Consider the following 228,131-nt stretch of genomic DNA (forward strand, 5'->3'; position numbering starts at 1 on the left):
CAGCATGGTGTAGGTGGTGTCGTTGGCCAGCAGGATGCTGCCGTCCGGCGGCGCCTTGGCCACGTACTGGGTGCCGATGGTGCCGCTGCCGCCGGCCTTGTTCTCCACGTAGAAGGACTGGCCGAACTGCTCGGTGAGCTTCTGCGCGATCTGCCGCGCGGCGTAGTCGGTGGTGCCGCCGGCCGCATAGGGCACGACGATCTTCACCGGCCGGTCCGGCCAGGCGGCCTGGCCGAGCGCGCTGCCGCCCAGGGCGAGCATGGTGGCGGCCACGAAGGCCTTGGCGAGATGTCGGTTGAGGGGCTGGCTGTTCATGTCTTTGTCTCCGTCTTTTTTGTGGACCGAAAAACTGCCGCGACCGGGGGATGGCTAGGGCGTGGGTGCGCCCTCCCCTTGTGTCTGCTGGCGGATGGCCGCGCCATGCTGGTCCAGCGTGGGCGCGGCGAAGGGCTGCGGCCCCGGCGTGCGGCCGAAGGCGATGGCACGGGTGAAGCCGCGGTAGCTGCCGAGCACCGGGTGCTCGAAGCGGGTGATCAGTGCCTCGGCCTCGACCTGTTCGAAGTCGAACATGTCTTCCACCGTGCGCGCCGCCGCGCAGGGCACTTCCTCGCCGAAATGGGCTTCCCACTCCAGCGCGGAGCGCTGCGCCAGGGCCGCGTGCAGGCGCGGCACGATCTCGTCCTTGTGCTCGGCGCGCTTGCGCACCGAGTCGTAGCGGTCGGTGGCCAGCAGTTCGTCGAGCCCGGTCTTCTCGCACAGCGCGCGCCAGAAATGCGCGGTGTTGGCCGAGATGTAGAGCCAGCCCTCGCGGGTCGGATGGATGCCGGTGATGCCGCCCGAACGCATGTCGCGCCCCACCTCGCGCGGCTCGCCCTCGGCCCAGACCAGGCGGGCCGACTGCATCGCCAGCGCCGAGCGCAGCAGCGACACGCCCACCTGCTGGCCGCGGCCGCTCTTCTCGCGTTCGTACAGGGCCGAGGACACGCCCGCCGCCACCATCGAGGCGGCGTAGTAGTCGACCACCGAGCCGTAGAGGATCTCGGGCGCCTGCCCGGCCGGCGCCTGCATGGCGCACATGCCGGTCATGGTCTGCAGCACCTGGTCGTAGCCGGCCTTCTCGCGCAGCGGGCCGGTCTCGCCGTAGCCGGTGACGGCGCAGTAGATCAGGCGCGGGTTGATGGCCGACAGGCTTTCGTAGTCGATGCCCAGGCGCGGCGGCACGCTGGGGCGGAAGTTGTGCACCAGCACATCGGCGGTGCGCACCAGCTCCTTCAGCAGCTGCAGGTCGGCGGGCTGCTTCAGGTCCAGCACCAGGCCGCGCTTGCTGCGGTTGACGCCGACGAAGGCCCGGCTCTCGTCGGCCAGGGTGGAAGGGTACTTGCGCAGGTTGTCGCCCGCGGGCGGCTCGATCTTGACGACGTCCGCCCCCTGGTCGGCCAGCAGGGCGCAGCCGTAGGGGCCGGCGATGTAGGCGCTGAGGTCGAGCACCCGCACGCCGGCCAGCGGCCCGCCTCGGGTGGATGTGGCTGGGGTGTTCTGCATGGAATATCGGGAAAGGGAAAAAGCTTCAGGCGCCGGGCAGGCCCAGGCGGACCGCCGTCTCGACGATGGCGCGGGCGCGGGCCAGGAAAGGCGCGTCGATCATCTTGCCGTCCACCACCCAGGCGCCGGTGCCGCTGTCCTCGGCCGCGCGGGCGCCATCGACCACCTTGCGCGCATGGGCGATCTCCTCGTCGCTGGGCCGGAAGGCGGCGTTGGCCAGCGCGATCTGGCTGGGGTGGATGCAGCTCTTGCCGAGAAAGCCCAGGCGCCGCGCCATGTCGGCCTCGGCCCGGTAGCCTTCCACGTCACGCACATCGGCGAAGGCGCCGTCGTAGGCGAATACACCGGCTTCGCCGGCCGCCATGCGGATGGCGAACATGGCGGCGCGCACATTGTCCGGATCGCGCCGGGCGATGCCCAGCGGCTCGAACAGGTCGCCCAGGCCCATCTGCAGGCCGGCCACCCGCGGATGGGCGGCTGCCAGCGCGGCGGCATTGCGCAGGGCCTTGGGCGTCTCGATGTTGAGCAGCAGGCGCACCGGCTGGCTCACGCCATTGGTCCGCTCGGCCTGGATCAGGGCTTCCACCGCCTGGATCACCTGGGCCGGCTCCTCGGGCTTTGGCAGGTTGAGCAGGTCCAGCCCGGGCCGCACCACCGCCGCCAGGTCGGGCGCGAAATGCGGCGTGTCCAGCGGATTGACACGCACGATCATCACCTTGCCGCGCTTGACCGCCGGGTCGGCCACGCGGGCCAGGAAGTCGCCCAGCGTCTGCCGCGCCTCGGCCTTGCGAGACTCGGCCACGGCGTCCTCCAGGTCGAAGGACAGGGCATCGGCATCGCCCGCCAGGGCCTTGTCGAAGAGTTCCGGGCGGGAGCCGGGCACGAAGAGTTTGCTGCGCATGGGGATGTGTTTGGTGTGTGGGGTTCAGAGCTGGGCGCGTGTGTCGTGGCGGGCCAGCCGGCCGAGCAGGTGTTCCACCTCGGCCTTGGTGGCGGCCGTGAGCGGCGCGAAGGGCTGGCGCAGCGTCGGCGAGCCGAGCAGGCCGCGGCGGTACAGCAGGTATTTGCGCACCGTCAGGCCGATGCCCGGCTGCTGCTCGTAGCGCAGCAGCGGCAGGTGGGCATCGAACAGGTCGTGCGCCTCCTCGCGCTGGCCGGCCCGGGACAGGCGCACCAGGTCCACCAGCATGTCGGGGAAGGCATAGCCGGTGTTGGCGCCGTCGGCGCCGCGCTCCATCTCGTAGTCCAGGAACAGGCCGTTGTTGCCGGTCAGGATGGCGATGTGGCGCATGGCGCCCTCGCGTTCCCAGGCACGCAGGGTGGAGATCTTCTCCAGCCCCGGCCAGTCCTCGTGCTTGAGCATCACGCAGGAAGGGTTGTCCTGCACGATGCTGCGGATCACGCCGGGTGTCATCTGCACGCTGAAGGTCAGCGGATAGTCCTGCAGCACGAAGGGCACGTCCTCGCCGATGGCCTGCGCCGCCTGGCGGTAGTAGCTGACGATCTGGTCGTCGGTGCGCAAGGTGTTGGGCGGGGCGATCATCACGCCGGCCGCGCCCGCATCCATCACGTCGCGGGTCAGCGCCCGCATGGCGGCGAAGCCCGGCGCGGACACGCCGACGATCACCGGCAGCCGGCTCGCCCGCTGGATCATGCGGCGGGCCACGTCCACGCTTTCGGCATGTTCGAGCTTGGGCGCCTCGCCGAGCTGGCCCAGCACCGTGATGCCGGTGGCGCCGCAGCCGAGGTAGAAATCCGTCAGCCGGTCGATGGCGGCCGTGTCGATGCGGCCGTCGTCGAGAAAGGGTGTCGGTGCGATCGGGTAGACGCCGCTGGCGTCGCTGGTCAGTGCCATGGTTTTTGTCTCGCTCCAGGTCCTTGGATGGCGCCACGGACGGCGCCTGGGCGGAGTGTGCCCCTTGCCAGCCATTGCGAGCACAAGAAAACCTTGTCTTTCGATTGACGAAACTTCATGGAAGCATCATGGCCGACTGCTTACCATGACCGGCAATAGCCGAAAAACAGGAGACCTTGCCTTGACCACCCATCCCACCCGCCGCGCCCTGCTCGCCGCCAGCCTGCTCGCCACCGCCCTGCCCGCCGCCCATGCCCAGGGCGGCGCGCCCTACCCCAGCCGGCCGGTGACCTTCGTGGTCGGCAGTGCGGCCGGCGGTTCCAACGACGTCTTTGCCCGGGCCATCGGCAAGCGGCTGCAGGACAGCATGGGCCAGCCCTTCATCGTGGACAACAAGCCTTCGGGCGGCGGCATCATCGCCAACCAGCAGGTGGCGCGCGCCCCGGCCGACGGCTATCAGCTGGTGGTGGTGACCTCCACCTTCACTACGGGCGCGGCCATCCGCACCAACCTCTCCTACGACGTGCTGAAGGACTTCAAGCCGGTGGCGATGCTGGCCAAGGGGCCGCTGCTGGTGACCGTGAACAAGGATGCGCCCTACAAGACCATCCAGGAGCTGGTGGCGGCCGCCAAGGCCCAGCCGGGCAAGCTCAACTACGGGACCTCGGGCGCGGGGAGCATCAACCAGTTCGCCACGGAGATCTTCGCGGACGCCGCCGGCATCAAGCTCACGCATGTGCCGTACAAGGGCATGGCGCCGGCGGTGACCGATCTGCTGGGTGGGCAGATCGACATCATCATTGCCAGTGCGCCTTCGATCCTGTCGCAGGTCAAGGCCGGGCGGCTGCGGGCGCTGGCCGTGACCACTGCGCAGCGCTCGCAGGTGGCGCCTGATCTGCCTTCTCTCGAAGAAGCTGGGTACAAGGGGCTGGTGTGGACCTGTGGTGGGGGGTGTTCGCGCCGGCCAATACGCCTGCTGCGGTTGTGGATCGGCTCAATGGCGAGATCAACAAGGCTGTGCAGTCGGAGGAGATGAAGGGCTTCTTTTTGAAGGAAGGGGCGGAGCCGGCTGTTATGAAGCCTGCGGAGTTTGCTGCTTTTATTGGCGCTGAGTTGACGCGGTGGAAGGCTGTGGCCAAGAAGGCTGATATTCGGCCTGAGTGAGTTTGGTTTGGGGTTTGGGTTTGGGTTTGTCTCCTTCGCGGAGGGCGGAGCTGGGGCTGCGCGCCCCAGACCGCGCTCACTTTCTTTGCTTCGCCAAAGAAAGTAAGCAAAGAAAGGCGACCCGACACCCGAGGCCCTTCGGGCACCGCTGCGGTACTCGCAAAGGCGGGGTCCACGACAACTCGCTTCGCTCAAACAGGTCGTGGCCCTGATCCGCCTTTGCTCCGTTCCTCGCTCTCGGGCTCACGGGACCCGGAAGCGGGAGCGGGGACAGCGGCTGCTTCGCAGCGCAACGGGCCTTCGCTGCGCTCGGCCTCCACTGAAATGCGGCCGATGCCAAAGGGCGGGTTATTCAATCAGAGGCCGAGCGCAGCGACGGCCCGTCGCCCTGCGAAGCAGTGGCTGTCCCCGCTCCCCGGGTCCCGTCTGCGGGAGAGTGAGGAGCGGAGCAAAAGCGGATCAGGGCCACGACCTGTTTGAGCGAAGCGAGTTGTCGTGGACCCCGCTTTTGCGAGCACCGCAGCGTGCCCCCTCCGCAGGAGGGGGACTCCCGCAGCCGGGTCGCCTTTCTTTGCTTACTTTCTTTGGCGAAGTGTTCAGACCGGGGACATGGGAAACGGGTGTGCGGGGACATGGGAAACACTTCTGTGCGGCAGACAAGCCGAGGAGAAGCCCATGCCCTGGCAACCGAGAGACCTCATGAGCACCAAGCAAGAGTTCGTGGAACTGGCCCAGCAGGAAGGGGCTAATCGGCGCGAGTTGTGCCGGCGCTTCAACATCACGCCCAAGGCGGGCTATGCGCTGCTCAAGCGTTTTGCAGTGGAAGGTCAGGCGGCCTTCGTGGAGCGCTCCAGGCGCCCCGTACACAGCCCGCTGCAGACGCCCGCGGACATGCAGTCGACCGTCCTGGCGATGCGGCGCAAGCATCCTGCCTGGGGCGCGCGCAAGATCTGCCGCAGGCTGCTGGACCTCGGCCACCGCGAGGTGCCCGCCACCAGCACCGTCACCGACATCCTGCGACGCAACGGCCTGATCCCTCAAGAGGCGAGCGCTGCCAGCCAGCCCTGGCAGCGCTTCGAGCACGAGCATCCCAACGCGCTGTGGCAGCTCGACTTCAAAGGCCACTTCGAGACCGCTGCCGGGCGCTGCAACCCGCTGACCTTGCTCGACGACCACTCGCGCTTCAACCTGGCCGCGGCCGCCTGCGCCAGGACCGACAGCGCCACGGTGCAGAGCCAGCTCCAGGCCGTCTTCGAGCGCTACGGGCTGCCCGCGCGCATCAACGCCGACAACGGCGCGCCCTGGGGCGTGCCGAGCGCATCGGGCCACCTCAGCGGGCTCGACATCTGGTTCATCCGGCTGGGCATGCGCGTCAGCCACAGCGCGCCGTACCACCCGCAGACCAACGGCAAGCTCGAGCGCTTCCACCGTTCGCTCAAGGCCGAGGTGCTCAACGGCAGGACCTTCGACAACCTCGCCCATGCACAGGACGCGCTCGACCGTTGGAGGGCTGTCTACAACCACGAAAGACCACACGAGGGCATCGCCATGCAGACACCCGCACAGCGCTACCGCATGAGCCCGCGGGCCATGCCGCAGACGCTGGCGGAGATCGAATACGCCGAGCACGATCACGTCGTGACCGTGGGCTGGAACGGCTTCGTGAAGTTCCAGGGCCACAAGCTGCGCTTGTCGCACGCGCTACACCGCCTGCCGGTGGCCTTCCGGCCCGATCCCGAGCACGACGGCTGCTTCGATATCTACTTCAGCCACCATTGCTTCATGCGTCTGGACAGCGCTGCGGCGACCGCTTCCAATTGAGCCGAGGTGTTTCCTATGTCCCCGCACGGGTGTTTCCCATGTCCCCGGTCTAAACAGCGAAGCAAAGAAAGTGAGCGCGGTCTGGGGCGCGCAGCCCCAGCCCCGCCCTCCGCGCAGGAGACAAACCCCCAACAAAAGTAACCCAGTCCAAGAATCCCAGTAACCAGCCAACCAGAAGCCCAACCCAGCCTCCTAGAGTCAAGGAATCAAACCACCAGCAGAAAAGCACCCATGTCGACGACAACGACCACCTACGCAATAGACCCCCAGAAGATCAACTCCCTGCCCATAGCCGGCAGCCAAACCCGCTTCCCCGTAGCCCGCATCTTCTGCGTAGGCCAGAACTACGCCGAACACTCCCGCGAGATGGGCCACAACCCCGACGTGGAGCCCCCCTTCTTCTTCCAGAAGCCCGCGACAGCCATCGTGGCAGACGGCGGAAAATTCCCCTACCCCAGCATCTCCACCAACGTCCACCACGAAGTCGAATTCGTCGTGGCCATCGGCAAGGGCGGCAAGAACATCGAGGAAGCAGAAGCCCTGACCCATGTCTGGGGCTACGCCGTGGGCCTGGACATGACCAGACGCGACCTGCAAGGCATCGCCAAGAAAACCGGCCGCCCCTGGGAACTCGGCAAGGCCTTCGACAACGCCGCCCCCTGCGGCGCCATCTACCCCGTGGCCCAGGCCGGCCATCCGTCGTCAGGCTCCATCACCCTGTCGGTCAACGGCGAGACCCGCCAGAACGGCGACCTCTCGGACATGATCTGGAAGGTCCCCGGCACCATCGCCTACCTCTCGACCCTGTTCGAGCTGCGCGCCGGCGACCTGATCTTCACCGGCACCCCCTCCGGCGTGGGCGCGGTGCAGCGCGGCGACCACCTGATCGGCGCCATCGCCGGCCTGGGCGAAGTGCAGACCGAAGTCGTCTGACGCGGGCAGCAGGGGTGCGGCACACTCGGCGCATGCCGACCTCCCACCCGCCCCTGCGGACCTGGCGCATGCACGAACGCGCCGAGCACCTGGACTTCGACATCCGTTTCCAGGGCGCCCGCAACGAACTCACCCAGCCGCACCGCCACGGCTACTTCCAGATCCAGGTGGGCCTGGAGGGCGACACCCAGCAGGCCATCGGCGCGGCGGTGCGGCCCTTCGGCCGGGGGTACCTCAGCTTCGTGCTGCCCCACCGCATGCATGTGATCCCGCATCCGCCGGGCTCGCGCTACTGCATCGTCAATTTCAGCCAGCGTTTCCTCTGGCCCGAGATCGCGGTGGACGAGCTGGACCTCGACGGCCTGGCCTTCGCCAGCCACCCCGAGCTGGCGCCCTTCCTGTTCCAGGAGTACCTGGACTTCGCCTTCGACGCGCCCGACTTCCACCGCATCGAGGCCTGGCTGGAAGAACTGCGCCAGTACAACGCCGAACGCAGCTTCGGCGGCATGGCCATGGTGCGCGGCATCCTGCAGCAGATCGTCGGCCTGGCCTGCCTGCGCCAGGAGCGCGAGCTGCAGCGACTGGCCCTGCACCAGGGCGGCCGCACCTCGCGCCACGACGCCCTGCAGCGGGTGGTGCGTTATGTGCGCGACAACCTGGACCAGGAACTCTCGCTCACCGACGCGGCCGCCGCCGCCTTCCTCTCGCCCAACTACCTGGCCAACCTGCTCAAGAAGGAGACCGGCCAGACCTTCACCGAACTGGTCACCGAACGCCGGCTCGACCGCGCCCGCGAGCTGCTCACCGGCTCCTCGATGCTGGTGCGCGAGGTGGCGCGGCAGTGCGGTTACGGCGACGAGGCCTATTTCAACCGACGCTTCCGCCAGGTGGTGGGCTGCACCCCGCGCGCCTTCCGCGACGAGCAGGTGGCGCGGCTGCGCGGATGACGCGGCCGCCTCCTGTGCGAGCATGTCGGCCGGTCTTTCATCAGCCCTTCCAGGAGACAACAAAACCATGGCCCATTTCGACAGAGCCGCGCTGCGCCAGGCGCTGAACGGCATCTCCGGCATCCTCGTCACGCCCTTCGATGCGCAGGACCGCATCGTCGCCGCGCCCCTGAAACCCATCGTCGACCGGGCGGTGGAAGCCGGCGTGCATGTGCTGGTGGCCAACGGCAACACCAGCGAGTACTACGGCCTGCAGGCGCACGAGGCCGAACGCATGGTGCAGATCGCGGCCGAGCAGATCGCCGGCCGGGTGCCGCTGCTCGGCGGCGTGGGCCGCAGCGTGCACGATGCCTGCGCGCTGGCCAAGGCCTCGCGCGCGGCCGGCGCCGACGCGATCATGGTGCACCAGCCGCCCGATCCCTTCGTGGCGCCGCGCGGCGTCACCGCCTATGTGCAGCGTGTGGCCGATGCGGCCGACGGGCTGCCGGTCATCCTCTACCTGCGCAACGACAACATCGGCCTGGCGGCCATCGAGGCGCTCTGCCGCATCCCGCAGGTGATCGGCATCAAGTGGGCCGCGCCCACGCCGCTGGTGCTGGCCGAGGCCATCCGCCGCACGGCCGACCGGGGCCTGGCCTGGGTGGGCGGCCTGGCCGAGAACTGGGCGCCGCCGCTGTACGCGGTGGGTGCGCGCGGCTTCACCTCGGGGCTGATCAACGTGATGCCGAAGCGCTCGGTGGCCATCCATGCGGCGCTGGAGTCGGCCGACTATCCGCTGGCCATGCGCCTGATCGCCGAGATGCTGCCCTTCGAGGAACTGCGGGCGCAGGAGAACAACGGCACCAACGTCACCGTGGTGAAGTCCGCCCTGCGGATCATGGGCCAGGACTGCGGCGCCACCCGGCCGCCCTCTGCCTGGCCGCTGACGGATGCGGCGCAGCAGCGGCTGGAGCAGCTGCTGGCCGGCTGGGGCCTGGCGCGCTGAGCCGGGCTCAGCGCCGCAGCCGTTTCCAGCCCAGCATCGCGGCGACCAGCAGGCCGCCGGCCACCAGGCCGACCATGGCGTTGATGCCTGCTCCGGCCAGGGTGCCCAGGTCCTCCAGCGCATGGGCGACCGGCTCCAGGCCGTGCACCAGGATGCCGCCGCCGACCAGGAACATCGCCGCCGTGCCGAGCACCGACAGGGTCTTCATCAGCCACGGAGCGGCGCGCAGGATGGCCTTGCCGATGGTGGTGGCCCTGGGCGTGCCGCGGCGGATCAGGTAGAGGCCCAGGTCGTCCAGCCGCACGATGGCGGCGACGATGCCGTAGACGCCTATCGTCATTACGAACGCGACACCGGCCATCACCAGCAGGCGGGGCAGGAAGGGCTCGTCCTGCACCACGCCGAGGGTGATGGCGATGATCTCGGCCGAGAGGATGAAGTCGGTGCGGATGGCGCCCTTGATCTTTTCCTTTTCCAGCGCGGCGAGGTTCATGGCCGGCCTGGCGAGCACGCGGCGCTGTTCCTCCTTGCGGGCCTGGTCCTGCTCGGGCGAGTGCAGGAAGCGGTGGGCCAGTTTTTCCGCGCCCTCGTAGCAGAGGTAGGCGCCGCCCAGCATCAGGAGGGGCGTGACCAGCCAGGGGGCCATGGCGCTGATGGCCAGCGCCGCCGGCACCAGGATCAGCTTGTTGAGCAGGGAGCCCTTGCAGACGGCCCAGACTACCGGGAGTTCGCGGCTGGCTTGCACGCCGTGGACCTGTTCGGCGTTCACTGCGAGGTCGTCGCCCAGCACGCCGGCGGTCTTCTTGGCGGCCACCTTGGCCATGACGGAGATGTCGTCGAGCAAGGTGGTGATGTCGTCCAGCAGGGTTAGGAGGCTGCCTGCGGCCATTTTTTGGGGTCCTTCTTTATGGGCTTGGCCTTGGGCCTGGGGGGTGGAGTTTGAGGGGCTGGGGTTGGGGGGTGTTTGCAAAAGTGCTTTGCGGGGGGTTGGTTGCTGTCCGGGGTTTGTCTCCTGCGCGGAGGGCGGAGCTGGGGCTGCGCGCCCCAGACCGCGCTCACTTTCTTTGCTTCGCCAAAGAAAGTAAGCAAAGAAAGGCGACCCGACACCCGAGGCCCTTCGGGCACCGCTGCGGTACTCGCAAAGGCGGGGTCCACGACAACTCGCTTCGCTCAAACAGGTCGTGGCCCTGATCCGCCTTTGCTCCGTTCCTCGCTCTCGGGCTAACGGGACCCGGGAACGGGAGCGGGGACAGCCACTGCTTCGCAGGGTGACGGGCCGTCGCTGCGCTCGGCCCTGGCTGAAAGACCGAACGTGGCGAAGGGCGGGTATTCATCAACCAGCGGCCGAGCGCAGCGACGGCCCGTTGCGCTGCGAAGCAGCCGCTGCCCCCGCTCCCGGGTCCCGTCTGCGGGTGAGTGAGGAGCGCAGCAAAAGCGGATCAGGGCCATGACCTGTTTGAGCGAAGCGAGTTGTCGTGGACCCCGCTTTTGCGAGCACCGCAGCGTGCCCCCTCCGCAGGAGGGGGACTCCCGCAGCCGGGTCGCCTTTCTTTGCTTACTTTCTTTGGCGAAGCAAAGAAAGTGAGCGCGGTCTGGGGCGCGCAGCCCCAGCTCCGCCCTCCGCAGGAGAACAGCAAAGAAGCAAAAAGCGCCTCACCCCACAAACCGCCGAGCGTTATGCCAAAGGTGCATCCAGGGACTGAACCCACCCACATCCCCCCCCGTCCAGCTCATCTGCACATTCCGGAACACCCGCTCAGGATGCGGCATCAGCGCAGTGAACCGCCCATCCGGCGTAGTCACACCAGTCAGACCACCAGCACTGCCGTTGGGGTTGAACGGGTACTGCTCAGTCGCCTGCCCGGTGTGGTCCACATACCGCATGGCAGGCAGCACCTGAGCCGCATCCCCCCGGTGCGCGAAATTCGCATACCCCTCGCCATGCGCGACAGCAATCGGCAGCCGCCACCCCTCCATCCCCTGCAGGAAGATGCTGGGCGACTTCAAGACTTCGACCATCGCCAGCCGAGCCTCGAAGCGCTCGCTCTGGTTCGTCGTGAACCGCGGCCAGGCCGAAGCCCCCGGAATGATGTCCGCCAGCTCGGCGAACATCTGGCAGCCATTGCAGATGCCCAGCCCGAAGGTATCGCCACGCCCGAAGAAGGCCGCGAACTGCGCCGCCAGCTCAGGATGGAAGGTGATGCTGCGCGCCCAGCCGATGCCGGCGCCCAGCGTGTCGCCATAACTGAAGCCGCCACAGGCGACCACCCCCTTGAAATCGGGCAGACGGGCGCGGCCGGACATCAGGTCGGTCATGTGCACATCCACCGCCTCGAAGCCGGCGGTGTCGAAGGCATAGGCCATCTCCACATGCGAGTTCACGCCCTGCTCGCGCAGGATGGCCACCCGCGGACGGGCCTGGCCAACAAGAGCCGGCGCCTGCGGCAGCTTCGAAGCCTCGGCGGGCACGGACCAGTGCAGCCCGGTGTCCTCGGGCACGCCGGCCGCCGCATGCTCGCTGTCCGCGCAGGCCGGGTTGTCGCGCTCGCGGTTGATCTTCCAGCTGACGCTGTCCCACACCTGGTGCAGGTCGAACAGGCTGGCGCTGAACACCGCCTTGGTGTCGCGCCAGATTTCCAGCTTGCCCTTGCCGACTTCCATCGAGGAGCTGGCCGGCCGGGTCTTGCCGACGAAATGGCTGTGCTTGGAGAGGCCGAAGGAGCGCAGGGTCTGCATGACCTCATTGCGCTCCGAGGTGCGCACCTGCAACAGCACGCCCAGCTCCTCGTTGAACAAGGCCTTGAGCGTGAGTTCCTCGCGCCGCGCCGACACCTGCTGCGACCAGTTCTTGGCATCGCCGTACTCGGCGCGGCTGTCGCTGATGCCGTCGCCTTCGGTGACCAGCATGTCCACGTTCAGCGCCACGCCCACATGGCCGGCGAAGGCCATCTCGGCGGCCGCGGCGAACAGGCCGCCGTCGCTGCGGTCGTGGTAGGCCAGGATGCGGCCCTGGGCGCGCAGGGTGTTGACGGCGTCGACCAGGCGGACCAGGTCCTGCGCGTCGTCCAGATCCGGCACCAGGTCGCCCGACTGGCCCAGCACCTGCGACAGGATGGAGCCGGCCATGCGGTGCTGGCCCTTGCCCAGGTCGATCAGGACGAGGGTGGTGTCTTCCGTGGTGGCGTCGAGCTGCGGCGTGAGTGTGCCGCGCACGTCGGCGAGCGTGGCGAAGGCGGTGACGATCAGGCTGACCGGCGAGCTGACCTTGCGGGCCTCGCCGGCCTCATCCTTCCACTGGGTGCGCATGGACAGGGAATCCTTGCCCACCGGGATCGAGATGCCCAGCGCCGGGCACAGCTCCAGGCCCACGGCCTTGACGGTGGCGTAGAGCGCGGCGTCCTCGCCCGGCTCGCCGCAGGCGGCCATCCAGTTGGCCGAGAGCTTGACCCGGGGCAGCTCGATCGGCGCCGACAGCAGGTTGGTGATGGCCTCGGCCACCGCCATGCGGCCGGAAGCCGGCGCATCGAGTGCTGCCAGCGGCGTGCGTTCGCCCATGCTCATGGCTTCGCCGGCGAAACCGGCGTAGTCGGCCAGCGTGACCGCGCAATCGGCCACCGGCACCTGCCAGGGGCCGACCATCTGGTCGCGGTGGGTGAGGCCGCCCACGGTGCGGTCGCCGATGGTGATCAGGAAACGCTTGGAGGCGACCGTGGGATGCGAGAGCACCGCGATGGCCGACTGCTGCAGGTCCACGCCGGTCAGCTCCAGCGGCTGGAACCGGCGGGCCACCGTCTTCACGTCGCGGTGCATCTTGGGCGGCTTGCCCAGCAGCACGTTCATCGGCATGTCGACCGGCGGCGCCTCGGCGGCGGCTGCATCGGCCAGCACCAGCTGGCGCTCCTCGGTGGCCACGCCGACCACGGCGAAGGGGCAGCGCTCGCGTTCGCAGAAGGCCTTGAACTGTTCGAGGGATTCGGGGGCGATGGCCAGGACGTAGCGCTCCTGGCTTTCGTTGCACCAGATCTCCTTGGGCGCCAGGCCGGACTCTTCCAGCGGCACGTCGCGCAGGCCGAAGCGGGCGCCGCGGCCGGCGTCGTTGGTCAGCTCGGGGAAGGCGTTCGACAGCCCGCCCGCGCCCACGTCGTGGATCGCCAGGATGGGGTTGGCATCGCCCAGCATCCAGCAATGGTTGATGACTTCCTGCGCGCGCCGTTCGATCTCGGGATTGCCGCGCTGCACCGAGTCGAAATCGAGTTCGGCCGCATTGGCGCCGGTGGCCATGGAGCTGGCTGCGCTGCCGCCCATGCCGATGCGCATGCCGGGGCCGCCGAGCTGGATCAGCAGGGAGCCGGCGGGGAATTCGATCTTCTTGGTCAGGCCGGCATCGATGCTGCCCAGGCCGCCGGCGATCATGATGGGCTTGTGGTAGCCGCGGCGGAGGGTGTCCGCATCGCTGGCGATGGTCTGCTCGTATTCGCGGAAATAGCCCAGCAGGTTGGGCCGGCCGAATTCGTTGTTGAAGGCGGCGCCGCCGAGCGGGCCCTCGGTCATGATCTGCAGCGGGCTGGCGATGTGTTCGGGCTTGCCGTAGGCGTCGGCCTCCTCGGGCCAGAGCTTCGATACGGTGAAGCCGGTCAGGCCGGCCTTGGGCTTGCTGCCGCGGCCGGTGGCGCCTTCGTCGCGGATCTCGCCGCCGGCACCGGTGGAGGCACCGGGGAAGGGCGAGATGGCGGTCGGGTGGTTGTGCGTCTCGACCTTCATCAGCACATGCTGCAGCGACTGGCGGCGCTCGTACGCGGGCGCGGCGTCCGTCGCCTGGTCGGCCTTGCTGCTGGCCACGAACAGCTCGCGCTCCTGGCCTTCCATCACCGAGGCGTTGTCCGAATACGCGATCACCGTGTGCTGCGGGCTGGTGCGGTGGGTGTGGCGGATCATGCCGAAGAGGCTGTGGTCCTGCGGCTGGCCGTCGATGGTGAACTCGGCGTTGAAGATCTTGTGGCGGCAGTGTTCGCTGTTGGCCTGGGCGAACATCATCAGCTCGACGTCGGTCGGGTTGCGGCCCAGGCGGGTGAAGTTCTCCACCAGGTAGTCGATCTCGTCGCTGGCCAGGGCCAGGCCGAACTGGGTGTTGGCCTGCTCCAGCGCGGCGCGGCCGCCGGCCAGCAGGTCGACCTGCTCCATCGGCGCGGCGGGCAGCTCGGTGAACAGGCCTTTGGCGGCGGCTTCGCGGTCGAAGACCACCGATTCGGTCATGCGGTCATGCAGCAGCGCGGCCACGGCCTGCTGCTGTGCGGCATCCAGCGAGGCGCTGCCCAGCAGCGGCGCCTTCAGGGCGATGCGGTATTCGACCAGGCGCTCCACCCGGCGCACGGCCAGGCCGCAGTTGTGGGCGATGTCGGTGGCCTTGGAGGCCCAGGGCGAGACCGTGCCGAAGCGCGGCGACACCACCACACGCACACCCTCCGCCGTGCCCGTGTAGGGCTCGCCGTAGGTCAGCAGCGCGGCCAGGCGTTCGGTCTCGGTCGCATCCGGCGCCGCATCGGTGGCCACCAGGTGCACGAAACGCGCGGAGATGCCGGTGATGCGGGGATGGATGGCCTGGAGCAGCGGCAGGAGCTGGCGGGCGCGGAAGTCGCTGACGGCGTTGCCGCCTTCGAAGATGATGTGCTGGGTCACGGTAGGGATCGCTGTGGGGATCACGACAAAGATCGCCGGGGCGGTCTTGCGGTCTTGGAAGAGGGCTCTACACCGGCCGGTCCGCTGACTGGGGACAGGTCGAAGGCGCGGAATTTTACCCTCAGCCGCAGTAGCCCCATGGGCAGCGTCCCGGCGGCGTCCGCGCCCGGATGGGATAATTCGGTGATGAGCATCACCATCAAGAGCCGCGAGCAGATCGAGGCCATGCGCACCGCCTGCCGCCTGGCATCCGAGGTCCTGGACTACCTCACGCCCCACATCCAGGTCGGCGTGACCACCAAGGAAATCGACCGGTTGGCCGCGGAATACATGCGCGGGCAGGGCACCGTCTCGGCCACCATCGGCTACGCACCCCCGGGCTATCCGCCCTACCCCGGCCATCTCTGCACCTCGCTCAACAACGTGGTCTGCCACGGCATCCCGAACGAGAAGCCGCTGAAGAAGGGCGACATCATGAATGTCGACGTCACCGTCATCACCCAGGACGGCTGGTACGGCGACAACAGCCGCATGTACCTGCTGGGCGAATGCACCAGCCAGGCCAAACGGCTGGTGCAGGTCACCTACGAGGCCATGTGGCTGGGCATCCAGCAGGTGCGCCCGGGCGCGCGGCTGGGCGACATCGGCGCGGCCATCCAGAAGTTCGCCGAGGGCAAGGGCTATACGGTGGTGCGCGAGTTCTGCGGCCACGGCATCGGCCAGAAGTTCCACGAAGAGCCCCAGGTGCTGCACTACGGCCGCCCGGGCACGCTGGAGGAACTCAAGCCCGGCATGACCTTCACCATCGAGCCGATGATCAACGCCGGCCGGCGCGAGATCAAGGAATCCGGCAACGACGGCTGGACCATCGTCACCAAGGACCGCAGCCTGTCGGCCCAGTGGGAGCACACGGTGCTGGTCACCGAGACCGGCTACGAGGTGCTGACCCTGTCGGCCGGCAGCCTGGCGCCGCCGGACTTCATCACCAGCCCGCAGGCCGCCACGGCCTGATCCTGCCGGCCGCGCCGCTTCGCGCTGCGGCTCGGGTTTGCGTGTGGATGCGGCTGGCCGGCGCGGCCACGGCGCTGGAATGGCTCCTTTTTTGAGAGGAGCCATCGATGTTCATCCCCGACACCTCGGCCTGCGCGGCCGCCACCCGCCAGGCAGGGCACCAGGCGCAGGACCAGCGCGGGACCAGGGACGACCCGGCGCCGACCACCGCATACCGCGACGAGACCCTGGCGCCGCTCACCGGGCCGACCCTGCCGGCCACGGGCCTGGACGTCCGCGCGGTACCCCGCACCTGCATCAGCCATCTGCCCCTGGCGCGCAACGCCGGGCCGCTGCACGCCTTGTGGCATTGCCCGCAAGGCGGCCCGTTCAGCGAACAGGCCGAACGCCTGGGCATCCGGGCCATCACCGGCTTCGTGCGCCAGCACATCACCGGCGCCGGCCTCACGATGAAGCCGCAACAGGCTTTCGGGCTCATCGAAACCCTGGGCAAGGAGACGGCCTCGCACCAGTTCCAGGATCTGCTGGACGCCCTGAAGCCGCATGCGATGGTGGCGCTCCAGGAGTACCTGGAGCACTGGGAACCCGGCCACCGTCCCCCTTTCGACAACCTCGGCGTGCGCTTTGCCTGTGCACGCATCCTGTCGCGGCTGCCGGTGCTGCGGCCCGATCAGGTGCGGGAATGGACTGCCGCCTGCCAGCCGGTGTGGGGCCGCACGCCCTGGGCCATCGCCCTGTTCGACGACGTGGGGGCGGAAACCGGCATGAACATGCTGGTGCCGGTGCTACTGGCCGCCGGCCAGGCAGCCACGGAGCTGCAGCAGCAGATGCTGTCATGGGTGGCGGAGGGCATACGCCGCAACACCGACCGTTTTCCCGGCCGCCTCGGCCCGGGCGGGCCCGCCAAGCTCATCCGCATCGTCGCCCGCGTGATGCCCGGCGACGGGGGCAACGCGGTGTTCGGCGAGCTGATGCGGATCTGGGGCGTCCGCCTGCCGCCCTATCTGCTCAGCAAGCCCGAGCGGCGCCATGAGGACCTGGCGCAGATCACCCTCGCGGTGAACAAGCTCGACGACACCGCGGACCCGGCCGACAACTGCATCGTCGCGCTCGACGGGCTGCCCCTGCCGGTGGTGCAGGCCGTCGCCAGCGAGGCGATATCGAGGTTCAACCAGCGCCGCCACGGCAAGCAGCTGACATTCATCCTGAACGCCAAGGATGCCGGCATGCTGGGCCGCCAGGCGATCGAGCAGCTCGCGCGGCAATACAAGCTGCCCAGCTTCCACCTGCACGATCGCGGGCTGGCCTATCTGCTTCCGGCGCCCCGTCCGGCTTCGAATCCGGCTTCCGACAAGACCTGAGCACCGGTGCACGCCGCGCCCGGTTCGCGCGAGGCGAGCAGGGTTCGGATGCACGGCGACCGGGCCCGCGCCGCCGCCCGTCGAATGCCTGCTTTTGCAAGGAGAGCAGGATGTTCGTTTCCAATTCGACGACCCAAACAAGCCACACGACACCCGGGCTGGAGCCTGCCGCCGAAGGCAAGACCGCCTCAACTCCGTCCGCAGTACCGCCATCACCGGGCGCAATGCATCCGGTTCTGGCCGGCCTGCTGGCACAGCCGCAGCCCGGCGCACTCTGCCCCCTGCCCCGCCTGCACATCGGCGATCTGCCCCGGTCCGCTGTGGCAAGCCGCATCGAAAAACTCTGGCACCTGCGCGATGGCCGGACCTTCCGCGACGAAGCCCGGCATTTCTCGGTGCCCCGGCTGGTGAGCTTCATCGAGGAGCAGATCGACGGCATGGAACTCACCATGGCGCTGGAGCAGTCCCTGGGCCTGATCCAGGTGTTCGGCAGGCGCAGCACCTCGGACGCGCATTTTTGCGAGCTGCTGCGCGTGCTGGCGCCGCATGCGATCCCGGCATTGAGCCGCTACCAGCCCGATCAGTCCGCGACGGACCTCCATTGCATGCACGAAGCCAATGCACGCATCCTCATCCGGCTGCCCGAACTGCCGCCGGAGCTGTCGCAGGCATGGCGCACCGCCTGCGCGCCGGTCTGGCGCCGCATCCGCTGGGCCGAGCGCCTGTTCGACAGCGCCAGCTCCGATCAACCGATCTATCTCGAAACCCTGGAGCGGGTGCTGCAAGCGGTGCAGCGTGCGCAGCCGGAGCTGGCCCAGGAGATGCTCTGCCACATCGCAGCCGGCATGCGATGCCAGCCTGCCGACCCGCTGCCGCCGGAAGGCAAGACCATGCACCACAGCCGGCTCATGCGTTTCATCGCCGGCCTGCCGTCCTGCGCCGGCGCCAACGAGGTGCTGCGCGAGCTGATGCGGCTGTCCGGCCACGGCGCTGACACCGACTGGCTGAGCGACCCCGCGCGCCGGGAAGACGACCTGACCGGCATCGCGGCGGCCTTCACCAGGATCATCCCGCGGGACATGAGCACGGACGAGTCCGACAGCTCGCAGGACTCGCTCGAACCCGGCGAACTGCAGGACCCGGCCGATGGCCGGTGCCGCGGACAGAGCGGGGGCAGCTACGTGGTCCACCTCGAGGGCATGCCGCTGAACGTGGTGCGCAGGGCCGCGTCGCAGGCGATGTCGCAGTTCGACCAGCGCTCCCAGGGACAAAAGCTGGTGTTCGTGCTGGGCGAGGGCCACGGCCGCCCGGAGCGCGCCGCGATCCGCCGGCTGGCGAGGCGAAACGCCCTGCAGCAATACCGCGAACAGCGGCAGCTGCTGAAGTTCGTACGCAAGCCGAGTTGAAGCCTTCTCGTGATGCGCCAGGCCACCCGGGTCTGCTCCATCGAGCGCCGTGTGATCGAAGCCAGACGGCCCCCGTCAGCGCCGGCCGCCGGCAGGCGCCAGCAGCAGGTCGGCGAAGGCGCGGCCCTTGGCCACGATGTGTTCACGCATGGCCTGGGCGGCCCGCTCGGCGTCGCTGGCCAGCACGGCGGCCACGACCGCCTCGTGATCGGCGGCGGACGACAGCAGCCGGCCCGGCTGGTCGCGCACCTTGCGCCTGAAGGCGGCCAGCCGCAGGCGCAGTTGCTGCACCTGCTCGACCACCACCGAGTTGCCGCAACCCTCGTACAGGGCGGTGTGAAAGGCCTGGTTGGCGGCCTCGAAACCGGCGCGGTCGCCCTTGCGGGCCGACGCACGCGTCGCGGCGCACCAGTGTTCCAGCCCCTCGCGCTGCGCCGGGTCCATGCGCTGCGCGCACAGGCGCGCCACCACCCCTTCGAGCTCGGACAGCGCCTCCAGCATGCCCACCAGCTCGGCCGCCTCAGGCGCATGCACATGGATGCCCGAGCGCGGAACGATGCGCACCAGGTGCTGCGCCGACAGCGTCAGCAGCGCTTCGCGCACCGGTGTGCGCGACACGCCGAAGCGGTCGGCCAGCAGCTTCTCGTCCACCGGGTCGCCGGGCATCAGCGCGCCGGCCTCGATGTCCTCCAACAGGGCGGCGCGGATGCGGTCGGGCTGGCTGGCGTTCGGGTCGTCGCGGGTTTTTTCTATTTGCATATCAAATCTTGTCGTTGGTATATTAGTTTGGAGTTTTGATATTTCAATAGGGTGCAAAGCCCATCATAAGAAAGAGACAAGGCATGAACTGGAAAACCGGCGCGATCGCGCTCGGCCTGGCCGCACTCGGCTGCATGGCCCAGGCACAGACCTCCTTCCCCGAACGGCCGGTGACCATGATCGTGCCGGTGCCGCCCGGCGGCATCCTGGACACGGTGGCGCGCATGGTGACGCCCTCCATGACGCAGACCCTGGGCCAGCCGGTGGTGATCGACAACCGCGCCGGCGCCGGCGGCAACATCGCCGCCAGCGCGGTGGCGCGCGCCGCGCCGGACGGCTACACCCTGCTGGTGGGCTATTCGATGTTCCATGTGGGCAATCCTTCCATGTACGCCAACTTGACATGGGACCCGCTGCGCGACTTCGCCCCGGTCGGCATGCTGGTGGTGTCGCCGCATGTGGTGGCGGTGAACCCGGCCACGCCCTTCAAGACGCTGCGCGAGCTGGTGGACTATGCCCGCGCCAACCCCGGCAAGCTCAACTACGCCACCTCGGGTACCGGCTCGGTGCCGCATGTGGGCATGGAGCTGTTCAAGCAGCAGAACCATATCGACATCGTGCATGTGCCCTACAAGGGCGCGGCGCCGGCCCTGCAGGACGTGATCGCCGGCAATGTGCAGATGACGGTGGCCACGCCGCCCTCGCTGATGGGCTTCGTGCAGGCGGGCAAGGTGCGCGCCCTGGCTGTCGCCGCCAAGAACCGCCTGCCGCAGATGCCCGATGTGCCGACCACCGCCGAGGCCGGCTTTCCCGGCTTCGAGCTGGAAGCCTGGGTAGCCCTGTTCGCGCCGCGCGGCACGCCGCCCGCCGTCGTCGAGCGGCTCACCGCCGCGGCCAGGACCGCGCTGGCCTCGCCGCAGGTGAAGAAGTCCGCCGAAACCGCCGGCGTGGAGATCCGCTACATGGCGCCGGCCGAGCTGGACGCGGTGGTGCGCCACGACGTGCAGTACTGGTCCAAGGTCATCAAGACCGCCAACATCCGCGCCGAGTGAACCGGCACGGCCCTTCTTTCGCAACCCCACCGCACCCACGCCCCGCCATGACCGACACCACCCCATCCCCCGACGACGCTGGCTTCGTCGCACGCGCCCTGCAACTCGACTGCGCCGCCCTCAGCGACGCGCTGGACCGCGCCGGCATCGTCGGCCAGTGCTACGGCATTTCCGCACGCGACGGCGGCTTCCGCATGGCCGGCCACGCCTACACCGTGCTCTACCGGCCGGCGGCGCACGACGAGCAAGGCTTCGTCGGCGACTTCATCGACGACGTGCCGCCCGGCAGCGTCATCACCATCGACAACCGGGGCCGCGACGACATGGGCACCTGGGGCAACATCCTCACCGAGATGGCGCACTTCCGGCAGATGGCCGGCACGGTGATCGACGGCATCAACCGCGACGTGGCGCTGTGCCGCGAGCTGAACTACCCGATTTACAGCCGCGGCCACTGGATGCGCACCGGCAAGGGCCGCATCCAGCTGGCCGGCCTGCAGGTGCCGGTGCAGATCGGCGGGGTGAACGTGCACCCCGGCGACCTGCTGCGTGGCGACGCGGACGGCGTGGTGGCCATCCCGCGTGCCGCGCGCGAACAGGTGCTGGCCTATGCCGAGGAGATCACCGCCAAGGAGAACGCCATCCGCGCCGGCATCCGCGACGGGCTGCGCATGGACGAGGCGCGCCGCCTGCACCACTACCACCACCTGCAAAGCCCGGCCTACGGCAAGGCGGCCTGAGGCGACACCATGCAAGACCAGGAAAGCACACCGATGCCACGCCCCCTCTTCAGCTCCACCATCGCCGGCAGCCTGCCCAAGCCCGCCTGGCTGGCCGAATCCCACCGCCTCTGGCCGGCCTGGAAGGCCGAAGGCGAGGCCCTGGCCGAAGCCAAGGCCGACGCCACCCTGCTCTGGATCAAGGCGCAGGAGGACGCCGGCCTCGACGTGATCGGCGACGGCGAGCAGTCGCGCCAGCATTTCGTGCACGGCTTCCTGGAGCAGGTCGAGGGCATCGACTTCGAGCACAAGGTGAAGATGGGCATCCGCAACAACCGCTACGACGCCATGGTGCCGCAGGTGATCGCGCCGCTGCGGCTGAAGGGGCGTGTGCACCGCACCGAGGCCCGCCTGCTGCGGGCCCACACCACGCGCCGCATCAAGTTCACCCTGCCGGGGCCGATGACCATCGTCGACACGGTGGCAGACAGCCACTACGGCGACCGGGTGGAAATGGCCATGGCCTTCGCCGACCTGCTCAACCAGGAAGCGCTGGCGCTGCAGGACGACGGCGTGGACATCATCCAGTTCGACGAGCCGGCCTTCAACGTCTACCTGCAGGAGGCGGCCGACTGGGGCGTGCGGGCACTGGAGCGCGCCGCGCGCGGGCTGCACTGCACCACCGCCGTGCACATCTGCTACGGCTACGGCATCCAGGCCAATGTGGACTGGAAGGCCACGCTGGGCGAGGAGTGGCGGCAGTACGAACAGATCTTCCCGGCCCTGGCGCGCAGCAGCATCGACCAGGTCAGCCTGGAATGCTTCCACTCGCATGTGCCGCCCGAGCTGATGCGCCTGCTCGAAGGCAAGGACGTGATGGTCGGCGTGATCGATGTCGCCAGCGACCAGATCGAGACGCCTGAGCAGGTGGCCGACACCATCGGCCAGGCCCTGGCCTATGTGCCGCGCGAACGGCTGCTGCCCTGCACCAACTGCGGCCTGGCGCCGATGGACCGCGAGGTGGCGCTGAAAAAGCTGCAGGCCCTGGCGGCCGGCGCGGCGCTGGCCCGCAAGCGCTACGCTTAGACAGGCCACAAGCCCCCTGCGCCGGGCGGGGCCGCGGTAGTTTGCGAAAATGGCCGATCGGGCGGCCGTCCTGCTGAGGCGGGGCGGTCCGCCGGCCTTTCTGCACTACCCATCCCATGCCCGACGTCCTACCCGCGGTTTCCTCGCCTGTCGTCCCGGTCCCGGCCGCCCTGCCCGGCCTGCCGGCCCTGCGGGATGCCTACCGCCGCGACAAGGCCGCATTGCTGCAGCCGGCCGCCCTGGGCAGCGCCTTGCGCGGCACCCAGCCGCTGCTGCGCAGGCTGGCGGTGCTGGCCGACGAGCTGCTCGGCGCACTCTGGCGCGAGGCCGCCATGCCACCCGGCTTCGCCCTGCTGGCGGTCGGCGGCTTCGGCCGCGGCGAGCTGTTCCCGGCATCCGACATCGACGTGCTGCTGCTCTGCCCGGACCACACCAACTGCCAGGCCGACCCCGGCGCGCGCCAGAAGATCGAGACCTTCATCGGCGCCTGCTGGGACGCCGGCCTGGAGATCGGCTCCAGCGTGCGCACCACCGAGGAATGCGTGGCCGAGGCGATCCGCGACATCACCGTGCAGACCGCCCTGCTGGAATCGCGCCGCATCACCGGCGATGCCCGCCTGTTCCACAAGTTCCGCCGCGCCTTCCGCGAGGCCCTGGATCCGCACGCCTTCTTCACCGCCAAGATGCTGGAGATGCGCCAGCGCCACCACAAGTACGAGGACACGCCCTACGCCCTGGAGCCCAACTGCAAGGAATCGCCCGGCGGCCTGCGCGACCTGCAGACCATCCTCTGGGTGGCGCGTGCCGCCGGCTACGGCGAGAACTGGGACGCCCTGGCCCACAACGGCCTGGCCACCGCCCTGGAAATCACCCACATCAAACGCAACGAGGCCCTGCTCAACCTGATCCGCATGCGGCTGCACCTGATCGCCCGCCGCCGCGAGGACCGCCTGGTCTTCGACCTGCAGACCGCCGTCGCCGAATCCTTCGGCTACCGCTCGCAGGCCAGCGACGGCTCGCGCCTGGCCATGCGCGCCAGCGAGGCCCTGATGCGCCGCTACTACTGGGCCGCCAAGGCCGTGATGCAGCTCAGCCAGATCCTGCTGCTCAACATCGGCGAGCGGCTCAACCCGAGCAGCCATGCCTTGAAGCCGATCAACGAACGCTTCTTCGACAAGGGCGGCATGGTCGAGGTGGCCAGCGACGACCTCTACCTGCGCGAACCCCACGCCATCCTGGAGACCTTCCTGGTGTACGAGGGCCTGGAAGGCCTGCGCGGCCTGTCGGCACGCACGCTGCGGGCGCTCTACAACGCACGCAACGTGATGGATGCGTCCTTCCGCCGCGACCCGGCCAACCGCAAGACCTTTCTGCGCATCCTGCAGCAGCCCAAGGGCCTGACCCATGCGGTGCGGCTGATGAACGACACCTCGGTGCTCGGCCGCTACCTGCGTGTGTTCCGCAACATCGTCGGGCAGATGCAGCACGACCTGTTCCACGTCTACACGGTGGACCAGCACATCCTGATGGTGCTGCGCAACATGCGCCGCTTCTTCCTGCCCGAGCATGCGCACGAATACCCCTTCTGCTCGCAGCTGGCCGCCGGCTGGGACAAGCCTTGGGTGCTGTACGTGGCCGCCCTCTTCCACGACATCGCCAAGGGCCGCGGCGGCGACCATTCCGAGCTGGGCGCGCGCGACGTGCGTGTGTTCTGCAGCGAGCACGGCATCTCGGAGGAAGACACGAAGCTGATCCAGTTCCTGGTGGCCGAGCACCTGTCGATGAGCCACACCGCGCAGAAGGCCGACCTGAGCGACCCGGACGTCATCAGCGCCTTCGCCGCGCGGGTGGGCAACGAGCGCTACCTCACCGCCCTCTACCTGCTCACCGTGGCCGACATCCGCGGCACCAGCCCCAAGGTGTGGAACGCCTGGAAGGGCAAGCTGCTGGAAGACCTCTACCGCTACACCCTGCGCACCCTGGGCGGCCGCGCGCCGGACCCGGACGCCGAGGTCGAATCCCGCAAGCGCGAGGCGCAGGTGATGCTGGCCCTGCATGCCGAACCCTTCGAAGGCCAGCGCAAGCTGTGGGACACGCTGGACGTCAGCTACTTCATGCGCCACGACGCCGGCGACATCGCCTGGCATGCGCGCCAGCTCTCGCGCCATGTGGTCGAAAGCACCCGCTCCGGTGCCGCCGCCAGGCCCGCCGACGCCGCGGCGCCGGCCGAACGCACCATCGTGCGCGCCCGCCTGTCGCCGCTGGGCGAAGGGCTGCAGGTGCTGGTCTACACACCCGATGCGGCCGATCTCTTCGCCCGCATCTGCGGCTTCTTCGACCAATCGAGCTTCAGCATCCTGGACGCCAAGGTGCACACCGCCACCAACGGCTATGCGCTGGACACCTTCCAGGTCGTCGCCTCCGACATGCAGGACCACTACCGCGAACTGGTCACCATGGTCGAGACCGAACTCGCCCTGGCCCTGCAGAACGCCGGCCCGCTGCCCGCCGCCGCGCGCGGCCGGGTGTCGCGCCGGGTGCGCAGCTTCCCGGTGCAGCCGCGGGTCGACCTGCGGCCCGACGACCGCGGCCAGCGCTGGCTGCTGACCGTCTCGGCCAGCGACCGCATCGGCCTGCTCTACTCCATCGCCCGGGTGCTGGCGCAGCACAAGCTGAACCTGCAGTTCGCCAAGGTCACCACCCTGGGCGAACGGGTGGAAGACACCTTCCTGCTCGAAGGCGGCACGCTGCGCGGCAGCCGGGCGCAGATCGAGATCGAGAAGGAGCTGCTGGCCGCGCTGGCGTAGATCTCAAAGCCCGGCGCGCGCCCTTGCCAGTTCCGGCACACGGAAATAACCCAGCACACAGCCTGGGTTGAGCAAGGCGATCTGCACGTGCGAGTTGGCAAAGATGGCCGAGGTGGGAGCCACCGCCTCACCCTGGGGAAATGCGCCCCGGATGGCATCGGGTGCAGGCAAGCCCTGATCCGTGTACATCTGGTGCAGGTACTTGAAGACCTGCCGGTCGAGGCCGCGCAGGATGACATCGGTGTCCTGCGACGCGCTCTTGCGGTTCTGCTTCAGGCGCACACCCGACAGTTTCAGGGCCTCGTAGGCCGTGCGGAATGCGCCGATTCCATCCTGCGTGGATACATCCAAGGTGGCGGTGAGCTTGAGAACGGCGCCGACCACCGAAGGGTCGTGGATGGGACGCTGCGTGAACTTGCGGTGCGGCTGGTCCGCCGACGCCTGCGCGAACATCAACGCGCGCCGCCAGTCGTCCTGGAAAAAGTAGACGCCGGGGCCGAGCCAGTCGTAGGGGTTATCGCTGGGCTGCAGGGCCAACAACTGGCCGGTGACCAGTGCATCCTCCGTCGAGCGGTCGCAACCGTGATAGGCCACGACCAGTTGGCCGCTGCCGTGATTCACGTCTTCCTGGCGACCGGCTTGTCCTGCCTGGCGATGCACGGCTTGCCCGCCTCGTGGCCACGCGCTTTCGGCGCCTGCGTCAGGCCAGCACGTCTGGCGATGTCCAGCGCCTGGGTCTTGCTCGTGACCTGGCGAAGTAGGCCACCTGGCAGCGAGCGGCCGATGCCCTTGCGCGGCAGGCTGCGCGCAGCGATGTCATTGGCAGGCAAATCCACGCCGACCACCAGGAGCCGACCGTCTGCAGTACGCACGACCTGGTTGCTCCACTGGGAGCCGTCATGCTTGGACTTGTGCTTGCTTGCGGTCATCGCGCAATCTTATCCAAGGACTGCCTGGGGAGCCAGCCGCCCCTCCAGCCAACGGCCATAGCGCGCCAGCCCGTAGCACAGCACCCAGTACAGCAGGCCGATGAAGAGATAGCCTTCGAGATAGAAGGCCCGCCACACCGGGTCGCCGCCGAGCGCCAGCCCGAGTGCGCCGGTCAGCTCGAACAGGCCGACCACGGTCACCAGCGAGGTGTCCTTCAGGGTGCCGACCACCACGTTGACGATGGCCGGCACCGTCAGCCGCAGCGCCTGCGGCAGCACGATGTTCAGCTGCACCGACCAGCGCGAAAAGCCCAGCGCCATCGCCGCATCGACCTGCCCGCGTGGCACCGCCTGCAGGCCGCCGCGGATCACCTCGGCCAGGTAGGCGGCGACGAACAGCACCAGGCCGATCAGCACCCGCATCAGCACATCGGGCCGCCAGCCGCTGGGCCACAGCAAGGGCAGCAGGAACGACGCGGTGAACAGCACCGAGATCAGCGGCACGCCGCGCACCAGCTCCACATAGGTCGCCGCCAGGGTGCGTGCCACCGGCAGCCGCGAACGCCGGCCCAGCGCCAGCAGCAGGGCCAGCGGAAAGGCCAGGGCCAGGCCCGCCACGGCCAGGCCGATGGTCAGCGGCAGGCCGCCCCACTGCGCGGTCGGCACCGGCGGCAGGCCGAGCACGCCGCCATGCATCAGCACGCCGCCCACCGCCACGGCCAGCAGCCAGGCCAGGGCCAGCCAGGGTTTCCAGGCGCGCGGCCAGGCGCTGAGCAGGGTGACGGCGGCCAGCAGCGTGGCCGCGATGGCCGGGCGCCACTGGCCTTCGTAGGGATAGCGGCCGAAGACGATGGGCCGCCACTTCTCCGCCACCACGCCCCAGCAGGCGCCGCGCGCGGCCCGGCAGGCCTCGGCATCGGCGCGGAACACGGCATCGGCCACGCCCCAGCGCAGCAGGTGCCACAGCGCCCAGGCGGCCAGCAGCGCGAGCAGCACGGTGGCGGCGGTCCGCAGCGGGCCGCCGAACAGGTCCCTGCGCCAGTCCACGCGCGTCATGTTCCTCATGCCCAGCCCCGCAGCGCCGTGCGGCGGTTGTAGAGGTTCATGGCCAGCGAGATCAGCAGCGACAGCGCCAGGTACACCGCCATCACCACCGCGATGCACTCGAAGGCCCGCCCGGTCGCATTGCTCGAGGTGTTGGCCACCGACACCAGCTCCGGATAGCCGATGGCCACCGCCAGCGAGGAGTTCTTCACCAGGCTCAGCAACTGGCTGGTGAGCGCCGGCACGATCAGGCGCAGGGCCTGGGGCAGCACCACCAGGCGCATCACCTGCGAAGATTCAAGGCCTAGCGCACGGGCGGCCAGTGTCTGGCCGGCGCTGACCGATTCGATGCCGGCTCGCACGATCTCGGCCACGAAGGAGGCGGTGTAGAGGCCCAGGGCCAGGGTGATGGCCAGGTATTCGGGCGTGAGCGAGGCGCCGCCGCTCACGCCGAAAAGCGTGCGTTCGGGCCATTCCAGCGTCCAGCCGCTGTCGCCATGCACCGGCCAGGGTACGGTCAGCCCCGCCTTGCCGAGCGACACGCCGGGCAGGATCTGCACCGCGTTCTCGGCGTCCGGCAGCAGATGCGTCAGCGCGAAGTACAGGAGCAGCAGCTGCACCAGCAGCGGCACGTTGCGCAGTGCCTGCACATAGACCGAGGCCAGGCCGCGCACCAGCACATGGGGCACCAGGCGGGCGATGCCGAGCAGCGTGCCCAGCGCCACGGCGATCACGATGGCCGGGACCGCCGCCCGGACCGTGTTGGCCAGGCCGGCCAGGAAAGCCTTCCAGAAGGGCTGGGTGGCGTCGAAGGGCAGCCAGCCTTCCGAGATCTCGAAGCCGGCTGCGTCGGGCAGGAAATCGAAGCCCGAATGCACGCCGCGGGCCTGCAGGTTGGTCAGGGCCTGGTGCACCAGTGCCCAGGCTGCGGCGGCGACGGCGGCCAGGATCGCGGCCTGCCAGAGGACGGGGGCCAGTCTGCGTGGAGTTGTCATGGGGCTGGATCATGACTCAGATGCTGGTTTCTACTGCTACTGGGGCATACGGGGAGGTGCGGGGCTGGCTGACCTGCCTTCGGCTTATCTCCTTCTTCTACTCCGTAGGAGGGTGGAGGTGGGGCTGGCGTCGCCCCACACCCCCGGTAACTTTCTTTCCATCGAAAGAAAGTCACCAAAGAAAGATTCGAACGCGGGATCGGGGACGGGCTTTCGCCCGGGGCGGGCCATTGTTTCGCTGCGCTTCACTCGGCTCTCCGGATGGCGATTTCGTCTCAGCAACGATTGCAAAAGCTCGAGGATCGGGCCGCCCACTCGCCAAAAGCTTCACGCTCTGCCGTCCGACTAGTTTGATCAAGCGCTGCGTCCAGATCCGGAAAACCGCCAGTGCGCCAAAACAAGCGCCTTACCAACCTATCCAGGGCGTGAAGCTTTTGGCGAACGAGCGGCCCGAACCTCGAGCATTCGTTCCGGTTGCTGAGCCCACTACGCCATGCCGAGAGCCGAGTGGAGCGCAGCGGAACAAAGGCCCGACCCGGGCGAAAGCCCGTCCCCGATCCCGCGTTAAATTTTTCTTTGGTGACTTTCTTTCAATGGAAAGAAAGTTACCGGGGGTGTGGGGCGACGCGAGCCCCACCTCCACCCTCGGTAGGAGTAGAAGAAACAACCAAGCCGAAGGCAGAAAACCCAATCACCGCACCGGCAGCGCGTACATCACCCCCCCTTGGTTCCAAAGCCGATTAGCCCCCGCGGCAGCTTCAACTCCGACTTGGACCCCACGTTGCGCTCGAAGATCTCGCCGTAGTTGCCCACAGCCTTGATCGCCTTGTAAGACCAGTCCTTGGACAGCCCCAGCAGCTTGCCCATGTCGTCGCCGGTGCCCAGCAGGCGCATCTGGCCGGGGTCCTTGCTGCTGGTCTTCAGGCTGTCGATATTGGCCTGGGTGATACCGACCTCCTCAGCTTCGATGAGTGCGTTGGGCACCCACTTGACGATGGCGAACCACTCGTCGTCGCCCCGGCGCACCAGCGGCGCCAGCGGTTCCTTGGAGATGAGTTCCGGCAGCACCACATAGTCCTCGGGGTTGGGCGCTTCCTTGTTGCGCAGGGCGGCGAGCGCCGAGGCGTCCGTGGTGAAGGCCTGGCAGCGGCCGGCGAAGAAGGCCTTGTACGAGGCCTCGAAACTCTCGAAGACCAGGGTCTTGACGGGAATGTTCTGCGCCCGCGACCAGTCGGCCACGTTCTTCTCGTTGGTGGTGCCCGACTGGGTGCACACGGTGGCGCCCTTCAGCTGCTTGGCGCTGTTCACCTTGAACTTCTTGGCGACCAGGAAACCCTGGCCGTCGTAGTAGGTGATGGTGGTGAAGTGAAAGCCCAGCGAGGCATCGCGAGTCAGGTTCCATGTGGTGTTGCGGGCCAGGATGTCCACCTCGCCGGCCTGCAGCGAGGCGAAGCGCTGCTGCGAATTGAGCGGCACGAACTCCACCTTCTCGGCATCGCCCAGCACGGCGGCTGCGACGGCGCGGCAGGTGTCGGCATCCAGGCCCGACCAGTGGCCCTTGCCGTCGGGTGCGGAGAAACCGGCCAGGCCGGTGGTGACACCGCACTTGACGCTGCCGCGCTGCTTGACGGCATCCAGCGTCTTGCCGGCGAAGGACGGTGCGGAGAAAGTGGCGGCGGCCACCGCCAGGCCGAGGGCGCAGGCGAGTGTTGTGCGATGGGTCATGGGCTGCAGCAGGACGTAGTCGTTGATCGGGATGGCGGGAAGCGGGGTTTCAGTCGTCGGCGGCGGCATCGAGGCCGGGAAACAGCACCTCGGTGAAACCGAAGCGGCTGAAGTCGCGCACCCGCATCGGGTAGAGCACGCCGATCAGGTGATCGCACTCGTGCTGCACGACCCGGGCGTGGAAGCCATCGACGGTGCGGTCGATCGGCTGGCCCAGCGGATCGAAGCCGGTGTAGCGCAGGCGCTGGTGGCGCGGCACCACGCCGCGCAGGCCGGGCACCGAGAGGCAGCCTTCCCAGCCCTCCTCCATCTCCTCGCCCAGCGGCGTGATGACGGGGTTGATGAGCACGGTGCGCGGCACCACCGGCGCATCCGGATAGCGGGCGATCGGCTCGCCGGTGCCGAAGATGACGAGCTGCAGGTCGACCCCGATCTGCGGCGCCGCGAGGCCGGCGCCCTGCACGGCGACCATGGTTTCGAACATGTCCGCCACCAGCTGGTGCAGCTCGGGCGTGTCGAATGCGGTCACGGGCTGGGCCACGCGCAGCAGCCGCGGGTCGCCCATCTTGAGGATTTGGTGAATGGCCATGCGGAATTATGGCGGCGCATCGCGTGCCGCTGCATCCGGATGCACGTGGACCCGCCGGGCCGTCCCTCAATCGGACTGGCGCGCCAGCCGCTGCTGCTCGTCCTGTTGGCGGATCCGCTCTTCCAGGAGCTGCTGCTGGCGCAGCTGTCGTTGCTGCTCGTCCTGCTGGCGGATCAGATCTTCCCGGAGTTGCTGCTGGCGCAGCTGCCGCTGCTGCTCGTCCTGCTGGCGGATCAGCTCAGTCAAAAGCTGCTGCTGGCGCGCCTGCTCCTGCTCGACCTGCTGTCGATGCACCTGTTCCCGATGCACCTGCTCCTGCGATATCCGCTGCTTGTGGAGGTCCTGAGCCAGCCGGTCCGCGTCGCCGCTGTCCTCCGGGATCTCGTTGCCGTCGTCGTCCAGTTCGGTGAGGGTCGGCTCGGGAGCCGGCTTGAAGGCCGGTCCGCCCGCCCTGTCGCCTTGCGGCGCGGCTCCGAACCTTTCCAGAGCTTCCAGCAGCTGGGCCAGGCCCCACTCGACCCTGCCATGCACGCCCTGGCGCAGATGCCGCGCCAGCAGCGGCATGCGGTCCATCAGGCCCTTGGCCCAGGCCACCTCCCTCAACGCCAGATACATCAGGTGCTGCCCCGAGAGCCGGTGCCGCCTGCGGCGGCGCGGTGCATCGCGTTCGCGAAAGCCGCCCTGGTTCGCGGCGAAATCGGCATCGGCCGCGAATGCCTTTTCCTGGCGCGCCCATGCGCCGAAGGCGGTGTCGTCCATGGGGAAGCCGGGGTACGGTTCCTGGGCGGCAAAAGGCGGCTGGCCGGCGTCCGGGCTGCAATGGCGGGAAAATCGGGATGCGTGCACCCCGGGGTTCGAGGGAAAACGGGTGTGGCCGTACATGGGTCCTCCTGGCGGTACTTCGGCCCGAACCTTAGGCCAAGGCCCGCGGCACAGTCTCCGCCCAAAAACGAAGACTGCCCGCGAATGCCGAAGCGCTCAGCGCCAGTAACGCCCGCCGCCGCCCCAGCGGCCGTAGAAGCCGACCGACGGAGAGACCACCACCGGCGCCGGCGCGTAGTAGCCACCACCGCCGTAGCCATAACCTGCATAAGGGGGCGCCACGACACAGCCGGACAAGGTCAGGACGGCTGCACCGGCAGCGACGACAAGAACAGTTCGAAGAATGGAACGCATGGCATTGACTCCTGAAGGGAACCCCTGTGCAACGTGCGGTCGCTTCGAGCAGCCGACAGGCGGTACCCCTTATGTGGTGAAGGTCGGGTAAAGCCCCGCAACCAACTACCCGGCGCCGGCCAGCAGCTGGCGCAGCCCGTCTTCGTCCAGCACGGCGATGCCCAGCGCCTGGGCCTTCTCCAGCTTGCTGCCGGCCTCCGCGCCGGCCACCACGTAGTCGGTCTTCTTGCTGACCGAGCCGGCCACCTTGGCGCCGGCGGCTTCCAGCATGTCCTTGGCTTCGTCGCGCGACAGGCTGGGCAGCGTGCCGGTCAGCACCACCGTCTTGCCGGCCAGCGGCAGCTGGGCACGTGGCTCGGGCGGGCCCTCGGGCCAGGTGACGCCGGCGGCGCGCAGCTGCTCGACCACCTCGCGGTTGTGCGGCTGGGCGAAGAAAGTATGCACGGACTCAGCGACGATGGGACCCACGTCCGGCACCTCCAGCAGCTGCTCCACCGTGGCGTCCATGATCGAATCCAGCAGGCCGAAATGCCGCGCCAGGTCCTTGGCGGTCGTTTCGCCCACATTGCGCACCCCCAGGCCGAAAAGAAAGCGCGGCAAGGTGGTCTGCTTGGACTTCTCCAGCGCGGCCACGATGTTCTGCGCCGACTTGTCGGCCATGCGCTCCAGCGCCGAGAGTTTGGCCACGCCCAGCTTGTAGAGCTCAGGCAGGGTGCGGATGATGCCGCCGTCCACCAGCTGCTCGACCAGCTTGTCGCCCAGGCCCTCGATGTCCATGGCGCGGCGCGCGGCGAAGTGCAGCAAGGCCTCCTTGCGCTGCGCCGGGCAGAACAGGCCGCCGGTGCAGCGGTGGTTGGCCTCGCCCTTGGGGCGCACCACCTCGCTGCCGCAGACAGGGCACTGCCTGGGCATGTGGAAATTGGGCACGTAGCCGGCACGCTGCCCGGGCACCACGCCGACCACTTCGGGAATCACGTCGCCGGCCCGCCGCACGATCACCGTGTCGCCCTTGCGCACCTGCTTCTTGCGGATCTCGAAGATGTTGTGCAGCGTGGCATTGGTCACCGTCACGCCGCCGACGAACACCGGCGCCAGCCGCGCCACCGGGGTGAGTTTGCCGGTGCGGCCGACCTGGACCTCGATCTCGGTCATGGTCGTCACCTGCTCCTGCGCCGGGTACTTGTGGGCCACGGCCCAGCGCGGCTCGCGCGACTTGAAGCCCAGTTGCTGCTGCAGCGCCCGGTCGTTGACCTTGTAGACCACGCCGTCGATGTCGAAGGGCAGCAGGTCGCGGCGTTTGGCGATGTCGGCGTGGAATTCCGCAAGCCCCCGGCGCCCTGCACCACCTTGCTGTCGGTATTCACCGCCACACCCATGCCGGCCAGGGCCTTCAGGCTGCCGGCATGGCTGGCCGGCTGCTCCCAGCCCAGCACTTCGCCGAAGCCATAGGCATAGAAGGACAGCGGCCGCTGGCGGGCGATGTTGGCGTCGAGCTGGCGTACCGCACCGGCCGCGGCGTTTCGCGGGTTGACGAAGGTCTTGCCGCCGGCCTCGCGCTGGCGTTCGTTGAGCGCCTCGAAATCGTCGCGCCGCATGAAAACCTCGCCGCGGATCTCCAGCACCGGCGCCGGGCAGCGGCGCAGGCGCTTGGGGATGGCGGCGATGGTGCGGATGGTGTGGGTGACGTCCTCGCCGGTCTCGCCGTCGCCGCGGGTGGCGGCCTGCACCAGCTGGCCGTCTTCATAGCGCAGACTCATGGCCAGGCCGTCGAACTTGAGTTCGGCGGTGTATTCGACCGGCGGCGCATCCTCGGCCAGGCCGAGCAGCTTGCGCACCGAGGCGTCGAACTTCTGCGCGCCGGCCGGGGTGGTGTCGGTCTCGGTGTGGATCGACAGCATGGGTATGCGGTGGCGCACCGGCACCAAGCCGTCCAGCACCGCGCCCACCACCCGCTGGGTGGGCGAATCGGGCGAAACCAGGTCCGGGTACTCGGCCTCCAGGGCCTGCAGGCGCTGGAAGACCTTGTCGTATTCGGCATCCGGCACGCTGGGCTGGTCGAGCACGTAGTACTCGTGGGCCCACTGGTCCAGCTGCCGGCGCAGGGCGGCGGCCTCTTCGGCCGGCAGCGGAGGTTCTTTCGGCTTGCCCGTCACCGCGCTCATCCGAACAGGCGCCGGGCCTGGATCGAGCCGGCCGAAAGGTCGCGCCCGTCCAGGGTGTCGTAGAGCTTTTCCAGGTCCATTCCGATGGAGTCCAGCGCCTCTTCGCGCAGGGGCTGGCCGTTCTGGTCGGTGACCACGCCGTCCATGGCGCCGGCCAGTTCGGCCGAGATCTCGCGCAGGCGCTGGAAGGGCTGTTCGGCGCGCAGCACCTGGGCCACGTCCAGGCTCAGCGTAAGGTCGCGGATGGCCGACTGGGCCGGGTCCTCGGCCAGGGCCGCCTGGGTGTCGAAGGACAGCGCCAGGATGGCCGGCATGCCGGGCGTGGCCGCCGGCAGCGCCATGCGGCCGGGGATGGTGCCGGGCACGAAGCCCAGCCGGGCGGCGTTCTGCTGGATATAGCCGGGGCTCCAGGCGGCGCCGCGGGCGCGCAGCACGAAGGCCAGCTGGGCGTCGTGGTCGCTGGCGAACTGGTCGAGTTCGCGGGCGCGGGCCACTTCGTCGCGCATGTCGGGGAAATCGACCGCCGCGTTCACCGCGTCCGCGAAGGCCTGGGCCTTGACGACGAATTCCGAGTATTCGATGTCGTTGAGTGCCCCGGTGCGGTTGGCCAGCTGCACGCCCGCCTGGAAGGCGCGGTAGCGCTGGCCGGCCACCGGCATCTCCCAATGGCCGCTGGCCTCGTTGCGGCCTTCCACCGCGAAGGGCTTGCTGCCGGCGCGGCGGGTGGGCGGCAGCGCGGCCAGGGCAGCGTCGCCGGAGACCAGGCCTTCGAGCGACATCGGCACGATGCTGTCGATCAGCGCATCCAGGCCCGGCCGCCGCTCCAGGGCCGGCAGGGGCATGCTGCCCAGGGCGGGCTCGGGCACGCCGCCGGGCAGTTCGTCGCCGCCGACGAAGCCGGGTTCCTGGCGCTCACCCGGCTCGCGTTCGACGGGCGCATCGGGCGCGGCTGGATCGGCCTGCTTGGGTGCGTTGCGGCGGGTCGTCCAGGCGCTGTGGACGATGATCGCCAGCAGCACCAGGCCGCCGACGATGGCGAGGCTCAACTGCAGTGTGCTCATGTGCTCGGATGGATGTTGGGTCGTTGTTGGGGGAGGATCAGGTGGTCGCCATCGACAGCGCGGACTCCATGTCCACCGCCACGATGCGCGACACGCCCTGCTCCTGCATGGTGACGCCGATCAATTGTTCGGCCATCTCCATGGCAATCTTGTTATGAGAGATGAACAGGAACTGGGTTTCCTTGCTCATGCTGGCCACCAGCTTGGCGTAACGCTCGGTGTTGGCGTCGTCCAGCGGCGCGTCCACCTCGTCCAGCAGGCAGAAGGGCGCGGGGTTGAGCTGGAAGATGGCGAACACCAGGGCGATCGCCGTCAGCGCCTTCTCGCCGCCGGAGAGCAGGTGGATGGTCTGGTTCTTCTTGCCCGGCGGCTGGGCCATGACCTGCACGCCGGCGTCCAGCACCTCTTCGCCGGTCATCGTCAGCTTGGCGTTGCCGCCGCCGAACAGCTCCGGGAACATGCGGCCGAAGTGGCCGTTCACGATGTTGAAGGTGCCCACCAGCAGCTCGCGGGTCTCGCCGTCGATCTTCTTGATGGCGTCTTCGAGTGTGGTCATGGCCTCGACCAGGTCGGCCATCTGGGCATCGAGGAAGGTCTTGCGTTCGCGGGCCACGCCCAGTTCATCCAGCGCCGCCAGGTTGACCGCGCCGAGCGCCGCGATCTCGCGGTTGCCCCGGTCGATCTCGCCCTGCAGGCCCTGGATGCGCACGTTGCCGGCCGTGATCGAGGCACCCACGGCTTCGAGATCGGCCTGCGCATCGGCCAGGAACTGGCTGTATTGCTCCAGGCCCAGGCGCGCGGCCTGCTCCTTGAGCTGGAATTCGGTGATGCGCTGGCGCAGCGGATCCAGCGCCCGCTCCAGCTGCATGCGGCGTTCGTCGCTGGCGCGCAGCTTGGTGGTGAGGTCGTCGTATTCGCTGCGGCTGGCGGCGAGTGCCGCTTCGCGCTCCTGCTTCAGGTCCAGCGCCTGCTGCAGCCCGCCCTGCGCGGCGGCGTCGGACAGGCGGGTGAGTTCCTCACGTGCCCGCTGGTCCTCGTCGGCCAGGGATTTGCTCTGCTGCGTGGCGGTGTCGATGGCACGGCCCAGCTCGCCTCTACGCGATTCCAGGCTGCGGCGCGAGAAGGTGGCCTCCTGCGCACGCCGCTCCAGGCTGCGCTGCTGCTCGCGGGCTTCGGCCAGCTTGCGTTCGGACTCGATCACACGCTCGTCTAGCTGGGCATGGCGCTCCTGGGTGTCGGCCAGCTGCATGTCCAGCTCCTCGAAGCGGGCCTCGGCGGTGACACGGCGCTCCTGCAGCTCGTCGAGCTGGCCGTCGACCTCGCCCATGTCGGCATCGATCTGCTGGCTGCGCGCCCGGGCCTGCTCGGCCAGCTGCGACAGGCGCAGGGTTTCGACCTGCAGTTCGTGGCTGCGCGCACGGTGCTCGGTGGCCTCGCGCCGCGCCGTCACCAGGCTTTGTGTGGCCTCGGAATAGGCGGCTTCGGCACGGATCGAGGCGGCGCGGGCTTCCTCGGCGATGAAGGCCTGGGCGCGCATCTGCTTTTCCAGGTTCTCGATCTCCTGGGCGCGCGCCAGCATGCCGGCCTGCTGCGAATCCGGCGCATAGAAATTGACGCCGTGCGCGGTGACCGCATGGCCGTCCTGCACATAGATGGTTTCGCCAGGCTGCAGCTGGCCGCGCGCGGCGAGTGCCGATTCCAGGCTGTCGGCGGTGAAGCAACCGTGCAGCCAGTCGTTGAACAGGGCTCTCTGGCCGGCATCCGACAGGCGCAGCACTTCGGTGAGCCGCGGCAGCGCCGAAGCCGGCTCCGGCAGCCCGGCCAGCGGCGGGCTGTAGAAGGCCAGGCGGGTCGGCGGCGCATCGGAGGCGAAAGCCCGCACCGTCTCCAGGCGCGAAACTTCCAGCGCGCTCAGGCGTTCGCGCAGGGCGGCTTCCAGGGCGTTTTCCCAGCCGGGCGTGACCTGGATGCGGGTCCACAGCGCGGCCAGGCCGTCCAGGCCGTGGCGGGCCAGCCAGGGCTGCAGCTTGCCGTCGGTGCGCACCTTTTCCTGCAGTGCCCGCAAGGCCTCGGCACGGGCCGAGAGTTCGGACTGGCGTGCCGACTCCGCATTGAGCTGCTGCTGGCGCCCGCGCCGTTCCTCATCGAGCCGCGGCACGTTCTCCTGCAGCTCGTGGAGCCGGGCCTCGGCGATATCGGCGGCTTCCTCGGCCACCGCCAGCTGTTCCTGCAGGTTCAGCAGGCGCTGCTCGTCCGGCGCGGCCAGGGCGTTGCGGTCGGTCAGCAGGCGCTCGCGGCGGGTGTTGAGCTGGCGGGATTGTTCCTCGATGCTGCGCTGCTCGGCCGCCAGCACCTGGATCTGCTGCTGCACCTGGGCGACCACGCCGCGCTGCTCGGTGGCGTGCTGCTGGGCCTGGCGCAGGGCGTCTTCCATGTCGGGCAGGCGCATGGCCTGCTCCTCGACCTGGGCGGCCAGCAGCTCGGCCTGCTCGTCGGCGGTCTCGCCCTGGGCGGCCAGGTTCTCCAGCTCCTCGGAGGCATCCTCGCGGCGGGTGTTCCATTGCGAGAGCTGCTCGGCCAGGGTCACCAGCCGGGCCTGCACCCGCTGGCGGCCTTCGATCACGAAACGGATCTCGGCTTCGAGCTTGCCCACCTCGGCGCTGGCCTCGTAGAGCGCGCCCTGCGAGCGGTTGACCTGGTCGCCGGCCGCGTAATGCGCCTGGCGCACGGTCTCCAGGTCGGATTCGATATGACGCAGGTCGGCGATGCGCGACTCCAGGTCGTTCACCGCCTGGGCCGACTCGGCATGGATGCGCGCCTGCTCGGCCTCGGCCTCGGCGCGCTTCAAGAACCACAGCTGGTGCTGGCGCAGGGTGACGTCGGCATTGAGCCGGTTGTAGCGCTGGGCCACCTCGGCCTGCTTCTCCAGCTTTTCGAGGTTGCTGTTGAGTTCACGCAGGATGTCTTCCACCCGCGTGAGGTTCTCGCGGGTGTCGGAGAGCCGGTTCTCCGTCTCGCGCCGCCGCTCCTTGTACTTGGAGACACCGGCGGCCTCTTCCAGGAAAAGCCGCAGCTCCTCCGGCCGCGATTCGATGATGCGGCTGATCGTGCCCTGGCCGATGATGGCGTAGGCGCGCGGCCCCAGGCCGGTGCCCAGGAACACGTCCTGCACATCGCGCCGCCGCACCGGCTGGTTGTTGATGAAATAACTGCTGCCGCCCTCGCGAGTGAGCACCCGCTTGACGGCGATCTCCGGAAACCGGCTCCAGGAGCCGCCCGCGCGGTGGTCGGCGTTCTCGAAGATCAGCTCGACGCTGGCGCGGCTGGCCTGCTTGCGGGTGGTCGTGCCGTTGAAGATCACGTCCAGCATCGACTCGCCGCGCAACTCGCTGGCCTTGGACTCGCCCAGCACCCAGCGCACCGCGTCCATGATGTTGGACTTGCCGCAGCCGTTGGGGCCGACCACACCCACCAGCTGCCCGGGCAGCATGAAGTTGGTCGGTTCGGCGAAGGACTTGAAGCCCGAAAGCTTGATGGAACTGAGGCGCACGAGGGAGAAGAAAAGACGACGCTGGCCGACGAATCGAACAAGGCCAGGAAGGGCACCGATGATACCGGCCCCACAAGGCCTTCGTCGCACGGCAGCAGCCTTCGTCAAAGCCCGGGCGGCCCGGGCCGCATCGGCCTAGAGTGGACTTTTCGATGCGAAGGGCCCCACCATGTTCCAGCACGAGATCCCCGACAGCCTGCCGAGCGCAGGCCTCACCAGTCGGCCGCAGCAGCAGGACGAAGCAGACGGGGGGCGAACGCGCAGCCCTTCGCCGCCCCCGGCGCCGCTCGGGCCGCTGGCCGAATTGCTGGAATTTCCGCCGACGCGCGACAGCCTGGCCGTCGTCAGAACCTATTACGCCGACTACATGAAGGTCTCCGGCTTCGACCAGGCCCGCGCCAGCGCCGAATGCGGCAGGCGCCTGAACCAGTGGCTCAAACACAGCCCGATGCTCGACGAGGAGGCGCCCGCCGAAGCCACCGCCCACCGCATCGGCGAAGAGCTGCGCTCCGCCCTCGCCGCGGCCCTGGCCATCGGCCTGGCGCACAGCGCGGAACTGCTGATGGTGGCCCTATCCAACCATCCCGCCGTGCGGCTGAGCGCGATGTCGCATCCCTATATCGTCGGCACCTACCTGGAGAGCCTGTTCAAGGAGCTGTTCGATGTGCAGGATCCGGACCCGGAGAACAGGACCGGCATCCGTTTCCAGGAAAAGGTGACGGCCGCGCTGGTCAACTGGAACTACGTGCAGGTGCAGCTCGACCGCCTGCCCAAATCCGCGCTGTCGCGCTCCCTGAAGGTGATGGCGACCGCCAGCATCAGCGCCCTGCGCGACGTGGCCGAACGCGGCGCCACCCAGCTGGCCCTGGCCGAACTGCCCGAGGACGCCCCGCCCGGCCAGCGCAAGCTCACCAGCGCCGAGACCTTTTTCGTGAACTGCCTGATGGGCTGGCTGCGCAACGCCATCGGCGACCTGCCCCGCCAGGTCATCAAGAGCCAGGAATCCGGTGCCCTGCCGCCGGCCGATCGCCTGGTCGAACGCCTGCTGCGCCCGATGATCGCCGGCCCCAGCGCCGCGGGCGGACTGCCGGCGGCCACGATCTGCGTGCAGCCGCTGTTCGCCGAAGCGGTGCGCGAGCAGGACGACGAGGAGCCGCCCTCCCCGCCCGGCCTGATCAATCTGGCCTACGGGCCGGATTGCAATCCGTTTTCCAGCTAGCGGGCCCGCGGCCGCCAGGGGAAGAAGGCCGGCGTGCGCGCCACATAGTCGCGGTACTTCGGCCGCCGCTCGCCGATGTCGGCCTCCAGCAGCGAGACACCCGACACCTTCAGCAGCAGCACCGTCATCACCACCGGCGACACCAGCGCCCACCAGCCGTAGACGCCCGCGCCGGCCAGTCCCAGCAGGAACATGCCCCACCAGGTGCAGCATTCGCCGAAGTAGTTGGGATGGCGGGAATAGCGCCAGAGGCCGCGGTCCATCACCTGGCCCTTGTGGGCCGGATCGCCGAGGAAGCGGCTCAGCTGCGCATCCGACACCGCCTCGAAGACGATGCCGAAACCCGCCAGCGCCACGCCGGCCGCATCCAGCCAGCCGAAGTCGCGGCCGCCGACGAATGCCGCGAACAGCGGCGCCGCCACCGCCCAGGCCAGCACGGCCTGCAGGGCGAAGACCAGGTACAGGCTTTTGAACGCAAACCCGGGCTGGTTGCGCGCCCGGATCGCCTGGTAGCGCCGCTCCTCGCCATGGCCCCAGTTGCGGCGCGTCACATGCCAGGCCAGGCGGATCGCCCAGGCCAGCAGCAGCGGCAGCAGCCAGGCGGCCCGGGGCCAGGCATCCGGCAGCAGCGCGGCATAGACGATGCCGGGCGCCGCGATCATCAAACCCCAGGTGCGGTCGACCAGGCTCACGTCGTGCCGCAGCAGGCTGGCGATCCAGGTCAGCAGGGCCAGCGCGGCCGAGGCGGCCAGTCCGCAGAGGGCGATGGAGAGTCCGCTCATCAGCGTTTCTCGAACAGGTAGTGGCTCACCCACCACTGCTGGCCGCGCTCGTAGCCGAAGAGTTCGGCGACGGCCATGAAGAAGACACGCCAGCGCTGCCACCAGATGTCCACCTCCGCGCCGTAGGCCTCGCGCAGCACCGGTTCGAGCTGCTCGCGCCGGGCGTCCATGTTCGCCAGCCAGGCGTTGGCGGTGCGCTCGTAGTGGGTGCCGTCCCAGCGCCAGCGGCGCAGCAGGCGCAGGTCGTCCTGGAAGCAGGCGGCCATGTCGTCGCTGGGCATCATGCCGCCGGAGAAGAAATACCGGCTCATCCAGTCGCTCTCGTCACGCTCGACGAAGGCATAGGGCACCAGGCGCTGCACGAACACATGCATGAAGAAGCGTCCGCCCGGCTTCAGCCAGCCCGACAGGCGGCGGAACAGCTCCGGCCAGTTGCGCATGTGCTCGAACATTTCCACCGAGACGATGCGGTCGAAACGGTCCTCGGTTTCGAACAGGTTCATGTCGCAGGTCAGCACGGTGAGGTTGTGCAGGCCCATGCGGGCGGCTTCCGCCTCGATGTGGGCGCGCTGCGAGGCAGAGTTGGACACCGCGGTCACCCGCGAGCCCGGATACCGTTCGGCCATGAAGAGGCTGAGCGAGCCCCAGCCGCAGCCCAGCTCCAGGATCTCCTGCCCATGCGCCAGGCCGGCGCGTTCGCAGGTCTCCTGCAGGGAGGCGATCTCGGCCTGCTCCAGCGTCTGGGTGCCGGGCGGCCACCAGCAGCTGCTGTATTTGCGGTTGGCGCCGAGCACGCCGCCGAAGAATTCGGAGGGCACCTCGTAGTGCTGCTCGTTGGCCTTTTCCGGCACCAGGGCGACCGGGGCGTGGCGCATCTCGTCGAGAAAGGCCTGCGCGGCCGCGCCGCCCTTCTCCACATCCTCGGCCTGGATCTCGTCGAGCCGCTCGCGCAGCAGGCGGCGTATGCCCGCCCGCACCACCGGATCGGGCAATTTGCCCTGCTCGCTCCACCGGATGCCCAAATCGGCAATGAACCCCATCCTGCCGCTCCCGCGTTTTGTTGGTGATGCAGAGCTTACGCAGGCAGGCGGCGATCGGATGTGAGGTAAATACCGCCCGCCCTCAGGGCGCCGTCTGACGCGGCTTGAGCAGCACCGGCTTGCTGTGCCAGATCTCGTCGGCGTATTCGGCGATGGTGCGGTCCGAGGAGAACGGCCCCATGCCGGCCACGTTGAGAATGGCCTTGCGGATCCACTCCTCCGGCTGGCGGTACAGCGCGTCGACCCGCGCCTGCGTCTGCAGGTAGGAGGCGAAGTCGGCCAGCAGCATGTACTTGTCGCCCCACTCCACCAGCGAGGCGAAGATCTGCTGGTAGCGCGCCGGCTCGCCGTGCGAGAAGGCGCCGTCGCGGATCGCATCCAGCGCCTTCTTCAGCCGCGCGTTGGCGTTGTAGAAGCTGCGCGGCTGGTAGCCGGACTGGCGCAAGGCCTCCACCTCGGGCGTGGTCTGGCCGAAGATGAAGATGTTGTCCAGGCCCACGCTCTGGCTCATCTCGACGTTGGCGCCGTCCAGCGTGCCGATGGTGAGCGCGCCGTTGAGCGCCAGCTTCATGTTGCCGGTGCCCGAGGCTTCAGTGCCGGCGGTGGAGATCTGCTCGGAGAGGTCGGCCGCCGGGATGATGATCTCGGCCAGGCTCACGCTGTAGTTGGGCATGAACACCACCTGCAGCTTGCCGGCCACCCGCGCGTCCTGGTTGATGACCGTGGCCACGTCGTTGATCAGGCGGATCACCAGCTTGGCCATGGCGTAGGCCGATGCGGCCTTGCCGGCGAAGATGACGACACGCGGCACATGGTCGGCATCGGGGTGCTCCAGGATGTCCTGGTAGCGCGCCACCACATGCAGCAGGTTGAGCAGCTGGCGCTTGTATTCGTGGATGCGTTTGACCTGCACGTCGAACAGCGCGTCCACGTTCAGCTCCAGGTCCATGTGCTGCTTCACCCAGGCGGCCAGGCGCTGCTTGTTCTGGCGCTTGGCGCGGCCGAAGGCGGCGGCGAAGGCCGGCTGCGCGGCCATGGGTTTCAGGGCTTCGAGCTGCGACAGGTCGCGGCGCCAGCCGCGGCCCAGGCGCTGGTCGAGCAGCGCGGTCAGCGGCGGGTTGGCCTGGGCCAGCCAGCGGCGCGGCGTCACGCCGTTGGTCTTGTTGTTGAAGCGATTCGGGAAGACCTTGGCGAAGTCCGCGAAGATGGACTGCACCATCAGGTCCGAATGCAGGGCCGAGACGCCGTTGACCGAATGGCTCACCAGCACCGCCAGGTAGGCCATGCGCACCCGGCGGTCGCCGCTCTCGTCGATCAGCGAGAGGCGGCGCATCAGCTCGGTGTCGTGCTTGTGCTCGTCGGCGATGGTCAGCATGAACTTCGCGTTGATGTCGAAGATGATCTGCAGGTGGCGCGGCAGCACCCGGCCCATCATCTGCACCGGCCAGGTCTCCAGCGCCTCGTGCATCAGCGTGTGGTTGGTGTAGCTGAAGATGCGCTGGCAGTGGCCCCAGGCGGTGTCCCAGTCGAGGTGGTGCTCGTCCAGCATCAGCCGCATCATCTCCGGCACGGCCAGCACCGGATGGGTGTCGTTGAGGTGGATGCTGATCTTCTCCGACACCTTGTCGAAGTTGTCGTGGGTGCGCAGATAGCGGTGCAGCATGTCCTGCACGCTGGCCGAGCAGAAGAAGTACTCCTGGTGCAGGCGCAGCTCGCGGCCGGACTCGGTGGAGTCGTCCGGGTAGAGCACCCGCGACACGTTCTCCGACAGGTTCTTGCGCTCCACCGCCTCGCGGTAGCTGCCGCGGTTGAAGGCCGAGAGGTCGATCTCTTCCGTGGCCCGCGCCGACCACAGCCGCAGCGTGTTGGTGGCCTCGGTGCCGTAGCCGGGAATGATGCTGTCGTAGGCCATGGCCAGCACGTCGTGGGTGTCCACCCAGTTGGCGCTGCCGAAATCGGTGCGGCTCTCCACATGGCCGCCGAAGCGCACCCGCCAGACGACTTCCGGCCGCTGGAATTCCCAGGGGTAGCCGTGGGCCAGCCAGTAGTCGGGCGTCTCGATCTGCTGGCCGCCCTGGATCTGCTGGCGGAACATGCCGTACTCGTAGCGGATGCCGTAGCCGAAACCGGGCACCGCCAGCGTGGCCATCGAATCCAGAAAACAGGCCGCCAGCCGGCCCAGGCCGCCGTTGCCCAGGGCAGCGTCGGGCTCCAGTTCGCCGAGCTTGGCCAGGTCCACGCCGAAGTCGGCCAGGGCCAGGCGCATGTTCTCGTACTGCTCCACCGCCAGCATGGCGTTGGTGAAGGTGCGGCCGATGAGGAACTCCATCGACAGGTAATAGACGCGTTTGACGTCCTGCTCGTACTGGGCGCGGGTGGTGGCCATCCAGCGCTCGACCAGCTGGTCGCGGATGGCCAGCTGGGCCGCGTGCAGCCAGTCTTCGGCCTTGGCGGCGGCCGGATCCTTGCCGACGGCGTAGATCAGCTTGTTGGCCACCGCGCGTTTGAAGTCGGCGACTCCGTGGTCGGGATGGTCGTATTCGAAGCTCTTGAGGCCGGTTCTGAAGGGCATGTTCTGTGGCTCGTTCTGGCGTGGCGGGAAGATCGCGATCTTGCTACAGACCGTCTGCGGCGGGACGATCTCGCGGGCATGCATCAACCATGCCCGCGGTCCGATCAGGCCATGTCCGGCTGGCCGTTGGAGGCGGTCAGGCCGCCGTCCACCGGCAGGTTGACGCCGGTGATGAAGCTGGCGTCCTCGCTGGCCAGGAAGGCCACGGCCGCCGCCACCTCGCGCGGCTCGCAGGGGCGGCCGAGCGCGATGCGGGCGGCGAACTTGTCGATCAGCGCCTGGTCGTCCTGCATGTCCTCGGTCATGGGCGTGCGGGTGAAGGTGGGGCAGACTGCGTTGACGCGAACACCGTCCTTGCCATGGTCCAGCGCCATGGCGCGGGTCAGGTTGACGATGGCGCCCTTGGATGCGTTGTAGCAGGCCATGGCCCAGTCGCCGCCCAGGCCGGAGACCGAAGCGGTATTGACGATGTTGCCCCTGGTCTTGATCAGCTCGGGCAGCGCCGCGCGGGCGCAGTGGAAGACGCCGCCGGCATTGGTGTCCATGGTCTTCTTCCAGTCGGCCAGGCTGGCGTCGGTGACCGAACCCTCGGTGGCGACACCGGCGTTGGACACCAGCACATCGATGCGGCCGAAGGTGGCGAGCGCGGCATCGACCAGCTTCTCGCAGGATGCGTAGTCGGCCACATCGGTCACCTGCACCCGCGTGCGTTCGGCCGGCAGCGTGGCCGCCACCTTCTGCAACTTCTCCAGCGTGTGGCCGGCCAGCACCACGCTGGCGCCCTCCTCCGAGAAGCGCCGCGCGGTGGCCTCGCCTATGCCGGAGCCCGAGCCTGTGACGATGACGACCTTGTTCTTGAAACGCTGCATGGCTGTGGCTCCCCGGTGACGAAAGCCTCCCATTCTGCGAAGCGCGCGCCCACGGTCTGTATCCGTTCGCAGCAATCGAGGCAGCGTCCGGGATAATCGGCGGATATGAATCCCCTGCTCTCGCGCCTTCAGCCCTATCCCTTCGAGCGGCTGAAGCAGTTGTTCGCCCACGCCACACCGCCCGCCGGCCTGCGCCACATCAGCCTGGGCATCGGCGAGCCCAAGCATCCGACCCCGCCCTTCATCCAGCGCGCGATGGCCGACGCGGCCCTGTCGCCGACCGGCGGCCTGGCGGGTTATCCACCCACCGCCGGCGATGCCGCCCTGCGTTCGGCCTGCACCGGCTGGCTCAAGACCCGCTACGGCCTGGACCTGGATCCGGCCACCCAGGTGCTGCCGATCAACGGCTCGCGCGAGGCCCTGTTCGCCTTCACCCAGACGGTGGTCGACGCCTCGGCCGAGCGGCCGGTGGTCGTCTGCCCCAATCCCTTCTATCAAATCTACGAAGGCGCGGCCCTGCTGGCCGGTGCCGAGCCCTACTACGCGCCCAGCGATCCGGCGCGCAATTTCGCGGTGGACTGGGACAGCGTGCCCGAGGAGGTCTGGGCGCGCACCCAACTCGTCTTCGTCTGCTCGCCGGGCAACCCGACCGGCGCGGTGATGCCGCTGGCCGAGTGGGAAAAGCTCTTCGCGCTATCCGACCGCCACGGCTTCGTCATCGCCTCGGACGAGTGCTACAGCGAGATCTATTTCCGCGACGAGCCGCCGCTGTCCGGCCTGGAGGCCGCGGCCAAACTGGGCCGCACCGGCTTCCCGCGCCTGCTGGCCTTCACCAGCCTTTCCAAGCGCAGCAACGTGCCCGGCCTGCGCAGCGGCTTCGTGGCCGGCGACGCGGCGCTGATCAAGCCCTTCCTGCTCTATCGCACCTACCACGGCAGCGCGATGAGCCCGGTGGTCTCGGCCGCCAGCATCGCCGCCTGGGGCGACGAGGCCCATGTGCAGGAGAACCGGGCGCTGTACCGCGCCAAGTTCGCCCAGGTCACCCCGGTGCTGGCGCAGGTGCTGGACGTGGCCCTGCCCGATGCCTCCTTCTACCTCTGGGCCGGCATTCCCGACCGCTTCGGCGGCGACGACACGGCCTTCGCCCGCGCCCTCTTCGAACAGCAGCATGTGACCGTGCTGCCCGGCAGCTACCTGGCGCGCGAGGCACGCGGTTTCAATCCCGGCCGCGGCCGGATTCGCATGGCCCTGGTGGCCGGCACCGCCGAATGCCTGGAAGCGGCCGAACGCATCGTCGCCTTCGTGCGCAGCGCCGGCTGAAGCGCCCTTTTTTCCGATCCCCACAACCTCACGACAAGGACTGTAGATGGCCACGATGGAACGCATCCTGCGGCTGATGGCCGACAAGCAGGCGTCCGACCTCTACATGTCGGCCAATGCGCCGGCGACGCTGCGCATCAACGGCGAATGCGTCGCCCTGAACAACCAGCCCCTGCCCTTCGACGCGCCGCGCAACCTGCTGGCCGAGGTGCTGCCGGCGGCGCGCATGGAGGAGCTGGAGGAGATCGGCGAACTCAACGTCGGCTTCGCCATGAAGGACGTAGGGCGCTTCCGTGTCAGCGCCATGCGCCAGCGCGGCTCCTTCGCGGTGGTGATCCGCTACATCAACAGCGACATCCCGCGGCTCGACACCCTCAACGTGCCGATGGTGCTGGGCGAGCTGATCCAGGAACGCCGCGGCCTGCTGCTGATGGTGGGCTCCACCGGCGCCGGCAAGAGCACCACCCTGGCCTCGATGATCGACCACCGCAACGAGAACCGCGGCGGCCACATCCTGACCATCGAGGAGCCGATCGAATACCTGTTCCGCAGCAAGCGTTCGGTGGTCAACCAGCGCGAGATCGGCGTGGACACCGCCTCGCTGCAGGTGGCGCTGAAGAACGCGCTGCGCCAGGCGCCGGACGTGATCCTGATCGGCGAGATCCGCGACCGCGAGACCATGACGGCCGCCATCGCCTACGCCCAGTCCGGCCACCTGTGCCTGGCGACCATGCACGCCAACAACAGCTACCAGACGATGAACCGGATCCTGAGCTTCTACCCGGCCGAGGTGCGGCCGACGATGCTCGGCGACCTGGCCACCGCCCTGCTGGCCGTGGTGTCGCAGCGCCTGCTGCGCACCAATGCCGGCACCCGCATCCCGGCGGTGGAGGTGATGCTCAACACGCCCAATATCGGCGAGCTGATCGAGCGGGGCGACTTCTCCGCGGTGCAGACCGCGATGGAAAAATCCATGGCCGAGGGCTCGCAGACCTTCGAGCAGGACATCGCCCGGCTGATCCGCGACGGACTGGTCAGCAGGAAGGAAGGCATGGCCCAGGCCGACTCGCCGACCAACCTGCTCTGGCGGCTGGACAACGACTTCGACATGGCGCGCCGCGCGGCCACCGAAGCCAGCCAGCAGGCCGAGGCCGATCCGATCGGCCCGACCTTCACCGACATCGTGTTGGATATAAAGCTTTAGCCCCCAGGCTTGCCCACTTCGTGTGGCCGCCACCCCCCTTACATGGGGGCGACACTGGCGACCCGGCAAAGCCGGGCCGCGGTGTCCCCCACCGGGCTTCGCTTCGCTTGCCGAGGTGAATTCCCGCCCCTTGAGACCGTCATGACCCCCACCCTGCTGCTGACCGAAGAACTGATCTCCCGCCCCTCCGTCACCCCCGACGACGCCGGCTGCCTGGAGATCCTGGAGCGCCGCCTGGCCGCGCTGGGCTTCGCCAATGAACGCCTGGACAGCGGCCCGGCCGACTTCCGCGTGAGCAACCTCTGGGCCAAGCGCCCCGGCGCCACGGCGGACGCGCCCGTGCTGGTCTTCGCCGGCCATACCGACGTGGTGCCCACCGGCCCGCTGGAGCGCTGGAGCCAGGCGCCCTTCGTGCCCACGCACCGCGAGGGCCGGCTCTACGGGCGGGGCGTGGCGGACATGAAGTCGTCCATCGCGGCCTTCGTGGTGGCGGTGGAGGAATTCATCGCCGCAGTGCCGAACCCGTCCATCGCCATCGCCCTGCTGCTGACCAGCGACGAGGAAGGCCCCGCCGTGGACGGCACGGTCCACGTCTGCCGTGTGCTGCAGGCGCGCGGCGAGCGCCTGGACTGGTGCATCGTCGGCGAGCCCACCGCCGTGGAGCACACCGGGGACATGGTCAAGAACGGCCGGCGCGGCAGCATGAACGGCAAACTCACCGTGCGCGGCATCCAGGGCCACATCGCCTATCCTCAGCTGGCACGCAACCCCATCCACCAGGCGCTGCCGGCGCTGGCCGAGCTGGCGGCCATCGAATGGGACAAGGGCAACGACTTCTTCCCGCCGACCTCCTTCCAGGTCAGCAACATCCATGGCGGCACGGGGGCATCCAACGTGATCCCGGGCGATGTGGTCATCGACTTCAATTTCCGCTTCTGCACCGAATCGACCTCCGAGGGCTTGCAGGCTCGTGTTGGCGAGGTGCTGGACCGCCACGGGCTGGAGTACGACATGGCCTGGAGCATCTCCGGCCAGCCCTTCCTGACCGAGCCCGGCACCCTGGTGCATGCCGTCTCGGACGCGATCCGGGCCGAGACCGGCCTGAGCACCGAACTCTCCACCACCGGCGGCACCAGCGACGGCCGTTTCATCTCCCGCATCTGCCCGCAGGTGCTGGAGTGCGGGCCGCCCAACGCCATGATCCACAAGATCGACGAATACCTGGAAGTGGCCGAGCTGGAGCCGCTGAAGAACATCTACCGCCGCACCCTGGAAAACCTGGCGAAAGGCGCGCGATGAAGCTGATCGACAAGGTGAACGCCGCCGCGCAGCGCCTGACGGACGCGGGTGTCGCCTTCGGCCACGGCACGGCCAATGCCTTCGACGAAGCCGCCTGGCTGGTGCTGTGGCGCCTGGACCTGCCGCTGGACGAACTCGACGGCGTGGCCCAGCGCGAGCTGGACGACGGCCAGTGCCAGCGCATCGATGCCCTGATCGAAGAACGCATCGCCACCCGCAAGCCCGCCGCCTACCTCACCGGCGAAGCCTGGCTGCAAGGCGTGCCCTTTTCCATCGACGAGCGCGCCATCGTGCCGCGCAGCTTCATTGCCGAGCTGATCGCCGACGGCGGTTTCGACGACTGGCTGGGCGACCACACCCAACGCGTGCTGGACCTGTGCACCGGCAACGGCAGCCTGGCCGTGCTCTGCGCCATGGCCTGGCCGGAAGTCAGCGTGGACGGCGCCGACATCTCCACCGATGCCCTGGCCGTGGCCCGAATCAACGTGGACCGGCACGGCCTGCAGGACCGCGTGCGCCTGGTCGAATCCGACGGCCTGGCCGGCGTGCCCGGCCCCTACGACCTGATCGTCTGCAACCCGCCCTATGTGAACGCCGGCAGCATGGCCGCCCTGCCCGCCGAATACCGTGCCGAGCCCGAACTGGCCCTGGCCGGCGGCACCGATGGCATGGATTTCATCCGCCGGCTCTTCGCCCAGGCACCGGCCCACATGAGCGAACACGCCGTGCTGGTGCTGGAGATCGGCAACGAGCGCGATTTCTTCGAAGCCGCCTTCCCGCGCCTGCCCGTCACCTGGCTGGACACCAGCGCCGGCGAGGACCAGGTGCTGCTGGTCGAACGCATCGCCCTGGCCACCAATTCATTTCTCGGCGCCGCTGGCGCCTAAGCGTTTTCCTCTTCCTTTCTCCATGATCAATCTCTTCAACATCGTCCTGCGCCGGGGCGCCAAAGTGCTGCTCGACAAGGCCTCGGTCACCATGCAGCCCGGCGAAAAAGTCGGCCTCGTGGGCCGCAACGGCGCGGGCAAGTCCACCCTCTTCGCCCTGCTCAACGGCAGCCTGCACGAGGACGGCGGCGAGATGCAGATGCCCGCCCAGTGGCAAATGGCGCAGGTCGCGCAGAACATGCCGGAGACGGACGAGTCCGCCACCGACTTCGTGCTCGACGGCGACACCCGCCTGGCCGCGCTGCAGCAGGCCCTGAAGGTGGCCGAAGCCTCCGAAGACGGCATGGCCATCGCCCATGCCTACACCGACCTGGCCGACGCCGGCGTATACGACGCGGTGCCGCGCGCACAGTCGCTGATCCAGGGCCTGGGTTTCCGGCCCGACCAGCTCGACTCGCCGGTCAACAGCTTCTCCGGCGGCTGGCGCATGCGCCTGCAGCTGGCGCGCGCGCTGATGTGCCCCTCGGACCTGCTGCTGCTTGACGAACCAACGAACCACCTGGACCTGGACGCCCTGGTCTGGCTCGAAGGCTGGCTCAAGACCTATGCCGGCACCATGGTCGTCATCAGCCATGACCGCGAATTCCTGGACGCGGTGACCAACGTCACCGTGCACATCGAGCATGGCCGCCTGACCCGCTACGGCAGCAACTACAGCGGCTTCGAAACCCTGCGTGCCCAGCAGCTGGCGCTGCAGCAGAGCGCGTTTTCCAAGCAGCAGGACAAGGTCGCCCACCTGCAGAAGTTCATCAGCCGCTTCAAGGCCCAGGCCAGCAAGGCCAAGCAGGCGCAAAGCCGGGTCAAGGCGCTGGAGCGCATGGAGAAGATCGCGCCGGTGCTGGCCGAGGCCGACTTCACCTTCGAATTCCGCACGCCGGGCAACATCCCCAACCCGATGCTGTCGATCACCGATGCCAGCTTCGGCTACCCCGGCGAGGACGGCGCACCGCCCACCGTCATCCTGAACAACGTCAGCAAGTCGGTGCTGGCCGGCCAGCGCATCGGCATCCTGGGCGCAAACGGCCAGGGCAAGTCCACCTTCATCAAGACGGTGGCCAAGGACCTGGGCGCCATCGCCGGCACCATCACCGAAGGCAAGGGCCTGCGCATCGGCTACTTCGCCCAGCAGGAACTCGACGTGCTGCGGCCGGACGACAACCCGCTGCAGCACATGATCCGCCTGGCCCGCGAACTGGGCGCAGACGCCAAGGAGCCTTCCCGCGAGCAGGACCTGCGCAGCTATCTGGGCAGCTTCAACTTCGGCGGCGAGATGGTGCTGCAGCCGGTGGGCACCATGAGCGGCGGCGAAAAGGCCCGGCTGGTGCTGGCCATGATGGTCTGGCAGCGCCCCAACCTGCTGCTGCTGGACGAGCCCACCAACCACCTGGACCTGGCCACGCGCGAGGCGCTGGCCATGGCGCTCAACGGCTTCGAGGGCACGCTGATGCTGGTCTCGCACGACCGGGCGCTGCTGCGTTCGGTGTGCGAGGAGTTCTGGATGGTGGGCCGCGGCAAGGTCGCGCCCTTCGACGGCGACCTGGACGAATACCAGCGCTATCTGCTGGACGAGGCCAAGCGCCAGCGCGAGCTGGCCAAGGCGGCGGCCGCTGCGCCTGCGCCCGCACCGGCTCCTGTCGCGGCCGCGCCCAAGCCTGCCGGGCAGATCAAGCCGCTGCAGAAGGAGCTGGCCACGGTGGAGGCGCGTATCGCGGCCATCAGCGTGGAGAAGACTCCGCTCGAAGAGCGGCTGCAGAAGAATCCGGCGGCTTCGGAGATTGCTGAATTGGGGCGCAAGCTGAAGGCGCTGGGGGATGAGGCTGCTGCGCTGGACGAGCGGTGGTTGGAGCTCAGCTCGCGCATCGAGGAACTGAGCGCCTGAGGCGGCGCAATTCCGCGCACTTCAGGCAGCGGGCCGCTTCTGCCGGATGCCGGCTTCGTCGAACCGGATTCCGGCAGAACCCGGCAGGGCATTCAGCTCGGCAACCATTGCGGTAACGTGCGCGGCATGCTCGCCCTGCGACCAGAAATCGCCCAGATCCATGCCGACGGCGGCCAGGGCTTTTTCCAGTGAAGTCCGTTATCAGCCGCCGGCGAGATTGCGGATCAGGCTGTAGATCTGGTGGGTGATGCGGCGCGTCCAGTTGAATTCGACACCCTGGAAGGAGCCGGTGAACAGTCCGATGGCGGTGTAGTCGTCCGCCAGATAGACCGGCGCGCCGCTCTGCCCCTTGGTTCCGTCGATATCCACCCGGAACTGGTCCGGCGCCGAAGTCAGCACCTGCTCCTCGCTGAGCCACAAGGTGCCGGTGACATTGGCGTTCTCGACCACGCCGGGATAGCCGGCCATGGACGCCCTGGCTCCGGCAAAGGCATCGACCTCGGGACTCCACTCCACGCCCATCCAGCCGGTCTGTTGGCCGATCGGATCCTGCAGGCGCAGGATCGCCCAGTCGTAAATCTGCGTGGACCTTCCCGCCTTGCCTTCATCGACGAAGGTCTGGTCGAGCCACACCTGCTTCATCTGGCTGCGGGTGGACGGCTCGACCGTTCCGTCGGCGCCTGCATAGAAGGTTATGTCGAAAGACCAGCGTTTGTAGGTCAGGTCGAAAACCACGTGCGCCGCCGTCACGATCAGGTCGGGCGCCACCAGCCAGCCGGTGGCGGTCTTCATCAGCTTCACCCCTTCGTCGTTCATGACGTAGGCGCTCAACAGCCCGATGCAGCGGTAGGGGAAGGTCTTGGTGTTCTTGATCTGGATCCGCCCTTCGGTACCGATGACGCCTTCCCGCCGCATGCGGTGCCCGATCTCCACCCCGGTGCCCATGGAACCGGGTCGGGCGCCGCTGAAGAATTCATTGCGCAGTTCCAGGTGGCCGCGCTCCACGATGTTCGCCACGGTGTTGGGGGCGCCCCCCTGGATGGGGAAGCTGGTAATCGACGGTACGAGGTGCACCGAAGTCATCGACACCACGAGCGTGCAGGCGGTCGAATTCCGTACCGCGTTGAGTACCGGATCCCGGTAGGCCGCCCTGAATACCAGATCGATGGTGTCGGGGCTGATCCCCGAGATCCACAGATCCTTGCTGGCGGTTCCGGAAAATCTCAGCCTGGCCAGCACCGGGTTCGGCGATGGGCCGGCTCCGTCGTCGAGGTCATGCCAGTGTCCGCTCGAGTCGCTGGCCACCTGGCACTGCCATTTGATTTCCATGGTGTCCGGACCCCACCCCTCCGAGCGGATATAAGCCACACCCGTGTTCTTGCTCACCGTGAGGCTCGCCGGAGTCATCACGGGATCCACGGTAATATCGGTGATGGGCTGATCGACGAGTATCTTCATCACATGGGTGTGATTGCGCACGCCATTGTTGTTGTATTCGCTGCTGACACGCACCCACATATTGCCGGGCGGAATTATTTCACCCTTGATGGGGGTGTATTTATTATCCGATACCTCCACGCGGGCAGGGCCTACATTCAGGTAACCCGACGCGCTTTGCTGAAACGGATACCAATCCGCACCTTCCGTGAAAGAATATTCGTAGCTGCGCATCGAGGTGCCTGCGGTGGCACCGCCGGAAACCACGATGCTTTGCCCTGCCGACACACGCACATTCATGATCGTGCTGATCATTTTTTCAGGGTCTCCGGGCGGCGAGCCAAATACCACGATCTTGTCGCCCGCGGTCGTGCCCAGGACTTCCATCTTGAGTATATAGGCTGTGGTGGTTTGCCTGAAGGCGCCGCTGATTTTCAACCACATGGTCTTCGGCGGCCGGATGATGCCGGTGATCGTGTATGTGGAACCGCGGCCGGTAATTCCGCCTTCGTCGTATTGAAAGTCGTCGAGCCAGACGATGCCCGACGCGCTTTCATCGAAGAAGTGCCAGTTGGACCCGTCGAATGAAAAATGCGCTATCGCGTTATCCAGGGCATTGAGGGTGCGCCGCTCGTGCGCATTCAGGCGCACGGCCATGCCGGCATGCAGGCGAACCGTGGATTCGACATGTTCGTGCGATGTGAAATCCGTGGCACCGAGCGACACATCCATGTATTGCTCGGGAATCATGCGCTTTACCCACAGCCAGAACGGTACTGTCGGGTCCCTGTCCAATGCCCGCGTGAGCGTGTTTCGGAGGATGACCGCCCGGTACCGGTCCAGATGGGATTCGGGCCGGGTAGCGCCTCCGCAAACCACCAGGCGATGGGTATCGACCCCCATGTGGCACTCGTCCGCCACGACCTTTGTCCAAAGTTCGGTTTCGCCTGCTGGCTGGTATTCCCATTCGATGCGGTCGCCAAAGCGTAGATAGGTGTTGGCGACGGTAAAAATCGCCCTTCCGTACGGCATTGCAGTGACTTCTTCCAGATGCTGATCGGGAGGCCGGCTCGCATCGGCGGGCAGCAGGATGATGCCCGCGGGTTCGGTTTCCACCGTCCTGCCATCGGGTAGAGAGAAAACCGCCTTGTATTCGCAGCAGTGGCCTACCGCGCCCTGGCCAACCCTGACGGTTCGTGTCCGGGTTCCTACCTGGGATCCCACCACTTCACTCATGCTGCGCCAGCCTCCTCCGTCGTTGCGGTTGCGGTGCCATTGCACCGTGCAATCCCGGACATTGATTCCCGCGTGGAATGTGGCGAAGCCCCGATCGTCTTCGTAAATCGACGCATGGGCGGGATGGGTGACCTGTATTCGATCGGTCACCGTCAGGACGGCCAGATCCGTAACCTCCTGGTATTCCGAGGGGTGGGACACGGAATGGTCACGCCATTTGAATTTGGCGCACACCTGCAACCCGTTGCGCTCGGCACTGGCTCTCACCTTCAGAGTACGGGTGCGGGTGCCGACGAAATCCTCGCTCTCTGCGAGGTCGATGATTTCCCTGATGCCATCGGTTCTCGTATGGACGTATTGCCAGACCACCGAGGCATCCTCGATATCGATATCGACCATGAAAAATGCCAAATCATTCAGAAAAGCGGTGCAGCTGTCCGGCTGCGCGATGCGGGGATGCGTAAGAGATGAAGACATTGCATAAACTCCAAAAATGTAAATGCGCACCATTGCCGAAGTGCATTGGGGTCTGTGGGCATCGACGCGTCAATAGTCCTATCGCCCTGTAATCGCCACCGGCGCACCTGGTCGTCAAGTGCATGGAATAAATCCTAGCGGTGCCTGCATCGCACTGACAAAAGGCAGAAAAAACCAGAATGCCGCTTTCACGGAAGCGGCATGATCGGCTGCGACACAAGCGCCGCGGGTGCCTGTCGGTCACTTGAAGCGCAGAGCTTCTTCGCGCCCATTGCCACGGCGTCGCACTGCCTGACCGCCGGCAGCGGATTCAGGTGCGCACGGGATGGGCGATCCTTCTTCAGCGCTTTTTCAGAGTCCGCTCGGATAGGTCTCGGCCGCTTCACCGCCCAGCGGGTCGGCGCCGGCATCGAGCGGCTGCAGCGCACGGGTGCGGTCGAGGTGGATGAAGCCGTCGAACTGGCGCGCCAGCGAGGTGCGGAGATAGTGGCTGTGGCGTTCGGTCTGCGGCCGGTAGATCACGCCGATGGCGCGTTGCAGCTGGCGCAGGGCGGGGTTGCCGCGCAGATCGAGCAACAGGCTTTCGCGCCCCGTTCGGTGCAGCAGGTCGTCCCAACTGCCGGCGAGGCAAGAATCCCGCGGCTTCGGAGATTGCTGAATTGGGGCGCAAGCTGAAGGCGCTGGGGGATGAGGCTGCTGCGCTGGAAGAGCGGTGGTTGGAGCTCAGCTCGCGGATCGAGGAGCTCAGTGCCTGATCTTGGGTTTTTCTCCTTCGCGGAGGGCGGAGCTGGGGCTGCGCGCCCCAGACCGCGCTCACTTTCTTTGCTTCGCTGTTTAGACCGGGGACATGGGAAACACCCGTGCGGGGACATAGGAAACACCTCGGCTCAATTGGAAGCGGTCGCCGCAGCGCTGTCCAGGCGCATGAAGCAGTGGTGGCTGAAGTAGATGTCATAGCAGCCGTCGTGCTCGGGATCGGGCCGGAAGGCCACCGGCAGGCGGTGCAGCGCGTGCGACAGGCGCAGCTTGTGGCCCTGGAACTTCACGAAGCCGTTCCAGCCCACGGTCACGACGTGATCGTGCTCGGCGTATTCGATCTCCGGCAGCACCTGCGGCATGGCCCGCGGGCTCATGCGGTAGCGCTGTGCGGGTGTCTGCATGGCGATGCCTTCGTGCGGCCTCTCGTGGTTGTAGACAGCCCTCCAGCGGTCGAGCGCGTCCTGTGCATGGGCGAGGTTGTCGAAGGTCCTGCCGTTGAGCACCTCGGCCTTGAGCGAACGGTGGAAGCGCTCGAGCTTGCCGTTGGTCTGCGGGTGGTACGGCGCGCTGTGGCTGACGCGCATGCCCAGCCGGATGAACCAGATGTCGAGCCCGCTGAGGTGGCCCGATGCGCTCGGCACGCCCCAGGGCGCGCCGTTGTCGGCGTTGATGCGCGCGGGCAGCCCGTAGCGCTCGAAGACGGCCTGGAGCTGGCTCTGCACCGTGGCGCTGTCGGTCCTGGCGCAGGCGGCCGCGGCCAGGTTGAAGCGCGAGTGGTCGTCGAGCAAGGTCAGCGGGTTGCAGCGCCCGGCAGCGGTCTCGAAGTGGCCTTTGAAGTCGAGCTGCCACAGCGCGTTGGGATGCTCGTGCTCGAAGCGCTGCCAGGGCTGGCTGGCAGCGCTCGCCTCTTGAGGGATCAGGCCGTTGCGTCGCAGGATGTCGGTGACGGTGCTGGTGGCGGGCACCTCGCGGTGGCCGAGGTCCAGCAGCCTGCGGCAGATCTTGCGCGCGCCCCAGGCAGGATGCTTGCGCCGCATCGCCAGGACGGTCGACTGCATGTCCGCGGGCGTCTGCAGCGGGCTGTGTACGGGGCGCCTGGAGCGCTCCACGAAGGCCGCCTGACCTTCCACTGCAAAACGCTTGAGCAGCGCATAGCCCGCCTTGGGCGTGATGTTGAAGCGCCGGCACAACTCGCGCCGATTAGCCCCTTCCTGCTGGGCCAGTTCCACGAACTCTTGCTTGGTGCTCATGAGGTCTCTCGGTTGCCAGGGCATGGGCTTCTCCTCGGCTTGTCTGCCGCACAGAAGTGTTTCCCATGTCCCCGCACACCCGTTTCCCATGTCCCCGGTCTGAACACTTCGCCAAAGAAAGTAAGCAAAGAAAGGCGACCCGACACCCGAGGCCCTTCGGGCACCGCTGCGGTACTCGCAAAGGCGGGGTCCACGACAACTCGCTACGCTGCGCTTCGCTCAAACAGGTCGTGGCCCTGATCCGCCTTTGCTCCGTTCCTCGCTCTCGGGCTCACGGGACCCGGGAGCGGGGACAGCGGCTGCTTCGCAGCGCAACGGGCCTTCGCTTCGCTCGGCCTCTGATTGAATAACCCGCCCTTTGTCATCGGCCGCATTTCAGTGGAGGCCGAGCGCAGCGAAGGCCCGTCGCCCTGCGAAGCAGTGGCTGTCCCCGCTCCCCGGGTCCCGTCTGCGGGTGAGCGAGGAGCGCAGCAAAAGCGGATCAGGGCCACGACCTGTTTGAGCGAAGCGAGTTGTCGTGGACCCCGCTTTTGCGAGCACCGCAGCGTGCCCCCTCCGCAGGAGGGGGACTCCCGCAGCCGGGTCGCCTTTCTTTGCTTACTTTCTTTGGCGAAGCAAAGAAAGTGAGCGCGGTCTGGGGCGCGCAGCCCCAGCCCCGCCCTCCGCGAAGGAGAAGCCCCCCGCAAGGACCACCCCCCCGGCTATACCAAGGCTCAATAGAGTTCCCCAGCCCCCATCCCTAGACTCCCGCCACGAGCCCCCCAAGGCACACCCCACCGCCCTCCATCAAGGACTGCCATGAGAAGCTGGATGTCAGCCCCCACCGAAGCGCCCATCGCCGTCGCCGCCGCCCACCACGACCCGCTGGTCCGCGCCGGCCTGGTCGCCATCCTGACGGCCGAGCACGGCTTCGTGGTCACCGAAGTGGTGGACGCCGCCGCCCTGCCGCAGACCGATGTGGCCGTGGCCGACTACGACACCGCCATGGCCCTGCTCGCGCAGACAACCATCCCCACCGGCCGCGGCAACACCCGCCCGCCCCGCGTGATGGTGCTCAGCCACCGCGACCGCGTCTCCGAGATCCGCCACGCGCTCGACCGCGGCGTGCACGGCTACCTGCTGATGGGCTGCGGCCTGGACCAGATGATGCTCGGCGTGCGCGCCCTGCACCGCGGCCAGCACCATCTGGACCCTTCCGCCGCCCAGCGTGTGGTGGAGAGCCTGCAGCACCAGCCGCTGACCAGCCGCGAGGCCGATGTGCTGCAGCTGATCGCCATCGGCCATGTCAACAAGGTGATCGCCAGCGAGCTGCACATCTCGGTGGGCACGGTGAAGGCGCATGTGAAGGCCATCCTCGCCAAGTTCGGCGCCAGGACCCGCACCGAGGCGGCAGCCATCGCGCAGCGGCGCGGGCTGGTCGCCGTGCCGTCCTGAAACGGCCTGGCGCGAACTTAAAAAAAAGCCGGCATCGCCGGCTTTTTGCATGGGCGAACCCGGGGGCGCTTCAGCTCTTGAAGAAGGCCAGCAGGTCCGGATTGATCACGTCCGCGTTGGTCGCGCACATGCCGTGCGGGAAGCCCTTGTAGACCTTCAGCTGGGCATTGGGGATGAGCTTGGCCGACAGCTCGCTGGAGATGGCGATGGGCACCACCTGGTCGTCGTCGCCGTGCATCACCAGGGCGGGCACGTCGATCTTCTTCAGGTCCTCGGTCTGGTCGGTTTCCGAGAAGGCCTTGATGCCTTCGTAGTGGGCCAGGATCGAACCCATCATGCCCTGGCGCCACCAGTTCAGCGCGATGCCTTCGGAGACCTTGGCGCCCGGGCGGTTGAAGCCGTAGAACGGCGCCGGGAAGTCGCGGAACAGCTGGGTGCGGTTGCCCGCCACGCCGGCGCGGATGCCGTCGAGCACTTCCATCGGGACGCCGTTGGGGTTGCTGGCGGACTTGGCCATCAGCGGCGGCACCGAGCTGATCAGCACCGCCTTGGCCACCCGCTTGGTGCCGTGGCGCGCGATGTAGCGGGCGACTTCGCCGCCGCCGGTGGAATGGCCGACGTGGATGGCCTTTTCCAGCTTCAGGTGTTCCACCACCGCGGCCAGGTCGTCGGCGTAGTGGTCCATGTCGTGGCCGAAGCCGACCTGGGCCGAGCGGCCATGGCCGCGGCGGTCGTGGGCGATGACCCGGAAGCCCTGCTGCACGAAGTACAGCATTTGCGGATCCCAGTCGTCCGAGCTGAGCGGCCAGCCGTGCGAGAACACGATGGGCTGGCCCTTGCCCCAGTCCTTGTAGAAGATCTCGGTGCCGTCTTTGGTGGTGATGTAGCTCATCGTCTGCTTTCCATGGAGGGTTGGGGAATGCGCCTGGTGCGCGGGTGCGGGAGTGGAACCGGTCGCGGTCGCCGCGAAGGAGACGCCGGAAGTGGCGGCCAGGCCGGCGCCCGCGAGCAGCAGCCTGCGTCGGGCCGCATCGAGGGTGGAGTCGAGGATGGGAGGTGGCGACATGCGAAAGAGTCCTTCACGCCGGATGGCTGGCGTGAAGCCCATCGTAGGAAGGACGGCGCCGCCCGGCGCCTCTCCGCTTGCACGGCGCCGCCTCTCCCGTAAGGGGGTGACGGCGCAGGGCCGCTCAGCCCGGCGCGGCCGGCAGCGCGAAGGCCAGCCGCAGGCCGCGCGGCGCCACCGGCGTGGCCCAGAGCCGGCCCTGGTGCGCCTCGACGATGGAGCGGCAGATCGCCAGGCCCATGCCCATGCCGTGCGGCTTGGTGGTGAAGAAGGCGTCGAACAGGCGCTCGCGGTGGGCCTCGGCCACGCCGTCGCCGGAGTCGGTCACGCAGATCGCCACCTCGCCGGCCTCGCCGGGCGCGGTGCTCACCACCAGCAGGCGGCTGCTGTCGGCGCCGCTGCCGCCCGTGCTGTCCCGTATGGCCTCGATGCCGTTGCGCAGCAGGTTGACCAGCACCTGCTGGATCTGGATGCGGTCGCCCAGCACATGGGACTGCGCGGCGAAGGGGCCGAGCTGCAGGCGCACGCCGTGGCGCTGGATGTCCGGCCGCATCAGCTGCGCCACCTCGTGGATGGTGGCGGCCATGTCCAGCCGGGCCAGCTCCGGCCCCGACTTGCGGGCCAGCGCCTGCAGGCTCTTGATGACACCGGCGGCCCGGCTGCCGTCGGCCAGGATCCAGCCGAGCAGCTGCTCCACCTCGGCCAGTTCCGGCTGCGGCCGGCGCAGCCAGTTCAGCCCTGCGCTGGCATTGGTGACGATGGCAGCCAGCGGCTGGTTGATCTCGTGGGCGATGGAAGCGGCCAGCTCGCCCATGGTGGTGAGGCCCGAGACCCGGGCCAGCTCGGCCTGGGCATCGCGCAATTCCTTCTCCACCGTGCGGCGATGCGAGAGGTCGCGGAACACCAGCACCGAGCCGGTGACCTTGCCGCGTTCGTCGATCAGCGGCGAGACGGATTGCTCGATCGGCACCGGTTCGCGGCCCGGCCCGTGCAGCATCAGGCCGGCGCCGGGCGCCTGCGCCCAGGGGCCGGTCTCCTCGTCGCTCACCCGGTAGAGCTCGGCCAGCGGCCGGCCCAAAGCCGCATCGGCGCGGCAGTGGATCAGGCGTTCGGCCACCGGGTTGAGGTAGCGGATGCAGCCGGCCTCGTCGGTGGTGATGACCGCGTCGCCGATGCTGGCCAGGGTGGCGGCGTAGCGGCGTTCGCTCTCGCGCAGCTTGCGGTCGTTGGCGTGTTTGTAGAGCGCCATCTCGATGGCGGTGCGCAGCTGCGAATCCTCGAAGGGCTTGAGCAGGTAGCCGAAGGGCTCGGTGAGGCGGGCGCGGCGCAGGGTCTCGTCGTCGGCATAAGCCGTGAGGAAGACCACCGGGATGTCGCAGGCCAGGCGGATCTCCTGCGCGGCGTCGATGCCGTCCATCGCGCCTTCGAGGCGGATGTCGGTCAGCGCCAGTTCGGCCGACGTCGACCGGGCCAGGGCGGCGGCGTCTTCTCCGCGCGCGGTCACGCCGACCACCTGGTAGCCGAGGTGGCCGAGCTGCTGGCGCAGGTCGCGGGCGACGACGCGGTCGTCCTCCACCACCAGGATGCGGGCGGGCCTGCTCATGCGGAGATCCTGCCGGGTTCGGGCTCGGCCTCGAAGCTCACGGTGAAGCTGGTGCCGCGGCGGCGGCAGATGCCGAGTTCGCCGTGCAGCTGCGCGGTGAGGTCTTCCACCAGCTGCAGGCCCAGGGTCTGCGGCTGCGTGGCATGGCACAGCGTCGGCAGGCCCACGCCGTCGTCGCTGACGCAAAGCGCATGGCGGCCATCGGGCGTGGCCTGCAGGGCGACCAGCACTTCGCCGCCGCGGCCCTCGGGAAAGCCGTGCTTGAGTGCGTTGGAGACCAGCTCGTTGACGATCAGCCCGCAGGCCACGGCGCGCTGCAGGGGCAGCTGCACATCCTCCACGCGGCAGGTCAGCACCAGGCCGCGTTCGTGCGCGCCGTAGGCCCGGGCGAGCTGGGCGCAGAGGTGGCCGATGTGCTCGGCCATCGGCACCCGCGCGAAGTTGCCGGCGCGGTAGAGGTTCTCGTGCACCAGGGCCATGGAGCGCACCCGGTTGCGGCTGTCGGCGAACAGTTCGGCGACGGCGGGGTCGGCGATGCGCGAGGCCTGCAGGTTGAGCAGGCTGCTGATCAGCTGCAGGTTGTTCTTCACCCGGTGGTGCACCTCCTGCAGCAGCGACTCCTTCTCGGCCAGCGTGGCATTGGCCATGGCGATGGCGCCGGTGCCGGCGAGCAGGCCCAGCATGGCCACCCGGCCCGGATCGAAGACATGGCCGGCCAGCCGGTTCTCCAGGTAGAGCAGCCCGGCCGCCTCGCCCTGGCGCAGCAGCGGCAGGCAGAGCACCGAACGGGCGCCGGAGCGCAGCAGGTAGGCATCGCTGCCGAAGGTGCCGAAGCGCTGGCGGGCATCGTCGATCAGCACCGGGGTGCGGGTGCGCAGCACGTAGTGCAGCACCGGCAGGGGCAGTTCGGCGGGATCGGGCTCGCCGCCGTCGAGCCGCACTTCGACCAGGCCCAGCACCGTGCTGGCCTGCGCGGCGATGCGCAGGCGCTCGCCGCGCGGCAGCACCAGCAGGCAGCGTTCGGCGCCGGCATGCTCCAGGGCGATCGTCATCAGGCTGCGCAGCAGGCCGTCCAGGCCGCGGGTGGCGGCCAGGGCCTGCGAGACACGCTGCACCGTCTCGGCATCCAGCGATCCGCCGCGCGCCGCGATGGCCTCGCCGGGCGCGGCGCGGAATTCGTCGGCCAGGCCTGGATAGGCGCGGTCGAGCTGCCGCACCTTGCCGAAGGCGCCCCAGCGCGCATAGGCCAGGCGCGCGGCGCGCACCAGCGTGGCGGCCACCGCATGCAGGCCGCGCGAGGCATAGAAGCGCGCCGAGAGTTCATGGGCCAGGGCCTCGTCGTGGGTGAAGGCGCTGGCACGGGCGGCGGCGATGGCGGCCTCGTAATGCCGCATGGCTTCGAGTTCCTCGTTGCGCAGGCGGGCGGCTTCGGCGGCGAGCAGGGCGGCGCGGCTGCGGAAGTTCTCGGGGCAGTGCCGGGCCCAGCCATCGACCAGGGCGCGGTGGCGGTCCAGCGCCTGCAGGTGTTGCTCGCGCTGCCCGGGGTCGGCCTCGCGGCAGCAGGCGGCGTGGATCAGGCCGCAAAAGAAGTGGTACTCGGCGTATTCCAGATGGCCCTTGCTGGTCCACAGCAGCGCGCCTGCGCGCTCCATGGCCTGCCATGCGGCGGCCGGCTCGCCGGCCATGAACCGCGCCTGCGCCTTGCGGATCCAGTACCAGCAGGCGGCGATGTCCAGGCTGCGGTTGGCGCCCAGGTGGCGCTCGAAGGCGGCTTCGTCGAAATGCCCGTCGTCCAGGCAGCCGAACACCGGCGTCTGGCCGCGCAGGCTGGCGATGAGCCGGCGCTGCGCGGTGACGATGTCCACGATCAGGCCGAAGCGCGCGGCGGTGACGAACTCCAGCCGCTCGTGGGCCTGCCGGTCCACCTCGTCCAGCGGCTCGCCCGAGGCCAGCAGGGAACTCACCAGGCAGCAGGAGCTGAAGCCGGCGTAGGTGAGGTCGCCGGTGTCGCGCGCCACCTCGAAGGCGCGGCGCAGCAGGCCCTGTCCGCCGCGCATGTCCCGGGCCCAGGGCAGCACGTGGTAGGAGAAGCACATCAGCACCCGCGCCCGGTAGCGCGGCAGGCCGCCCTGCTCCACCAGGTCCAGTCCGAGCTGGCCGAAACGCAGGGCATTGCCGTAGTCGTGGAAATAGGGGCCGAGCATCATGCCGAAGTAGGCGTAGGCCAGCGGCGAGGCCTCGGCGTTGCCGTGTTCGATGCTCAAGGCGACCATGCGGCAGAGCACCAGGCAGACCAGGTTCTCGTCGCTGAAGAAGGCCGGCGGCAGCAGCGCGGCCAGCACGTCCAGCGTGGCACGCCTTTCGGCCTGGGCCATGGCCGGCAACTGCAGGAGGGACTCGACCGGCCGGGCGCCCAGGCGGGCCTTCAGCTGGCCGTATTCGCGCTCCACATCCGCCCGGCTGGGGCGCTGCGGCCAGGGCGTGCCCAGCCGGTCGAGAAAGGCCACGCCCACGGCGATGCCGCGCGCGCTCTGGCCCAGGCCCAGGCACACGGTCACCTGCAACGCGGTGATGGCGGCGCGGTCGAGCAGGCTGCCGGCGCGGGCGGCCAGTTCGGCCAGGCGGGCGTCGGCGGCTTCGGGCTCGCCGAGCAGGAAGTCGCATTCGGCATGCAGCCGCGCCAGGTCGAAGGCCAGGCGGTATTCCGTGTCCCAGGCGTGGGGCGGCAGCAGCCGCTGGCCGCCGGCCAGGTAGGAACGGGCCGCCAGGTAGGCCGTTTCGCCCATGGCGCGGCGCGCGGCGGCCAGGTGCAGGCCGGCCACGCCCAGGCGCTCGATGCACGAATCCAGCAGCGCCTCGGCACGGCCGAACTGGTTGACGGTCTCGAAGAGCATCGCCTCGCGCTGGTCCGCCGCCAAGCCGTCGCGCAGCCGCCGGGCGATGTGCAGATGCATGGCGGCGCGCTCGCCGGGCGCGATCATCTCGTAGGCCGCCTCCTCGATCTTGTCGTGCAGGAAACGCCAGCTGCCGGCGCCGCGCGCCAGCAGCCCGGCACGTTCTGCTTCGGCCAGGCCGGCATGCAGCGATTCGGCCGCGCCGTCCCAGACCAGCAGCAGGGTCGCCACCGTGGCATCCGCACCCAGGCAGGCCAGCAGCATCAGGCAGCGCCGGGCGCCGCCGGGCAGGCGCGAGAGTTTGCCGGCCATCAGGTCGGCCACGTTGTCGCTGTAGTCGTGGGCGCGGATGCTGGGCAGGTGCCAGACCCAGCGGCGCGAGGCGCGCTCGAACCAGATCAGGCCCTCCTCGCCCAGCGCGGCGATGAACTGCCGCGCGAAGAAGGGATTGCCCCGGGTCTTCTGCCAGACCAGCCGGGCCAGCGCGGCGCTGCGGCCGCCCTCCCCGCCCGCGCCGTGCTCGCCTTCGACGGTGCGGGCGACCAGCGCCTCCAGATCGGGCACGGCCAGCGGCGCCAGGGCCAGGGCCTGCAGCGGCACGCTGTCGGCGCGCCAGGCCTGCAGCAGCTGCGAGAGCGGATGCGCCGCATCCACCTCGCCGTCGCGATATGCGCCCACCAGCAGCACATGGCGCAGCTCGGGGCTGCGCACCAGGGCCGACAGCAGCTCCAGCGAGGCCGCATCCATCCATTGCAGGTCATCGATGAACAGCAGCAGCGGCCGCTCGGCGCTGCAGAACACCGAGATGAAGCGCTGCAGGGTCTTGTGGAAGCGCAGCCGGCCTTCGGCGGCCGACACCTCCGGCAGCGCCGGCTGGGCGCCGATCGCATGTTCCAGCTCCGGCACCAGCTTCAACACGATCTGGCCGTGGCCTTCGAGCGCCTCCAGCATGCGGCGGCGCCAGTCGGCCAGCTGCGGCGCGGCTTCGCCCAGCACCGGCGCGACCAGGCAGCGCAGGGCCTGGGCGATAGGCGCATAAGGCGTGTCGCGCCGCAGCTGCTCGAACTTGCCGCAGGCGAAGCGCAGCGGCTGCGCCGCCAGGCGGGCGCGCAGCTCGGCCACCACCGAACTCTTGCCGATGCCGGCCTCGCCCTGGATCAGCGCCACGCCGCAGCGTCCGTGCGTGGCCACGGCGCGCCAGGCCTGCAGCAGCTGTTCGATTTCCGGCTCGCGGCCGTAGAGCTGCGAGGGCACCTGCAGGCGCTCCGGCATGTCCTGCGTGGCCAGCGGAAAGTCGGCCAGCGGCTGGCCGGCCGCCAGCTGCGCCGCGCAGCGCCGCAGGTCGGCCTCGATGCCGGCAGCGGTCTGGTAACGCTCCTGCGGCGGCTTGCGCAGCAGGCGCATCACCAGGGCGGACACCACCGGCGGCAGGCCGGGCGCCAGCCATTGCGGGGCCACCGGTTCGCGTGCCTGGTGGCAGTGCGCCCATTCCAGCGCATCGGCCGCTTCGAAGGGCCGGCGGCCGGTGGCCATCTCGTAGAGGATGACACCGAAGGCATAGAGATCGCTGCGGCTGTCGACCGGCGAATCGGGCCGGCCGCAGCGCTCGGGGCGAGGTAGGCCAGCCCCTCGCCCGGGTCCGCGCCGCCGCTGTCCTGGGGCGCCTGCGATGCGAGCCGCGCGGCGCCGAAGCCGGTCAGCACCGCCTGGTGACGGCCCCGCGCCAGGATGTTGCAGGGCCGCAGGTCCTGCTGGACGAGGCCGCGCGCATGCATCCCACCCAGCGCCGCCGCGATGGCGATGCCGATATCCAGCAGCTCGGCCAGCGGCAATGCCATCCCCAGCCTCCGGTCCAGCGGCACGCCACCCGGGTCGGACAGCAGCAGCGCCGGCAGGCCGCCCAGGCGCACCCGCCGCAGGGGCACGGTGGCGAAGGCCGGATCGAGGCGGTGGCGCAGGGCGTAGGCATGGTCCATGCGGCGCTGCGCGCAGGCCTGCGCCGGGCCGCTGGAGCACACGGCCACCAGCACCGCCGCGCCATCGGCGGCTTGCACCGGGCGATAGAGATTGCTGCCGTCGGCATGGCGCAGCAGCTGCAGCGGCGCGCCGGGTTCCAGCTCCGGCGGATGGTCGTGGCGCAGGGTGTCGTCCGGCGGCGCGGCCGGCGCGCCGGCCTCAGGCGGCGCGTTCAAGCGCACGTGCCACGCAGGCCAGCAGCGCCTGCTCGTCGAAGGGCTTGCCCAGGAAGCCGATGGCGCCGGCGGCCTGCGCGCGCTGGCGGGCATCCTCGTCGCCGTGGGCCGAGATGAAGATCACCGGAATCGTCCGCCCCGCCTGCGCCAGCCGGCGCTGCAGCTCCAGGCCGGACATGCCGCGCATGCGCAGGTCCACGATCAGGCAGGCGACATCCTCGTCCAGGCCGGACTGCAGGAACTCCTCGCCGGAGGCCCAGGCGCGCGCCTGCAGGCCCACCGAGCGCAGCAGGGTGCACAGCGCCAGGCGCACCGAGCGGTCGTCGTCCACGATGGAAATCACGGGTGCCGCCGCGGCGCCCGTCCCCGCGCCCACCGTCTTCTTGGTCATCGGGCCAGCATAGGCAATCGGCCATGGCGCGCCATTACACCTTGGTATACGTCCCGCTCAGGAGGCCAGCGTGCCGCCGATGCGTTCGGCCATGCGCACCAGGTCGGGCAGCGAGCCGGCGCCCATCTTGCTCATCACTTGGCGGCGCTGCACCTTCACCGTAATCTCGCTGGTGCCGAGCCGGGCCGCCGCCTGCTTGTTGAGCAGGCCCGAGACCACCAGCGCCATCACCTGCCGCTCGCGCGGCGTCAGGCTGGCATAGCGCGCCTGCAGGGCCTGGCGGGTTTCGCGCTGCTGGCGGGCGGCGGCATCGCTGTCGAGCGCGCGGTGCACCGCGTCGAGCAGCGCCGCTTCGGCGAAGGGCTTGGTGAGGAACTCCACCGCGCCGGCCTTCATGGCGCTGACGGTCATCGGGATGGTGGCGTGGCCGGTGACGAAGATCACCGGCAGGCAGCGGCCGCGGCCGGCCAGCGCCTGCTGCAGCTCCAGCCCGCTGGATTGCGGCAGGCGCACATCCAGCACCAGGCAGGCCGGGCCGGCCGGCTCGGGCTCCTGCAGGAATTCACCGGCCGAGCCGAAACCCTTGCAGGCCAGCCCGACCGAGCGCAGCAGGCCGCACAGGGCGCCGCGCAGGGAGGCATCGTCATCCACCACCAGCACCAGGGGCGCGGCGGCATCGGCACACGGCCCGATGGCGGCCCAGCCGGCGGACCGGCCGGTCGAGGAAAAGGAATCGATGCTCGTGTGAATGCTCATGGTCGGCCGCAGTCTCGGGCAAGACGCCGCGGCCGTCTTGTACAAAAGACGCCGTCTTTGCCGATTCGTGCGGCGGCGGGCCCGGCCTTCAGCCGCCGCCGGCCGGCGCCCGGCCGTCCTTCAGGTCCATGGCTAGGAAGTGCTGCACCCGCGGTTTGTCCGGCCCCAGGTGATAACGCAAGGTCTCCTGCTGCAGGTCGGCGTCGGCGCGCGACACCCGCTGGTGCTGGCGCAGGTGTTCGGCCCAGGACTCGACCATGAACCATTCGACCACCCGCTCGGGCTGCGCCGTGTCTTCCGCCACGCCCCAGGCATAGGCGCCGTCGCGGCGGCGCTCCTGCGACAGGTGGCGCAGGGCGTAGAGGAAGGCGGGGCGGTCCTCGCGGCGGATGCGGTATTCGATCTGGATCAGCACCGGGCCGCGGTCGTGCTCCACCGGCGCCTCCAGCAGCGGCTCGGGCCAGTGGTTGGAAGGCTGAAGATCGGCCTCGCCCACCGGCAGGCGCACCCGGTGGAACAGCAGGGCCAGCACCGCCAGGCCCGCCGCCCCAGGGCCAGCGCGGCCGGCACGCCCAAAGCCTGGGCGGCCAGGCCCCAGCCCATGCTGCCGGCGGCCATGGCGCCGTTGAACACCATCAGGTAGATCGCCAGGCCCCGGCCGCGCACCCAGTTGGGCAGCACCGCCTGGGCCACGCCGTTGAAGGTGGTCAGGGCGATGATCCAGCCGGCGCCCAGCAGCAGGCACAGGCCCACCGCCACCGGGCGCGGCGGCGCCAGGGCCAGCAGCGCGATGACGGCCGCCGTCAGCAGCGCGGCCAGCAGCACCAGGCCGTCGGTGCCCAGCCGCGTGCGCAGCCGGGGCAGCAGCACCGCGCCGCCGATGGCGCCCGCGCCGACGGCGCCCAGCAGCACGCCGTAGAAGCCGGCGTCGCCGCCCAGCAGGCGCCGCGCCACCAGCGGCAGCAGCGCCCAGGCGGCGCTGGCGAAGAGGAAGAACACCGCCGCGCGCAGCAGCACCACATGCAGTTCGCGGCTGGAGCGCGCATAACGGATGCCGGCCCGGAAGGCGCCGAAGAAGGTCTCCGGCAGACCGCTTTCGGGCGTCGCCACCCGCGGCCACCACAAGAGCGCGGCCACCACGAAGACATAACTCAGCACGTCCGCCCCGTAGGCCACGGAAGCGCCGAAGCTGGCCAGCAACAGGCCGCCGGCCGCCGGCCCCACGGCGCGGGCGATGTTGATGCCGAGCGAGTTCAGCGCCACCGCGTTCTTCAGGTCGGCGCGCGGCACCAGCTCGGGCACGATGGCCTGCCAGGCCGGCGCGATCAGCGCCGCGCCCACGCCGCCCAGAAAGGTCAGGCCGATCAGCAGCTCCACCGTCAGCGAGCCGGTACGCGACAGCAGCAGCAGGCTGGCGCTGACCGCCGCCAGCAGTACCTGCACGCCGATCAGCAGCCGCCGCCGGTCGAGGATGTCCGAGAGCACACCCGCCGGTATCGCCAGCAGGAAGGCCGGCAGCAGCGCCGCCGTCTGCACCAGGGCGACGGCGGCCGGGCTGGGCGAGAGCTCGGTCACCATCCAGGAGCTGGCCACGTCGCGCATGAAGCTGCCGATGTTGCCGAGCAGCGTGGCCGCCCACAGCACGGCGAAAACCGGCTGGCGCAAGGGGGCGAAACTGCCGCCGGACGGTTCAGCGGCCATGGCTGCGGCCCGCGAAAGAGGGACAGGAAAGATCGGGCTGCATCAGCGGCGAGAGGATGGTCTGGAGGGTCGAAGGCATGGTCGCCGCGACTCTAGCCAGCACCCTCGCCAGCCGCATCCCTCATCGGAGAGAGCCGGGCGGCAACACACCATCCTGCAGCGTGGCTGCCTCTCCCGAAAGGCGGATTCCGGCTTCCGTCCGGCTTGCCATGATTCGACGGGATTTTTCCGAAATCGAACCAAGCAACAGGACCCCCAGCAAATGAAGCATCACCTCCTCATCGCCGCCTTCGTCGCAGCCTTCGCCGCCACCGCGGCCAACGCGCAGACCGCCGCCGCCGGCGAAAACGGCACCAACGCCGCAGCGCCCACCCCGGCCCCGTCAGCGCCGCCGACAAGACCCAGGCCCGCGCCGCCCGCAAGGCCGCAGGCGTGGCCGAAGCCAGGTCCGGCGACCCGGTCGGCGACAGCGAAGGCAGCGGCAAGCCCGCGGCCGCCGCCAAGTCCACCAAGGCCGAACGCCAGGCCGCCCGCGCAGCCAACCGCAAGACCCTCACCGCCGCCAACAAGCGCGGCGAGCTGCGCACCTTCGGAGACGACCGCGCGCCTGCCGTCGCCAAGTAGGACCGGTCGCGCAGGCCACGAGGTAGTGCGCCTGCGCGCCGCGCGAATGCCATAGACAAAACCCAAAGTCACGCAATAAGGGTAAACGCGAGTAATTCAGGCGGGTAAAGCCAGTGCTCACGGCGGCAGAAGTTGTCAGACAAGACAATCTGACACACAAAGCCCGGCTGCCGCATCGCGACGCCGGGCCCAGAACAACATTCAGGGTCAGGCACGATGCGGATACGCAAGGCTAGGTTGGGCGCTTCCAGGTTCTGGGGTGCGGTGGGTTGGTGCGCGATGGTTTCCACCGCCGCTTTCGTGGGCAATGCCCAGGCACAGGACGCAGCGGGCAGCGCCGCCCTGGTCGAGAAGGGACGCCAGCTGGCCACCGCCGCCGACTGCGCGGCCTGCCACACGGCGCCCAAGGGCGGCACGCCTTTCGCGGGCGGCTATCCCATCCTCTCGCCGCTGGGCACGATCTACGCGTCGAACATCACGCCGTCGAAATCGGCCGGCATCGGCGACTACAGCCTGGAAGACTTCACCCGCGCCCTGCGCGAAGGCGTGCGCAAGGACGGCGCCCACCTCTACCCGGCCATGCCCTATCCGAGCTACACCCAGCTCAGCGACGAGGACACGGCCGCGCTCTACGCCTACTTCATGCACGGCGTGCCGGCGGTCGACAAGGCCGCGCCGCAGACCGACCTGCCCTTCCCCTTCAACATCCGCATGTCGATGGCGGTGTGGAACGCGCTCTTCCTGAAGGACCAGCGCTTCACGCCCGACGCCTCGAAGTCGGCCGAATGGAACCGCGGCGCCTACCTGGCCGGCGCCCTGGCCCACTGCAGCACCTGCCACAGCCCGCGCAATGCGCTGATGGCCGAGCAGAACGGCTCGGAGTTCCTGTCCGGCGGCTCGCTCGGCACCTGGTACGCGCCCAACATCACCTCGGACGCCAAGGCCGGCATCGGCGCCTGGTCCGAAGCCGAGCTGGTGCAGTACCTCAAGACCGGCGGCGTGCACGGCAAGGCGCAGGCCGCAGGCCCGATGGCCGAGGCCATCGAGAACAGCCTGCAGCACCTGCCCGACGCCGACCTGAAGGCGATCGCCGTCTTCCTGAAGCAGACGCCGGCCGTGGCCGGCACCGAGCAGCAGCCCCGCTTCGCCTACGGCCAGCCAGCCGTCTCCGAGCTGACGCTGCGCGGCAAGAGCGGCGACGTGGACGCCGGCTGGCGCATCTTCAGCGGCAGCTGCGCCCATTGCCACCAGGCGGGCGGCACCGGCACCGACAACGGCCAGTACCCCTCGCTGTTCCACAACACCGCCACCGGCGCGGACCGGCCGGACAACCTGGTCGCCGCCATCCTCTACGGCGTGAACCGCAAGGTCGGCGAGCACGACCATTTCATGCCCGCCTTCGGCGACGACGCCTCCTTCACCGACCGCTTGAGCGATTCGGAGATCGCCTCGGTCAGCAACTACGTGCTGACCCAGTATGGCAATCCCGCGGTGAAGGTCACCGCCGACGACGTGAAAGTGCTGCGTGCCGGCGGCAAGCCGCCCTTCATCGCGCAGATGCGTCCGCTGATCCTGCCGGCCATCGTGCTGGTGGTGCTGGTCGTGATCGCCCTCGTCGCCCTGCGCGGCCGCCGCCGCCGTGCCGCCCGGTAAGGAAAGAAGAACATGAACTCCCCCTTCGACAAGACGGGCGTGCCCGCCACCATCTCCCGCCGCAGCGTGCTCGGCACGATCGCCGCGGCCGGCGTGCTGGCCAGCGGCGGCGCGGCCCTGCTGGGCGGCGTGCCGACCGCCCTGGCGGCCACCGTGCCGGCGGACGATTTCCTGCGCCTCTCGGAATTCCTCACCGGCGGCAAGCCGCTGCAGGCGGCGCTGGCCACCCGCTACCAGGCCTCCCTGGCCAAGCACGATCCCAAGTTCGACGAAGGCGCCGTCGCCCTGCAGCAGTACGTCGCTGGGGCCAAGGCCGCCAACATCGACGAGCTGCTGGCCCGCCCCGACCTGAGCGAGCCGCTGAAGAAAAGCATCACCCAGATCGTCTCGGCCTGGTACCTGGGCATCGTCGCCAACGACGACGACGCGGAACTCATCGCCTACAACGACGCGCTGATGTACCGCCCCACCATCGATGTGATCGTGGTGCCGAGCTACGGCGGCGGCCCCGACTCCTGGGGCCAGAAGCCGCCCGTCTCGACCACACCGAACGCCGTCCTGGCCCAGGAGAACAAGAAGTCATGAGCACCCAAGAATTCGATGCAGACCTGATCGTGATCGGATCGGGCGTGATGGGCGGCATCATCGCCAGCCGCGTCGCCAAGGCCGGCAAGTCGGTGATCATCCTGGAGGCCGGCCCGCGGGTGAAGCGCGCCGACATCGTCGAGACCTACCGCAACGCGCCGGTCAAGCTGTCCCTGGCCAACATGAAGGCCCAGGGCAGCGGTTCGCCGTTCCCCAACCCGCCGCACATCCCCTCGACCTACGGCAAGTACCTGGTGCAGACCGGCCCGGTGTCCTATCCCACCAAGTACCTGCGGGTGGTGGGCGGCACGACCTGGCATTTCGGCTCGGCACTGTGGCGCATGATCCCGAACGACTTCAAGCTGAAGACCCTGTACGGCCGCGGCCGCGACTGGCCCATCGGCTACGACGAGCTGGAGCCCTACTACTGCGAGGCCGAGGCCGAGCTGGGCGTGACCGGCGTCGACGGCCAGGACGAGAGCGGCCATGGCGGCCAGGCCTGGCCGCCGCGCTCCAAGCCCTTCCCGATGAAGGGCCTGAACGTGCCCTACTTCATGCAGCGCATGGACGAGATGCTGCGCCCCGGCGGCTACAACCCGGTGATGGAGCCGCACGGCCGCGCCAGCCGGCCCTACGGCAACCGCCCGGTCTGCGGCGGCAACAACAACTGCAACCCGGTCTGCCCGATCGGCGCCAAGTACGACGGCTCGCAGCACATCGACCTGGCCGAACGCGCCGGCGCCAAGCTGCTGGAGAACGCGGTCGTCTACAAGATCGAGCACGGCTCGGACAACAAGATCACCGCCGTCAACTACAAGTCGCCCGACGGCACCTCGCACCGCCTCACCGCGCGCCACTTCGTGCTGGCCGCCTATGCGATCGAAGGCCCGAAGCTGCTGCTGATGTCCACCTCGGAGAAGTTCCCCAACGGCATCGCCAACTCCTCCGACCAGGTGGGACGCAACCTGATGGGCCACACCGGCATCAGCATGAACGTGATGACCAACGAGGACGTCTGGCCCGGCCAGGGACCGACCGAGCTGCTGGTCTACCTGAACTACCGCGACGGCGAGTTCCGCAAGGACATCCCCAGCTACAAGACCAAGTTCCGCAACACGGTCACTTCGGCGCAGACCGCTTCGGACCTGCTGGCCAAGGGCGTGCTGGGCAGCCAGCTCGATTCCGAGATCCGCCGCATCTCCGCGCGTTCGCTCAACATCGCGGTGGACTTCGAGACCGAAGCCCAGCCGCAGAACCGCATCACCCCCAGCAAGACCAAGACCGACGCCATCGGCCTGCCGGTGCCGGAGATCTACTACAGCGTCAACGACTACTGGAACGCCGGCCGCGACTTCGCTGTGAAGGACCTGCAGAAGATGGCCGGGCTGATCAACGCCGACGTGCTCAAGGTCGACACCAAGCACCAGGACCGCCAGCACATCATGGGCACCACCATCATGGGCGACGATCCCAAGGACTCGGTGGTGGACCGCGACTGCCGCACCCACGACCATCCCAACCTGTTCATCGCCGGCACGGGGGTCATGCCCTCCTCTTCCTGCATGAACCCGACGCTGACCGGCGCTGCGCTGAGCGTGCGTATCGCCGACCAGCTGCTCAAGGAAATCTGAGAGCGCACACTGACGTGGCGCGCCCGGCGGAACGCTTGGATGGTCACGCGTCCGCATGGACAATGCAGCCCCATGAGTTCCCCCGGATGGCGCAATACCCAGCCCCCGTCGCACCCGGTGTGGCGGCGCATGCGCCTGCGGCAGGATTTCGAGGACTCCCAGGTGGCCTCCCGCCTTGAGGAAGCCGACGCGCCCGATCCGGACGTGGCGCCCAGCCGCCTCCCGCAGGCGTCGCCGCGCGGCCTGCAGCAGCCCCGGCTGCCGGCTTCCCGGCAGGCCCTGCCCTCGCCGCAGGCCCTGCCACCGCACCTGTCGATGCAACAGCCCCGGCGCCGCCACCATCAGCGCGCGCGGGCCATGTACATCGATCCCTTCCCCGCGCCCCTGCCCCCGGTCGCCCGCCGCGGCGGTGTGCCGGCCTGGCCGAAGCCACCCGAAAAGAAACCCGGCGTCGGCCGGTGGGTGCTGATCGCACTGAGCGCGGTCCTGGCGTGCGCTGCACTGTGGCTCGCCACGAGATATCTGGTCGATATCGTCTGGAAGCTGTCCGCCGGCTGAGCATCCAAGGCTTACTCTTACCCCGGTTGTCATTTAGGTGAACCTGGCCAAGGAAGTGGCGCTGCGCCGGCTGCAGCCCAGGTTGCGCAGGGAGCTCCGCACGCTGTTCGCCTGAGTGCATCGGTCATGGCGGTCAGTGCACGAAGCCGCCCTTGACGTAGCGCACCGGCTCGGCGTCCATGACAGCGATCAGGGCGCCCATGCCGTCGCCAGTCCCGGCCGCCAGGGCGCCGGTGCCGGTGCGGCAGAGCAGGTCGGATTCGGTCCAGCCGGTCTTGCCCGGCAGGCCGCGCGTCCGCAGCCAGCCGCCGCGATCGGCGATGAACTGCATGCCGGTCAGCGCGGCCGGCGCCACCCCGGCCACCCCGGCCACCAGGGCCAGGGCCTGGCGGGCATCGGGATCGTCGCTGGTGCAGCCCTCGGCGCCCTGCCCCGGCGCCGTCAGCCGCAGCGTGACCAGCCGGCCATCCTCCAGCAGTTCGGCGCCATCGCCCGTCGCCACGATACGCAGCCGCTGGCCGCGCCAGGAGGCGATGCGGCGCGGCGGGCCGCCATCGCAGCGCACCGCGAAATCGGGCACCGCCACCGGGCGGGGCCACAGGCCGGCGGCCTGCAGCGCCTGGCCGGCGCCCTGGGTCTTCATGAAATCGATGGCGGACCAGATGGCGTCGTCGCCGAGCCTGCCGCCGAAGGCTGGCATGGTGCCGCGGCCCTCACGATCGTGCAGGCCCTCGGCGATGCTCCAGAACAGGTCGCCGTCCGCGCGCCGCCAGAGCAGCGGCCCGGCCAGGTCCGGCGGCCACATCGCCTGCGCCTGTGCGCCCGGTCCCCGGCCACGGCCGTCCGCGCCGTGGCAGGCGGCGCAATGCTGCTCGAACACGGCCTGGCCGCGCACCACCGACGCGGCGGTGAAGCCGGTGGGCGACTGGTGGAAGCTGGTGGGCACCGCCTCGGTCAGCACCACATGGGCATCGGGCCAGGGCGCCAGCAGGACCAGCGCCACCGCAGCCAGCACCAGCCCGGCCGCCGCGCGGCGCCAGCGCCAGACCAGGGCACACGCGACCACACCCAGCACCGCCGCCAGCCCCGCGCAGGCCAGCGACCAGGCCAGCCGCCGGGCCTGCCCCAGGTCGATGATCAATGTCTCGCCCGCCGCCCGCAGCGCAAAGGGCCAGGCCGGCTGTCCGTGCACATCGCCGGTCAGCCGCAGGGCATGCAGCAGCCACAGCAGATCGGACTGCGCCGCCTGCAGCAGCCGCAGCAGCGCGTTCAGCCATTCGCTGTCGGGAATCACCAGCTCGCGTCGAGGCCGAGATGGCGCAGCGCCAGCCGCCGCAGCTCGGCCAGCCGCGGATCGCCCCGGTGGCGCGGATAGGGCAGATCGACCCGGATCTCGGCCTTCACCCGCGCCGGCCGGTCGCTCAGCACGATCACCCGCTGCGCCAGGAACAGCGCCTCCTCCACATCGTGCGTGACCAGCAGCGCCGAGAAAGCCTTGCGCTGCCACAGCGCCAGCAGCTCGCCCTGCATCTGCAGCCGGGTCAGCGAATCGAGCTTGCCCAGGGGCTCGTCCAGCACCAGCAGGCGCGGATCGTTGACCAGCGCCCGCGCCAGGGCCACCCGCTGCGCCATGCCGCCGGAGAGCTGGTGCGGATGCACGCCGGCGAAGTCCGCCAGCCCCACCAGCTGTAGCGCCGCATCGATGCGCTGCTGGTGCTCGCGCCGCCCGCCGCGTGCCTCCGGCCCCAGCGCCACATTGCCGCGCACCGTGCGCCAGGGATAGAGTGTGGGATCCTGGAACACCACGATGCGCGAGGGATCCGGCCGGGTGATCGCCTCGCCGTCCTGCTCGATGCGGCCGGCCGTCGCCGGCTCCAGCCCGGCCACCAGCCGCAGCAGGCTCGACTTGCCGCAGCCGCTGGGCCCGAGCAGGGCGACGAATTCACCCGGCGCCACCTGCAGATCGACCTCGTCGAGCACCTGCAGCGCGCTGTCGCCCACCTGGAACCAGTGGCTCACGCCGCGCGCCTCGATGCGCGCGCCGGCCTCGGTGCGGCTTGCCGTCTCTACCATTTCACGGTCCCCTTCTGCCAGGACAGGGCCCGGTCGCGCAGCAGGAAGAGCAGCGTGATCAGCCCCGAACACAGCGCCGCCATCACCAGCAGCGCGCCGTACATATTGGCGTAGGCCGCCCAGCCCTGGGCCCACTGCAGGTACCAGCCCAGGCCCGCCTTCACGCCCATCATCTCGGCCGTCACCAGCGTCGAGAAACTCGCGCCCAGGCCCATGAAGAGGCCCACGAAGACCTGCGGCAGCGCCGCCGGCACCGCCACTCGCCAGACCAGGAACCACTCCGAAGCGCCCATGGTGCGCGCCACGTCGTAGTAGGCCTTGTTGACCGCCGCCACGCCCGACCAGCTCAGCACCGCCACCGGAAAGAAGGTGGCCAGCGCGATCAGGAACACGGCCGCCGAATGACTCGAAGGTGCGAAGAAGAAGGCCAGCGGCAGCAGCGCCGAAGCCGGCACCGGCCCCAGGAAGCGCAGCAGCGGATGCACCCAGTAGCCGGCGGCGCGCGACCAGCCGATCCACACCCCGGTCACGAAACCCACCAGCCCGCCCAGCACGAAACCGCTGGCCAGCAGCCGCGCCGAATGCAGGGTGGACAGGCCGAGCCGGCCGTAGTCCTCCAGCACCACCTCGATCAAGGCCTGCGGCGGCGCGAAGAAAGGCGCCGGCAGCCAGGCCAGCTTGGCGGTGGCGATCTCCCAGAAAGCCAGCAGCAGCGGCGCGGCCACCAGCCAGCGCGCGGCCGGCCGCAGCCAGCGGCCCACGCGGCCGGCATGCCGGCCGGCCACGGTCAGGCCGAGCAGCAACACGCCCGCGGCCAGCGCCATCCAGCCGGCCTCGTCGGTATAGGCCCAGTCGCTGAAACCCACCACCCGGTTGGGCCAGTACAGGGTCAGCAGGCCGAGCGCGCCCCATGCGGCGGTGGCCAGCAGGCCCGCCGCGCCGAACGCAGCCGTCGCCGTTCCACCGAAACCCGGTGGCGGCTGCGTGGCCGGCCGGGGCTTCGCCGCATCTGCTTCGGCCGCAAGGAAGGAAGCGGGTAGGCACCCCAGCGCCGGGCTGCTCATGCCAGCACATCCAGCGTGACATGGTTGGCGAAGCGGACCGGGTCGGTGCTCTTCTTCAGGATGCCGGCGGTGTGGAAGTCGCGGGCGAAGAACTCCACCTCGTTGCGCAGGTTCTTGCCCACCGGGTGGTGGGCGAAGTTGGTGGAGTGCATCAGCGCCTGCAGCTCGTCCTCGCTCACCTTCGAATACCGGGCGTAGATGCGTGCCGTCTCGCGCGGGTTCTCGGCCGTGAAGTCAGAGGCCTGGGCCAGCGCCCGCACCACGGCGGCGGCCGTGCCCTTGTCATTGCGCACCAGCTCGCCGCGCGCACCGATCACGCAGCACAGCTTCTGCGCATATTCGCCGGTGCCGCTGTTGCCCAGTTCCACGAAGCTGCCGGGGTTGCGTTTCTCGATCAGGAACAGGTTGGGATCGCCATCGGCGATCGCCTGGATCTCGCCCTTCTTCGCCGCCACGTCCAGCAGGTCGGCCGGGTACACGCGCCACTCCACGTCCTTGCCCAGGCCGCGTTCGGTGAGGTGGATGTCGAAGAAATTCTTGGCCGGGCTGTTCTGGTCGCTCACGCCGATGACCTTGCCCTTGAGCTGGCTCTCCCCCGTGACGCCGGCCGACTTCAGCCCCACCAGCCGCAGGCAGCCGCCGTGGATGCTGCCGACCACCTTCACGTCGAAGCCCGACTCCAGGGGCTTGACCCAGCGGTGGATCAGGCCCGCGCCCACATCGGCCTTGCCGGTGGCCATGGCTTCGAGCAGCTGGTCGGCAGAGCCGGCCCAGTTGAGCGATTCCACGTCCAGCCCGTTCTTCTCGAAATAGCCGCGCTCCAGCGCCACCGGGATCGGTGCCTGGCAGTAGCCCGACTGGCTCCAGGCGAAGGTGATTTTCTTGCGCGGCTGCGCCCGGACGCGCGAGGCCAGCACGCCGGCCGGAACGACGGCGCCGGCGGCCAGCAGGCGGCGGCGCGAGAAGGTGGTGGGCAGAAATATCGTCATGGCGGCAGTCCTCTTCTTGAGCCTTGGGGCGTGCGGTCCCTCACCGCACAGGCCGCGACCTTAGGCAGAAACGGCGTGCCGCCCAACGCAGAAATTCCAGCATCGATATGCGGTGACGCAAGCCCTCGGGTTCACCCGCGGACGAATGTGCGCGGATTGTTTTTTCTTGCTCGACGAGCGTTGCGGCTTAGTCGGATTGCATCGTTTGCGCCGTGCAATCGCGGTGCAAACATCCGGCCCCTTCACAGCGACAACCGGAAAACTTCAGCACCATGTCCCTCCTCGGAAACCGGGTCCACGCGGCCTTCGAACGCCTGCCCGCCGACCTGATCGCCGCCGCCCGCGGCCTGCCCACCGCCGTCATCGGCGATGTCTCGCAACGCCTGTTCAGCTTCCACGGCGGCTACGACAACTACTCGCAAAAAGCGCTGGCCTTCGCCGGCACCGCCTTCACCGTGCGGGTGCGGCCGGGCGACAACCTCTTCCTGCACAAGGTGCTGGACATCGCCCTGCCCGGCGACGTGGTGGTCTGCGATGCCGGCGGCGCGCTCGACAACGCCATCCTCGGCGAGATGATGGGCCGCTATGCCGCCTCGCGCGGCGTGGCCGCCATCGTCATCAACGGCGCGATCCGCGACCGCGCCGGGCTGCGCACGTTGCCCATCCCGGTCTACGGACGCGGCGTCACGCCCAACGGCCCGTACAAGAGCGGCCCGGGCGAAGCGGGGTATCCGGTGTCGATCGGCGGCGTGTCCGTGGCCTCCGGCGACCTGGTGGTGGGCGACGAGGACGGCGTCATCGTGCTGCCCCGCAGCGAGGCCGCCTCGGTGATCGGGAAGGCCCGTGCGCATGCCGCCGTCGAAGAAGGCTGGGCCGCGCAGATCGCCGCCGGCACCTGGCCGCGCGGCTGGGTCGATGCCGCCCTGGCGCAGCTCAAGTGAGGTGCGCGGCCATGCAAGGTTTCCTGCGACGCCTGGGCGCCGCCGCCTGCGCCCTGGCCTGCGCCAGCGGCTTCGCCCAGCCCGGCGCGCCCTATCCGAACAAGCCCATCACACTCGTCGTGCCGCAGTCCCCCGGCTCGGTGGCCGACATCATGGCGCGCCTGGTCGGCAAGTCGCTCGGCGACATCCTGGGCCAGCCGGTGGTGGTCGAGAACCGCTCCGGCGCCAGCGGCATCATCGGCGCCCAGGCCGTGGCCCGGGCCAGGCCCGATGGCTACACGCTGCTGGTCGGCTCGGTGAGCACCCACGGCCTGCTGTCAGGCACCGAGAAGAACCTGGCCTACGACCCGGTGAAGGACTTCGCCGCCGTCGCGCAGATCAACGATTCGCCGCTGGTGCTGGTGGTCCATCCGGCGCTCGGCGTGAAGTCGCTGCGCGAGTTCGTGGGCCTGGCCCGCAGCCGTCCCGGGCAGCTGTCGTACGCGTCGACCGGCAACGGCAGCGGCTCGCGATTCACGGTGGAGCTGCTGCGGCTGCAGGAGAGGCTCGACATGATCCACGTGCCCTACCGCAGCCCCATGGAAGCCGTGCGGGCGGTGGTGGCGGGCGAGGCCAGCATCGCCTCGCCCTCCATTCCCAGCGCGCCCGACCTGATCCGCGCCGGCCGCCTGCAGGCCCTGGCCGTCACCGGCGACAGCCGCTCGCCCCTGCTGCCCGAGGTTCCCACCACGGCCGAGGCCGGCTACCCCGGCGTGGTCTTCACCAGCTGGACCGGATTGTTCGCGCCGGCCGGCACGCCCCGCGCCATCGTCCTGCAGCTCAACCAGGCGGTGAAGCTGGCCCTGGCGCGGCCGGAAACGGTCAAGGGCATCGTCGACAGCGGTGCCAGCCCGGTGGTGCGTTCGCCCGAGGCCTTCGGCGCCTTCGTGCGCGGCGAGGTCTTCAAATGGACCCAGGCGGCCCGGGATGCAGGCATTGCCGCCGAATGAGGCCGCGGCCGCGCGCCGGCCGGCCATCGACGTCTACGCCAGGCTGCGCCGGAGCATCATCCTGGGCGAGTTCGCGCCCGGCGTGCAGCTGAAGGAACAGGCACTGGCCGCCCAGATGCAGGTCAGCCGCTCGCCGATCCGCGTGGCCTTCAGGCGCCTGGAGGAAGACGGCCTGGTGAGCAGCGAGCCCAACCGAGGCGTCTTCGTCGCCACCTGGGCCGACCAGGACAGCGACGAAGTCTTCGACCTGCGGGCGGTGGTCGAATCCCACGCGGCGGGCCTGGCCGCCCGCCGCCGCCAGCCCGAGCACCTGCGCCGCCTGCACCAGCTGAACGAAACCATGGCCCACTTGATCGTGGCGCGGCCGGAAGACTTCCTGCACCGACTGCAGCAGGTCAACGCCGAGTTCCACCAGGTCGTGCTGCAGGCCGCCGCCTCGCCGCGCCTCACGCAATTCGTGGCCAGCCTGATGGCGGTGCACCGCGTCATCGGCGCCTTCTACTACTACACCGACCAGCAGCTGGCCGACAGCCTGGCCGACCACCGCCAGCTGCTGCGCGCCATCGAGCGGCGCGATCCGGCCCTGGCGCGCGCGGTGCTCGAAGGCCATATCCGCGGCACGGCCGAGCGCCTGAAAGTGCAGCGGCAGGATCTCCGTCCGGTAAATTTTTCGCAGACAAACGAGAATCACTCGCATCCTGTGCCAGAATAGATCCATCGAAGGACGCAGCGCCCGCCGCCAGCTGCCTTCCAACGCTTTCATCGTGGGGCGACCCGAGACATCTGTCTCCAAGGTCGTTTTTGCTAGCCATCGGTTCGCCGGCCAGCCATGCATTTTTTCCCCACACGCCCCGGCCAGGCCTCGCTGCCCTCTCCAGTCTTCCACTCCTTCTGACTGCGAAACCATGAATCCTGCCCCGCACGACATGGCGCACATCGTCCAGGAACACCAGGCGCTGCTGCGCCATTTCGCCGGGGTGCAGCTGCGCTGCAGCGAGCTGCTGCGACGCCAGGCCGCCGAGATCGAACGCCTGCAGGCCCAGGCCATCCGCCAGCGCGCGGCCATCCTGTTGCGCGACACCGCCCTGGCCTGGGCGCGCGAAGACCATGTCGAGCTGCAGGCGGCCATCCCCGGCCTGCCGCGGCGCGCCACGCTCAGCCGCCATGTGGAGAAGCTCAAGCACCGGGTGCAGGAACTGATGCACGAGCGCCTGCGCTGGCAGCGCCAGGCGCCGCCGCCGGAGATCGCTCCGCCCACCTTGGTGGACGAGGCCGAACTCGCCGCCCTGGAGCAGAGCCTGGTCACCGCCGACCTGGTGATCTGCCAGACCGGCTGCGTCAGCCACGGCGCCTACTGGCGGGTGCAGGACCACTGCCGCCGCACCGGCAAGGCCTGCGTGCTGGTGGAGCAGCCGGATGCGCTGCGCATCGTGCGCATCCATGCCTCGGACCTGAACGGTGAAGCCGAAAAGGCGGCCCCGCCCCTGGCCTGAAGCGGCTCAGTTGCCGGATGGCGGCTGGGGCAGCGGCGGAAACGGCGCGCCGAAGGCGGTGGCCTGGCGCCGGTACCACGACCCGGCCCAGCCCCGATCGACCGGCGCCAGGCTGCCCATGGCCGTGCTGTCGATGGCGACACAGGCCGACTGGCGTGTCTTGGGATTGGGCCCGCGCGCCTTCTCGCAGCGCGCGGCGGTGGCGTGGCAATGCACGCCGTAGCGGGGGCCGGCGGCCGCGGGGTCGAACTCCTGGTAGCAGAAGGGCCGGCCGGGCAGCCCCTCGGACGACTGCAGGTTCTCCGCCGTGGCGCCGGACGCGGCCGGCAGCCAGATCTCGACCACGCCCGGCGTGGCCGCCAGGCTTTCCGGCAGGGCCCGCACATCCCAGTCGGCACGGTCGCCCAGGCCCTGGAAGCTGGCCGCGCAGGCCATGGAATCCCGATCGTGATAGATGGCGGTCGGCCGAGACGGCATCCGGGGCGGCTGGCTGCGGTTGCGCCGGGCGCTGTCGAGCACGTCCTCGGCCGCCGGCACCCGGGCGCCGCCGTCGGTCAGGGGCTTGCGGTAGAGGGTGTCGATCACGCCGCGCAGCTCCGGCCCGAAGATCTGGATGTAGATGGTCTTGCCGCCGCAGACGCGCGTGGCGGCCGGGGCTTCGGCCGTGGCGCCGCTCGGCGGCGGGGCGGGCACCAGCCCGGGCGCCCGGCCGGCGCCGCCGAAGTGCGCCGTGCTGGCCACCTTGTCGTTGACCAGGGCCGAGCGCAGGTCAGGCCACCATTCCAGGCCGGCCAGGCGCAGGTGCGCCGCGTCGTCCAGCACCGCCAGCAGCCCGGGCGGCCAGGCCATGCCCAGGAAATCCAGGCTGAACCAGTAGGCCCAGCCGGTGCTCGCCACGCCGGCGGCCACGCCCGGCACGGGCACGCAGTTGTCCAGGGCGCTGGCCTGGGGGTCGAAGCTGCGGATCCAGTACTGCGGCTGGCAGTTGCCCTTGCGGTGCGGATCGTCCGCGTCCACGCAGGAAGGCCGGCCGTCGCCCGTCACCAGCACCTTGCAGGACGGGTGCAGCAAGCCGGTCGACGCACAGCGCTCCTTGGCGCTGGCCAGGGCCAGCTGCACCAGATTCGAGGCCTGGAACGCCGCCCGGTTGGCCGGCTTGCACACCGATTCGTCGATGCGCAGCAGGGCCGTGGCCAGCACCACCGCGCCGGGGTCGTCCGTGGCGGCCGCAGCCGGGGACGCCGGGGACGCCGCCAGCTTCGCAGGGCTGGCATACAGGTCGCTCACCTCCTTGAGCACCGCGGCATCGATGGTGCTGGCGCGCTCCTGCTTGTCCAGATAGGCCGAGGTGGCCTGCCAGGCCGTGGCCGCCAGCGTCAGGATGGCGCCCAGACCGACCGAGGCCGTCACCGCGCCGGTGGCGGCGATGCGCGAGGGCAGGCGCTTGGGCGCGGCGGCGCGCTGCGGCTGGCCGCGGGCGTCGAGCGCGGTCACCGTGCCGTCGTCCTCCTCGAAGAAGGCACGGGCGAACACGCCGATGTTGGCGAGGAAACGCCCGTCGAGCTGGCGGCCCAGGCTGTTGCCCAGCTGGAAATAGCTCTCCCACTGGCTCTCGCTGAAGAACTGGTCGGTGGTCGGCTCCTGCGGGAACAGCGGCTTGTCGGCCTTGAAGTTCACCAGGTCCACCGGCAGCCCCTCGCAGATATTCGGCTTGACCACCACCATCCAGCCGACCGTGCCGCTGATGCCGTAGCGCACCTGCGCCAGCGCCAGGCAGGCATGGCTTTGCTCGGAGACCAGGTCGTTGAGCGAGCCGAAGCTGTGCAGCATGCGCTTGATCTCGCCCTGGCCCAGGCCCTTCTGCACGGCGGCGGCGTCCTCCGACCAGTGCTCCAGCGCGAAGCTGCCGCTGGCCGCGCTGGCGTTGGGCTTGAGGAAGCGGATCTCGGTCTGCAGGTCGATGCGCGCCTTGCGCACCAGGTTCTCCAGGTCGCCGAAGCTGTAGCGCGGATCGGCGCCGCAGTCGGCGACCACGATCAGCCCGCACTCCTCGCGCAGCAGCGCATAGGCGCCGGTGTTCTCGAAATGGCCGCCGTCGCTCAGGTACCAGTCGCGCCGCTCCACGCCGTCGAAACGGCCCTGCAGCTCGGCCAGCAGCTGGCCGTACTTGCCGACCGCGCGCGGCCTGGCCTGGCCGGGCCCGCGCGCCACGCAGCAGCTGTCCCACCAGTAGCCCAGGCGCACGCCGCCCAGCATCAGCAGCGCCGACAGGCCCGATCGGGTGCTGGCCCCCAGCCCGGGCGCCACCGCCGCGCCGGAGATGGCCATCCACGAGCCCAGCGTCATGCTGCCGGCCGCATCCACCTCGCGCCAGCGCTCCTGGCCCACCCGCACCTGGCCGCGCGGGCCCACCGTCATCGGCAGCCCCTTGCGGTCCTGGTTGAACAGGCCGCCGCGCGGGTCGCGGGTCTGGTTCACGCAGACGTTGAGCAGGTGCACCGGTCCGCCGGCCCGGTGGGGCTCGTAGCGCGACATGGCCTCGTCGTCGCCCTGCTCCACCTGCTGCACGGCCACGTTCACCGCATCGGGCGCCAGGTCGCGCGGATAGCCCTCCAGCGGACTTGCCACCCCTTTCTGGAAACGCCGCACATTGCCCGCGCCCAGGTAGCTGCGGATCAGCCGCGCGCGGTAGAAGGAGAACAGCGAGGAGCGATTGAGGAACTCCCGGTTGCGCCAGGAAAAACCCACGATCAGCGCCGGCGGCAGGAAGAACACCGCCAGCCATTTCCAGCTCGCCGCGAAGGTCAGGCCCTGCGGCATGCGCTGGAACATCGCCGTGCTGGCATTGCGGTGCACCACGCTGATCCAGAACACCAGCAGCGCCACCAGCACCGCCAGCCCGACGAGGTTGATCACCGCCATGAAACTCAGCCGGATGCCCGGCGTCAGCCCCTTGGGCAGGTCGGCCAGCCGGGGCAGCAGCGCGCGGGCCGCGACCACCGCCAGGGCCAGGCCGCCGCCCACCACGCCGTGGTCCTCGAACCCGGCCCGCGCCATCACCCAGGCCAGCACGTCCATCAAGCCCACGGCGGCCACCACGATGCCCCATTTCAGCAGCCAGGCCAGCCAGCCGGTCAGGCGGTTGCGCAGCATGTCGGCCGGGCGCGCCGACATCGCCATGGCCCAGGCCAGCAGCGTGCCCAGCACCGACCAGGACAAGACCGCCAGCACCAGCCACAAGGTCAGGGTCGACAGGCCGAGCTTGTCCGACTCGCCCGGCAGCGCCGCCGCCGCCCCGGCGCGCGCCTGCAGATTGGAGGCCAGCAGCCAGGCCAGCGCCGCCGCGGCGGCGGCCTCCAGCCAGCGCCAGGGCTTCATCCGCTGCCCCTGGGCGGGCAGCGCCCAGTAGCCCACCGCGACCACGCCGGCCAGCCAGCCCAGCGGAATCAGCAGCAGCCACAAGGTCGGCCAGCGCGACAGCCCGGGCAGGCTGCTGGCCGGCATCAGCGGCGACAGGAAACAGGAGCGCCCCGCATAGATGCCATCCGCGCATTGCCACACCGCCGTGTCGAACAAGGCCAGCAGACAGCCGGCCAGGATGCCCAGCAGCGCGATCTCGATGTGGATGCCCAGCAGGTTGCGGCCGAAGTTGGCGGCGGCGAAGAACAGGTCGGTCGCGCCGTTGGGAATCAGATAGCGGCCATTGGCGCGCAGCCAGAAGGAGAACCACTTCTTGTCCGCCTCGGCCAGCGCCTGCTCCACCTGCCCGGCCGCGCCGGGCCCGGGCACGGCCGTCTGGAAGAGCTTGCCGATGGTCGAGCCGATATAGCCGCCACCCGACACCGTGGACAGCAGGTCGAAGCGGTGGAAGATGCCCTTCTGCGCCAGCGCCTTCAACAGCCCGAAGCAGAAGGTGGCACTGCGGATGCCGCCGCCCGACAGCGCCAGTCCCCAGGTCGGCTGGCCGGCCAGATGCGCACCGCCGTCGGCCAGCTGCTGGCGGCGCTGCTCGCACAGCCGCTGCATGTCGCTCAGCGAGTTCGACGATTCGGGACCGTGTTCTTCGGGCATGGCGGGCTCCAGGCACAGCGGAGCCAAGAATGTGACTTATCGATTCATTAGGTGTCAATCCGTTTCAAACCCGGGGCAACGCACCGCATCGTTCATCATCTTGCGATGAAGCACACACTCCTCCTCGTGACCCTGCTGGCCTGCACCCCGGCCTTCGCCCAGCCCGACGAACAGGTGGTGCAGGCCGTGCAGCGCCAGACCCAGGGCCTGTCCGCCGCCGACATCCGCCAGTACCACGATGCCTGCGACAGCGGCGTCACCTTGCAGATGAACATCTGCCATTCCTACCGGCTGGCCCGGCAGGACCTGAAACTCAACGCGACCTATGCCCGGGTCCGCCAGCAGGCCGCCAAGACCGGCAACGAAGCCGCCCTGCTGAAGGCCCAGCGCGCCTGGCTGGCCTGGCGCGACAGCCAGTGCGCCTATGAAGGCAAGGCCGGCGCAGGCGGCGGCAGCGCAGAGGGCCTGTTCGTGCTGAGCTGCCGCGAGGCGCTGACCGGCGAGCAGGAAACGCGCCTGCAGGACTCGTTGACGCCCTGAGCCCGCTGCTTCTGGCAAGGGCTTGCGCCAGATCAAGCCATCATCGGTGACCACATGGCTTGATGGTGCGCAACCAGCACCAGCCGCCATGAACCACCCAGCCTCCATCCTGCTGCACCTCGACGCCAGCCGCCGCTGCGCCCAACACGTGCAGCTCGCCCGCCAGGTCGCGGAACGCTTCGACGCACGTGTCACCGCCCAGCTCTGCACCTCGCCCGCCGTGCTCGACTATCCCTACGCGGTGGACTGCGCCGCCGGCGCCGTGCAGGCCTTCGAGCAGCTCGACCAGCAAAGCCGCGACCGCGCCTTCACCGCCTTCCTGCAGGCCGCCGCCGGCTCGCCGCGGCTGCAGTGGTCCGAGGCCGACAACGGCGGGCCCTGGGCCTTCGGCCGCCGCGCGATGTACCACGACCTGGCGATCGTGGGCCAGCGCGATCCGCACGATCCCGCCGCCGACGCCCTGCCCGCCGACTTCGTGCCCGAACTCGCCGCCGCCTCCGGCCGGCCGGTGCTGGTGTTGCCCTCGGCCGGCCCGCTGACCGATGTGGGCGACACCGTGCTGCTGGCCTGGAAGGAATCCCCGGAAGCCGTGCGCGCCCTGAGCGCCGCCCTGCCCTGGATGCAGAAGGCCGGCACGGTGCATGCGGTGTGCTGGGGCGAGGCCACCGAGTCGGCCCGCGCAGCCTTGTCTGCCCTGCTGTCAGCCCACGGCATCCGCGCCACGGTGCACGGCGGCAACCCCGCGCCCACCCGCGCCGGCGAGGCCTTGCTGACCCTGGCCGCCGAGCTGGACGCCGACCTGCTCGCCATGGGCTGCTACGGCCACAGCCGCACCCGGGAATGGGTGTTGGGCGGGGTGACCCGCACGGTGCTCCGGGCCATGAGCCTGCCGGTGTTGATGGTGCATTGAGCCCTCCGGCCCTCCTTGCCTCGCTCGGCCAACGAGGCCTCCAAAGTCCGGTGGCCGGCCAGCCGATGCTAATGATCCAAAACGGCAGGCGCAGTCTGCGACCGTTCCGGCGCCCGGCTACGCCTCTCCAATCGGCGCATGGCTACAGCATCACCGGCAACCGCTCCAGCGCCTCGGCATTCGAAGCCACGATATTGCCCCGAGGCAGTTCGGCCCCCGCCGCCACGGCATCGACCCAGGCCTGCGTCGTCGCCACCGCCGCGAAGCGCGAATGCAGCACCACGCTGAACACCCGGTGGATCTCCTCCGCGCTCGCGCTGCCCGCCGTGTTGGCATAGGGCAGCGAGCCGGTCGCATCCGACAGGAACTCGGCCTTCAGCCCGCGGTGCAGGGCATCGACGATGGTCGAGGCATCGCAGTTGTGGCTCATGTAGCCCGCCACCGTGATCGTGTCGATGCGCTGCTTGCTCAGCCAGTCGGCCAGTGCCGTGCCGGCGAAAACGCTGGGCAGGGTCTTGGAGATCACCAGGGCATGGGGCCGCGAGGCGACCGAGGCATGCAGCTTCCAGCCATCGGAGCCGCGCGCGAACACCGGCGAGGTCTCGGGTGCGTCGTTCTGCACCAGCACCACCGGGATGCCGGCGGCGTTGGCCGCATCGATCGCCTGGGCGATGCGCTCCAGCGAATCGTGCACCGGCGGGTATTCGATGCGCAGGCCGCCGGTGACGTACTCGTTCTGCACGTCGATCACCAGCAGCGCTCGGCGCGGCGCGGCCGCGGGGGTGGAAAGGGAGTTGCTCATGGGAATGGTCCAGGATGGACCGCCGATCCTGCCCCATGCGCCCCCCGATGCCAAGCCTGCTCGAAGCGCTTCGACATGCGTTCGGCGCCATAGCACAAAACATCCCCGGCCGGCCCGACGGAGCCAGTCCGAGTTATCCATCGAAGCTGTGGAAAAACCTGTTGAAAGCCTCCATGCAAACCTCCGCAGGCCGCGCCGGTGCTGGCTCCGTACACGGTGCACGTGAAAGAAGCAGGCCCGGCTCCTGCCGCGCCAGCCGCATATGAAACTGCGACAAGCATCGTTCGCAGACCGGGGCTGCCCTCGCACACTCGGCTCCATCAAGACGATACGAGAGGACATCCCATGCCGGCCCATTCCCGCGCACAGGCGCTGCCCGCGGCTTCCATCCGGGAGCATGCACGGCGCGTCATCGCCATCACCAAGCAGGCCTGGAGATATTTGCCCAGCGACTAATCAAACGCGGAAACTTTCGTTTTGCTGCTGAAGCACCAGGCCTGTAATGCAGGGATTGCATTACAGAGAGCCACCATGTCCGCCGTTCTCGAACCCGTTCCCGCGGCCGTGCGCCAGTCCTTCACCATCCAGCCACTGGCCGGCGCACTAGGCGCCGAGGTCATCGGACTGGATCTCTCCCGTCCCCTGGGCGCCGAAGACTTCCAGCGCATCCACCGGGCCCACCTCGACCACCATGTGCTGGTCTTTCGCGACCAGCAGATCACCCCCGCCGAACAGGTGGCCTTCAGCCGCCGCTTCGGCCCGCTGCAGATCCATGTGCTCAAGGATTTCCAGCTGGCGGGCCATCCCGAGATCCTGGTCGTCTCCAACATCAAGAACGCCGAAGGCAAGCCGATCGGCCTGGGCGACGCCGGCCACTTCTGGCATTCGGACCTGTCGTACAAGCAGGTGCCCAGCCTGGGCTCCCTGCTGCATGCGCAGGAGCTGCCCGCCGAGGGCGGCGACACCCTCTTCGCCAACCAGCACACCGCCTGGGACGAGCTACCCGCCGAGCTGCAGCGCGCCGTGGCCGACCTGGAGGCCGAGCACAGTTACCTCGCCCGCTACGACGAACTGCGCGCCCGCAGCCCCTGGCGGCCCAAGCTCACCGAGGCGCAGCTGGCCGAGGTGATTCCCGCCGTGCATCCGGTCGTGCGCACCCATCCCGAGAACGGCCGCAAGGCGCTTTTCGTCAGCGAACACTTCACCACCCGCATCGTCGGCCTGCCCGAGGACGAGAGCCGCAAGCTGCTCGCCCAACTCTTCGCCCACAGCACGCAGGAGCGCTTTGTGTACCGCCACCGGTGGCAGCCGCACGACCTGGTGTTCTGGGACAACCGCTCGGTGCAGCACCTGGCCGCCGGTACGCCCGATGCCCTGCGTCGTCGCCTGAACCGCACCACCGTCGAGGGCGACCTGCCCTTCTGATCGCCGCGATGACGAACCCTCTCAAGATAGCCGTGCCGCAGGAGACGGCCGCCGCGGCCGCGCAGGCCGGCAGGCCCCTGCTGCAGGTGCGCCAGGTCAGCATCGACTACCGCCTGTCCGATCGCGCCGTGCGTGCGGTCCACCAGGTGAGCCTCGACGTGCACGAAGGCGACCGCTTCATCCTGCTGGGCGCCTCGGGCTGCGGCAAATCCTCGCTGCTCAAGGCCATCGGCGGTTTCATCCCCACCAGCGAGGGCAGCATCGAGCTGGCCGGCCGGCAGGTGCAAAAGGCCGGTCCGGACCGCGCCATGGTGTTCCAGGAATTCGACCAGCTGCCGCCTTGGCTGACGGTGCAGCAGAACGTCGCCTTCCCGCTGCGCGCCACCGGCGTCAAGCGCCGCGAGGCCGCCGAGCGCGCCTTCACATACATCGAGAAAGTGGGCCTGGCCCGCTTCGCCGATGCCTATCCGCACCAGCTCTCCGGCGGCATGAAGCAGCGTGTGGCCATCGCCCGCGCCCTGGCCCTGCAGCCGCGTGTGCTGCTGATGGACGAGCCCTTCGCCGCGCTCGACGCCCTCACCCGCCAGCGCATGCAGCAGGAGCTGCTGGAGCTGTGGGCCGAGTTCCGCTTCACCCTGGTCTTCGTCACCCATGCGATCGACGAGGCCCTGCTGCTGGGCAGCCGCATCGCCGTGCTCTCGCCGCACCCGGGCCGGCTGCGTGCCGAGATCGACGCCTCGCGCTTCGATGCACAGGACATCGCCAGCCCCGACTTCCGCGCCGCCACCCAGCGCATCCACTGCCTGCTGTTCGAACAGGCGCACGCATGAGCTCCATCGCAGTCCTGCCCCGCCCCGACGTCGAATACACCCTGCAGAACGTACCGGCCGAACTGGCCGTGCCGCCGCAGAGCCCGTGGCACCGCCTCTGGAACCACGACGGCCTGCGCCGCACCCTGGTGGTCGCAGCCTTCTTGCTGCTGTGGGAAATCATCGCCCGCATCCAGAACAACGACCTGATGCTGCCGACCTTCGGCCAGACCGCGCTGGCCCTGGTGGATGGGTTCAGGACCGGCGAACTGCCCGCCAAGGCGGCCATCTCGCTGTCGCTGCTGCTCAAAGGCTATGCCACCGGCGTGGCCTGCGCCTTCGTGCTGACCAGCCTGGCCGTGGCCACCCGCTGGGGCCGCGACCTGCTGTTCACGCTCACGGCCATGCTCAACCCGCTGCCGCCCATCGCCCTGCTGCCGCTGGCCCTGCTGTGGTTCGGCCTGGGCCAGGGCAGCATGGTCTTCGTGCTGGTGCATTCGGTGCTGTGGCCGCTGGCCCTGGCCACGCTGACGGGCTTCCAGTCGGTGCCGGCCACCCTGCGCATGGCGGGGCGCAACTACGGCCTCACCGGCACGCGTTATGTGCTGCATCTGCTGATCCCGGCGGCCCTGCCCTCCATCCTGTCGGGCCTGAAGATCGGCTGGGCCTTCGCCTGGCGCACCCTGATCGCGGCCGAGCTGGTGTTCGGCGCCTCCTCGGGCAAGGGCGGGCTGGGCTGGTACATCTTCCAGAACCGCAACGAGCTCTACACCGACAAGGTGTTTGCCGGCCTGGCCGTCGTGATCGCCATCGGCCTGGCGGTCGACCTGCTGGTCTTCGGCACCCTGGAAAAACTCACGGTACGCCGCTGGGGCACCCAGCACTGACGCCTCTCCCTTTCCCACTCGCATCGCTTCCATGACATCGCGCATCGTCTCCCTCATCGCCGCCGCGGCCCTCGCGGGCGGCGCGCTTTCCGCTCATGCAGAAGGCAGGATCAGCATCGCCCAGCAGTTCGGCATCGGCTACCTGCTGCTCGACGTGGTGCAGGACCAGAAACTCATCGAGAAACACGGCAAGGCGCTTGGCTTGGACATCAAGGTCGACTGGAACCAGATCTCCGGCGCCACCGCCATGAACGAGGCCCTGCTGGCCAACTCGCTCGACGTGGTCTCGGCCGGCGTGCCGCCCATGCTCACCCTGTGGGACCGCACCAAGGGCCGGCAGAACGTGAAGGCCATCGCCGCGCTGGGCTCGCTGCCCAACTACCTGATCACCAAAAACCCCAAGGTGCACAGCATCAAGGACCTGAGCGACAAGGACCGCATCGCCGTGCCGGCCGCCGGCACTGGCTTCCAGTCGCGCACCCTGCAAATCGAGACCGCCAAGGTCTTCGGCAAGGACGACTTCAAGCGCTTCGACAACATCTCGGTGAGCCTGCCGCATCCGGACGCGACGGCGGCGCTGATCTCGGGCGGCTCGGAGATCGACACGCACTTCTCCAGCGCACCCTTCTACTACCAGGCGATCGACGCCAACAAGGCGGTGCACAAGATCCTGAGCAGCTACGACACGCTGGGCGGCCCGGCCACCTTCAACGTGCTCTACACCACGCAGAAGTTCCACGACGAGAACCCCAAGACCTACAAGGCCTTCTACGCCGCGCTGCTCGAAGCCGCCGACTTCATCAAAAAGGACAAGCCGCGCGCAGCCGACATCTTCATCAAGGTGCAGAAGTCCAAGCTGGCGCCGGACTTCGTGCGGCGCATCGTCGAAGACCCGGAGAACGATTTCACCGCCTCGCCCTTTCGCACCTTCGTCTATGCCGACGAGCTGTTCAAGCTGGGCGTGCTGAAGAACAAGGCCAATTCCTGGAAGGACTACTTCTTCGAAGAGGCCTACGCGCAGCCGGGCAGCTGAGCCCCCCGCTCCCCGCGAACCCGCGGCCGGAATGCCTTCAAGCATTCCGGCCGTCGTGCTTTTGGCGGGACAAAAAAAGAGCCGGTCCCCCGTGAGGAGAACCGGCTGAACCACATGAAGGAGACAGTTCCGATGCTAGGTGCATCGGGCCCATCGGCCTTGCGCTCATCGCGCATGCCGATATGACCAAAGCATCGCAGCCGTCCGTCGCCTCAGTTGCCGGATGGAAGGACCGCCGGTCCGCGCGGCCACTTTTTCATAGGCAGCTTGCCGCGCTCAGTCGGCGTGGATGCCGGCCGTCCGGGCAATCTGGGCATAACGCGAGAACTCGCCCGCGACCTGCTCGCGAAAGCGTGCCTGCGTGTAGCCGGTGGCCTCGATGCCCTGGGCCGCCAGCTCGCCGCGCAGGGCGGGCGACTGCACCAGCCGCCCCGCATCGGCCGCGATCGCATCGAGCACCGGCTGCGGCGTGCGCGCCGGCGCGAACAGGCCGAACCAGGTGCCGGCACGGTAGCCGCCATAGGTCTCGGCGACGGTGGGCAGGTCCGGCAGCAGCGCATGGCGGTGCTCGCCGCTGGCCCCCAGCGCCACCAGCCGCCCGCTGCGGATATGCGGCAGCGCCGGGCCGACGGCGATGAACATCACATCGACCTGGCCGCCGATCACGTCCTGCATGCCCAGCGGCCCGCCGCGGTAGGGGATATGGGTGAGGAAGATGCCGGCGCGCTGCTTGAAGGTCTCCATGGCCAGCTGCTGCGGGCTGCCGTTGCCGGCCGAGGCGTAGTTGTAGCGGCCCGGGTGGCTGCGGGCGGCGGCGACGAAATCCGCCAGGCTGCGAAAGCCGGTCCGGGGATTGGCGACCAGCACGAAATCGACCTGGCCCAGGCCGACCACCGGCACCAGGTCACGCTGGGCGTCGTAGGGCAATGCGGCCTGGATATTGGGCAGGATGGTGATCGGCCCGTCGGCCCCCACAAGCAGGCTGTAGCCATCGGCCGGCGAGCGGGCCAGGGCCTCGGCGGCGACGATGCCGCCGGCGCCGGCCTTGTTGTCCACCACCACCGGCTGTTTCCACTGCTCGGCGAGGCGCTGGCCCAGGCTGCGGGCCAGCACATCGGGCGCGCTGCCGGGAGTGTTGGCGACGGTGATGTGCACGGCCTTGGCCGGCCAGGACTGGGCTTGCGAGAGGGCCGGTGCGCCCAGGCAGGCTGCGAGGGTCAGGGCGATCGAGAGGCGGATGCGGTGACGGGCGGGAGTCGAGGCGTTCAAGGCGATGCGGGAAGAGTCGGCCGATGGCGGACCGGCGAGTCTCCCGTCACACCACCCCGCACCCAAGGACTCTTTTCTTGTATCGATATGCCCCTGGATCCCGCTCGCCCCCCTGAAATCTCAGGCAGCGGCCGCGGCAGGCACCGCGGGCGAGAGCCGCGTGGCGTAAGCCAGCACCGCCAGCAGGCAGCAGGCGCCGACGACGGCGGCCACGAAGGCGCCGATCTCCTCGCGGCCCCACAGCTGCATCGCCTGGCCGCCGAAGCTGGCGGCCAGCGCACCGACCACACCCACGCCGCACAGCGCCAGCAGGCCCTTCATGCCCGTGAGCCGGCGCAGCGGCACGAAGCCGTTCATCAGGATCCCCGCGATCACGCCGGCAAAAATCGTCCAGAACAAACCGATGGTCATCTCATTCACCTCAAAAGCCGTACGCGGGCAGCGCCACGGCGAAAAGCCACCGGGGAGATGGCGAGAGTGGACCTGTTCGGCCACATAGATATAGAGGTTTACGCCCTCCTGCCATCGACCCTGTCGTCCCTATCGAGCCCATAAATTCTTTTGGCATGGCGATCAGCATCCAGTAAGGCGCCGCGGAACGTAATCGTTCGACAACTCACTGGACGTTTCTCATGCACCACAAGAACTTTCGACTCGGGACCAAGCTCTCCCTCGCCTTCGGTTTCATCACCCTGCTGACCGTTCTGCTGAGCGGCATCGCCTGGGCGCAACTGCGCTCGCTGCACGATGCCTCAGAGGCCATCGCCACCAACTGGCTGCCCAGCGTGCAGGCCATCGGCGACATGCGGGTGGCGGCCAACCGGGCGCGGCGCACCGAGAGCGAGGTCTTCCTGCCCGCCACGGCCGAGGTCGGCGAGCGTTTCCGGGCGGAGCTGGCCAGCCGGATGGAGGCTTTCGCCCAAAGCGAAAAGGTCTACGTCCCGATGATCACGCCCGGCGAGGAGGCCCGGCTCTACGCCGCCTTCAAGGACAAGCAGGACCGCTACGTCCAGACCCAGAAAAAACTGCTGGCCATGCCCGCCACCGACCGCGATGCGATGGCGGCCGCCTTCCTCGGCGAATCGGAGAAATCCTTCGACGACATGACCGCCACGCTGGGCGAGCTGGCCGTGCTCAACCGCAAGGGCGCGGACGCCGCCGAGCAAGACGGCCTGGCCGCGTTCTCCAGCGCGCAGATCACGCTGGCCATCTTCTCGCTGGCCATCGTGCTGATCGCCGCCGCGCTGTCGGTGGTGATCACCCGCCTGATCACCCATCCGATGAAACGCGCCGTGGCGGTGGCCCAGGCCGTGTCGCAAGGCGACCTGACGCTGACGGTGGACACCAGCGGCAAGGACGAAACCGCCCAGCTGATGGTGGCGCTGATGGAGATGCGCCACTCGCTGCAGCTGGTGGTGGCCACGGTGCGCAGCAATTCCGAATCGGTGGCCTCGGCCAGCCTGCAGATCGCGCAGGGCAACAGCGACCTCTCGGGCCGCACCGAGCAGCAGGCCTCGGCTTTGGAAGAAACCGCTGCGTCGATGGAGGAACTCAGCTCCACCGTGCGCAACAACGCCGACAGCGCCCAGAAGGCCAGCGAACTGGCCACCGGCACCTCGCGCGAGGCGCGGCACAGCGGCGAATCGGTGGAAGCCCTGGTCAAGACCATGAAGACCATCGACGACGCCTCGCGCCACATCGCCGAGATCATCGGTGTGATCGACGGCATCGCCTTCCAGACCAACATCCTGGCGCTCAACGCCGCGGTGGAAGCCGCCCGTGCAGGCGAGCAGGGCCGGGGCTTCGCCGTGGTGGCCACCGAAGTGCGCAGCCTGGCCAAGCGCAGCGCCGACGCCGCCAAGCAGATCAAGGACCTGATCCAGACCAGCGAAGGCCGGGTCAAGGAAGGCTCGGATCAGGCCGCCAAGGTGGGCACGGCCATGAGCAACGTCGTCACCGCCATCGAGCGTGTGGCCACCCTGGTGGAAGAAATCAGCACGGCCACCCGCGAACAGAGCGCCGGCATCGCCCAGGTCGGCGAAGCCATCAGCCAGATGGACCAGACGACCCAGCAGAACGCGGCATTGGTGGAGGAAAGCGCGGCGGCCGCGGCCAGCCTCAAGCAGCAGGCCGAACAGCTGGTCGGCTCGGTGGCGGTGTTCAAGCTCGACGGCGGCACGGCGGCCCCGCGCCACGCCAGCCCTCAGCCGCAGGTGGCAGCACCCGGCACCTCCAGCCCTGCCCGGGCGCCGGTTCAGGCGGCCCGGAAATCGCTTGCCGCGCCCCAGCCCAAGGCGCGCGAGCTGGCGACCGCGGACGACTGGTCCAGCTTCTGATTCAGGCGGTGACCACGCCGCCGACCTGCTGGTACATCGCCAGCAGGTCGTCGAGCGAGTGTTCATGCTGGCCGCCGCCGGCCCCGGGCAGGCTGGGCCAGATGAAGGACATGGCCTCGGCGGCGGCCACGAAGTCGCCCGCCTGGATCAAGGGCAAGGCCTTCTGCTCGCGGATCTGCTGCACCGCGATCCGGTCCTGCGCCGCCGGCGAGAAGTTCTGCAGCTTCAGCAGCCGGCGATAGACGTCGTAATAGCGCTCCAGCAGCTGGTAGCGGCCGGCGGCGCTGCTCTTGACGCCCAGAGTGGGCAGGAAGATCAGCTGGCGCGGGTGATCGTCGTAGTCCGAGAAATTGCCGCCGCCCGCCAGCACGTCATAGCCGCGATCCCGGCTGGGCTGGCCGGGGGTGTCGGTGCCCTCGCTCCAGGCGATCGTGTCCAGGAACGCGCAAACGTTCATGCCGCCCGCCTCTTCCGGCGAAATCCTGCATCTTTTCATGCCTCTTACTCCCATTCTCCCGGGCTCGGCCCGGGTCTTGCGCGGCCAGCTTCGCAGCTGGCGGCGATCTCGTGGACATTCGAAGACATTGACAGGCACAAGCCCCGGGCCCCGCCGCGGCCCTGCGGCCGCGTCGATGCGGGCCGGCTACTTCTGCCTGAGGAAGACCTGCTTGGTCAGCCAATTCGCATCGGACTGCCTGAAGCGCCATGCCTCGGGGTTCTCGGGCGACTGCTCCAGCACATGGTCCTGGCCATCCAGGGGGCGAAGCGGGCGCAGGTCGGCACTCGCGATGCGGTGACAGAAATCACGAAAGAGCGGCCCTTGAGCTTGCGGGCCTTGCCGTTCGTGAAGAATTCGAAGGGCTCACCGCTGCTGAGCAAGCACTTGCCGTAGTACTGCATCTTGTAATCGGTGTCCTTGATCTTCTCGATGACGAACTCCGCATCCTTGGCCACATAGCGGCCGGTGATGTCCGGCTCGGCGGCCCAGGCGCCGGAAAGGGCCGATGCGAGCGCGAAGCCCAGCGCCAGCGTCAACAGTCTGGCGGAGGGCAAGAGCTTGGAGAAAATCATCTTCGAAGGCGGCGTCGGCATGGCTTTTCGGTGCGAATCATGGCGAGTTTACGTTCCACCAGGATTGTTGCGAAAAGTTGCTGACACATAGGCGGCGAAAACACCTGCTCATGGGCTGTTCGAAAGTGCTCGCCTGGCCGCCTGCTCCTTGAGCATGTCTTCGGCGATCACGGCCTGGGTGCGGCGCCAGTTGTTCTGGGCCTGCCTCGACGGCACGATAGGCGCGTTGGCGGGAGCGGCAGCTGGCGTGCCAGCCGCGCCGCCAAAGCCGCAGGAGCGGTAAGCCCCGAGGCCAAAACACTCGGTTTGCCCGGCACTGGCGGCCTGCTCCAGCGACTGCTGATTCGCCTTGTCCCTCGCAGCCTTGAGCACCTTGGCCGAACGGGCTGCCTTAAGCGCCTGTTCATCGTTGACCTGGTCGGCGAAGGCAGGGGCCGCACCCGCCAGAAGCACGCAAATTGAGAGGAGGAATGGGCGCATGAGGTCTGCCTGGTCGCTGGTGGGTTGAACGGGTCGGCGCCTATTGTGCTCTGCACCGAGCGTTCGCGACCACACATGTTCTCGCCGGGGCGTAGACGCGGCTGCAGGCCGCTTAGCCCCATCAGTCCATTGATACTTTTTCGCTTCCACCTATTCTCCTGATTTATCTTTAATCACTGGAGTAACGGATGCTTAAATCTTTTCGGGCCGTCGTTTTCACCGCAGCTGCCGCGATGGCAGGTGCAGGCCATGCAAGCACCTATTCAAACGTGGCAGGAGGTGGAAATGGATTGTTCATGTTCGACGGCCCGATGGGAGCGGCAGAAACATTCACCCTGACAGAAGCCAGCACGATCGAAAACTTTGCACTGTACGGCGCACAAAATGAGGCAGGCAATTTCACCATATCAAGCTTCAGCAATAATCAACTCACCACCTTGTTTAGCGGTACCACCATTTCAACGCTCTACTCGGGCAATTTTCTGATGCTGCCCACGGTTTATGCCTACAGCATTTCGGATATCGACCTGAACGTGGCCGCGGGCACTTATGCATTCAGCTGGACCGCCGCGGGCAGCGACCGCGCCATCCTCGGCAATCACCAACTGCCGGATGCGCTGACGGGCCTGGGCGGTTTCACCGTGGGCACGACGTTTGTTCCGAGCCCCAGCTTCGACATAGCCTACACGGCCAACATCGTGCCGCAGGCCTTGCCGGCGGTGCCGGAGCCCGCGAGCTGGGCGCTGCTGCTCGCCGGCCTCGGGATGCTGGGTTGCGCCGCCAAGCAGCGGCGTGGAGCTAGGGCGCAGCCGCGTCTTCGTGGCTTTTGAGCTTCTTGCGAAGCAGGCCGGCCATTGCATCGACACGGCCGTCGAACGCGGCGTCGAGGACTGAAGGAAACGCGGCGACTTCCTGCGTCGCATGCAATTCGGCCTGCTCTTTTTCCTGGACGGCGGACTGGAATACCGCAGCAAGGCTTTTCAATTCAGCCAGGATGTCATCGGGATAATAAATCGCGTTGGCATTGACGTAGGCCTCGTATTCCCGAGACGCATCCTTGACCAGCCGCATATGCTGGTTGCTCCTGATGGCATCGAATTCTTTTTGCCTGGCAAATCCGCCCAGCGATTTCACCCGGTTCATGTCGGACTGGTACCACTCCATATCCCCCATCAGGCGATCCAGCTCGGACAGGTCCAGGTATTTCACATCGATTTGATGCTTGGCCGGCGCCACGAAAAAATTCCACAGGCTGCGGGCTTTTTCGAGTCGCTCCCATGTGCCGGGCAACACAGCGAAATCCCGCTCCTGCAACTTCTTCTCGGCCAGCATGGCGGCCATTTCCTGCCGGAGTTTTCCCACCAATACCTGGTGCTCCTTCGCCATGATGGCCACGCGCTCGGCAAAACTGGTCTCCATCCATTGCGTGCCGACCCAGCGGAATATCCAGAAAGCCACCGCTGCGGCGATCACACCGCCCAAAATCATCTGACTGAGCGAAGATAACAATTGATCTTCCATGCCACTTTCCGAAATTTCAAGCCGGCCAGATCGCCACTGCCGGGATACCGCAGAATCGGCGGGTGAACACCCATCGCCCCGATTCCAAGCCCTCCACCCCACCTCGCCGCCGACGCAGGGAAGACGCCGAAGACTTCGCACGCACCCAAAGCTTCGACGCCGAGCCGGTAGACCCGGATCTCGATGTCACTTCATCCGGATTCGGCGGACACATGGCCCCGCCGCAGCAATTCGCCGATCTGTGGCTCGACACCTCGTCCGCGCAACGCTGGCGTCATACCCTATGGCTGGCGCTCGGCTTCGGTGCGATCCTGGGGTCTGCTTTGACTGCCGCAGTCTTCCTGCTGCTGCCAGGGGCACTACGGGCGTTTGGATACTAACTCCCTGGCGGCGGTGCGCCAGGTCGATGATCAGGACAAGGTGAACACCAGCGCGCCCAGTGCAACCAGGCCCAGACCATAAGTCAGACCAGCCGCCACGAGATTTTTCCAGTTGTCGCCGCTCAGGTCGGGGGCGTCGAATCCGCTGGCCAGGGTGCTGTCTGGATACAGGTCGGAGTTACGTCGGCCTGGTCGCAGCAATTCTTTTTCGTCCACGTCCTATCCCCAAAATGAAAGACGAAGAGTGCGTGGAATCAGGGGAAAACGCTGTAGGACATCGCGCCGCCGTCATATTGAACCCGTGTCCAATCAGGCCAAAATAGAAAGTGCGCACTAGCACAGCAATTTCAAATCAACGAGGCCCTCATATGTTGGGCGCTATCTCGTTTGCCCGGTGCGCCAATTCGCGGTTGCGGCTTGGCGCTTTTTCAATCTGAAAGGGTCGCTAAGGCTGCCCCTCGCAAGCTGCGGTACCTTCAGGCAAATGCACCCAAGCAAGCCTGCGCTTGGTCCAGATCTCCCGACCAGGGTTGCCAAGTTCATTTCGCTGCCGGATCGTTCCGGTGCGCAACGAGTAAGCCGCCGGATTCTCGACTGCGCAGGCATAGAGCGGACTGCCGCAATTCTCACAGAACGCCAGTACGCGCCTCGAGCCACTGGCTGCGGTTTTGACATACGTACGCGGCATGCCCCGAATCAGGCAAAAGGAGGCGGCAGGCGCAGAGATGTTCGCCCGAAACGCGGAACCCGACTGAGTCTGGCAGTCTGCGCAATGACAGACCGTGAGGCTTCCAGGCTGAACTTCCGCTTCATACGCAATCGCACCGCAGTGGCATTGACCATCAACTTTCATTTTTCATGTCCCGATATGAGGATCCGATGCTGCCGTAGAAGCACTCTCGGCACCATCCGTGAGAGCCCGTGCTTCAGGTTTTCAATGTTCCGCTTTTTCGTCCTTGATGGCCAAAGCGAGCAGCAGCTTCAGCAAATCGGTCTGACGCTTCGTGCCCGTTTTTGCATAAACCGCCTTCAGCTGATTTTTCAACGTATTCTGCGAAATACCTAGACGCTCGGCCATTTTTGAATAAGACCCGCCCCTCAGGCATTCGATTGCCGCGCAAGCTTCCGCAGGCGTCGTTCCAAATGTTCGGCACAACACGTCGGGGTCGACAGTGCCGGCATCCGTGAAATCGTAAGCAATGACGATGGTCGTCGCGGTGTCTTGATTCGTGCGCCCTTCAAAAGCGCTTTGCCCAAAAAATGGTGCCGCGTGCAAGACACACCCTGGCGCACCGGCGTCGCCGGGAAGGAACAAGGAATTGGAAAAGTGCTCGGCAGCATCCGACATCGATGTTTTCAAAGTGCCGGCCAAATATTCCTGAAATCGCGCAGAGTAACTGTCCAGGCGCGGCGGCAGAACTATTCTCTGGGTGTCAGGCCCGGCGTATTCCACGGAAACGGGATCGCCCTTCGCCAGGAATTTTTGCGCCGCGAGATTGGTAAATTTCAGATAATGATGTTTATCCAACAGCATGACTGCAGCCGGCAGCCGATTGATTGCCGCCAGAGTGGTGGCGGCTTGCAATTGGCTGTCACGCAAATGAAACATCACCCCCAAGGAGCGGGAAATATGCGCCAACAATCCCTTCATCAATCCGACCGTCTCATCGTCGAAATCCGGATCCGATGGCCGGCGGTAAAGGGCCAGCACCGTCGGAATTTTGTGAGCGTCGCTGCTATTGAAAACCAGACCGGAGCAGACCTTTCCTATTCCTATCGGCTCCCACAATAGCCGATAGAACTTCGTATTCGATATTTTCTCGAAGGGCACCAGTTCAGAACCGCGTATGACAGTACCTTCAACGCCGTCAAACATTCGGCGCGCCGAAGCTTCTGCGACAAAAGGATCTTCGGCCGGGCTTTGCACAGCCCATAAATCAAGCGCTTTTTGCGGCAGGTTATGTGGAAACAATAGTCCACCGTGGCTCGGCGCGTGCATCGGCGTATACAGCAATCCATGGCTCGCCTTCAGCATCGTGGCAAGCTCTTCCAGCACCACAGGCCAGTTTGTGGGCGCCAAAGCCGCATCGTAGATGCGATGGATCAGCTTGTCGTACTCAGAAAATCTAAGCGAGGACATGAATTTTCCAGTTTCAATGCGGGACTGGCACAACGAGGAGGAATGCCCGTGAACGGGAAATGGAAGACCTCGATGGTAAATACATGTAACCACCTCATCAACCGTCTCGCAGCGCCGGCAGCCTATGCCGGGAAGCCACCGTACGGCCCGTCGAAGGCTTCCTCACCATGCTCGCGGCCTTCCCTACCCCGGAGAGGCCCACAAAGCAGAAAACCCCGCCAGCGGTCAAGCTGATGGGGTTTCAAACTGGCGGAAACGGAAGATTCCGGCCTCACGCGCGGCTCTTATTGCGCGACTGCGCAGATCACTAGTACGTCGGGGTAGAGCAGGCAAAAGACATCGACCAGGTCGTCGGGGGGTCGCAGGCCGGCTGGCAGCTGAACCGTGAATCTGTAGTAATCGACGGCGCCGGGGTAGGTGTCGATCGGCTCACGCTCATGGACTTGCCAGTCGTACAACTCGGCGAATTCAGTCCACTCGAGCTGTGCAGCTACATGGAAGAGGTTGTGGAGTACCGCCTGGGCGACAGGCCTGCCAAGATCCGCGAGGGTTTCGAGAAACGCCGGGTCTTGCTCGACATCGAACTTAATCACCGCGCTTGCGAAGCACCTTTTCGAGGCTGGCCATGGCCGACTCATAAGTCGAGGCCTGGGCCGTGCCTGCAGCAATGAGCGAGGCGTGCAGCCGGCTGTTGAGACGAGCGACAGGCTGCGAAGGCCCGACCCGCCGACGCACGGCAGGCAAGGTCTCACCGTCAACGTCTGACGTGTGAAGAGCAAGTTGGCGTTTCAACATGGGTAGAACACTATCACAAGGACTGCCGCGGCGCACGGTACCCGACGAACCCCGCAAGGGAAGAAGGCCCTCGCCCCAGCATGGCGGCGACCTCAAGGACTGCCAACCATGATCTGAGCGAAGCAAGCCCCACCGCGTCCGCGAACAACGTTGTGGAGCCCTGCCGGCCAACAACAGGCGGCCGAAAGCACGATTCTTCGCTGCAGATCTGCCGGTCACCGTTCGCGCACCAGGCAGCAGCCCAAGCGGACGAAGTCCAGTCACTCGCAACCACCCTGCTTTCGCCTTTTGTCTCTAGCTCGATAGACGGCCCTCTTGACCACGGAAGAAGAGACCCCGAATCGCCTTCCGATAATGTTGTAGGTCGTGCCTCCGGACAAATACGCCGCAACTGCGGCTTGCTCATCTTCTCGTGAGAGCTCGCAGATACGGCCGGGAAACTTGCCGCGTGCGCGGGCAGCCATCTGGCCGGCAATAGACCGCTCCCGGATGATTGCGCGCTCCAGCTGGGCGACGGCGCCGAGGATCTGAACCACGAACATGCCCATGCTGTTTGTCGTGTCCAGCGGCTCGGTCACGCTCTTGATAGTGGCGCCCGCCCGCTCGATGCGGCGCAGTATGTCGAGCAGGTCGGACAGGCTGCGCGCCATCCTGTCGATCTTGTAGACAACTACCGTGTCTCCTCGCTGCAGGCTGCCGATACATCGCGCCAATTCCGGCCGGCCGCGCTGGCTTGCACCGCTGGCTTTTTCCTCAAAGATCACGCTGCATCCCGCAAGTCGCAATGCATCCAGCTGCAAATGCGTTTCTTGCTCGCGTGTAGACACTCTTGCATAACCGATCGTCGCCATTTCCATTACCTCCTGGTTTGATCCGGACGGACCATAACGGAAGAAGCAAACTAGTTGCGCGTAATCTTTTGTTTAGTTCCGAAATTGCATTCAGCCATATCAGGGCGAGATGCATCACGCTAGCGACTGCATTTTTGCGATTAAAGCGAAGGTTAAGTAGCGGGAACGCGTTATGGGTGGTTTGCGATCCAACACCCTATGGATTTTCGCCAATCCATTGATTTCGCAGCAAAATTTGTACGATTTGCCAAATTCAGATTTCGCCAGAAATGGCTGGAACGATTTTTCCGGCGTATTCAAACGCAACAGGAGACACGCAAAACAGCCATTAATCACGCTCAGTAAGGGTCGTGACGATTGCTTCTCCCTTCAAAACTTCACGGCTGCACGCGTTGAATAGGAGAACGCTTTTTGCTGTGGCTCACGTGTAATACGGGCCGTGCACGTGGCCTTCCCACTCGAACGGGAGAATGGGCTCGGTGGTGCATAGCCAGGTCTGATCGAGACTCTTGCGCCCAGGCTCGGAGCCTTTAAGCAACATGCCTCGGCGGATGCGCGTGAGCCTGGCGTATTCCAGTTGCGGAATGACATCCTTGCCTCCTACGCAGAGCCTTGCGATCAGCACCAGCTGCGCCCAGTGCTCCGTGGACATTTCGATGGTCAGCTCGCCATAGGCGGGCTTGAGGTATCGCCGTCGCTCCTCGGGGATGGGCGTTCCGGCGTGCCTCAGGCGGTAGACGTGCATCCGCATCTATGGCTCCAACCGCGGGACACACCACCAACTCTGAGGATAGTGGTCCGCTGAACGCGATTTCAAGCTGAGATCGCGCGGAACCAGTTCCTGGCCGGTGAGAAGCAAGCCACCGGAGTCGATCTTCTCGATCCTGGCGAAGTCGAGGCAGGGGATCACATATTCATGCGTTGGCGTGCACAGGGTTGCCAACATGACTTCATTGCGGCCAGAGCGGCGTACGCGGGCATAGAAGGAAAGCACGCCGCTTCGCGCCCTGTCGCGCACTTCCGACTTGAGAAGCGGCGAGCCCCAATGGCACTTTCGATAGACGACACAAAACACGGATCACCAGCCGAAGAGTTCAGACGAGGCGGATTTCGAAATAAGCTCCCATGCCTTCGCCGAGATCACGCATGCCGGCCTGCTGAGCCAGGTTGCAGGCTCGCTGCCAGGCAGTCGCGAGGGCGGCGATGTCGCCCTGTGGCGGTTCGTCCGACTCGGTTGCGGACTGGAAAGCCCGATAGGCCGCGACGACCTGGTCAGCGCCGCCCAGGGCCTTCTGCAAGGTGCCGGAATAGCGAGCTTCGGCGCGGATGCGTTCGGCCGGGGGGAGGAAGTCGCCGCCCTCGAGGCTGACGACGTAGGGGGACTCAATGACGGTATCGGACATGGCAGCATCTCCAAAAATAGTACTGTGCAAATATACAGTGTCTTGGCAGAATGGAGCAATGCGTATCGAACAACTCGCCATCGCCCTCCTCAGCCCGCTGGCCGTGTGGCTCACGCAGCAGCCGGGCAACGAACGCCGGCAGCGCTGGGCCTGCGTGGTGGGGCTGGTGTCCCAGCCGTTCTGGTTCTACAGCGTGTGGCTGTCGGGTGACTGGGGGATCGGAGTGGGATGCGTGATCTACACCGGGATCTGGGTTCAAGGAGCCTGGCGGTACTGGGTTGCACCGCATCGGAAGTCTTGGCCGCTGCGGGTGGACACCCGGGCCGGCTCGCCGCGGATCGAATGGCGGAGACCGACGCATCGGTAGCAGGAATTACCCCTCGTGCGGACAGCACAATGGGGCCCATGTGCAGTCATTACGAAGCGCCCTTGCGGCAGCTGCTGCAGTCAGGCTTCCCCAGCGCGGCGATTCCAGGCGCATGGGACAAGCCGGACATGTGGCCGGGATACGTCGGGCCGTTCATTCGCCGACCGGCCGAGATCGACTCCGGCGATGAGGCGGTGCCGCCGCTGGAGGTACTGGCGGGGAATTTCGGGCTGATTCCGGCCTGGTCGAAAGACGATGGGATGGCCAAGCGGACTTACAACGCCCGCTCGGAAACGGCGGCGGAAAAACCGGCGTTTCGGGATGCATGGCGGCACGCACAGCATTGCATCATTCCGGCCGAGGCTATCTATGAGCCGGACTGGCGGAGCGGCAAGGCAATGCCAACGCGGATCGCGCGCAGCGACGGCGAGCTGATGGGAATCGCGGGGCTGTACGAGCGGCGGCCGGTCGGCGATGGCGGCTGGGCGTACAGCTTCACGATGCTGACGCTCAATGCGGACGTGCATCCGATCTTCAAGGAGCTGCATCGGCCCGACCCCACAAAGCCTGCGGATCTGCAGGACAAACGGATGGTGGCGATATTGCCGCGCAGGCTTTACGACGCCTGGCTTGATGCGCCGGCGGACCGGAGCATGGATTTCATGCGGCAATTTCCGGCAGATCGACTGTTCGCCAAAAGCGCCGACAAAACCTAACTTCACATTTTCGATATCAAGCAAGGATCTCCGATTAAGAACCGTGCAAGTAACAAGACTGTTCGTAATTAACCAACCCCGCCATTGGCTCAAACATCAAAACGAGGTACGGACGACTGGCTTAAACATTACGCGGCAGTTGAACACGCACAGCCGTGCCCATGGCGTCGCTTGAACTGACTGTCACCACACCGCCGTGCGCATCGACAATATGCTTGACGATATACAACCCCAGCCCGACGCTTCGATGCATATTCGTGAGGTCTGCTGACGCACGGCGCATGGGCTCAAAAAGATGGGGCAGCAACTCGCCGGGAATTGCTTTTCCCATGTTTTCTATCACGAGCGTGACGAAGCCTTCCGAAGTCCCATCCGTTGTAAGTCGAACGACTGAATCGGGCGGGCTGTATGCCACGGCATTCGACAGCAGGTTTCCGATTACCTGCGCCAAACGGTCAGCATCCCATTCACCACGCCCATTTCCCAGGTGCTGCAAGGAGAAGCTGCGCTCGGGGTGAGCAATTTCCATTTCCTCAACGACCTGTCGGACGAGGCTGTGGAGCTCTGTTCGCTTGCGACCGATCGGTATTCCGCTGCCAAGCCGGGCTTGGGTGAAATCGAGGAGGTCGCGAATCATGTCGGTCACGCGCTTGCCGGAATTTTGAATGCGCGATATCAACTTGTTGATGGCCGCTGGCTCCATCTGCTCCCATCGGGACAGTACGGCCGCCGCCATCATGATGACCGCCACCGGATTACGCAGGTCGTGGCTCACAATGCCGATGAGGCGTTCACGAAACTCGGCCGTCTCGTCCAGGCGCGATTTTTCCAGTGCCACGGCCGCCTGGTCTGCCAATGCCGACAAAAGCCACTCGTCGTCTTCCTGGTCTTCCAAACCGCTGGGCTTTGCTACAGCCAGCAGGCCCGTCACATCGCCACCGGCAACCAAGGGAACGCCGAGGAAGTGTTCATCGGGTCCTGCGAGGAGTAGCGCTTCCAGTCGGGTGATAAGCGTTTCGTGCAGCGGTTCATGAAAGCTGCCCAGTTTGGCTGTATCCAGACCATGCGACGCCCGTACTGACAGAACACCGTCGTCACCCGTCAGCATCAAAATGGATCGCTGAGACTCCAGCAGCTCCGCAGCCCTGCGCACCGTCAGGTCGAGCACCTCACCCAGCGATACCGCGTAAGTCAGCGCACGGCTGATTTCCGTGAGCTTTCGCAGCTGCTGGGCGCGCTTGTCCTGATGGATCGACCCAAGAGGCATCAGCCGACCTCGATGCCACTGGCGGTGATGGTCAGCTCGTGCTCGTCAAGGTCATGGGCAATGCCTCGCGCCTTCACGATGCGCAAGGTGCGCTGAGCACGCCGCCCTTCGAACTGGATGCTCAGCAGCAGGATGTTGTCCGCCAAGGCGCTCATCCTGGTTTCGGTGAAGAGGTCTTTTCCAACGGTCTCATAGGTAAACACGCTCGAAACGCCTTCAACGGCGAAATGCTGCGCCAAGGCATACAGATAGCTGTGCAGCCGTTGGGTATCGGTCGTGGCCATCATGAGGTCGCCGACCGCGTCGATGGCGATGCGCTTGACGCCCGATTTTTTTACCGTGCTGTAGACGGTCGCAACGATGCTGTCGATCTGCAGCTCGACCGGCGAGACATACAGGATGTTCAGCCCTTGTTCGTGCGCTTGCCCGGCGTCCAGGCCGAAGGCAGCCAACTGGACCTCGAGCTGAGTCGGGTTTTCCTCGAAAGACACGTACATCGAGGGTTCGCCCCTGCGGATGCCCTCAATGGCAAATTGCATGGCCAGAGTCGTCTTGCCAGCGCCAGTCTGTCCCAGGACGAAGGTGGAGCGTCCACGGCGAAGGCCGCCGTCGAGCAACGCATCAAGCCCATTCACGCCGGTCGGAACCCGTTCGGTCAGAAGGTCGTAGGCTGGCGGAGTTGCGGGACTCACCAGGCGTGGATAGACGACCAAACCATCATCCGTGATGCGAAAGCCATGCAGGCCTTCGAGGTAGGCACTGCCGCGAAGCTTGAGGACGCGCAGGAAACGCTCATCGCGGGTGCCATGTTTGTTCCGTGCCAGCTCGATCATGCTGTCGGCAACCGCAAATTCCGGATAGGTCGAAATCTGGTCTGCGCTGTATTCGCCGACAAAAAATGCCGTGGTCTCGTAGGCCGTCAACAAACCAGCGACTTCGTAGAGCATCTTGCGCATCTCTGGCACCGAGGTCGACAGGTCGTGGATGGCCTTGAACGAGTCGATTACGATAATTTGCGGCTGGAGGTCGATGATGGCTTCTTTAATGATGTCGACGAGGGCACCAACGCCTTGCTCGGCCAGCTGCTGACCGATGGAGCTGTACTGGATGACCGTGCCCAGCTTGCTTTCGTCATAAAAGCGGAACTGCTGGAGATATCGAACCACCTTGTCCACCGGCTCGGACAAGGTCGTGAAAAAAAGAACAGGTCGCCCTTCATCTTCAGCATTGGCGAACATGAGGCGTTCAGCCAGGATGGTCTTGCCGCTGCCGGGCTCGCCCATCAGGATGTTGATGGAGTGCGCGGGGAAACCGCCGAACAAGATGGTGTCAAGTTCAGCATTGCCTGTGGGCAGGCGAGTGAGCGACTTCTGCTCGACCGACGCCTCGTCGGCTGCGGGGAAGGAACTCATGGGGCGCTGGCCTTTCGGGGTCTATTTTTGATGAGCGACTTCACGGTGGTGATCAACCGCTGTTCGGCCAAAGGTTTCTTGAGAAATGCGTCCGCGCCTGCTTCCAGTGCACGACTGTTCGCTGCCAGGATGCTGAAAACGAGAACGCTGATGTCTTGAGTGCGAGGGTCCTGCTTGAGCAGCCGGCAAAGCGCAAGGCCATCTAGCTTCGGCACCAGCACTTCGGTGATCAGGATGTAAGGGATGCGTTCGCGCGCCTGGGCGAGAGCCTCCTTGCCATCTGAAGCGAAGGCGACCTGAAATCCTGCCTGTTCAAGGAAATGCGCTTCCAACTCCCTCACGTGGGGATCTCGCTCGACGACGAGAACAAGCAGCTCAGTCATGAGCGCCGGCACGGCGTCAGCGCTGATGGATTTGACGCCGGCGAACAGCTCTTTGTCCGCGGTCGTTTCATTCGCCATGAGGCCCAAGTTTTTCCTAAAAGTGGGGATAAACCGTCTGGGCAAGGCGCTTGGAAGTCCGAGTCACATAGCCGCCGTAGACGGCGCGAAACATCCTAACCGACGGCGCACGCCCCCTCTCCATAAGCATGAACCGGCGTAACAAAAAGGTTTTGCCGCCGTCACCCGCGCAAGCTCCAAACCCCTCCCTTAGGCTGGTTCTACCGGTGAACAGGCAACCCGAGGCGGCATTTGCGAGGCAGCTCAACGCGGCCAAATCACAGGTCAACTTTGCGCAGCGCATCGTGTTCACGCAGACGTTCGAAATTTTGGGTCATCGCGCGCTCGCATGACGGTTTGCCGACTGATCCCAAGTTCGCGGGCGACCTGAGCTACGGATACACCAGCAGCCAACTTTTCACGCGCGTATGCAGCATTTGTTTGGCTCAGTTTCGGCGGGCGACCCAGGGCCCTTCCTTCGGCCTTCACTCGGGCCAGACCGGCCTGTGTCCTTTCGACCAACAAATCGCGTTCGAACTCCGCAACGGCGGCAATGACGCCCATCGTCATTTTTCCGGCGGAGCTGGTCAGATCGATTCCGCCAAGCGCCAAACAGTGCACGCGCACACCAAGCCTGGTCAGGGTCTCGACGGAGGCTCGCACGTCCATCGCGTTGCGGCCGAGGCGGTCCAGTTTGGTCACAACGAGGACGTCGCCCTCTTCCAACTTATCCATGAGCCGAACGAAGCCGGGGCGCTCCGATGCCGGCACACTGCCAGAGACGGTTTCGCTGTGGATCCTTCGTGCTGCCACATCGAAGCCGGAGGCGGCAATTTCCATCACCTGCGGTTCGACAGACTGATCCCCGGTGCTGACTCGGCAGTAGGCGAAGACACGCGACATGGCTGAAGGGTGTCGGAAAAGGACGTCCAGTCTCTCGCGCTGTTCGAAGGCGGGCAAGGGCTACTCTTCGGGCAGGCCAGCGTGGGGTGTCCACAAGCGTTCGTTTATAAACACGCTTGAGCCCAGTTGACACATTGGGACACAACCCAGCATCAAAGGTTTACGGTGACTGCAAAGTTTATAATTCGCAATTTACGTCATATTGGCAAACTCGAATTTGAAATACCGCCCAAAGGTGTTTATCTTTTGACCGGAGCGAACGGCGCAGGGAAGACTTCAGTTTTAGCTTGCCTGCGGCGAATAGGAAACCCTAACGCTTTCGCTAGACATTTCTCGAGCGCTCAGCAATCGCAAGTTCTAGACTCATTAGCAGGCGCCGAAGTCGAATATGAAATCAACGGATCCACCGTTGTTTATGCTTATGCCGGCGAGCGGTGGGTCCCCCGCCCTAGGTCACAATCGAACCTAGTAACTAGCTTGGGATACCCAAAAGTCATATATATAGGCGCAACAGCAGAGCGCATAACCCCAACGCCTCAAAACTTACAAGCATCTAAAGCCCTCCCTGTCGCCCCCGCCATTAAGATCGCAGCAAATACGATCCTCAATACGAAAAAATTTAATGATCTTCGTCAACTTAAACTAACGTCGCGAGGTGGGGCTGTCGCATTTCTCTTACCTACTGGTGCAAGTGGCCCAAAAGGCCGATTGATGTTTAGCAGCGAACGAAGTTTCAGTTTGGGCGAGCTATGCGTCCTTAAATTGGTACGGGAAATCGAAGGATGTCCAAACCAAGCCCTCGTATTAATTGACGAGCTTGAATTAGCATTGCATCCGATGGCCCAAGCGAATCTGCTCCAATATTTAGAACAGATGGCGCAATCAAAACAGCTAACAATTCTTTTTTCAACGCATTCAGTAACCTTGCTTAAGCGAGCTCAACGCAATCAGCTTTTAGTTTTGGAGCCCACAGCAGGCAATCCGAAAGAAATTGTTTGCATCGCAGGTTGCTACCCAACCTACGCGTTGGGGGCCATTGCATTCGAAGAGGAGAACTCCGCAGATGCTGTTATTTACGTTGAAGACGTTGCGGCAGCTTACGTGGTTGAAGCATTTCTAGAGCTTTGTTTAGCGGAAAAATTCCCTCAACCCTACTTACGACCCACTTGCCACGTTGTACCTATTGGAACCTTCATGAGTGTGGTCAGGTATTTACCTAGAAGCAAAGCACTTTTGCCAAATCGGACATTGGCACACGCACTTCTAGACGGCGACGTTCAATCTGACACTGTGGCACAATGGAAGACACAACAAAATCATGCGATGCTAGCCGAGTTTCAAGCACACAAAGATAAAATAAAATACCTTCCCTGGACTCCAGAAGTGGCCTTAGTGGAGTTTCTAATATCCGAAAGCCGCACCGCGCAAGACGAATTAAGGCTTGCGCTTCATAACAATCAACTACGCGTGAATCCAGCAACGTTTGAAGCCCTCCCAGCTGACTCGGCCGCAAAAAGAAAAGCCGCAAAACGCATCGTTGATAGCATTATTAAAGACCTAAAACATGCAACAAATAGGTCAGATGCAGATCTCACAAAGCTGCTATACGGGTGTTTTACACAGCACTACTACACAGCCAACAAAGGAATAGTTAAAGCGCTAATCAATCCATTGATTACACATTAAACAGCAGTCACAATTGGCGCGCACTGCACTCCATAAGATACTGTGCAGTGCGTCAACAACGACATAAATCCCCCGACATTTTTGATATCAAACCGTGTCACGACGAAATAAAGCGCAAGACCAACCTACCGCTGTCGATTTTTCGATTCGGCAGTAAGAAAGAAAAAGTCTTGGAAGCGGTGAAGGAAAGCGTCCTTCACCATCTGGTGATCAAGAACCAAAGCAAACGCATCCAACAGCGCTGCGTACATGCAGGGATAGATGCCCATCAGCAGCGGCGCTGGGGCGTTGACGTCGCCATAGCTTGCATAACGGTTTGACCACCGTTTGCCATCCAAGAACTCCTTTGTGATGTAGAAAGCGATGTAGGCAGCGATAGCCGCAGGTGACTTATGAGCGTAGCGCTTGCGCCTCTGTACATCTATGTTGCCACCCCACTCCTTGGTCACGCTGCGCCAGATCGACCTGATCAGGTCGTAGCTGCGAACCACGACACCATCCTTTCGAGACATCCAGAACGGCAAACGCACCGTTGCCAAGTGGACATGGTAGGCGCCTCGCTTTTGCCTTTCAAACCCTGCTATGGCTCGGAACTCGCCGCCCAGGGCCTTGCGCATGCGTCGAGCAAACTCCTTCACATGCTTCTTGCATAACTCACGGTCTTGTTGGTTTTGCCGGTAGGTGAGCGTGAGGAGGATGTCCGCCCCGAGCGCCTTGCACAGGCGTCGGACCTCGCTTTTGGCGCGCCTGGCAGATCTCAGCAGGTTCGCTTCATGAATCTCTTCGGCGCGGTCTTCCTTGTCGGCCGCGACCATGTCCAGATGGTCCTGCATCTGGTCCAAGGTCCAGTCCAATTCCTGCAGGTAGGTCTGGTGGGTGCACACGGCCTCGAGTTGACCGTGGCCCAGGTCAAAGGCGCGGAGTTCGCAGGTATCCGCTCTTTTTCGCATATAGGCGACGGCACCAGTGCGGACCGTGGCCCCAGGGACTATCGACTTTCCCGTCCTAGGATCTATGATCAGTATCACTTACAGCGTCCTTTCCGCTGTGGGTCCCGAAGCCCGACGTGTTGCTGCACGTGCGGGCTTCACTTTTTCTGACAGCCAAAAGGCTGAAGGCTTCGCTGACTGCCTGGGCCGGAAGACTTAGGCTGGTTGCGATTCGCGAGGCCTGAGCAGCTGCCGCGGGTCGCTTGTTCTGAAGTGTCCTAGTGATAAATCTAGGCTCGCTTCGCTCGCCTGCCCGGCCGCGCAAGAGCGCGTCCAGGCCGGCATTGCTCCGCTGCGCCCGCGCGGCCGGCAGACCGGCAGGCTGTGCACCACCGCTCTGGCCTTCAAGCCGGCCGGCGAACGCAGCTGTCGCGCCAGTCGTCCGCTGCGCTCCCTTGGTGTCACGCCATCCGCTACACGCCGGCCTGTGCGGTGAATCGGCCGAGCGCCTGCCAGCCGAACGAAATCCCCCCAAGACCCCGCACGTTGTGAGGGGCACTTGGGGGGATTTCTTTTTGTTCGGCCGGCAGGCGCTCGGCCGATTCTTGGTGCGCGAGCGCTCTCCCCCACCGCCCCCGCTGGGGGCCCGTCTCCGCGACGCTCGAGAGACCCAAGCGAGAGGATGTTCTTTCTCGCAGGAGGTCACGATGATTGCCAGTAACTACCGCCGCTATCCGCAGGCCCTGGCGTTGCAGCTGGTGTTGAATTTCGGGCGGCGGCTGGTGTGGGCCCTGGCGCGGCCGACGCAGCGGCGCTTGCGCGAGATCCGGCGGCTGCGGGCGGCGGCGTTCGCGCGGGCCGGGCGGATCGCCTATCCGGTGGTGCCGCCGGTGCCGGCCTGGTTCGTCCAGGCGCGGCGGGCAGCGCAGCAGTTGGCCCAGGCCGTGCGGAGCGCGTGCCTGGGGCTGGCGTGGGCGACGTAGCCCCGTGCGGCGCTCAGCCACCGAAGGCCCTCACCACGTCGCCGATGGTGGAATAGCGGGTGCGCGGAGCGATCGGGCCGGTGGCCCAGCCGGCCGGCGGGTGCCACTGGCCGTCGACATCTTCCTGCTCGATGGGCGGCAGGTTGAAGTCCGCGCCCATGGCGCCGAGTGTTGGATACCGCCCAACACGTGTCAGTGTCTCAGTATTCTTAAGCGGCTCTTGCGTGCCCTGCGGCTGCGCTTGCGCGGACTGGGCGGGCGCTGCATAAGCCAACGGCGTTTGAACACGCTGCAGGGCCGGCTGAGGCTGTTGCACTGCCTTCACCGGGACCGCGGCGGAGGCAGGCGCGCCCTTGGGGTCAAACGCCATGAAGAAGCCGCTGCTCACCACCTGCCTGCAGATATCGACCGTGGTGGCATAGGGCGTGCCCTGCTGCGTATAGCACTTGCAGCCCTGCTTTTCGGACTCGACGCATGCCGCAGGCACCGGTGCGGCCGTGGGCTGCGTGATCTGGTCATAAGCCGGCGCGGTATGCGCCAGCCCGACGATGCGCGGCCGGAACTGATCCGCGTATTCCGCCGAGGTCAGCACCTTAGCGGCACCGCCGGCAGCCGGAGGCGCAGCGGCCGGAACGGGCATAGCCGAGGGCTGCTGCTGCGCCTGGCGTTGGGCCTGATCGGGCTTTGCCTTGTCACCTATGGCCATAACCCGATGGGCACCGTACCAGATGAGCGCCGGCACCAATAGAGCGCAGGCGGCCAGCACATAAACAGCACGCGGAATTGTCTTTTTGCCGGTGTGCAAGACCGCCGACCGATACCACCCGTAAACCTCCTTCGGGAAGGCCTGAATGGTCACTTGAGCAGATTTACCGGAGCCGTCCTTTTCGCAGGTGCCGTTAACAGCCGACCACTCCAGCACTGAAACCATGTCCCTGCCGAAATTACGCTTCAGGTGCCGGTGCCAGCCAGGGCTACCCACCAGCCGGCGAACGAATGCATCGATGTTGTTTGGATGCTGAGTGATGAGATAGAAATCGAACCCACGCTTGCGATGCTCGGCGAGCTTTGCGACGTGATCGGGGGGCGTGCCAGCGCCCCGCGTGGGGAAGTCGTTATGCGCCTCATCGATCAGAAAAATGGTGCCATCCGGCTCGCTCTGCCAGTCCTTCGCATCGATCTTTTTCCAGCTGGCCAGTTCACCGCCCTCGACCATGTCGAATCGACCGTTGTAGGCCACCGGGCGGTTTTCCTTGAGCTGCCGCTCGCGCACCCACTTGAGCGTGTTGAGGGTCTTGCCGGTGCCATTGGCGCCCGTGACGACGTAGAGAAATCCCCGTTGCTTGGCCCGGGGTGCCGCCCGGTGCCGGATCACTTATGCACCCACTTTTTGAAGGTGCCGGACTGGACGCCGGCCAGAGTCAGGCGCATGACCAGGGCGGAGAAGATGATGTTCATCGCCACACCAACTTTCATGTACGCCAGGAGGCCAACGATGGTCGGATCGAGGGCCGAGAAGCTGGCAAGGGCCTGCGTTTTCAGCCACCCCAAGGTCACATCCATCCCCGAGAAGGTAAGCACGCCGACCCCCAGGCCGACCAGCATTTGCACGGCAAACGAGCCGGCGACTTGAAGCAGAACCCAGCCTATGGCCGCAGCGATAGCAGGCATGAAACCCCCTTAGGTCTTGAAGACGATGAGCGCGCCGGCCAGGAGCGCGACAGCCACGAAGGCCATGCCGGCGTATTGCAGGTAAGGGCAAACCGAGGCGAGCGGCAGGACCACCGTAGCTCCCATCACCCTGACGGTCTTGTCGATCTGGCAAGAGGCGCCGCCCAGGGCGTCCGAGGTGTCGAAGCCCGATGGCGACAGGTTCACCATGCCGGCATCGAGCGCGCTGCTTTGGTTGATGCCAGCCTTTGCCATCGCAGCCGCAATACCAGCCTTCGCCGCATCGTTGAGCGTGCTGGCCTCGCAGTAGGTCTTCCATGTAGCTCGCGCCGTGGCGCACTGAATGGCATCGCCAGAGCACTGGAAATCGGTTGAGCAGGACCCACTGAAGGTGCCATCCCCGGGCCCATCACCATAGCCAGAGCCGCCGCCAGGGGACACCGTGCCGCTGCACGCGCTGTCAGACTTGCCCATCGAAGTGGCGCAATAAGCGGCTTTGGTTGTTTGCTGCGCGCTAGTGCTCTGCTGAGTGCTAGTGGTCCCGTTAACCGCCGTCGTCACCGTTGTGGTGATGGTCGTGATCGAGCAAATGCCGGCCGAGTTGCAGCTCACGGAATTGGTCTTTGTCGCCTCTTCCTTCGACCCGTCCGGATTGGTCGTGGTGGTGGTGCCACCAGAGTCCGTCACCACACCGTTTTTGGTCGGATAAGGGACGCACACCGTCGTGCCGTTGACCGTGCCGGGCTGCCCATTCGGGCACTCAGCTTTTGTGCCAGTGGGCGCCGCTGTCTCCGGAGTCGTGCCCGTCGGATCGGTACCCGTCGCACCATCGATCAGATTGCACATGACCACGGCTTTAGCCAGCGTGGCCGTGCCGCGGTTGTACCACTTGCCGTCATCGCCTTTGGCGCCGAAATTGCGCTCCCAGGTGGCCGTGCAACCATAGGCGCCTTCATAGATTGTCGGAACGCAGATGCTGGAGGGTTGCACTGCCGTCGCCGTTACGACCTCCCGGCTAACGTCGGTGCTGCCGGCGTTTTCCGTGCAGTAGGCACGGGCTGGCGTCATGCACTCATCGCCCACCATCACGTTAGGTGGCTGACACGACACCACTGAAGGCTGGACTACACAGGCATTGCCTTTTTCGGCATACCCCGCATTGCAGAGACAACCCCCAGCACCGTCAGACGTACTGTTTGCAGGACACGCGCTCGACGCGTAAAGGTAAACAAATGAGTGGTACGCCGGGTAATTCGGGTCCGGCGCGTATTGCTTGGAGTAGGGACAGGACGTAGTCGTCGCCGCGCCGTCTTTCGTCCAATAGGACTCCCCATATTGGCGCGCATTGACGTTAGCAATCCAGTCAGCGCAGGTGGCGTCCGGCGTGCCTTTGACCGAGGAGTAGCCGTACTCGGCAGCGTTGTAGACGGTCTCCATCGGGATGCTGGCGAAGGACGAAGCACCGACCAGGGCCAGCATCAAACCAACGATCAGGCGGAAAAAATGAGCCATGCAGCCCCCAGCAAAGCGACGATGACGAAGAGGCCCATGTGTCTTTCTCAGCGAAGCACCCGGGGTAGGCGCTTTGGTGAAAAAGCCCGGCGTCCCGGGCGGGGTGGCAGGCGATCAGGAGATCGCGCGCTTGACCCACTTGAAGGCGGCGACGGCCACAATCACGCCCAGCACCGCGCCGCCCACGGCAGCGATGGAGGGCAGTTGTGCGGTCACGGTGCCGGTGACGTCGGTGACGTCCACGGCGGCGCCGGCTGCTGCTTGAGCGGTGGAGGCGACCAGGGCCGAGGCGCCGGCCAGCAGGCCGACCAGGGATTGCTTGATGTTGCGCATTTAAGGCTCGCTTTCTGAGGTTGAATGACCATCGGACTTCAGGGTCTGGATCAGGGCCCGAAAGGCCCAACCCAAGGCCCAGACCACCAGGATGGCGCTGGCGATTTGTGCGCCGTCCTCAAGAGAAAGATTGAGGATTGGCGTGGTCACTTCCACCTGCAGGGTGACCGTGCAGGCAGAAGGGCAGGAGACGGTTACGGGGTCAGCCATGGCACTACCGGAGCAGGGCAAAGGCGCCGGCTACCGCGAGGGCCCCAACGACACGGCGGACCACGTAGCGGGCCATTACGAGGCGGCAGGCGCGGGCGCTGCTTGCCGGCGGATCTGCTTCACATCGACCGGCACAAGGCCCGTTAGGATGGCCTCGATGCGACGATCACGCAGGCCGGCCGACAGGGCGAAAGAGCCGGTGTAATAGCCGGGCTCGGTCTTGTTGCGCAGTTCCTTCGGCAGCATGAGGACACCGACCTGCGTAGGTTGACCAGCCTCATCCAGCAGCAGGCATTCCGCGTCCTGCATTTCCCAGGGACGACCATCCTTCGCACCACTGCGTGCCGGGTTGACTTTGATGATGTGGATAAGAGCGTTGAAGGCCATACAGCACCGATCTAGAGGTGGGTTACAGCAGCACGGACGTGCCACCCAACAGCCGAGCGCGCAGGGCTGGAGGCTGGCGAGTCAATCGGCGGAGTTGCCACGGCTGCCGACATGACGGCACCCCTCACATACGCCAGGCCCACGCTCACCTTCGCCCGACTCGAACAGCCAACTCAAAACTAGGCAAGCGCGATGAAAATCAGCTGCCAATAAAGGAGGCGATATGACGCGTTTGTGGATCGTCGTGATCTTTTTGTGGATCGTGGTTATCGTGGGCGCTGCACTGCTGCCAAAGCGCGGAAGGAGGACTACTGGCCCATCAAAAGGCCGCTGGCCTATCAGGAGCCAAGAACGACCGCGGGCCCAATTGCCACTAAGCGCTGCAGAGCAATCGATGTACTTCCGCTTGACCGGCGCCCTGCCCCAATACATCGTTTTGGCGCAGGTTTCCTTTGCCGCGTTGCTCGATGCGAAGGACCGGACAATCCGCAATACCTTCGACAGAAAGCGAGCTGATTTCGTGGTGGTAGAACGGTCCTTCCGTGTGGTCGCCGTGGTCGAGCTGGATGACAGCAGCCACGATGGCAGATCAGCACAAGACGCGGCCAGACAACGACTGCTGACTGACGTGGGATACCGCGTCTTGCGGTATCGAGGCATACCTGATGTCGCGACAGTCGCCAGCGACTTTCGTAAGCTGGCTGAGGCGAACCAAGCCTGCCCGACAGTCAGACCCGAATCGGCACCGGGGTCGACCGAGCTAGTGAGGTCAGAGCCCTGGCTTGATCGATCAGGCATGCGCTGAGGTGCCGGCGGAGGACGCTGCTCACAGCCGGCGCCGATGAGACGCTCTGCGAAAAACCGGGCGGCATCCATGAACCGGGGATCGAAGCTCCACCGCTCCATGAAGCGAACCGCGTCGAGTAGCGATTGCCCAAGTTCACTGACGCAAGAGGGAACAACCGCAGGGGCACCCGTCCTTGGGGCCGGCATCAACTCCAGAACCTCCACATGGCTAAAGCGGCCGAAACCTCCCGCCAGAGAGCGCAGCTCACACACGCCGGAAGACTCGACATTGGAGACTTCGAACTCGCTGCCATCAGCGCAGCGGACCAGCGATCCTATGGTGATTGATGGTGCGGCCCTCAGGCCGGGGGCCAGCGGTGCCGGCAAGCTTGGACCGGCCCCGTTTAGAGCCTGAGGGACGCATGAAAAAGTGACTGCAGAGGGCATGCCGGCTCCTTAGAATCGGCCGAATGACACCCTTGTCATTCAGACACCAGCATGGTATCCAATTGGAGTCCAAATGACCCCACAAGAAACACTTATTAGCCAAATAGACCAAGCGTCACTCGTCGTCGGAAGTCAGCGCAAGCTTGCCGACATCCTTGAGCTCGATCACGGGAATTTGGTGAAGATGAAAAACGGCGGGCGCCCGTGCAACTGGCGAGTCCGCGGAAAGTTGCGGGCGATCCTGGGCGAGGATCCAACCCGTGCGTTCATGGAGGCGATGGTCGAGGACTTGGCGCAATCGACCAACCCTGAAGAGCTTGCAGCGGTCGACGGATTCCGCACGATGCTCGCGGCCTTTCCTACCCCCGAGCCCCACAAAGCAGAAAACCCCGCCAGCGGTCAAGCTGATGGGGTTTCAAACTGGCGGAAACGGAGGGATTCGAACCCTCGATGAGGCTCTACACCCCATACTCCCTTAGCAGGGGAGCACCTTCGGCCACTCGGTCACGTTTCCTGGTAGCCTTCAATTATGCCCTACTTTCAGGGGCATTTTTGCAAACTCTTCAAGCTTGTTCGAGACCGAAGGCCTTGTGCAGTGCGCGCACCGCCAGTTCCATGTACTTTTCGTCGATCACGACCGAGGTCTTGATCTCGCTGGTGGAGATCATCTGGATGTTGATGCCCTCCTCGCTCAGCGAGCGGAACATGGTGGAGGCCACGCCCACATGGCTGCGCATGCCGATGCCGACGATGCTCACCTTGCAGATCTTGGCGTCGCCGACCACCTCGGTGGCGCCACCCAGGCCGGGCAGGACCTTGTCCTTGAGCAGGTCCACGGTCTTGGCGAAATCGTTGCGGTGCACCGTGAAGCTGAAATCGGTCGAGCCGTTCTTGCTCAGGTTCTGGATGATGACGTCGACCTCGACGTTGGCGTCGGCCACCGCGCCCAGGATCTGGTAGGCGATGCCGGGCTTGTCGGGCACGCCCAGGACGGAAATCTTGGCCTCGTCACGGTTGAAGGCGATACCGGATACGACGGCTTGTTCCATGTTTTCTGCTTCCTCGAAAGTGATGAGCGTGCCCGAGCGGGCCTCTTCCTCGATGTCGATATCCCAGTCGGTGAAACTGGAGAGCACCCGCAGGGGCACCTTGTACTTGCCGGCGAATTCCACCGAACGGATCTGCAAGACCTTGGAGCCCAGGGATGCCATCTCCAGCATCTCCTCGAAGCTCACCTTGTTCATGCGGCGCGCTTCGGGCACCACACGCGGATCGGTGGTGTAAACGCCGTCCACATCGGTGTAGATCAGGCACTCGTGGGCCTTCATGGCGGCCGCCACGGCGACGGCCGAGGTGTCGCTGCCGCCGCGGCCCAGGGTGGTGATGTGGCCGTCGCCGTCGATGCCCTGGAAGCCGGTGACGATGACCACCTTGCCGGCGGCCAGGTCGGCGCGGATGCGCAGGTCGTCGATCGATTCGATGCGCGCCTTGGTATAGGCGCTGTCGGTGCGGATCGGCACCTGCCAGCCGGCATAGCTGACCGACTCCATGCCCTCGCCCTGCAGCGCGATCGCCAGCAGGGCCGAGGAGGCCTGCTCGCCGGTGGAGGCCAGCATGTCGAGCTCGCGGCTGTAGGCGTCGCTGTGTTTGGCGGGGGCCAGCTCCTTGGCCAGGCCCAGCAGGCGGTTGGTCTCGCCGCTCATGGCGCTGGGCACGACCACCATCTGGTGTCCGGCCCGGGCCCACTTGGCCACACGCTTGGCCACGTTGCGGATGCGTTCGGTCGACCCCATGGAGGTGCCGCCGTATTTGTGAACGATTAATGCCATCGGAAAAACGATAACGCCGCGATGCGACTGTGAAAAAGCGCGCCTTTTGCGCCTCTGCAAATGAATGCCGGTGCGGTTCAGGCGGGTCTGCCGCCGCGGCGCCCGAAAGGGAACTTGTCTACGAGGCGGGAGGCAAAACTCCGGAATTGTACCAACCGAGCACGCCCTGCTCCCGCAGCACGAAACCGGAGCCGACCTTCAGGTGGATGCGGTGGCCGCGGGTGGTGCAGGCCGCGATCTGGCGCTGCAGCTGTTGCAGCTGCGCCGCGTCGGGCGTGGTGCCGTGCACCTGGCGCAGCCAGCGGCGCAGCACCAGCGCCTGGCGGCCGGCCGACAGGGCCTGCAGCGCGACGATGGCTGGCGGCACGCCGACCGCGGCGAGATCGGCGGCGGCGACTTCATCGAGCACTTCCTGCGCCTGCGCCGCATGTGCTGCACTGCGGGCGAAGGTCGTCCGGAACTGCGGGAAGGCGGCTTCCAGTGCCGGCAGCAAGCGTGCGCGGATGCGGTTGCGGGTGTAGCGCTCGTCGGCATTGCTCGGGTCCTCCACCCAGCCCACGCCGTAGGCCAGCGCGCAGGCACGCAAGGCCGCGCCGGGCACGCCCAGCAGCGGCCGGTGGTAATCGATGCCGCCGCGCTGCCAGCGGGCCGGCATGGCGGACAGGCCGGCCAGGCCGGCGCCGCGGGACAGGGCCAGCAGCAGGGTCTCGACCTGGTCGTCGGCATGGTGGGCCAGCGCCAGGCTGCGCACCGGCCTGGCTGCATCGCCGCCGCCGGCGCGGGCATAGGCGTCCAAAGCGTCGTAGCGGGCCTTGCGGGCCGCATCCTCGGGACTCTCGCCGGGCGCCGCACGCGCATCGACCCGCAGCACGGTCAGCGGCACATCGAGCCGGTCGCACACCTCCTGGCAATGCCGCAGGAAATCCTCGGCAGCCGCCTGCAGGCCATGGTGCACATGCACCGCCCGCACCTGTTTCGGCCACCGGCTCGCGCAGGCCGCCAGCAGCGCGGTCGAATCGGCACCGCCGCTGCAGCCGATCGCCAGCGGCAGAGCCGGGCTGAAGGCGGCTAGCGCCGCGGAGACGGGATCGGGCCGGACGGTGGTCATGAAGCACTACGCCCCGGAAGCGACAGCGCGCACCGGGGCGTATTCCTTGCAGAAAATCGCAGGATGGGAGATTTACTTGATGGCGACGTCGGCCTTGGTATCGGTGTAGCGGCCGTAGCTCTGCAGCCGGGCGTAGCGGCGATCGAGCAGTTCGTTGGTCTTCAGGTCGTGCACCTGGCGGAAGGCATCGCCCAGGGCGCGCTTGAGGAAGGCGGCCATCTGCTTGGTGTCGCGGTGGGCGCCGCCGACCGGCTCGCTGACGATCTTGTCGATCAGGCCGAGCGCCTTCAGGCGGTGGGCGGTGATGCCCAGCGCTTCGGCCGCGTCCTGCGCCTTCTCGCTGGTCTTCCAGAGGATGGAGGCGCAGCCTTCGGGGCTGATGACCGAATAGACCGAGTACTGCAGCATCAGCACCTGATCGGCCACCGAGATCGCCAGCGCGCCGCCGGAGCCGCCTTCGCCGATGATGGTGGTGATGATCGGCACTTCGAGCTGGGCCATCTCGAAGATGTTGCGGCCGATGGCCTCGGACTGGCCGCGCTCCTCGGCATCGATGCCCGGGTAGGCGCCGGGAGTGTCGACCAGGGTGAAGACCGGCAGGCGGAATTTCTCGGCCGTCTTCATCAGGCGCAGCGCCTTGCGGTAACCCTCGGGCTTGCTCATGCCGAAGTTGCGCAGGCCGCGCTCCTTGGTGTCGCGGCCCTTCTGGTGGCCCAGCACCATGCAGGCATGGCCGTTGAAGCGCGCCAGGCCGCCGACGATGGACAGGTCGTCCGAGAAATGGCGGTCGCCGTGCATCTCGACGAAGTCGGTGAAGATCTCGCGGATGTAGTCCAGCGTGTAGGGGCGCTCAGGATGCCGGGCGATCTTGGTGATCTGCCAGGGGCTCAGCTCGCTGTAGATGTCTTTGGTGAGCTGCAGGCTTTTCTTGCTGAGCTGGTCGATCTCCTCGGAGATGTCGACGGCGGACTCGGTCTGAACGTAGCGCAGTTCTTCGATTTTGCCTTCGAGCTCGGCGATCGGCTGCTCGAAGTCCAGGAATGTCTTTTTGGCCAAGGCTTTACCTCCTTTGAACCGGCTTCGTCGGAGCGAAGCGGGCTGGCGATGCATGCGGCCCGGCGTGGCCGCAGGGGATTCAATACTCGACTGGCAGGGGGTCGAGAGACCGCCAAATATACCAAGTCGCCACGCTGCAATACGGCGCCCAGGCGGCAGCCACCTCGCGCGCATCGCTGCGGCTGACGGATTCGCCCGAGAAATAGTTGGCGCTGATGCCGGTGATCAGTCCCACGTCGTCCAGCGGCAGCACGTTGGGCCGCATCAGGTGGAAGATGAGGAACATCTCCGCCGTCCAGCGGCCGATGCCGCGGATCGCGACCAGCTCGGCGATGATGGCTTCATCGTCCATCGCCTCCCAGGATTTCACATGCACCGCGCCGGAGGCGAAGTGCATGGCGAGGTCCACGATGTATTCGACCTTGCGTGCCGACAGCCCGGCCGCCCGCATGTCGTCGACCTTGAGCTTGAGCACATTGGCGGCCGTCATGCGGCGCGGCAGCGCTGCGAAGCGTGTCCAGACGGCCTGCGCCGCCTTCACCGAGATCTGCTGGCCGACGATGCTGCGCGCCAGCGTGGTGAAGGCGTCGCCGCGCGACTGCAGGCAGGCATCGCCGAACTGCGGAATCAGGCGCTTCATGACCCGGTCGCGGGCCTGCAGGTGCTCGCAGGCGGCCTGCCAGTAGTCGGGGGTGACCACCGGCACGGCGGCCGGCGCGGTAACCGCCGCTGCCGCCGCCGGCTTGGCGGCCGCAGCCTTCTTGGCCGGGGTTTTCTTCGTGGGGGCTTTTTTGGCCGGCGTCTTCTTGGCGGCGGCGGACTTCACCGCCGTCCGCTTCGCCGCAAGCGCGCTGCCCTGCTCCACCGCGGTGACCACGGCCGGATCGGCCTTGGCCTGCGGTGCATTCGCCTTGGCGGATGCGGTCTTGGCGGTCCTGACGGTTTTCTTGGGGGTCACGACAGTACTCACGCGGCTTCCCAGATGGTGCCCGCGGGCGTGTCCTTGAGCACGATGCCGCTGTCGAGCAAGGCCTTGCGGATACGGTCGGCCTCGGCGAAATCGCGCGCCTTCTTGGCGTCCGCCCTTGCGGCGATCTGCGCTTCGATGGTGGCCGCGTCCAGCGTGCTGCCGGCCTTGAGGTATTCATCGGGGTCGCACTGCAGCAGGCCCAGCACGCCGCCGAGCGCCTTCAGCAGGCCGGCGGTCTGTGCCGAAGGCTGGCGGTTGAGTGCACCGGCCAGGTCGAACAGCACGGCCACCGCTTCCGGTGTGCCGAAGTCCTCGTCCATCGCTGCGCGAAAACGCGCGGCGTGGGGGTCGGACCAGTCGATCGCCGCCGGCACTTCGGCCCGGACCGAGGCCAGCGCCGTGTAGATGCGGCGCAGCGCGGCCTTGGCATCGCGCAGATGGGCATCGCTGTAGTTCAGCGGGCTGCGGTAATGGCTGCGCACGATGAAGAAGCGGATGGTCTCGGCATCGAATGCCTCCAGCACCTCGCGGATGGTGAAGAAGTTGCCCAGGCTCTTGGACATCTTCTCGTCGTCGATGTTGATGAAGCCGTTGTGCATCCACAGCCGGGCCAGGGGCTGGCCATGCGCGCCTTCGCTCTGGGCGATCTCGTTCTCGTGATGGGGGAACTGCAGGTCGGCGCCGCCGCCGTGGATGTCGAAGGTCTCGCCGAGCAGGGCGCTGCACATGGCCGAGCACTCGATGTGCCAGCCCGGCCGGCCCACGCCATAGGCGCCGTCCCACTTGGCTTCGTCGGGCTCGTCGGCCTTGGCGGATTTCCACAGGACGAAGTCCAGCGGATCCTGCTTGCCGCCGGACACTGCCACCCGCTCGCCGGCACGCAGCTCGTCCGGCGACTTGCCAGAGAGCTTGCCGTAGCCGGGGAACTTGCGCACCGCGTAGTTCACGTCGCCACCCTCGGCCCGGTAGGCCAGGCCCTTGGCTTCGAGGCTGGAGATCAGCGAGAGCATCTGCGGCACGTAGTCCGTGGCGCGCGGCTCGTGCGTGGGGCGCTCGATGCCGAGGGCGTCGGCGTCCTGGTGCAGGGCATCGATCATGCGGTCGGTCAGCGAGCGCAGGGTCTCGCCGTTTTCCAGGGCGCGGCGAATGATCTTGTCGTCGATGTCGGTGATGTTGCGCACGTAGCTGACACGCAGCCCGCTGGCCCGCAGCCAGCGCTGGACGATGTCGAAGGCCACCATGGAACGGGCATGGCCGAGGTGGCAGAAGTCATAGACCGTCATGCCGCACACATACATGCGGACATGGCCGGGTTCGATGGGGGAAAACTCCTCCAGCGCACGCGATAGCGTGTTGTGAATGCGCAAACTCATGGGAACTTATCTGGGGTACGCGATGAGCTGCGGCGGGCCTTGCCGGATCGAGCCCAGGCGGCCTGCCATCATCGCAAAAGCCGCTGCCGCCGGGCGCCCGTGCGCATGGCCCCAACGGCTACAATCCGCGCCAGTATAAAGCCCCGCAGTCGGCGAGACCCGTCTTACAACCGACGCATGCATCTGTTCACCCGCCGCTTCGGCTTTCCCCTTCGAGGTTGTATGTATCCTGGCGCCGCCGCCTTTCCGCCCTTCGTTCGCAGCATGGCTGCCGCGCTGGTCGCCAGTGTCTTGATGGTCGGCGTGGCGCATGCCGACGACTACACCGACGTCAACCAGCTGATCCGCGCCGGCAAGCTCTCCGATGCCATGGGCCGTGCCGACAAGTACCTGGCCGGCAACCCGCGCGATCCGCAGATGCGTTTCCTCAAGGGCGTGATCCAGACCGAGTCCGGCAAGCAGCCCGATGCCATCGCCACCTTCAGCGCGCTGACCCAGGAATATCCCGAACTGCCCGAGCCCTACAACAACCTGGCCGTGCTCTACGCCAACCAGAAGCAGTACGACAAGGCGCGCACCGCCCTGGAAATGGCGATCCGAACCAACCCGAGCTACGCGACCGCCCACGAGAACATGGGCGACGTCTACGCGAAGCTGGCCAGCCAGGCCTACGCCCGTGCGCTGCAGCTGGACTCCGGCAACACCAATGTGCCGCCCAAGCTGGCGCTGATCCGCGACCTGTTCTCGCCGACGGCGACCCAGGCCGCCGCCAGCCGCGGCGGCAAGACCGTCGTGGCCGCCGCCACGCCGGCGCCCGCCCCGGCACCTGCGCCCGCCCCCGCACCGGCGCCCAAGCCTGCTCCGGCCCCAGCTCCCGTCGCCACCCCGGCACCCGCGCCTGCGCCCACACCGGCTCCGGCCCCTGCGCCGGCACCGGCCCCCACGCCCGCACCGGCGCCCGCCCCCACGCCGGCGCCAGCCCCGACACCCGCTCCCGCACCGGCCGCGGCCGCCGCCTCTTCGGAGAGCAAGGAAGCCATCGAATCCGCCGTCAAGAGCTGGGCCTCGGCCTGGGCCGCGCGCGACATGAAGGAATACCTCGCCGCCTACGGCAAGGACTTCAAGCCCGCCGGCAAGCAGACCCGCGCCGCCTGGGAGGCCGAGCGCCGTGCCCGCATCATGGGCAAGTCGCACATCAAGGTCGGCATCAGCGACATCGAGGTCTCTGTCGACGGCAGCAAGGCCACTGCGCGCTTCCGTCAGGACTACAGCGCCGATGCGCTCAACGTCACCAGCCGCAAGACACTGGAAATGGTCAAATCCGGCGGAACCTGGCTGATCGTTCGCGAGTCAACCGGCTAAGCCCTTCGGTCGATTCCGGCAGGCCGGCGGATGACCGCCGGCCTGCATCCATTTTTACCTTCCTCTTTTTGTGATTTCGCCTTGATGACGATGAGCGCGTCCCGTGCGTTTTTCTGCCTGGCATCCGCCCTGGCTCTGATCGCCGCACCGCCCGCGTTCGCCGCCAAGCGCGAACGCGAGAGACTGCTCGCCCGTGCCCCGGTACCGGCAGACCTGCGCAAGGACGGCGATGCCGAATCGCGCCTGATCGAGATCTACCGCCTGATCGGCATCGGCGATGCCGGCAAGGCCTTGTCGCAGGCCGAGCGCCTGGTGGGCGACTATCCCCAGTTCCAGCTCGGCCAGCTGGTCTACGGCGATCTGCTGGCCCTGCGGGTGCGTCCGGTGCGCATGTTGGGCGACCTGCCCGATGCCGACCAGCGCGACGCCACCGCCCTCGATGCCCTGCGCCTCGAATCCGCCATGCGCCTGAAGGCCCTGCGCGAGCGCCCGCCGGCCGGCAGCGTGCCCAGCCAGTTCGCCAAGCTCGCAGGCAGCAGCAAACACGCGATCGCGGTGGATGCCTCGCGCTCGCGCCTCTACCTGTTCGAGAACGACGGCAGCGGCCTGAAGCTGATCGCCGACTACTACATCTCGGTCGGCAAGTCGGGCATCGACAAGTCGATCGAGGGCGACATGCGCACGCCGCTGGGCGTCTACTACATCACCGGCCGGCTCGATCCGCGCACGCTCAAGGCCTTCTACGGCGCCGGTGCCCTGCCGATCAACTACCCGAACCCGCTCGACACCCGCAACGGCAAGACCGGCGGCGGCATCTGGCTGCACGGCACGCCGGCCGAGCAGTTCTCGCGCCCGCCGCTGGCCACCGACGGCTGCGTGGTGGTGGCCAACCCCGACCTGCGGCGCATCCTCGACACCGTCGAGCCGCGCTCCACCCCGGTGGTGATCGCCGAACGTCTGCAATGGGTGCCGCCGCAGGCCGCCATCGCCGCCAGCAAGGCCTTCGAAGCCACCTTCGATGCCTGGCGCCGCGCCAAGTCGGCTGGCGACATGCTGGGCACCATGGCCTTCTATTCCTCAGACTTCGCCAGCTACGGCAAGTCGCTGGCCGACTGGTCGATGGTGGTGCAGCAGGACATGACCCGCAATGCACGCCGCCCGCTGCAGTCCAAGGAGCTGTCCATCCTCCACTGGCAGTCCGGCACCGTGAACAGCATGGTGGTGACTTTCGGCGAAGTGGCCGAGGGCGCCACCACCGGGCCGGTGCGTCGGCAATACTGGCTGCAGCTGCAAGGCCTGTGGAAAATCATCTTCGAAGGCACCATCGGCTGACCCCACAGGCCTGAGCGCCGATATTTCCAGAACGAACGGAACCATCCAAATGCTGAAGACCCAGACTCTCTCGCGCCGCGCCTGCGGCCTGCTCATCGGCGGCCTGCTGGCTGTCGGCGCCGCCCATGCCCAGGCCCCGGCCAAGGTCAAGCTCTCGACCAGCCAGGGCGACATCGTCATCGAACTCAACGCCGCCAAGGCCCCCAAGACCGTCGCCAACTTCCTGCAATACGTGGGCGAGCACCAGTACGACGGCACCGTGTTCCACCGCGTCATCGACGGTTTCATGATCCAGGGCGGCGGCTTCGGCCCCGACATGCGCGAGAAGACCACCCGCGCCCCCATCGCCTTCGAGACCACCGGCCTCACCAACGACCGCGGCACCATCGCCATGGCCCGCACCAGCAACCCCAATTCCGCCACCTCGCAGTTCTTCATCAACGTGAAGGACAATGCGATGCTGAACCCGCCCGGCGCCGACGGCTACGGTTACGTGGTCTTCGGCAAGGTGGTCGGTGGCATGGACGTGGTCGACAAGATCCGCACCGTGGCCACCGGCAACAAGGGCCCGCACCAGAACGTGCCCATCGAGCCGGTCGTGATCCGCTCGGCCACCGTGCTGCCCTGATCATCCGTCCCGGCGAAATTTCCAGAACCATCCTCCAGGAGCCACCCATGAGCCAACCCCGAGTCGAACTGCACATCAAGAATTACGGCGTCATCACGCTCGAACTGGATGCCGAAAAAGCGCCCAAGTCGGTGGCCAACTTCCTCGCCTACGTGGCCAAGGGCCACTACGACAACACCGTGTTCCACCGCGTGATCAAGGACTTCATGATCCAGGGCGGCGGCTTCACCCCCGGCATGGACCAGAAGCCCACCGACGGCCCGATCGACAACGAAGCCAACAATGGCCTGAAAAACGAGAAGTACACCGTGGCCATGGCCCGCACCAATGCGCCCCACTCCGCCACCGCGCAGTTCTTCATCAACGCCAAGAACAACACCTTCCTGAACCACACCGCACCGTCCGCTCAGGGCTGGGGCTACGCCGTCTTCGGCAAGGTGGTCGAAGGCACCGAGGTGGTCGACAAGCTCGAGCAGGTCAAGACCGCCACCAAGGGCTTCCATGGCGACGTGCCGGTCGAGGACGTGATCATCGAAAAGGCCGTGGCCATCTGAGCCTCGCCCCGCCTGCGTCCGCCATGCGCATGCAGGCCTTGCCATCGACCGTCGCCGCGCCGAAAGCGTGGCGGACGGTCGATTTCATTTCAGACCTGCATCTTCACGAGGACGACCCGGCGACGGCCGCCGGTTTCGCCGCCTACCTGCGGGACACACCCGCCCAGGCCGTGTTCCTGCTCGGCGACATCTTCGAAGTGTGGATCGGCGACGATGCCGCCGCGGCCGGCAGCTTCGAGGCCGGCATCGGCCACTTGCTGCGCGAGGCCGCGAACTCGCGCGAACTGTTCTTCCTGCACGGCAACCGCGATTTCCTGGTGGGCGAAGGCTTTCTGCGCGAAGCCGGGCTGACGCTGCTGTCCGACCCCTGCCTGCTGACCCTGCACGGCCGCCGCTGGCTGCTCAGCCACGGCGATGCGCTCTGCCTGGGCGATACCGACTACCAGGTCTTCCGTGCCCAGGTGCGCAGCCCTGAATGGCAGTCGAACTTCCTGGCCAAGCCCCTGGAAGAGCGCCGCGCCATCGCCTGTGGCCTGCGCCGGGCCAGCGAGGCCCGCAAGGCCTCGGACGCCGACTATGCCGATGCCGACACCGCCCTCACCCAGGCCTGGCTGACCGAGGCCGATGCCGGCGTGCTGATCCACGGCCACACCCACCGGCCGGCCGACCACCGGCTGGACGATGGCCGGCAACGCATCGTGCTGTCCGACTGGGACCTGGCCGCCGAACCGCCACGCGCCCAAGTGCTGCGCATCGCCCCGGACGGCGAGCCGCGCCGCATCGCCCTGGCATGAGGCTCTGGCGGCAAACGCTCGATCTGCTGCGCAGGTCGCCGCGTCCCATCCCCGACCGGCTCTGGGCCCATACCCTGCGCCGCTGGCCCTTCCTGGCCGAAGGCCGCTCTGCCGCCGAGATTGCCCACCTGCGTGAGCTCGCCGGCCACTTCCTGCGGCAAAAGCAGTTCCACGGCGCCCACGGCCTGGTGGTAAGCGACGAGATGGCCTGCGCCATCGCCGCCCAGGCCTGCCTGCCCTTGCTGCATTTCGGCCCCGCCCGCAAGGCCCTGCGCTGGTACGGCGACTTCGTGATGATCGTGGTCCAGCCCGGCGAAGCCGTGGCCCAGCGCGAGGTCACCGACGAGGCCGGCGTGGTGCACCGCTACCGCGAGGTGCTGGCCGGCGAGGCCATGGAGCGCGGCCCGGTGATGCTGAGCTGGGCCGACATCGAGGCCTCCTCGGCCCTGGGCGAGCGCGGCTACAGCGTGGTCATCCACGAGTTCGTGCACAAGATCGACATGCACGACGGCCAGGCCGACGGCCTGCCGCCGCTGCCGCCGGGTTTCCTGGGCAGCCGCGGCGTCCGGCAGGCACGCGCCGCCTGGCTCGCGGTGCTGGAGCCGGTCTACGAGGACTTCCGCGAAAAGGTCATCCGCCACGAGCGCTTCGGCGCCGCCGAACCCTGGCTCGACCCCTACGGCGCGCAATCGCTCACCGAATTCCTGCCCGTGGCCTGCGAGGCCTACTTCACCCGCCGCGCCCGTTTCGGCGCCGAAGTCCCGGCGCTGCTGGCGCTGTTCGACCGCTTCTTCCAGCGACCGTCCATCATGTGAACTCGGATTGAACCTGGGGTATGGCCTGTACCGCCACGCGGTGCCCGCCGCATAGAATCCGCGAGACTCTGCCCGGCGCAGACACGGCGCCACGAGTCCCGCGGGGCGCCCACCCGCGCCCGGCCTTCCACCCCCGATGACACGAGACCCGCTTCGATGACCCCAGAAGAGATCCTGAGCACCTACGGCCCGCGCGAGGCCATGGAATACGACGTCGTCGTGGTGGGCGCAGGCCCCGCAGGCCTGTCCGCCGCGATCCGCCTCAAGCAGCGCGCGGCCGAGGCCGGCAGCGAAGTCTCGGTGGTGGTGCTGGAAAAAGGCTCCGAGCCCGGCGCCCATATCCTTTCCGGCGCGATCATGGACCCGATCGCCCTCAAGGAACTCTTCCCCGACTGGAAGGAACGCGGCGCGCCGCTGAACCAGCCGGTCACCGAGGACGCCTTCCTCTTCCTGGGCGAGAAAAGCGCCGTGCGCACGCCCAACTGGCTGCTGCCGGCCTGCTTCCACAACGAGGGCAACTACATCGTCAGCCTGGGCAACGTCACCCGCTGGCTGGCCCAGCAGGCCGAGGAGCTGGGCGTGGAGATCTTCCCCGGCTTCGCCGCCGCCGAGGTGCTCTACAACGAGGACGGCTCGGTCAAGGGCGTGGCCACCGGCAACATGGGCATCGGCAAGGACGGCGAGCCCGGCGCGGACTTCCAGCTCGGCATGGAGCTGCACGGCAAGTACACCGTGTTCGCCGAAGGCGCGCGCGGCCACCTGGGCCGCCAGCTGATCGACAAGTTCGCGCTCGCCAAGGACAGCGATCCGCAGAGCTACGGCATCGGCATCAAGGAACTCTGGGAGATCGATCCCAAGCGCCACCAGCCCGGCTTCGCGCTGCACAGCGCCGGCTGGCCACTGGATGCGGACACCTACGGCGGATCGTTCCTCTATCACGCGGAGGACAACAAGGTCATCGTCGGCTTCGTGGTGGGCCTGGACTACCAGAACCCCTACCTCAGCCCCTTCGAGGAATTCCAGAAGTTCAAGACCCATCCCAACATCCGCTACTACTTCGACGGCGACGAGGAAAAGGGCATCAAGCCGGCCAAACGCATCAGCTACGGCGCGCGCGCGATCACGGCCGGCGGGCTGCTGGCCCTGCCCAAGACGGTGTTCCCGGGCGGGGCGCTGATCGGCTGCGAAGCCGGTTATCTCAATGCCAGCCGCATCAAGGGCAGCCATGCGGCGATCAAGACCGGCATGCTGGCGGCCGATGCGGCTTTCGATGCCCTGGCCGCGGGTCGGCAGCACGACGAGCTGAGCGCCTACCCCGAGGCGTTCAAGAACAGCTGGCTGTGGACCGAGCTGAACAAGGCGCGTAACTTCAAGCAGTGGTTCAAGAAGGGGCGCACGCTGGCCACGATCATGACCGGCATCGAACAGAAGCTGCTGGGGGGCAATATTCCCTGGACCCTTCACCGTGCCGAGCCGGACCACAAGCGGCTGAAGCCGGCTGCTTCCTGCAAGCCGATCGCCTATGCCAAGCCGGATGGCAAGCTCACCTTCGACCGGCTTTCCAGCGTCTTTGTGAGCAATACCAACCATTCGGAGGATCAGCCTGCGCATCTGACGCTGAAGGATCCTACGGTGCCGGTGCGGATCAATCTGCCGGAGTTCGCGGGGCCTGAGCAGCGGTATTGCCCTGCGGGGGTCTACGAGTTCGTTGCCGACGAGGCCAATGCTGGCAAGGAGCGGCTGCAGATCAATGCGCAGAATTGCGTGCATTGCAAGACTTGCGATATCAAGGATCCTACGCAGAATATCGTCTGGGTTACGCCTGAAGGGGGCGGCGGGCCGAATTATTCGGGAATGTAGGATTCCGGTTTCTCGGCTTTACTTCTTCTACTCCTGACGGAGGGTGGAGCTGGGGCTTCGCGCCCCAGACCGCGGTAACTTTCTTTCCATTGAAAGAAAGTCACCAAAGAAAAATTTAATGCGGGAGCGGGAGATATTTTTCGGGCCGTCGCTGCGCTCGGCCTGGGGCAGAGCCTGATCGAACTGGCGGAGAACTGGACGATTTGGCCTGCTCGCTATCCAGTCGTCGGACCGCTGCCCTGCAGCGGAACAGCCAATACCGCAATACCAAATACCCCTGATATTTGAGCGTGGCGATTGATCGAGAGCCGGCAGTCCGCTGCTAATTCCGGCTGGACTGGGAGCGTGGCGCCTATATCAAGCAGGGCCAGATCGTCGCCTGGCAGAGCCTCCCAAAATCGATTTCCGCCCCAGGCCGAGCGCAGCAAAGGCCCGAAAAATATCTCCCGCTCCCGCATTGAATTTTTCTTTGGTGACTTTCTTTCAATGGAAAGAAAGTTACCGCGGTCTGGGGCGCGAAGCCCCAGCTCCACCCTGAAAACAAGAGAAGAAGAAAAAACAAAGACGCTCCACAAAAACCCCAATGCAGACACCCCAGCCCCGTTTCCATAATGCCCCACAGGCAAAACAAGGAGACAAAGCCCATGCCCATGACGAAGCGCGCCCGAAAAGCCCTCTTGCCCGCCGCCACCCTGGCAATCCTGGCCACCCTCCTGCCGGCAGCCCAAGCCCAGACCGTGCTGAAAATCGGCTACGCCACCGCCAAGGACTCCCACTACGGCGTGGGCTCCACCGTCTTCTGCGACGAGGTCGAACGCGGCACCCAGGGCCGCTACAAGTGCCAGCAGTTCCCCAACTCGGCACTGGGCGGTGAGCGCGAACAGATCGAGGCGCTGCAGCTCGGCACGCAGGACCTGCTCAACACCTCCACCGGCCCGGTCGGCAATTTCGTGCCCGAGATGCGCATCGTCGACCTGCCCTTCCTCTTCCGCGACTACGCCCACGCCCGCAAGGTGCTCGACGGCGAGATCGGCCAGAACATGCTGGCCCAGTTCCCCAAACACGGCCTGGTGGCCCTGGCCTGGACCGAGAACGGCTTCCGCCAGATGACCAACAGCAAGCGCGACATCGTCAAGCCCAGCGACGCCGCCGGCCTGAAGATGCGCACCATGGAGAACAAGGTGCACATGGACGGCTACCGCACCTTCGGCATCCTGCCCACGCCCATGGCCTTCCCGGAACTCTTCGGCGCGCTGCAGCAGGGCACGGTCGATGGCGAGGAGAACCCGATCCCCGTCATCCTCTCGGCCAAGTTCGCCCAGGTGCAGAAACACCTGTCCATGACCAACCATGTCTACTCGCCCGCGCTGCTGCTGATCTCGCCGCGCACCTGGGACCGGGTCTCGGTGGCAGACAAGAAGGTCTTCCTCGAAGCCGCCAAGAAAGGCGCCGCCGCCCAGCGCAAGAAGGTCAACGACGACGAGGACCAGGGCCTGGCCCAGCTGGAGAAGGCCGGCATGACGGTCACCCGCAACGTCGACTCGGCCGCCTTCCGCGAAGCCATCAAGCCGGCCTATGTGGGCTATGCCAAGGAGTTCGGCGCCGACAAGATCAAGCAGATCCAGGACGTTCAGTAATCCACGTGCGGACCTTCGAACGTTGCTTCCTCGGCGCCAACCGCTGGGCGCTCATCCTGCTGCTGGCCGCGATGTCGGTCATCATTTTCGTGAACGTGGCCCTGCGCTACCTCACCAACCAGTCGATCGAATGGGCCGAGGAAGTCTCGCGCCACATGATGATCTGGCTGACCTTCCTGGGCGCCGGCCCGGTGCTGCGCTACGGCGGCCATATCGCCGTGGAGAACCTGCAGGACGCCCTGCCCCGCGCGGGCGGCATCGCCCTGCGGGTGCTGGTGGCGGCGCTGATGTTCGGCTTCTTCGGCTTCATGGCCTGGTACGGCTGGCTCTACATGCAGCGCACCATGTTCCAGCTGACCGCCGTGACGCAGATTCCGTTCGCCTACATCTACAGCGCCATGGCGATCGGCGGCGTGCTGCTGGTCGTGCATTTCCTGCTGATCGTGCGCGGCTACGTCATGGAGCGGCAGTTCCCGTCGGACGCGCACTTCGACGCCACCGCCAGCGCATCGCTGTGAAAGGGACTCGTACACCATGAGCCCCAGTCTCGTCCTGATCGTCTCGGCCTGCCTGTTCCTGGCCATCGGCGTGCCGGTGGCCTTCGCGCTCGGCATGGCCACCGTGGCCACGCTGCTGCTGGCCACCACCTTTCCATTGATGGTCCTCCTGAAGGAGACATTCACAGGGATCGACAGTTTTCCCTTGATGGCCGTGCCCTTCTTCATCCTCGCGGCCGAGCTGATGAGCGGCGGCTCGCTGACCGAGGTGCTGCTGCGCTTCGCCGGCCAGTTCGTCGGCCACAAGCGCGGCGGGCTGGGCTATACCAATGTGGTGGCGCTGACCTTCTTCTCGGGCATCTCCGGATCGGCGCTGGCCGATGCGGCGGGGCCGGGCTCGATGCTGATCCGCATGATGGACAAGGCCGGCTACGACCGGGCCTATGCCGCGGCGCTGACGGCATCGACGGCCATCGTGGGGCCGATCATCCCGCCGTCGATCATCATGATCATCTACGCGCTGCAGGACGACTCCGTCTCGGTCGGCGCGCTGTTCGCGGCCGGCATCATCCCCGGGCTGCTGATCGCCGCGGCGATGTGCGTGGTGAATTTCCATGTTTCCAAGCAGCGCAACTACAAGGGCGAAGGCCGGCTGCCGCCGCTGCGCGAGATCCTGTTGACGACCTGGAAGGCCATACCCGCCATCCTGCTGCCGGTGGTGATCCTGGGCGGCATGCGCGCGGGCTGGTTCACGCCGACCGAGGCTTCGGTGGTGGCGGTGTTCTACGCCCTGCTCTGCGGCAAGTACGTCTACCGCACCCTGGCCTGGCGGGCGGTGCCGGACATCCTGGCGCGCTCGGCCCTGCTGTCGGCCTCGGTGCTGATCATCATCGGCCTGTCGGCATCGTTCGCCTGGCTGCTGACCATCGAGGGCGTGCCGCAGCAGATGGCCGACTGGCTCATCGGCATGAACCTCACGCCCTGGATGTTCCTGATCGCGGTGAACATCTTCCTGCTGCTCTTCGGCATCTTCATCGAGCCGCTGCCGGGCGTGATGGTGCTGGCGCCCATCCTGGCGCCGGTGGCGCTGAAGCTGGGGGTGGACCCGGTGCACTTCGCGATGATCGTGATCGTCAACCTCACGCTGGGCATGATCACGCCGCCGGTGGGCGGGCTGCTGTTCGTCACCTGCAATGTCTCCAAGGTGCCGATGGGCAAGCTGGTGCGCGAGCTGGTGCCCTTCCTCTGGGCGCACGGCGCGGTGCTGATGGTGCTGACCTTCGTGCCGGCGCTCAGCACCTGGCTGCCGCGGCTGTGGGGGTTCAGCCGCTGAGCGGGCCAACCGCGCCCGGGTTCATGCCGCGGGCTGCTGCATGCTGACCCGCAGCACCCGCGCGCCGAAGGCCAGGCCGGCGCCCATGCCGATGTCCGAATCCTCGATCACCAGGCAGTCTCCGGCCGCCACGCCCAGGCGCTGTGCCGCCTGGACATAGGCCTCGGGATCGGGCTTGTGCCGCTGCACGTCGTCGCCGGTGACCACCAGGTCGAACAGGGCCGCGATGTCCGGGCGCTGCGCCAGCACCGAGGCCACGTTCGCCGCCGACGCGGTCGTCACCAGGGCCGCGTGCACACCATCGGCCCGGCTGCCCAGCAGCAGCACCAGGGCTTCGTTGAAACGCGCATGCACCAGCGTCTGGCGGTACAGCTCGGTCTTGCGCCTGGCGATGCCTGCCGGCTCGGCCTGCACGCCGGCGCGTTCGATCATGCCGGGCAGGAACTGGCGCCAGTTGCGGCCGAAGGCCTCGCGCTCGAAGGTGGCGCGGTCGATGTCGATGCCGGCGCCCTCCTGCAGGGCCTGGGCATAGGCGCGGAAGTTGGCCTCGGAGGTGTCGGCCAGGGTGCCGTCCAGGTCCACCAGATAGGCCTTGATCTTGCCGCCTTCAGTCATGCCAGCGCTCCCGGTATTCGTTGAGCAGCACACTGGCACAGGCGAAGAAGGCCAGGCCCTTGTGCCGGTTCTGGCGGATCTTGTAGGGCACCAGGCGCAGGTAGTGCACCAGTTCGTGGAAGTAGGCCTCGCGCAGTCCGCGTTCGCCGAAGCGTTCCAGCAGCAGGCCGTCGACGAACTGATGCAGCTGGGTATAGGCCTGCGAGCGGGTGAAGGCCATGCGGATGCTGGAGCCGTCCAGCGTGCAGTGGTAGTTGCGGTTCATGCCCTCGTAGCCCAGGTGCAGGGACTGCAGCATCTTGCCCCAGTCGATCAGCGGCGAATTGAAGACGTTGTCCGGGTTCGGATCGATGATGTACCAGCCCTGGGCCACCTGCGGCGCCACGATGATGTTCTCGATCGTCAGGTCGCCATGCACGATGGTCGAGGCCTCCAGCTGGATCTGGCGCGAAAGCCAGTCGGCGTCCAGCAGCAGCTCCCAGTCCTTGAGGCTGCAGGCCTGGCCGTTGACCTGGTAGTCGTCCTCCGGCAGCACCGAGCGGGCGAATTCCAGGATCTTCGCGGTGTTCTGGATGGCCTTGTCCCGCAGGTATTTGGCGATGGTCTCGCGCGGCGTCTGCGCCAGCAGGTTGCGCTGATGCAGGCCGGACATGCGCTCCAGCACCTCGCCCAGGATCACCCGGCTGCTCTCCGTCGGATTCGAATGGATGAAGTCGAAGAAGTCGTTGGCCGGCACGACCAGCGGCATGTCGTAGTAATACGCATGCGGCCGGGCATGGCCGCCCAGCACCTGCACCAGCGGGAAGTCATCCACCCGGTGGCGCACCAGCCATTCCTGCTGTTGCTGCAGCTTGGCCCCCGCGTCGCCCGAGGCGAACTTGCGGATCAGCAACTGGCCCTGCACTTCGACCAAAGCGGTGATGGCATCGGAGCCGCCGCCGTAGAGCTTTTGCACCGTACCGTCGTCCAGCGCCTGCATGCCGAAACGCGAGGCTGCCTTGTTGTTGCCGCTGAAGAGCGAGGCCAGGAAGTAGTCGTACTCGGCGTCGGCCTTGAAACGCTTGCGCGCGCCACCCGACACGGTGCGTTCGTTGTACAGGCCCAGGCGCCGGCGTTTCCACATCAGGTTCAGCACCACCGGCCACTGGCGCAGCAGGCCATAAGCGAGCACGCCGACGATGGGCAGGCCGGCGAAGGCGGCGAGTGCCGCCGTGTGCATCACCTGCCCCGAGGCAAGCTCCGCCATCGTGGGACGCAGGGGCGTGCCGAGCATGCTGGTGAAGATGCGGTCGAAAGGCGTGGCGTCGGCCTGCGAGAACAGGTAGTAGGACAGCAGGTAGAGCGCCCACATCAGCACGGTCGAGAACAGATAGCGCGCGCGCAGCAGCGCGCCGCCCACGACCAGTTCGCTGAGCGACCAGGAGAAATCCACCGCCTTGAAGCGCAGCCGGTCATTGAAGATCGATGCCAGCCGCCAGATGCGCTGCCGCGTGCGTTCCGAGCGCTGCACGGCCAGGCTGAACAGCAGCACGGCCAGGAAGGCCACAACCGCCATCACCGGCACCAGCGGAAGGCCTTGCGCCCGCCCCGTCAGCTGCAGCAGACCGGTGAGCACCGCCACCACCGCCAGGTCGCTCATCCGCTCGGCCACCACCGTGGCGGCCACATAGGCAAAACGCACCGAGGTCTTGCGGCTGGCATACCAGGCGCGCAGCAGCTCACCCAGGCGCCAGGGCACGACCGCATTGGCCACATAACCCAGGGCCAGACCCAGCAGCAGCGGGAAACGGCGTTTGATCAGCTTGGGCGGAAAAAGAATGCCCCAGCGCGCCGCGCGCACCACATGGGCCAGGAAGAGAACCGCTGCGGCGCACAGCAGGTAGAGCACGAAGGTCCCGTTCGACACGGATCAGCCCCAGCCCAGCAGCGGCGCGAAGCGCTGCGCGTCCATCTGCTCCATCTCGTCGGGCGTGCCGAAGGAGCGGTGCAGGCCGGCCTTCACCATGGCGATGTTCTCGCCGCGCTCGATCATCAGGTTGAAGATGCCGCTCATGAACAGCTCCTGGTAGGGGCAGCTCTTCACGTAGTCGTCGTACAGCGCCTCGAAGCTGCGCGGCCGGCCGATGAAGTAGCAGCCGCCGATCGCGTTCGGGCTGATGACCTGCTTTTCCGCGGTCCGCGCCACCCGCTCGCCCGCTTCGTCGAGCTGGGCATAGGAGTAGGCCGGGTTGTCGGAGGAGAAGCACATCAGCGCGCCGCCCAGTTCGCCGCCGAGGCGGGAGACCACGGCATCGAGCCCCTCGCATGCGAAGGCATGGTCGCAATCGTTGATGGCCACCGGACCGTCCTGCGAGATGGCGCGCAGGCCGACCATGGCGGTCTCCGCGGCACCGGCGGTGACTTCGGGGATGGCGACGATGCGTGCGTCCGGATAGAAGCCGAGCACGGTCTTGTCGATGCCGAAGGCATCGCAATGCTCCTGCAGCACCACGAACACCATCTCGCGCAGCGGCGTCTGGCGCCGCAGGCTTTCGGTGGCCCACCAGAAGAAGGGTTTGCCGTGCAGCGGAATCAGGGGCTTGGGCAGATCGAAGCCGAGCTTGGCGAAGCGCGAGCCGCGCCCGGCCATCGGCATCACCATGGCAAGTGGGGTCATCAGGTGGCTTTCGGTGAAAAGGGATGGATCAGGTCGAAGGCGTATTCGGTGCGGGGCTGCGCACGGTGGTCGGCGGACCAGAAGCGCTCGCCCATGCGGATGCGGTCGCGCAGGATGGCCAGCATGTTGAAGGCCTGGGATGTCATCCTGACGTTGGAGACCTGGTCATCCTGGCGCCAGGAGATCGGGAAGAAACCGATGTCGAGTTTTTCGCGCAGCATGCCCATCAGCAGAAAGATATTGAAGCGCAGGTCGTCGGCGTAGTGGGCCAGGTGCGGCAGGCGCATCGCGCGGGCGCCGAAGATGTTCAGGCCGGAGCCCAGGTCGAGGATACGGTGCCGCAGCAGCAGCCCGAACAGGGCATTGAACACACGGTTGCCCAGGATCCTCACGGCCGAATAGCCCGGAAGGCGGGAGCCCGGCGCAAAACGCGCGCCCAGGCAGGCATCCAGCCGGCGGTGCTCGCCGCGCCGCAGCAGGGGCAGCATGTCCTGCACGTCGGCCTGGTCGTCGCCGTGCAGCACCAGCACATGGCTGTAGCCCTGGGCCAGGGCGAAGGCGAAAGCCGCCTTGTGCGAGCCGCCGAGATTCAGGTTGCCGCGATTGAGCGCCACCCGGATATCGAGCCCCGGCAGCTTCTCGGCCGCCGAGCGCGCCGCCTCGCGGGTGCCGTCGGTGCTGCCGTTGTCCAGCACCAGGAGGGTCTCCACGAAATCGGCGGCATCGGAATCGAACTGCGCCAGCACACGCGGGATCTGCGGCGCGCAGTTGTAGCAGGGAATCAGCACGAGGATCCGGTCAGGCATGGTCATGGCGATGGTGCACCGCAGCACTATATCCGCCGCGGCACCGCTTCACGCCGCTAGATCCACGCTTCCTGCTCCGCCTTGCGACCCTCCCGCTGCATGGCCTCGCAGAGGGCGCGCAGGCTGTCGGCCAGATCGGGCCTGGCCAGCAGCTCGGCAAGCAGGCGGCGGTCGTGCGCATTCAGCGGCCAGCGCTGGGAAGTGGCCTCCCACTGCGCAACGCCCATCTGGTGCGGTTCCCAGTCCAGGCCCGACGAATGCCACAAGGCACCGACCGAACAGGCGATGTCCACACCCGCCGGATCCGCGTCCGCGCTGATCCAGGCCGGCGCGGGCGCCTGCCGCAGCAGATGGGCGAGGGCCTGCATCCAGGCGGCGGACGGACGGCCCGGCATCCACACCAGCACCACGCCCTCGGGCCTGTGCTGCGCCTGGCGCTCGAAGCTGGCGCGGTTCTCGATCAGCCACCAGCGCCGCGGCGGGCCGGCCGTGGCGGCGCGCCGCAGGTCGTCCAGCGGCAAGCCCACGAAGTGCAAGGCGCCCAGGTGCATCCGCCTGTCGCCGTCCCAGCGCAGCTCCAGCTCGCCGGCCAGCCAGCCGAGCTGCACGAAACGCCGGATGCGCAAGCGCTCCAGGTCGAAGGCCAGCTCCAGCCAGCGCCAGTCCGCGCCGCTGAGCGACTTGGTGGCGCCGCGCGCCCGCAGCGCGAAATCGCGCCGGGTGCCCTCCTCACCCGCGTCATGCCACCCGGCCACCGCCTTCAGCAGCTCCAGCCGCGCGGCCAGCAGATCCAGGCGCGACTTGCGGTCGGCCGACAGCTGGGCCAGCGCCCGCTCCAGTTCGTCCAGCAGGTCGGGGTCCAGCCCGTGGCCGGCCGCCGTGTCGCGCCAGGACACCATCCAGGCCTCGGCATCGGCGATCAGCAGGCCGCGATCCTCCTCCCGCTGGCGCGGGCCGGACACCAGCAGCAGCGCCTGCAGGCGCGGCAGGTCGCGCCAGGCGATGGACATCCACTGCCAGGCGCCACGTACCAGCCGCTCGCGCCGTTCGATCCAGCCCTGGTTCAGCAACAGCTCGCACAAGGCCTCGGCACGCTCGATGCCCACCGCCTCGGTCTCGCCCTCCTTGAGCAAGGCCGCCCGGCCGCGGCGGGCACCGTCGGAGCGCAGCCAGCGCCGCAGCAGGGCCGCATGGTCCGGATCGAGCAGCGGCAGCGCCTGCGGCACGGCAGCGGCGATGCAGCGGTCACGCTCCTGGCGTCCGCGTGCGGTGTCGATCCACTGCGCCATGCCGGCTCCGCCTTCAGGCCGCCGGCTGCACGCGCCGCTGCAGCACACCGATCGGCGGCGCCCAGCGGGCGTCGCGCGCCTTCTTGGAGGTGACCAGGGTGATGTCGGCCGGCTCGAAGACCTCCACGTTGTGCGTGATCGGCGTGGTCAGCACGTACTGCGCGCGGGTGGACTTGAGGAAATGGCCGACCAGCTGGATGTTGCGCACGTCCAGGTGGGCGAAGGGCTCGTCGATGAAGACGAAGCCGCCCGAGGATTCCTCGTCCTTCAGCAGCCCCACCAGCAGGATCAGCGACTTGATCACCTGCTGGCCGCCGGAGGCCTCGCCGTCGTTCAGGCCGATCTGGCCCTTGCCGTCGAAGTTGAAGCTCACCTTCAGTTCGGCCTGGCGCAGCACCAGGTCGTCGTTGTCCAGGTGCGGCAGCTCGGCGCTGACCTCGACGCCGGCCAGCAGGCCCAGGTCGACGATGTTCTTGCGGTAGCGGCGCACCGTGGCGCGCAGCACGTCGATATAGCGTTCGCGGGCATTGTTCACCGCCGTGGCCGCCGCCACGTTGCGCGCCTTGCAGGCATCGAGCCGTTCGGCCTGGCCGCCGACGGTGGCCTGCATCAGCACCTGCTTTTCCTCGACCGTGGCATCGGTCTCCCACTGGCCCTGTTCCAGGTCGCGTTCGACCGAGTCGCTGCGCAGCCTGGCCTGGGTGGCGTTGCCGTAGCGCTCGCGCAGCACGGCGATCGCCTCGGCCGCGATCCAGCGCGCGGGAAAACGCTGCCTTTGCTCGCGCGAGACGACGGCGCGGTTGCGCTGCTCGTTGAGGCGGCCGCGCCATTCGCGCTCGTGGCGCTCGGCATCGCGTTCGCTGTCGGAGAGCCGCTGCTGCATGTCGCGGTACTGCGAGCCCGCCGTGGTCTGATTGATGACGGCGGCGGTGTGCTGCTGCTCCAGCTGCTGCCAGCGCTGGCTGGCGCCCACGCGGGCCTGCTTCAGGGCGGGCAGCTGCTGGCGGGCCAGCTCGAATTCCTCGCCACGCCGCGACAGTTCCTCGGCCGCGCGGTGGCCCTTGCCGGCCTCGATCGCGGCGCCGAGCTGGCGCTGCACGCTGTTCTGCTGCTGCGCCAGCTCGGAGAGTTCGGCGTCGAGCTGGGTCAGGCGCTTGTCGATGGAGGCCCTGCGGCCGGCCAGCGCCGCGGCGCCGAACTGGTGCTCGGACGCATCCACCCACACGCTGCGCCCGCCTCGGCCGTCGCGCCAGTAGGCCTGCGGCGTGATCCATTCGCCGCCGCGGGCAGCGCCGTCCTGGGTGGTCTCCACCCGGCGGATCTGCGCCAGCTGGCGCAGCAGCCAGCTGGGCGCGGGCGCCGAGAAACGCAGCACGGCCAGCAGGCTGTCGGCCTGCGGCTGGGCGGGCGCCGGGGCGGCGTCCGAGACCAGGTAATGCCGGTAGCGTTCGCGTTCGGCCAGGGACATGGCGCGCGCTTCGTCGCTGTGCTTGTCGAGCACCACCACCCATCGGGCCGCGCGCAGCACGCCCTCGGCGGCGGCACGCCAGTGCTCGTCGACGATCTCGATCACGTCGGCCATCACATGGTGGCCGATGTCCTCCTGGCGCAGCACCCGCAGGAAACGCTGCACCTCCGGCGGCGGCGGCGCCTGGCGCTGGCCCTGCAGGCGGTCCAGGGCCTCCTGGGCCGCTTTGCGCTGGCCGCTCAGCGCGTGCCAGCGGCCGGCGAGTTCGGACTTGTCCTGTTCCAGCACCCGCACCCGTTCGGCGAGCTGGGCGGCGTCGCCTTCCACGGCGGCGAGCGCCTGCAGCTCGTCGGCGCGCCTGGCCAGCTCTTCCACCGGCCGCTCGGCATCGCGCGCCTGCGCCTGGGCCGCCTGCGCGGCGGCCTTGCCGGCCTCCAGCTCACGCACCCGCTCGCCCGCCAGGCGCTGCTCTTCCAGCAGGCGCAGCAGCGCGGCGTTGTCCAGCACACGCTGGCGCTTCTGGCTGGCGTAGTGCACCCGCTGGCGGTGCAGGTCGCGCAGGCGGGTGGTGACGTCCTGGCGCTCCTCATGCCAGGCCAGCACCGGGATGACCTCGGTGGCCAGCTGCTCGCGTTCGCGCAGCTTGGCCTGGTGCTGGCGGTACAGGTTGACGCGGGCTTCGAGCTGGGCGAGCTGGGCCCGGCCGTGCACCAGTTCGCGCTCGGCCGTCTCCACCTCCTCGGCCAGCTCGCGCTGGTGCTTGCGTGCTTCGTCGTAGCGGTCGAGCACATCCTGGTCGCCGAAGACGTCGAAGACCAGGCGCAGCAACTCCTTGGGCGAGTATTCGCAGAGCCGGTCGGTCTGGCCCTGCTCCAGCGCCAGCACCCGGGCGATGGCACGCGAGAGGCCCGCGCCTTCCAGGCGCCTGCGCCAGTGCTCGATGCCCAGCCAGTCCTTCTCGGGCAGCTGGATCAGGGTTTCGATGGCCACGTCGCCGTCGACCATCATGTAGCGGCGCTGCCAGTCGCCGCCGTTGCGGTCGATGCGGCAGACCAGGGTGACCTGGTCGGCATAAAGCAGGTTGCGGGCGAAGGGCCGGCTCGACGACTGGCGGCCGTGCGGCCGGTTGTCCACCGTGGCGCGCAGCCAGCTGGTGTCGGCGTTGGCATGGCGGGCGTAGGTCTTGTAGCTGCGGCCGCCCGAGCATTCCAGGCCGAGCAGGGTGCGCATGGCGTCGAGCAGCGTGGTCTTGCCCGAGCCGTTGGGCCCGGCCACGGTGATGATGGCGCCGTCCAGCGGCAGGGTCAGGCGCTGGCAGTAGTCCCACTGCAGCAGTTCCAGGGATTGCAGATGGAACATCAGTCTTGGGTACTTTCGTGGGCCTCGGCGGCCTGGGCGGCCTCGGCTTTTTCGCGGGTGCGGGCCAGCACGTCGCCCAGGGCGCCGTCGAGGATGCGCGGGGCCAGGCTGTCGTAGTCGAGCAGCAGGTCGAGCAGCGGTCCCTCGGCGATGTCCTCGCCGCGGCGCACGATGAAGCCGTGCGTCTCCAGCCGCTTGAGGTTGGCATCCATGCGGGTCTTCTTGCCCAGCTGGGTGCCGAAGTCCGCCAGCAGCGCCTTGTAGGAAACCAGCGGGCTCACATCGGCCGCGCTGGGCATGGGGCGTTCGGCGACGAACATCTCGTCCTGCGCCTCGGCTTCGGCCGTGGCCGCGCGCGCCGCCTGGCGCTCGCGCTTGGGCAGCACGATCAGCGACCACAGCACCACCAGCAGGGAGACGCCGTCGCGCGGCAGCTCGGTGTTGTTGTTGGCGTTCAAACCGGCCTCGCCGAACACGGTGGCTTCGGCACGGCGCAGCAGCGCCACGCTGACATGGTCGGCATGGATGTTGTCGATCAGGCGCAGGCCGACCTGGGCCAGCCGGTCCTGCACCGCCTGCCACAGCTCGGCATCCACCAGCGCGCGGCGCACCCGCTTGTGCTGCCGGGGCAGCCAGCGGCGGGCCAGCAGTTCCGCGGCCAGCAGGGCCGCGTCGTCCAGGGCTTCATTCATGGTCATCGTCGAAGGGATCGGGTTGGAGCCGGCCCTGGCTGATGGTGGCGACTTCTGCGTCGTCCACCGTCTCCACGGCCGGCAGCAGAAGCACCTGCCAGGGCGAGCGGGCCAGTTCGCCCGTCTTGCCATTGAGGGTGCGGGCCTGGGCATCGCCCAGCAGCGGCAGCAGCTGCATGCGATAGGCGGCCTGGGCGTAGCGGCCGCCGAGCACGGCGGCCGAGACCGGGCGGTCCGCCGGCGCCTGGCCGGACGGCTCCGAGCGCCAGCCGGCCAGCTGGCCGATCAGCGCGTCGAGTTCCTCGGGCATGCGCAGGGATTCGAGTGTGCCCAGGGCAGCCTCGGCCGAAGGCGGCAGGCCCTCGGCGAGCCGGGCGCCGGGGCGGTCGCGCGCCAGTTCGCTCTCGGCCACGTCGAGCAGGTCGTGGCCGCTCACGAAGACCGGGCGCAGGCCGGCGGACAAGGCGTCGCCGGCCAGCTGGTGCAGCGCCGCATGCGACTGCAGCCACTGCCGCACATCGGAACTGGTGATGCCGGTGCTGCCGAGCGTGACCCGCTGGCGGTCGGCCTGCTGCAGCGCCCGGGTGAACTGGCTGGCCATGGCCAGCAGCCGCGCCTGGCCGTGGCCCAGCGCGCGCGCCTCGCGCTCCAGGCGGGGATCGTCGTGTTCGCTGCGGATCAGGGCGGTGAGCGCCTCGCCGGCGCGGTCCACCAGCTCCAGCGCCCGGTCGAAGCGCGGCTGGGCCTCGCGCAGGCGGGCTTCGGAGCCGCTGGCGATCGCGTCGGCGAACTCGTCGTAGCGGCGTGCCAGCTGGGCATGCAGGTGCTTGATCTGGCCGGCATCCGACAGGCCCAGCGCCTGCGCGCCGGCCACCTGGGCCAGCAGCGCGGCCATTTCGTCGTCCTCGTCCGCCGCGCTGCGCGCCAGGGGGGCGAGCAGGCCCTGCACCTGCTGGGCGATCGGCGGCAGGTGGTAGTCCTGCGCCGTGGCGTCCCACACCAGCAGGCCGACGTCGCGCAGGCGCTTCAGGGCGAAGTCCAGCGCCTCGGGCTTCAGGCTGTGAAAGAGCTGGTTGAGGTCCTCGCGCTGCAGCCGGCCCTGCGGCAGCGCCGCCAGCTCCAGGAACACCCACAGCCGCAGCCGCGCCGCCGCCGCGCCGCCCGAGAACAGGCCGCGCAAGGCGTCCAGCAAAGGCTGGCGCTGTCCCAGCGACCAGGCCAGCGGCGCCTCGGCGGCGAAGGCGGGGTCGCGGAAATATCCCTCGAACGAACCGGATTCCTGCTCGTCGATCACTTGTGGCAAACCCATTTCAAGAAGCGCTGCGCCGGCCCGCGGCACAGGTGGCGCGGCGGGTGGTCGCATCAAAAAGAAAGCGCCGCAGAACGGCGCCCTCGCACAAAAGCACCGAACAAAAAGCCCGCGGCCTGCTGTTCGCGGACCACGGGCTCGGGGGCTGGGCGCGGATTTTAACGCCTGCGATCGGGCCGGCCGGCCCCGGCGGCGCGCTGCGCCCGGCAGGGGCGGCCGATAAACTCCCCCGCTTGCCCACAGCGTCTTCCTGTCCCTGCATGCGCCTGAACGTTCCGACCGCCTCCACCCTTTTGCGCGCCCTGCGCCGGCCCCTGGCGCTGCTGGCGGTCACGGCCGTCGCCGCCTGCGGCAGCACGCCGCCCGTCGGCTCGGCGGCGGCACCGGCCGCTTCCGCCGCACCCGCCGCGCCGGCCTCCCCCGCTTCGGCCGCCGGCGGCATCAAGGTGGGCATCGCCCTGGGCGGCGGCGCGGCCAAGGGCTTCGCGCACATCGGTGTCATCAAGATGCTGGAAGCCAACGGCTTGGCGCCGGCGGTGGTGGCCGGCACCAGCGCGGGCAGCGTGGTCGGCGCCCTGTATGCCAGCGGCATGAACGCCTTCGAGCTGCAGGAGAAGGCCGTCGCGCTCGACGAGACCAGCATCCGCGACCTGCAGCTGTCCTCCGGCGGCCTGGTGCTGGGGCAGAAGCTCGAGGACTATGTCAACGAACAGGTGCACCGCCGACCCCTGGAGCGGCTGGCCAAACCCTTCGCCGCCGTCGCCACCCGGCTGGAAGACGGCGAACGCACCGTCTTCGCCCGCGGCAACACCGGACAGGCGGTGCGCGCCTCCAGCAGCGTGCCGGGCGTGTTCCAGCCGGTGGCCATCGGCAAATTCCATTTCGTCGATGGCGGCGTGGTCAGCCCGGTGCCGGTCGATGCGGCGCGCCAGCTGGGCGCCGACATCGTGATCGCGGTGGACATCTCCAGCAAGGCGCGCGGCCAGACGCCCGCCGGCATGCTGGCCACGCTGGGCCAGTCCATCGCCATCATGGGTCAGAAACTCGGCCAGGCCGAGCTGGCGCGGGCCGATGTCATCGTGCGGCCCCAGGTGCTGGACATCGGCGCGGCCGACTTCACCCAGCGCGCCGGCGCCATCCTGGAGGGCGAGAAAGCCGCGCTGGCCGCCATGCCGCAAATCCGCGCGCGCATCGCGCAGCTGCAGGCGACACGCGAGCAGGTCACCCGCCTGGCCCAGCAGCAGGCGGCCGAGGCGCAGTACCAGGCCTGCCTGGAGCAGCGCTCGCGGCTGCAGAAACTGGCCGGATTCGCGGGGCTGGACGGTAGCTGCGCTGCGCCATAGTCACCCGATTTTCCAAGGAGTCTTTCCGTGACACGCCTCGAAGCCCTTCAAGTCACACCTTCCCAGGACCACACGACACTGTCGCCAGCGCAGAAGCGGTTCAACAGCCTGATCAAGCAGATCGCGAAACAGCGCCAGACCCTGGCCGCCTGGGCTAAGAACACCGAGCATTACCGGCAGGTGCATGCCGAGACGGTGCAGCCGCTGATCAAGCAGCTGGCAAACGGCCAACGGCCATGGGTGTTCGCGCTCGATGCCGCACTCGACCGACATGCCCTGACACCGGCCGAACGCGAGCTGCTGCGCGAGATGATCGTCGAGGCGGCCGGCGAACTGCTGGAAGCGCATGGCCCCGATGCCGACCTCGATGCCCTCTTCCTCAAGCACGCCGAGATCGACTTCGCCACCGACCAGCGCGAACGCATGCGCGAGATGAAAGGCATGACCGAAAACCTGACCGGCCTGGACCTGGGCGACGAGGAAGGCCTCGCATCGGACCAGGACCTGGCCGAGCGCCTGCGGCAGGCCATGCAGCGACAAGCGGCCGAGCAGCAGGCGCATCTCGACGAGAAGAACGCCAAACGACGCAAGACCGCCGCCCAGCAGCGCCGCGAGGACGAGGACCATCAGGCCACGCAGTCGGTGCGCGAGATCTACCGCAAGCTGGCCAGCGCATTGCATCCGGATCGCGAGCCCGATGCCGGCCAGCGCCAGGCCAAGACGGAGATGATGAAACGCGTCAACCAGGCCTACGAGGCCAACAACCTGCTCGCGCTGCTGGAGCTGCAGCTGGAGATCGAGCAGATCGACGAAAGCCACATCGCCAACGCCAGCCAGGAGCGGCTGAAGCACTACAACAAGGTGCTGGGCGAGCAGCTGTCCGGCATCAAGGCCGAGGTCGAGCATGCCGAGATCGCCTTCCGCATGGAGTTCGGCCTGCTGCCCAGCGTGGGGGTGGATCCCCGCTACATCGGCCCGCTGTTCGACGACGTCCTCAGCCGCTGGGTGGATGCGCTGGAGCGCCAGCAGCAGGAGCTGCGCATCCTGGACGACGCCAAGGCCACCAAACGCTGGCTCAAGCAGCAACAGAAGGCTAAGCAGCGGCGGGAGAACGACTTCGACTTTCCGATGTTCTGAGAGGCGACCGACCCCTGGCCTCCAGCCATATAATTCCAGAATACCGTTGATAAATCTGCAAAATTTGATTTAATTATCGTATTCATGGATTTATCGTTCATAAAACCGGAAGAGCTCGTCAAGCTCCTGGCCGAGCGCCTGCGCCAGGAACGGCTGGTGCAGCAAATGACCCAATCCGAGCTGGCGGCCCGCTCGGGTATCGGCGTCACCACCCTGTCCAACCTGGAGGCCGGGCGCAACACCGCCTTCGAAGGGCTGGTGCGCGTGGCCATGGCGTTGGGGCGCCGCGACGAACTGGAAGCCCTGTTCAAGCCCAGGCTGGACAGCCTGGACGACATCCGCCGCTACGAGAGCGGCGTCAAGCGCAAGCGCATCAAGAAGAAGTCCGGCGATGCCTGAGCAGGTGGACGTCTGGTACGAAGGCTGGGGCGAGCGCTGGCGATGGGGCTCGCTCATGTCGTCGACCGCCATCAACGGACGCCCCTGGATCGCTTTCGAGTACAGCGACGAAGCCCTGAGCCGGGGACTGGAGCTGTCGGCATACACCCTGCCGCTGCGGGGCCCGAAGCTGCGCAAGGACTTCCCCGCCCATCAGCTGCAATTGCCCGGGCCGGTCTACGACTCCCTGCCCGATGGCTGGGGCATGCTGCTGATGGATCGCCTTTTCAGGCAGCGCGGCCTTCAGGCAGCCCGCATCGGGCCGCTGGAACGGTTGAGCTTCGTCGGCTCGCATGCCATGGGGGCGATGTCCTATGTGCCCGTCGCACCGGAGATGTCGGGCCCGTCCGAAAGCGTCTGCCTGCCGGAGCTGGCGGCGCAGGTGCAGACGGTGTTGCAAGGCGAAGGCGCGGCCTTCCTGCAGCAGCTGTTGCAGATGGGCGGATCTCCCCAGGGCGCACGTCCCAAGGCATTGCTGTACCGCGATGCTGCCAGCGGCCTTTTCAGCACCGCTGCGGCACCCGGCCTGGAGCCCTGGCTGGTCAAGTTCCCCGCGCACCGGGAGCATCCGGAAGTGTGTGCCGTCGAGACGGTCTACGCCCACTGCCTGCGTGCCTGCGGCATCGCCACACCGGACACGGAATTCTTCGCGTTGCCCAACGGACAGGCCGCCTTTGCCTCCAGGCGATTCGACCGCCAGGACGGAATGCGTGTGCCCATGCAGAGCCTGGCTGCCTTCACCGGCGCCGACTACCGTGCGCCCGGTGCCCTGGACTACACGAACTTCCTGCGGGCCACGCAGATGTGCACCAACGATGTCCGGCAAAAGGCGGTCGCGTTCGAGCGCGCCGTGTTCAACGTCACGTTCAACAACCGTGACGATCACACCAAGAACTTCTGCTTCCTCATGTCGCCCGCGGGCGGGTGGAGTCTCGCCCCGGCCTACGACGTGACCTTCTGCGAAGGCCCGGGCGGCTACCACCAGATGGATGTCATGGGCGAAGCCTTGAACATCGAGCGCAAACACCTGCTCGCGCTGGGCGAGCGGGAAGCGGAGCTGTCGGCCCAGGCCGCCGGTGCCGTCATCGACCGCATTGGCGAAGTCGCCTGCCGCTTCAGCGCGCTTGCAGAAGAACTGCTGCCCGGCCGGATCACCGGCGAGAGCTTGCGATCCATCCAGCGCCGCATCGACGACAAGCTCGGCCTGCTTCGCTAGGCGCCTGGGCGGCGTCCGCCAATCTTCCCGCTAATGCGGCAAACACCGGAAGAACCACCCGCCGCCGCGGCCGCTAGACCATGCCCCGCGCCAGCTCCGAATCCGAGAAATCGCTGGCATGACGCAAGGCGCGGCGGGCCACGGGAAGTGCCTTGCTCCAGGCCTCGGCGGGCGAGTCCCGGGGGTCGGGTCCCGCGCCCGATTCCGCCCCGCCCTCGTCGTCTTCGAAGCCCGGTTCGTCGTCGCGGTAGCGCCGCACCAGGCGGTTGAGGGTGCGGGGCGTGACATCGAACCGGAGCGCCACTTCGTCCACCCCGATGCCGCTCGACAGCAGGCTCTCGGCCCGCTCGCATTGCGAGGGACTGAGCGATGGCCGGCGCCCCAGGTGCTTGCCGCGCGCACGGGCGGCGGCCATGCCGGCGCGGGTGCGTTCGCTGATGAGGGAGCGCTCGAATTCGGCAAGCGCGGCCATCATGTGGAAGACCAGCCGCCCGCCCGAGGAACCGGTGTCGATGTACTCGCAGAGCGAGCGGAAGCTGATGCCGCACTTGCCAAGTTTCTCCAGCAGCTGGATCAGGTTGAGCAGGGAGCGGCCGAGCCGGTCCAGGCGCCACACAACCAGCTTGTCGCCCTTGCGCAGGCTGGTCAGGGCGCGGTCCAGCCCGGGGCGCGACGCGGTGCTGCCGGACACCCCGCGGTCGGCGTAGATCACATCGCAGCCGGCCTGGTTCAGGGCCTGGATCTGCAGGTCCAGATTCTGTTCATCGGTCGATACGCGTGCGTAGCCGATCTTCTTCTGGATGTTCTTGTTCGATTGCATTGCTTCCTCGCAGTGAATCGCACCTCCGTCCAACGTTTGCGGCCCGTGATCGGGGCCGCGGCCGGCCGGCTCTTGCGCCGCCGGTCTCGCACGGAAATGGGGTTTCACTCTTGACATAAACGGGTCCCTTTGCGCGGCACCCCGTTGAACCCTTTGCTGCCAGCTCTGGCGCAGCGAAATCGGTTTTTTTACCCTCAGTTACCAGTCTGCATGAAAGGACCCCTTCGTGTATCAGAACACGTGCCGAGAAAGGGTCGCCATGCATGCACACACACCATTCGAATCCGCTGCGATTGCAGCAGCGAAACCTGACCGGCGCGTGGCATCCATCGATCGTCATCGACCGGGCAGGCGACCCACGAAAACAAATCCGCGCGAGCCGGCCCGCGCGGAAACCCTGCTGATCTTCATCAGCGGTTTTCATGCCCTGCAGGCGATCGACGGGCATGCCCTTCGGTGGGCGGGCCGGGCGGCCGTGCATCGAGCGCTGGTGGCCGCCGGCATTGCCGAAAGCGCCATCCACTCGCACGGCGACCTGTTCCTGATCGACCTGCTGACCATAAGCATTGAGCAGTTTTCATGCCGCCTCGAAATCGACCGGCTGATGCTGCGCCTGCAGGCGGCCATCGGCCGCGAGCCGGTGGAGATCGGCGCACGCCGGGCCTACCTGCAGGTGGGCATGGACCTGCTCTACCAGAGCGCCGAGGGCGTGGCGACCGATGTGCAGGAAGCCTTCCTCGCCGAAATGCCGCATGCGGCGGACGATGCGGCCGGCCATTACCTGGAACGTCGCCTCAGCTTCCAGCCGGCCCGGCAGCTCGGCTACCGGCTGCTCGACGAGCTGCGTGAAGGCAGCCTGCGCCTGGCCTTCCAGCCGGTGGTGCGCATGACCGAAACAGGCGTGGGCGACTGCCTCTACCACGAGGTCCTGCTGCGCCGCGACCCGGCCGGCCAGGCGCAGCAGGGCTCGGTGGCCGATGCCATCGCGGCGCTGGAGCGGCTGGGCCTGGTCGGCCGGCTGGACTGCAGCGTGATGTGGACCACCCTGCAGCTGCTGGAGCTGTACCCGCAGCAGCGCCTGGGCTGCAATGTCTCGGCCCGGTCCTTCGCCGACAGCGCCTGGTGGCGGCTGCTGCTGGGCTGGCTCGAAGCACGGCGCGGTATCGCCGAACGGCTCACGGTGGAGATCACCGAGACCAGCCCGCTGGGCGGTCGCGAGCCCGCGCTGGCCCTGATAGGCCGGCTTCAGGCCTGCGGCGTGCGGCTGGCGGTGGACGATTTCGGCGCCGGCCACAGCACCCTGGAATTCCTCTCGCAGGCGCGTGCCGACGTGGTGAAGATCGACCGCTCGGTGCTGCTGCGCAGCCGCGACACCCGCCATTCGCCCGACCTGCTGCGCAACCTGGCGCGGGTCTGCGCCGACTACAGCCCCTGCGTGGTCGTCGAAGGCGTGGAGACCGACGCGGAACTCGACGCGGCCCGCCGGGCCGGCGCCAACGGCGTGCAGGGTTTTCTCATCGAGCGGCCCGACACGCGGCCCGCGTGGCTGACCCATGGCGTGGCCCTCGTCGCGGACGCCCATGGCCTGCGGCAGCCCGGCAATGCGATCGACACGCTCGCGCCCCGCAAGGCCAGGGGCCGCAGGCCCAAGCCTGCTTTTTCCTCTGCTTCTCCCCCCGCTTCATCCCAGACCATGTCGCCACCGGCAGGCAGCGCCATGGTTTCCATCACCGCCTGCCATGCACACGACTAGGGGCCGATCCGGCTCCGCTCATTTCAAGGAATCCACCATGTTCAAGACCCTTGCCCTCGGCGGCATCGCCGCCGCCCTGGCGCTGGCCGGCTTCACCGCCGACGCGGCCACCACGGCCAACGTCAATGTCTCGCTCAGCGTCACCGCCGGCTGCCAGCTCTTCGTGGGCGCGGCCAGCGCCACCGCCGGCAGCGCCGACCTGGACCTGGGCGCGCTGGTCAATTACGGCGCCGGCGTGGTCGACCGCAGCGTGGTCGACGGCTCCACCGGCAGCGGTACAGCGGGCACGGCCAACGTCATCGGCGTGAGCTGCGGCGACAACGGCGCCACCGCGCTGACGCCGGTGCTCACCGTGACCAGCGGCACCAACGACCTGCAGGGCGCGCGGCGCCTGGCCAGCGGCACCAGCTTCATCGGCTACACCCTGCATTCCGATGCCAGCACCGACGCCGGCTCGCTGCTGGCCAACGGCGATGCGGTGCCCCTGACCGGAACGGCAGGCGGCGTGGGCGGCGGCAGCTCGGCGGCGGCGCTGTTCGCCCGGGTGACCGATCCGACGGCGGTGCCGGCAGCCGGCACCTACACCGACACCATCCTCCTGACCCTGACCTTCTGAGCGGACGGCGCCATGCATCCCGGACGGTTCGCGGCGAAATGCCTGGCGCTCTTCCTCGCCGCTGCTGCGGCCTCGGCCGCATCGCTGGCCATCGCGCCGGTGGGCCTGGACCTGCCGGCCTCGCAGAAGGCGGCGCGGCTGAGCCTGGCCAACAACGCGCCGACGCCGCTCAACGTGCAGGTGCGGGTCTTCCAGTGGCGGCAGGTGGATGGCCAGGACCGCCTGCTGCCCACGCAGGACGTGGTGGCCAGCCCGCCGGCCACCACCATCCCGCCAGGCCAGACCTATGTGATCCGCGTGGCGCGGCTGTCGCCCGCGCCGGTGCTCGCGGAGGAGAGCTATCGCCTGCTGATCGACGAGATCGCGCCGGCCGCCGACGATCAGGCCGGCAAGGGCGTGGCCATGGTGCTGCGCACCTCGCTGCCGGTGTTCTTCGGCGATCCGCAAGCCGCGGCCGTGCTGCAGTGGCGCGTGTTCCAGAACGGCACGGAGCTGGTCGCCGAGGCCAGCAACCGCAGCCGGCGCCACGTGAAGCTGAGCGATCTGGCGGCCCGCTCGGGCGACAGCAGCCTGCGTTTTTCCAGCGGGCTGACCGGTTATGTGCTGCCGGGCTCGACACGCCGGTTCCGGGTCGCCATCCCCGCGGCGGACGAAGCAGCCTTCGCCCGCGGCACCGACATCACCCTGACCGGGCGTGCCGGCGCCGCCATGGTGCAGGAACCGGTCCATGTGCTGGGCCGATAGGCATGGGCCGGCTCTTCGTCTCTTCCGGCTGCTGTCCGCCACCGCCCTCCTCGCCGCGGCGGGCATCGCCGATGCGGCGGCGCCGGTCTTCATGGTGCTGGACGCATCCGTCAACGGCGCGCCCAGCCGCCTGCTCATGACCGTGATCCGCCATCCCGACGGCAGCTTCCAGGCCAAGGCCGGCGAGCTGCGTGCGCTGCGCATCCGGGTGGATGGCGCCACCGGCGACGAACGCTGGGTGGCGCTCGACGCCATCCCCGGCCTGCGCGCCCGCTACGACGAGCAGCACCAGGCGATCGACCTGCAGGTGGCCGACATCTCGCTGGCGCCCTATGTGCTGGGCCTGGGCGGCCGGCGCCGGGTGACCGACCTGTCGCTGATCCGGCCGACGCCGGGCGTGGTGCTCAACTACGGGCTCTTCGCGGCGGCAGCCTCGCAGCAGCCCTCGACGCTCAGCGGCAACTTCGAGGCCATCGGCATGACGCCGCTGGGCAACCTCTCCACCAGCGCGCTCTACAACAGCCAGGCAGGCAGCCAGTCCGCCGGCCAGCAAGAGCGCACCGTGCGGCTGGACTCGGCCTGGCGCCGGGTCGATCCGCAAGCCGTGCGCTCTTATGCGGTGGGCGACTTCGTGTCAGGCGCGCTGGGCTGGTCGTCCGCCATCCGCATGGCGGGCCTGCAGGTGCAGAGCGCCTTTCGCCAGCGGGCCGACCTGGTGACCTGGGCCCTGCCGCAGTTCTCCGGCTCGGCCGCCCTGCCCTCCACGCTGGACATGTACGTCAACAGCATGAAGGTGTTCAGCGGCCAGGTGCCGGTCGGGCCCTTCGAGCTGCAGGCCCCGCCCTTCATCAGCGGCGGCGATGTGCGCATCGTCACCACCGACGCCAATGGCCGGCAGCTGGAAGTGACGCAGCCCTATTACGTGGCGCCCGGCCTGCTGCGCGCGGGCCTGTCGGAATATTCGCTGGACATCGGCGCGCCCCGCCGCCGCTACGGCAGCGCATCGGCGGACTACGACGCGCTGCTGGCCGGCGCCGGCTCCTGGCGCCTGGGACTGGACGAGCGCACCACCGTCGACACCAACGTCCAGGCCACCACCGACGGCCTGCGCCTGGCCGGCCTGGGCCTGGTGCGCGCGGTGGGCGGCTACGGCGCGGTGACGCTGGCCGGCAGCACCAGCAGCTACCGGTCGGAGACGGCCGGCTATCTCAAGATCCAGGGCGATGCCCAGTTCCACGGCGTGCGGGCCTATCTGGGCGCCGAACGGGCCGGCGAGCGCTACTACGACCTGGCCCGTGTCAGCCTGCTGCGCGAGGCCCTGCAGCGCCAAAGCGCCGAACCCTGGACCGATCTGTCCGCACGCGCCTCGGCCATCGACCGGGCGGGCCTGAACTTCCAGCCCTGGTTCGATGCAGCCACCAGCATCGGCCTGAACTACTCCCGCATCGAAGGCCCGCAGCAGCGCTTTCGCATGCTCAACCTCTCGGTGGCCCGCCGGCTGGGCGCGGGCCTGTCGGCCTACCTCACCGCCTATCGCGACCTGGAGGACAGGCGCAACTACGGTCTCTACGCCACGCTCAGTTTCACGCTGGGCGGCAACGCCCGGGGCAGCGTGGGCGTGGAACGCTCGGGCGGGCGCAACAGCCTGGCCCAGCAGCTCTCGGGCAATACCGGCAGCGGCCAGGGCACGCTGAACTGGCAGCTCTCCGACCGGGAATACAGCCAGGGCGATGCCTGGCGTTCGGCGGCCCTGGGCTGGCGGGCCTCCTTCGCGGACCTGCGGGCCCAGGTCGACCGCATCGGTCCGCTCACCCGCACCAGCGCCCAGGTCAACGGCTCCCTGGTGGCGGCGGGCGGCGATGTGTTCGCCGCCAACCGCATCGGCGAGGCCTTCGCCATCGTGCACAACGCCGGCCCGGACACCGAGATCCGCCAGGGCGGCGCCCGCGTCGCCGTGGCCAACAGCCGGGGCAATGCCCTGCTGCCGCAGCTGCAGCCCTACAGCGAGACGACGATCAGCATCGACCCGACCGGCCTGCCGGTCGGCTGGGAGCCGGAGGCCACGCAGCGGGTGGTGGCCGCCGCCTGGCGGCAGGGCTCTATCGCCGATTTCGGCGTGAAGCCCTCCTTCGGCGCGGTGGTGGTGCTGCAGGATCCGCTGGGCCAGCCGCTGCCGGTGGGCCGCATGGTGCAGGTCGAAGGCTCGGCCCAGGCCGCCATGCTCGGCCACGACGGCGAGGTCTACCTCAAGGGCCTGGCTGCGGACAACCGCGTGAGCGTGGACCTGGGCGCGGGTGCCTCGTGCAGCGCCGCCTTCGCCTACCGGGCCGACGACCGCACCCTGCCTTCCATCGGGCCGCTGACATGCCGATGAGCCGCCTGCTTTTTCTGGCGTTCACCCTGGCGCTGCTGGCGGGCTCGGCCCATGCGGCCGTCAGCTGCACGGCCAGCCCGGCGGGCGCCGTTTCGGTCGATGCCACCGTGTCGAACACCAGCTCCACCACGCCCATCGCCCAGGCCCGCGCGGCCAGCGACATCACCGTCAGTTGCACCGGCGACGCCGGCGAGACCTTCGCCGCGATGCAGCTGTGTTCGATGTATGCAGGCCTGAGCACCCAATCGCCTTACCCCTTCACCCTGGAACGCACAGACGGCCGCAGCCTCGCCGGCTCGCTGGACAACCGGCTGGCCGTATACCCGCTCACCGCCAGCCTGCACCGGGTCGACAGCGCCGGCAGCTGGGCGGGCGATGCGGCGGGAACGCTGGTCTCGGGCGGTGCCGGAGCAGGCGTCACCAGCGTGGCCCTGCTGATGGACATCGAGGCGCCCCCGGGCGCGATGGTGGAGAGCGGCAGCTACAGCGGCACGCTGCAGTACACACTCAAGCTGGTGCGCCTGTCCGGCGCGGCGGCCAACGATGCCTGCAACGAGGCCTATCCGCTGGACCAGGTGATCGCGACTTCGCTCTCGACACCGATCACGGTGACGGTGCCTGCGCAATGCACGATGACCCAGCCCTCCACGCTGGACTTCGGCCAGCAGGACAGCGGCAGCTCGGGCAGCCTGGCCGCCGGTGTCAGCGGCGTCTCGTCGAGCTTTCGCGCCAGCTGCAACAACAACGCCGAGAAGTTCAACGTCTGGATCGACGGCGGCGAGAACAGCCTCGCCGGCCAGCGCCGCCTCAAGCGCGCCGGCTCGGACGACTTCATCGCCTACGAGCTGCTGGACGCCGGCAACACCGCTTTCCCCACCGCCGCCACCGGCAACGCCGCATCGCAGGGCGCCTACACCCGCAGCGTGGCGGGCGTGGACGTGAGCATCAACGGCAGGATCCCGCCGGTGGGCGATGCGGCCGCGCTGCGCTCGGGCTTCTATACCGACAGGGTGACGGTGCATGTGGAGTACTAGCCGCGCCCGGGGGATGCAGGCCCTGCTGCTGTGCGCCGCCATGGCCGGCGGCAGCGCCCTGCCCCATGGCGCGGCGGCGGCCGACGCCAGCCAGGGCATGGATGTGCGGCTGGAAGTGCGCTCGCGCTGCGTGCTGTCCAGCGCCTCGGCGGCGGTGGATCTGTCTTTCGGCACGCACATCAGCTTCGGCGGCGAGCCGACCGACGCGCCCATCGACGGCCAGGCCGCAGTGCAGCTCACATGCGATTCCGCCATGGACTGGAGCGTGTACGCCGACCTCGGCCAGAACGCCGCGGGCAGCGCCCAGCGCCAGCTGCTCGACAGCACCAGCGGCGCCCTGCTGGCCTACGGCCTCTATGCCGACGCGGGCCGCAGCCAGCCGCTGGGCTCGACCCCGGCCGGCGCCCTCTCCGGCAGCGGCACCGGCGCCGAACAGACGCTGCTGCTCTACGGCCGCATCCCGACCGGCACCCGCCTGCCAGCGGCCGGCAGCTACCGCGACACGGTCGTGTTGACCTTTTGGTTCTAGGCCTCAGGAAGGCACGGAGAAACCATGCAAGAACTCAGCGCATACGCCCCGGCCCTGCCGGCCGGCCAGCTCGGCATCGGCGAGGAGCTGCTGGACGTGGCCCGCACCGGCATCTGCATCTGGGCCCTGGACACCCTGGATCCGCCGGACCTGAAGGCCTGCGCCACGCCGCTCGACCAGGCCCGCCGGCAGATGGACCACGGGTCGCGCCTGATCCATGACTTCCGCGGCTCGACCGCAGGCGACGAGCAGGCGATCGAGGCCTACCAGGCCGGTGTGGCGCTGGGCTTCTACGAGCTACAGTCGAGCCGCATCGAGGGCTCCTCGATACCGATCGCCGGATCGGTCTGGCACTCGCACCAGCTCCAGCGGCTGCGGCATATCGGCATGCGTCACGGGGCGCGTTTCCGGGGGCTCATGGGGACGGCGGCACCGTCCGAGTTCCGGCCTTGAGCGGCGGCGCAGCGCGCCCGGCGCCGGGCATGCCGGCCGCCGCCAGACAGGTCAGGACCAGCAAGACCAGCACCGCCCATGGCAAGGCGCCCGCCCCGTAGCGCGGCAGCAGCAGCGCACCCAGCAGGCCGCCGCCCGCCATGCCGGCATTCCACACCGTCACCAGCATCGACTGCGCCAGGTCCCCCGCCTCGCCCGCGGCCCGGGCCGAGGCAGTCTGGAACAGCGTGGCGGTGCCGCCGAAGGCCAGGCCCCAGCAGGCGATGCAGGCCAGCAGCACGACGGCCGACTGCCCCATCAGGCCAGCCACCAGCGCCGCGGCGGCGAAGAGCGCGATGCTGGCCCACACCAGCGGCTGCAGCCAGCGGTCCACCAGCATGCCGGTCAGCCAGATGCCGCCCAGCGCCGCCACGCCGAAGGCCAACAGCGCGCTATCCACCCGCACGCCCGCCTGCAGATGCGCCAGCCAGGGCGCCACATAGGTGTAGAGCAGGTTGTGCGCCAGCACATAGAGCAGCGTCAGCGCCAGGATGGGCCGCAGGCCCGGCAGGCGCAGGGCCTGTACGACACCCGGCCCGTCGCCGCCCGCCCGCCCCGCGAAGTCCGGCAGGCCCAGCCGCACCCAGGCGAACAGCAGCACCGACAGCAGCGACATCACGCCAAAGGCCCAGCGCCAGCCTACCGCCGCGCCCAGCAGCGTGCCCGCCGGAATGCCCAGCGACAGCGCCAGCGGCGTGCCCACCATCGCCACCGCGATGGCCCGGCCCTGCCAGGCCGCCGGCACCATGCGGCTGGCATGCCCGGCCAGCAGCGCCCACAGCAGGCCGGCGAACACCCCCGCGCCGAAGCGCGCCGCCAGCGTCAACGCATACGAGGTGGACAGGGCCGTCACCAGATTCACCACACTGAAGCCGCCGATGGCCAGCAGCAGCAACGGCCGGCGCCGCCAGGCCTGCGTGGCACGGACCAGCGGGATCGCGGCCATCAGCGAGCCGAGGGCGTACAGCGTGACCAGCTGGCCCGCCTGCGCGACGGAAATGCCCAGGTCGGCGGCAATGCCCGGCAGCAGGCCAGCCGGCAACGCCTCGCTCAGGATGGTGATGAAACCCGCCCCGGCCAGGGCCAGCAGGCCCCACCAGGGAAAACGTGTCGGGGGAGTGCTGCGAGATGGAGCCACGGTGTTTCCTGCGATCGAAAGAAGAGGCCTTCGACGATAGGCAGAAGCCCACTGCGGATAAAGACGGTTAGATTTCCGGTCTTTCATGACGGGAGTGTCCGCAATGGGCAAGACCAGCCTCGACAGCCTGGAGGACTTCGCCGTGTTCGTGCAGGTCGCCGAGACCCGCAGCTTCGCCCAGACCGCGCGGCTGGGCGGCGTTTCGGCCTCGGCCGTGGCCAAACGCATGGCGCGGCTGGAAGAGCGCCTGAAGGTGCGGCTGCTCCACCGCAGCACCCGCAGCGTCACCCTGACGGCCGAGGGCGCGATGTTCCTGGCGCGCAGCCGCCGGGTGCTCGACGAGGTGCAGGGGGCGGAGCTGGAGCTGTCGCAGGCCTCGCGCACCCCACGCGGCCGGCTGCGGCTGAGCCTGCCGATGGTCGCCTCGCTCTTCCTGCCGCAACTCGCCGAATTCATGCGCCGCCATCCGGCCATCGACCTGCACCTGGACCTGAGCGACCGCCTGGTCGACGTCATCGAGGAAGGCTTCGACGCCGTCATCCGCACCGGCGAGCACGACAGCTCGGGCCTCACCGCCCGGCGCCTGGGCAGCTGGCCGATGCTGCTGGTGGCCTCGCCCGCCTACCTGGCCGCGCGCGGCCGGCCGCAGCGCCCCGGCGACCTGGCGGCGCACAGCTGCCTGCACCACTGCTTCACCAAGACCGGCAAGCTGGAGCCCTGGCCGCTGGACTGGTCGGCGGACGATCCCGAGATCGCCCTGCCGGTCACCATGGTCAGCAACACACTCGATGCGCGTGTGTGTTTCGCCGAGCAGGGACTGGGCATCGCCCTGCTGCCCGAGTTCTCGGTGCGCGAGGGCCTGGCCGCCGGCCGGCTGCAGGCCGTGCTGCCGGACTTCACCGTGGCGCGCGAAACCACCTTCCGCATCTATTGGCCATCGGGCAGGCACGCCTCGCCCAAGGTGCGGGCCCTGGTCGACTTCCTGGTGTCCACCCACTGAAGCTTCTTGTCCTACCCCTGGCGTTGGAATCGCCACTACAAGCCACGTCGCGAGGCCGCCTCAAGGTCAGGCCTTTCCAACGAACCGACGAAGGCAGAAGACATGTCCGACAGCAAGAACCTCAGCGGCAAGAAGGTGGCGATCCTCGTGACCGACGGCTTCGAACAGGCAGAACTGACCGGCCCCAAGCAAGCCCTGGAAGCCGCCGGCGCGACGACGCAGATCGTGGCCCCGAGCGCCGGCAAGGTGCAGGGCTTCCACCACACCGACAAGGGCGACAGCTTCACCGTCGATGTGACGCTGGACACCGCCGCCCCCGAGGAGTTCGACGCCGTGCTGCTGCCCGGCGGCGTGCAGAACGCCGACGCACTGCGCACCGACGAACATGCCCGCACCTTCGTGCAGAAGATCGTGCGCCTGCAGAAGCCGGTGGCCGTCATCTGCCACGGCTCCTGGCTGCTGGTGGACGCTGAACTGGTGCGCGGCAAGACACTGACCAGCTGGCCCAGCCTTCAAGTGGACCTGCAGAATGCCGGCGCCATCTGGGTGGACGAGGAAGTCCACGTCGATGGCCTGCTGATCAGCAGCCGCAAGCCGGATGACATTCCGGCATTCAGCGCGAAGTTCAAGGAAGTGCTGGCTGCTCCGGCAGGCTGAGGCCTCATGCCGCCTTTGGCGGCGGCCATGGAATTTCATAGGCCTGGGCGATGCGGGCCAGCAGTTTTTCGCCCGGCAGATTTCCGAGCTGAAGCGTTTTGGGATCGATCGTCTTATCAGCCAATGCAGCGACCAGAAACCGGCTCATGTCATCGCCGATCTTCCCGGCCAGCGGCATGCGGGTAGCGGGCGTCAGAAGCAGGGAAAGGCGCAGCACATCGTTGAGGTGCTTGCGCACGTCCTTCGCGTCCACCTGGGCGCCCCGTGCTTTGCGTTGCGTCAGTTCCAGCCAGGCGATGGCCTTGAGCGGGATCAGGCGGTCTTCACCCACCCAGCACAGGCCATCCGCCTCGCGGCGCCCTGCCATGATGAAGGCGCAGTAGGTCTCGTCCAGCAGAATGGCGGACAAGCTGGACACGGCTTCTTCGAGCGGTATCGGGGTGAGTTGGCTGCCCTCGGCGGGCGTCAAGCCGTGGGGCGCTCTGGCGAACAGCTCGAGCATTGCCGGATAACGCGCGTCGGCCGGCTTCTGGAAGCGGTAGAAGACCGGCTTTCCGGTTTCGCTGGCCTGCCGGACTTCATAGCCACCCGCTGCCACGAAGGTCCAGAAAGCTTGGCCGAATGAGGGCGTCAGCGCTTCGACATGCAGGACGATGTCGAGGTCTTTGGTGGCGCGGAAGTCCAGCCCGGCCGCCTCCATCGTCAAGCTCGCCGCCGTGCCGCCGATCAGCACGAACTGATCGGCATAGGCCGCAAATTTCTGCCGAAAAATTTCCAGCCCCTTCACCATGGGAACTGCTCCTTCAACTCTTCCAGCGCGAGCTGGATCCGGTCATCGGTTTTTTCTCGCAGGCTGAGCGTCAACGAGAGCGGATCCACCGTGACGGCGTTCGGATCCAGGGCCGGGCTGTAGTTCCAAAGCTGCCATTCCTGGGCGCCCGGTTCGGGCTCTGGCAGTTCCTGCACGCCGGCATCGATCGCGTGCTTCCAGTCGGCGATGGTCAACGCATAGACCGGCGATATCGGCTCGGCCAGCATGGAATGGTGCGCCAGCGCGCTCAAGCCCGCGATACGGGCAAACGCCGGCGCGGCGGGCCCCGGCGCGGCTACCCAGACCGTGCGCCTGACCGGCGTTCGCAAGGCCGGCATCGCACGCTCCCAGATCTGCGCTGGCGGAAGTTCCATGCGCAGCCAGCGCGACCGGCCGACCGTGTAGGCCGTCGCCAGGCCGCTCGCGGTCAGCTCCTTGACGGCGCGCGACAAGGTCATCGGCGTATAGCCCAGGGCTGTCGCGAGCTCCGAAGCTTGCCAGTCGGCCTGCCAGGGCTGGCGAAGCAAGGCCGCGATCAGCATGGCCTGCGCCGACGGGCTCAGCGCCGCAGCTGTCGCCGGGGCGCGCTGGCGGAAGTACTCGCGCAGGTCCAGGCCCAGGTCCGGCAGGTAGAGCTGGTTGCCAGGCACGAGGAAGGAGACCTTCTGTTCGATCAGCCGCCTGCGGTCGTAGGACGCCAGTGCCTGCGTGACATACACCGCCGGCTGACCGGCCAGCGCCTTGACCTTGTCCAGCCCGGTCCGGACTTCGCTGAGCGACTGCTTGCCGCCTCCGCGCCCCACCGCCAGGACGACGGTCTGCCCGAGCAACTGAAGTTCGCAGAACTCGAAGGCATCACGCAGGAAATAAGGCAGTTCGTCGGCACGCGCCCAAGGCTTCGCACCGGTCGCGGCAATGCCCAAGACCTCCTGAAGGTATGCCAGGACGGCGGGAATCGAAGGGGACAAGGCACCTAGCCAATAACTTGATTTATGCACGATAACATTACAGCCGTTACCATGCAAATTCGCGTTATGTGGAGCCTGCGGGTGCTCATGGCTGGTCCGCGGGTGAAGCGGCGCTGGCCAGCCGGTCCAGGAAACCGAACAGCGTCCGGTTCATCGCGCCATAGTCGTGGGCCCGCAAGGCCGCAGGCTGCTGCACGAAGCGGTGCGAGCGCAGCGCTTCGAACTCATGGGCCGAGGCGGCGATCAACAGCTCGACCACTTCGGGCGTCAGCTCCAGGTGGCACTGGAACCCAAACACCAGCGGCCGGTACTCGACGATCTGGCGGGGGCAGCCTTCGCTGAAGGCGAGCACCCTGGCGTCCGGCGTCAGGCCGGGCATGTCGCCGTGCCAGTGGCCGGAGTCGAACGTGGCCGGGAAATCGGCGAACCAGGGGTGGGCCTGGCCGGCGGCCGTCATGGTGATCGGGAACTTGCCGATCTCCTTCTCGGGGCTGTGGCCGCAGGGCGCGCCGAGCGCCTCGCCGATCAGCTGGGCGCCCAGGCAGACGCCGATCACCACCTTGCCGGCATCGGCCGCGCCGGCGATCAGCGCGCATTCGGCAGCCGCATCGAAATGAGGGCATTCGGCCAGGGTGGTGGACGGCGATTGCGGCCCGCCCATCACGACCAGCATGTCGATCTGCGCCAGCGATGCGGGAAGGGCATCGCCGGCATAGACACGCGAGTAGCTGGCGCGGTGGCCGCGTTCGCGGATCCATTGCTCGTAGGCGCCGGGTGCCTCGAAAGCCTCGTGGATGACGAAATGGACGTTCATGGTTTCCGGTTCCTCCGGGAGTCGGATCACGGGGCCCCGGTCAGGCCGCCAGGCTGGCGGCGAGCCTGCGCGCGGCCTTGGCACTGGCGCCCTTTCCCGTCATCGCCAGGGCCGGGGGATGGGCCAGCATACGCACGAAGACCTCCCGCACCTCCTCCGCGCCGATGTCTTCGATCAGCGCCAGCGTGCGGGCCATGGGTGTCACCGCGCCGCTGGCGAAAAGCTCCTCGACGGCCTGCTCCATGGTGGCGTAGCTGCGTTCGGCGGCGCGCACGCGGGAGACGGTCAGCTGGTTGCGGGCGCGTTCCAGTTGCACCGGATCGATGGCCTCGGCCTGCGCGCGCAGCAGGCGGCCGGTCGCTTCCAGCAGCGCATCGAGCTTGTCGGGCGTGGTGACCGCATGCACGATGAAGTTGGCCCAGCAGTCGCCGCTCTCCATCGTGGCGTAGGCCGTGTAGGCCAGGCCGAGCTGCTCGCGCACGGTGTCGACCAGGGGCGAGGACATGCCCTCGCCGAACACATGGGCCGCCAGCGAGGCGGCCAGGCGCCAGCGCAGCCGGGCTTCCTCCTGCGCCGGCGCGGGCATCAGCGGATAGGCCAGGTTCACGAACACCTGCGAGACCTGGGTGAAGCGCCGGGCCAGCGCCTGGCCGACGTACTTCGCCGGCAGGGGCGGCTTCCAGGCGGACGGATCGGCCGACGCCGGCATGCCGGCAAACAGTTCCGCCGCCTGCGCCATCCAGGCCTCGACATCGAAATGGCCGGCCGCCGCCACGATGGTCTTGCCCGCCACATAGTGCTGCCGCACATGGCCCAGCAGGTCCTGCCGGGTGAAACCCTCGATGTTGGCGACGGTGCCGATCACCGGCATGCCCATCGGGTCCTCGCCCCAGATGGCGCGGTCGAGCAGCTCGCTGGAGCTGTCCTCGGGATCCTCGTCGTACTCGATGGCCTCCTGGCGGATCACATCGAGCTCGCGCTGCAGCTCCTGCTCGGGATAGGTGCTGTTGAGCACGATGTCGGCCGTCATGCGCAGCAGCGCGGGCGTGTGGCGGCCCAGGCCGGTCATGAAGTAGCCGGTGGTGTCCTTGCCGGTGAAGGCATTGACCTCCGCGCCCAGGCGTTCCGCATCCAGGTTGATCGCCTGCACCGTGCGGGTATGGGTGCCCTTGAAGGCCATGTGCTCGAGCACATGGCTGATGCCGTTGCTGGCGGCCGTTTCGTCGCGCGATCCCACCCGCAGGAAGACGCCGACGCTGGCGCTCTGCAGATGGGGCATGGGCATGGCCAGCAGCCGCACCCCGTTGGGCAGGGTGCGCAGGACCGCGGCCGCAAGGCCGGGCCTCATTCCCACTCGATCGTCGCCGGCGGCTTGCTGCTCACGTCGTAGGTCACGCGGTTGATGCCGCGCACCTCGTTGATGATGCGGCCCGAGACCTTCTTGAGCAGCGCATAGGGCAGCTCGGCCCAGTCGGCCGTCATGAAGTCGCTGGTCTGCACCGCGCGCAGGGCCACCACGTATTCGTAGGTGCGGCCGTCGCCCATCACACCCACGCTCTTGACCGGCAGGAAGACGGTGAAGGCCTGGCTGGTGAGCTGGTACCAGGTCTTGCCGCTGGCCTCGTCGCGGAAGTTGCGCAGCTCCTCGATGAAGATGGCATCGGCACGGCGCAGCAGGTCGGCGTATTCCTTCTTCACCTCGCCCAGGATGCGCACACCCAGGCCGGGGCCGGGGAAGGGGTGGCGATACACCATCTCCGGCGGCAGGCCGAGCGCCACGCCGAGTTCGCGGACTTCGTCCTTGAACAGCTCGCGCAGCGGCTCCAGCAGCTTCAGGCCCAGCTGCTCCGGCAGGCCGCCCACGTTGTGGTGGCTCTTGATGGTGACGGCCTTCTTGCTCTTGGCACCGCCGGACTCGATCACGTCCGGATAGATGGTGCCCTGGGCCAGCCACTGCGCGCCCTTGAGCGCGCCGTCGGCGCCGGCCTTCAGCCGCGCGGCCTCGGCCTTGAAGACCTCGACGAACTCGCGGCCGATGATCTTGCGTTTGGCCTCCGGATCGGACACGCCGGCCAGCTTGCCCAGGAACAGCTCGGCCGCATCCACCCGCACGACCTTGGCGTGCAGCTTGCCGCTGAACATGTCCATCACCATGTCGCCCTCGTTCAGGCGCAGCAGGCCGTGGTCGACGAAGACGCAGATCAGCTGGTCGCCGATGGCGCGGTGGATCAGCGCGGCCGCCACCGAGGAATCGACGCCGCCGGACAGGCCCAGGATGACTTCCTCGTCGCCCACCTGCTCGCGGATGCGGGCCACGGCTTCCTCGATGTAGTCGCCCATCACCCAGTCCGGCCGGGTGGCGCAGACGCCGAGCACGAAGCGCTCCAGCAAGGCCTGGCCCTGCTTGGTATGCGTGACCTCGGGGTGGAACTGCACGCCGTAGAAGCCGCGCGCCTCGTCGGCCATGCCGGCGATCGGGCAGCTGGGCGTGCTGGCCATGAGCTTGAAGCCGGGCGGCAGCTCGGTGACCTTGTCGCCATGGCTCATCCACACATCCAGCATGCCGTGGCCTTCGGCGGTGGCGTGGTCCTGGATGCCTTCGAGCAGTTTGGTATGGCCATGCGCGCGGACTTCGGCGAAACCGAATTCGCGGGTATGGCCGCCCTCGACCTTGCCGCCGAGCTGGTGCGCCATGGTCTGCATGCCGTAGCAGATGCCCAGCACCGGCACGCCCAGGTCGAACACGGCCTGGGGCGCCTTGTCGGTGCTTTCCTCGTAGACGCTGGCATGGCTGCCGGAGAGGATCACGCCCTTCAGCTGGCCGTCGGCCGCATAGGCGCGCACCCAGTCGTCGCTGACGTCGCAGGGATGGACTTCGCAGAACACATGCGCCTCGCGCACGCGGCGTGCGATCAGCTGGGTGACCTGGGAGCCGAAATCGAGGATGAGGATCTTCTGGTGCATGGCGGGCGGCCTCGGGTGGGTGGGGCGGTACGTCAGAAAAAAGAACGCCGCCGCGAGGGTTCGCGGCGGCTGTGGTGCTTGCGGCGGTGGATCAGCTCGCCCGGTAGTTCGGGGCTTCTTTCGTGATCTGCACGTCGTGGACATGGCTCTCGCGGATGCCCGCGGAGGTGATCTCCACGAACTCGGCCTTGTCCTTCATCTCGTCGATGGTGGCGCATCCGCAGTAGCCCATGGAGGCACGCACGCCGCCGGCCAGCTGGAACAGGATGGACACGATGGAGCCCTTGTAGGGAACCCGGCCCTCGATGCCCTCGGGCACCAGCTTGTCGGTGTTGGGGTTGCCGGTGGTGGACTCCTGGAAGTACCGGTCGGCGCTGCCCTGCTGCATGGCGCCGATGGAGCCCATGCCGCGGTAGCTCTTGTAGCTGCGGCCCTGGTAGAGCACGATCTCGCCCGGCGCCTCTTCGGTGCCGGCGAACATGCTGCCCATCATCACGGTGCTGGCACCGGCGGCGATGGCCTTTGCGATGTCGCCCGAGTAGCGCACGCCGCCGTCGGAGATCAGCGGCACGCCGGTGCCCTGCAGGGCGGTGGCCACGCTGTCGACCGCCATGATCTGCGGCACGCCCACGCCCGCCACGATGCGGGTGGTGCAGATGGAGCCGGGGCCGATGCCGACCTTGACCGCGTCCGCGCCGGCCTCGGCCAGCGCCAGCGCCGCCGCGCCGGTGGCGATGTTGCCGCCGATCACGTCGATCTGCGGATAGTTCTGCTTGACCCAGCGCACGCGGTCGATCACGCCCTTGCTGTGGCCGTGGGCGGTGTCCACCACGATGGCATCGACGCCGGCCTTGACCAGGGCCTCGACACGCTCCTCGGTGCCCTCGCCCACGCCGACCGCCGCGCCCACCCGCAGGCGGCCGGAGGCATCGCGTGCGGCGTTGGGGAAGTTGGTCTGCTTGGTGATGTCCTTGACGGTGATCAGGCCGTTCAGGTGCCAGTCCTCGCCGATCACCAGCAGGCGTTCGAGCTTGTGTTTGTGCAGCAGGCCGCGGGCCTCGGCGGCGGAGGTGCCCTCGCCGACGGTGATCAGGCGTTCGCGCGGCGTCATGATGTCGCGCACGGGGATGTCGAGGCGGGTCTCGAAGCGCAGGTCGCGGCCGGTGACGATGCCGACGACACGGCCGCCGTCGATCACCGGGAAGCCCGAGATGCCGAGTTCCTCGGACAGCTGCTTGACCTGCAGCACGGTGTGCGTGGGGGTGATCACCACCGGCTCGCGCAGCACGCCGGACTCGTAGCGCTTGACCTTGGCGACCTGGGCGGCCTGCTCGGCGGGCGTGAGGTTCTTGTGGACGATGCCGATGCCGCCTTCCTGCGCGATGGCGATCGCGAGGCGGGCTTCCGTCACGGTGTCCATCGCCGCCGAGACCAGCGGCAGGTTCAGCGTGATGTTGCGGGAGAAGCGGGTGGCGAGGGTGGTGTCCTTGGGCAGGACCTGGGAGTACGCGGGAACCAACAACACATCGTCGAAGGTGAGCGCTTTGCCGAGGAGGCGCATATCTCAAAGCTCCAAAAAAACGATTGTACCCGCCTGGGCGTTACCGTTTGTCTCGGCGGCCTATCGGCGGGCTACACTGCCGCGATGACCGTCGCCCCCGCCGCCCGTTACCTCGTCATGTTCACCCTGGCCTGCGCCGCGGGCGCCGCCTCGGCGCAGTACATGTGGCTCGACGCCGCGGGACGCAAGGTCTACAGCGACCGCCCGCCGCCGATCGAGGTGCCCGAGCGCAGCATCCTGCGCAAGCCCCGGGGGCCGTCCACCGCCGATCCGGCGCCCGTGGCGGCGCCCGCGCCAGCGCCCACGGCAGCCGCCACGCCCGGCAAGCCTGGTGCCCCCGCCAAACCCGGCGGCAAGGACAGCGAACTCGAAGAGCGCCGCAAGCAGGCCGAAGCCGCCGACGCCGCCAAGCGCCAGGCCGAGGAAGCCAGGAACGCCGCCGCCCGCGCCGACAACTGCCAGCGCGCTCAGCAGTCGGCCGCCACGCTCAACTCGGGCGTGCGCATCTCGCAGATCAATGCCCAGGGCGAACGCAGCTACATGGACGAGCAGACCCGCGCCGCCGAAGCCCAGCGCGCCCAGTCCCTCATCGCCAGCGAATGCCGCTGAACAGCGGCCTCAGTCGCGCTGCTTGAATAGCCCCGTGGTGCGGGCGCCCTGCCGCTTGAAGCGTTCGCGCCGCGCCACCTTGGGATCGACCCGCAGCGGCCGGTAGACCTCCACCCGGTCGCCTGGCGCAAGCGGTGTATCGAAGGGCAGTGTCTTGCCCCAGATGCCGGCCTCCTCGGCCGACACCCGCGCCGCCGCCAGGGCATCGCCCAGGCAGGCGCCCGCCGGCAATGCAAGAGGAAGCTCCTCGACACGGTGCGCCCCGTGGTCCACCGCCACGACGATGTTCAGCACCGCGCCAGGCTCATTCGCCATAGACCTCGTCGGCCCGCTTGACGAAGGCATCGACCATGCTGCCGGCGATGCGGTCGAACACCGGCCCGATCAGCGTGGCCAGCGCGATGTTGGAAAAGCCGTAGCGCAGTTCGAACTCGATGCGGCAAGCGCGCTGGTCGCCCTCGCCCACCGGCAGGAATTTCCACTGGCCTTCGAGCTGGGAGAAGGGCCCGTCCACCAGTTGCATGTGCACCTCGCGGCCGGGCACATGGGTGTTGCGGGTGGTGAAGGTCTGGCGGATGCCGGAAAAAGAGATGCCGACCTGGGCGGTCATGCCGCCCTCGTCCTGCGACAGGACGGCGGCGCGGTCGCACCATGGCAGGAACTTCGGGTACTGGGGCACGTCCGTGACCAGCTTGAACATTTCTTCCGGGCTGTACCAGATCAGGACGGACTTGGTGACGGTTTTCATAGAATCGCAGGCTCCCTGTCTTGCCGGCCATTGTAGAAACCTGGCAGAGCGCCCCCATATCCCCGACCATGGCCACCAAGAAACCCAATACCGACAGCCGCATCGCCGAGAACAAGAAGGCGGGCTTCAACTATTTCATCGAGGAACGCTTCGAGGCCGGCATGGTGCTGCAGGGCTGGGAGGTGAAGGCCGTGCGCGAGGGCAAGGTGCAGCTGACCGACGGCTATGTGGTGGTGCGCGAGGGCGAGCTCTTCATCATCGGCTGCCAGATCAATCCGCTGAAGTCGGCCTCCACGCATGTCTCGCCCGACGCCGTGCGCACCAAGAAGCTGCTGCTGCACAAGGCGCAGATCAAGCGGCTGATGGGCAAGTCCGACCAGAAGGGCTACACCATCGTGCCGCTGAACCTGCACTGGAAGGCCGGCAAGGTGAAGTGCGAGATCGGCCTGGGCAAGGGCAAGGCCGAGCACGACAAGCGCGACGTGATCAAGGACCGCGAAGGCAAGCGCGAGGTGGAGCGCGCGATGAAGGTCCACAGCCGCTGACCGGAGCCGGCGGCCGGGCCCTCTGCGTTCAGCCGGCCGCTTTGGTCAGCACGGGCGCCTGGCGGTGCCGGGTGGCCGTCTCGTAGGCGTAGGCATAGGCCAGCAGCCCGGCCTCGCTCCATTGCCGGCCCAGGAACAGCAGGCCGAAAGGCGCGCCGGAGGCGTAATAGCCGGCCGGCACGGTCACTGCCGGCAGGCCGGCGATATTGAGTTCGCCCACCGTGGTCTCCTGGATGGCGCCGGTGCGCACCGCGGGCAGTTCCTCGCGCATCTGCGGGAAGACCAGGCCGTCGAGCTGGTGGCGCTGGAACACGTCCTCCACGATGCGCAGGTAGGCGTCCTTCAGCGCGATGAATTCCGGCAGCGCCGGTGGCGTGCCGGGCGAACCCAGGCAGGCCACGAAGTCGGGCAGCCGGTGCATGAAATGCAGCACGCCGCCGGGGCCGAAGGCCGACTGCGCGGCGGTCGCCTCGGCGAACTCGGCGAAGGTCTTGAGCGCCGCATCCGGGCCCAGGCGCTCCAGGTATTTCTGCAGGTCGTAGGGCACCGACTCCATGCCGCGCGCGTCGAAGTTGCCGGCGGTGGGCTCACGCAGGTCGGCGAAGCCGGAGCCGGCGAAGGGGTCGTCCACCAGGATGGCGCCCTGGGCGCGCAGCTCGTCGGCGGCGCGGTCATAGAGCTTCTGCGCATCGGCCGACAGCGGCTGGGCGCGCCAGCCCGGGCCGTAGAGACCCAGTCGAACGCCCTTCAGCGCATCCCGACGCAGCCCGGCGGTGTAGCCGCCCGCGGGCTGCTTGCCGACGCCGGCCAGGGTCTTGGGATCCTCGGCGCTGTATCCGGCCAGCGCGTCCAGGCACAGGGCTGCGTCGCGCACATTGCGGGCGATGGGGCCGACCACGTCGCGGTTGCCTGAGAGCGGCATCACCCCCGCGTTCGGCACCAGGCCGATGGTGGGCTTGATGCCGACCAGGTCCTGGGCCGAGGCCGGGTTCTGGATCGATCCGCCGGTCTCTTCCGCCAGGCCCAGCACGGCCATGCTGGCGGCCACGGCCGCCGCGGTGCCGGCGCTGCTGCCGCCGGGCACCCGGCCGGCCATGGCCACGTTGAGGGTCGGGCCGGCCCAGCTGTCGTCGGCATGGGTGCCGGTGTGGCTGAGGATGGGCACGTTCGTCTTGCCCAGGATCACCGTGCCGGCCGCGCGCATGCGGGCGACCACCGGCGAATCGGTGGCGGGATACAGGTCGACGCCGCCGCTCTTGCCGTGCAGCAGCGACCAGCCGGCGGTGGTGGGAAAGCCCACCATGTCCATCGGATCCTTCACCACCACCGGCACGCCGGCCAGGGGGCCGAGCTTCTCGCCGGCGGCGCGCCGGACGTCGATGGCGCGGGCGTCCGCCAGGGCCGCGTCGTTGAGGAAGACGATCGCGTTGTAGTGCGAGTTATAGGCCTCGATCTGGCGCAGGCAGGCGTGCGCCAGGCTCTCGGCGGTGAAGGCGCCGCTGGCGAAGCCTTGCTGCACGGCCTCCACGGTGAGGGCGGTCAGGTCCAGGTCCTGCAGGGTCGATTCGGTAGCGTTCACGTTGGAGCTCCTTGTGAAGATGCGGATGGGGGTTTCAGAAGGCCATGTGGCGGTCGATGAGCTCGTCGGTCAGCGCGGCGATCGGCCCGCTCTGCACGATCGCGCCCTTCTCGAACATGGCGAAGCGGCTGGCCACGCGGCGGGCGAAATCGATGTTCTGCTCCACCAGCACCATGGTCATGCCGAACTCGCGGTTGAGCCGCAGGATGGCCGCCTCGATCTCCTCGACGACCGAGGGCTGTATGCCCTCGTTGGGCTCGTCGAGCAGCATCAGCTGCGGATGCGCGGCCAGCGCGCGCGCCAGGGCCAGCTGCTGCTGCTGGCCGCCCGAGAGCACGCCGCCGGGCCGGTCGAGGTTGGCCGCGAGGTAGGGGAACAGCTCCAGCGCCAGCGGCGGGATCGCCACCGGCCCGCGGCCGGCGAAGCAGCCCATCAGGATGTTCTGACGCACGCTGAAGTCCGCGATGATTTCCCGGCCCTGCGGCACATAGGCGATGCCGCCGCGCGCCCGGCGGTGGGTGGGCTGGCCGTCGATGCGCTGCCCGGCCAGCTCGATCGCGCCGGTGGAGCGCACCATGCTGCCCATCAGCGTGCGCAGCAGCGTGGTCTTGCCCATGCCGTTGCGGCCGAGGATGGCGGTGACCTCGCCCCGGGGCACGGCCAGGCTCACATCCTGCAGCGCATGGCTGCGGCCGTAGAAGCTGTTGACGTTGGTGAGTTTCAGCATGGCGTGGCGATCCCATGGGAGCCGAGGTAGGCCTGGCGGACCTTGGGGTCGCGCTCGATCTCGGTGACGCTGCCCTCGGCCAGCACCCGGCCCAGATGCAGCACGGTGATGCGTTCGGCGATGTCGCGCACGAAGGCCATGTCGTGCTCCACCACCAGGATGGTCTGGCGGCCGCGCAGGGCCATCAGGATCTGCGCGGTCTTGCGCGTCTCCGCCTGCGTCATGCCGGCGGTCGGTTCGTCGAGCAGGATCACCCGGGGTTTCTGCGCGATCAGCAGGCCCAGCTCCAGCCACTGCGTCTGGCCGTGGCTGAGGTCGGCGGCCTGGCGGTGCTGCAGCCCTGCCAGGCCGATCAGGTCCAGGATCTCGTCGATGCCCTTGTCCGTCTGCCGGCCGAAGCCCCAGCGCAGGTTGCGCAGGATGGAAGGCTCGCGGGTGGCCGCCACGCCCAGGTTCTGGCGCACCGTGAGTTCGCGGAACACGCTGGGGATCTGGAACTTGCGTCCGATGCCGGCGCGCGCCACCCGGAACTCGGCGCGGTTGGTGATGTCGCTGCCGCTCAGCAGCACCTGGCCGTGCGAGCTGCGGGTCTTGCCGGAGATCAGGTCCATCAGCGTGGTCTTGCCGGCGCCGTTGGCGCCCAGCAGCACCCGCAGTTCGCCTTCGGCCACCTGCAGGCTGACGCCGTCCACGGCCTTGAAGCCGCCGAAGCTCACGCCCAGGTCCTTCAATTCGAGTGCGAAGGCGCTCATTCGGCGGCCCTCCCCGTGCGGCCCCAGCGGGCCAGCATGTCGTGGGCCCAGCCCCCGATGCCCTTGGGCAGGTAGAGCACCACCAGCACGAAGGCCAGGCCGACGATCACCCGCCAGGCCTCCACCAGCGACTGGGTCTCGCTGGCGGTCGATTCCAGCATGTTGATCAGGATCGCGCCCAGGCAGGCACCGAGCAGCGAGCCGCGCCCGCCCACCGCCGCCCAGACCACCATGGTGATCGAGAAGGCCAGGTCCAGGAAGGTCGGCGAGGCGAACTCGGCCACCACCACATACAGCATCCCGGCCAGCGCGGCGATGCCGGCCGACAGCGAGAAGAAGAAGATCTGGTAGTGCGCCACATCGAAGCCCAGGTAGCGTGCCCGCTGCGGATCGCCCGAAGTGGCCCGCAGGATCAGCCCGGCCCGGGTGGCCAGCAGCAGCCGCGAGCCCACCAGCACCAGGGCCAGCACGGCGGCGATCAGGTAGTAGGTGGCGAGGCCGTAGGGGTCGAACTCGAAGCCGCCGAACCTCAGCCAGGCCAGGTCCGACAGGCCGTTGAAGCCGTTGGTCAGCGGCTGCGCATCCACCAGCAGCAGGCGCACCAGCAGCACCAGGGCCAGGGTGACGATGGAGACGAACACGCCGGCAATGCGTTTCCTGAACACCACCGTGCCGAGCAGGAAGGCCACGGCCACCGGCAGCACCACCCCCATCAGGATGCCGAAGGACTGGTGCCGGAACGGCGACCAGACGAAGGCCAGGGGGTTGATGCAGCAGAGGTCGATCTTGGCGCCCGGCTCGGCGTTCGACAGCATGAAGTCCGGCACCGGCCCGCTGCCGCCGTGCTGCAGGCTGGCCGGGCTCGCCATCTTCAGCGACATGGCCAGCATGTAGGCGCCGATGCCGAAGAACAGCCCCTGCCCCAGGTTGAGGATGCCGGCATAGCCCCAGCACATCGCGATGGCCACGCCGAGCATCCCGTACACCAGGTACTTGGCCAGCCGGTTGAGCCAGAAGCCGTCGAGCACCAGAGGCGCCAGCGCCACCAACGCCAGGAAGACCGCATAGGCCGCGAAGGTCGCGCGCCTGTCCAGTGAGGAAACCATGGCGTCAGCGCCCCTTGAATGAAAAAAGGCCCTGCGGCCGGACGATGATCAGCAGGATCACCAGGCCGAACATGGCGGCGCGCGCCACGATGTCGTTGCTCAGCGCCGCGACCACGCCGTTGATCTCGCCCAGGCCCACGGCCGTGAGCACAGCGCCCAGCAGGCTGCCGACGCCGCCGGCCACCACCACCAGGAAGCTGTCGACCACCAGCGAGGTGCCCATGTCGGGCGAGACCGTCTTGAAGCCCGCCACCAGCACGCCGGTGACGCCGGCCAGGCCCGCGCCGAAGGCGAAGGTCCAGGCATTGACCCGCTCCACGTCGATGCCGCAGGCCGCCGCCATGCGCGGGTTGCGGATGATGGCGCGCACCTGCATGCCCATGCGGGTGCGGTACATCAGCAGCCAGGTCAGCAGCGTCAGCACCAGGGTGCTGGCCACGATGAAGGCCCGGTAGGCGTTGATCGAGGTGCCTCCCACCAGGAAGGCGCCCTGCAGCTCCGGCGGCACCGGCATGTTCTGCAGCCCCGGGCCCAGGCCCTGGATGTGGATGCCGAAGAAGGCCAGGCCCCCTTCGAGCCGCACCGCCTGCTGCACCAGGATGGCCACGCCCCAGGTGGCCAGCAGGGTGTCGCCCAGGCGGCCGTAGAGCCTGCGCACCACGCAGCGCTCGATCAGGAAGCCGAGCAGCGCGGCCACGCAGAAGGCGATCGGGATGGCGGCATACAGGCTCCAGCCGAGCCAGATCTGCGTCATCACCGCCGCATAGGCGCCGACCATGACCATCTCGCCGTGGGCCATGTTCACCACGCCCATGGCACCGTAGATGATGACCAGGCCGAGCGAGGCCAATAGAAGGATCGAGCCCACGCTCAGGCCGATCAGAAGTACGTCCAGCATCTTGGAGTTTTCCGGGTTGGGCGCGGCTCTCCCCCGGCGCGGCGCGCCGGGCCGGGGAGCCGGACGCCGTCAGACCTTGACTTGCGCCGCGCCCTTGGTGGTGCACATCAGGTTGCTGTCGGTCTCGCCGTAGGCGAAGTACGGCAGCGGGCGGATCGGCTGCGCGGCCGCGTCCACCACCTTGCTCTGGCCGTCGGCCTGCCACTGGCCGATGCGTGGGGTGACCCAGGCGTGCAGGCTCTCGGCATCGATGCGCACCTTGCCGCCGGGCGCGTCGTAGGTCTGGCCGCCGATGTGGGCGCGGATCGAATCGGCCGTGGTCGACTTGCCCGCCTCCACCGCCTGCTTCCACAGGAAGACCTGGAAGTAGGCCGCTTCCAGCGAGTGGTAGGTGACGGCCTTGGGGTCGTTGACGAACTTGCGGTAGCGCTCGATGAAGGACTTGTTGGCCGGCGTGTCGATCGACATGAAGTACGGCACCGAGGTGTAGCTGCCGGCGGCGTATTCGGCGCCCATGGCGGCGATCTCGATCTCGCTGGTCACGGTGGCGCAGATCGGCACCGCGGCCTGCGACATGCCCTGGTTCTTGTACTCGCGGTAGAAGGCCACCAGCGAATCGCCGACCACGTTGGACAGCACCACGTCAGCGCCCGACTCCTTGATCTTGCGGACCATGCTGGCCCATTCCGAATGGCCCAGTTCCAGGTATTCGTCGGCCACCCAGCTGGCGCCGGACTGCTCGATCAGCTTCTTGCTGACCTTGGACATCTCGCGCGGATAGACATAGTTGGAGCCGACGATGAAGAACTTCTTCTTGCCCAGCTTCTGCACGATCCAGGGGATGTAGTTGCCCAGCTGCTGGTTGGCCACCGCGCCGCTGTAGACCACGTTCTTCGAGCACTCGAAGCCCTCGTAGTGGGTCTGGTAGAACAGCATGGCGTTGCGCCGCTCGAAGACCGGCAGCACCGCCTTGCGGCTGGCCGAGGTGTGGCAGCCGAACACCGTCTCGATGCGGTCGCGGGTGACCAGCTTGGAGGCCTTCTCGTTGAAGGTCTTGGGATCGGAGGCGCCGTCTTCCAGCACCACCTCGACCTGGCGGCCCATCACGCCGCCGGCGGCGTTGATCTCGGAGACGGCCAGGCGCACGGCGTTGGCCAGCATCTTCTCGACGATGGAGAGCCCGCCGGTCTGCGAATAGAGCGCGCCGACCTTGATCTTGTCGGCGGCGAAGGCCGGACGCACCCAGGCGGGCGCGGCGACGGCGGCTGCCGTGGCGGCGGAAGAGACGAGCAGGCGGCGGCGTGAGGAAGTCAACATGGTGGAACCCTTAAGACGTGGGGCGTCCGTGTTCGACGGACGCCGGAAGTTGGAAAACCCGTATCAAGCGAAACCAGTCGACGGCACTGTCGAGCGCGAGCAAAAAAAAACCCACAGCGCAGCGTGGGCTGCGTTGTGGGCTTCATTGCCGGGGGTTCCAGAGCGACTGACATCGTCGTCTGGAAGAACCGCACCAGGCCTGAGGATCAAGGGTGGTGTGGCCACTGCGCGATGGAGATCCAGCGGCACAGTGGCGTCGATCTTAGCGGCTCAATTTGCAGCTTGCAACAAACTTTCCATGTTGATGATGGAGCTGGCGATCTGCTCCATCGACAGGCGCTTGGCCATGGCCTGGGCGCGTATCGCCTGGTAGGCCTCGCCCTCGCTGATGCCCTTGGAGGCCATCAGGATGGTCTTGGCCCGGCTCATGGCCTGGTCGCTGGTGATCTTGCGGCGCAGCTTGCGGTTCTCCTTGAGCAGGGTCTGTTGCTCGGTCCACATGCTGCGCGCCGCGACCAGGCTGGCCAGCAGGCCGAAGGGCTTGATCGGCTTCTGCACCACGGCGAAGGCGCTGCTCTCCAGCACCAGCTGCAGCGTCGTCGGATCCTCGTAGTTGACGATGGCGATGACCGTCGGCCCCGGCTTGGGCAGGGACTTCAGCAACTGTTCGATGGCTTGGCGGCGCTCGCCCTCGGTGAGCAGGAAGAGCACATCGGCATTCGAGGCGAGCGAAGCCGGCACCGGCCAGGCCACGCTCACCATGCAGCCGACCCGGCGCAGGTGGCTGACCAGGGCCTCGCCCTCCTCGTCCGGCGGATGCACGACGACGACCTTCAGCTCCGGCAGCTCGCGCAATAGCGATATGGGCATGCGTGGCTCTCCTCAGGCGGCCCGGCCCGCGAGCGGGTCGAAGCGGCTCTCGAACATGTAAGGGTCGGGCTTGACGCGGATGCCCGGGTCGTCGACCACCTGGAACTGCCCCCCGGCATCGACTCGCGCGACGCGCGGCCACAGGTAGGTGTGGTGGTTTTCCTTGTCGATGCGCACCCGGCCCTGCGGCGCGTCGAACTCGTGTTCGTGCAGGTGCGGCAGCATGGCGTCGAGCCGGTCGTCGCCGGCGCGCTCCAGGGTCTGGGCATAGAGCTTGACCTGGAAGTAGGCGGCTTCGGCATTGGCGGTGATCGGCAGGTCCGGGCCGAAGCGCTGGCGCCAGGCCTGCACGAAGCGCCGGTTAGCCGGCGTGTCGATGGTGGAAAAATACGGCGCGGCGGTGATGCTGCCTTCGGCCACTTCGGGCGGCATCTGCGCGATCTCGGCTTCCTGCGTGGACTGGCTGGCGATCGGATGGGTGCGCTGGTCGAAGCCGGCCTCGCGGTAGGCCTGGTAGAACTGGGCGATGCTGTCGCCCACCATGGTCGAATAGATCACGTCGGGCTGGGCCGCCTTGATGCGGCGGATCACCTTGGCCATGTCGCTCTCGCCGATCAACAGCGGCACGTAGAGCTCGTCGAGCAGCTGGCCGCCGGACTGGCGGAACAGGTCGCCGATGATGCGGTTGGACTCGTAGGGATAGACATAGTCGGAGCCCACCAGGAACAGGCGCTTGCCGAAGTTCTGCGTGAGGTAGCGCACCAGCTGGACGGAGTTCTGGTTGGGCGCGGCGCCGGTGTAGACGCAGTTGGGCGAGTACTCGAAGCCCTCGTAGAGCGTCGGGTAGAACAGCAGCGCCCGGTGCGCCTCCACCACCGGCAGCACCGCCTTGCGGGTGCTGGACATGTGGCAGCCGAAGATGACCCGCACGCCCTCCACGTCGCACAGCTGCCGGGCCAGCTCGCCGTAGCGCTTGGGCCGCGAGGCCGGGTCGCAGAGGACCGGCTCGATCGGCGCGCCGAGCACGCCCCCGGCCGCGTTGATCTCCTCGATCGCGAGCAGGGTGGCCGCCTGTTGCGTTCGCTCCACCGCCGCGGTCACGCCTGTGTTGGAGAACAGGACGCCGACCCGCCAGGTTCGCGTTTGGGTTGTGCTCACGCTTTTCAATCTCCAAAAAAAAAGCTCCCAACGACCGCGATACGGGTCGTTGGGAGCCTCACTGCTCCGAAGTTCATGGGGGCGATGCCGTGGAGGCGATCGCAATCGCGCCACTTTAACAGCGTCCCGGGATAACCCGAAGCTTGCCGGACCGCCGCTGCCACGCCCGGGGCATTTGCGACACCGGCCTACAGGGCAGGTCATGCACCGGTGCCACAGTGCCTGCGGTGCCGTCGGCGCCCCGTATCCCCCGTCCCAAGGAGCACAAGAATGTCCATGCGTTTGACCGGCCTGGCCGCCGCCAGCCTCGCCTGCCTGCTGGCCGCCTGCGGCGAGCACGCCCTGCTGCCCGAATCCGCCGGCATCGGCCCGAGCCCGACGCTTCCCGCGCCCACCAAGCCCCTCATCCCCACCCTGCACATCGCCCCGGCCAAGGGCTGGCGCGACGGCGCCATGCCGCAGCCGGTGGCCGGCACGGTGCTCACCAAATTCGCAGAAGGCCTGGAACACCCCCGCTGGGTCTACGTGCTGCCCAACGGCGACGTGCTGGTCGCCGAGAGCGACGCGCCGGCCAAGGACGAGAAGGAAAAGCACAACGGCCCCAAAGCCTGGGTGCAGGGCCTGGTGATGAAACGCGCTGGCTCGCATGTGCCCAGCGCCGACCGCATCACCCTGCTGCGCGACGCCGATGGCGACGGCGTGGCCGAAACCCGCAATACCTACGTCGCCAACCTCAAGTCACCCTACGGCATGGTGCTGGTCGGCAACGAGCTCTTCATTGCCAACGCCGATGCGCTGGTCAAGCTGCCCTACCAGGCAGGCGCCACCAGCCTGCCCGGCACGCCCACCAAGGTCATCGACCTGCCGGGCGGCATCAACCACCACTGGACCAAGAACGTGATCGCCAGCGAGGACGGCAGCAAGCTCTATGTCTCGGTCGGCTCCAACAGCAATGTCGGCGAGAACGGCCTGGACAAGGAAGAAGGCCGCGCCGCCATCTGGGAGGTGGACCGCGCCAGCGGCCAGCACCGCATCTTCGCCAGCGGCCTGCGCAACCCCAACGGCATGGGCTGGGAGCCCACCACCAAGGCGCTCTGGACCGTGGTCAACGAACGCGACGAACTCGGCAGCGACCTGGTGCCCGACTACCTCACCTCGGTGAAGGACGGCGGCTTCTACGGCTGGCCCTTCAGCTACTGGGGCCAGAACGTGGACGAGCGGCCGCAGCCGCCCAACCCCGCCCTGGTGGCCAAGGCCATCAAGCCCGACTACGGCCTGGGCAACCATGTGGCGCCGCTGGGCATGGCCTTCGCCACCGGCAACCAGCTGCCGCCGCAGTTCGCCAGCGGTGTCTTCGTGGGCGAGCACGGCTCCTGGAACCGCAAGCCGCGCGCCGGCTACAAGGTGGTGTTCATCCCCTTCGTCGATGGCATGCCCAAAGGCCAGCCGATCGATGTGCTGACCGGTTTCGTCGACAGCGAAGGCAATGCCAGCGGCCGGCCGGTGGGCGTGGCCATCGACCGCAAAGGCGGCCTGCTGGTGGCCGACGACGTGGGCAATACCGTCTGGCGGGTGAGTGGGATGGTTCGCTGAACGGTTGGACTTCGCCTGCCAGGGTGCTGTTTCGCACCACGGTGGCGGTGCCTGGGGCGGCCGCCGAAGAATCCTCGGCCTGCCAACCAGGAGCAGCCGTGGATCTGCCCGTACCGAATGCCCGGCGCCCCGGCGGCGCATGCCCACCGACCATGGACGCAACGCGGCCTCGCCCGGCCGCGCCGCGAAGCCGCTCCGGCGTCCATCCCGCCGGCTGCCTGCTCGAAGGCCTGCCACTGCGGCAGCAACTCAGCGCCGAGCCGGGCAGCTGGTGCGATTACTTCATGATCCGGCTGTTCGGCTTCAGCACGGATGCCGAGACGCTCAACGATGCCACCCGGATCTTCGGCGAACTTCACCACATCATGCGCACGCTGCCCCGGCATTGCGCGCATCGGTCGCTGCAGCTGGAACTCGATGCCATGCGCGGATCGGCCGATGAGCTGTTCGGGACGCGCTACACGCTGCCGAAGCCGGGCCGCTCGCGCGACGTCTGGGTCGTCGCCATGGCCCGCTTGCTCAATGAGCTGCGCAGCCTGCAGGGGCGCCTCGACAGGCTGGACGAAGCCATAGGCACACGCCGGCGCGCGGCGCGCATGAATGCCGCTCCGGCGCTGCCCGCCGCGAGCTGCCAACAAACCGTGCGCTCAGCATCGGCAGAAGACTCCGCGACCGCGGCCGGGCCGATTGGAATCGAGCCCGCAGTCCTGTCCGCCCAGCAGGACCAGCGCCTGCAGCTCGCGCTGCGGCTCGCCCGGCGTTCGGCCGACGAGGCCGGCCGCATACCCGACCGGCAGGCCCGGCAACTGGCGTCGGCCATCGAAACCCTGTTCGAGGACGAATCCCCTGCCCCGCCCGCCGAGCGGGCGCGCGACCTGAACCGCAGCGGCACCGTGGTGTCGGCCGTCGAGCAGGGGCTGGCATCGGCACGCCTCGATGAAGCGCAGCGCGGCGCGGTACGCGCCCGGCTGGCGGCTTGGGTCAAGAAGACCGCGTGACGATTCTTTCCCCTGAGACCGCAGAGTCGGAATGGAGCATGCTGTTCATCTATTTTCGATGGCAACCAGACCGGGATTTTTCAGATGAATGTCAATCCGACCCTTGATAGCGGACTTCGTGTGGCGCTGGTGACGGGCTCCACCTCCGGCATCGGCGCAGCCATCGCCCGCAGGCTGAGCCACGCCGGCTATGCGGTGATCCTTCATTCGCGCAGCTCCGAGGCGGCAGGTCGGGCAATGGCGGCAGGAATGAAGCAGGCTGTCTACATCCAGGCCGATCTCGCGCTGGAGGCCGACAGGGTCCGGCTTGTCAGCGAGGCCATCGCTTCCTGGGGCCAGCTGGACGTGCTGGTCAACAACGCGGGCATCAGCAGAGTCATTCCGCATGGCGACCTTGCTTCGGCGACTTCCGCGGTCTGGCGGGAGCTCCATGAGGTCAATGTCCTGGCGCCCTTCCATCTCGTCGCATTGGCCGAGTCGGCCTTGCGCGAAGCCGCAAGGTCCCGCCGGGCGGGCAGCGTGGTCAACATCAGCTCGCATGCAGGCGTTCGTCCCAAGGGTGCATCCATTCCCTACGCGGCCAGCAAGGCTGCACTCAATCACGTGACGCGCCTGCTCGCGCTATCACTGGGGCCCGACATTCGCGTGAATGCCGTCGCGCCGGGCCTGGTCGATACGCCCTTGACTGCCGAATGGCATGGCGCACAGGCCTTGTGGCGCGAGCAGTCTCCGATGCGCCGCGCCGCAAGTCCGGACGACATCGCAGATGCAGTTGCCATGCTGGTTGCCTCGGATTACCTGACGGGCGAAGTGCTGCTGTCGGACGGCGGCTTGAATCTGACCTAGCGTGCTGCTCCGGGTGCCACGACTTCATCGGCGCCCATGAAAAAAGGCAGCGCCACGCGCTGCCTTTTTGTCTCGTTTCGCCCCGCAGAGCGAAGCCTGGCTTAGCCGCGGCCCGCGCGCTTGCGGTCGCTTTCCTTCAGGTGGCGCTTGCGCAGGCGCACCGACTTGGGCGTGATCTCGACCAGCTCGTCGTCCTCGATGAACTCCACGCCGTATTCCAGCGTCAGGTCGATCGGGGGCGTGATCTTGATCGCGTCTTCCTTGCCGCTGACACGGAAGTTGGTCAGCTGCTTGGTGCGGGTGGCGTTGACCACCAGGTCGTTGTCGCGGCTGTGGATGCCGACGATCATGCCTTCGTACACCGGGTCGTTGGCCTTGACGAACATGCGGCCGCGGTCGTCGAGCTTGCCCAGGGCGTAGGTGAAGATTTCACCGTCGTCCATCGAGATCAGCACGCCGTTCTTGCGGCCGCCGATGTCGCCCTTGTGCGGCTCGTAGCTGTCGAAGATGTTGCTGATCAGGCCGGAGCCGCGGGTCAGGTTCAGGAACTCGTTGGTGAAACCGATCAGGCCACGGGCCGGGATGCGGTATTCCAGGCGCACGCGGCCACGGCCGTCGGACTCCATGTTGACCAGCTCGCCCTTGCGCTCGCCCAGGGCCTGCATCACGCCGCCTTGATGGATTTCCTCGATGTCGGCCGTCACCAGCTCGATAGGCTCGTTGCGCTCGCCGTTGATGTCGCGGAACACCACGCGCGGCTTCGAAACAGCCATCTCGTAGCCTTCGCGGCGCATGTTTTCCAGCAGGATGGTCAGGTGCAGTTCGCCGCGGCCCATGACTTCGAAGATGCCTTCTTCGTCGGTCTCGTTCACGCGCAGGGCCACGTTGTGCTGCAGTTCCTTCTGCAGGCGGTCCCAGATCTGGCGGCTGGTGACGAACTTGCCTTCGCGGCCGGCCAGCGGGCTGGTGTTGACGCAGAAGTTCATGGTCAGGGTCGGCTCGTCGACCTTGAGCATGGGCAGCGGTGCCGGCTTGACCGGGTCGGTCACGGTGACGCCGATGTTCAGGTCGGCGATGCCGTTGATCAGCACGATCTCGCCGGGGCCGGCTTCGGTCGACTGCACGCGCTCCAGGCCCTGGAAGGTCAGCACCTGGTTGACCTTGCCCTTGATGGCCTTGCCGTCCGGGCCTTCCATCACGACGACTTCCTGCATCGGACGCAGGGTGCCCTGGCTGATGCGGCCGACGCCGATGCGGCCGACGAAGGTGGAGAAGTCCAGCGCGGAGATCTGCAGCTGCAGCGGCGCCGCCGGGTCGCCCTTTTGCGAGGGGACGTGCTTCAGGATGGTGTTGAACAGGGCCGACATGTCGGGGCCCCACTGCTCGCCGGGCTTGCCTTCGTCGAGCGAGGACCAGCCGTTGATGCCGGAGGCGTAGACCACCGGGAAGTCGAGCTGTTCGTCGGTCGCGCCGAGCTTGTCGAACAGGTCGAAGGCGGCGTTGACGACCTTGTCCGGGTTGGCGCCGGGCTTGTCGACCTTGTTCACCACCAGGATGGGGCGCAGGCCCAGGGCCAGGGCCTTCTTGGTCACGAAACGCGTCTGGGGCATGGGGCCCTCCTGCGCGTCGATCAGCAGCACCACGCCGTCGACCATGGACAGCGCGCGCTCGACCTCACCGCCGAAGTCCGCGTGGCCCGGGGTGTCGACGATGTTGATGTGGGTGCCTTCCCAGCTGACGGCGCAGTTCTTGGCCAGGATCGTGATGCCACGTTCCTTTTCGATGGCGTTGTTGTCCATCACCGTGTCCACGACTTTCTCGTGTTCGGCGAAGGTGCCCGACTGGCGCAGCAGTTGGTCGACCATGGTGGTTTTGCCGTGGTCGACGTGGGCGATGATGGCGATGTTGCGGATTTGCTTGCTCATAGGGTTTCCTCGATACCCGGGGCCTGCGGGGCGCCTTCGGGCGTGCTCTCTTTCTGCAAAATTTGCTGGATCTCGATGGGGCTCAGCAGGCGCGTGGGGATCAGCTCGCCGGCCTGGGTACGGGCAGCGCCCAGCAGTGCCTGGGGTTCGCTGCCGAACACGGCGACACGCTCCGAATCGGGCCAGGCGCCGCGGCGCCGCAATCCCGAGAGAAAACGTGCCGCATCTTCCGTGCCCAATATGACGCGCTCATGGTCGGCCAGCAGCGATTCGGCCGGCAGCAGGCGTTCGAGACGCGCCTCCGGCTCCATCGCCTCCAGCTCGGCCAGGCTCATGGCCTGCGCCACGCCGTAGTGGCCGGTGGCCGTGCGGCGCAGCATGACGAGGTGACCGCCGCAGCCCAGGGCTTCGCCGATGTCCTCGCCCAGGGTGCGGATGTAGGTGCCCTTGCTGCAGGCCACCTGCATGTGGATGGCCGGCTGGCCGTCCTCGGTCTGGCTGAAGGCCAGTTCGAGGGCGTGGATGGTCACCGCCCTCGCCTCGCGCTCGACTTCGATGCCGGCGCGTGCGTATTCGTAGAGTGCCTTGCCGTCGCGCTTGAGGGCGCTGTGCATGGGCGGAACCTGCCGGATGGGGCCGGTGAAGCGCTCGGCCACCGCGGCCAGTTGCCCGGCGGTGATGACCGGCACCTCGCGCGTCTGCAGCACCTCGCCTTCGGCATCGGCCGTGGCGGTGGTCACGCCGAGCTTCAACAAGGCCTCGTAGCGCTTGGGCGCATCGAGCTGGAGCTGGCTGAACTTGGTGGCCGCGCCGAAACACAGGGGCAGGACGCCGCTGGCGAGCGGATCGAGCGTGCCGGTATGGCCCGCTTTTTCCGCACGCAAAAGCCACTTGGCCTTCTGCAACGCGTCGTTGCTGGAAAAGCCCAGTGGTTTGTCGAGCAAAAGCACCCCGTGCACAGGGCGCCGTTGCACCCTGGTGCGCGGCGCGTTCATGCTCAGTCGTCCTTGGAGCGCGAGGCGACGGCCTGCGCGATCAGGGCATTCATGTCCGAGGCCCGCTCGGGCGTGCGGTCGAACTGGAAATGCAGCGTGGGCACGGTGTGGATGTGCAGGCGCTTGAACAGGCCGGCGCGCAGGAAACCCGCCGCCTGGTTCAGGCCTTCGAGCGCATCGTCCTTGTCGCCGGTCAGCACGCTGAAGAACACCTTGGCGTGCGCATAGTCGGGCGTGACCTCGACCGCCTGGATCGTGACCATGCCCACCCGCGGGTCCTTCAACTCGCGGGCGATCAGTTCCGCCAGATCGCGCTGGATCTGGTCGGCCACCCGGAAGCCGCGGTTGGGGACGGACGATTTCTTTTTCGGCATCTCGTGGATCGCTGATCGGGCGCCTTACAGCGTCCGGGCGATTTCCTTGATCTCGAAGAACTCGAGCTGGTCGAGCTCGCGGATGTCGTTGTAGTTGCGCAGCTTGATACCGCACTCGAAGCCTTCCTTGACTTCGCGCACATCGTCCTTGAGGCGACGCACGGACTCGACTTCACCCGTGTAGATGACCACGTTCTCGCGCAGCAGGCGGAACTTGCAGTTGCGCGTGACCTGGCCGGAGGTGACATAGGAACCCGCCACCGTGCCGATCTTCGAAGCCACGAACACCGTGCGGATCTCGGCCGTGCCGATGACCTCTTCGCGCTGCTCGGGAGCCAGCATGCCGGACATGGCGGCCTTCAGCTCGTCGACAGCGTCATAGATGATGTCGTAGTAGCGGATCTGCACGCCGTTGCTCTCGGCCGTCTTGCGCGCGCCGGCATCGGCACGCACGTTGAAGCCGATCACCACCGCCTTGGACGCGATGCCCAGGTTGATGTCGCTCTCGCTGATGCCGCCGACGCCGGCCATCACGATCTGCACCCGCACCTCTTCGGTGGAGAGCTTGAGCAGCGAGGCGGCCAGCGCTTCCTGCGAGCCCTGCACGTCGGCCTTGATGATGACGGGCAAGGTCTTGACCTCGCCTGCCGTCATGTCGGAGAACATGTTCTCCAGCTTGGCCGCCTGCATCTTCGCCAGCTTGGTGTTGCGGAACTTGCCGGCACGGTAAGTCGCGACTTCACGGGCACGGCGTTCGTCGGCCAGCACCATGAACTCGTCGCCGGCTTGCGGCACTTCGGTCAGGCCCTGGATTTCCACCGGGATGGACGGACCGGCGCTCTTGGTGACACGGCCGTTCTCGTCGACCATGGCACGCACGCGGCCGTATGTCTGGCCGGCCAGCACGATGTCGCCGGTCTTGAGCGTTCCGGACTGCACCAGGATGGTGGCGACCGGGCCGCGGCCCTTGTCGAGCTGGGCTTCGATCACCAGGCCCTTGGCGGCGGCATCGACCGGCGCCTTGAGTTCCAGCACTTCGGCCTGCAGCAGCACCTGTTCGAGCAGCTCGTCGATGCCCTGGCCGGTCTTGGCCGAGACGTTGACGAAAGGCGACTCGCCGCCGTATTCCTCGGGCACGACTTCCTCGACCACCAGCTCCTGCTTGACGCGCTCGGGGTTGGAGTCGGGCTTGTCGATCTTGTTGACCGCGACCACGATCGGCACACCGGCAGCTTTCGCATGCTTGATGGCTTCCTTGGTCTGCGGCATCACGCCGTCGTCCGCCGCCACCACCAGGATGACGATGTCGGTGGCCTGGGCGCCGCGGGCACGCATGGCCGTGAAGGCTTCGTGGCCGGGGGTGTCCAGGAAGGACACCATGCCGCGCTCGGTCTCGACGTGGTAGGCGCCGATGTGCTGGGTGATGCCGCCGGCTTCGCCCGCAGCGACCTTGGCGCGGCGGATGTAGTCCAGCAGCGAGGTCTTGCCGTGGTCGACGTGGCCCATGACGGTGACGACAGGGGCGCGGGGCAGCAGTTCGCCGGCATAGGCGACCACGTCCTCGTCAGTGAAGGCTTCCGGATCGTCCAGCGCCGCCACCACCGCCTTGTGGCCGAACTCTTCCACCACGATCATGGCGGTGTCCTGGTCCAGCGGCTGGTTCATGGTGACCATCTGGCCGAGCTTCATCAACTGCTTGATGACCTCTGCCGCCTTGACGGACATCTTGTGCGCCAGCTCGGCGACCGTGATGGTCTCCGGCACGTGCACTTCGATGACGCGGGCTTCGGTCGGCTGCTGCTGGGCGAAATCGTCGCGCTGGTCGCCGCGCTGGTCGCCACGGCGGCCACGCGGACCGCCACGCCAGCTGTTGCGGCCGACGCCGCCGGAGCTGTCGCCACGGGTCTTGATTTCTTTCTTCTTGGCCGGATCGCCCGCCCAGCTGGAGGACAGCTTGGCCGACTTGACTTCCTTGCCGGCACCGGCTGCGGCGCCAGGCGCGGCGGGCGCACCGGGACGTGCCGCGGCACCGCTGCCGACGGCAGGCTTGTGCAGCGTGCCCTTGACGGCCGGCTTGGCCGGCTCGGGCTTGACCGGCTCTTCCGGCTTCTTGGCGACCAGCACCTTCTTGGGCGCGGCCATCATCGAGCGGATCGCGGCGGCTTCGGCCTCGGCCTTGCGGCGGCGGGCATCGAGGTCGTTGGCGCGGGCCGACTCTTCGGCGGCACGGGCGCGCGACTCGGCCTCGGCCGCTTCACGCGCTTCGGTCTGGGCCTTCAGTCGGGCGGCGTTCTGCTCGGCCACTTCGCGGGTGGCTTCGGCGCGCTCGGCCTGGACCTGGGCGCGCTTGGCCTGTTCCTGAGCGAGGTAGGCGGCGGCACGGTCGGCGGCTTCGCGTTCGCGGCGCTCGCGGGCTTCGCGCTCACGGCGTTCATCGGCCAGCTCCTGCTCCTCGCGGCGCAGCTGGTCGGCCTGGTTCACGGCCTCGACCTCGCGGCGTTGCAGGTCCAGGTCGACGGCGCTGGGCGCGCTGTCCTGTTCGACTTCGACCGACTCCTGGGCATCCATGGCCTGGGACTCGCCGGACTCGCCCGCGCCATCGCCCTCGTCGCGCTTGATGAAGGTGCGCTTCTTGCGCACTTCCACCTGGATCGTGCGGGCACGTCCGGTGGCGTCGGCCTGCTTGATCTCGCTGGTCGACTTCTTGACCAGGGTGATCTTCTTGCGGTCGGCCGCGACGGTGCCGTGGCTGGCCTGCAGATAGCCCAGGAGCTTCTGCTTGTCACCCTCGGTCAGCACGTCGGATGAAGTGCCCTTGCTCACGCCCGCCGAGCGGAGCTGGTCGAGCAGGGTTTCAGTGGACTTCTTGAGTTCGCTGGCGAACTCGGCTACGGTTGTACTGGACATATTCTTTTCGGTCCTCCACGCGCCTCACTCTTGACCCGCGAACCAGTGTTCGCGTGCCTTGAGAATCAGGTTCTTGGCTTCATCGGCGGACTGGCCGGTGATATCAGTGAGTTCGTCGACACCCAGGTCGGCCAGGTCGTCGCGTGTATTCACGCCGGCCTCGGTCAACTTGGCAATCAGTTCCGGCGTGAGACCTTCGAGGTCGCGCAGGTCCTGCGATACACCGCCAGCGTCTTCCTCGCGGGCGATCTCCATGGTCAGCAGGGCATCCTTGGCACGTGAACGCAGTTCGTTGACCGTGTCCGCGTCGAAGCTTTCGATGTCGAGCATTTCCTGAATCGGCACATAGGCCACCTCTTCCAGGCTGGTGAAACCTTCCTGGATGAGGATGTCGGCGATTTCCTCGTCGACGTCGAGCTTTTCCATGAACAGCTGGCGGCCGGCCGAGGTTTCGTCGGCCTGCTTCTGGGCCGACTCGGCGGCGTCCATGATGTTGATCTTCCAGCCGGTCAGGTCGGACGCCAGGCGCACGTTCTGGCCGCCGCGGCCGATGGCGATGGCGAGGTTTTCCTCGTCGACCACCACGTCCATGGCGTGCTTCTCTTCGTCGACGACGATGGAGGACACATTGGCCGGGGCCAGGGCGCCGATCACGAACTGGGCCGGATCCTCGCTCCACAGCACGATGTCGACCCGCTCGCCGGCCAGCTCGTTGGTCACCGCGTTCACACGGGTGCCGCGCACGCCGACGCAGGTGCCGATCGGGTCCACGCGCTTGTCGTAGGAGATGACGGCGATCTTGGCGCGGCTGCCGGGGTCGCGGGCGCAGGACTTGATCTCCAGCAGGCCTTGTTCGATCTCGGGCACTTCGTTGCGGAAGAGCTCCATCATGAACTCGGGGGCCGAGCGCGACAGGATGATGGGCGCGCCACGCAGGTTCAGGTCGACCTCCATGATCATGGCCCGCACCCGGTCGCCGCTGCGCAAGTTTTCCTTGGGGATCATCTCGCCGCGGCGCAGACGGCCTTCGACACGGCCGGCCTCGACGATGATGTCGCCCTTGTCCATGCGCTTGACGGTGCCGGTGAAGATCTTCTCGCCGCGCGACATGAAGTCGTTGAGCAGCATCTCGCGCTCGGCGTCGCGGATCTTCTGCAGGATCACCTGCTTGGCGGCCATGGCGCCGATGCGGCCGATCGGCACGGATTCGACCGCTTCCTCGATGTGCTCGTCGAGCTCGATGTCGGGAATCTGCTCGCGGGCTTCGAACAGGAGGATTTCCTGCTCGGGCAGCTGCAGGCCGGCCTCGTCCGGCACGACGTGCCAGCGGCGGAAGGTCTCGTAGACGCCGGTGTCCCGGTCGATGGCGACGCGGATGTCCACCTCGCCGCTGTACAGCTTCTTGGTTGCCTGAGCCAATGCGGATTCGACCGCGCCGAAAACCACGTCACGTTCGACGTTCTTCTCGCGCGAGATCGCCTCGACCAGCATCAACAGTTCGCGATTCATGCAACAACTCTCCTGTCCTGTACTTTTGTCTCCGACAACGGCCGCCCTTCGAAAAGGATGGCCGCAGCGGCAGCTTCATCTTCAGGCGCCGGTTTCGGCGGCTGATGCCGTGCCGTCTTCGTCGCCGCGGGACCGACGGCCCTTGAAATCCACAATGGGGGCGAGGCGCGCCTCGCGCAACTCCTCGAGCTTGAAGGCCATGGCGTGCAGCGCGACGGCTTCCAGCCGCTTCTTGCTGACGCGGGCACCGGGCTTGGCCTCGGGCTCGTCGCTCCAGACGATCTGCCAGCGCGTTTCGCCGCCTTCGGCCGCGCGTTCGAGCCGGCCCCGAAATTTTTTGCGGTTTGCCGCCACCTGTCCAGCACCGGCGGCGCCGATCGGCACCCGCAGCACCAGATCGATGATCTCGCCTTCGAAACGCTCGTAATCGCGCTCATGGCGCAGCGGGCGATCAATACCGGGCGAGGAAACCTCGAGCCGCTGGTATTCGGCGCCATCCACTTCCAGGGCGAACTGCAACTGGCGGGTGACTTTTTCGCAGTCTTCGACCGTCACGAACTGCTCGGGCAATCCGGTGTCTTCCACTTTCCCCTGCCAGGGCAGATCGATCGTGATGCGCAGCAGCCCACCCGCGGAGCGCTCGATCTCCACGAGGTCATAACCCAGACCGGTAACGGTCGTCTCGACGATCTGCTGCAGTGCCACGTGCTGGAAAGCCCGCCAATAAAAAGTGAATGAAAAATCTGCCGACCCTGCATCGGCCCATCGAAAAACGATCGGCCAATAAAAAACGGGCGGTGGTATCCGCCCGTTTGGGAGTCAGCCTGCAATTCTACTCCGCCGACAGGTTTTGCGCAATGCGCTGACCGGGGCCACTCTCGATAATCCGCGCCAGAAGCGCCTGGGTGTCGGCGATTTCCGCACTTTCGGGCGCCAGGCTGCCCAGCAGGCGCTCCAGCAGGGCCGGCTGCGGCAGGATCGGCCCCAGGAAGAGCACCTTGCCTCCGCGGGCGATGAGCACCGTTGGGAAGGTTTCGACATCCAGGTCGCCGGCCACCTCGGACTCGTCCTCGACGTCGAGCCAGCGGAACTGGCCTTCGCCGTGGCGCCGCGCCACTTCGGCGAACGCGGTGCGCCAGTCGCGGCAGACGCCGCACCACTGCGCACACAGACTCACCACCAGCAGATCCTGCATCGTCACCCCCGGCGGACCTGGCCGCCAAAGCCTGGAATCCTAGCGCAGCCGGCCCGCCTCAGGAAGCCGCGGCGGCCACCAGCCGCCGGGTGTAGGGATGGCTGGGCGCGCCGAGCACCTGGGCGACCGGGCCGGATTCCACCACCTGGCCGTCCTTCATCGCGATCACTTCGTGCGCCATGGCGCGCACCACGTCCATGTCGTGGGTGATCAGCAGATAGGCCAGGCCGTGTTCGCGCTGCAGGCGCTGCAGCAGGTCCAGCACCTGTTTCTGGATGGTGACGTCGAGCGCGCTGGTCGGCTCGTCGAGCACCAGCACCTGCGGGCGCACCACCAGGGCACGGGCGATGGCCAGGCGCTGGCGCTGACCGCCGGAGAAGGCGTGCGGATAACGCTCCAGCAGCCCGGGGAACTGCGCTTCGGACAGGCCGACGTCGTCCAGCGCCGCCCTCACCTGCCGCTCACGCGCCGCGGCATCGAGTTCCGGTGCGTGGACACGCAGGCCCTCGCCGACGATCTCGCCGACCGTCATGCGCGGTGAGAGCGATGAAAACGGATCCTGGAACACCACCTGGACCACCCGGCGCAAGGGCCGGTCCGCCGCCAGGCCGCCGTTCCAGGCCCGGCCATCGATGCGCAGCTCGCCCTCGTGCGGCTGCAGGCCGAGCACGGCCAGCGCCAGGCTGGACTTGCCGGAGCCCGACTCCCCCACCACACCCAGCGTTCGCCCCGCCTGCAAGCGCAAACCCACGTCCTGCACCGCCACGAAACTGTTCTTGCGGAACCAGCCCGCGATGCCCGGCCGCGCCACCGGATAACGCACGCCGAGATGCTCCGCCTCGATCAGCGCCCTGGCATCCGGCGACACCGGCGATTCGTCCACCGCCCGGCGCGGCACGCTGTCGAGCAGCTTGCGGGTGTAAGGGTGCTGCGGGTTGGCGAACACTTCGGCCACCGGCCCCTGCTCCACGATGTGGCCGCGCTCCATGACCGCCACCCGGTCGGCGAAGCGCTTGACCATCAGCAGGTCGTGCGTGATCAGCAGCACCGCCATGCCGTGGCTGCGCTGCAGGTCCGACAGCAGGTCGAGGATCTGGCCGCGCAGCGTCACGTCCAGCGCGGTGGTCGGCTCGTCGGCCAGCAGCAGCCGGGGCTGGTTGGCCAGGGCCATGGCGATCATGGCGCGCTGGCGCTGGCCGCCGGAGAGCTGGTGCGGATAACTGCGGGCGCGCCTTGCCGGCTCGGGGATGCCGGTGTCGGCCAGCAGCTTCACCGCCTGCTCCCAGGCCTGGCTGCCGGACATGGCGCGCTTGAGCTGCAGCACCTCGGCGATCTGCGCGCCCACGGTGAAGAGCGGGTTCAGCGCCGTCATCGGCTCCTGGAAGATCATCGCCACCTCGTCGCCGCGGATGGCGCGCAGTTCGCGCTCCGGCAGCGTCAGCAGGTTGCGGGCGGCACCGCCCTCGCGCGGTTGCAGCATGGCGCTGCCGCTGGCGGCCGCATCGGGCACCAGGCGCAGCAGGCTCATGGCGCTGATGGTCTTGCCGGAGCCGGATTCGCCGACCAGGGCCAGCTTCTCGCCGGCCTCCACCTGGAAATCGATGCCGTGCACCACCTCGGTATCGCCGAAGGCAATGCGCAGGCCGCGCACATCGAGCAAGGGAGTGCTGGCTGGGTTCATGTCTTGCGGGGGTCGAGTGCGTCGCGCAGTGCGTCGCCGGTGAAGGTCAGCAGCAGCAGGGTCACGGTCAGCACCGCGAAGGTGGACAGCGAGATCCACCAGGCATCGATATTGGCCTTGCCCTGGCTGAGCAGTTCGCCCAGCGATGGTGTACCGGCCGGCACACCCAGGCCCAGGAAGTCCAGCGAGGTCAGCGCCAGGATGGCCGCGCTCATGCGAAACGGCAGGAAGGTGACCACCGGCGTCAGGCTGTTGGGCAGGATGTGGCGCCAGACGATCTGGCCGTGCGACAGGCCCATGGCCCGTGCGGAGCGCACATAGTCGAGTTGCCTGTTGCGCAGGAACTCGGCCCGCACATAGTCCGACAGGCCCATCCAGCCGAAGAGCGACAGCAGCACCAGCAGCAGCGCCACGCTGGGCGAGAAGACGGCGCTGAAGATGGTCAGCAGGTAGAGCTCCGGCATCGATCCCCAGATCTCGATGAAACGCTGGAAGGCCAGGTCGGTCCTGCCGCCGAAGTAGCCCTGCAGCGCGCCGGTGGCGATGCCCAGCAGCACGCCGATCGCCGTCAGCGCCACCCCGAAGAGCACGCTGAGCCGGAAGCCGTAGATCAGCTGGGCCAGCAGGTCGCGGCCGCGGTCGTCGGTGCCCAGGAAGTTCTCGCTCGACGGCGCGGCCGGATTGGGCTGGCTGGCGAAGTAGTTCAGCGTGCGCGGACCGTAGCGGTTGGGCGCGAAGACGGCCCAGTTGGCGCCGGCGGTGATGCGGTCGCGGATGAAGGGGTCGAGGTAGTCGGCCGGCGTCTCGAAATCGCCACCGAAGGTCTTCTCGGAATAGTCGCGCAGCACCGGGAAATAGGTCTGGCCCTGGTAGCGCACCACCAGCGGTTTGTCGGTGGACAGCAGGTCGGCGAACAGGCTGCCCAGCACCATCGCCACGAAGAGCAGCATGCTCCAGAAGCCCAGCCGGTTGCGCCGGAAACGCCGCCAGGCGCGCTGTCCCGGCGAGGCGATGGCGGCGGGCTTTTGCGGTAGGTCTGCCATGTCAGTCGAAACGCACGCGCGGGTCCACCCACACGTAGCAGAGGTCGCCCACCAGCTTGGTCAGCAGACCGATCAGGGTGAACAGGTAGAGCGTGCCCAGCACCACCGGATAGTCGCGGCGGATCACGCTCTCGTAGCTCAAGAGGCCGAGGCCGTCGAGCGAGAACAGGGTCTCGATCAGCAGCGAGCCGGTGAAGAAGGCGCCGATGAAGGCCGCCGGGAAGCCGGTGACGATGGGGATCAGCGCATTGCGCATCACATGGCGCCACAGCACCTGCCGCTCCGACAGGCCCTTGGCCCGCGCCACCAGCACGTACTGCTTGCGGATCTCTTCGAGAAAGGCGTTCTTGGTGAGCATGGCCGTCACCGCGAAGCTGCCGAAGACCATGGCCGTCACCGGCAGCACGATGTGCCAGAGATAGTCCACGATGCGCGCCGGCCAGGACAGGGCCTCCCAGTTGGCCGAGGTCAGCCCGCGCAGCGGAAACCACTGCAGCTGCCCGCCGAAGACCACCAGCAGCGCCACGCCCAGCACGAAGCCCGGAATCGCATAGCCGACCAGCACGATCAGGGTGGTGACGAAGTCGAAGCGTGTGCCGGCCCGCACCGCCTTGCTCACGCCCAGCGGCACGGCGATCAGGTAGCTCAGGAAGAAGGTCCACAGGCCCAGGCTGGCCGACACCGGCAGCTTCTCCAGCACCAGCTGCCAGACATCCTTGCGCTGGTAGAAGCTCTGCCCCAGGTCGAAGCGGGCGAAGGATTTCATCATCAGCCAGAAGCGCTCCACCGGCGGCTTGTCGAAGCCGTAGAGCACCTTGATCTCCTCGATGCGTTTGGCGTCCAGCCCCTGCCGGCCGCGATAGCCCGCGCCGCTGCTGGCGGCCCGCTCGCCGCCGGAGTCGCGGCCCTGCAGCTGCGACACCATCTGCTCCACCGGCCCGCCCGGCACGAACTGCACCACGGCGAAGGTCAGCAGCAGCACGCCGAACAGCGTGGGCACCATCAGCAGCAGGCGTTTGAGGATGTAGACGAGCATGGTGGCGGCGGCTTCAGCGGTTCTCGGGCGAAGCCCACCAGGTGGACATGGCCCAGCTGTCGGCCTGGTAGTAGGGCGGGATCGTCGGCGGCAGCACGAAACGGTGCTGGCGGTAGCCGATCAGGAAGGCATCGCTGTAGTACTGCGGGATCGAGTAGTAGCCGTTGGACAGCACCCGGTCCAGCGCACGCATCGCCGTGGCCAGCTCCGCGCGTGTCGTGGCCTTGACCACCCGGCCGAGCAGCGCATCCACCGCCGCATCCTTGATGCCCCAGATGTTGGCCGAACCGTTGGTGTCCGCCGACTTCGAGCCGAAGTACTCGAACAGCTCGCCGCCCGGCGCGGTGCTGCCGGGGATGCGGATCGAGGACATCTCGAACTCGAAGTTGTCCATGCGCTGCTGGTAGAGCGAGGAATCGACGTTGCGGATCTCCAGCGTCACGCCCAGCTTCAGCAACGCCGCCTGCAGCGGCGCCACCACCCGGCTGAGCGAAGGCTGGTTGTTGAGCAGCTCGATGTTCATCGGCTCGCCCCTGGCGTTGCGCAGCGCGCCGTCGCGGTAGGTCCAGCCGGCCTGGGCCAGCAGGTCGCGCGCCTTCCTCAGGTTGTCGCGCAGGCTAGAAGGCGGTGCGGTGCTGGGCGAAACCGGTGCCGGGCCGAACACCGCCGGCGAGAGTTTGGCCCGCAGCGGCTCCAGCAGGGCCAGCTCGTCCGCGCCCGGCAGGTCGTGGGCGTGGAAGTCGCTGTTGGGAAAGTAGCCGTCCACCCGCTTGTAGATGCCGAAGAAGAGCTGGCGGTTGAGCCATTCGAAATCGAAGGCCAGGCCCAGCGCCTGGCGCACCCGCGCGTCCTGGAACTTGGGGTTGCGCACATTGAAGACATAGCCCTGGAAGTCCCCCGGGTTGTGCGACTCGAAGGCGCGTTTCTTCAACTCGCCGCGATCGAAGACCTTGCCCTTGTATTGCCGCGCCCAGTTGCGCGAGGTGAACTCGCGCATGAAGTCGAACTCGCCGGCCTTCAGGCCTTCGAACTTGGCCGTGTCGTCCAGATAGAGCTTGAAGCTGATGCGGTCGAAGTTGTAGTGGCCCTTGCGCACCGGCAGGTTCACCGCCCAGTACTTCGGATCGCGCTGGTAGCCGATGTCCCGGCCCAGGCGCGCGCTCATCGGCCGGTAGGGGCCGGAGGCGATCGGCAGGTCGGTGGTGATCTGGTCGAAGGGCTTGCCGCCGCCCCACTTGCGGCTGAAGACCGGCATGCCGCCCACCACCAGCGGCAGCTCGGCATTGGGGCTGGCGAAGTCGAAGCGCAGCAGGCCCGGCCCAAGCACGGCCACGCCCTTGACCTCGGCATAGATGGTGCGGAACTGCGGCGCGGCCAGCGGACCGGTGAGGGTGTCGAAGGAGAACTTCACATCCTCGGCCTGCACCGTGCTGCCGTCGTTGAACCGCGCGGCCGGGTTCAGGCGGAAGGTGGCCGAGAGCTTGTCCGGCGCCACCTCCACATCCTCGGCCAGCAGTCCGTAGGCGGTGGTCGGCTCCTCGGCATTGCCGGCCAGCAGGCTCTCGAACATCAGCGATGCGATGCCCGGCGGCGCGGTGCCCTTGAGCGTGAAGGGATTGAACTTGTCGAAGTTGGTGGGCGTGGTGCCCGGCACCAGCCGGAACTCGCCGCCCTTGGGCGCATCCGGATTCACATAGTCGAAATGCGTGAAACCCGGCGGGTACTTCACATCGCCGAACTGCGCGTAGGCATGCGCGGCCCAGGCCGGAACGGCCGCGACCAGCACTCCCCAAACCACCGCCAAAGGCATCCAAACCCGCATGCGACAATTCTGCGGGATTTTTCAAGCGTTTTCGGAGATTAGAAAAATGGGTTTTCTCGCTGGCAAGAAGCTGCTGATCACGGGCGTGCTGAGCAACCGTTCCATCGCCTACGGCATCGCCAAGGCCTGCCATGAACAAGGCGCCGAGCTGGCCTTCAGCTATGTCGGCGAGCGTTTCAAGGGCCGCATCACCGAGTTCGCGGCCGACTTCGGCTCCAAGCTGATCTTCGACTGCGACGTGGGCGACGACACGCAGATCGAGAAGCTCTTCACCGACCTCTCCGCCACCTGGCCGAAGTTCGACGGCTTCGTGCACAGCATCGGCTACGCGCCGCGCGAGGCGATTGCCGGCGACTTCCTCGAAGGCCTCTCGCGCGAGGGCTTCAAGATCGCCCACGACATCAGCGCCTACAGCTTCCCCGCCATGGCCAAGGCCGCCCTACCCTATCTCAACGAGAAGGCCGCGCTGCTCACCCTGACCTACCTGGGCTCGGTGCGCACCGTCCCCAACTACAACACCATGGGCCTGGCCAAGGCATCGCTGGAAGCCTCGGTGCGTTATCTGGCCGAATCGCTCGGCCCCAAGGGCATGCGGGTCAACGGCATCAGCGCCGGCCCGATCAAGACCCTGGCCGCCAGCGGCATCAAGGGCTTCGGCAAGATCCTGTCGGTGGTGGCCGAGACCGCGCCGATCCGCCGCAACGTCACCATCGAGGACGTGGGCAATGTGGCCGCCTTCCTGCTGAGCGACCTGGCCGCGGGCGTGAGCGCCGAGATCACCTATGTGGACGGCGGCTTCAGCAATACCGTCGGCGGCATGGCCGAACCGGCGGCCTGAGCAGCTTGCGCACAGGTTTTCCCATCGTGCCGTCCTCGCCGCCGATGCGGCGCCGCGCCTGGCTGGCCCTGGGCCTGGGCCTGCTGGCCGCCTGGCCCGCCGTTGCCGGCAACCCGCCGCCGCTGATGCTGGCCAATGTCTACCGGCCCGGCATGGGCCTGGCCGACTACTGGGTCAGCGAGAAGCTCGACGGCAACCGCGGCTACTGGGACGGAAAAAAGCTCTGGACCCGCGGCGGCGAGGAAGTCTTCGCCCCCGCCTGGTTCATCGCCGGCTGGCCCACCGTGCCCATGGACGGCGAACTCTGGGCCGGCCGCGGCCAGTTCCAGAAAGCCGTCTCCATCACCCGCCAGCAGGCAGCCGGCGACGAGGCCTGGCGCGGCATGCGTTTCATGGTCTTCGACCTGCCGGCCGAGCCCGGCATCTTCACCGAGCGGCTGGCGGTGCTCAACGGCCTGCTGTCCAAGCTGGACTCACCCTGGGCGCGGCCGGTGGCGCAATCGCGTGTCGCCACCCATGCGGCGCTGATGGAGATGCTGCAGACCGTCGTGGAAAGCGGCGGCGAAGGCCTGGTGCTGCACCGGGGCAGCTCGGTCTACGCCGCCGGCCGCAGCGACGACCTGGTCAAGGTCAAACCCTTCGAAGACGCCGATGCGAAGGTGGTCGGCTATGCGCCCGGCCGCGGCAAGTACGCCGGCCTGACCGGCACACTGCTGGTGGAGACACGCGAAGGGCAGCGCCTGCGCATCGGCTCCGGCCTCAACGATGCCCTGCGGCGGCAGCCGCCGGTGATCGGGCACTGGATCAGCTATCGGTTCCGCGGCCACACCGACGCCGGCCTGCCGCGCTTCGCCACCTTTGTGCGCGAACGGCCCGACCTGGACTAGGCGAGCGCCGCCGTCCTGCAGGCCGGCTCACTGCCTGGAAGCCCAGACATCGTTTTCATCCTCGTGGATGTCGAACCAGACGCCGTAGCGGGTGCGTGTCTCATCACCCGCGGCGTTCAAGGTGCGGACCACACGCCCCATGCCGTCGTAGAACATCGAGTCGTGAGGGGCGTGCTGCCTGAACGCCGCGTCATCGACGTAAGCCCGCGTGTTGACGAAATACGGCCGGTACACCCTGACCGGCAAAGCCTTCCAGCTGTATTCCACCCGGCCGGAGACCAGCCAGCGCTCCTGGCTCTCGGCTTCGGGCAAGCGGCCGTCCTCGACCATGAACGCCCCCTGCTCGTCGACCTGATAACAGGGCCCCGGCTCCACCCGCTGCTTGCTTTGCAAATCGCGGCCGAAACCATCGCATCTCAGCAGCGTGCAGCGAATCTGCCGTTTGGGGTCGTCCGGATAACGGTCATGCAGCAAGGTGACGCTGTGAACCGGCGCCCTGCGCACCGCCGCCAACGCCTGCTTCAGGCCCTGTTGCTCGCCGTCGGTGAATCGGCTCAGTCGCTGCTCCGTCCAGTGCAGGCTCCGCACGTGCGCTTCGCTATCCAGCAGGCCCAGAGACTTCAGCGTCTTCAGCAGTTCCTCTGAATTCTTCAAGCCGTGCTGCCTTAAAAAATCTGCGGACATCCGCCCCATCCAGCTCCACGGCTCATGGAAATAAGCAGCAGCCATCCGTCCAATCGCCTGGGCCGGGCGGTCGATGGCGTCATCGCATGAATCAGGCGAAGTGACATGGCTTTGCACCGGATCGAAACCGACGGAGCGCCCCTCCTCCGTGCCATGAAAGGAAGACACCCGAGGCCGCCCCAAGGCATCGAGGGAAATCTCCTGGATATTTCCATTGGGGTCCACCAGCCGCCAGGGCCGCAGCACGCGGTAATCGTGTTCAGCCCGCTGAGCCTGGCCCAAGGCATCGGTGACCTCGACCGCGAACAGCCTGGCCTGGTCGTAGTCGATCCGCGTCTCACCCCAAGAATCCACCTGCTTGCAGAGGCGATAAAACCCATTCAGCGGCAGGTAGTGGCTGCGCGGGCCGGGCCGCCAATACAGCCCGTCTTCCAGCAGATACCGCCCTTGCTCCATAAGGGCTGAGGCCTCCTCCCCCGAAATGAAATCCCGGCAATATTCCGACAAGGCCTCGGGTGTGATTTCCGCCTCGTGGCAATGGCTGAGCAGCCCCTCGGCAGTGGCTTGCCCCGACGCAAGCGCGACGCCGTCCTTGGAATAAAAATACCGAAGCCAGCTGCCCAACTCTCCGAAGCCGTCCTTCCAGGGGCCATCGGCACCGGCCAGCACTTCGAAGCTCAACAGGCCCGAGAAAGCACGTGCCTGCGGCCAATCGCGTGCATATTTTTTCTGCTCGCAAGGCAAGCCCAGCCGCAGCGCATCCGCCTCCTGATCCAGGTGGATCCATTTTTCTTCCGTTCGATGGATCCACAGCACATGTTGCTGGGAGTCGTTGTATTCCGCCGGCGAGGAAGGACCGGCGCGGCGGGGGTAATGGATGTTTGCGGTGCACACGGCAAAGCCATAACGATCCGATTCCAGCACCACTTGATGGGTGCACATGGGATCGGCAGGGTTTCGCTCGTAGACCCAATGGATCTCTTCCAGGGGCAAGGGCAGCACCACCGGACTTTCGCCCGAATGGATCACCCGGACTTGATAACGGTATTCACTGACGCGATAAGGAAATTCGGACAGCGAGCCTGCATCGAGACTGTACGATTCCTGGCGCCGTATTCTTGCGCGCAGCGACCGCCTGGCATGTTTCCACAGGACAGGAGATTGATCAGCATCCAGCAAACGATCACGCTCATCGACCATCCGAAGCGGGCCCAATTCCCACATCCTCGCATCGCTACGATTGAATCCCAGCCGGCTTTCATCAAAATCCGCGCCGACGCGGTACCAGGTGCGGGTTTCGAGGGTGGCAATGAATGGGTCCGCCTCGTCTTCGAGCGGCTGGCTGGAGGATTCGTTATCCCGATGAATTACCAGTCCGAAACCACGGTATTCCCGCTCCTGCAAGTCGTGGAATCCCTTGCGGTACCGGAAACATTGAGTCAAAGTTTGCCGATTCACCTCATCGAACGTCAGTTGCCGGGAAACGACCTGCACGGGAAAAGGGAGAAAACAGGCCCCGGCCCCCTCGCGCTTTTCATCCAGCCATTCCTGGGCGGAACTTCGATAATCAAGCTGAGCGCTCATGCCCAGGTTATTGCTCATGCGCGTCAGCAGATAAGGCTTGCCGTTCCGGCTGAACCGGCATGCCCAATGCCGTACCTGCATATGCGGGCAGGTGAAAATCATGGTCGCACAACCCATGCCGAACAGGTCCGCGAATTGAACGCGGCAGAAACGGTCATAACGCATTTCATCGGGAAACCGCACTTCGACGGGATCGTCGAATCCATTGCCACACCGATTCCTGAAAATCAACAAGCGGTCGCTTTCGACATACAGCAAGTCATTGGCGCCGGTGCCGTCGAGATCGGCCAGATGAACCCGCTGCGGATCGAAGCTGACGGCGTCGAATGGCAAAACAGCCAGCGTCATCGGCGAACCGAAGCGTCCGCGGCCCAGATTGGGCCAACATTCCAGCCTGTCGGCACGGACCCGAACCAGATGAGACTGCCCGCTGCCCAATACATCGGAAAACGCCACCAGTTCCGTTCGTGCCGCATCGAACAAGGGCAAGGCATCGGGGCCGTGAGCCACATCCACCGGTGCCGCAAAACCCGCTTCGCGACGGTTGGCATAAATCCGCACGCTGTGCGGACCTATCAGCGCCAGATCAGGAAACCCATTGCTGCTGATATCCACCAGCTGGGCTGCCATCGCCAGGAATTCCGTGGGAAATGCGGAGAACGGCGTGAATTGCTGCCATGTCCCATCCGAGCCCAGTGAAAAGAAGCCTGCATGGCCGGGCAAGCTGATCACCCAGTCCAGATGCCCGGTGCCGGTGACATCCACCAAGGCGCGATGCCCACGTTCAGCAAGGCCACCGGATGGCAGTTCGGGGAGGGGCTGCCATGGACCATAAGCGACAGCATCCGGATCGGTCGAACTCTCGTGCCTGCAAGGGGCTCGGTAAAGATAACTGCTCCCATCGCGATACAAGACGCCCGGCAATCCCTCGCCACCCACATCCACCAGCTGAAACGGTGCAGCGCTGTCGATGCCCTGCAGCGCGGCATAAGGTTCAAAGCGGACGTCGGTCAAATCGAAGCCGGAAAACTCAAGATCGATAGGCGGCGTAAAAATGGGTACATCTTCCTGAGATGCCGAAGCCGGGTCAGGTCCATAAGCGACCAGGCTCGCGCCTCGCAGCTGGCTCAGATAAGGACTTTCGTCATATTCCAGTATCAACTGCCTGACCAGCACCGGCAAAGGCCCGAGTTCATCCGGAAAACAGTGGAACATCAAGACGCCGCGGCAAAGACGATGAGTGCGCACCTCAAAACCCGCCGCGAAGTCGGAAAAAGAGTCCTGCCGGACCGGCCAGATTCCCGACTCCTCGTACGCTGGCTTGTCACCGGGCCGCGGCTGGTGTTCGCCGTAGTCGAAGATCAATTCCATATGCCAAAGCGCGGCCTCAAGTGCACTGTTGTCACCCGCAAGCAAATACAGGTCTTTGGACGCACTTTGATTGCAATAAAGCACACGCTTCAAATAGCGCTGCGTTGCATGGTCTCTGGACTTTTCCACGGGTGACGCCAGACTCACGCCCTGGCTATTTTCTGATTTGTATTGATAGAAAACATGTTCACCCGTGACGGAAACACTTTCGGCCAACAGCCAACTCAAGACCTTTCCCTGGACATCGACGGCTTCGATCGTGCCGGTGTGCCGGGATGCAAGTCCATTTCCAAACAGTTGAACAGAGGCATCAGGGCCGAACCACAGCCAAAAGCTATTCGAGAGCGCGCCCTCCTCCAGCCAATGCTCCAGGCGACCGAACGAACTTTCAGTGCCTGGACGATAAGCGACCACCGAATAAGACCTGGCATTTAAAGTGCGACGCCGTTTGACGATAATATCGCCATCACGCACCGGGACCAGGATATCGCCGCCCGGCCCCAGGAATTCGTCCGAATCGTCATAAGCAGGAACGCCTTTGCTCACCCGCCGACGGATGGCAGGCAAACTCAGCTCGAAACCGACGCCGAAAGGCCCGTTGCCAGCACTGCTGGAATAGTCAAGACTTAAAGCCGGTGCAAAACCGCGCCCTTCACTGAGCGGCAAGGGAATGTTGAGGCCCGCCACCCCGCTTTGTCCGCCTCCTGTCAAGGATTCTCCCATCCCCTTGATGGCGCCGCCCCCTTTGGGAAAACTCAATTCAGGCACCGTGACCGTCTCATTAGCCATGATCCAAGCGTCCCAGAAAATATGACGATCGAAAAAACCTCACAAGGCCTTGACGAGTGCCTGGACCTTGTTCGAAAAATCGGCCCCGCCCTGCTTCGCCGTGTAGTGCACACGCACGATCACGTCCGTCAAACTTTCCAGAATTCGCTGCTGATCCTGCGATTGGGGATTGGGAAATTCAAGTTGCCAGCTCGACACCGCGCCCGTGCCTTCAAACGGCAGATAACGCTCATCATTGAAATTCAGGACGAACATCCCGGAGTCGTCCATGCCGGTCGACAGCGCGATCTGCTGGCTTGCGCGTATCTGCCGCTTGACGTGGTCACCGGGGTCGGCTCCAGCTTTCAAGGGATTCAGCAGGTACGCAACACCGGCTTGATCGGCCTTGGTCAACAAATGGCTGTCCGTTTGCGTCAGGACCGCCCGCACATCCTGGTAAGGCGCCACCACCGCCGGCAATGAAACCGTGACGGCGGCAATCTGCCGAAGATAATGCCCCGGATAGTCGCGGTCATACAATAACTCGGCAAAGGAAAAATCTACTTTCCCGGTACTCCTGAGTTGTGCCAGCGCTTTATCCCAAGGCGATTGCTTCCTGGCATCTCCGGCAATGGGCGCGGTGCCCAATAGATTTTTCACCGAAATCGTCTTGACGATCTCCAGCCGCCGCTCCCGTCCCATGACATAGGCATGATCCATGCGCAACAGCGAAAACTTCAGGTGCTCTCCCGCCAGGAGCCCCTTGTAGCGGTCCTCCCAAGCGCCGCCCTGAATGAAGCGGCTGGTGAAGTCTCCCATTTCCACCTGCCATGCCGCCTCGGTCGCCAGGCATACGGACACGACGGCATCATGCGCCTGGTAGTAGAGGGCTGATATCCGGCTCAGCAACCATTGGTACAGGCTGGCCCCGCTGAAACGGGTGGACAGGAAATCGAGAGTTTCCTGCATCTGCTGCTTCTGCCGATGTAGCGACGACAGTTGCGTGCGATTGGCCAGCACCTGTTTTTCCTGCTGCTCGATTTGTTTGGCCAGCTGGTCGAGATCCCAGTCCGCCTGCCGGATCTGCAAACCCCATTCCTGGCGCCGTCGACGGTAAGTCTCTATCGTTTCCACTCGCAGGGCGTTCATGTTGTTGATATCGCCGGCAATCTGCAGCGCACCGCCGAGCGCACGTACCGGCGCACCGAAATCGCCACCGCCGTTGGCCAGGCCAAACGTATTGGGCAATGCGCTCAGAATGCCGGCGGCAATATAGGAAATCGACGAAGTGACATTCCAGATGCCTGCCTCCAGACGCAAATCGAGCGCCTCCATCTCGGAACTGGAAATATACTCATCGTAGAGTCGATGGTAATGGTGGCGCCTATCCTCGATGGCGCGCCTGCTGATTTTCATCCCTTCCAGGCTTATTTCGGCCATCGTGATGTGCTGCTGCTCAAGATCCAGGGTGAATTGAAAAATCTCCTGCTGCTGCCGTATCGTCAGTTCTTCACGGTGCGCCAGATCTTTACGTTCCAGGATATTCTGCAGCTGGCTGCCGTACTGGGTAAGCACGTCCACGGCCTGATGCGCCTTCGACAGCATCACCTGAAAACGATAAGGCGGAATCGCCGCCATCGCCAAAGCGACGCTCGCACCCGGGCCTGCATTTCCACCGCGCCCCTGCTCCAGCAGAACCTCCCGGGGGTCCATGGGAGTGGCGAAAGGTGATAATGACAAGGGTTTGCCATCGATGGTGAAACCGTGGCGCAGATTGTATAAATCGCCGTCGAGCCCGTCCCAATATTCCTGCAACTGCGTATTCAGCGCCTTGCGAAACAAGCCGTCGGGCGCGCTTCCCAGCAACGCATCGTTCCCCATCGGCAGGACCTTCAAGCCTTCACCGAAACGCGCCTCCAATGCGCCCAATTCCTTCAGCAGCGTGTCGGATGCCCCTTTAAGGTCAGGCGATGGCCAGTTCGAAGTAAAGTTGACGTCCGGCCTTGGGCCCAACAGATCCAGCGCCGCGACATACCACAGCTTTGCCGAGGAAAGGCCATCACGGGTCAATTCACGATATGCTGCGTTACCGCGGTCTCGCATATTCTTGATGTAAGCCAGAAAAACCGCTTTCCGGTAATGGATCGGTTTGGCCATTGCGATCGCGTCCGGATCGGCTGGGTTTTGATAGGGTGAAGTCTCCTTCGCGCCCCCTTCGCTAAGCGCTTGCGCCAAGGGACGAACGAACCAATAACGTTCGCTGCGGTTGTCACGGCGCATATCCGCCGCAGAGTCATATGGATTGAAAATATAGTGCAGCCACGATGCTGCCTCTTCGAAGCGCAACTCCTGATTCATGCGCCATGCCACCATGAATGCCAAGTGAAAAAACAGTTCCCAAAAATAAAGCCCGTTGGCGCCGTAAAAATCCATCACGCCGCTCGCAGCAGCGACTGGCGGTTCCGGAATTAGCGGCTCTGGCAGTCGTTGCGTTTCCCAGTTCAACAAGTAATCGATTGACACATGCGCCCTGGCGATGAGCTCCTTTCCAAAAAGCGTATTCAACCGAATCGACCTATAGGAAAAGCCGTGAACCGATTTTAGTGTATCGACATCGAGGTATTGCGCATCCGTTGAAGCCAAATACTTTATTAGAAACGGGAGCAGCCGATTCGAAGAATCGAACACAAGCTGGAAGCGTAGCGCACCCAAACCGCTTTCCCGAGAGAATCCCACAATAAACTCATATGCCAGTTGATTCTGCAGATTGGGCGCGAACTCATAGGATGCTTTTTGCGCGCCGTTAGGCGCCATCTTCGCTACAGCCAACGGAGCACCATTGGGGGCCGTCCAAATTCCAAAATCATGGTGCGGCAAAGAAAGTTTTTTTCCCCCAATCAGCGTAACGTCTGGCATTCCATCACGCCCACGGATTCGTACTTTATTAAGCCGCACGGCAATTTTTATATCAAGCATTTCCGTGAAAGGCATGTCGAATCTGACATCGAGCGACGATCTTCCTTGGAGAAATTCCACGGTCTCATCGATCGGCGATGTCAGAGGCGCGGTAGTGTGCCAATCGACATCACGGTCACCCGCAGATATTTTCAATGCCATACGCGTTTCGCTGGAAACAAGCAACGCCTGCTTGTCGTATTTTTCCACCCGAACCGTGCCAATAACACTTATATTTTTCTCGCTGACGGTTGATCGCAGTTCAAAAACGAGATCGAAACCCACGACGCCTGCTTGCGTCAGCGCAATCACTCCGATGTCGATTGGATTTTGCGGTGCATAACTGCCAATTGCGCCAAAACGGACTTTATTAGCAAGCTCATCATAGCTCGCTGTTAGTTTAATAGAACTCAGCGCCGGTCCGCTCCAGTTTGCCGATGGCGCACCGAGGCTGCGTAGCTCTTTAACAAAATATCGACTTCCGGCATATGGATGCTGGACTGCGCTTTTATCCTCGAATGCCTTGATCAATGTTTTGACATACGTCTCTTGGCTTGCAACAGATTGTGGGGTCAAGAATAGATTACACACCGACAGAACGTACCGGCTGTTTTCCCTGGATGCCTGGTTGAATGCAAGCAAAACGAGGCGCGCGTTATTTTCAGTTCCAGCAACCGCTGCATCAACAGTCGCTATGAGGCGGTCGATGCTGATATTTTCGGCGGCGGTTTTTGCCTCAATTTCACGCAGCAAGTGCGGACTTCCCCAATTGTCGTCAAATTTTTTTGGAGCGATATAAATTTGCGTAGTATGTAATTGCGGACCATGCGGCTCCTCTGCTTTGACCGGTTTTTTCCTCACATCCACCCACGCCATGTACAGGCGGTTGTTCATGAACACCGGTCGCACGGTATCTTCAAGCGTGAATTCCGAAAGCGGCAGCTTGATCTTTTTCCATTCACTCCAGGCTGTGGGATATGGAACATTAGCCTTGTTCCGATTGCGCAGGTCAAACGAACGCCAGTAGTATTGATACGGCTTTGCGCGCGTTCGTCCGACAAAAAAACATAGATCCCGATCCTGGCTGAGGCCTGCCTGGTAGCCCGAAACCCATTCGAGATTGGCTATCTCCTCGAAGCTGTTTAAATATGCCAAAACCGCCGCCTGAGCCGAATCCTGATTGATCTTCCCCTGGTTCAGCGTCGTTTCCAATTCCTGGAAGACAAAAGTCTTGCCGAGGCGAAAAGGCGGTTCGATATAGATTTCCGGGAAATCACGCAACTGCTGGTTGGCGGACCAGCGTGCGTAACTGGCACGGTCACGCTCCCATTCCTCGCCATCCTGCACGGCGCTTCCATAGCCAGGCTCAATGTGACGCCGTATTCCATTGATGTATTGTTGAAGGCTCGATATGGCTTCCGCTACGCGTGTGGTCCTGACCTGATGCCCAACCTGGTTGTCGAGCCAAAGATACTGGTAGAGGTCATTCTCGGTGGTAACTACACCTTTGATGGCTGGAATGGTCGTGACGACTTTTTCTAAATAGTAGGCCACCAACGCGTTTCTTCTTTCAGTCGCAAGTTCGGCCAGTATGTTTGGATTATTCATCACATCGCTCCACGTGTTAAGAAACGCCTGGTTATTCGGTGTCCGAGGTGCCATCGTTCATATTTGCCATTAAAGCTTTGGCAAACAATTCGATGGCGTCGTCCGTGTGGGGAATCAGCCGCACGTTGAAATATGAAGCACCATCCTTGGTAAGCGTTGAATCAAATCAAATAAGAAATTCGTAAACCTGCGCCGGGGGAACCGCAACTTCAAACTCTCCGCGCAGATCCACGCTTCCATCCATGGGTTCGGTTTTCTTCGCCACCGGCCGTCCAGCAGCCCATATACCGTAGACAGTGCTTTCCTGCCCATCTGCTTTCTTATAGTTTGCAGTGGCATGCAATAGCAGCTTCCCGGGTGCATATGTGGCAGACAGTTTAATGAATGGCGTCGCCGGCCCCTCGAAGCGGCCAGGGGGCAGAATATCGACTATCGTTCGGTATTTCCGCCCGTTTTGCTCATTCGCGCCGGATTTAACAAGGCGCAGGAGATCCAGTATGCTTACCCGGTAACGAGTGCAGATAGTCCTCACGCGGTGCAGCCAAGCAAGCTCCTGTACAGTTCCAAGGCACGCCCGCTCCAGATGAGCCGTGGCATGACGCACACTTTCGACGTCCCAGTTCACGAGTTGCGCCAAGCTTTGCAAGCAGACGTCGGACGAGGATTCGCTGGCTGAAGCTTGCGCAAGATAAGTGGCTAGAGCCTCTCGACCTGTTTTCGAATACATGCGCTGCAGCAACATGAATGTGTGCATGTGGTAGAAGCTTGCGAGACTCAATCCGGGCGAAGTAGAAATATCGGCGGAAAGGTATTCAGGGTGTTCTACCGAAATTGCCAGATTTATCTCGTCGATTTGCAGCAGCTTGGTAATCCGCGCAGCACGCCTCAGACGTTCAACCTGCTCTTGGAACTCGGCTCCAGTGGCATGCAGCAAAATCGATTTGGCTGCTATGGAAGTCCAACGCAATAGTGATGGAACGACATTTGCCTCCTCTACGCCCAGAAAGCGATTGAGCGGTGCCAGCACCAACAACTCTGCCTGCGCTGCAATGCATTGTTCGAATGCCTTTTTTTCCATCTCTTTAAGTGAAAATTCCACGATGTAGCGCGCGACGTGTCGCAGGCTTTTCACAGAGTATGAGAAAAAAACTGCCACGTTTCTGGCTTGCTGGTCGGTCAAATCAACCTTGATGCCAAGATCCTGGCCAAAATTTCCGCCGTCGCTCAAAGCCAGATATGTAAATTCCCCATTTTCCAAAGATGATGCTGCCAAATCAACAATTCGAATGCAAATGGAGTCGCACGCCGGAAAGCCGCCTATTTTTGGCTTGGGGCTGTTGCAGTTGATGAAGAGTTTGTATGGCTTTTCCGCGGCGTGGTCCGTGATCAACTGCACATCGAATGAAGCGATGTCGAGTACGTAATTCTCGCTGCCTGCGGCGGAAAGCGCAGGACCGGAAATATATGTCCAGTGCGCATCGATATCTTTGAGTTTGGCCGATATCGGGTCAAGGCGCGACCCACGATTGCCGAGAATGTTGGCCAGCACTTCGTCGAGATCCTTGCGTAGGACTTCGATCTCGGCGTTGGCCGGCGGATTTTCACCGGTCTCCAACAAATCCAAGGCGCCGGCCAATTCGATGGGGTCGATATTTTGCGCCTTCAGCCATAGGGCCAGATGCTCGTATGCCTGAAGAAATGCAACGGTGTCAATGGGGCCGTCCGGGCGATAAGCGACCGCATTCCACAAGCAATCGATGCCGAGTCGCCTGGAAGGCTCACTGTCGGCCACGGACAGCAGTAGTCGCAGGATCGCAACGCCCTCCGGCAAGGAAAATCCAAAGATGCGGGGCAAGCTGACCATGCGATACAAGGCACTGGCGACCGCCAAATTCAGCTTGAATTGTTCCGGCTCTATATATTCTGAGAGAAAAATATTGATTGCAGCCAGCTCGCCCGAATGGATTTTCAAGGCAAGACACAACTTTTGAACAGCGGGATCCTCAGGCTTCGAGCAATCGAAGATTGAATCATCCAGCACGAAATCTCTTTTCTGCCCGAGATTCAAATCAAGAATACGTCCCAACGCAGAGCCCCGTTTGTCGTACGAAAATGGACAGATGCACCCTATCAACGCACTACACAGCTCGATGGAAACGCCGTAATCACGGCTCCATTGCTTATATAAACCTAACGCACGCACAGTCGCCTTGGTCGGCGCCGGCTTTTTCCCTTGGGATAAGTAGGTGTAGTGGCCCTCGGCGCACTGCACAAACCAATCAATTTCCCAGTATGAGCTGTCCACAGCCCGACGCAAGCGCATTATTTTATTAAGTGCGACCACATCAGCAAACTCTTCGTGGTCGTTCTCCAGGATAGCCAAGAGCGAAAAACTGATATCGACCTTGCCCCACCACGAAATACCACGCTTTCCATAAGCGATCTTGAGCGTTATTTTTTGCGCTTGTTCTGGTGTCAGAAGTATTGTGAAATCGTAGAGTGTGTCAAAATTCTGCGACCACAGGCCACTGTTAAACCTGATATCCTTGCTGTCAAAAACGCGAAAACTCGCCAAGTTGTAGTCCTCATTGGAAGAAAACGGGGCACGGGAGAGTTTCACGCTCATATGCAGTTTATAGGGTGTATCAGAGTTGCCAAAATCGGCGGACATCTCCATATCTAGAACACTGTGTTCGAACACTGCATCCTGAGTTATTCCAGACCGAAGAGCGCCATCATCCCCCGGAAAGAGTTCGAAACGGCAGGGAATGTCCTGTACACGTGTTTTGAAAATCTTGTGATTTATTTTCCACATCCTCAAGAACGCCCAATCGTCGCCGGACACTCCGGTTTTTTCGAGAAATAATGTCTTGCCAGTAGATTTCAGTTGCCACGCATCCACAAATTCCTGGTCGGGATCAAATCCCAAGCCGCTTACAAGGTATTCGACTTGTTCAGGCCCCTCTTTGGGAACAGCTTCCTGCACGATCTCCTGCAAGACTCCTCCCAGATGAGCAGCAGCCAATCGGGCCTGTTCCGCGGTGCTGCCCGAGTTGAGGGATAGAAAATACGGATACTGCAGATCGCTCTGTTGAATTAACCGACCGAGGTCGGTCTTATAAAAAGATAGGATGCGATCGACCTGCGCCATCCACCGGTCATATGGCAGATTCATTGGAAACCGGGTCGTTGCCAGAACATCATCGACGTTCTGGTCGCCGGTCGTGCCAGCGATGGATGCTTCCAGCACTTCATTGACCAGATCCAGCGTCGATATTTCCTGATAGGCGTTGGCTTCGTTCAGAATTAGTTTGGAAATGTCCGGCCGGCGCGTGGCAAGGGGAATCGCTGCGGCCCCCTTGGTTTTTTCGAGCATCAACACTTCGTCGTGCAACGCGACCAGGTAAGCGACCGGTCCACGCTTGTCTTCGAGGCTACCGGGCTTGCAGTATTGCGCCCAATTTTCCCGAAACTGGTTTTCCCAGTTGGGACTTTGATCCTTGGGTATCAATGCTCGCGAAGTCACCAGAGTCGCCGGTTGCTCGGCGCGGTAGAGGTGAACAATCTGATTCGCCACGCTTTCCGCGCGGCCGTAGATTTCTTCGGCCTGAAACATCAGATCCAGGCCTAGCAGCTGGATTAATCCACCCCGGCCCATTTTCACGATATCCATGACACCGCCTATGCCCCCCGCGGAAAGAATCTCCTTGACACGCTCGGCGTCATTGACGCCAACGAGTATCTCGGTCAACGCTGCAGTGGGCATCACAATCTCCTGGTTCGGGCGGGGAACGGGAAAAAAGCCGGCTTGAATTTCAAGGCCAGAGGGAATGAGCCGGATTTTTACGAGGCTTGCTGGCTGCGCATCGTGAGTGGATGGCAACAAGTGGGTTATCTGCAGTCTCGGTACCGCAGGCGAAGTTTTTGAATTACCTGGCGATGGCCAGGAAAGCCGCATGCCAGTGTCGTGGCATATGGGCGGCCGATGGGCCTGCCATCCGTGCAGATGGCAAGTTCCCTCGGACTAAGCGATGAGCGACACGGACATTGCGCCTGCGCCTGGCGCGCATGTCCGGATGAGTGGGCGCAGGCCCGGTTACATGGTGCGGCCGAAGGGCCGTCGCTGCCGACCTGCACCAGGTTCTCCTCGGTGGCCAGCGGCTGCTTTTGCGCCGGCATGTTGGCCAGGGCCACGCAGTCGGCGTAGTAGCGCACCTTGCCGTCCTCGCCTTCGAGTTCCACCAGGCCGTGGATGTCGGTCTCGAAGCCCGGGCACTTGGCATTGAACTCGCGGGCGAACTTCAGGTAGTCCACGATCTTCTTGTTGAAGACCTCGCCCGGGATCAGCAGCGGGATGCCCGGCGGATACGGCGTGACCAGGCTGGTGGTGATGCGGCCTTCGAGATCGTCGATCGGCACGCGCTCGGTGCGGCGGTGGGCGATGTAGGAGTAGGCATCGCTGGGCTTCATGGCGGGCGTGAGGTCCGACAGGTACATCTCGGTGGTCAGGCGTGCGATGTCGTATTCGGCGTAGAGCTGGTGCACGTGCTGGCACAGGTCGCGCAGGCCCATGCGTTCGTAGCGTTTGTGCTCCTGGCAGAACTCGGGAAGGATGCGCCACATCGGCTGGTTCTTCTCGTAGTCGTCCTTGAACTGCTGCAGCGCGGTCAGCAGGGTGTTCCAGCGGCCCTTGGTGATGCCGATGGTGAACATGATGAAGAAGCTGTAGAGCCCGGTCTTCTCCACAATCACGCCGTGCTCGGCCAGGAACTTGGTGACGATGCTGGCGGGGATGCCGGTCTCGGCGAACTTGCCGTCCATGTCCAGGCCCGGGGTGACGATGGTCGCCTTGATCGGGTCGAGCATGTTGAAGCCGTCGGCCAGGGTGCCGAAGCCGTGCCATTTGGCGTCGCGCTCCTCGCCCTTGATGATCCAGTCGTCGGCCCGGCCTATGCCTTCGTCGGCCAGCTTCTCGGGGCCCCAGACCTTGAACCACCAGTCGTTGTCGCCGAACTCGGCCTCGACCTGGCGCATGGCGCGGCGGAAGTCCAGCGCCTCCAGGATGCTTTCTTCCACCAGCGCGGTGCCGCCGGGCGGCTCCATCATGGCCGCGGCCACGTCGCAGCTGGCGATGATGGCGTACTGCGGGCTGGTGGAGGTGTGCATCAGGAAGGCTTCGTTGAAGAGATGCCTGTCGAGCTTGCGGTTGGTGGAGTCCTGCACCAGCACATGGCTGGCCTGGCTGATGCCGGCCAGCAGCTTGTGGGTGGACTGGGTGGAGAACACCAGCGACTCGGTCGGCCGCGCGCGCTTCTTGCCCATCGCGTGGTAGGGGCCGTAGAAGGGGTGGAAGGCGGCGTGCGGCAGCCAGGCTTCGTCGAAGTGCAGGGTGTCGACGTAGCCGTCCAGCGCCTTCTTGATGGTCTCGGTGTTGTAGACCACGCCGTCGTAGGTGGACTGGGTCAGGGTCAGGATGCGCGGCTTGACCGTGTCGGCGTCCACATGCTGGAGCAGCGGGTTGGCGCGGATCTTGGCCTTGATGGTCTCGATGTCGAATTCCGAGCGCGGGATCGGGCCGATGATGCCGAAGTGGTTGCGCGTGGGCTTCAGGAAGACGGGGATGGCGCCCGTCATGATGATGGCGTGCAGGTTGGACTTGTGGCAGTTGCGGTCGACCACCACCACGTCGCCCGGGGCCACCGTGTGGTGCCACACCATCTTGTTGCTGGTGCTGGTGCCGTTGGTGACGAAGAAGCAGTGGTCGGCATTGAAGATGCGCGCGGCGTTGCGTTCGCTCTCGGCCACCGGGCCGGTGTGGTCGAGCAGCTGGCCGAGTTCTTCCACCGCGTTGCAGACGTCGGCGCGCAGCATGTTCTCGCCGAAGAACTGGTGGAACATCTGGCCGACCGGGCTCTTCAGGAAGGCCACGCCGCCGGAGTGGCCCGGGCAGTGCCAGCTGTAGGAGCCGTCTTCGGCGTAATCGAGCAGGGCCTTGAAGAACGGCGGCTGCACGCCTTCGAGGTAGCTCTTGGCCTCGCGGATGATGTGGCGGGCCACGAACTCCGGCGTGTCCTCGAACATGTGGATGAAGCCGTGCAGCTCGCGCAGGATGTCGTTGGGGATGTGGCGCGAGGTCTTGGTTTCGCCGTAGATGTAGATCGGCACCTCGGAGTTCTTGCGTCGCACCTCGGCGATGAAGGTGCGCAGGTTGAGCACGGCGGGATCGAGGTCGGGGCCGGGGGTGAACTCCTCGTCGTCGATCGACAGGATGAAGGCGCTGGCGCGGCTTTGCTGCTGGGCGAACTGCGACAGGTCGCCGTAGCTGGTGGCGCCCAGCACTTCGAAGCCCTCGGTCTCGATGGCCTGCGCCAGGGCCCGGATACCCAGGCCCGAGGTATTTTCAGAGCGGAAGTCCTCGTCGATGATGACGATGGGGAAGCGGAATTTCATGGGGCGGCTCCGGAAAGTCGGGGCGGTGGGGACGGTAAAAGGACGGGCTGGCGCCGGCCAATCGACGAAAAGACGCGCGAGTGTAAGTAATCGCGGAGGCACCCTGGTGACAAGGCGCGCTTTACCCCCAGAATGGTCCGTTCGCGGCCGGCATGCCGGCCGACAAGGAGGCAATACACATCATGGCTTTTTCGACCTTCTGGTGGTTGCTGGCGGCGCTGGCGATCATCTCGGAGCTGCTGACGGGCACGGTCTATCTGCTGCTGATCGGCGCGGGTTTCGTGGCGGCGGCGCTGGCCAGCTACGCCGGCCTGAGTGTCACGGCACAAACAGTGGTCGCGGCCGCGGTCGGTGCGGTGCTGGTGCTGCTGTGGTGGCGCATCCGGGCGCCGCAGCGGCGCGCGGCGCTGGCGGCGCAGGCCAGTCCCGACCTCAACCTGGACATCGGCCAGACGGTGCATGTGGAGGCATGGTCGGCCGAGGGCACCGCCTCGGTGATGCACCGCGGCGCCCGCTGGACCGTCGTGGCCGAAGACGGCGCGGCCGCACCGCATGCGCCCGGCAGCTGGCGCATCGTCGCCGTGGTCGGCAGCAGCTTCGTCGTCAGCCCGGCCGCCGCCGGCTGAAGTCTTCCCCCTCCCCTCTTCCACACGCAAGAAAGATATCCGTATGGAAATCGCCATCGTCCTCCTGGTCCTCGCGGCCGTGTTCGTCAGCCAGTCGATCCGCATCGTGCCGCAGCAGAACGCCTGGGTGCGCGAGCGCCTGGGCAAGTACCTCGACACCATGACGCCGGGCCTGAACTTCATCCTGCCCTTCATCGACAAGATCGCCTACAAGCACAGCCTGAAGGAGATCCCGATGGATGTGCCCAGCCAGATCTGCATCACCAGGGACAACACCCAGCTGCAGGTGGACGGCATCCTCTACCTGCAGGTGACCGATCCGATGCGGGCGAGCTATGGCTCGTCCAACTACCTGATGGCGGTGACCCAGCTGGCGCAGACCTCGCTGCGCAGCGTGATCGGCAAGCTGGAGCTGGACAAGACCTTCGAGGAGCGCGACATCATCAACGCCCAGGTGGTGGCGGCCATCGACGAGGCAGCGCTGAACTGGGGCGTGAAGGTGCTGCGCTACGAGATCAAGGACCTGACGCCGCCCAAGGAGATCCTGCTGGCCATGCAGTCGCAGATCACCGCCGAGCGGGAGAAGCGCGCGCTGATCGCGGCTTCGGAGGGCCGGCGCCAGGAGCAGATCAACATCGCCACCGGCGAGCGCGAGGCCTACATCGCCCGCTCGGAGGGCGAGAAGCAATCGATCATCAACAAGGCCCAGGGCGAGGCCGGCTCGATCACCGCCGTGGCCGAGGCGACGGCGCAGGCCATCGAACGCATTGCCGCCGCCATCCGCCAGCCCGGCGGCGAGCAGGCGGTGCAGCTGAAGGTGGCCGAGCGCGCGGTGGATGCCTTCGCGCAGGTGGCGGCGCAATCGCGCACCACCCTGGTGGTGCCGCATGGCATGGGTGAGGTGTCCGGGCTGATCGCATCGGCGATGGAATTGGTGAGCACCGTCAAAAAGGGCTGAATTGCCGTCCGGAAACGCGAAAATCGCATGCTAGAATCGTGGGCTCGGAGCGGTGGATGAGCGGTTTAAGTCGCACGCCTGGAAAGCGTGTGAGGGGTAAAACCCTCCGCGGGTTCGAATCCCGCCTGCTCCGCCAACTTGTTGTTCGTACTCATCCGCGAACATGCCAAAAAGCCCTTGTGCCACAAGCACCGGGGCTTTTTCTTTGGGCGGAGCGCCTGGAAGCGCGCGAGGAGGCCGTGGTGGGGAGTTGCTTGGGCGCGGCTTCTTAGCGCGAGCACATTGGCTCATTCAGATGCACGTGGCCCAGCAACGCTCTACGCGGCCGCTCCGCTACGACGACGCCGAGATTGCGCGGCACTCCAATAGATCAGCCACGCCAAACCGACCTGCAGCGGCAAGCGCGCCACCAAGGCCCAAAGCGGCACGTTCGGAAAATCCGCTGCATGTTGAAGCATGAAGATGTTCGCTGGCGTCACTGCTACCGTCAGCAGGATCAGACCCCAGCCAGCCGCGCTTCGGGTGCGGCAAAATAGAAGGCCTGCAGCACCCAGCAGTTCCAAGATGCCGCTCACGAAGACCACGGTTTCCGGCCATGGAATCCACTCGGGCACGATGCGCGCCTCGGCATCCGCGAACATGAAGTGAGCGATTCCGCCGATGAAGAACCACAGAAAGACGCTTGCCAAGCCAAGCTTTTTGCCAAGCGGCAGTGGTGGTCTCATGTCGGCTTGTCTGCGTCAGGCTTCTTGACCTGCGGCACACCCGCCTCTTCCTTTGTTTTGGACGTCCCCATCATCGAAGCGGTGACGCGCGCCCCCGGTGGTGTCTTATGTTCGCCAGGCACGTTGCCGATGGTGCCGGGCGTGGAGTTTTCGTAGGCCTGCGAGCCATCGGGTTCACCAGTGGTGCTGCGGCCGGCTTCAGCGTTGCGAATGGCTTGCGCAGTGGAAGAAGCCCCGGGGTTGAGTGCGTTGAGTTTGTTCATGTTCCAAGAATGCGCCGCCGATTGATGGGCAGGTGTAGGAAATTCGCCCGCAGCAAAAGGCCGCTCACGCAGGGCGAGCAGCGTTCAACTCACGTTATTACTTCTTCACGGTTGCCATCAGCTTCTCAGCCTCGGCCCGGTGGTGCTTGAGCGTCGGCAGCGTTGTCTTTGCGAATGCCTTCAACTCCGGATCGGTAGCCGTTTCGGCGGTCTTCTCGAACAGCTCGATGTCCTTGGCATGGTCATCGAGCCCGACTTTTTGCAGGAAGTCCTGGTCGAAGCCTGCAGCATCGTGACGCTCCAGGCCCTGGACGCGTCCGCGCTGCTCATGCGGCAATTCCCGCGGCAGATCCATGGACTTGCTGGCCGCGAGCTTTTCAAACTCGGCGTTGGCCTTTTTGTGGTCGTTGACCAGCATTTCCGCATAGGACCTGACGCTGCCTTTTTGCGCCCGCTTGGCGGCTACCTGGGCTGCCTGGACTTCATACACACCACCGTTTGCGATGTCTGTGGCCAACTTCTTGTCGGTGAGGTTGAAAGCACCGTCTGCGTGGGCCATGCCTGCGAGGCCGATTGCAAGTGCGGGGATGAGGGCGAGGCGAAAAGTCTTCATGTGAGGGTTCTCCAATACGGCCCCTTTCGGGCCTGGCAAAGAGGCTCGCAGACTTTGGATCGCGCTGGCGTAGGAGGAGAGCGGAGCCAAAGCGTCAGCGCGGTGTGCCCGGCCGCTCTGGATGTCGGATCGGGCCACAGCTTCCTGGCCGAGCGAAGCCATTCAATGACGACTTCTGCCCGTTTTTTGGAGCAAACGCCGGACCTTGTAGGACTGGATGCATGGCTTGCGTCAGCCAAATGGGGTCGGACTCGCAAGAAAAACTATTGACCTGCCTGCATTGATCCAGATGGACTATTGAGACCATCTCACGGCTTTGTGACAGTACGTCTGCCTTCTCTTCTCACCAACTCTTACCGGAATCAGCCATGTTCAAATCCTCTGCCATCGCAATAGCTCTCGCCCTGGGCGGAATGATGAGCGCGCACGCCGCTGCGACGACCACCGTTACCGACTTGGGCCTGGTGACCACCACCACCACCAAGGGCACCAACACCACCGATGGAAGTTTTGCGGACCTGTTCAATTTCACGGTCGGCCCGAACGCTGGTTCGATCCTGGTATCGACCGCATCTACTTTCAGCAGCTATGGCGTCTCGCTTAGTTCGCTGGCCTTGTACCTCGGCACTTACACGACGACGGCAAGCCTGTCTGGCCTCACACCCATCGTGTTCAGTGCGAGCCCCGTCAACATGGACCTGGGCAATGGCATCGTGGTGGACACGGTTGCAAATAAAAGCTTTGCATTGAGCCCGGCGGCCACGTACACGCTGGCGGTCAATGGCACCAGCATCGGCGATTCCCGCTACACCAGCATCGTGCAGCTCGCTCCTGTTCCGGAGCCTGAAACGTATGCCATGCTGCTTGCTGGGCTGGGTGTCATGGGTTTTGTTGCCAAGCGCAAGAAGGCATCCAAAAAGTTGGAAGAAAACGCTTCCGCCTGATGCGGACAAGGAGCAGAAGACGGAAACACTGTCGCTTTCGTCGCTCCATTCATTGCCCGGCGCTGCCGGGCTTTTTTGTTTGAACGCTCTGCGTGGAGCGGAGCCTTCCACCCGCACTTTGTCGGACCGCTCTGCAAGGTCCGCGCTGACTCGCAACATCGCGGCGATGTTTGAAGGTCGGGGCTTACCCATTTTCGAGACCTGCGCAATGCATTGGATAGACCCCGACTCCCTCCCCGCCGTCCATGGCACCGTGGACCGCCTGCTCTTCAACGAACGTGGCGAAGCCGACGGCCTGCTGCTCAAGGACCAGATGCAAGTGCATCTGCCACCCCATCTGTCGCAGGCGTTGCAGCGCAAGATCAAGCCCGGCGACGAGGTGGTGATGCGGGGCGTACGTCCGCGTGGCGCGCCAGTATTGGCGGCGGTGAGTGTGTCCGGGCCGAAGGGCAGCGTGACCGATGAAGGGCCCACGCATCCGCCGCAGCACCCTGCCCCGCCGCCAGCCAAGCCGGTGGAGGTTAGCGGCACGGTCGAACTGAGCCTTTTCGCGCCTCGTGGAGAGCTCTGCGGCGCACTGCTCGATAACGGCGACATCCTGCGCCTGCCGCCCAAGGAAAATACCGACTTCGCGCCTTGGCTTCAGCCGGGCTGCCAGGTCACTGCCTGGGGCGATGCGATCCGGGTGAAGGGGCAGCGTGTCATCGCCCTGACCCATCTGGCGCTCGGCACCGCGGTCTGAACGCCTGACCGCCGCTCCCCGCCCTTGCGGTGCGCGGCAGCCTCGACAACGTTCAGGCTTCTACCGCCGGTGAGCCGGCTTCGGGAAAAAGCGGCACGTCGGTGTCCCGCGGCAGCGCGCGGCTGGCGGACCGCTTTTCCATCCAGGCTCGCGCCACGCCCAGCACGAAGGCCTGCATCAGTTGCTGGCGTTCGGGCGGCATTGTGGCTTCCTCGTCGCCGTGCCAGACCCAAGCACACCAGCGGCGGCTGGGCGGCTCGGGGTTGTTGACCAGGCACTCTTCGGGCATCAAGGCGGTGAGCACCCGCCACAGCGGCCGGCCGTGCGCCTTGTGCGAGGCCACGCCCAGAGTGAGGATGGGGTGGGCGTCGGCATCTGACATGCGGACCGAGAGAGCGCCCTGGTGTTCGGCCGCGGTGGTCTGCAGGCCCTGCCAGGGCGCCTGCAAGGCGGCGCTGCGGCGCGTCTGCAGGGCCTCCTGCAGCACATCTCGCAGGGCGTCCGGACAGAATTGGTTTTCCGTGTCCGCCATGCGCTCCACCACGCGGATGCGCGAGGGGCCGATGCAAAGTAGCTTGAAACGCATGCCAGGGTCTCCGGCGCCCTGCTTCCGCCGGAAAAACGGTACTCCCGGATGGCGGGCGCGCAACCATGAGCAGCGCAATAAGCATTCCTGCCGGGCTACAGAGGGACGGCCTCGGCGAAGCCGCCGATTTCACCGGCGAATTGCGGCAATTGCGGGACTTTGCAGCGGTTTTTGACGCCACCGGCGCGGCGTCGCGGCTCAGGCCTTGTACGCGCGCAGCCGGTTGTAGAGCGACTTGGCGCTGATGCCCAGCACCGATGCGGTCTGCTCGCGGTTGTGGTGGCAGTGTTCCCAGGTGGCCAGCACCAGCAGCCGCTCGGCCTCGGCCAGGCTCAGGCCCGGGGAGATGAGTTTGTCGGTGGCGGTCTTCTCGTTCGGCCAAGGCCTGACGGCCGGCAGGCTGCCGGGCACGACGACATCGCCCGGGCTGCTGATCCACGCCCGGTACAGCACGTTGCGCAGCTCGCGCACATTGCCCGGCCAGGCACGCTGGCTCAGGGCGGCGATCGTCTGCGGCGCCAGGCGTTTCTCGCGGCCTTCGCGCTGCGCGATCTGGGCCAGCAGCTGCTGGGCGATGGCGGGGATGTCCTCGCGCCGCTCGCGCAGCGGCGGCAGTTGGATCTCGAAGACCCCCAGGCGCCAGTACAGGTCGGCCAGCAGGCGTCCCTCGCCCACGGCCACCCGCGGATCGCGGTTGCTGGCGGCGACGATGCGTACATCGGTCTGGCGGGTGCGGTTGGATCCCAAGCGCATGAAGCTGCCGTCCTCCAGCACCCGCATCAGCTTGACCTGCAGGCCGAGCGGCAACTCGGTGACCTCGTCCAGGAACAGCGTGCCGCCATGGGCCTGCTCGAACAGGCCCTGGTGCTGGCGCTCGGCGCCGGTGAAGCTGCCGCGTTCGTGGCCGAACAGGGCGCTCTCGGCCAGCTGCACCGGCAAGGCTCCGCAATTGACGGCCAGGAAAGGCGCGGCGGCGCGGCGGCTGCCGGCATGCAGGGCCAGCGCCGCCAGCTCCTTGCCGGTGCCGCTCTCGCCGCTGAGCAGCACCGGTGCCTGGGTGGGGGCCACCTGGGCGATCTGCCGGCGCACCTCGACCATGGCGGGCGAGCTGCCGATCAGGCGTTCCGGCCGGGCTGCCGGGCCGGGCTGCTGGGGCAGATCCGCCCTTGCAGCGCCCGCGCTGGCCGACGGCAGGGCGCAGCGGCTCAGCACCTCCTGCAGGCGGGTGCGATCGACCGGCTTGACCAGGTAGTCGGCCGCGCCGCGGCGCATCGCATCCACCGAGCTCGACAGGCTGCCGTGGCCGGTCACCATCACCACCGGCGCGCTGGCCAGCAGCTCGGCATCGTCCAGCAGCGCCATGCCGCTGCCGTCGGGCAGCTGCAGGTCGAGCAGCACGATGTCGGGCCTGCGCTGGGCCAGCATGCGCCGCGCCTCGTCAAGGCTGGAAGCTGTGCTGGCGGTGAAACCGCTGCGCGCGACCATGGCCGCCATCATCATCGCGGAGTCCGCATCGTCTTCGACCACCAGGGCATGGGCCATCACCAGAGTCCTTCCGCGTTTTGCATGAATAGGGAGGCGGCCTGCAGCCGCAGGCAGAAAGGCAGGGCGCGATCGGCGCCGCGCTGCACCTGCAGCGTGCCGCCGCACAGCAGGGCGGTGCGGCGCGCGAGTTCGAGGGGGCCGCCGTCGAAGGGCTCGTCGCCGGCCTCGAAGGCTGGGGCGGTGTCAGGGAAGCCGGCGCGCAGTTCGACCCAGTCGCCGCAGGCCTCGCCTTCCAGCTGCAGGCCATGCACCACCGCATGGTGGACCAGCACCGACAGCGCCGGCCGCAGCAACTCCGGCTGCACCAGCACCAGCAGCCCGGCCGGCAGCTCCGGCTGCTCGGCGGCGCGCTCCACCGCCGAGGCGGCGCGTGCCCACAGCTGCATGACCAGGGGCGCCAGGTCGGCCGGCAGCAAGGTCGGCTCATCGCCCTCCTCCACCATGCGCTGCAGGTGGCAATAGGCTTCCAGCTCCGACACCAGATCGCCCAGGCGCAGCGCCTGGCGCCGTGCGATCGCCTGCGCGCTGTTGCGCATCTCTTCGTCTACCGGCATCTGCGCGACTTCCAGCGCGGAAGTCAGTGCGCCCAGCGGGGTGCGCAGCGAATGGACAAAGCCGGCCGGCAGGCAGACGGCGATCGAGGTGATGGGAATCTCCATGGCGCGCTAGTGTGCCGTTGCATTCCGCACCCTGCGGCCGGCTGCGCGAAAAAATGTATGGTGGGCCAGAGTGTCACGACTCACTCGGATAATGTCCAGTTCCTCAGGAGCTGGCATGGACGAAGCAGTGAGCGGACCACAGAGGCAGGAACCCGGCGGCATGGACGACACGGCGTCCCGCCAGGGCTTGCCGCTCCTGCCCCTCCTGCCGGTCGTCGCGCTCGGCGGCTCGGCCGGCTCGATCAAGGCCCTGCGCAGCTTCCTGGCATCGCTGCCGCCCGGCGGCACCGGCCTGGCCTATGTGGTGGTGCTGCACCTCTCGGCCCGGCACGAGAGCACGCTCGCCGAACTGCTGCAGGCGCACACGCCGATGCCGGTACTGCAGGTGCAGCAGGCCTGCGAGATGGAGCCCGACACCGTCTACGTGATCCCGCCCGGCAAGGGCCTGGGCAGCGAGGGCGGCATGCTGCGGCTGAGCGAGCTGCCGCGCGAGCGCCACCGCCACCATGCGGTCGATGTTTTCCTGCGCTGCCTGGCCGCCTCTCACGGGCCGCGGGCGGTGGCGGTGATCCTGTCGGGCGCCGACCGCGACGGCGCCGTCGGCATCCGGGCCATCCGGGACGGCGGCGGCCTGGCCATCGTGCAGGATCCGGAGCAGGCCGAATTCGACCGCATGCCGCGCTCGGCGATCGCCACCGGCATGGCCGACTGGGTCTTGCCGGTCGAGCAGATCGGCGCGCGCATCCTGCAGCACCACGCCCGTGCGCCGGAGCAGGCACCGCAGCTGCAGGCACGGCAGGCCCCGCTGGCGGCGGACCTGGGCGAGGACTCATTGCGCGACGTGCTGGCCTTTCTGCGCGTGCGCACCGGCCGCGACCTGCTGTGCTACAAGCGCGCCACCGTGCTGCGCCGCATCGCGCGGCGCATGCAGGTCAACAACGTGCCGGACCTGCCCGCCTACCTGGACTGCCTGCGCACCCTGCCCGGCGAATCCGCCGCCCTGCTGCAGGATCTGCTGATCTCCGGCACCAACTTCTTTCGCGACGCCGAATGCTTCGCGGCCCTGCAGGCGCGGCTGCCGGCGCTGTTCGAAGGCAAGCGCCCTTCGGACGCGGTGCGCGTCTGGGTCGCCGCCTGCGCCAGCGGCGAGGAGGCCTACAGCGTCGCCATGCTGCTGACCGAATATGCCCGCACCCTGGAGGCGCCGCCGGCCATCCAGGTCTTCGCCACCGACCTCGACCACGACGCCCTGCACCTGGCGCGCGAGGGCCGCTACCCGAGCGCGATCGAGGCCGATGTCGGTCCGGCCCGGCTGCAGCAGTTCTTCACCCGCGAGCACGGCGCCTACCGCGTGCGCCGCGAATTGCGCGAGATGGTGCTGTTCGCCGCCCACGACGTGCTGAGCGACTCGCCGTTCTCCCGGCTCGACCTCGTCACCTGCCGCAACCTGCTGGTCTACCTGCAGCGGCCGGTGCAGCAGAAGGTGCTCGACACCTTCGGCTTCGCGCTGCAGGCGGGCGGCCTGCTGTTCCTGGGCGCATCGGAGTCGGTGGGCCAGGGCAGCCGGCATTTCGATGGGCTCGATCCGCAGTGCCGCATCTACCAGCGCCGCGCCCTGCCCTCGAAAGCCCCCGGCGCGCACGCCCCGGCCAGCGCCGCGCGCGCCGGCCCGGCGCCGGCGCTGCAGGGCGCCTCGCGCCGCCTGGCCGCGCCGATCGCGCCGATCCCGCTGCCCCACGGCGGCAGCCGCCAGCTCAGCTGGGCCGAGCTGCACTACCGCATGCTGGAGGCGGTGGCGCCGCCCACCGTGCTGATCGATACACAGCACGAGATCGTGCACCTCTCGGCCACCGCCGGCCGCTTCCTGCAGTTCCCGGGCGGCGAGCCCAGCCGCAACCTGCTGCGGGCGGTGCATGCCGACCTGCGCGGCCGGCTGCGCGCCGCCATCCACAAGGCGGCGCAGAACGACGCCCCGGTCCACCTCGCGCCGAAGACGGTGCAGCTGCCCGAAGGGCCGGTCACCCTGCACATCTCGGTCAGCCCCGCGGGCCATGTGGCGCCGGGCCACCGGCTCGTCGCCTTCCGCGCGGAACGATCCCCGGACACCCAGCTGCAGCCCGCCGCCGACGAAGACCTGCAGCCGCACGAGGAGCCCCTGCCGAGTCATGTCGAAACCGAGCTGGAACGCCTGAAATCCCAGCTGCGCGACACCGTCGAGCAGTACGAGGCCTCCACCGAGGAACTCAAGGCCAGCAACGAGGAACTGCAGTCCATGAACGAGGAACTGCGCTCGGCCACCGAGGAGCTGGAGACCAGCCGCCAGGAGCTGCAGTCCATCAACGAGGAACTCCACACCGTCAATTCCGAGCTCAAGAGCAAGGTCGATGAACTCGGCCAGGCCAACAGCGACATGCACAACCTGATGGACGCCACCGCCATCGCCACGGTGTTCCTCGACCGCGAGCTGCGCATCACCCGCTTCACGCCCTCGGCGGTGCGCCTGTTCAGCCTGATCCCAGCCGACCTCGGCCGGCCCTTATCGGACCTGAAGACCGAACTCGACTACCCCGGCCTCAGCACCGATGCGCGCCGCGTGCTCGAAAACCTGGCGCCGCTCGAGCGCGAGGTGGGCACCGCCAGCGGCGGCTGGAACCTGGTGCGCCTGCTGCCCTACCGCACCCAGGACGACCGCATCGCCGGCGTGGTGCTGGCCTTCATCGACATCACCGAGCACAAGAACGCCCGCGAAGCCCTGCGGCTGTCGGATGCGCGCTTCACCGCCGTGGTCAACCAGGCCGCCGTCGGCGTGCTGCAGGCCGGCCTCGACGGCCGCATCTTCTTCTGCAACGCCGCCCTGCGCCGGACGCTGCGCCACGCCGAGGCCGAGCTGCTCGGCCGCCCCGTGATCGCCGCCATCCACCCGGACGACCGCCCCAGGGTGCAGAGCCTCTTCGTGCGCCTGGTGCGCGAGCGCCAGGCCTTCGAAGTGGAAGCGCGCATGCTGCGCCAGGACGGCAGCACGCTGTGGATGTTCCTGAGCATGAGCCTGTTCATGAACAGCAGCGACGCCGGCGCCGCCGTGCTGCTGGTCTGCACCGACATCACCGAACGCAAATGGGCCGAGGACGCGCTGCGCCGCAGCGAGGAAGGCCTGCGCCTGATCATCGAGAACGCGGTCGAATACGCCATCTTCACGCTCGACGCCACGCGCCGCATCACCAGCTGGAACGTCGGCGCCGAGCGGCTGCTGGGCTATGACGAGTCCGAGGCCATGGGCCGCCAGGCCGACATGCTATTCACCCCCGCCGACCGCGAGGCCGCCCTGCCCGCCCAGGAACAGGCCCTGGCCGCCCGCGAAGGCACGGCCCGCTACGAGCGCCTGCACATGCGCAAGGACGGCAGCGTCTTCTGGGGCGGCGGCGCCCTCATGACCATGCGCGACCACGCCGGCGCGGTGGTCGGCTTCGTCAAGATCCTGCGCGACCAGAGCAGCGCCCGCGAAACCCAGGCCGCCCTGGAACGCGGCCGGGCCGACCTCGAAGCCGCCCTGCACGAGAAGGAAGCCTCGCGCGCCGCCCTGGAGGCCGCCGATGTCGCCAAGGACCGCTTCCTGGCCGTGCTCTCGCACGAGCTGCGCAACCCCCTGGCCTCGGTGCACAGCTCCGCCCAGGCCCTGCTCACCCCCCGCCTGCAGCTCAAGGACCGCGAACACGCCGCCCAGGTGGTGCACCGGCAGGCCAATGTGATGAAGGGCCTGCTCGACGAACTGCTCGACATCTCCCGCCTGCGCGTGGGCCGGCTGGTGCTGCAGCGCCGCACCGTCGATCTGGCCGAAGCCGTGCAGCGTGCGGTGGACGCCGTGCGCCCGGCATTCGAGGAAGCCCAGCACACCCTGGAACTGCAGCTGCCATCCACCCCGGTGCTGCTGCATGCCGACCCGCTGCGGCTCAGCCAGATCCTGACGAACCTGCTGGCCAACGCGGCCCGCTACACCCCAGAAGGCGGCCACATCAGCCTGCATGCGCAGGCCGAGGGCCGCACCGCAGTGATCGAGGTGCAGGACAACGGCATCGGCATGGCGCCGGCCGAAGTCGAATCGATGTTCGAGATGTTCCTGCAAGGCGCGGCCGACGGCCACCGCTCCACCGGCGGACTGGGCATCGGCCTGGCGCTGGTGCGCCGCCTGGTCGAACTGCACGGCGGCCAGGTCGTGGGCAGCAGCGAGGGCGCCGGCCGCGGCAGCCGTTTCGTGGTGCGGCTGCCGATGGCCGCCCCGCAAGCCGCCGCCGTGGCCGCGCCCGCCCGGCTGCCGGCCCCCTCGCTGCTTTCGGGCCCGACGCCGCAGGTGCGGCGCCTGCTGGTGGCCGACGACAACGCCGACGCGGCCTGGAGCATCTCCAAGCTGCTGGAGATCCAGGGCTTCGAGGTGCATACCGCCGCGGGCGGACTCGATGCCCTCGGCGTGGCCGAAGCCGTGCGGCCCCAGGTCGCGGTGCTGGACCTGGACATGCCCGACCTCACCGGCTACGAAGTGGCCCGGCGCCTGCGCGCGCTGCCCTGGGGCCGCGAAATGCAGCTGATCGCCGCCTCCGGCTGGGGCCAGGGCCAGGACCGCGAAGCCGCCGCCGCCGCCGGCTTCGATGCCCATCTGGTCAAGCCGGTCGAACTGGCCGACCTGCTGGCCCTGCTCGTCCCGCGCAAGAGCGGCGCGGCCGGCCCCTGAGGCCTCTTCAGCCGGCCTTGCGCCCGTCCGCCGCGATGCGCAGCGCCAGCAGCCCCAGCACACTCGCCATCACATATCGCTGGGCCCGCATCCAGCCGACGCTGCGCGACAGAAAGCCGGTGATCCTGTCCGCGAACATCACCAGCGTGCAGTTGACCGCACCGCTCACCGCAATCTGCACCACCCCCAGCACCAGGCTTTGCAGCAGCACCGAACCGCGCTCGGGATGCAGGAACTGTGGGAAGAAGGACAGATAGAACATCGCCACCTTCGGGTTGAGCACATTGGTCACCAGCCCCATGCGGAACAGCCGGCCGGTGGAATCGTGCGGCAGGCTGCGCGCCGCGAAGGGCGCCGCGCCGCCCGGCCGCGCCGCCTGCCAGGCCATCCACAGCAGATAGGCCGCGCCGGCATAACGCACCGCGTCGAACGCAAAGGGCACCGCCGCCAGCAGGGCCGTCAAGCCCAGCGCGGCGGCCACCAGGTGGAACACGAAACCCACCAGCACCCCGGCCAGCGACACCAGACCCGCACGCCGCCCCTGGCACAAGGTGCGCGACACGCAATAAATCATGTTGGGGCCCGGCGTCAGCACCAGGACCAGGGCGGCCAGGCAGAACAGGACGAGTTCGGGAAAGCTAAGCATGGGAATGGAATCAAACGCAGCAGTCGATTTTCGCACATCGCCTTGGCCGGCAACCATCGTGCATAAACAAAATAGCCCCAAAAATCAAGCCAAGTATTCATCAAGATCAAGCTTCAGAATGAGCAGCCAATCTTCTTCTTCGATTAATTCATCTCAATTACATAATTGACCACCGCATGTTGCCCGCCAACAATCCGCCGAATTCGAAGCTGGATGGAGGCCCATATGGGATGGAGACAGAAAGCACTCTTTTGTCAAAAACTTCTGATCGTATCGACGTTTCACGCAGGCAACTCATTGGCAACGGAATACGCAGTCCTACCTACAGTGACGGTAACAGGAAATACCGTCAACTTTGGAAGTTCATCCTGGTATTCACCTGAATACACATCCGAGGCACTTTCGGGCGGCGGCTCCGTAGGTGGTATCGGCGCCGGCGCCGCCATGATGGCCTCCAAACAACGGGCGTGGGATATGTCCCATGTTTGCATAGCGCCCGTCAGTCCGCAGGCGAAGCATGTCACGCACAATTCAGACATTCTCTCGAGATGGTTGACGGCGCAAGAGGTGTTCAACGTGATTCTGGCGCAGAAACTGATTACGCAGTATGGCGCCGCGGTCAATGGGCTCAATTTTCTGCTCGACGGTCAAATTTACAAGGGTTTTAAAGTCACCTACAGCGATGGCTGGACCGAATCCTGGGCCGTCGTGCCAAACTATGCATTCTCCACCATCAAGTTGCTCGACAAGCCTTTGCCCGACTCGCTCAAGCACAATCCGCGGGAGCCGGTATGCACAACGTAACCCCAATCGTCGCCATGACAAAATCCACGCAAACAAAATGGACTCGGCGACTCATTTCGAGTTTTGCCGTTGGTGTTGTGCTGGCAGCACTTTTCATGCTGCTGAAGCCGCGATCCGAGGCACCTGCCGAGCACGCGACCACCTCCGTAGTCGGCAGGGAAAATAACTTACACACCGAGCAATCACAAAAACTCAGTCAAATGCCGGCCAATTCCGCGATTGGCACGCCTGCGACCATACCCATCTCAGCAGAATTACTCCAGAGCTACAATTCTGGCGGAAACATGAGACCCTTCCTGATGTTCGCTCTTCAGCATCCTGAACAAGGTGGCTTTCAATATGCCACCAAGGTCATGCGCGAGTGTGAAAGCCTGCGACTGGCAACCGACATTTTTGCCAACACGGCAACAAGCTATTCGCCTGAGGAAGATCCCTCTAAATTTCTCCAGAGATCAAAATCGCTGGACCAGCTCCGCACTCGTTGTTCGGACTTGCTACCCAGCGAAACATCCAATATCCGCGCGGACGAATTGTACCGTGAGGGGCAAATCCGTGATCCACTTATAAAAGCCGGGCGTCATTATCAAACGGCATTCACCGGCTATCTCGGCAACCCAGCTCAATCTGCCGACTTGAATCATGCCGCGGCCGACATCCTCAAGACCGGAGATCCACTCCTGTGGGAAGAACTCGGTTTGCGCCTCGCATTGGGGAAGAAAGATGGCAAGAATGGATTCAATCTGGCTGGCAATTTCTACGATCTCAATGCCGACACCGACATTGGCATGGCCCTTTATCTGCTCCCCTGCAGCGCCGGTCTCCGATGCGATTCCCAGGAGTTCGATGTCGTCCAGCGATGCGCCCTGCACGGCGAATGCGACGACAGCCGGTTCCAGCACGTAGAGAACATGCTGAGGGCCTCCCCGGGGGCCTACCAGCGCGTCATGGCGGCCTTCGACACCATGCGCACCGCCATCCAGGCCGGCGACTTCTCGATCTTCGACCGCTAGCCCGCGCCGGCACGTTTTCGACGAACCCCGGCCCGATCCGAACAACCGGCAGGCTCCAGCGGTGGAAGAATCGCTTCATGCAAGCCAACCAACACGAAGCCACC

Annotated in this window: 193 protein-coding genes, 2 tRNA genes and 5 pseudogenes (2 of these 200 only partly in view); 82 read left to right on the forward strand and 118 right to left on the reverse strand. The window is 66.8% G+C overall.

Annotated features, from left to right (window positions below):
- The 4 genes in view from GT347_RS00840 to GT347_RS00855 are tightly spaced (at most 54 nt apart) and all read right to left on the reverse strand, a layout consistent with a single transcriptional unit that may run on beyond the window.
- A protein-coding gene (locus GT347_RS00840) for a Bug family tripartite tricarboxylate transporter substrate binding protein (protein WP_326830378.1) crosses the window boundary here: on the reverse strand, positions 1–315 show its start. It extends 672 nt beyond the left edge of the window; the window shows 315 of its 987 coding nt (coding positions 1–315); its start codon is at positions 313–315; the stop codon falls past the left edge of the window.
- Positions 316–369: 54 nt separating this feature from the next.
- Positions 370–1,542: a CaiB/BaiF CoA transferase family protein gene (locus tag GT347_RS00845; RefSeq protein WP_160550182.1), complete on the reverse strand. Its 1,173-nt coding sequence runs from the start codon at positions 1,540–1,542 to the stop codon at positions 370–372.
- A gap of 25 nt (positions 1,543–1,567) precedes the next feature.
- Entirely contained in the window at positions 1,568–2,443 is an 876-nt protein-coding gene (locus GT347_RS00850; protein WP_160550183.1) for an HpcH/HpaI aldolase/citrate lyase family protein, read from the reverse strand.
- Between the two features lie 24 nt (positions 2,444–2,467).
- Complete coding sequence (locus GT347_RS00855) at positions 2,468–3,397, reverse strand: dihydrodipicolinate synthase family protein (protein WP_160550184.1); 930 nt, start codon at positions 3,395–3,397, stop codon at positions 2,468–2,470.
- 367 nt (positions 3,398–3,764) lie between these two features.
- Here GT347_RS00855 and GT347_RS00860 point away from each other — a divergent pair.
- From GT347_RS00860 to GT347_RS00880, 5 genes and pseudogenes are all read left to right on the forward strand, one after another.
- Positions 3,765–4,561 (forward strand): annotated as a pseudogene (locus GT347_RS00860) (tripartite tricarboxylate transporter substrate binding protein).
- Positions 4,562–5,236: 675 nt separating this feature from the next.
- Positions 5,237–6,382, forward strand: coding sequence for an IS481 family transposase (locus tag GT347_RS00865; protein ID WP_160550185.1), 1,146 nt, complete (start codon positions 5,237–5,239; stop codon positions 6,380–6,382).
- 231 nt (positions 6,383–6,613) lie between these two features.
- A complete protein-coding gene (locus GT347_RS00870; RefSeq protein ID WP_160550186.1) occupies positions 6,614–7,315 on the forward strand; it encodes a fumarylacetoacetate hydrolase family protein in 702 nt (233 codons plus the stop codon).
- A gap of 32 nt (positions 7,316–7,347) precedes the next feature.
- The gene (locus GT347_RS00875; RefSeq protein WP_229722585.1) at positions 7,348–8,262 is read left to right on the forward strand and encodes a helix-turn-helix transcriptional regulator; all 915 of its coding nucleotides are present in this window, start codon (positions 7,348–7,350) and stop codon (positions 8,260–8,262) included.
- A 67-nt stretch (positions 8,263–8,329) separates the two neighbouring features.
- The gene (locus GT347_RS00880) at positions 8,330–9,247 is read left to right on the forward strand and encodes a dihydrodipicolinate synthase family protein (RefSeq protein WP_160550187.1); all 918 of its coding nucleotides are present in this window, start codon (positions 8,330–8,332) and stop codon (positions 9,245–9,247) included.
- Positions 9,248–9,254: 7 nt separating this feature from the next.
- Here GT347_RS00880 and GT347_RS00885 read toward each other — a convergent pair whose 3' ends face one another.
- Positions 9,255–10,136 carry a DUF808 domain-containing protein gene (locus tag GT347_RS00885; RefSeq protein ID WP_160550188.1) on the reverse strand — a complete coding sequence of 294 codons (882 nt, stop codon included), beginning with the start codon at positions 10,134–10,136 and terminating at the stop codon, positions 9,255–9,257.
- A gap of 764 nt (positions 10,137–10,900) precedes the next feature.
- Complete coding sequence (gene purL, locus GT347_RS00890; protein ID WP_160550189.1) at positions 10,901–14,923, reverse strand: phosphoribosylformylglycinamidine synthase; 4,023 nt, start codon at positions 14,921–14,923, stop codon at positions 10,901–10,903.
- 186 nt (positions 14,924–15,109) lie between these two features.
- On the opposite strand from purL, the gene map reads away from it, so the two are divergent.
- From map to GT347_RS00905, 3 genes are all read left to right on the forward strand, one after another.
- Positions 15,110–15,934, forward strand: coding sequence for a type I methionyl aminopeptidase (gene map, locus GT347_RS00895; protein WP_160550190.1), 825 nt, complete (start codon positions 15,110–15,112; stop codon positions 15,932–15,934).
- Positions 15,935–16,041: 107 nt separating this feature from the next.
- A complete protein-coding gene (locus tag GT347_RS00900; RefSeq protein WP_160550191.1) occupies positions 16,042–17,295 on the forward strand; it encodes a hypothetical protein in 1,254 nt (417 codons plus the stop codon).
- Between the two features lie 224 nt (positions 17,296–17,519).
- A complete protein-coding gene (locus tag GT347_RS00905) occupies positions 17,520–18,701 on the forward strand; it encodes a hypothetical protein (protein ID WP_160550192.1) in 1,182 nt (393 codons plus the stop codon).
- Positions 18,702–18,776: 75 nt separating this feature from the next.
- Here GT347_RS00905 and GT347_RS00910 read toward each other — a convergent pair whose 3' ends face one another.
- Positions 18,777–19,460, reverse strand: a complete 684-nt coding sequence (locus tag GT347_RS00910; protein WP_160550193.1) for a GntR family transcriptional regulator — start codon at positions 19,458–19,460, stop codon at positions 18,777–18,779.
- A gap of 83 nt (positions 19,461–19,543) precedes the next feature.
- Between GT347_RS00910 and GT347_RS00915 the strand changes: the two genes are divergently transcribed.
- The 4 genes from GT347_RS00915 to GT347_RS00930 all read left to right on the forward strand — a co-directional run bounded on the left by GT347_RS00915 (position 19,544) and on the right by GT347_RS00930 (position 25,124).
- Positions 19,544–20,512, forward strand: coding sequence for a Bug family tripartite tricarboxylate transporter substrate binding protein (locus GT347_RS00915; protein WP_160550194.1), 969 nt, complete (start codon positions 19,544–19,546; stop codon positions 20,510–20,512).
- A gap of 47 nt (positions 20,513–20,559) precedes the next feature.
- A complete protein-coding gene (locus GT347_RS00920) occupies positions 20,560–21,252 on the forward strand; it encodes an RraA family protein (protein ID WP_160550195.1) in 693 nt (230 codons plus the stop codon).
- 33 nt (positions 21,253–21,285) lie between these two features.
- On the forward strand, positions 21,286–22,317 hold the full coding sequence (locus GT347_RS00925) for a methionine synthase (protein WP_160550196.1): 1,032 nt from the start codon (positions 21,286–21,288) through the stop codon (positions 22,315–22,317).
- Between the two features lie 116 nt (positions 22,318–22,433).
- A complete protein-coding gene (locus GT347_RS00930; protein WP_160550197.1) occupies positions 22,434–25,124 on the forward strand; it encodes a [protein-PII] uridylyltransferase in 2,691 nt (896 codons plus the stop codon).
- A 3-nt stretch (positions 25,125–25,127) separates the two neighbouring features.
- Here the strand turns inward: GT347_RS00930 and GT347_RS00935 are convergent, their stop codons facing one another.
- The 11 genes and pseudogenes from GT347_RS00935 to smc all read right to left on the reverse strand — a co-directional run bounded on the left by GT347_RS00935 (position 25,128) and on the right by smc (position 38,355).
- Positions 25,128–25,784: a hypothetical protein gene (locus tag GT347_RS00935; RefSeq protein ID WP_160550198.1), complete on the reverse strand. Its 657-nt coding sequence runs from the start codon at positions 25,782–25,784 to the stop codon at positions 25,128–25,130.
- Positions 25,742–26,053, reverse strand: coding sequence for a hypothetical protein (locus GT347_RS00940; protein ID WP_160550199.1), 312 nt, complete (start codon positions 26,051–26,053; stop codon positions 25,742–25,744). Before GT347_RS00940 ends, GT347_RS00935 begins: the two co-directional genes overlap by 43 nt.
- A gap of 9 nt (positions 26,054–26,062) precedes the next feature.
- Positions 26,063–27,118: an amino acid ABC transporter permease gene (locus tag GT347_RS00945; RefSeq protein WP_160550200.1), complete on the reverse strand. Its 1,056-nt coding sequence runs from the start codon at positions 27,116–27,118 to the stop codon at positions 26,063–26,065.
- On the reverse strand, positions 27,115–28,092 hold the full coding sequence (locus tag GT347_RS00950; RefSeq protein WP_160550201.1) for an ABC transporter permease subunit: 978 nt from the start codon (positions 28,090–28,092) through the stop codon (positions 27,115–27,117). The genes GT347_RS00945 and GT347_RS00950 overlap by 4 nt, the downstream gene beginning before the upstream one ends.
- Positions 28,093–28,783: 691 nt before the next feature.
- A pseudogene (locus GT347_RS00955) lies at positions 28,784–29,817 on the reverse strand (amino acid ABC transporter substrate-binding protein).
- 49 nt (positions 29,818–29,866) lie between these two features.
- Positions 29,867–30,406, reverse strand: a complete 540-nt coding sequence (gene def, locus GT347_RS00960; RefSeq protein ID WP_160550202.1) for a peptide deformylase — start codon at positions 30,404–30,406, stop codon at positions 29,867–29,869.
- 66 nt (positions 30,407–30,472) lie between these two features.
- Positions 30,473–31,288, reverse strand: a complete 816-nt coding sequence (locus tag GT347_RS00965) for a hypothetical protein (RefSeq protein ID WP_160550203.1) — start codon at positions 31,286–31,288, stop codon at positions 30,473–30,475.
- Positions 31,289–31,384: 96 nt separating this feature from the next.
- Positions 31,385–31,525: a hypothetical protein gene (locus tag GT347_RS00970; protein WP_229722589.1), complete on the reverse strand. Its 141-nt coding sequence runs from the start codon at positions 31,523–31,525 to the stop codon at positions 31,385–31,387.
- Positions 31,526–31,687: 162 nt separating this feature from the next.
- Positions 31,688–33,744 (reverse strand): annotated as a pseudogene (ligA, locus tag GT347_RS00975) (NAD-dependent DNA ligase LigA).
- Complete coding sequence (locus tag GT347_RS00980; protein WP_160550205.1) at positions 33,741–34,805, reverse strand: cell division protein ZipA C-terminal FtsZ-binding domain-containing protein; 1,065 nt, start codon at positions 34,803–34,805, stop codon at positions 33,741–33,743. The pseudogene ligA and the gene GT347_RS00980 overlap by 4 nt, the downstream one beginning before the upstream one ends.
- Positions 34,806–34,842: 37 nt before the next feature.
- Entirely contained in the window at positions 34,843–38,355 is a 3,513-nt protein-coding gene (smc, locus tag GT347_RS00985; protein ID WP_160550206.1) for a chromosome segregation protein SMC, read from the reverse strand.
- Positions 38,356–38,524: 169 nt separating this feature from the next.
- Between smc and GT347_RS00990 the strand changes: the two genes are divergently transcribed.
- The gene (locus tag GT347_RS00990) at positions 38,525–39,574 is read left to right on the forward strand and encodes a hypothetical protein (RefSeq protein WP_160550207.1); all 1,050 of its coding nucleotides are present in this window, start codon (positions 38,525–38,527) and stop codon (positions 39,572–39,574) included.
- On the opposite strand, the gene GT347_RS00995 is transcribed toward GT347_RS00990, so the two are convergent.
- The 4 genes from GT347_RS00995 to GT347_RS01010 form a co-directional block, all read right to left on the reverse strand.
- Positions 39,571–40,356: a DUF1295 domain-containing protein gene (locus GT347_RS00995; protein ID WP_160550208.1), complete on the reverse strand. Its 786-nt coding sequence runs from the start codon at positions 40,354–40,356 to the stop codon at positions 39,571–39,573. The two genes, GT347_RS00990 and GT347_RS00995, sit on opposite strands and share 4 nt — an antisense overlap.
- Positions 40,356–41,396, reverse strand: a complete 1,041-nt coding sequence (locus GT347_RS01000) for an SAM-dependent methyltransferase (RefSeq protein ID WP_160550209.1) — start codon at positions 41,394–41,396, stop codon at positions 40,356–40,358. The genes GT347_RS00995 and GT347_RS01000 overlap by 1 nt, the downstream gene beginning before the upstream one ends.
- Positions 41,397–41,478: 82 nt before the next feature.
- Positions 41,479–43,968: a glycogen/starch/alpha-glucan phosphorylase gene (locus tag GT347_RS01005; RefSeq protein ID WP_160550210.1), complete on the reverse strand. Its 2,490-nt coding sequence runs from the start codon at positions 43,966–43,968 to the stop codon at positions 41,479–41,481.
- A gap of 104 nt (positions 43,969–44,072) precedes the next feature.
- Positions 44,073–44,837, reverse strand: a complete 765-nt coding sequence (locus GT347_RS01010; RefSeq protein ID WP_160550211.1) for an SDR family NAD(P)-dependent oxidoreductase — start codon at positions 44,835–44,837, stop codon at positions 44,073–44,075.
- A gap of 105 nt (positions 44,838–44,942) precedes the next feature.
- Between GT347_RS01010 and dapC the strand changes: the two genes are divergently transcribed.
- From dapC to GT347_RS01035, 5 genes are all read left to right on the forward strand, one after another.
- Positions 44,943–46,157 carry a succinyldiaminopimelate transaminase gene (gene dapC / locus GT347_RS01015; RefSeq protein ID WP_160550212.1) on the forward strand — a complete coding sequence of 405 codons (1,215 nt, stop codon included), beginning with the start codon at positions 44,943–44,945 and terminating at the stop codon, positions 46,155–46,157.
- A gap of 46 nt (positions 46,158–46,203) precedes the next feature.
- Positions 46,204–47,361 carry a PilT/PilU family type 4a pilus ATPase gene (locus tag GT347_RS01020; protein ID WP_160550213.1) on the forward strand — a complete coding sequence of 386 codons (1,158 nt, stop codon included), beginning with the start codon at positions 46,204–46,206 and terminating at the stop codon, positions 47,359–47,361.
- A 141-nt stretch (positions 47,362–47,502) separates the two neighbouring features.
- Complete coding sequence (gene dapE / locus GT347_RS01025) at positions 47,503–48,660, forward strand: succinyl-diaminopimelate desuccinylase (RefSeq protein WP_160550214.1); 1,158 nt, start codon at positions 47,503–47,505, stop codon at positions 48,658–48,660.
- Complete coding sequence (gene prmB / locus GT347_RS01030) at positions 48,657–49,547, forward strand: 50S ribosomal protein L3 N(5)-glutamine methyltransferase (RefSeq protein ID WP_160550215.1); 891 nt, start codon at positions 48,657–48,659, stop codon at positions 49,545–49,547. The genes dapE and prmB overlap by 4 nt, the downstream gene beginning before the upstream one ends.
- Positions 49,548–49,569: 22 nt before the next feature.
- Positions 49,570–51,486, forward strand: coding sequence for an ABC-F family ATP-binding cassette domain-containing protein (locus tag GT347_RS01035; protein ID WP_160550216.1), 1,917 nt, complete (start codon positions 49,570–49,572; stop codon positions 51,484–51,486).
- A 21-nt stretch (positions 51,487–51,507) separates the two neighbouring features.
- Here the strand turns inward: GT347_RS01035 and GT347_RS01040 are convergent, their stop codons facing one another.
- The 4 genes from GT347_RS01040 to GT347_RS01055 form a co-directional block, all read right to left on the reverse strand.
- The gene (locus GT347_RS01040; RefSeq protein ID WP_160550217.1) at positions 51,508–51,648 is read right to left on the reverse strand and encodes a hypothetical protein; all 141 of its coding nucleotides are present in this window, start codon (positions 51,646–51,648) and stop codon (positions 51,508–51,510) included.
- 39 nt (positions 51,649–51,687) lie between these two features.
- Positions 51,688–54,636: a trypsin-like serine peptidase gene (locus GT347_RS01045; RefSeq protein WP_160550218.1), complete on the reverse strand. Its 2,949-nt coding sequence runs from the start codon at positions 54,634–54,636 to the stop codon at positions 51,688–51,690.
- Between the two features lie 351 nt (positions 54,637–54,987).
- A complete protein-coding gene (locus tag GT347_RS01050) occupies positions 54,988–55,212 on the reverse strand; it encodes an erythromycin esterase family protein (RefSeq protein WP_229722591.1) in 225 nt (74 codons plus the stop codon).
- Between the two features lie 311 nt (positions 55,213–55,523).
- Positions 55,524–56,669 carry an IS481 family transposase gene (locus GT347_RS01055; RefSeq protein ID WP_160550219.1) on the reverse strand — a complete coding sequence of 382 codons (1,146 nt, stop codon included), beginning with the start codon at positions 56,667–56,669 and terminating at the stop codon, positions 55,524–55,526.
- A 786-nt stretch (positions 56,670–57,455) separates the two neighbouring features.
- Here GT347_RS01055 and GT347_RS01060 point away from each other — a divergent pair.
- Positions 57,456–58,079 (forward strand): response regulator transcription factor, encoded by a 624-nt coding sequence (locus tag GT347_RS01060; protein WP_160550220.1) that lies wholly within the window; start codon positions 57,456–57,458, stop codon positions 58,077–58,079.
- 70 nt (positions 58,080–58,149) lie between these two features.
- Here GT347_RS01060 and GT347_RS01065 read toward each other — a convergent pair whose 3' ends face one another.
- From GT347_RS01065 to GT347_RS01090, 7 genes and pseudogenes are all read right to left on the reverse strand, one after another.
- Positions 58,150–58,971 (reverse strand): alpha/beta fold hydrolase, encoded by an 822-nt coding sequence (locus GT347_RS01065; RefSeq protein ID WP_229722873.1) that lies wholly within the window; start codon positions 58,969–58,971, stop codon positions 58,150–58,152.
- Positions 58,972–59,269: 298 nt separating this feature from the next.
- Positions 59,270–60,748, reverse strand: a complete 1,479-nt coding sequence (locus tag GT347_RS01070; protein WP_160550222.1) for an ATP-binding response regulator — start codon at positions 60,746–60,748, stop codon at positions 59,270–59,272.
- On the reverse strand, positions 60,745–65,046 hold the full coding sequence (locus GT347_RS01075) for an AAA family ATPase (protein ID WP_326830403.1): 4,302 nt from the start codon (positions 65,044–65,046) through the stop codon (positions 60,745–60,747). Before GT347_RS01075 ends, GT347_RS01070 begins: the two co-directional genes overlap by 4 nt.
- Positions 65,046–65,834 (reverse strand): protein kinase family protein, encoded by a 789-nt coding sequence (locus GT347_RS27340; protein WP_229722593.1) that lies wholly within the window; start codon positions 65,832–65,834, stop codon positions 65,046–65,048. The genes GT347_RS01075 and GT347_RS27340 overlap by 1 nt, the downstream gene beginning before the upstream one ends.
- Positions 65,818–66,225, reverse strand: coding sequence for a response regulator transcription factor (locus tag GT347_RS01080; protein WP_160550224.1), 408 nt, complete (start codon positions 66,223–66,225; stop codon positions 65,818–65,820). The genes GT347_RS27340 and GT347_RS01080 overlap by 17 nt, the downstream gene beginning before the upstream one ends.
- 57 nt (positions 66,226–66,282) lie before the next feature.
- Positions 66,283–66,981 carry a response regulator transcription factor gene (locus GT347_RS01085; protein WP_160550225.1) on the reverse strand — a complete coding sequence of 233 codons (699 nt, stop codon included), beginning with the start codon at positions 66,979–66,981 and terminating at the stop codon, positions 66,283–66,285.
- An 88-nt stretch (positions 66,982–67,069) separates the two neighbouring features.
- Positions 67,070–68,682 (reverse strand): annotated as a pseudogene (locus tag GT347_RS01090) (MFS transporter).
- A gap of 432 nt (positions 68,683–69,114) precedes the next feature.
- On the opposite strand from GT347_RS01090, the gene GT347_RS27815 reads away from it, so the two are divergent.
- The 5 genes from GT347_RS27815 (at position 69,115) to GT347_RS01115 (ending at position 73,733) form a co-directional block, all read left to right on the forward strand.
- Positions 69,115–69,306 carry a hypothetical protein gene (locus tag GT347_RS27815; RefSeq protein WP_160550226.1) on the forward strand — a complete coding sequence of 64 codons (192 nt, stop codon included), beginning with the start codon at positions 69,115–69,117 and terminating at the stop codon, positions 69,304–69,306.
- 279 nt (positions 69,307–69,585) lie between these two features.
- Positions 69,586–70,959: a cytochrome c gene (locus tag GT347_RS01100; RefSeq protein ID WP_160550227.1), complete on the forward strand. Its 1,374-nt coding sequence runs from the start codon at positions 69,586–69,588 to the stop codon at positions 70,957–70,959.
- A 12-nt stretch (positions 70,960–70,971) separates the two neighbouring features.
- Complete coding sequence (locus GT347_RS01105) at positions 70,972–71,544, forward strand: sugar dehydrogenase complex small subunit (RefSeq protein WP_160550228.1); 573 nt, start codon at positions 70,972–70,974, stop codon at positions 71,542–71,544.
- Positions 71,541–73,175, forward strand: coding sequence for a GMC family oxidoreductase (locus tag GT347_RS01110; protein ID WP_160550229.1), 1,635 nt, complete (start codon positions 71,541–71,543; stop codon positions 73,173–73,175). Before GT347_RS01105 ends, GT347_RS01110 begins: the two co-directional genes overlap by 4 nt.
- A gap of 72 nt (positions 73,176–73,247) precedes the next feature.
- On the forward strand, positions 73,248–73,733 hold the full coding sequence (locus GT347_RS01115) for a hypothetical protein (protein WP_160550230.1): 486 nt from the start codon (positions 73,248–73,250) through the stop codon (positions 73,731–73,733).
- Positions 73,734–73,866: 133 nt separating this feature from the next.
- Here GT347_RS01115 and GT347_RS01120 read toward each other — a convergent pair whose 3' ends face one another.
- From GT347_RS01120 to GT347_RS01135, 4 genes are read right to left on the reverse strand one after another with little or no spacing between them, the layout of a single operon-like run.
- Positions 73,867–75,027 carry a c-type cytochrome gene (locus tag GT347_RS01120; RefSeq protein ID WP_407704128.1) on the reverse strand — a complete coding sequence of 387 codons (1,161 nt, stop codon included), beginning with the start codon at positions 75,025–75,027 and terminating at the stop codon, positions 73,867–73,869.
- Entirely contained in the window at positions 75,024–75,806 is a 783-nt protein-coding gene (locus tag GT347_RS01125; protein WP_160550231.1) for an ABC transporter ATP-binding protein, read from the reverse strand. Before GT347_RS01125 ends, GT347_RS01120 begins: the two co-directional genes overlap by 4 nt.
- The gene (locus GT347_RS01130; protein ID WP_160550232.1) at positions 75,800–76,870 is read right to left on the reverse strand and encodes an ABC transporter permease; all 1,071 of its coding nucleotides are present in this window, start codon (positions 76,868–76,870) and stop codon (positions 75,800–75,802) included. Before GT347_RS01130 ends, GT347_RS01125 begins: the two co-directional genes overlap by 7 nt.
- Entirely contained in the window at positions 76,867–77,859 is a 993-nt protein-coding gene (locus tag GT347_RS01135; protein ID WP_160550233.1) for an ABC transporter substrate-binding protein, read from the reverse strand. Before GT347_RS01135 ends, GT347_RS01130 begins: the two co-directional genes overlap by 4 nt.
- A gap of 272 nt (positions 77,860–78,131) precedes the next feature.
- Between GT347_RS01135 and GT347_RS01140 the strand changes: the two genes are divergently transcribed.
- From GT347_RS01140 to GT347_RS01155, 4 genes are all read left to right on the forward strand, one after another.
- Positions 78,132–78,800 carry an RraA family protein gene (locus GT347_RS01140; protein WP_160550234.1) on the forward strand — a complete coding sequence of 223 codons (669 nt, stop codon included), beginning with the start codon at positions 78,132–78,134 and terminating at the stop codon, positions 78,798–78,800.
- Positions 78,801–78,811: 11 nt separating this feature from the next.
- Positions 78,812–79,789 carry a Bug family tripartite tricarboxylate transporter substrate binding protein gene (locus GT347_RS01145; protein ID WP_160550235.1) on the forward strand — a complete coding sequence of 326 codons (978 nt, stop codon included), beginning with the start codon at positions 78,812–78,814 and terminating at the stop codon, positions 79,787–79,789.
- Complete coding sequence (locus tag GT347_RS01150) at positions 79,767–80,501, forward strand: GntR family transcriptional regulator (protein ID WP_160550236.1); 735 nt, start codon at positions 79,767–79,769, stop codon at positions 80,499–80,501. The genes GT347_RS01145 and GT347_RS01150 overlap by 23 nt, the downstream gene beginning before the upstream one ends.
- 193 nt (positions 80,502–80,694) lie before the next feature.
- Complete coding sequence (locus tag GT347_RS01155) at positions 80,695–81,282, forward strand: DUF2325 domain-containing protein (protein WP_160550237.1); 588 nt, start codon at positions 80,695–80,697, stop codon at positions 81,280–81,282.
- 6 nt (positions 81,283–81,288) lie between these two features.
- Here the strand turns inward: GT347_RS01155 and GT347_RS01160 are convergent, their stop codons facing one another.
- Positions 81,289–85,353, reverse strand: coding sequence for a patatin-like phospholipase domain-containing protein (locus GT347_RS01160; protein WP_160550238.1), 4,065 nt, complete (start codon positions 85,351–85,353; stop codon positions 81,289–81,291).
- A 105-nt stretch (positions 85,354–85,458) separates the two neighbouring features.
- On the opposite strand from GT347_RS01160, the gene GT347_RS01165 reads away from it, so the two are divergent.
- Both GT347_RS01165 and GT347_RS01170 read left to right on the forward strand, forming a co-directional pair.
- A complete protein-coding gene (locus tag GT347_RS01165; RefSeq protein WP_160550239.1) occupies positions 85,459–85,893 on the forward strand; it encodes a lysozyme inhibitor LprI family protein in 435 nt (144 codons plus the stop codon).
- Between the two features lie 88 nt (positions 85,894–85,981).
- A complete protein-coding gene (locus tag GT347_RS01170; protein ID WP_160550240.1) occupies positions 85,982–86,803 on the forward strand; it encodes a universal stress protein in 822 nt (273 codons plus the stop codon).
- Between the two features lie 142 nt (positions 86,804–86,945).
- Here the strand turns inward: GT347_RS01170 and GT347_RS01175 are convergent, their stop codons facing one another.
- On the reverse strand, positions 86,946–87,605 hold the full coding sequence (locus tag GT347_RS01175) for a cysteine hydrolase family protein (RefSeq protein WP_160550241.1): 660 nt from the start codon (positions 87,603–87,605) through the stop codon (positions 86,946–86,948).
- Positions 87,606–88,136: 531 nt separating this feature from the next.
- Between GT347_RS01175 and GT347_RS01180 the strand changes: the two genes are divergently transcribed.
- The 4 genes from GT347_RS01180 to GT347_RS01195 are packed head-to-tail and all read left to right on the forward strand — an operon-like array spanning position 88,137 to position 91,759.
- Positions 88,137–89,030, forward strand: a complete 894-nt coding sequence (locus tag GT347_RS01180; RefSeq protein ID WP_160550242.1) for a TauD/TfdA dioxygenase family protein — start codon at positions 88,137–88,139, stop codon at positions 89,028–89,030.
- A gap of 8 nt (positions 89,031–89,038) precedes the next feature.
- Positions 89,039–89,860, forward strand: coding sequence for an ABC transporter ATP-binding protein (locus GT347_RS01185; RefSeq protein ID WP_160550243.1), 822 nt, complete (start codon positions 89,039–89,041; stop codon positions 89,858–89,860).
- The gene (locus GT347_RS01190) at positions 89,857–90,726 is read left to right on the forward strand and encodes an ABC transporter permease (RefSeq protein WP_160550244.1); all 870 of its coding nucleotides are present in this window, start codon (positions 89,857–89,859) and stop codon (positions 90,724–90,726) included. Before GT347_RS01185 ends, GT347_RS01190 begins: the two co-directional genes overlap by 4 nt.
- A gap of 31 nt (positions 90,727–90,757) precedes the next feature.
- Positions 90,758–91,759, forward strand: coding sequence for an ABC transporter substrate-binding protein (locus GT347_RS01195; protein ID WP_160550245.1), 1,002 nt, complete (start codon positions 90,758–90,760; stop codon positions 91,757–91,759).
- A 276-nt stretch (positions 91,760–92,035) separates the two neighbouring features.
- Here the strand turns inward: GT347_RS01195 and GT347_RS01200 are convergent, their stop codons facing one another.
- Positions 92,036–93,028: a Bug family tripartite tricarboxylate transporter substrate binding protein gene (locus tag GT347_RS01200; RefSeq protein ID WP_229722595.1), complete on the reverse strand. Its 993-nt coding sequence runs from the start codon at positions 93,026–93,028 to the stop codon at positions 92,036–92,038.
- A gap of 120 nt (positions 93,029–93,148) precedes the next feature.
- Complete coding sequence (locus GT347_RS01205) at positions 93,149–93,439, reverse strand: GlsB/YeaQ/YmgE family stress response membrane protein (protein ID WP_160550246.1); 291 nt, start codon at positions 93,437–93,439, stop codon at positions 93,149–93,151.
- Positions 93,440–93,660: 221 nt separating this feature from the next.
- Between GT347_RS01205 and GT347_RS01210 the strand changes: the two genes are divergently transcribed.
- Positions 93,661–95,364 (forward strand): methyl-accepting chemotaxis protein, encoded by a 1,704-nt coding sequence (locus GT347_RS01210; protein ID WP_160550247.1) that lies wholly within the window; start codon positions 93,661–93,663, stop codon positions 95,362–95,364.
- Position 95,365: 1 nt separating this feature from the next.
- Here the strand turns inward: GT347_RS01210 and GT347_RS01215 are convergent, their stop codons facing one another.
- The 3 genes from GT347_RS01215 to GT347_RS01225 form a co-directional block, all read right to left on the reverse strand.
- Positions 95,366–95,821 (reverse strand): glycoside hydrolase family 24 protein, encoded by a 456-nt coding sequence (locus GT347_RS01215; RefSeq protein WP_229722596.1) that lies wholly within the window; start codon positions 95,819–95,821, stop codon positions 95,366–95,368.
- A gap of 215 nt (positions 95,822–96,036) precedes the next feature.
- Positions 96,037–96,456, reverse strand: a complete 420-nt coding sequence (locus GT347_RS01220; RefSeq protein ID WP_160550249.1) for a hypothetical protein — start codon at positions 96,454–96,456, stop codon at positions 96,037–96,039.
- Positions 96,457–96,543: 87 nt separating this feature from the next.
- Positions 96,544–96,915, reverse strand: coding sequence for a hypothetical protein (locus GT347_RS01225; RefSeq protein WP_160550250.1), 372 nt, complete (start codon positions 96,913–96,915; stop codon positions 96,544–96,546).
- Between the two features lie 188 nt (positions 96,916–97,103).
- Here GT347_RS01225 and GT347_RS01230 point away from each other — a divergent pair, with 188 nt between their 5' ends.
- Positions 97,104–97,745, forward strand: coding sequence for a PEPxxWA-CTERM sorting domain-containing protein (locus tag GT347_RS01230; RefSeq protein ID WP_160550251.1), 642 nt, complete (start codon positions 97,104–97,106; stop codon positions 97,743–97,745).
- Here GT347_RS01230 and GT347_RS01235 read toward each other — a convergent pair.
- Positions 97,714–98,436, reverse strand: a complete 723-nt coding sequence (locus GT347_RS01235; protein ID WP_160550252.1) for a hypothetical protein — start codon at positions 98,434–98,436, stop codon at positions 97,714–97,716. The genes GT347_RS01230 and GT347_RS01235 overlap by 32 nt on opposite strands.
- A 62-nt stretch (positions 98,437–98,498) precedes the next feature.
- Between GT347_RS01235 and GT347_RS01240 the strand changes: the two genes are divergently transcribed.
- A complete protein-coding gene (locus GT347_RS01240; RefSeq protein ID WP_160550253.1) occupies positions 98,499–98,816 on the forward strand; it encodes a hypothetical protein in 318 nt (105 codons plus the stop codon).
- Positions 98,817–98,846: 30 nt separating this feature from the next.
- Here the strand turns inward: GT347_RS01240 and GT347_RS01245 are convergent, their stop codons facing one another.
- The 7 genes from GT347_RS01245 to GT347_RS01275 form a co-directional block, all read right to left on the reverse strand.
- Complete coding sequence (locus GT347_RS01245; RefSeq protein WP_160550254.1) at positions 98,847–99,032, reverse strand: hypothetical protein; 186 nt, start codon at positions 99,030–99,032, stop codon at positions 98,847–98,849.
- A 229-nt stretch (positions 99,033–99,261) separates the two neighbouring features.
- Positions 99,262–99,669 (reverse strand): GFA family protein, encoded by a 408-nt coding sequence (locus tag GT347_RS01250; protein WP_160550255.1) that lies wholly within the window; start codon positions 99,667–99,669, stop codon positions 99,262–99,264.
- An 81-nt stretch (positions 99,670–99,750) separates the two neighbouring features.
- Positions 99,751–100,956, reverse strand: a complete 1,206-nt coding sequence (locus GT347_RS01255; RefSeq protein ID WP_160550256.1) for a helix-turn-helix transcriptional regulator — start codon at positions 100,954–100,956, stop codon at positions 99,751–99,753.
- Positions 100,957–101,240: 284 nt separating this feature from the next.
- Positions 101,241–101,549: a hypothetical protein gene (locus tag GT347_RS01260; RefSeq protein WP_160550257.1), complete on the reverse strand. Its 309-nt coding sequence runs from the start codon at positions 101,547–101,549 to the stop codon at positions 101,241–101,243.
- 462 nt (positions 101,550–102,011) lie between these two features.
- On the reverse strand, positions 102,012–102,602 hold the full coding sequence (locus tag GT347_RS01265; protein ID WP_160550258.1) for a recombinase family protein: 591 nt from the start codon (positions 102,600–102,602) through the stop codon (positions 102,012–102,014).
- Positions 102,603–103,023: 421 nt separating this feature from the next.
- A complete protein-coding gene (locus GT347_RS01270; RefSeq protein WP_160550259.1) occupies positions 103,024–103,353 on the reverse strand; it encodes a hypothetical protein in 330 nt (109 codons plus the stop codon).
- Between the two features lie 343 nt (positions 103,354–103,696).
- The gene (locus GT347_RS01275) at positions 103,697–104,005 is read right to left on the reverse strand and encodes a hypothetical protein (RefSeq protein ID WP_160550260.1); all 309 of its coding nucleotides are present in this window, start codon (positions 104,003–104,005) and stop codon (positions 103,697–103,699) included.
- A 58-nt stretch (positions 104,006–104,063) separates the two neighbouring features.
- On the opposite strand from GT347_RS01275, the gene GT347_RS01280 reads away from it, so the two are divergent.
- Both GT347_RS01280 and GT347_RS01285 read left to right on the forward strand, forming a co-directional pair.
- On the forward strand, positions 104,064–104,372 hold the full coding sequence (locus GT347_RS01280) for a hypothetical protein (protein WP_195812382.1): 309 nt from the start codon (positions 104,064–104,066) through the stop codon (positions 104,370–104,372).
- Between the two features lie 62 nt (positions 104,373–104,434).
- On the forward strand, positions 104,435–105,088 hold the full coding sequence (locus GT347_RS01285) for an SOS response-associated peptidase (protein WP_229722597.1): 654 nt from the start codon (positions 104,435–104,437) through the stop codon (positions 105,086–105,088).
- 121 nt (positions 105,089–105,209) lie between these two features.
- On the opposite strand, the gene GT347_RS01290 is transcribed toward GT347_RS01285, so the two are convergent.
- The 4 genes from GT347_RS01290 to GT347_RS01305 form a co-directional block, all read right to left on the reverse strand.
- Positions 105,210–106,355 (reverse strand): GAF domain-containing sensor histidine kinase, encoded by a 1,146-nt coding sequence (locus GT347_RS01290; protein WP_160550262.1) that lies wholly within the window; start codon positions 106,353–106,355, stop codon positions 105,210–105,212.
- Complete coding sequence (locus tag GT347_RS01295) at positions 106,355–107,767, reverse strand: ATPase domain-containing protein (protein WP_160550263.1); 1,413 nt, start codon at positions 107,765–107,767, stop codon at positions 106,355–106,357. Before GT347_RS01295 ends, GT347_RS01290 begins: the two co-directional genes overlap by 1 nt.
- Positions 107,764–108,228 carry a response regulator gene (locus tag GT347_RS01300; RefSeq protein ID WP_160550264.1) on the reverse strand — a complete coding sequence of 155 codons (465 nt, stop codon included), beginning with the start codon at positions 108,226–108,228 and terminating at the stop codon, positions 107,764–107,766. The genes GT347_RS01295 and GT347_RS01300 overlap by 4 nt, the downstream gene beginning before the upstream one ends.
- Before the next feature lie 288 nt (positions 108,229–108,516).
- The gene (locus tag GT347_RS01305) at positions 108,517–109,110 is read right to left on the reverse strand and encodes a recombinase family protein (RefSeq protein WP_160555168.1); all 594 of its coding nucleotides are present in this window, start codon (positions 109,108–109,110) and stop codon (positions 108,517–108,519) included.
- Positions 109,111–109,275: 165 nt separating this feature from the next.
- Here GT347_RS01305 and GT347_RS01310 point away from each other — a divergent pair, with 165 nt between their 5' ends.
- On the forward strand, positions 109,276–110,796 hold the full coding sequence (locus GT347_RS01310; RefSeq protein WP_160550265.1) for an AAA family ATPase: 1,521 nt from the start codon (positions 109,276–109,278) through the stop codon (positions 110,794–110,796).
- A gap of 125 nt (positions 110,797–110,921) precedes the next feature.
- Here the strand turns inward: GT347_RS01310 and GT347_RS01315 are convergent, their stop codons facing one another.
- Positions 110,922–111,746: a rolling circle replication-associated protein gene (locus GT347_RS01315; protein ID WP_160550266.1), complete on the reverse strand. Its 825-nt coding sequence runs from the start codon at positions 111,744–111,746 to the stop codon at positions 110,922–110,924.
- A gap of 686 nt (positions 111,747–112,432) precedes the next feature.
- Between GT347_RS01315 and GT347_RS01320 the strand changes: the two genes are divergently transcribed.
- A complete protein-coding gene (locus GT347_RS01320; RefSeq protein WP_160550267.1) occupies positions 112,433–112,708 on the forward strand; it encodes a hypothetical protein in 276 nt (91 codons plus the stop codon).
- A gap of 13 nt (positions 112,709–112,721) precedes the next feature.
- Here GT347_RS01320 and GT347_RS01325 read toward each other — a convergent pair whose 3' ends face one another.
- From GT347_RS01325 to GT347_RS01350, 6 genes are all read right to left on the reverse strand, one after another.
- Positions 112,722–114,083: a zonular occludens toxin domain-containing protein gene (locus GT347_RS01325; RefSeq protein ID WP_160550268.1), complete on the reverse strand. Its 1,362-nt coding sequence runs from the start codon at positions 114,081–114,083 to the stop codon at positions 112,722–112,724.
- Positions 114,080–114,379 carry a DUF2523 domain-containing protein gene (locus GT347_RS01330; RefSeq protein WP_160550269.1) on the reverse strand — a complete coding sequence of 100 codons (300 nt, stop codon included), beginning with the start codon at positions 114,377–114,379 and terminating at the stop codon, positions 114,080–114,082. The genes GT347_RS01325 and GT347_RS01330 overlap by 4 nt, the downstream gene beginning before the upstream one ends.
- Before the next feature lie 9 nt (positions 114,380–114,388).
- Positions 114,389–115,891 carry a hypothetical protein gene (locus GT347_RS01335; RefSeq protein ID WP_160550270.1) on the reverse strand — a complete coding sequence of 501 codons (1,503 nt, stop codon included), beginning with the start codon at positions 115,889–115,891 and terminating at the stop codon, positions 114,389–114,391.
- Between the two features lie 114 nt (positions 115,892–116,005).
- Positions 116,006–116,224 (reverse strand): major capsid protein, encoded by a 219-nt coding sequence (locus GT347_RS01340; RefSeq protein ID WP_160550271.1) that lies wholly within the window; start codon positions 116,222–116,224, stop codon positions 116,006–116,008.
- On the reverse strand, positions 116,225–116,434 hold the full coding sequence (locus tag GT347_RS01345) for a hypothetical protein (protein WP_160550272.1): 210 nt from the start codon (positions 116,432–116,434) through the stop codon (positions 116,225–116,227).
- A gap of 75 nt (positions 116,435–116,509) precedes the next feature.
- On the reverse strand, positions 116,510–116,821 hold the full coding sequence (locus tag GT347_RS01350) for a hypothetical protein (protein WP_160550273.1): 312 nt from the start codon (positions 116,819–116,821) through the stop codon (positions 116,510–116,512).
- A gap of 394 nt (positions 116,822–117,215) precedes the next feature.
- Between GT347_RS01350 and GT347_RS01355 the strand changes: the two genes are divergently transcribed.
- Together GT347_RS01355 and GT347_RS01360 are read left to right on the forward strand one after the other, a co-directional pair.
- Positions 117,216–117,626, forward strand: coding sequence for a DUF2726 domain-containing protein (locus tag GT347_RS01355; protein ID WP_195812383.1), 411 nt, complete (start codon positions 117,216–117,218; stop codon positions 117,624–117,626).
- 501 nt (positions 117,627–118,127) lie between these two features.
- Entirely contained in the window at positions 118,128–118,508 is a 381-nt protein-coding gene (locus GT347_RS01360; protein ID WP_195812384.1) for a hypothetical protein, read from the forward strand.
- Here the strand turns inward: GT347_RS01360 and GT347_RS01365 are convergent.
- The 6 genes from GT347_RS01365 to cysS all read right to left on the reverse strand — a co-directional run bounded on the left by GT347_RS01365 (position 118,476) and on the right by cysS (position 124,390).
- Positions 118,476–118,568: transfer RNA gene (locus GT347_RS01365), tRNA-Ser, on the reverse strand. The genes GT347_RS01360 and GT347_RS01365 overlap by 33 nt on opposite strands.
- A gap of 49 nt (positions 118,569–118,617) precedes the next feature.
- The gene (locus GT347_RS01370) at positions 118,618–119,883 is read right to left on the reverse strand and encodes an aspartate kinase (protein WP_160550275.1); all 1,266 of its coding nucleotides are present in this window, start codon (positions 119,881–119,883) and stop codon (positions 118,618–118,620) included.
- Positions 119,884–120,001: 118 nt separating this feature from the next.
- Positions 120,002–120,991 carry a tRNA lysidine(34) synthetase TilS gene (tilS, locus tag GT347_RS01375; RefSeq protein WP_160550276.1) on the reverse strand — a complete coding sequence of 330 codons (990 nt, stop codon included), beginning with the start codon at positions 120,989–120,991 and terminating at the stop codon, positions 120,002–120,004.
- A gap of 72 nt (positions 120,992–121,063) precedes the next feature.
- Positions 121,064–122,047 (reverse strand): acetyl-CoA carboxylase carboxyltransferase subunit alpha, encoded by a 984-nt coding sequence (locus GT347_RS01380; protein ID WP_160550277.1) that lies wholly within the window; start codon positions 122,045–122,047, stop codon positions 121,064–121,066.
- A gap of 79 nt (positions 122,048–122,126) precedes the next feature.
- Positions 122,127–122,753, reverse strand: a complete 627-nt coding sequence (locus GT347_RS01385; protein WP_160555169.1) for a DNA-3-methyladenine glycosylase family protein — start codon at positions 122,751–122,753, stop codon at positions 122,127–122,129.
- Between the two features lie 260 nt (positions 122,754–123,013).
- Positions 123,014–124,390 (reverse strand): cysteine--tRNA ligase, encoded by a 1,377-nt coding sequence (gene cysS, locus GT347_RS01390; RefSeq protein WP_160550278.1) that lies wholly within the window; start codon positions 124,388–124,390, stop codon positions 123,014–123,016.
- Between the two features lie 264 nt (positions 124,391–124,654).
- Between cysS and GT347_RS01395 the strand changes: the two genes are divergently transcribed.
- The 7 genes from GT347_RS01395 to GT347_RS01425 all read left to right on the forward strand — a co-directional run bounded on the left by GT347_RS01395 (position 124,655) and on the right by GT347_RS01425 (position 131,735).
- Positions 124,655–125,752 carry a nuclear transport factor 2 family protein gene (locus GT347_RS01395; RefSeq protein WP_160550279.1) on the forward strand — a complete coding sequence of 366 codons (1,098 nt, stop codon included), beginning with the start codon at positions 124,655–124,657 and terminating at the stop codon, positions 125,750–125,752.
- Between the two features lie 84 nt (positions 125,753–125,836).
- Positions 125,837–127,084: a L,D-transpeptidase family protein gene (locus tag GT347_RS01400; RefSeq protein ID WP_160550280.1), complete on the forward strand. Its 1,248-nt coding sequence runs from the start codon at positions 125,837–125,839 to the stop codon at positions 127,082–127,084.
- Positions 127,085–127,133: 49 nt separating this feature from the next.
- On the forward strand, positions 127,134–127,712 hold the full coding sequence (locus tag GT347_RS01405; RefSeq protein ID WP_160550281.1) for a peptidylprolyl isomerase: 579 nt from the start codon (positions 127,134–127,136) through the stop codon (positions 127,710–127,712).
- Between the two features lie 47 nt (positions 127,713–127,759).
- The gene (locus tag GT347_RS01410; RefSeq protein ID WP_160550282.1) at positions 127,760–128,266 is read left to right on the forward strand and encodes a peptidylprolyl isomerase; all 507 of its coding nucleotides are present in this window, start codon (positions 127,760–127,762) and stop codon (positions 128,264–128,266) included.
- A 23-nt stretch (positions 128,267–128,289) separates the two neighbouring features.
- Complete coding sequence (locus GT347_RS01415; RefSeq protein ID WP_407704129.1) at positions 128,290–129,060, forward strand: UDP-2,3-diacylglucosamine diphosphatase; 771 nt, start codon at positions 128,290–128,292, stop codon at positions 129,058–129,060.
- Positions 129,057–129,875, forward strand: coding sequence for a M90 family metallopeptidase (locus GT347_RS01420; RefSeq protein WP_160550283.1), 819 nt, complete (start codon positions 129,057–129,059; stop codon positions 129,873–129,875). Before GT347_RS01415 ends, GT347_RS01420 begins: the two co-directional genes overlap by 4 nt.
- Before the next feature lie 156 nt (positions 129,876–130,031).
- Complete coding sequence (locus GT347_RS01425; protein WP_160550284.1) at positions 130,032–131,735, forward strand: electron transfer flavoprotein-ubiquinone oxidoreductase; 1,704 nt, start codon at positions 130,032–130,034, stop codon at positions 131,733–131,735.
- A 215-nt stretch (positions 131,736–131,950) separates the two neighbouring features.
- On the opposite strand, the gene GT347_RS01430 is transcribed toward GT347_RS01425, so the two are convergent.
- Complete coding sequence (locus tag GT347_RS01430; protein WP_160550285.1) at positions 131,951–132,328, reverse strand: hypothetical protein; 378 nt, start codon at positions 132,326–132,328, stop codon at positions 131,951–131,953.
- A gap of 57 nt (positions 132,329–132,385) precedes the next feature.
- Between GT347_RS01430 and GT347_RS01435 the strand changes: the two genes are divergently transcribed.
- The 3 genes from GT347_RS01435 to GT347_RS01445 are packed head-to-tail and all read left to right on the forward strand — an operon-like array spanning position 132,386 to position 135,202.
- Positions 132,386–133,372 carry a TRAP transporter substrate-binding protein gene (locus tag GT347_RS01435; RefSeq protein ID WP_160555171.1) on the forward strand — a complete coding sequence of 329 codons (987 nt, stop codon included), beginning with the start codon at positions 132,386–132,388 and terminating at the stop codon, positions 133,370–133,372.
- Positions 133,373–133,377: 5 nt separating this feature from the next.
- Positions 133,378–133,890: a TRAP transporter small permease gene (locus GT347_RS01440; protein WP_160550286.1), complete on the forward strand. Its 513-nt coding sequence runs from the start codon at positions 133,378–133,380 to the stop codon at positions 133,888–133,890.
- Positions 133,891–133,906: 16 nt separating this feature from the next.
- A complete protein-coding gene (locus tag GT347_RS01445) occupies positions 133,907–135,202 on the forward strand; it encodes a TRAP transporter large permease (protein WP_160550287.1) in 1,296 nt (431 codons plus the stop codon).
- Between the two features lie 21 nt (positions 135,203–135,223).
- Here GT347_RS01445 and GT347_RS01450 read toward each other — a convergent pair whose 3' ends face one another.
- The 8 genes from GT347_RS01450 to GT347_RS01485 are packed head-to-tail and all read right to left on the reverse strand — an operon-like array spanning position 135,224 to position 145,396.
- Positions 135,224–135,817 (reverse strand): HAD family hydrolase, encoded by a 594-nt coding sequence (locus tag GT347_RS01450; RefSeq protein WP_160550288.1) that lies wholly within the window; start codon positions 135,815–135,817, stop codon positions 135,224–135,226.
- Positions 135,810–137,723 (reverse strand): lysylphosphatidylglycerol synthase transmembrane domain-containing protein, encoded by a 1,914-nt coding sequence (locus tag GT347_RS01455; RefSeq protein WP_160550289.1) that lies wholly within the window; start codon positions 137,721–137,723, stop codon positions 135,810–135,812. The genes GT347_RS01450 and GT347_RS01455 overlap by 8 nt, the downstream gene beginning before the upstream one ends.
- Before the next feature lie 3 nt (positions 137,724–137,726).
- Entirely contained in the window at positions 137,727–138,473 is a 747-nt protein-coding gene (locus GT347_RS01460; RefSeq protein WP_160550290.1) for an NTP transferase domain-containing protein, read from the reverse strand.
- Complete coding sequence (locus GT347_RS01465) at positions 138,473–139,279, reverse strand: glycosyltransferase family 2 protein (protein ID WP_160550291.1); 807 nt, start codon at positions 139,277–139,279, stop codon at positions 138,473–138,475. Before GT347_RS01465 ends, GT347_RS01460 begins: the two co-directional genes overlap by 1 nt.
- Positions 139,280–139,335: 56 nt before the next feature.
- Positions 139,336–140,568, reverse strand: a complete 1,233-nt coding sequence (locus tag GT347_RS01470; protein WP_160550292.1) for a DUF2399 domain-containing protein — start codon at positions 140,566–140,568, stop codon at positions 139,336–139,338.
- Positions 140,569–140,581: 13 nt separating this feature from the next.
- Entirely contained in the window at positions 140,582–143,395 is a 2,814-nt protein-coding gene (locus GT347_RS01475) for an ATP-binding protein (RefSeq protein ID WP_160550293.1), read from the reverse strand.
- A complete protein-coding gene (locus tag GT347_RS01480) occupies positions 143,395–144,087 on the reverse strand; it encodes a hypothetical protein (protein WP_160550294.1) in 693 nt (230 codons plus the stop codon). The genes GT347_RS01475 and GT347_RS01480 overlap by 1 nt, the downstream gene beginning before the upstream one ends.
- Positions 144,080–145,396 carry a hypothetical protein gene (locus tag GT347_RS01485; protein ID WP_160550295.1) on the reverse strand — a complete coding sequence of 439 codons (1,317 nt, stop codon included), beginning with the start codon at positions 145,394–145,396 and terminating at the stop codon, positions 144,080–144,082. Before GT347_RS01485 ends, GT347_RS01480 begins: the two co-directional genes overlap by 8 nt.
- Before the next feature lie 260 nt (positions 145,397–145,656).
- Here GT347_RS01485 and GT347_RS01490 point away from each other — a divergent pair, with 260 nt between their 5' ends.
- The 4 genes from GT347_RS01490 to GT347_RS01505 all read left to right on the forward strand — a co-directional run bounded on the left by GT347_RS01490 (position 145,657) and on the right by GT347_RS01505 (position 149,530).
- Complete coding sequence (locus tag GT347_RS01490; RefSeq protein WP_160550296.1) at positions 145,657–146,739, forward strand: patatin-like phospholipase family protein; 1,083 nt, start codon at positions 145,657–145,659, stop codon at positions 146,737–146,739.
- Between the two features lie 27 nt (positions 146,740–146,766).
- The gene (locus GT347_RS01495; protein WP_160550297.1) at positions 146,767–147,876 is read left to right on the forward strand and encodes a J domain-containing protein; all 1,110 of its coding nucleotides are present in this window, start codon (positions 146,767–146,769) and stop codon (positions 147,874–147,876) included.
- Between the two features lie 165 nt (positions 147,877–148,041).
- The gene (locus GT347_RS01500) at positions 148,042–148,275 is read left to right on the forward strand and encodes a helix-turn-helix domain-containing protein (protein WP_407704130.1); all 234 of its coding nucleotides are present in this window, start codon (positions 148,042–148,044) and stop codon (positions 148,273–148,275) included.
- A complete protein-coding gene (locus GT347_RS01505; protein ID WP_160550299.1) occupies positions 148,268–149,530 on the forward strand; it encodes a type II toxin-antitoxin system HipA family toxin in 1,263 nt (420 codons plus the stop codon). Before GT347_RS01500 ends, GT347_RS01505 begins: the two co-directional genes overlap by 8 nt.
- 73 nt (positions 149,531–149,603) lie before the next feature.
- Here the strand turns inward: GT347_RS01505 and GT347_RS01510 are convergent, their stop codons facing one another.
- Positions 149,604–150,350, reverse strand: coding sequence for a recombinase family protein (locus tag GT347_RS01510; protein ID WP_160550300.1), 747 nt, complete (start codon positions 150,348–150,350; stop codon positions 149,604–149,606).
- Positions 150,351–150,669: 319 nt separating this feature from the next.
- Here GT347_RS01510 and GT347_RS01515 point away from each other — a divergent pair, with 319 nt between their 5' ends.
- The 7 genes from GT347_RS01515 to GT347_RS01545 are packed head-to-tail and all read left to right on the forward strand — an operon-like array spanning position 150,670 to position 157,853.
- Positions 150,670–152,103: an EAL domain-containing protein gene (locus GT347_RS01515; RefSeq protein WP_160550301.1), complete on the forward strand. Its 1,434-nt coding sequence runs from the start codon at positions 150,670–150,672 to the stop codon at positions 152,101–152,103.
- A gap of 37 nt (positions 152,104–152,140) precedes the next feature.
- Positions 152,141–152,719, forward strand: a complete 579-nt coding sequence (locus GT347_RS01520; RefSeq protein WP_160550302.1) for a spore coat protein U domain-containing protein — start codon at positions 152,141–152,143, stop codon at positions 152,717–152,719.
- Positions 152,720–152,731: 12 nt separating this feature from the next.
- Positions 152,732–153,463 carry a fimbrial biogenesis chaperone gene (locus GT347_RS01525; RefSeq protein WP_160550303.1) on the forward strand — a complete coding sequence of 244 codons (732 nt, stop codon included), beginning with the start codon at positions 152,732–152,734 and terminating at the stop codon, positions 153,461–153,463.
- Entirely contained in the window at positions 153,447–155,837 is a 2,391-nt protein-coding gene (locus GT347_RS01530; RefSeq protein ID WP_160550304.1) for a fimbria/pilus outer membrane usher protein, read from the forward strand. The genes GT347_RS01525 and GT347_RS01530 overlap by 17 nt, the downstream gene beginning before the upstream one ends.
- Positions 155,834–156,871 carry a spore coat protein U domain-containing protein gene (locus GT347_RS01535; RefSeq protein WP_160550305.1) on the forward strand — a complete coding sequence of 346 codons (1,038 nt, stop codon included), beginning with the start codon at positions 155,834–155,836 and terminating at the stop codon, positions 156,869–156,871. Before GT347_RS01530 ends, GT347_RS01535 begins: the two co-directional genes overlap by 4 nt.
- A 13-nt stretch (positions 156,872–156,884) precedes the next feature.
- A complete protein-coding gene (locus tag GT347_RS01540) occupies positions 156,885–157,400 on the forward strand; it encodes a Csu type fimbrial protein (protein ID WP_160550306.1) in 516 nt (171 codons plus the stop codon).
- Between the two features lie 24 nt (positions 157,401–157,424).
- The gene (locus GT347_RS01545) at positions 157,425–157,853 is read left to right on the forward strand and encodes a hypothetical protein (protein WP_160550307.1); all 429 of its coding nucleotides are present in this window, start codon (positions 157,425–157,427) and stop codon (positions 157,851–157,853) included.
- On the opposite strand, the gene GT347_RS01550 is transcribed toward GT347_RS01545, so the two are convergent.
- Positions 157,816–159,030 carry an MFS transporter gene (locus GT347_RS01550; RefSeq protein ID WP_229722599.1) on the reverse strand — a complete coding sequence of 405 codons (1,215 nt, stop codon included), beginning with the start codon at positions 159,028–159,030 and terminating at the stop codon, positions 157,816–157,818. The two genes, GT347_RS01545 and GT347_RS01550, sit on opposite strands and share 38 nt — an antisense overlap.
- A 103-nt stretch (positions 159,031–159,133) precedes the next feature.
- On the opposite strand from GT347_RS01550, the gene GT347_RS01555 reads away from it, so the two are divergent.
- Positions 159,134–160,030: a LysR family transcriptional regulator gene (locus GT347_RS01555; protein WP_160550309.1), complete on the forward strand. Its 897-nt coding sequence runs from the start codon at positions 159,134–159,136 to the stop codon at positions 160,028–160,030.
- A 102-nt stretch (positions 160,031–160,132) separates the two neighbouring features.
- Entirely contained in the window at positions 160,133–160,687 is a 555-nt protein-coding gene (locus GT347_RS01560) for a type 1 glutamine amidotransferase domain-containing protein (protein ID WP_160550310.1), read from the forward strand.
- 4 nt (positions 160,688–160,691) lie between these two features.
- Here GT347_RS01560 and GT347_RS01565 read toward each other — a convergent pair whose 3' ends face one another.
- From GT347_RS01565 to guaB, 6 genes are all read right to left on the reverse strand, one after another.
- Positions 160,692–161,477 (reverse strand): nucleotidyl transferase AbiEii/AbiGii toxin family protein, encoded by a 786-nt coding sequence (locus tag GT347_RS01565; RefSeq protein ID WP_229722600.1) that lies wholly within the window; start codon positions 161,475–161,477, stop codon positions 160,692–160,694.
- Positions 161,471–162,421, reverse strand: a complete 951-nt coding sequence (locus tag GT347_RS01570; RefSeq protein WP_229722601.1) for a helix-turn-helix domain-containing protein — start codon at positions 162,419–162,421, stop codon at positions 161,471–161,473. Before GT347_RS01570 ends, GT347_RS01565 begins: the two co-directional genes overlap by 7 nt.
- 130 nt (positions 162,422–162,551) lie before the next feature.
- Complete coding sequence (locus tag GT347_RS01575; RefSeq protein ID WP_160550312.1) at positions 162,552–163,280, reverse strand: glutamine amidotransferase-related protein; 729 nt, start codon at positions 163,278–163,280, stop codon at positions 162,552–162,554.
- A gap of 40 nt (positions 163,281–163,320) precedes the next feature.
- Positions 163,321–164,628, reverse strand: a complete 1,308-nt coding sequence (locus GT347_RS01580) for a M16 family metallopeptidase (RefSeq protein ID WP_160550313.1) — start codon at positions 164,626–164,628, stop codon at positions 163,321–163,323.
- Positions 164,625–166,244 (reverse strand): glutamine-hydrolyzing GMP synthase, encoded by a 1,620-nt coding sequence (gene guaA, locus GT347_RS01585; protein WP_160550314.1) that lies wholly within the window; start codon positions 166,242–166,244, stop codon positions 164,625–164,627. The genes GT347_RS01580 and guaA overlap by 4 nt, the downstream gene beginning before the upstream one ends.
- A gap of 91 nt (positions 166,245–166,335) precedes the next feature.
- Positions 166,336–167,805 (reverse strand): IMP dehydrogenase, encoded by a 1,470-nt coding sequence (guaB, locus tag GT347_RS01590; protein WP_160550315.1) that lies wholly within the window; start codon positions 167,803–167,805, stop codon positions 166,336–166,338.
- An 84-nt stretch (positions 167,806–167,889) separates the two neighbouring features.
- Between guaB and GT347_RS01595 the strand changes: the two genes are divergently transcribed.
- Positions 167,890–168,414: a DUF4124 domain-containing protein gene (locus GT347_RS01595; protein WP_160550316.1), complete on the forward strand. Its 525-nt coding sequence runs from the start codon at positions 167,890–167,892 to the stop codon at positions 168,412–168,414.
- A gap of 9 nt (positions 168,415–168,423) precedes the next feature.
- Here the strand turns inward: GT347_RS01595 and GT347_RS01600 are convergent, their stop codons facing one another.
- Both GT347_RS01600 and GT347_RS01605 read right to left on the reverse strand, forming a co-directional pair.
- Positions 168,424–168,729, reverse strand: a complete 306-nt coding sequence (locus GT347_RS01600; RefSeq protein WP_160550317.1) for an RnfH family protein — start codon at positions 168,727–168,729, stop codon at positions 168,424–168,426.
- Positions 168,719–169,162: a type II toxin-antitoxin system RatA family toxin gene (locus tag GT347_RS01605; protein WP_160550318.1), complete on the reverse strand. Its 444-nt coding sequence runs from the start codon at positions 169,160–169,162 to the stop codon at positions 168,719–168,721. The genes GT347_RS01600 and GT347_RS01605 overlap by 11 nt, the downstream gene beginning before the upstream one ends.
- A gap of 68 nt (positions 169,163–169,230) precedes the next feature.
- On the opposite strand from GT347_RS01605, the gene smpB reads away from it, so the two are divergent.
- Entirely contained in the window at positions 169,231–169,707 is a 477-nt protein-coding gene (gene smpB / locus GT347_RS01610) for an SsrA-binding protein SmpB (RefSeq protein WP_160550319.1), read from the forward strand.
- Positions 169,708–169,735: 28 nt separating this feature from the next.
- On the opposite strand, the gene GT347_RS01615 is transcribed toward smpB, so the two are convergent.
- From GT347_RS01615 to GT347_RS01650, 8 genes are all read right to left on the reverse strand, one after another.
- Positions 169,736–171,286: an amidase gene (locus GT347_RS01615; RefSeq protein ID WP_160550320.1), complete on the reverse strand. Its 1,551-nt coding sequence runs from the start codon at positions 171,284–171,286 to the stop codon at positions 169,736–169,738.
- A 34-nt stretch (positions 171,287–171,320) separates the two neighbouring features.
- The gene (locus GT347_RS01620; RefSeq protein WP_160550321.1) at positions 171,321–172,013 is read right to left on the reverse strand and encodes an ATP-binding cassette domain-containing protein; all 693 of its coding nucleotides are present in this window, start codon (positions 172,011–172,013) and stop codon (positions 171,321–171,323) included.
- Positions 172,007–172,765, reverse strand: a complete 759-nt coding sequence (gene urtD, locus GT347_RS01625; protein WP_160550322.1) for an urea ABC transporter ATP-binding protein UrtD — start codon at positions 172,763–172,765, stop codon at positions 172,007–172,009. The genes GT347_RS01620 and urtD overlap by 7 nt, the downstream gene beginning before the upstream one ends.
- On the reverse strand, positions 172,762–173,871 hold the full coding sequence (urtC, locus tag GT347_RS01630) for an urea ABC transporter permease subunit UrtC (protein ID WP_160550323.1): 1,110 nt from the start codon (positions 173,869–173,871) through the stop codon (positions 172,762–172,764). The genes urtD and urtC overlap by 4 nt, the downstream gene beginning before the upstream one ends.
- 4 nt (positions 173,872–173,875) lie before the next feature.
- Positions 173,876–174,769: an urea ABC transporter permease subunit UrtB gene (gene urtB / locus GT347_RS01635; RefSeq protein ID WP_160550324.1), complete on the reverse strand. Its 894-nt coding sequence runs from the start codon at positions 174,767–174,769 to the stop codon at positions 173,876–173,878.
- 69 nt (positions 174,770–174,838) lie between these two features.
- Entirely contained in the window at positions 174,839–176,086 is a 1,248-nt protein-coding gene (locus tag GT347_RS01640; RefSeq protein WP_229722602.1) for a transporter substrate-binding domain-containing protein, read from the reverse strand.
- Between the two features lie 270 nt (positions 176,087–176,356).
- On the reverse strand, positions 176,357–176,956 hold the full coding sequence (locus GT347_RS01645; protein WP_160550325.1) for an ANTAR domain-containing response regulator: 600 nt from the start codon (positions 176,954–176,956) through the stop codon (positions 176,357–176,359).
- Between the two features lie 12 nt (positions 176,957–176,968).
- Positions 176,969–178,114 (reverse strand): transporter substrate-binding domain-containing protein, encoded by a 1,146-nt coding sequence (locus tag GT347_RS01650; RefSeq protein WP_160550326.1) that lies wholly within the window; start codon positions 178,112–178,114, stop codon positions 176,969–176,971.
- 270 nt (positions 178,115–178,384) lie between these two features.
- Here GT347_RS01650 and GT347_RS01655 point away from each other — a divergent pair, with 270 nt between their 5' ends.
- From GT347_RS01655 to GT347_RS01665, 3 genes are all read left to right on the forward strand, one after another.
- Positions 178,385–179,707: a PQQ-dependent sugar dehydrogenase gene (locus GT347_RS01655; RefSeq protein WP_195812386.1), complete on the forward strand. Its 1,323-nt coding sequence runs from the start codon at positions 178,385–178,387 to the stop codon at positions 179,705–179,707.
- A gap of 98 nt (positions 179,708–179,805) precedes the next feature.
- Positions 179,806–180,705, forward strand: coding sequence for a hypothetical protein (locus tag GT347_RS01660; RefSeq protein ID WP_160550327.1), 900 nt, complete (start codon positions 179,806–179,808; stop codon positions 180,703–180,705).
- 84 nt (positions 180,706–180,789) lie between these two features.
- Positions 180,790–181,551, forward strand: a complete 762-nt coding sequence (locus GT347_RS01665) for an SDR family NAD(P)-dependent oxidoreductase (protein WP_160550328.1) — start codon at positions 180,790–180,792, stop codon at positions 181,549–181,551.
- Between the two features lie 101 nt (positions 181,552–181,652).
- On the opposite strand, the gene typA is transcribed toward GT347_RS01665, so the two are convergent.
- From typA to GT347_RS01720, 11 genes are all read right to left on the reverse strand, one after another.
- Complete coding sequence (typA, locus tag GT347_RS01670; protein WP_160550329.1) at positions 181,653–183,476, reverse strand: translational GTPase TypA; 1,824 nt, start codon at positions 183,474–183,476, stop codon at positions 181,653–181,655.
- Positions 183,473–184,471 (reverse strand): tRNA pseudouridine(55) synthase TruB, encoded by a 999-nt coding sequence (gene truB / locus GT347_RS01675; protein WP_160550330.1) that lies wholly within the window; start codon positions 184,469–184,471, stop codon positions 183,473–183,475. The genes typA and truB overlap by 4 nt, the downstream gene beginning before the upstream one ends.
- Positions 184,472–184,473: 2 nt before the next feature.
- Entirely contained in the window at positions 184,474–184,845 is a 372-nt protein-coding gene (rbfA, locus tag GT347_RS01680) for a 30S ribosome-binding factor RbfA (RefSeq protein ID WP_160550331.1), read from the reverse strand.
- Between the two features lie 24 nt (positions 184,846–184,869).
- On the reverse strand, positions 184,870–187,752 hold the full coding sequence (infB, locus tag GT347_RS01685; protein ID WP_160550332.1) for a translation initiation factor IF-2: 2,883 nt from the start codon (positions 187,750–187,752) through the stop codon (positions 184,870–184,872).
- A gap of 24 nt (positions 187,753–187,776) precedes the next feature.
- Complete coding sequence (gene nusA, locus GT347_RS01690) at positions 187,777–189,261, reverse strand: transcription termination factor NusA (RefSeq protein WP_160550333.1); 1,485 nt, start codon at positions 189,259–189,261, stop codon at positions 187,777–187,779.
- 81 nt (positions 189,262–189,342) lie between these two features.
- Positions 189,343–189,966 carry a ribosome maturation factor RimP gene (gene rimP / locus GT347_RS01695; RefSeq protein ID WP_160550334.1) on the reverse strand — a complete coding sequence of 208 codons (624 nt, stop codon included), beginning with the start codon at positions 189,964–189,966 and terminating at the stop codon, positions 189,343–189,345.
- Between the two features lie 127 nt (positions 189,967–190,093).
- Positions 190,094–190,456 carry a thioredoxin family protein gene (locus GT347_RS01700; RefSeq protein WP_160550335.1) on the reverse strand — a complete coding sequence of 121 codons (363 nt, stop codon included), beginning with the start codon at positions 190,454–190,456 and terminating at the stop codon, positions 190,094–190,096.
- A gap of 58 nt (positions 190,457–190,514) precedes the next feature.
- Positions 190,515–192,137, reverse strand: a complete 1,623-nt coding sequence (locus tag GT347_RS01705) for an ABC transporter ATP-binding protein (RefSeq protein WP_160550336.1) — start codon at positions 192,135–192,137, stop codon at positions 190,515–190,517.
- On the reverse strand, positions 192,134–193,180 hold the full coding sequence (locus GT347_RS01710) for an ABC transporter permease (RefSeq protein WP_160550337.1): 1,047 nt from the start codon (positions 193,178–193,180) through the stop codon (positions 192,134–192,136). Before GT347_RS01710 ends, GT347_RS01705 begins: the two co-directional genes overlap by 4 nt.
- A 1-nt stretch (position 193,181) precedes the next feature.
- Positions 193,182–194,216 carry a microcin C ABC transporter permease YejB gene (locus GT347_RS01715; RefSeq protein ID WP_160550338.1) on the reverse strand — a complete coding sequence of 345 codons (1,035 nt, stop codon included), beginning with the start codon at positions 194,214–194,216 and terminating at the stop codon, positions 193,182–193,184.
- A 13-nt stretch (positions 194,217–194,229) separates the two neighbouring features.
- Entirely contained in the window at positions 194,230–196,002 is a 1,773-nt protein-coding gene (locus GT347_RS01720) for an extracellular solute-binding protein (RefSeq protein ID WP_229722603.1), read from the reverse strand.
- An 82-nt stretch (positions 196,003–196,084) separates the two neighbouring features.
- Here GT347_RS01720 and fabI point away from each other — a divergent pair, with 82 nt between their 5' ends.
- Positions 196,085–196,876, forward strand: a complete 792-nt coding sequence (fabI, locus tag GT347_RS01725) for an enoyl-ACP reductase FabI (RefSeq protein ID WP_160550340.1) — start codon at positions 196,085–196,087, stop codon at positions 196,874–196,876.
- Positions 196,877–196,920: 44 nt separating this feature from the next.
- A complete protein-coding gene (locus GT347_RS01730) occupies positions 196,921–197,763 on the forward strand; it encodes a DNA ligase (RefSeq protein ID WP_160555175.1) in 843 nt (280 codons plus the stop codon).
- 27 nt (positions 197,764–197,790) lie between these two features.
- Here the strand turns inward: GT347_RS01730 and GT347_RS01735 are convergent, their stop codons facing one another.
- The 4 genes from GT347_RS01735 to GT347_RS01750 form a co-directional block, all read right to left on the reverse strand.
- Positions 197,791–202,191 carry a SpvB/TcaC N-terminal domain-containing protein gene (locus tag GT347_RS01735; RefSeq protein WP_160550341.1) on the reverse strand — a complete coding sequence of 1,467 codons (4,401 nt, stop codon included), beginning with the start codon at positions 202,189–202,191 and terminating at the stop codon, positions 197,791–197,793.
- A gap of 39 nt (positions 202,192–202,230) precedes the next feature.
- A complete protein-coding gene (locus tag GT347_RS01740; RefSeq protein WP_160550342.1) occupies positions 202,231–206,733 on the reverse strand; it encodes a Tc toxin subunit A-related protein in 4,503 nt (1,500 codons plus the stop codon).
- Positions 206,734–206,899: 166 nt separating this feature from the next.
- Complete coding sequence (locus GT347_RS01745) at positions 206,900–210,619, reverse strand: Tc toxin subunit A (protein ID WP_160550343.1); 3,720 nt, start codon at positions 210,617–210,619, stop codon at positions 206,900–206,902.
- A gap of 5 nt (positions 210,620–210,624) precedes the next feature.
- Complete coding sequence (locus GT347_RS01750) at positions 210,625–213,183, reverse strand: arginine/lysine/ornithine decarboxylase (protein WP_229722605.1); 2,559 nt, start codon at positions 213,181–213,183, stop codon at positions 210,625–210,627.
- A 182-nt stretch (positions 213,184–213,365) separates the two neighbouring features.
- Here GT347_RS01750 and GT347_RS01755 point away from each other — a divergent pair, with 182 nt between their 5' ends.
- From GT347_RS01755 to GT347_RS01765, 3 genes are all read left to right on the forward strand, one after another.
- A complete protein-coding gene (locus GT347_RS01755; protein WP_160550344.1) occupies positions 213,366–213,809 on the forward strand; it encodes an NfeD family protein in 444 nt (147 codons plus the stop codon).
- A 43-nt stretch (positions 213,810–213,852) separates the two neighbouring features.
- Positions 213,853–214,767, forward strand: a complete 915-nt coding sequence (locus tag GT347_RS01760; protein ID WP_160550345.1) for an SPFH domain-containing protein — start codon at positions 213,853–213,855, stop codon at positions 214,765–214,767.
- Between the two features lie 46 nt (positions 214,768–214,813).
- A tRNA-Ser gene (locus tag GT347_RS01765) sits at positions 214,814–214,903 on the forward strand.
- A gap of 181 nt (positions 214,904–215,084) precedes the next feature.
- Here GT347_RS01765 and GT347_RS01770 read toward each other — a convergent pair.
- The 3 genes from GT347_RS01770 to GT347_RS01780 all read right to left on the reverse strand — a co-directional run bounded on the left by GT347_RS01770 (position 215,085) and on the right by GT347_RS01780 (position 216,368).
- Complete coding sequence (locus tag GT347_RS01770; RefSeq protein WP_160550346.1) at positions 215,085–215,492, reverse strand: DoxX family protein; 408 nt, start codon at positions 215,490–215,492, stop codon at positions 215,085–215,087.
- Positions 215,489–215,755, reverse strand: a complete 267-nt coding sequence (locus GT347_RS01775; RefSeq protein WP_160550347.1) for a hypothetical protein — start codon at positions 215,753–215,755, stop codon at positions 215,489–215,491. Before GT347_RS01775 ends, GT347_RS01770 begins: the two co-directional genes overlap by 4 nt.
- A 97-nt stretch (positions 215,756–215,852) precedes the next feature.
- Entirely contained in the window at positions 215,853–216,368 is a 516-nt protein-coding gene (locus GT347_RS01780) for a DUF4142 domain-containing protein (protein ID WP_160550348.1), read from the reverse strand.
- Positions 216,369–216,820: 452 nt separating this feature from the next.
- Here GT347_RS01780 and GT347_RS01785 point away from each other — a divergent pair.
- Positions 216,821–217,312: pseudogene (locus tag GT347_RS01785) on the forward strand (FxDxF family PEP-CTERM protein); the annotation flags it as partial.
- A 253-nt stretch (positions 217,313–217,565) separates the two neighbouring features.
- Positions 217,566–218,054 (forward strand): hypothetical protein, encoded by a 489-nt coding sequence (locus GT347_RS01790; RefSeq protein WP_160550349.1) that lies wholly within the window; start codon positions 217,566–217,568, stop codon positions 218,052–218,054.
- Between the two features lie 52 nt (positions 218,055–218,106).
- On the opposite strand, the gene GT347_RS01795 is transcribed toward GT347_RS01790, so the two are convergent.
- The 3 genes from GT347_RS01795 to GT347_RS01805 all read right to left on the reverse strand — a co-directional run bounded on the left by GT347_RS01795 (position 218,107) and on the right by GT347_RS01805 (position 220,844).
- Positions 218,107–218,640, reverse strand: coding sequence for a hypothetical protein (locus GT347_RS01795; protein WP_160550350.1), 534 nt, complete (start codon positions 218,638–218,640; stop codon positions 218,107–218,109).
- A 198-nt stretch (positions 218,641–218,838) separates the two neighbouring features.
- Positions 218,839–220,182: a sigma-54-dependent transcriptional regulator gene (locus GT347_RS01800; protein ID WP_160550351.1), complete on the reverse strand. Its 1,344-nt coding sequence runs from the start codon at positions 220,180–220,182 to the stop codon at positions 218,839–218,841.
- Positions 220,182–220,844 (reverse strand): sensor histidine kinase, encoded by a 663-nt coding sequence (locus GT347_RS01805; RefSeq protein WP_160550352.1) that lies wholly within the window; start codon positions 220,842–220,844, stop codon positions 220,182–220,184. The genes GT347_RS01800 and GT347_RS01805 overlap by 1 nt, the downstream gene beginning before the upstream one ends.
- A 160-nt stretch (positions 220,845–221,004) precedes the next feature.
- Between GT347_RS01805 and GT347_RS01810 the strand changes: the two genes are divergently transcribed.
- The gene (locus tag GT347_RS01810; protein WP_229722606.1) at positions 221,005–225,567 is read left to right on the forward strand and encodes a chemotaxis protein CheB; all 4,563 of its coding nucleotides are present in this window, start codon (positions 221,005–221,007) and stop codon (positions 225,565–225,567) included.
- A 7-nt stretch (positions 225,568–225,574) separates the two neighbouring features.
- Here the strand turns inward: GT347_RS01810 and GT347_RS01815 are convergent, their stop codons facing one another.
- On the reverse strand, positions 225,575–226,213 hold the full coding sequence (locus GT347_RS01815; RefSeq protein WP_160550354.1) for a LysE family translocator: 639 nt from the start codon (positions 226,211–226,213) through the stop codon (positions 225,575–225,577).
- 213 nt (positions 226,214–226,426) lie between these two features.
- Here GT347_RS01815 and GT347_RS01820 point away from each other — a divergent pair, with 213 nt between their 5' ends.
- The 3 genes from GT347_RS01820 to GT347_RS01830 form a co-directional block, all read left to right on the forward strand.
- Positions 226,427–227,017, forward strand: coding sequence for a hypothetical protein (locus GT347_RS01820; protein ID WP_229722607.1), 591 nt, complete (start codon positions 226,427–226,429; stop codon positions 227,015–227,017).
- On the forward strand, positions 227,005–228,027 hold the full coding sequence (locus GT347_RS01825) for a hypothetical protein (protein WP_160550356.1): 1,023 nt from the start codon (positions 227,005–227,007) through the stop codon (positions 228,025–228,027). The genes GT347_RS01820 and GT347_RS01825 overlap by 13 nt, the downstream gene beginning before the upstream one ends.
- A gap of 77 nt (positions 228,028–228,104) precedes the next feature.
- Positions 228,105–228,131, forward strand: the 5' end (the start) of a protein-coding gene (locus tag GT347_RS01830; RefSeq protein ID WP_160550357.1) for an ArgE/DapE family deacylase. It continues 1,335 nt past the right edge of the window; 27 of the gene's 1,362 nt are visible here — the first part of the coding sequence; it begins with the start codon at positions 228,105–228,107; the stop codon falls past the right edge of the window.

Origin of the sequence: Xylophilus rhododendri (assembly GCF_009906855.1) — a bacterium.
In the GTDB taxonomy this organism is placed as follows: Bacteria; Pseudomonadota; Gammaproteobacteria; order Burkholderiales; family Burkholderiaceae_C; genus Xylophilus; species Xylophilus rhododendri.

Excerpts from the sequence above, each read along its gene's own strand:
- GT347_RS00905 (WP_160550192.1), top strand. The coding sequence starts at position 17,520 with ATGCATCCGGTTCTGGCCGGCCTGCTGGCACAGCCGCAGCCCGGCGCA.
- GT347_RS01520 (WP_160550302.1), top strand. The coding sequence starts at position 152,141 with ATGTTCAAGACCCTTGCCCTCGGCGGCATCGCCGCCGCCCTGGCGCTG.
- GT347_RS01575 (WP_160550312.1), bottom strand. The coding sequence starts at position 163,280 with ATGAACGTCCATTTCGTCATCCACGAGGCTTTCGAGGCACCCGGCGCC.
- GT347_RS01135 (WP_160550233.1), bottom strand. The coding sequence starts at position 77,859 with ATGACGATATTTCTGCCCACCACCTTCTCGCGCCGCCGCCTGCTGGCC.
- GT347_RS01045 (WP_160550218.1), bottom strand. The coding sequence starts at position 54,636 with ATGTCTTCATCTCTTACGCATCCCCGCATCGCGCAGCCGGACAGCTGC.
- GT347_RS01560 (WP_160550310.1), top strand. The coding sequence starts at position 160,133 with ATGTCCGACAGCAAGAACCTCAGCGGCAAGAAGGTGGCGATCCTCGTG.
- GT347_RS01020 (WP_160550213.1), top strand. The coding sequence starts at position 46,204 with ATGGCCACGATGGAACGCATCCTGCGGCTGATGGCCGACAAGCAGGCG.
- GT347_RS01400 (WP_160550280.1), top strand. The coding sequence starts at position 125,837 with ATGACGATGAGCGCGTCCCGTGCGTTTTTCTGCCTGGCATCCGCCCTG.
- GT347_RS01545 (WP_160550307.1), top strand. The coding sequence starts at position 157,425 with ATGCAAGAACTCAGCGCATACGCCCCGGCCCTGCCGGCCGGCCAGCTC.
- GT347_RS01335 (WP_160550270.1), bottom strand. The coding sequence starts at position 115,891 with ATGGCTCATTTTTTCCGCCTGATCGTTGGTTTGATGCTGGCCCTGGTC.
- GT347_RS01315 (WP_160550266.1), bottom strand. The coding sequence starts at position 111,746 with ATGCGAAAAAGAGCGGATACCTGCGAACTCCGCGCCTTTGACCTGGGC.
- urtD (WP_160550322.1), bottom strand. The coding sequence starts at position 172,765 with ATGAGCGCCTTCGCACTCGAATTGAAGGACCTGGGCGTGAGCTTCGGC.
- GT347_RS01070 (WP_160550222.1), bottom strand. The coding sequence starts at position 60,748 with ATGAGCAGGCCCGCCCGCATCCTGGTGGTGGAGGACGACCGCGTCGTC.
- GT347_RS01035 (WP_160550216.1), top strand. The coding sequence starts at position 49,570 with ATGATCAATCTCTTCAACATCGTCCTGCGCCGGGGCGCCAAAGTGCTG.
- GT347_RS01275 (WP_160550260.1), bottom strand. The coding sequence starts at position 104,005 with ATGTCCGATACCGTCATTGAGTCCCCCTACGTCGTCAGCCTCGAGGGC.
- GT347_RS01165 (WP_160550239.1), top strand. The coding sequence starts at position 85,459 with ATGAAGCACACACTCCTCCTCGTGACCCTGCTGGCCTGCACCCCGGCC.
- truB (WP_160550330.1), bottom strand. The coding sequence starts at position 184,471 with ATGAACGCGCCGCGCACCAGGGTGCAACGGCGCCCTGTGCACGGGGTG.
- GT347_RS01565 (WP_229722600.1), bottom strand. The coding sequence starts at position 161,477 with ATGGTGAAGGGGCTGGAAATTTTTCGGCAGAAATTTGCGGCCTATGCC.
- GT347_RS00885 (WP_160550188.1), bottom strand. The coding sequence starts at position 10,136 with ATGGCCGCAGGCAGCCTCCTAACCCTGCTGGACGACATCACCACCTTG.
- GT347_RS01555 (WP_160550309.1), top strand. The coding sequence starts at position 159,134 with ATGGGCAAGACCAGCCTCGACAGCCTGGAGGACTTCGCCGTGTTCGTG.
- GT347_RS01105 (WP_160550228.1), top strand. The coding sequence starts at position 70,972 with ATGAACTCCCCCTTCGACAAGACGGGCGTGCCCGCCACCATCTCCCGC.
- GT347_RS01820 (WP_229722607.1), top strand. The coding sequence starts at position 226,427 with ATGGAGGCCCATATGGGATGGAGACAGAAAGCACTCTTTTGTCAAAAA.
- GT347_RS01710 (WP_160550337.1), bottom strand. The coding sequence starts at position 193,180 with ATGGCAGACCTACCGCAAAAGCCCGCCGCCATCGCCTCGCCGGGACAG.
- GT347_RS01005 (WP_160550210.1), bottom strand. The coding sequence starts at position 43,968 with ATGCCCTTCAGAACCGGCCTCAAGAGCTTCGAATACGACCATCCCGAC.
- GT347_RS01405 (WP_160550281.1), top strand. The coding sequence starts at position 127,134 with ATGCTGAAGACCCAGACTCTCTCGCGCCGCGCCTGCGGCCTGCTCATC.
- GT347_RS01755 (WP_160550344.1), top strand. The coding sequence starts at position 213,366 with ATGGCTTTTTCGACCTTCTGGTGGTTGCTGGCGGCGCTGGCGATCATC.
- cysS (WP_160550278.1), bottom strand. The coding sequence starts at position 124,390 with ATGAGTTTGCGCATTCACAACACGCTATCGCGTGCGCTGGAGGAGTTT.
- GT347_RS00850 (WP_160550183.1), bottom strand. The coding sequence starts at position 2,443 with ATGCGCAGCAAACTCTTCGTGCCCGGCTCCCGCCCGGAACTCTTCGAC.
- GT347_RS01665 (WP_160550328.1), top strand. The coding sequence starts at position 180,790 with ATGAATGTCAATCCGACCCTTGATAGCGGACTTCGTGTGGCGCTGGTG.
- GT347_RS01000 (WP_160550209.1), bottom strand. The coding sequence starts at position 41,396 with ATGGGGTTCATTGCCGATTTGGGCATCCGGTGGAGCGAGCAGGGCAAA.
- GT347_RS01740 (WP_160550342.1), bottom strand. The coding sequence starts at position 206,733 with ATGAATAATCCAAACATACTGGCCGAACTTGCGACTGAAAGAAGAAAC.
- GT347_RS01460 (WP_160550290.1), bottom strand. The coding sequence starts at position 138,473 with ATGACCCCACTTGCCATGGTGATGCCGATGGCCGGGCGCGGCTCGCGC.
- GT347_RS01530 (WP_160550304.1), top strand. The coding sequence starts at position 153,447 with ATGTGCTGGGCCGATAGGCATGGGCCGGCTCTTCGTCTCTTCCGGCTG.
- GT347_RS01470 (WP_160550292.1), bottom strand. The coding sequence starts at position 140,568 with ATGGCGCAGTGGATCGACACCGCACGCGGACGCCAGGAGCGTGACCGC.
- GT347_RS01295 (WP_160550263.1), bottom strand. The coding sequence starts at position 107,767 with ATGAGTTCCTTCCCCGCAGCCGACGAGGCGTCGGTCGAGCAGAAGTCG.
- GT347_RS01535 (WP_160550305.1), top strand. The coding sequence starts at position 155,834 with ATGAGCCGCCTGCTTTTTCTGGCGTTCACCCTGGCGCTGCTGGCGGGC.
- GT347_RS00915 (WP_160550194.1), top strand. The coding sequence starts at position 19,544 with ATGAACTGGAAAACCGGCGCGATCGCGCTCGGCCTGGCCGCACTCGGC.
- GT347_RS00990 (WP_160550207.1), top strand. The coding sequence starts at position 38,525 with ATGTTCCAGCACGAGATCCCCGACAGCCTGCCGAGCGCAGGCCTCACC.
- GT347_RS01055 (WP_160550219.1), bottom strand. The coding sequence starts at position 56,669 with ATGCCCTGGCAACCGAGAGACCTCATGAGCACCAAGCAAGAGTTCGTG.
- GT347_RS01700 (WP_160550335.1), bottom strand. The coding sequence starts at position 190,456 with ATGCAGGATCTGCTGGTGGTGAGTCTGTGTGCGCAGTGGTGCGGCGTC.
- guaB (WP_160550315.1), bottom strand. The coding sequence starts at position 167,805 with ATGCGCCTCCTCGGCAAAGCGCTCACCTTCGACGATGTGTTGTTGGTT.
- GT347_RS01150 (WP_160550236.1), top strand. The coding sequence starts at position 79,767 with ATGCAGGCATTGCCGCCGAATGAGGCCGCGGCCGCGCGCCGGCCGGCC.
- GT347_RS01580 (WP_160550313.1), bottom strand. The coding sequence starts at position 164,628 with ATGAGGCCCGGCCTTGCGGCCGCGGTCCTGCGCACCCTGCCCAACGGG.
- GT347_RS01825 (WP_160550356.1), top strand. The coding sequence starts at position 227,005 with ATGCACAACGTAACCCCAATCGTCGCCATGACAAAATCCACGCAAACA.
- GT347_RS01465 (WP_160550291.1), bottom strand. The coding sequence starts at position 139,279 with ATGCCTGACCGGATCCTCGTGCTGATTCCCTGCTACAACTGCGCGCCG.
- GT347_RS00980 (WP_160550205.1), bottom strand. The coding sequence starts at position 34,805 with ATGAGCACACTGCAGTTGAGCCTCGCCATCGTCGGCGGCCTGGTGCTG.
- GT347_RS01265 (WP_160550258.1), bottom strand. The coding sequence starts at position 102,602 with ATGGCGACGATCGGTTATGCAAGAGTGTCTACACGCGAGCAAGAAACG.
- GT347_RS01415 (WP_407704129.1), top strand. The coding sequence starts at position 128,290 with ATGCGCATGCAGGCCTTGCCATCGACCGTCGCCGCGCCGAAAGCGTGG.
- GT347_RS01235 (WP_160550252.1), bottom strand. The coding sequence starts at position 98,436 with ATGGAAGATCAATTGTTATCTTCGCTCAGTCAGATGATTTTGGGCGGT.
- GT347_RS00900 (WP_160550191.1), top strand. The coding sequence starts at position 16,042 with ATGTTCATCCCCGACACCTCGGCCTGCGCGGCCGCCACCCGCCAGGCA.
- GT347_RS01010 (WP_160550211.1), bottom strand. The coding sequence starts at position 44,837 with ATGCAGCGTTTCAAGAACAAGGTCGTCATCGTCACAGGCTCGGGCTCC.
- GT347_RS01215 (WP_229722596.1), bottom strand. The coding sequence starts at position 95,821 with ATGAACGTTTGCGCGTTCCTGGACACGATCGCCTGGAGCGAGGGCACC.
- GT347_RS01160 (WP_160550238.1), bottom strand. The coding sequence starts at position 85,353 with ATGCCCGAAGAACACGGTCCCGAATCGTCGAACTCGCTGAGCGACATG.
- GT347_RS01395 (WP_160550279.1), top strand. The coding sequence starts at position 124,655 with ATGGCTGCCGCGCTGGTCGCCAGTGTCTTGATGGTCGGCGTGGCGCAT.
- GT347_RS01810 (WP_229722606.1), top strand. The coding sequence starts at position 221,005 with ATGGACGACACGGCGTCCCGCCAGGGCTTGCCGCTCCTGCCCCTCCTG.
- GT347_RS01435 (WP_160555171.1), top strand. The coding sequence starts at position 132,386 with ATGACGAAGCGCGCCCGAAAAGCCCTCTTGCCCGCCGCCACCCTGGCA.
- GT347_RS01185 (WP_160550243.1), top strand. The coding sequence starts at position 89,039 with ATGACGAACCCTCTCAAGATAGCCGTGCCGCAGGAGACGGCCGCCGCG.
- urtB (WP_160550324.1), bottom strand. The coding sequence starts at position 174,769 with ATGCTGGACGTACTTCTGATCGGCCTGAGCGTGGGCTCGATCCTTCTA.
- prmB (WP_160550215.1), top strand. The coding sequence starts at position 48,657 with ATGAAGCTGATCGACAAGGTGAACGCCGCCGCGCAGCGCCTGACGGAC.
- smpB (WP_160550319.1), top strand. The coding sequence starts at position 169,231 with ATGGCCACCAAGAAACCCAATACCGACAGCCGCATCGCCGAGAACAAG.
- GT347_RS01410 (WP_160550282.1), top strand. The coding sequence starts at position 127,760 with ATGAGCCAACCCCGAGTCGAACTGCACATCAAGAATTACGGCGTCATC.
- rbfA (WP_160550331.1), bottom strand. The coding sequence starts at position 184,845 with ATGCCGAAAAAGAAATCGTCCGTCCCCAACCGCGGCTTCCGGGTGGCC.
- GT347_RS01100 (WP_160550227.1), top strand. The coding sequence starts at position 69,586 with ATGGTTTCCACCGCCGCTTTCGTGGGCAATGCCCAGGCACAGGACGCA.
- GT347_RS01490 (WP_160550296.1), top strand. The coding sequence starts at position 145,657 with ATGCGCCTGAACGTTCCGACCGCCTCCACCCTTTTGCGCGCCCTGCGC.
- GT347_RS01060 (WP_160550220.1), top strand. The coding sequence starts at position 57,456 with ATGTCAGCCCCCACCGAAGCGCCCATCGCCGTCGCCGCCGCCCACCAC.
- GT347_RS00870 (WP_160550186.1), top strand. The coding sequence starts at position 6,614 with ATGTCGACGACAACGACCACCTACGCAATAGACCCCCAGAAGATCAAC.
- GT347_RS01780 (WP_160550348.1), bottom strand. The coding sequence starts at position 216,368 with ATGAAGACTTTTCGCCTCGCCCTCATCCCCGCACTTGCAATCGGCCTC.
- GT347_RS01075 (WP_326830403.1), bottom strand. The coding sequence starts at position 65,046 with ATGCGCCTGCTGCGCAAGCCGCCGCAGGAGCGTTACCAGACCGCTGCC.
- GT347_RS00930 (WP_160550197.1), top strand. The coding sequence starts at position 22,434 with ATGCCCGACGTCCTACCCGCGGTTTCCTCGCCTGTCGTCCCGGTCCCG.
- GT347_RS01500 (WP_407704130.1), top strand. The coding sequence starts at position 148,042 with ATGACCCAATCCGAGCTGGCGGCCCGCTCGGGTATCGGCGTCACCACC.
- GT347_RS01805 (WP_160550352.1), bottom strand. The coding sequence starts at position 220,844 with ATGGAGATTCCCATCACCTCGATCGCCGTCTGCCTGCCGGCCGGCTTT.
- GT347_RS01540 (WP_160550306.1), top strand. The coding sequence starts at position 156,885 with ATGCAGGCCCTGCTGCTGTGCGCCGCCATGGCCGGCGGCAGCGCCCTG.
- GT347_RS01115 (WP_160550230.1), top strand. The coding sequence starts at position 73,248 with ATGAGTTCCCCCGGATGGCGCAATACCCAGCCCCCGTCGCACCCGGTG.
- GT347_RS00880 (WP_160550187.1), top strand. The coding sequence starts at position 8,330 with ATGGCCCATTTCGACAGAGCCGCGCTGCGCCAGGCGCTGAACGGCATC.
- GT347_RS01250 (WP_160550255.1), bottom strand. The coding sequence starts at position 99,669 with ATGAAAGTTGATGGTCAATGCCACTGCGGTGCGATTGCGTATGAAGCG.
- GT347_RS01255 (WP_160550256.1), bottom strand. The coding sequence starts at position 100,956 with ATGTCCTCGCTTAGATTTTCTGAGTACGACAAGCTGATCCATCGCATC.
- GT347_RS01595 (WP_160550316.1), top strand. The coding sequence starts at position 167,890 with ATGACCGTCGCCCCCGCCGCCCGTTACCTCGTCATGTTCACCCTGGCC.
- GT347_RS01195 (WP_160550245.1), top strand. The coding sequence starts at position 90,758 with ATGACATCGCGCATCGTCTCCCTCATCGCCGCCGCGGCCCTCGCGGGC.
- GT347_RS01640 (WP_229722602.1), bottom strand. The coding sequence starts at position 176,086 with ATGTTGACTTCCTCACGCCGCCGCCTGCTCGTCTCTTCCGCCGCCACG.
- GT347_RS01605 (WP_160550318.1), bottom strand. The coding sequence starts at position 169,162 with ATGAAAACCGTCACCAAGTCCGTCCTGATCTGGTACAGCCCGGAAGAA.
- GT347_RS00855 (WP_160550184.1), bottom strand. The coding sequence starts at position 3,397 with ATGGCACTGACCAGCGACGCCAGCGGCGTCTACCCGATCGCACCGACA.
- GT347_RS01305 (WP_160555168.1), bottom strand. The coding sequence starts at position 109,110 with ATGTCGCGTGTCTTCGCCTACTGCCGAGTCAGCACCGGGGATCAGTCT.
- GT347_RS01155 (WP_160550237.1), top strand. The coding sequence starts at position 80,695 with ATGAATCCTGCCCCGCACGACATGGCGCACATCGTCCAGGAACACCAG.
- guaA (WP_160550314.1), bottom strand. The coding sequence starts at position 166,244 with ATGCACCAGAAGATCCTCATCCTCGATTTCGGCTCCCAGGTCACCCAG.
- nusA (WP_160550333.1), bottom strand. The coding sequence starts at position 189,261 with ATGAATCGCGAACTGTTGATGCTGGTCGAGGCGATCTCGCGCGAGAAG.
- GT347_RS01125 (WP_160550231.1), bottom strand. The coding sequence starts at position 75,806 with ATGGTAGAGACGGCAAGCCGCACCGAGGCCGGCGCGCGCATCGAGGCG.
- GT347_RS01280 (WP_195812382.1), top strand. The coding sequence starts at position 104,064 with ATGCGTATCGAACAACTCGCCATCGCCCTCCTCAGCCCGCTGGCCGTG.
- GT347_RS01480 (WP_160550294.1), bottom strand. The coding sequence starts at position 144,087 with ATGAATGAAGCCCTGGACGACGCGGCCCTGCTGGCCGCGGAACTGCTG.
- GT347_RS00945 (WP_160550200.1), bottom strand. The coding sequence starts at position 27,118 with ATGAGGAACATGACGCGCGTGGACTGGCGCAGGGACCTGTTCGGCGGC.
- GT347_RS01175 (WP_160550241.1), bottom strand. The coding sequence starts at position 87,605 with ATGAGCAACTCCCTTTCCACCCCCGCGGCCGCGCCGCGCCGAGCGCTG.
- GT347_RS01450 (WP_160550288.1), bottom strand. The coding sequence starts at position 135,817 with ATGACTGAAGGCGGCAAGATCAAGGCCTATCTGGTGGACCTGGACGGC.
- GT347_RS00965 (WP_160550203.1), bottom strand. The coding sequence starts at position 31,288 with ATGTACGGCCACACCCGTTTTCCCTCGAACCCCGGGGTGCACGCATCC.
- GT347_RS00910 (WP_160550193.1), bottom strand. The coding sequence starts at position 19,460 with ATGCAAATAGAAAAAACCCGCGACGACCCGAACGCCAGCCAGCCCGAC.
- GT347_RS01145 (WP_160550235.1), top strand. The coding sequence starts at position 78,812 with ATGCAAGGTTTCCTGCGACGCCTGGGCGCCGCCGCCTGCGCCCTGGCC.
- GT347_RS01350 (WP_160550273.1), bottom strand. The coding sequence starts at position 116,821 with ATGGCCTTCAACGCTCTTATCCACATCATCAAAGTCAACCCGGCACGC.
- infB (WP_160550332.1), bottom strand. The coding sequence starts at position 187,752 with ATGTCCAGTACAACCGTAGCCGAGTTCGCCAGCGAACTCAAGAAGTCC.
- GT347_RS01750 (WP_229722605.1), bottom strand. The coding sequence starts at position 213,183 with ATGAAATTCCGCTTCCCCATCGTCATCATCGACGAGGACTTCCGCTCT.
- GT347_RS01815 (WP_160550354.1), bottom strand. The coding sequence starts at position 226,213 with ATGCTTAGCTTTCCCGAACTCGTCCTGTTCTGCCTGGCCGCCCTGGTC.
- def (WP_160550202.1), bottom strand. The coding sequence starts at position 30,406 with ATGGCCATTCACCAAATCCTCAAGATGGGCGACCCGCGGCTGCTGCGC.
- GT347_RS01085 (WP_160550225.1), bottom strand. The coding sequence starts at position 66,981 with ATGAGCATTCACACGAGCATCGATTCCTTTTCCTCGACCGGCCGGTCC.
- GT347_RS01360 (WP_195812384.1), top strand. The coding sequence starts at position 118,128 with ATGACCCCACAAGAAACACTTATTAGCCAAATAGACCAAGCGTCACTC.
- tilS (WP_160550276.1), bottom strand. The coding sequence starts at position 120,991 with ATGACCACCGTCCGGCCCGATCCCGTCTCCGCGGCGCTAGCCGCCTTC.
- GT347_RS01355 (WP_195812383.1), top strand. The coding sequence starts at position 117,216 with ATGTACTTCCGCTTGACCGGCGCCCTGCCCCAATACATCGTTTTGGCG.
- GT347_RS01510 (WP_160550300.1), bottom strand. The coding sequence starts at position 150,350 with ATGCAATCGAACAAGAACATCCAGAAGAAGATCGGCTACGCACGCGTA.
- GT347_RS01800 (WP_160550351.1), bottom strand. The coding sequence starts at position 220,182 with ATGGCCCATGCCCTGGTGGTCGAAGACGATGCGGACTCCGCGATGATG.
- GT347_RS01655 (WP_195812386.1), top strand. The coding sequence starts at position 178,385 with ATGTCCATGCGTTTGACCGGCCTGGCCGCCGCCAGCCTCGCCTGCCTG.
- GT347_RS01300 (WP_160550264.1), bottom strand. The coding sequence starts at position 108,228 with ATGGCGAATGAAACGACCGCGGACAAAGAGCTGTTCGCCGGCGTCAAA.
- GT347_RS01140 (WP_160550234.1), top strand. The coding sequence starts at position 78,132 with ATGTCCCTCCTCGGAAACCGGGTCCACGCGGCCTTCGAACGCCTGCCC.
- GT347_RS01505 (WP_160550299.1), top strand. The coding sequence starts at position 148,268 with ATGCCTGAGCAGGTGGACGTCTGGTACGAAGGCTGGGGCGAGCGCTGG.
- GT347_RS01330 (WP_160550269.1), bottom strand. The coding sequence starts at position 114,379 with ATGCCTGCTATCGCTGCGGCCATAGGCTGGGTTCTGCTTCAAGTCGCC.
- fabI (WP_160550340.1), top strand. The coding sequence starts at position 196,085 with ATGGGTTTTCTCGCTGGCAAGAAGCTGCTGATCACGGGCGTGCTGAGC.
- GT347_RS01220 (WP_160550249.1), bottom strand. The coding sequence starts at position 96,456 with ATGCCGACGCCGCCTTCGAAGATGATTTTCTCCAAGCTCTTGCCCTCC.
- GT347_RS01620 (WP_160550321.1), bottom strand. The coding sequence starts at position 172,013 with ATGCTGAAACTCACCAACGTCAACAGCTTCTACGGCCGCAGCCATGCG.
- GT347_RS01130 (WP_160550232.1), bottom strand. The coding sequence starts at position 76,870 with ATGAGCAGCCCGGCGCTGGGGTGCCTACCCGCTTCCTTCCTTGCGGCC.
- GT347_RS00845 (WP_160550182.1), bottom strand. The coding sequence starts at position 1,542 with ATGCAGAACACCCCAGCCACATCCACCCGAGGCGGGCCGCTGGCCGGC.
- typA (WP_160550329.1), bottom strand. The coding sequence starts at position 183,476 with ATGAGCAAGCAAATCCGCAACATCGCCATCATCGCCCACGTCGACCAC.
- GT347_RS01770 (WP_160550346.1), bottom strand. The coding sequence starts at position 215,492 with ATGAGACCACCACTGCCGCTTGGCAAAAAGCTTGGCTTGGCAAGCGTC.
- GT347_RS01225 (WP_160550250.1), bottom strand. The coding sequence starts at position 96,915 with ATGCGCCCATTCCTCCTCTCAATTTGCGTGCTTCTGGCGGGTGCGGCC.
- GT347_RS01485 (WP_160550295.1), bottom strand. The coding sequence starts at position 145,396 with ATGGGTTTGCCACAAGTGATCGACGAGCAGGAATCCGGTTCGTTCGAG.
- GT347_RS01425 (WP_160550284.1), top strand. The coding sequence starts at position 130,032 with ATGACCCCAGAAGAGATCCTGAGCACCTACGGCCCGCGCGAGGCCATG.
- GT347_RS01525 (WP_160550303.1), top strand. The coding sequence starts at position 152,732 with ATGCATCCCGGACGGTTCGCGGCGAAATGCCTGGCGCTCTTCCTCGCC.
- GT347_RS01230 (WP_160550251.1), top strand. The coding sequence starts at position 97,104 with ATGCTTAAATCTTTTCGGGCCGTCGTTTTCACCGCAGCTGCCGCGATG.
- GT347_RS01270 (WP_160550259.1), bottom strand. The coding sequence starts at position 103,353 with ATGCGGATGCACGTCTACCGCCTGAGGCACGCCGGAACGCCCATCCCC.
- dapE (WP_160550214.1), top strand. The coding sequence starts at position 47,503 with ATGACCCCCACCCTGCTGCTGACCGAAGAACTGATCTCCCGCCCCTCC.
- GT347_RS01320 (WP_160550267.1), top strand. The coding sequence starts at position 112,433 with ATGATTGCCAGTAACTACCGCCGCTATCCGCAGGCCCTGGCGTTGCAG.
- map (WP_160550190.1), top strand. The coding sequence starts at position 15,110 with ATGAGCATCACCATCAAGAGCCGCGAGCAGATCGAGGCCATGCGCACC.
- GT347_RS01775 (WP_160550347.1), bottom strand. The coding sequence starts at position 215,755 with ATGAACAAACTCAACGCACTCAACCCCGGGGCTTCTTCCACTGCGCAA.
- GT347_RS00925 (WP_160550196.1), top strand. The coding sequence starts at position 21,286 with ATGCCACGCCCCCTCTTCAGCTCCACCATCGCCGGCAGCCTGCCCAAG.
- GT347_RS01290 (WP_160550262.1), bottom strand. The coding sequence starts at position 106,355 with ATGCCTCTTGGGTCGATCCATCAGGACAAGCGCGCCCAGCAGCTGCGA.
- GT347_RS01210 (WP_160550247.1), top strand. The coding sequence starts at position 93,661 with ATGCACCACAAGAACTTTCGACTCGGGACCAAGCTCTCCCTCGCCTTC.
- GT347_RS01205 (WP_160550246.1), bottom strand. The coding sequence starts at position 93,439 with ATGACCATCGGTTTGTTCTGGACGATTTTTGCCGGCGTGATCGCGGGG.
- GT347_RS01730 (WP_160555175.1), top strand. The coding sequence starts at position 196,921 with ATGCGGCGCCGCGCCTGGCTGGCCCTGGGCCTGGGCCTGCTGGCCGCC.
- GT347_RS01705 (WP_160550336.1), bottom strand. The coding sequence starts at position 192,137 with ATGAACCCAGCCAGCACTCCCTTGCTCGATGTGCGCGGCCTGCGCATT.
- GT347_RS01715 (WP_160550338.1), bottom strand. The coding sequence starts at position 194,216 with ATGCTCGTCTACATCCTCAAACGCCTGCTGCTGATGGTGCCCACGCTG.
- GT347_RS00995 (WP_160550208.1), bottom strand. The coding sequence starts at position 40,356 with ATGAGCGGACTCTCCATCGCCCTCTGCGGACTGGCCGCCTCGGCCGCG.
- GT347_RS01080 (WP_160550224.1), bottom strand. The coding sequence starts at position 66,225 with ATGACCAAGAAGACGGTGGGCGCGGGGACGGGCGCCGCGGCGGCACCC.
- GT347_RS01760 (WP_160550345.1), top strand. The coding sequence starts at position 213,853 with ATGGAAATCGCCATCGTCCTCCTGGTCCTCGCGGCCGTGTTCGTCAGC.
- GT347_RS01170 (WP_160550240.1), top strand. The coding sequence starts at position 85,982 with ATGAACCACCCAGCCTCCATCCTGCTGCACCTCGACGCCAGCCGCCGC.
- GT347_RS01795 (WP_160550350.1), bottom strand. The coding sequence starts at position 218,640 with ATGCGTTTCAAGCTACTTTGCATCGGCCCCTCGCGCATCCGCGTGGTG.
- GT347_RS01445 (WP_160550287.1), top strand. The coding sequence starts at position 133,907 with ATGAGCCCCAGTCTCGTCCTGATCGTCTCGGCCTGCCTGTTCCTGGCC.
- GT347_RS01110 (WP_160550229.1), top strand. The coding sequence starts at position 71,541 with ATGAGCACCCAAGAATTCGATGCAGACCTGATCGTGATCGGATCGGGC.
- dapC (WP_160550212.1), top strand. The coding sequence starts at position 44,943 with ATGAATCCCCTGCTCTCGCGCCTTCAGCCCTATCCCTTCGAGCGGCTG.
- GT347_RS01180 (WP_160550242.1), top strand. The coding sequence starts at position 88,137 with ATGTCCGCCGTTCTCGAACCCGTTCCCGCGGCCGTGCGCCAGTCCTTC.
- GT347_RS01735 (WP_160550341.1), bottom strand. The coding sequence starts at position 202,191 with ATGGCTAATGAGACGGTCACGGTGCCTGAATTGAGTTTTCCCAAAGGG.
- GT347_RS01345 (WP_160550272.1), bottom strand. The coding sequence starts at position 116,434 with ATGGCTGACCCCGTAACCGTCTCCTGCCCTTCTGCCTGCACGGTCACC.
- GT347_RS01370 (WP_160550275.1), bottom strand. The coding sequence starts at position 119,883 with ATGGCATTAATCGTTCACAAATACGGCGGCACCTCCATGGGGTCGACC.
- GT347_RS00875 (WP_229722585.1), top strand. The coding sequence starts at position 7,348 with ATGCCGACCTCCCACCCGCCCCTGCGGACCTGGCGCATGCACGAACGC.
- GT347_RS00865 (WP_160550185.1), top strand. The coding sequence starts at position 5,237 with ATGCCCTGGCAACCGAGAGACCTCATGAGCACCAAGCAAGAGTTCGTG.
- GT347_RS01040 (WP_160550217.1), bottom strand. The coding sequence starts at position 51,648 with ATGGATCTGGGCGATTTCTGGTCGCAGGGCGAGCATGCCGCGCACGTT.
- GT347_RS01420 (WP_160550283.1), top strand. The coding sequence starts at position 129,057 with ATGAGGCTCTGGCGGCAAACGCTCGATCTGCTGCGCAGGTCGCCGCGT.
- urtC (WP_160550323.1), bottom strand. The coding sequence starts at position 173,871 with ATGGTTTCCTCACTGGACAGGCGCGCGACCTTCGCGGCCTATGCGGTC.
- GT347_RS01340 (WP_160550271.1), bottom strand. The coding sequence starts at position 116,224 with ATGCGCAACATCAAGCAATCCCTGGTCGGCCTGCTGGCCGGCGCCTCG.
- GT347_RS01065 (WP_229722873.1), bottom strand. The coding sequence starts at position 58,971 with ATGAGCTACATCACCACCAAAGACGGCACCGAGATCTTCTACAAGGAC.
- GT347_RS01645 (WP_160550325.1), bottom strand. The coding sequence starts at position 176,956 with ATGCCCATATCGCTATTGCGCGAGCTGCCGGAGCTGAAGGTCGTCGTC.
- GT347_RS01475 (WP_160550293.1), bottom strand. The coding sequence starts at position 143,395 with ATGTTCCATCTGCAATCCCTGGAACTGCTGCAGTGGGACTACTGCCAG.
- GT347_RS01190 (WP_160550244.1), top strand. The coding sequence starts at position 89,857 with ATGAGCTCCATCGCAGTCCTGCCCCGCCCCGACGTCGAATACACCCTG.
- GT347_RS00920 (WP_160550195.1), top strand. The coding sequence starts at position 20,560 with ATGACCGACACCACCCCATCCCCCGACGACGCTGGCTTCGTCGCACGC.
- GT347_RS00940 (WP_160550199.1), bottom strand. The coding sequence starts at position 26,053 with ATGACCGCAAGCAAGCACAAGTCCAAGCATGACGGCTCCCAGTGGAGC.
- GT347_RS00950 (WP_160550201.1), bottom strand. The coding sequence starts at position 28,092 with ATGACAACTCCACGCAGACTGGCCCCCGTCCTCTGGCAGGCCGCGATC.
- GT347_RS01600 (WP_160550317.1), bottom strand. The coding sequence starts at position 168,729 with ATGGCGAATGAGCCTGGCGCGGTGCTGAACATCGTCGTGGCGGTGGAC.